At 65.0% G+C, this 223,330-nt stretch carries 215 protein-coding genes, 1 tRNA gene, 2 pseudogenes and 1 riboswitch (2 of these 219 cut by a window edge); of the genes and pseudogenes, 106 read left to right on the top strand and 112 right to left on the bottom strand.

Translation table 11 applies throughout. From position 1 onward, the window contains the following. On the bottom strand, positions 1-252 hold the 5' end (the start) of the coding sequence (urtA, locus tag ACVI1L_RS17540; RefSeq protein ID WP_371852088.1) for an urea ABC transporter substrate-binding protein. 1,044 nt of this gene lie to the left of the window's left edge; the window shows 252 of its 1,296 coding nt (coding positions 1-252); its start codon is at positions 250-252; its stop codon lies off the left edge, out of view. A gap of 523 nt (positions 253-775) precedes the next feature. Between urtA and ACVI1L_RS17535 the strand changes: the two genes are divergently transcribed. From ACVI1L_RS17535 to ACVI1L_RS17525, 3 genes are all read left to right on the top strand, one after another. Next, positions 776-2,248 (top strand): DEAD/DEAH box helicase, encoded by a 1,473-nt coding sequence (locus ACVI1L_RS17535; protein ID WP_456783365.1) that lies wholly within the window; start codon positions 776-778, stop codon positions 2,246-2,248. A 24-nt stretch (positions 2,249-2,272) separates the two neighbouring features. Continuing rightward, complete coding sequence (infA, locus tag ACVI1L_RS17530) at positions 2,273-2,566, top strand: translation initiation factor IF-1 (RefSeq protein ID WP_016842649.1); 294 nt, start codon at positions 2,273-2,275, stop codon at positions 2,564-2,566. 279 nt (positions 2,567-2,845) lie between these two features. Beyond that, positions 2,846-3,058, top strand: a complete 213-nt coding sequence (locus ACVI1L_RS17525) for a cold-shock protein (RefSeq protein ID WP_016842648.1) — start codon at positions 2,846-2,848, stop codon at positions 3,056-3,058. A gap of 119 nt (positions 3,059-3,177) precedes the next feature. On the opposite strand, the gene ACVI1L_RS17520 is transcribed toward ACVI1L_RS17525, so the two are convergent. The 5 genes from ACVI1L_RS17520 to ACVI1L_RS17500 form a co-directional block, all read right to left on the bottom strand. Further along, positions 3,178-3,807, bottom strand: coding sequence for a TadE/TadG family type IV pilus assembly protein (locus ACVI1L_RS17520; protein ID WP_168858009.1), 630 nt, complete (start codon positions 3,805-3,807; stop codon positions 3,178-3,180). Positions 3,808-3,815: 8 nt separating this feature from the next. Continuing rightward, the gene (locus tag ACVI1L_RS17515; RefSeq protein WP_076824889.1) at positions 3,816-4,385 is read right to left on the bottom strand and encodes a TadE/TadG family type IV pilus assembly protein; all 570 of its coding nucleotides are present in this window, start codon (positions 4,383-4,385) and stop codon (positions 3,816-3,818) included. A gap of 171 nt (positions 4,386-4,556) precedes the next feature. After that, the gene (locus tag ACVI1L_RS17510; protein ID WP_057016118.1) at positions 4,557-5,063 is read right to left on the bottom strand and encodes a pilus assembly protein N-terminal domain-containing protein; all 507 of its coding nucleotides are present in this window, start codon (positions 5,061-5,063) and stop codon (positions 4,557-4,559) included. Between the two features lie 196 nt (positions 5,064-5,259). Then, a complete protein-coding gene (locus ACVI1L_RS17505) occupies positions 5,260-6,705 on the bottom strand; it encodes a hypothetical protein (RefSeq protein ID WP_456783364.1) in 1,446 nt (481 codons plus the stop codon). 15 nt (positions 6,706-6,720) lie between these two features. Continuing rightward, positions 6,721-7,551, bottom strand: coding sequence for a sterol desaturase family protein (locus ACVI1L_RS17500; RefSeq protein ID WP_026192176.1), 831 nt, complete (start codon positions 7,549-7,551; stop codon positions 6,721-6,723). A 280-nt stretch (positions 7,552-7,831) separates the two neighbouring features. Between ACVI1L_RS17500 and ACVI1L_RS17495 the strand changes: the two genes are divergently transcribed. From ACVI1L_RS17495 to ACVI1L_RS17455, 9 genes are all read left to right on the top strand, one after another. Continuing rightward, a complete protein-coding gene (locus ACVI1L_RS17495; RefSeq protein WP_016842642.1) occupies positions 7,832-7,996 on the top strand; it encodes a Flp family type IVb pilin in 165 nt (54 codons plus the stop codon). A 173-nt stretch (positions 7,997-8,169) separates the two neighbouring features. Beyond that, positions 8,170-8,694, top strand: a complete 525-nt coding sequence (locus ACVI1L_RS17490) for an A24 family peptidase (protein ID WP_028334676.1) — start codon at positions 8,170-8,172, stop codon at positions 8,692-8,694. 127 nt (positions 8,695-8,821) lie between these two features. Beyond that, positions 8,822-9,616 carry a Flp pilus assembly protein CpaB gene (cpaB, locus tag ACVI1L_RS17485; RefSeq protein ID WP_456783363.1) on the top strand — a complete coding sequence of 265 codons (795 nt, stop codon included), beginning with the start codon at positions 8,822-8,824 and terminating at the stop codon, positions 9,614-9,616. A gap of 2 nt (positions 9,617-9,618) precedes the next feature. Continuing rightward, complete coding sequence (locus tag ACVI1L_RS17480) at positions 9,619-11,097, top strand: type II and III secretion system protein family protein (protein ID WP_141341582.1); 1,479 nt, start codon at positions 9,619-9,621, stop codon at positions 11,095-11,097. A gap of 8 nt (positions 11,098-11,105) precedes the next feature. Further along, positions 11,106-11,858, top strand: coding sequence for a CpaD family pilus assembly protein (locus ACVI1L_RS17475; protein ID WP_168858012.1), 753 nt, complete (start codon positions 11,106-11,108; stop codon positions 11,856-11,858). Further along, a complete protein-coding gene (locus ACVI1L_RS17470; protein ID WP_168858013.1) occupies positions 11,855-13,123 on the top strand; it encodes an AAA family ATPase in 1,269 nt (422 codons plus the stop codon). The genes ACVI1L_RS17475 and ACVI1L_RS17470 overlap by 4 nt, the downstream gene beginning before the upstream one ends. A gap of 24 nt (positions 13,124-13,147) precedes the next feature. After that, entirely contained in the window at positions 13,148-14,611 is a 1,464-nt protein-coding gene (locus ACVI1L_RS17465) for a CpaF family protein (protein WP_057016114.1), read from the top strand. Positions 14,612-14,622: 11 nt separating this feature from the next. Continuing rightward, positions 14,623-15,600 (top strand): type II secretion system F family protein, encoded by a 978-nt coding sequence (locus ACVI1L_RS17460; RefSeq protein WP_057016113.1) that lies wholly within the window; start codon positions 14,623-14,625, stop codon positions 15,598-15,600. A gap of 9 nt (positions 15,601-15,609) precedes the next feature. Continuing rightward, positions 15,610-16,584: a type II secretion system F family protein gene (locus ACVI1L_RS17455; protein WP_038387579.1), complete on the top strand. Its 975-nt coding sequence runs from the start codon at positions 15,610-15,612 to the stop codon at positions 16,582-16,584. A 171-nt stretch (positions 16,585-16,755) separates the two neighbouring features. Here the strand turns inward: ACVI1L_RS17455 and ACVI1L_RS17450 are convergent, their stop codons facing one another. Then, complete coding sequence (locus ACVI1L_RS17450; protein ID WP_456783362.1) at positions 16,756-17,553, bottom strand: tetratricopeptide repeat protein; 798 nt, start codon at positions 17,551-17,553, stop codon at positions 16,756-16,758. 203 nt (positions 17,554-17,756) lie between these two features. On the opposite strand from ACVI1L_RS17450, the gene ACVI1L_RS17445 reads away from it, so the two are divergent. After that, a complete protein-coding gene (locus ACVI1L_RS17445) occupies positions 17,757-19,133 on the top strand; it encodes a leucyl aminopeptidase family protein (RefSeq protein WP_168858014.1) in 1,377 nt (458 codons plus the stop codon). Continuing rightward, positions 19,126-19,968, top strand: coding sequence for a C40 family peptidase (locus tag ACVI1L_RS17440; protein WP_456783361.1), 843 nt, complete (start codon positions 19,126-19,128; stop codon positions 19,966-19,968). The genes ACVI1L_RS17445 and ACVI1L_RS17440 overlap by 8 nt, the downstream gene beginning before the upstream one ends. Before the next feature lie 103 nt (positions 19,969-20,071). Here ACVI1L_RS17440 and ACVI1L_RS17435 read toward each other — a convergent pair whose 3' ends face one another. The 6 genes from ACVI1L_RS17435 to ACVI1L_RS17410 all read right to left on the bottom strand — a co-directional run bounded on the left by ACVI1L_RS17435 (position 20,072) and on the right by ACVI1L_RS17410 (position 28,552). Beyond that, the gene (locus tag ACVI1L_RS17435; protein ID WP_456783360.1) at positions 20,072-21,697 is read right to left on the bottom strand and encodes an ABC transporter ATP-binding protein; all 1,626 of its coding nucleotides are present in this window, start codon (positions 21,695-21,697) and stop codon (positions 20,072-20,074) included. Positions 21,698-21,700: 3 nt separating this feature from the next. Continuing rightward, a complete protein-coding gene (locus ACVI1L_RS17430; RefSeq protein WP_057016108.1) occupies positions 21,701-22,885 on the bottom strand; it encodes an ABC transporter permease in 1,185 nt (394 codons plus the stop codon). Then, complete coding sequence (locus tag ACVI1L_RS17425; RefSeq protein WP_057016107.1) at positions 22,885-23,994, bottom strand: microcin C ABC transporter permease YejB; 1,110 nt, start codon at positions 23,992-23,994, stop codon at positions 22,885-22,887. Before ACVI1L_RS17425 ends, ACVI1L_RS17430 begins: the two co-directional genes overlap by 1 nt. Positions 23,995-23,997: 3 nt before the next feature. After that, positions 23,998-25,866, bottom strand: coding sequence for an extracellular solute-binding protein (locus ACVI1L_RS17420; protein WP_456785562.1), 1,869 nt, complete (start codon positions 25,864-25,866; stop codon positions 23,998-24,000). 17 nt (positions 25,867-25,883) lie between these two features. Continuing rightward, complete coding sequence (locus ACVI1L_RS17415; protein WP_456783359.1) at positions 25,884-27,740, bottom strand: extracellular solute-binding protein; 1,857 nt, start codon at positions 27,738-27,740, stop codon at positions 25,884-25,886. A gap of 263 nt (positions 27,741-28,003) precedes the next feature. Then, positions 28,004-28,552, bottom strand: coding sequence for a c-type cytochrome (locus tag ACVI1L_RS17410; RefSeq protein ID WP_456783358.1), 549 nt, complete (start codon positions 28,550-28,552; stop codon positions 28,004-28,006). Positions 28,553-28,752: 200 nt separating this feature from the next. Between ACVI1L_RS17410 and ACVI1L_RS17405 the strand changes: the two genes are divergently transcribed. Then, positions 28,753-29,493: a 3-deoxy-manno-octulosonate cytidylyltransferase gene (locus ACVI1L_RS17405; RefSeq protein WP_456783357.1), complete on the top strand. Its 741-nt coding sequence runs from the start codon at positions 28,753-28,755 to the stop codon at positions 29,491-29,493. Positions 29,494-29,514: 21 nt separating this feature from the next. Continuing rightward, positions 29,515-30,375, top strand: a complete 861-nt coding sequence (locus ACVI1L_RS17400; RefSeq protein WP_456783356.1) for a prephenate dehydratase — start codon at positions 29,515-29,517, stop codon at positions 30,373-30,375. Between the two features lie 86 nt (positions 30,376-30,461). On the opposite strand, the gene ACVI1L_RS17395 is transcribed toward ACVI1L_RS17400, so the two are convergent. After that, positions 30,462-31,481 carry an LLM class flavin-dependent oxidoreductase gene (locus tag ACVI1L_RS17395; RefSeq protein WP_229190897.1) on the bottom strand — a complete coding sequence of 340 codons (1,020 nt, stop codon included), beginning with the start codon at positions 31,479-31,481 and terminating at the stop codon, positions 30,462-30,464. A gap of 391 nt (positions 31,482-31,872) precedes the next feature. On the opposite strand from ACVI1L_RS17395, the gene metF reads away from it, so the two are divergent. Next, positions 31,873-32,787, top strand: a complete 915-nt coding sequence (metF, locus tag ACVI1L_RS17390; RefSeq protein WP_057016102.1) for a methylenetetrahydrofolate reductase [NAD(P)H] — start codon at positions 31,873-31,875, stop codon at positions 32,785-32,787. Between the two features lie 3 nt (positions 32,788-32,790). Then, positions 32,791-36,648, top strand: coding sequence for a methionine synthase (gene metH / locus ACVI1L_RS17385; RefSeq protein WP_456783355.1), 3,858 nt, complete (start codon positions 32,791-32,793; stop codon positions 36,646-36,648). A gap of 454 nt (positions 36,649-37,102) precedes the next feature. On the opposite strand, the gene ACVI1L_RS17380 is transcribed toward metH, so the two are convergent. Then, complete coding sequence (locus ACVI1L_RS17380; RefSeq protein WP_057016162.1) at positions 37,103-38,131, bottom strand: IS110 family RNA-guided transposase; 1,029 nt, start codon at positions 38,129-38,131, stop codon at positions 37,103-37,105. A gap of 332 nt (positions 38,132-38,463) precedes the next feature. Here ACVI1L_RS17380 and maiA point away from each other — a divergent pair, with 332 nt between their 5' ends. Then, positions 38,464-39,123 (top strand): maleylacetoacetate isomerase, encoded by a 660-nt coding sequence (gene maiA, locus ACVI1L_RS17375; RefSeq protein ID WP_316398134.1) that lies wholly within the window; start codon positions 38,464-38,466, stop codon positions 39,121-39,123. Between the two features lie 355 nt (positions 39,124-39,478). Here maiA and ACVI1L_RS17370 read toward each other — a convergent pair whose 3' ends face one another. The 4 genes from ACVI1L_RS17370 to ACVI1L_RS17355 all read right to left on the bottom strand — a co-directional run bounded on the left by ACVI1L_RS17370 (position 39,479) and on the right by ACVI1L_RS17355 (position 42,491). Continuing rightward, complete coding sequence (locus ACVI1L_RS17370; RefSeq protein ID WP_253625062.1) at positions 39,479-40,567, bottom strand: Cj0069 family protein; 1,089 nt, start codon at positions 40,565-40,567, stop codon at positions 39,479-39,481. A 166-nt stretch (positions 40,568-40,733) separates the two neighbouring features. Continuing rightward, positions 40,734-41,798: a nickel/cobalt efflux transporter gene (locus ACVI1L_RS17365; protein WP_229191810.1), complete on the bottom strand. Its 1,065-nt coding sequence runs from the start codon at positions 41,796-41,798 to the stop codon at positions 40,734-40,736. 5 nt (positions 41,799-41,803) lie between these two features. Further along, positions 41,804-42,082, bottom strand: a complete 279-nt coding sequence (locus ACVI1L_RS17360) for a metal/formaldehyde-sensitive transcriptional repressor (protein WP_016847064.1) — start codon at positions 42,080-42,082, stop codon at positions 41,804-41,806. A gap of 97 nt (positions 42,083-42,179) precedes the next feature. Beyond that, positions 42,180-42,491, bottom strand: a complete 312-nt coding sequence (locus ACVI1L_RS17355) for a hypothetical protein (protein ID WP_028334652.1) — start codon at positions 42,489-42,491, stop codon at positions 42,180-42,182. A 385-nt stretch (positions 42,492-42,876) separates the two neighbouring features. On the opposite strand from ACVI1L_RS17355, the gene ACVI1L_RS17350 reads away from it, so the two are divergent. The 7 genes from ACVI1L_RS17350 to ACVI1L_RS17320 all read left to right on the top strand — a co-directional run bounded on the left by ACVI1L_RS17350 (position 42,877) and on the right by ACVI1L_RS17320 (position 49,050). Beyond that, positions 42,877-43,695 carry a chromate resistance protein ChrB domain-containing protein gene (locus ACVI1L_RS17350; RefSeq protein WP_057016097.1) on the top strand — a complete coding sequence of 273 codons (819 nt, stop codon included), beginning with the start codon at positions 42,877-42,879 and terminating at the stop codon, positions 43,693-43,695. After that, positions 43,692-45,083, top strand: a complete 1,392-nt coding sequence (gene chrA, locus ACVI1L_RS17345; RefSeq protein ID WP_057016096.1) for a chromate efflux transporter — start codon at positions 43,692-43,694, stop codon at positions 45,081-45,083. Before ACVI1L_RS17350 ends, chrA begins: the two co-directional genes overlap by 4 nt. Positions 45,084-45,141: 58 nt before the next feature. Then, positions 45,142-45,375, top strand: a complete 234-nt coding sequence (locus tag ACVI1L_RS17340; protein WP_057016095.1) for a hypothetical protein — start codon at positions 45,142-45,144, stop codon at positions 45,373-45,375. Positions 45,376-45,449: 74 nt separating this feature from the next. Beyond that, entirely contained in the window at positions 45,450-45,755 is a 306-nt protein-coding gene (locus tag ACVI1L_RS17335; RefSeq protein ID WP_057016094.1) for a hypothetical protein, read from the top strand. Between the two features lie 44 nt (positions 45,756-45,799). Continuing rightward, on the top strand, positions 45,800-46,744 hold the full coding sequence (locus tag ACVI1L_RS17330; RefSeq protein WP_076832321.1) for a DUF1259 domain-containing protein: 945 nt from the start codon (positions 45,800-45,802) through the stop codon (positions 46,742-46,744). A 79-nt stretch (positions 46,745-46,823) separates the two neighbouring features. Then, positions 46,824-48,212: an arsenate reductase/protein-tyrosine-phosphatase family protein gene (locus ACVI1L_RS17325; protein ID WP_076832324.1), complete on the top strand. Its 1,389-nt coding sequence runs from the start codon at positions 46,824-46,826 to the stop codon at positions 48,210-48,212. Between the two features lie 25 nt (positions 48,213-48,237). After that, positions 48,238-49,050, top strand: a complete 813-nt coding sequence (locus ACVI1L_RS17320; RefSeq protein WP_244558946.1) for a hypothetical protein — start codon at positions 48,238-48,240, stop codon at positions 49,048-49,050. On the opposite strand, the gene ACVI1L_RS17315 is transcribed toward ACVI1L_RS17320, so the two are convergent. Both ACVI1L_RS17315 and ACVI1L_RS17310 read right to left on the bottom strand, forming a co-directional pair. After that, the gene (locus ACVI1L_RS17315; protein WP_076832327.1) at positions 49,051-49,341 is read right to left on the bottom strand and encodes a hypothetical protein; all 291 of its coding nucleotides are present in this window, start codon (positions 49,339-49,341) and stop codon (positions 49,051-49,053) included. A gap of 121 nt (positions 49,342-49,462) precedes the next feature. Then, positions 49,463-50,152: a glutathione S-transferase family protein gene (locus tag ACVI1L_RS17310; protein WP_076832330.1), complete on the bottom strand. Its 690-nt coding sequence runs from the start codon at positions 50,150-50,152 to the stop codon at positions 49,463-49,465. Positions 50,153-50,546: 394 nt separating this feature from the next. Between ACVI1L_RS17310 and ACVI1L_RS17305 the strand changes: the two genes are divergently transcribed. The 3 genes from ACVI1L_RS17305 to ACVI1L_RS17295 all read left to right on the top strand — a co-directional run bounded on the left by ACVI1L_RS17305 (position 50,547) and on the right by ACVI1L_RS17295 (position 53,383). Beyond that, the gene (locus ACVI1L_RS17305) at positions 50,547-51,479 is read left to right on the top strand and encodes a transcriptional regulator GcvA (protein ID WP_076832333.1); all 933 of its coding nucleotides are present in this window, start codon (positions 50,547-50,549) and stop codon (positions 51,477-51,479) included. 90 nt (positions 51,480-51,569) lie between these two features. Next, positions 51,570-52,544, top strand: a complete 975-nt coding sequence (locus ACVI1L_RS17300; RefSeq protein ID WP_076832335.1) for a magnesium transporter CorA family protein — start codon at positions 51,570-51,572, stop codon at positions 52,542-52,544. 122 nt (positions 52,545-52,666) lie between these two features. Further along, positions 52,667-53,383, top strand: coding sequence for a dihydrofolate reductase family protein (locus tag ACVI1L_RS17295; protein ID WP_310882032.1), 717 nt, complete (start codon positions 52,667-52,669; stop codon positions 53,381-53,383). 6 nt (positions 53,384-53,389) lie between these two features. Here ACVI1L_RS17295 and ACVI1L_RS17290 read toward each other — a convergent pair whose 3' ends face one another. After that, positions 53,390-54,106: a TetR/AcrR family transcriptional regulator gene (locus ACVI1L_RS17290; RefSeq protein WP_076832338.1), complete on the bottom strand. Its 717-nt coding sequence runs from the start codon at positions 54,104-54,106 to the stop codon at positions 53,390-53,392. 204 nt (positions 54,107-54,310) lie between these two features. Here ACVI1L_RS17290 and ACVI1L_RS17285 point away from each other — a divergent pair, with 204 nt between their 5' ends. After that, positions 54,311-55,582 carry an HlyD family secretion protein gene (locus ACVI1L_RS17285; protein WP_456783354.1) on the top strand — a complete coding sequence of 424 codons (1,272 nt, stop codon included), beginning with the start codon at positions 54,311-54,313 and terminating at the stop codon, positions 55,580-55,582. Further along, positions 55,582-57,180, top strand: a complete 1,599-nt coding sequence (locus tag ACVI1L_RS17280; protein WP_229191816.1) for a DHA2 family efflux MFS transporter permease subunit — start codon at positions 55,582-55,584, stop codon at positions 57,178-57,180. Before ACVI1L_RS17285 ends, ACVI1L_RS17280 begins: the two co-directional genes overlap by 1 nt. Before the next feature lie 54 nt (positions 57,181-57,234). On the opposite strand, the gene ACVI1L_RS17275 is transcribed toward ACVI1L_RS17280, so the two are convergent. The 9 genes from ACVI1L_RS17275 to coxB all read right to left on the bottom strand — a co-directional run bounded on the left by ACVI1L_RS17275 (position 57,235) and on the right by coxB (position 64,533). Then, positions 57,235-57,786 (bottom strand): GrpB family protein, encoded by a 552-nt coding sequence (locus ACVI1L_RS17275; RefSeq protein WP_456783353.1) that lies wholly within the window; start codon positions 57,784-57,786, stop codon positions 57,235-57,237. 60 nt (positions 57,787-57,846) lie between these two features. After that, positions 57,847-58,617: an SURF1 family protein gene (locus ACVI1L_RS17270; RefSeq protein ID WP_253625067.1), complete on the bottom strand. Its 771-nt coding sequence runs from the start codon at positions 58,615-58,617 to the stop codon at positions 57,847-57,849. Continuing rightward, a complete protein-coding gene (locus ACVI1L_RS17265) occupies positions 58,614-59,000 on the bottom strand; it encodes a DUF983 domain-containing protein (protein WP_026191934.1) in 387 nt (128 codons plus the stop codon). Before ACVI1L_RS17265 ends, ACVI1L_RS17270 begins: the two co-directional genes overlap by 4 nt. Before the next feature lie 203 nt (positions 59,001-59,203). Then, on the bottom strand, positions 59,204-60,100 hold the full coding sequence (locus tag ACVI1L_RS17260) for a cytochrome c oxidase subunit 3 (protein ID WP_057016083.1): 897 nt from the start codon (positions 60,098-60,100) through the stop codon (positions 59,204-59,206). A gap of 55 nt (positions 60,101-60,155) precedes the next feature. Beyond that, positions 60,156-60,785 carry a cytochrome c oxidase assembly protein gene (locus tag ACVI1L_RS17255; RefSeq protein ID WP_456783352.1) on the bottom strand — a complete coding sequence of 210 codons (630 nt, stop codon included), beginning with the start codon at positions 60,783-60,785 and terminating at the stop codon, positions 60,156-60,158. Positions 60,786-60,790: 5 nt separating this feature from the next. Further along, a complete protein-coding gene (locus tag ACVI1L_RS17250) occupies positions 60,791-60,955 on the bottom strand; it encodes a hypothetical protein (RefSeq protein ID WP_028334632.1) in 165 nt (54 codons plus the stop codon). Positions 60,956-60,992: 37 nt separating this feature from the next. Next, entirely contained in the window at positions 60,993-61,931 is a 939-nt protein-coding gene (locus ACVI1L_RS17245) for a heme o synthase (RefSeq protein WP_028334631.1), read from the bottom strand. A 64-nt stretch (positions 61,932-61,995) separates the two neighbouring features. Next, entirely contained in the window at positions 61,996-63,612 is a 1,617-nt protein-coding gene (gene ctaD, locus ACVI1L_RS17240; RefSeq protein WP_057016079.1) for a cytochrome c oxidase subunit I, read from the bottom strand. 81 nt (positions 63,613-63,693) lie between these two features. Further along, positions 63,694-64,533, bottom strand: coding sequence for a cytochrome c oxidase subunit II (gene coxB, locus ACVI1L_RS17235; protein ID WP_026191935.1), 840 nt, complete (start codon positions 64,531-64,533; stop codon positions 63,694-63,696). A 282-nt stretch (positions 64,534-64,815) separates the two neighbouring features. Here coxB and ACVI1L_RS17230 point away from each other — a divergent pair, with 282 nt between their 5' ends. Both ACVI1L_RS17230 and ACVI1L_RS17225 read left to right on the top strand, forming a co-directional pair. Further along, positions 64,816-65,139, top strand: a complete 324-nt coding sequence (locus ACVI1L_RS17230; RefSeq protein WP_141341606.1) for a hypothetical protein — start codon at positions 64,816-64,818, stop codon at positions 65,137-65,139. Beyond that, on the top strand, positions 65,115-65,651 hold the full coding sequence (locus ACVI1L_RS17225; protein WP_253625069.1) for an invasion associated locus B family protein: 537 nt from the start codon (positions 65,115-65,117) through the stop codon (positions 65,649-65,651). Before ACVI1L_RS17230 ends, ACVI1L_RS17225 begins: the two co-directional genes overlap by 25 nt. Positions 65,652-65,769: 118 nt before the next feature. Here the strand turns inward: ACVI1L_RS17225 and ACVI1L_RS17220 are convergent, their stop codons facing one another. The 3 genes from ACVI1L_RS17220 to ACVI1L_RS17210 are packed head-to-tail and all read right to left on the bottom strand — an operon-like array spanning position 65,770 to position 67,311. Continuing rightward, entirely contained in the window at positions 65,770-66,369 is a 600-nt protein-coding gene (locus tag ACVI1L_RS17220) for a TlpA family protein disulfide reductase (RefSeq protein WP_253625070.1), read from the bottom strand. A gap of 35 nt (positions 66,370-66,404) precedes the next feature. Next, on the bottom strand, positions 66,405-66,908 hold the full coding sequence (locus ACVI1L_RS17215) for a DsrE family protein (RefSeq protein ID WP_229191376.1): 504 nt from the start codon (positions 66,906-66,908) through the stop codon (positions 66,405-66,407). Between the two features lie 10 nt (positions 66,909-66,918). Further along, the gene (locus ACVI1L_RS17210) at positions 66,919-67,311 is read right to left on the bottom strand and encodes a DoxX family protein (RefSeq protein WP_057016074.1); all 393 of its coding nucleotides are present in this window, start codon (positions 67,309-67,311) and stop codon (positions 66,919-66,921) included. 132 nt (positions 67,312-67,443) lie between these two features. Between ACVI1L_RS17210 and ACVI1L_RS17205 the strand changes: the two genes are divergently transcribed. The 5 genes from ACVI1L_RS17205 (at position 67,444) to ACVI1L_RS17185 (ending at position 71,386) form a co-directional block, all read left to right on the top strand. Beyond that, positions 67,444-67,899, top strand: a complete 456-nt coding sequence (locus ACVI1L_RS17205) for a winged helix-turn-helix transcriptional regulator (protein ID WP_082653702.1) — start codon at positions 67,444-67,446, stop codon at positions 67,897-67,899. A 273-nt stretch (positions 67,900-68,172) separates the two neighbouring features. After that, on the top strand, positions 68,173-69,597 hold the full coding sequence (gene tldD / locus ACVI1L_RS17200; RefSeq protein ID WP_028334625.1) for a metalloprotease TldD: 1,425 nt from the start codon (positions 68,173-68,175) through the stop codon (positions 69,595-69,597). Further along, positions 69,597-70,367 carry a signal peptidase I gene (gene lepB / locus ACVI1L_RS17195; RefSeq protein WP_016847099.1) on the top strand — a complete coding sequence of 257 codons (771 nt, stop codon included), beginning with the start codon at positions 69,597-69,599 and terminating at the stop codon, positions 70,365-70,367. The genes tldD and lepB overlap by 1 nt, the downstream gene beginning before the upstream one ends. A gap of 108 nt (positions 70,368-70,475) precedes the next feature. Beyond that, positions 70,476-70,823 carry an MmcQ/YjbR family DNA-binding protein gene (locus ACVI1L_RS17190; protein ID WP_253625072.1) on the top strand — a complete coding sequence of 116 codons (348 nt, stop codon included), beginning with the start codon at positions 70,476-70,478 and terminating at the stop codon, positions 70,821-70,823. After that, complete coding sequence (locus tag ACVI1L_RS17185; RefSeq protein ID WP_229191374.1) at positions 70,820-71,386, top strand: nucleotidyltransferase family protein; 567 nt, start codon at positions 70,820-70,822, stop codon at positions 71,384-71,386. Before ACVI1L_RS17190 ends, ACVI1L_RS17185 begins: the two co-directional genes overlap by 4 nt. A gap of 106 nt (positions 71,387-71,492) precedes the next feature. Here the strand turns inward: ACVI1L_RS17185 and ACVI1L_RS17180 are convergent. The 3 genes and pseudogenes from ACVI1L_RS17180 to ACVI1L_RS17170 form a co-directional block, all read right to left on the bottom strand. Beyond that, positions 71,493-72,048, bottom strand: a pseudogene (locus ACVI1L_RS17180) (PAN domain-containing protein). Positions 72,049-72,191: 143 nt separating this feature from the next. Then, positions 72,192-73,562: a glutamate--cysteine ligase gene (locus ACVI1L_RS17175; protein WP_456783351.1), complete on the bottom strand. Its 1,371-nt coding sequence runs from the start codon at positions 73,560-73,562 to the stop codon at positions 72,192-72,194. A 93-nt stretch (positions 73,563-73,655) separates the two neighbouring features. Continuing rightward, positions 73,656-74,180 carry a MarR family winged helix-turn-helix transcriptional regulator gene (locus ACVI1L_RS17170; protein WP_456783350.1) on the bottom strand — a complete coding sequence of 175 codons (525 nt, stop codon included), beginning with the start codon at positions 74,178-74,180 and terminating at the stop codon, positions 73,656-73,658. A gap of 130 nt (positions 74,181-74,310) precedes the next feature. On the opposite strand from ACVI1L_RS17170, the gene gstA reads away from it, so the two are divergent. Both gstA and ACVI1L_RS17160 read left to right on the top strand, forming a co-directional pair. Next, positions 74,311-74,928 carry a glutathione transferase GstA gene (gstA, locus tag ACVI1L_RS17165; protein WP_456783349.1) on the top strand — a complete coding sequence of 206 codons (618 nt, stop codon included), beginning with the start codon at positions 74,311-74,313 and terminating at the stop codon, positions 74,926-74,928. 158 nt (positions 74,929-75,086) lie between these two features. Continuing rightward, entirely contained in the window at positions 75,087-75,473 is a 387-nt protein-coding gene (locus ACVI1L_RS17160) for a hypothetical protein (RefSeq protein WP_229191373.1), read from the top strand. Between the two features lie 305 nt (positions 75,474-75,778). Here ACVI1L_RS17160 and ACVI1L_RS17155 read toward each other — a convergent pair whose 3' ends face one another. The 4 genes from ACVI1L_RS17155 to ACVI1L_RS17140 form a co-directional block, all read right to left on the bottom strand. Beyond that, positions 75,779-77,992: a 3-hydroxyacyl-CoA dehydrogenase NAD-binding domain-containing protein gene (locus ACVI1L_RS17155; protein WP_456783348.1), complete on the bottom strand. Its 2,214-nt coding sequence runs from the start codon at positions 77,990-77,992 to the stop codon at positions 75,779-75,781. A gap of 19 nt (positions 77,993-78,011) precedes the next feature. Beyond that, on the bottom strand, positions 78,012-79,220 hold the full coding sequence (locus tag ACVI1L_RS17150; RefSeq protein ID WP_283065077.1) for an acetyl-CoA C-acetyltransferase: 1,209 nt from the start codon (positions 79,218-79,220) through the stop codon (positions 78,012-78,014). Positions 79,221-79,358: 138 nt separating this feature from the next. Further along, positions 79,359-81,146: an acyl-CoA dehydrogenase C-terminal domain-containing protein gene (locus tag ACVI1L_RS17145; RefSeq protein WP_057016064.1), complete on the bottom strand. Its 1,788-nt coding sequence runs from the start codon at positions 81,144-81,146 to the stop codon at positions 79,359-79,361. 104 nt (positions 81,147-81,250) lie between these two features. Beyond that, positions 81,251-81,667, bottom strand: a complete 417-nt coding sequence (locus tag ACVI1L_RS17140) for a nuclear transport factor 2 family protein (RefSeq protein ID WP_229191371.1) — start codon at positions 81,665-81,667, stop codon at positions 81,251-81,253. A 158-nt stretch (positions 81,668-81,825) separates the two neighbouring features. Here ACVI1L_RS17140 and ACVI1L_RS17135 point away from each other — a divergent pair, with 158 nt between their 5' ends. From ACVI1L_RS17135 to ACVI1L_RS17115, 5 genes are all read left to right on the top strand, one after another. Continuing rightward, positions 81,826-82,413: a PadR family transcriptional regulator gene (locus ACVI1L_RS17135; protein WP_057016062.1), complete on the top strand. Its 588-nt coding sequence runs from the start codon at positions 81,826-81,828 to the stop codon at positions 82,411-82,413. A gap of 369 nt (positions 82,414-82,782) precedes the next feature. Beyond that, positions 82,783-86,337 (top strand): hypothetical protein, encoded by a 3,555-nt coding sequence (locus ACVI1L_RS17130; RefSeq protein WP_456783347.1) that lies wholly within the window; start codon positions 82,783-82,785, stop codon positions 86,335-86,337. Positions 86,338-86,444: 107 nt separating this feature from the next. Beyond that, positions 86,445-87,287 (top strand): hypothetical protein, encoded by an 843-nt coding sequence (locus ACVI1L_RS17125; RefSeq protein ID WP_456783346.1) that lies wholly within the window; start codon positions 86,445-86,447, stop codon positions 87,285-87,287. 268 nt (positions 87,288-87,555) lie between these two features. Further along, positions 87,556-88,485, top strand: coding sequence for a sulfite exporter TauE/SafE family protein (locus ACVI1L_RS17120; protein ID WP_076832838.1), 930 nt, complete (start codon positions 87,556-87,558; stop codon positions 88,483-88,485). After that, complete coding sequence (locus tag ACVI1L_RS17115) at positions 88,482-89,264, top strand: TIGR02186 family protein (protein WP_057016060.1); 783 nt, start codon at positions 88,482-88,484, stop codon at positions 89,262-89,264. Before ACVI1L_RS17120 ends, ACVI1L_RS17115 begins: the two co-directional genes overlap by 4 nt. Before the next feature lies 1 nt (position 89,265). Here the strand turns inward: ACVI1L_RS17115 and ACVI1L_RS17110 are convergent, their stop codons facing one another. Next, complete coding sequence (locus ACVI1L_RS17110; protein ID WP_168858470.1) at positions 89,266-90,576, bottom strand: aspartate aminotransferase family protein; 1,311 nt, start codon at positions 90,574-90,576, stop codon at positions 89,266-89,268. A 147-nt stretch (positions 90,577-90,723) separates the two neighbouring features. On the opposite strand from ACVI1L_RS17110, the gene ACVI1L_RS17105 reads away from it, so the two are divergent. Then, positions 90,724-91,215, top strand: coding sequence for an Lrp/AsnC family transcriptional regulator (locus ACVI1L_RS17105; protein ID WP_168858469.1), 492 nt, complete (start codon positions 90,724-90,726; stop codon positions 91,213-91,215). Positions 91,216-91,229: 14 nt separating this feature from the next. Here the strand turns inward: ACVI1L_RS17105 and ACVI1L_RS17100 are convergent, their stop codons facing one another. The 3 genes from ACVI1L_RS17100 to ACVI1L_RS17090 are packed head-to-tail and all read right to left on the bottom strand — an operon-like array spanning position 91,230 to position 94,306. Next, complete coding sequence (locus tag ACVI1L_RS17100) at positions 91,230-92,561, bottom strand: NRAMP family divalent metal transporter (protein WP_253625078.1); 1,332 nt, start codon at positions 92,559-92,561, stop codon at positions 91,230-91,232. 57 nt (positions 92,562-92,618) lie between these two features. After that, complete coding sequence (locus tag ACVI1L_RS17095; RefSeq protein ID WP_456783345.1) at positions 92,619-93,383, bottom strand: MBL fold metallo-hydrolase; 765 nt, start codon at positions 93,381-93,383, stop codon at positions 92,619-92,621. After that, positions 93,380-94,306: a DMT family transporter gene (locus ACVI1L_RS17090; RefSeq protein WP_057016056.1), complete on the bottom strand. Its 927-nt coding sequence runs from the start codon at positions 94,304-94,306 to the stop codon at positions 93,380-93,382. Before ACVI1L_RS17090 ends, ACVI1L_RS17095 begins: the two co-directional genes overlap by 4 nt. A 98-nt stretch (positions 94,307-94,404) precedes the next feature. Between ACVI1L_RS17090 and ACVI1L_RS17085 the strand changes: the two genes are divergently transcribed. Further along, positions 94,405-95,268, top strand: coding sequence for a LysR family transcriptional regulator (locus ACVI1L_RS17085; RefSeq protein WP_076832845.1), 864 nt, complete (start codon positions 94,405-94,407; stop codon positions 95,266-95,268). A gap of 199 nt (positions 95,269-95,467) precedes the next feature. Here ACVI1L_RS17085 and pdeM read toward each other — a convergent pair whose 3' ends face one another. The 4 genes from pdeM to ACVI1L_RS17065 all read right to left on the bottom strand — a co-directional run bounded on the left by pdeM (position 95,468) and on the right by ACVI1L_RS17065 (position 101,717). Beyond that, complete coding sequence (pdeM, locus tag ACVI1L_RS17080) at positions 95,468-96,139, bottom strand: ligase-associated DNA damage response endonuclease PdeM (protein ID WP_076832388.1); 672 nt, start codon at positions 96,137-96,139, stop codon at positions 95,468-95,470. 63 nt (positions 96,140-96,202) lie between these two features. Next, positions 96,203-98,959, bottom strand: coding sequence for a ligase-associated DNA damage response DEXH box helicase (locus ACVI1L_RS17075; RefSeq protein ID WP_456785561.1), 2,757 nt, complete (start codon positions 98,957-98,959; stop codon positions 96,203-96,205). A 322-nt stretch (positions 98,960-99,281) separates the two neighbouring features. Then, entirely contained in the window at positions 99,282-100,508 is a 1,227-nt protein-coding gene (locus ACVI1L_RS17070) for an ABC transporter substrate-binding protein (RefSeq protein WP_076832391.1), read from the bottom strand. A 282-nt stretch (positions 100,509-100,790) separates the two neighbouring features. After that, positions 100,791-101,717 carry a class I SAM-dependent DNA methyltransferase gene (locus ACVI1L_RS17065; protein WP_076832394.1) on the bottom strand — a complete coding sequence of 309 codons (927 nt, stop codon included), beginning with the start codon at positions 101,715-101,717 and terminating at the stop codon, positions 100,791-100,793. A gap of 130 nt (positions 101,718-101,847) precedes the next feature. Here ACVI1L_RS17065 and ACVI1L_RS17060 point away from each other — a divergent pair, with 130 nt between their 5' ends. From ACVI1L_RS17060 to ACVI1L_RS17040, 5 genes are all read left to right on the top strand, one after another. Next, on the top strand, positions 101,848-102,906 hold the full coding sequence (locus ACVI1L_RS17060) for a ligase-associated DNA damage response exonuclease (protein WP_456783344.1): 1,059 nt from the start codon (positions 101,848-101,850) through the stop codon (positions 102,904-102,906). Continuing rightward, positions 102,903-104,555 carry a cisplatin damage response ATP-dependent DNA ligase gene (locus tag ACVI1L_RS17055; RefSeq protein WP_456783343.1) on the top strand — a complete coding sequence of 551 codons (1,653 nt, stop codon included), beginning with the start codon at positions 102,903-102,905 and terminating at the stop codon, positions 104,553-104,555. Before ACVI1L_RS17060 ends, ACVI1L_RS17055 begins: the two co-directional genes overlap by 4 nt. A gap of 194 nt (positions 104,556-104,749) precedes the next feature. Further along, entirely contained in the window at positions 104,750-105,055 is a 306-nt protein-coding gene (locus ACVI1L_RS17050; protein ID WP_028334595.1) for a DUF6460 domain-containing protein, read from the top strand. Positions 105,056-105,075: 20 nt separating this feature from the next. Continuing rightward, positions 105,076-105,810, top strand: coding sequence for an MBL fold metallo-hydrolase (locus ACVI1L_RS17045; protein ID WP_456783342.1), 735 nt, complete (start codon positions 105,076-105,078; stop codon positions 105,808-105,810). A 114-nt stretch (positions 105,811-105,924) separates the two neighbouring features. Then, positions 105,925-107,250 carry an MATE family efflux transporter gene (locus ACVI1L_RS17040; protein ID WP_456783341.1) on the top strand — a complete coding sequence of 442 codons (1,326 nt, stop codon included), beginning with the start codon at positions 105,925-105,927 and terminating at the stop codon, positions 107,248-107,250. Between the two features lie 218 nt (positions 107,251-107,468). Here ACVI1L_RS17040 and ACVI1L_RS17035 read toward each other — a convergent pair whose 3' ends face one another. Together ACVI1L_RS17035 and ACVI1L_RS17030 are read right to left on the bottom strand one after the other, a co-directional pair. After that, on the bottom strand, positions 107,469-108,566 hold the full coding sequence (locus ACVI1L_RS17035; RefSeq protein ID WP_168858458.1) for a quinone-dependent dihydroorotate dehydrogenase: 1,098 nt from the start codon (positions 108,564-108,566) through the stop codon (positions 107,469-107,471). Then, positions 108,563-108,907: a DUF952 domain-containing protein gene (locus tag ACVI1L_RS17030; RefSeq protein WP_199805200.1), complete on the bottom strand. Its 345-nt coding sequence runs from the start codon at positions 108,905-108,907 to the stop codon at positions 108,563-108,565. The genes ACVI1L_RS17035 and ACVI1L_RS17030 overlap by 4 nt, the downstream gene beginning before the upstream one ends. A gap of 200 nt (positions 108,908-109,107) precedes the next feature. Here ACVI1L_RS17030 and ACVI1L_RS17025 point away from each other — a divergent pair, with 200 nt between their 5' ends. Next, positions 109,108-109,761, top strand: coding sequence for a S24 family peptidase (locus tag ACVI1L_RS17025; protein WP_016844853.1), 654 nt, complete (start codon positions 109,108-109,110; stop codon positions 109,759-109,761). 201 nt (positions 109,762-109,962) lie between these two features. Here ACVI1L_RS17025 and ACVI1L_RS17020 read toward each other — a convergent pair whose 3' ends face one another. Beyond that, a complete protein-coding gene (locus ACVI1L_RS17020) occupies positions 109,963-110,748 on the bottom strand; it encodes a class II aldolase/adducin family protein (protein ID WP_225642150.1) in 786 nt (261 codons plus the stop codon). A 260-nt stretch (positions 110,749-111,008) separates the two neighbouring features. Here ACVI1L_RS17020 and ACVI1L_RS17015 point away from each other — a divergent pair, with 260 nt between their 5' ends. Next, the gene (locus ACVI1L_RS17015) at positions 111,009-111,941 is read left to right on the top strand and encodes a 2-dehydropantoate 2-reductase (RefSeq protein WP_456783340.1); all 933 of its coding nucleotides are present in this window, start codon (positions 111,009-111,011) and stop codon (positions 111,939-111,941) included. A 12-nt stretch (positions 111,942-111,953) separates the two neighbouring features. Here ACVI1L_RS17015 and ACVI1L_RS17010 read toward each other — a convergent pair whose 3' ends face one another. The 5 genes from ACVI1L_RS17010 to ACVI1L_RS16990 form a co-directional block, all read right to left on the bottom strand. Next, positions 111,954-113,594: a lysine--tRNA ligase gene (locus ACVI1L_RS17010; RefSeq protein ID WP_456783339.1), complete on the bottom strand. Its 1,641-nt coding sequence runs from the start codon at positions 113,592-113,594 to the stop codon at positions 111,954-111,956. Positions 113,595-113,775: 181 nt separating this feature from the next. Beyond that, positions 113,776-114,765, bottom strand: coding sequence for a transporter substrate-binding domain-containing protein (locus tag ACVI1L_RS17005; RefSeq protein WP_456783338.1), 990 nt, complete (start codon positions 114,763-114,765; stop codon positions 113,776-113,778). A gap of 154 nt (positions 114,766-114,919) precedes the next feature. Further along, the gene (locus tag ACVI1L_RS17000) at positions 114,920-115,510 is read right to left on the bottom strand and encodes an SCO family protein (protein ID WP_057016042.1); all 591 of its coding nucleotides are present in this window, start codon (positions 115,508-115,510) and stop codon (positions 114,920-114,922) included. Positions 115,511-115,528: 18 nt separating this feature from the next. Further along, a complete protein-coding gene (locus ACVI1L_RS16995; protein ID WP_276486903.1) occupies positions 115,529-115,663 on the bottom strand; it encodes a hypothetical protein in 135 nt (44 codons plus the stop codon). A 209-nt stretch (positions 115,664-115,872) separates the two neighbouring features. Continuing rightward, complete coding sequence (locus tag ACVI1L_RS16990; protein WP_057016040.1) at positions 115,873-116,340, bottom strand: hypothetical protein; 468 nt, start codon at positions 116,338-116,340, stop codon at positions 115,873-115,875. 277 nt (positions 116,341-116,617) lie between these two features. On the opposite strand from ACVI1L_RS16990, the gene ACVI1L_RS16985 reads away from it, so the two are divergent. After that, positions 116,618-118,276 (top strand): FAD-binding dehydrogenase, encoded by a 1,659-nt coding sequence (locus ACVI1L_RS16985; RefSeq protein ID WP_456783337.1) that lies wholly within the window; start codon positions 116,618-116,620, stop codon positions 118,274-118,276. 79 nt (positions 118,277-118,355) lie between these two features. Here ACVI1L_RS16985 and ACVI1L_RS16980 read toward each other — a convergent pair whose 3' ends face one another. After that, entirely contained in the window at positions 118,356-118,715 is a 360-nt protein-coding gene (locus ACVI1L_RS16980) for a hypothetical protein (RefSeq protein ID WP_456783336.1), read from the bottom strand. Positions 118,716-118,964: 249 nt separating this feature from the next. Further along, a complete protein-coding gene (locus tag ACVI1L_RS16975) occupies positions 118,965-119,312 on the bottom strand; it encodes a winged helix-turn-helix transcriptional regulator (protein WP_057016039.1) in 348 nt (115 codons plus the stop codon). Positions 119,313-119,417: 105 nt separating this feature from the next. Here ACVI1L_RS16975 and ACVI1L_RS16970 point away from each other — a divergent pair, with 105 nt between their 5' ends. Together ACVI1L_RS16970 and ACVI1L_RS16965 are read left to right on the top strand one after the other, a co-directional pair. Continuing rightward, positions 119,418-120,875 (top strand): CDGSH iron-sulfur domain-containing protein, encoded by a 1,458-nt coding sequence (locus ACVI1L_RS16970; protein ID WP_456783335.1) that lies wholly within the window; start codon positions 119,418-119,420, stop codon positions 120,873-120,875. A 120-nt stretch (positions 120,876-120,995) separates the two neighbouring features. Then, entirely contained in the window at positions 120,996-121,346 is a 351-nt protein-coding gene (locus tag ACVI1L_RS16965; RefSeq protein WP_076832423.1) for a RidA family protein, read from the top strand. 76 nt (positions 121,347-121,422) lie between these two features. Here ACVI1L_RS16965 and ACVI1L_RS16960 read toward each other — a convergent pair whose 3' ends face one another. From ACVI1L_RS16960 to ACVI1L_RS16950, 3 genes and pseudogenes are all read right to left on the bottom strand, one after another. Then, a complete protein-coding gene (locus ACVI1L_RS16960) occupies positions 121,423-122,580 on the bottom strand; it encodes an alpha/beta fold hydrolase (RefSeq protein WP_456783334.1) in 1,158 nt (385 codons plus the stop codon). Between the two features lie 279 nt (positions 122,581-122,859). Continuing rightward, the gene (locus ACVI1L_RS16955; RefSeq protein ID WP_456783333.1) at positions 122,860-123,132 is read right to left on the bottom strand and encodes a hypothetical protein; all 273 of its coding nucleotides are present in this window, start codon (positions 123,130-123,132) and stop codon (positions 122,860-122,862) included. Positions 123,133-123,244: 112 nt separating this feature from the next. Then, a pseudogene (locus ACVI1L_RS16950) lies at positions 123,245-123,850 on the bottom strand (Rieske 2Fe-2S domain-containing protein); the annotation flags it as partial. 143 nt (positions 123,851-123,993) lie between these two features. On the opposite strand from ACVI1L_RS16950, the gene ACVI1L_RS16945 reads away from it, so the two are divergent. From ACVI1L_RS16945 to ACVI1L_RS16915, 7 genes are all read left to right on the top strand, one after another. Further along, complete coding sequence (locus ACVI1L_RS16945; protein ID WP_456783332.1) at positions 123,994-124,941, top strand: LysR family transcriptional regulator; 948 nt, start codon at positions 123,994-123,996, stop codon at positions 124,939-124,941. Between the two features lie 94 nt (positions 124,942-125,035). After that, positions 125,036-125,725 (top strand): RNA polymerase sigma factor, encoded by a 690-nt coding sequence (locus ACVI1L_RS16940; RefSeq protein ID WP_456783331.1) that lies wholly within the window; start codon positions 125,036-125,038, stop codon positions 125,723-125,725. 95 nt (positions 125,726-125,820) lie between these two features. Next, positions 125,821-126,342: a DUF4142 domain-containing protein gene (locus ACVI1L_RS16935; protein WP_057016034.1), complete on the top strand. Its 522-nt coding sequence runs from the start codon at positions 125,821-125,823 to the stop codon at positions 126,340-126,342. Between the two features lie 11 nt (positions 126,343-126,353). Next, positions 126,354-126,674 carry a cupredoxin domain-containing protein gene (locus ACVI1L_RS16930; protein WP_456783330.1) on the top strand — a complete coding sequence of 107 codons (321 nt, stop codon included), beginning with the start codon at positions 126,354-126,356 and terminating at the stop codon, positions 126,672-126,674. A 94-nt stretch (positions 126,675-126,768) separates the two neighbouring features. Then, positions 126,769-127,131, top strand: a complete 363-nt coding sequence (locus tag ACVI1L_RS16925; protein ID WP_456783329.1) for a nuclear transport factor 2 family protein — start codon at positions 126,769-126,771, stop codon at positions 127,129-127,131. Positions 127,132-127,481: 350 nt separating this feature from the next. Beyond that, positions 127,482-128,279: a helix-turn-helix transcriptional regulator gene (locus ACVI1L_RS16920; RefSeq protein ID WP_076832436.1), complete on the top strand. Its 798-nt coding sequence runs from the start codon at positions 127,482-127,484 to the stop codon at positions 128,277-128,279. A 109-nt stretch (positions 128,280-128,388) separates the two neighbouring features. Continuing rightward, on the top strand, positions 128,389-129,558 hold the full coding sequence (locus tag ACVI1L_RS16915; RefSeq protein ID WP_456783328.1) for a cytochrome P450: 1,170 nt from the start codon (positions 128,389-128,391) through the stop codon (positions 129,556-129,558). A gap of 6 nt (positions 129,559-129,564) precedes the next feature. On the opposite strand, the gene ACVI1L_RS16910 is transcribed toward ACVI1L_RS16915, so the two are convergent. Both ACVI1L_RS16910 and ACVI1L_RS16905 read right to left on the bottom strand, forming a co-directional pair. After that, positions 129,565-130,494: a dihydrodipicolinate synthase family protein gene (locus ACVI1L_RS16910; protein ID WP_456783327.1), complete on the bottom strand. Its 930-nt coding sequence runs from the start codon at positions 130,492-130,494 to the stop codon at positions 129,565-129,567. Between the two features lie 36 nt (positions 130,495-130,530). Beyond that, on the bottom strand, positions 130,531-131,697 hold the full coding sequence (locus ACVI1L_RS16905; protein ID WP_456783326.1) for an NADH:flavin oxidoreductase/NADH oxidase: 1,167 nt from the start codon (positions 131,695-131,697) through the stop codon (positions 130,531-130,533). Between the two features lie 246 nt (positions 131,698-131,943). Here ACVI1L_RS16905 and ACVI1L_RS16900 point away from each other — a divergent pair, with 246 nt between their 5' ends. Then, positions 131,944-132,963 (top strand): LLM class flavin-dependent oxidoreductase, encoded by a 1,020-nt coding sequence (locus ACVI1L_RS16900; RefSeq protein WP_057016030.1) that lies wholly within the window; start codon positions 131,944-131,946, stop codon positions 132,961-132,963. A gap of 569 nt (positions 132,964-133,532) precedes the next feature. Here the strand turns inward: ACVI1L_RS16900 and ACVI1L_RS16895 are convergent. The 3 genes from ACVI1L_RS16895 to ACVI1L_RS16885 all read right to left on the bottom strand — a co-directional run bounded on the left by ACVI1L_RS16895 (position 133,533) and on the right by ACVI1L_RS16885 (position 135,666). Next, positions 133,533-133,784, bottom strand: coding sequence for a DUF3551 domain-containing protein (locus ACVI1L_RS16895; protein ID WP_076832446.1), 252 nt, complete (start codon positions 133,782-133,784; stop codon positions 133,533-133,535). Between the two features lie 70 nt (positions 133,785-133,854). Then, positions 133,855-133,928: transfer RNA gene (locus ACVI1L_RS16890), tRNA-Gly, on the bottom strand. 109 nt (positions 133,929-134,037) lie between these two features. Continuing rightward, a complete protein-coding gene (locus tag ACVI1L_RS16885; RefSeq protein WP_456783325.1) occupies positions 134,038-135,666 on the bottom strand; it encodes a 4-amino-4-deoxy-L-arabinose transferase in 1,629 nt (542 codons plus the stop codon). Positions 135,667-135,744: 78 nt separating this feature from the next. Between ACVI1L_RS16885 and ACVI1L_RS16880 the strand changes: the two genes are divergently transcribed. The 5 genes from ACVI1L_RS16880 to ACVI1L_RS16860 all read left to right on the top strand — a co-directional run bounded on the left by ACVI1L_RS16880 (position 135,745) and on the right by ACVI1L_RS16860 (position 139,212). Beyond that, positions 135,745-136,323: a methylated-DNA--[protein]-cysteine S-methyltransferase gene (locus tag ACVI1L_RS16880; protein WP_253604845.1), complete on the top strand. Its 579-nt coding sequence runs from the start codon at positions 135,745-135,747 to the stop codon at positions 136,321-136,323. A gap of 9 nt (positions 136,324-136,332) precedes the next feature. Then, positions 136,333-137,172 carry a helix-turn-helix domain-containing protein gene (locus ACVI1L_RS16875; protein WP_076832452.1) on the top strand — a complete coding sequence of 280 codons (840 nt, stop codon included), beginning with the start codon at positions 136,333-136,335 and terminating at the stop codon, positions 137,170-137,172. Between the two features lie 55 nt (positions 137,173-137,227). Then, a complete protein-coding gene (locus ACVI1L_RS16870; RefSeq protein WP_016843721.1) occupies positions 137,228-137,587 on the top strand; it encodes a VOC family protein in 360 nt (119 codons plus the stop codon). Between the two features lie 129 nt (positions 137,588-137,716). Next, positions 137,717-138,133 (top strand): SRPBCC family protein, encoded by a 417-nt coding sequence (locus tag ACVI1L_RS16865; protein WP_076832454.1) that lies wholly within the window; start codon positions 137,717-137,719, stop codon positions 138,131-138,133. A gap of 242 nt (positions 138,134-138,375) precedes the next feature. After that, on the top strand, positions 138,376-139,212 hold the full coding sequence (locus ACVI1L_RS16860) for an IS5 family transposase (RefSeq protein ID WP_076824982.1): 837 nt from the start codon (positions 138,376-138,378) through the stop codon (positions 139,210-139,212). Positions 139,213-139,249: 37 nt separating this feature from the next. Here the strand turns inward: ACVI1L_RS16860 and ACVI1L_RS16855 are convergent, their stop codons facing one another. The 3 genes from ACVI1L_RS16855 to ACVI1L_RS16845 all read right to left on the bottom strand — a co-directional run bounded on the left by ACVI1L_RS16855 (position 139,250) and on the right by ACVI1L_RS16845 (position 143,141). Beyond that, positions 139,250-140,692: an MATE family efflux transporter gene (locus tag ACVI1L_RS16855; protein ID WP_057016023.1), complete on the bottom strand. Its 1,443-nt coding sequence runs from the start codon at positions 140,690-140,692 to the stop codon at positions 139,250-139,252. A gap of 129 nt (positions 140,693-140,821) precedes the next feature. Further along, complete coding sequence (locus ACVI1L_RS16850; RefSeq protein ID WP_456783324.1) at positions 140,822-141,871, bottom strand: hypothetical protein; 1,050 nt, start codon at positions 141,869-141,871, stop codon at positions 140,822-140,824. Between the two features lie 163 nt (positions 141,872-142,034). Then, complete coding sequence (locus tag ACVI1L_RS16845; protein WP_057016021.1) at positions 142,035-143,141, bottom strand: 2'-deoxycytidine 5'-triphosphate deaminase; 1,107 nt, start codon at positions 143,139-143,141, stop codon at positions 142,035-142,037. Between the two features lie 134 nt (positions 143,142-143,275). Further along, positions 143,276-143,355: riboswitch (SAM riboswitch) on the top strand. A gap of 76 nt (positions 143,356-143,431) precedes the next feature. On the opposite strand from ACVI1L_RS16845, the gene ACVI1L_RS16840 reads away from it, so the two are divergent. After that, positions 143,432-144,625, top strand: coding sequence for an O-succinylhomoserine sulfhydrylase (locus tag ACVI1L_RS16840; RefSeq protein WP_092085392.1), 1,194 nt, complete (start codon positions 143,432-143,434; stop codon positions 144,623-144,625). 174 nt (positions 144,626-144,799) lie between these two features. On the opposite strand, the gene ACVI1L_RS16835 is transcribed toward ACVI1L_RS16840, so the two are convergent. From ACVI1L_RS16835 to ACVI1L_RS16810, 6 genes are all read right to left on the bottom strand, one after another. Beyond that, positions 144,800-145,573, bottom strand: a complete 774-nt coding sequence (locus tag ACVI1L_RS16835; protein ID WP_456783323.1) for an SDR family NAD(P)-dependent oxidoreductase — start codon at positions 145,571-145,573, stop codon at positions 144,800-144,802. 123 nt (positions 145,574-145,696) lie between these two features. After that, positions 145,697-146,842: a pimeloyl-CoA dehydrogenase small subunit gene (gene pimD, locus ACVI1L_RS16830; RefSeq protein ID WP_253625100.1), complete on the bottom strand. Its 1,146-nt coding sequence runs from the start codon at positions 146,840-146,842 to the stop codon at positions 145,697-145,699. Positions 146,843-147,028: 186 nt separating this feature from the next. Beyond that, a complete protein-coding gene (gene pimC / locus ACVI1L_RS16825) occupies positions 147,029-148,219 on the bottom strand; it encodes a pimeloyl-CoA dehydrogenase large subunit (RefSeq protein ID WP_018269091.1) in 1,191 nt (396 codons plus the stop codon). 159 nt (positions 148,220-148,378) lie between these two features. Continuing rightward, positions 148,379-149,566, bottom strand: coding sequence for an acetyl-CoA C-acyltransferase (locus tag ACVI1L_RS16820; protein WP_456783322.1), 1,188 nt, complete (start codon positions 149,564-149,566; stop codon positions 148,379-148,381). Next, positions 149,563-151,266 (bottom strand): dicarboxylate--CoA ligase PimA, encoded by a 1,704-nt coding sequence (gene pimA, locus ACVI1L_RS16815; RefSeq protein ID WP_316398691.1) that lies wholly within the window; start codon positions 151,264-151,266, stop codon positions 149,563-149,565. The genes ACVI1L_RS16820 and pimA overlap by 4 nt, the downstream gene beginning before the upstream one ends. A gap of 143 nt (positions 151,267-151,409) precedes the next feature. Continuing rightward, positions 151,410-153,506, bottom strand: coding sequence for a 3-hydroxyacyl-CoA dehydrogenase NAD-binding domain-containing protein (locus ACVI1L_RS16810; protein WP_057016014.1), 2,097 nt, complete (start codon positions 153,504-153,506; stop codon positions 151,410-151,412). Between the two features lie 180 nt (positions 153,507-153,686). Here ACVI1L_RS16810 and ACVI1L_RS16805 point away from each other — a divergent pair, with 180 nt between their 5' ends. From ACVI1L_RS16805 to ACVI1L_RS16755, 11 genes are all read left to right on the top strand, one after another. Then, complete coding sequence (locus tag ACVI1L_RS16805; RefSeq protein ID WP_018269093.1) at positions 153,687-154,553, top strand: IclR family transcriptional regulator; 867 nt, start codon at positions 153,687-153,689, stop codon at positions 154,551-154,553. A gap of 69 nt (positions 154,554-154,622) precedes the next feature. Beyond that, positions 154,623-155,420, top strand: coding sequence for an ABC transporter ATP-binding protein (locus ACVI1L_RS16800; RefSeq protein ID WP_016847575.1), 798 nt, complete (start codon positions 154,623-154,625; stop codon positions 155,418-155,420). Then, positions 155,417-156,130: an ABC transporter ATP-binding protein gene (locus tag ACVI1L_RS16795; RefSeq protein ID WP_038384532.1), complete on the top strand. Its 714-nt coding sequence runs from the start codon at positions 155,417-155,419 to the stop codon at positions 156,128-156,130. The genes ACVI1L_RS16800 and ACVI1L_RS16795 overlap by 4 nt, the downstream gene beginning before the upstream one ends. A 13-nt stretch (positions 156,131-156,143) precedes the next feature. Further along, positions 156,144-157,022, top strand: a complete 879-nt coding sequence (locus ACVI1L_RS16790) for a branched-chain amino acid ABC transporter permease (RefSeq protein WP_028339071.1) — start codon at positions 156,144-156,146, stop codon at positions 157,020-157,022. Positions 157,023-157,024: 2 nt separating this feature from the next. Next, positions 157,025-158,047 carry a branched-chain amino acid ABC transporter permease gene (locus ACVI1L_RS16785; RefSeq protein ID WP_092085378.1) on the top strand — a complete coding sequence of 341 codons (1,023 nt, stop codon included), beginning with the start codon at positions 157,025-157,027 and terminating at the stop codon, positions 158,045-158,047. Between the two features lie 29 nt (positions 158,048-158,076). Further along, the gene (locus tag ACVI1L_RS16780; RefSeq protein WP_028338101.1) at positions 158,077-159,306 is read left to right on the top strand and encodes an ABC transporter substrate-binding protein; all 1,230 of its coding nucleotides are present in this window, start codon (positions 158,077-158,079) and stop codon (positions 159,304-159,306) included. Positions 159,307-159,424: 118 nt separating this feature from the next. Beyond that, on the top strand, positions 159,425-160,651 hold the full coding sequence (locus ACVI1L_RS16775) for an ABC transporter substrate-binding protein (protein WP_229189407.1): 1,227 nt from the start codon (positions 159,425-159,427) through the stop codon (positions 160,649-160,651). Between the two features lie 278 nt (positions 160,652-160,929). After that, on the top strand, positions 160,930-162,156 hold the full coding sequence (locus ACVI1L_RS16770) for an ABC transporter substrate-binding protein (protein ID WP_456783321.1): 1,227 nt from the start codon (positions 160,930-160,932) through the stop codon (positions 162,154-162,156). A 154-nt stretch (positions 162,157-162,310) separates the two neighbouring features. After that, entirely contained in the window at positions 162,311-163,537 is a 1,227-nt protein-coding gene (locus tag ACVI1L_RS16765) for an ABC transporter substrate-binding protein (RefSeq protein WP_057016010.1), read from the top strand. A 266-nt stretch (positions 163,538-163,803) separates the two neighbouring features. After that, on the top strand, positions 163,804-165,036 hold the full coding sequence (locus ACVI1L_RS16760; protein ID WP_253625106.1) for an ABC transporter substrate-binding protein: 1,233 nt from the start codon (positions 163,804-163,806) through the stop codon (positions 165,034-165,036). 206 nt (positions 165,037-165,242) lie between these two features. Next, a complete protein-coding gene (locus ACVI1L_RS16755; protein ID WP_076832483.1) occupies positions 165,243-166,526 on the top strand; it encodes a glycerate kinase type-2 family protein in 1,284 nt (427 codons plus the stop codon). Here the strand turns inward: ACVI1L_RS16755 and ACVI1L_RS16750 are convergent. Continuing rightward, positions 166,523-167,752, bottom strand: a complete 1,230-nt coding sequence (locus ACVI1L_RS16750; RefSeq protein WP_456785560.1) for a GNAT family N-acetyltransferase — start codon at positions 167,750-167,752, stop codon at positions 166,523-166,525. The genes ACVI1L_RS16755 and ACVI1L_RS16750 overlap by 4 nt on opposite strands. 212 nt (positions 167,753-167,964) lie before the next feature. Here ACVI1L_RS16750 and ACVI1L_RS16745 point away from each other — a divergent pair, with 212 nt between their 5' ends. Further along, positions 167,965-168,690, top strand: a complete 726-nt coding sequence (locus ACVI1L_RS16745; protein WP_456783320.1) for a phosphorylase family protein — start codon at positions 167,965-167,967, stop codon at positions 168,688-168,690. A gap of 51 nt (positions 168,691-168,741) precedes the next feature. Here ACVI1L_RS16745 and ACVI1L_RS16740 read toward each other — a convergent pair whose 3' ends face one another. Continuing rightward, positions 168,742-169,911 carry a saccharopine dehydrogenase family protein gene (locus ACVI1L_RS16740; RefSeq protein WP_253625109.1) on the bottom strand — a complete coding sequence of 390 codons (1,170 nt, stop codon included), beginning with the start codon at positions 169,909-169,911 and terminating at the stop codon, positions 168,742-168,744. 315 nt (positions 169,912-170,226) lie between these two features. Here ACVI1L_RS16740 and ACVI1L_RS16735 point away from each other — a divergent pair, with 315 nt between their 5' ends. Beyond that, positions 170,227-170,712: an adenosine-specific kinase gene (locus ACVI1L_RS16735; RefSeq protein WP_253625110.1), complete on the top strand. Its 486-nt coding sequence runs from the start codon at positions 170,227-170,229 to the stop codon at positions 170,710-170,712. A 90-nt stretch (positions 170,713-170,802) separates the two neighbouring features. Here ACVI1L_RS16735 and ACVI1L_RS16730 read toward each other — a convergent pair whose 3' ends face one another. After that, positions 170,803-171,321, bottom strand: a complete 519-nt coding sequence (locus tag ACVI1L_RS16730) for a MarR family winged helix-turn-helix transcriptional regulator (protein WP_028336531.1) — start codon at positions 171,319-171,321, stop codon at positions 170,803-170,805. A gap of 179 nt (positions 171,322-171,500) precedes the next feature. Here ACVI1L_RS16730 and ACVI1L_RS16725 point away from each other — a divergent pair, with 179 nt between their 5' ends. The 4 genes from ACVI1L_RS16725 (at position 171,501) to ACVI1L_RS16710 (ending at position 175,680) form a co-directional block, all read left to right on the top strand. Further along, on the top strand, positions 171,501-172,541 hold the full coding sequence (locus tag ACVI1L_RS16725; protein WP_028336532.1) for a branched-chain amino acid ABC transporter permease: 1,041 nt from the start codon (positions 171,501-171,503) through the stop codon (positions 172,539-172,541). Positions 172,542-172,546: 5 nt separating this feature from the next. Continuing rightward, positions 172,547-174,316, top strand: coding sequence for a branched-chain amino acid ABC transporter ATP-binding protein/permease (locus ACVI1L_RS16720; protein ID WP_253625111.1), 1,770 nt, complete (start codon positions 172,547-172,549; stop codon positions 174,314-174,316). After that, positions 174,313-175,044, top strand: a complete 732-nt coding sequence (locus ACVI1L_RS16715; protein ID WP_456783319.1) for an ABC transporter ATP-binding protein — start codon at positions 174,313-174,315, stop codon at positions 175,042-175,044. The genes ACVI1L_RS16720 and ACVI1L_RS16715 overlap by 4 nt, the downstream gene beginning before the upstream one ends. A gap of 240 nt (positions 175,045-175,284) precedes the next feature. Next, entirely contained in the window at positions 175,285-175,680 is a 396-nt protein-coding gene (locus ACVI1L_RS16710) for an endonuclease domain-containing protein (RefSeq protein ID WP_456783318.1), read from the top strand. Positions 175,681-175,805: 125 nt separating this feature from the next. On the opposite strand, the gene ACVI1L_RS16705 is transcribed toward ACVI1L_RS16710, so the two are convergent. From ACVI1L_RS16705 to ACVI1L_RS16665, 9 genes are all read right to left on the bottom strand, one after another. Then, positions 175,806-176,954, bottom strand: coding sequence for an ABC transporter substrate-binding protein (locus tag ACVI1L_RS16705; protein WP_076832497.1), 1,149 nt, complete (start codon positions 176,952-176,954; stop codon positions 175,806-175,808). A 145-nt stretch (positions 176,955-177,099) separates the two neighbouring features. After that, positions 177,100-177,519, bottom strand: coding sequence for an acyl-CoA thioesterase (locus tag ACVI1L_RS16700; RefSeq protein WP_092085351.1), 420 nt, complete (start codon positions 177,517-177,519; stop codon positions 177,100-177,102). A 62-nt stretch (positions 177,520-177,581) separates the two neighbouring features. Next, entirely contained in the window at positions 177,582-178,343 is a 762-nt protein-coding gene (locus tag ACVI1L_RS16695; protein ID WP_092085349.1) for an SDR family NAD(P)-dependent oxidoreductase, read from the bottom strand. A 20-nt stretch (positions 178,344-178,363) separates the two neighbouring features. Next, entirely contained in the window at positions 178,364-180,235 is a 1,872-nt protein-coding gene (locus ACVI1L_RS16690) for a feruloyl-CoA synthase (protein ID WP_253625114.1), read from the bottom strand. Next, entirely contained in the window at positions 180,232-181,026 is a 795-nt protein-coding gene (locus ACVI1L_RS16685) for a crotonase/enoyl-CoA hydratase family protein (protein ID WP_456783317.1), read from the bottom strand. The genes ACVI1L_RS16690 and ACVI1L_RS16685 overlap by 4 nt, the downstream gene beginning before the upstream one ends. Positions 181,027-181,358: 332 nt before the next feature. Beyond that, positions 181,359-181,820: a DUF3237 domain-containing protein gene (locus ACVI1L_RS16680; protein WP_076832505.1), complete on the bottom strand. Its 462-nt coding sequence runs from the start codon at positions 181,818-181,820 to the stop codon at positions 181,359-181,361. 4 nt (positions 181,821-181,824) lie between these two features. Beyond that, a complete protein-coding gene (locus ACVI1L_RS16675) occupies positions 181,825-183,141 on the bottom strand; it encodes a TRAP transporter large permease (protein WP_057015997.1) in 1,317 nt (438 codons plus the stop codon). 6 nt (positions 183,142-183,147) lie between these two features. After that, positions 183,148-183,714 carry a TRAP transporter small permease gene (locus ACVI1L_RS16670; RefSeq protein WP_057015996.1) on the bottom strand — a complete coding sequence of 189 codons (567 nt, stop codon included), beginning with the start codon at positions 183,712-183,714 and terminating at the stop codon, positions 183,148-183,150. Between the two features lie 172 nt (positions 183,715-183,886). Further along, entirely contained in the window at positions 183,887-184,909 is a 1,023-nt protein-coding gene (locus ACVI1L_RS16665) for a TRAP transporter substrate-binding protein (protein WP_456783316.1), read from the bottom strand. Positions 184,910-185,177: 268 nt separating this feature from the next. Here ACVI1L_RS16665 and pobA point away from each other — a divergent pair, with 268 nt between their 5' ends. Further along, positions 185,178-186,347, top strand: coding sequence for a 4-hydroxybenzoate 3-monooxygenase (gene pobA, locus ACVI1L_RS16660; RefSeq protein WP_057015994.1), 1,170 nt, complete (start codon positions 185,178-185,180; stop codon positions 186,345-186,347). 265 nt (positions 186,348-186,612) lie between these two features. Continuing rightward, complete coding sequence (locus ACVI1L_RS16655; RefSeq protein WP_076832511.1) at positions 186,613-187,068, top strand: PaaI family thioesterase; 456 nt, start codon at positions 186,613-186,615, stop codon at positions 187,066-187,068. Here the strand turns inward: ACVI1L_RS16655 and ACVI1L_RS16650 are convergent. After that, positions 187,065-187,958: a LysR family transcriptional regulator gene (locus tag ACVI1L_RS16650; protein WP_456783315.1), complete on the bottom strand. Its 894-nt coding sequence runs from the start codon at positions 187,956-187,958 to the stop codon at positions 187,065-187,067. The genes ACVI1L_RS16655 and ACVI1L_RS16650 overlap by 4 nt on opposite strands. A 119-nt stretch (positions 187,959-188,077) precedes the next feature. Between ACVI1L_RS16650 and ACVI1L_RS16645 the strand changes: the two genes are divergently transcribed. Continuing rightward, on the top strand, positions 188,078-188,713 hold the full coding sequence (locus tag ACVI1L_RS16645; protein ID WP_057015991.1) for a pyridoxamine 5'-phosphate oxidase family protein: 636 nt from the start codon (positions 188,078-188,080) through the stop codon (positions 188,711-188,713). 75 nt (positions 188,714-188,788) lie between these two features. Here the strand turns inward: ACVI1L_RS16645 and ACVI1L_RS16640 are convergent, their stop codons facing one another. Both ACVI1L_RS16640 and ACVI1L_RS16635 read right to left on the bottom strand, forming a co-directional pair. Further along, positions 188,789-189,520, bottom strand: coding sequence for a glutathione S-transferase family protein (locus ACVI1L_RS16640; protein ID WP_057015990.1), 732 nt, complete (start codon positions 189,518-189,520; stop codon positions 188,789-188,791). 64 nt (positions 189,521-189,584) lie between these two features. Continuing rightward, the gene (locus ACVI1L_RS16635) at positions 189,585-189,818 is read right to left on the bottom strand and encodes a hypothetical protein (protein WP_057015989.1); all 234 of its coding nucleotides are present in this window, start codon (positions 189,816-189,818) and stop codon (positions 189,585-189,587) included. Between the two features lie 207 nt (positions 189,819-190,025). Here ACVI1L_RS16635 and ACVI1L_RS16630 point away from each other — a divergent pair, with 207 nt between their 5' ends. Both ACVI1L_RS16630 and ACVI1L_RS16625 read left to right on the top strand, forming a co-directional pair. Then, positions 190,026-190,724, top strand: coding sequence for a helix-turn-helix transcriptional regulator (locus tag ACVI1L_RS16630; protein WP_028336549.1), 699 nt, complete (start codon positions 190,026-190,028; stop codon positions 190,722-190,724). Further along, complete coding sequence (locus tag ACVI1L_RS16625) at positions 190,724-191,050, top strand: YkgJ family cysteine cluster protein (RefSeq protein WP_076832520.1); 327 nt, start codon at positions 190,724-190,726, stop codon at positions 191,048-191,050. Before ACVI1L_RS16630 ends, ACVI1L_RS16625 begins: the two co-directional genes overlap by 1 nt. Before the next feature lie 7 nt (positions 191,051-191,057). Here the strand turns inward: ACVI1L_RS16625 and ACVI1L_RS16620 are convergent, their stop codons facing one another. Beyond that, positions 191,058-191,459, bottom strand: a complete 402-nt coding sequence (locus ACVI1L_RS16620; protein WP_016847470.1) for a hypothetical protein — start codon at positions 191,457-191,459, stop codon at positions 191,058-191,060. A 171-nt stretch (positions 191,460-191,630) separates the two neighbouring features. After that, positions 191,631-191,984: a DUF3307 domain-containing protein gene (locus ACVI1L_RS16615; protein ID WP_082653700.1), complete on the bottom strand. Its 354-nt coding sequence runs from the start codon at positions 191,982-191,984 to the stop codon at positions 191,631-191,633. 425 nt (positions 191,985-192,409) lie between these two features. Here ACVI1L_RS16615 and ACVI1L_RS16610 point away from each other — a divergent pair, with 425 nt between their 5' ends. Then, positions 192,410-193,819 carry a TAXI family TRAP transporter solute-binding subunit gene (locus ACVI1L_RS16610; protein ID WP_076832523.1) on the top strand — a complete coding sequence of 470 codons (1,410 nt, stop codon included), beginning with the start codon at positions 192,410-192,412 and terminating at the stop codon, positions 193,817-193,819. Between the two features lie 256 nt (positions 193,820-194,075). Here the strand turns inward: ACVI1L_RS16610 and ACVI1L_RS16605 are convergent, their stop codons facing one another. From ACVI1L_RS16605 to ACVI1L_RS16595, 3 genes are all read right to left on the bottom strand, one after another. Continuing rightward, on the bottom strand, positions 194,076-194,837 hold the full coding sequence (locus ACVI1L_RS16605; protein WP_456783314.1) for a Crp/Fnr family transcriptional regulator: 762 nt from the start codon (positions 194,835-194,837) through the stop codon (positions 194,076-194,078). A 210-nt stretch (positions 194,838-195,047) separates the two neighbouring features. Continuing rightward, positions 195,048-195,410 (bottom strand): PRC-barrel domain-containing protein, encoded by a 363-nt coding sequence (locus tag ACVI1L_RS16600; protein ID WP_456783313.1) that lies wholly within the window; start codon positions 195,408-195,410, stop codon positions 195,048-195,050. Between the two features lie 92 nt (positions 195,411-195,502). Next, positions 195,503-195,709 carry a hypothetical protein gene (locus ACVI1L_RS16595; protein ID WP_057016269.1) on the bottom strand — a complete coding sequence of 69 codons (207 nt, stop codon included), beginning with the start codon at positions 195,707-195,709 and terminating at the stop codon, positions 195,503-195,505. 307 nt (positions 195,710-196,016) lie between these two features. On the opposite strand from ACVI1L_RS16595, the gene ACVI1L_RS16590 reads away from it, so the two are divergent. Genes ACVI1L_RS16590 through ACVI1L_RS16580 form a run of 3 tightly spaced genes read left to right on the top strand, consistent with a single transcriptional unit; the run spans position 196,017 to position 196,716 of the window. Continuing rightward, entirely contained in the window at positions 196,017-196,208 is a 192-nt protein-coding gene (locus ACVI1L_RS16590; RefSeq protein WP_016847464.1) for a hypothetical protein, read from the top strand. 25 nt (positions 196,209-196,233) lie between these two features. Further along, a complete protein-coding gene (locus tag ACVI1L_RS16585; protein ID WP_016847463.1) occupies positions 196,234-196,446 on the top strand; it encodes a hypothetical protein in 213 nt (70 codons plus the stop codon). Between the two features lie 51 nt (positions 196,447-196,497). Then, a complete protein-coding gene (locus ACVI1L_RS16580) occupies positions 196,498-196,716 on the top strand; it encodes a hypothetical protein (RefSeq protein WP_057016270.1) in 219 nt (72 codons plus the stop codon). 114 nt (positions 196,717-196,830) lie between these two features. On the opposite strand, the gene ACVI1L_RS16575 is transcribed toward ACVI1L_RS16580, so the two are convergent. Together ACVI1L_RS16575 and ACVI1L_RS16570 are read right to left on the bottom strand one after the other, a co-directional pair. Continuing rightward, on the bottom strand, positions 196,831-197,700 hold the full coding sequence (locus ACVI1L_RS16575) for a DUF6537 domain-containing protein (protein WP_456783312.1): 870 nt from the start codon (positions 197,698-197,700) through the stop codon (positions 196,831-196,833). Positions 197,701-197,729: 29 nt separating this feature from the next. Beyond that, entirely contained in the window at positions 197,730-198,398 is a 669-nt protein-coding gene (locus ACVI1L_RS16570; RefSeq protein WP_016847460.1) for a Crp/Fnr family transcriptional regulator, read from the bottom strand. Positions 198,399-198,716: 318 nt separating this feature from the next. On the opposite strand from ACVI1L_RS16570, the gene ACVI1L_RS16565 reads away from it, so the two are divergent. Together ACVI1L_RS16565 and ACVI1L_RS16560 are read left to right on the top strand one after the other, a co-directional pair. Continuing rightward, positions 198,717-199,829 carry a cyclic nucleotide-gated ion channel gene (locus tag ACVI1L_RS16565; protein ID WP_057016272.1) on the top strand — a complete coding sequence of 371 codons (1,113 nt, stop codon included), beginning with the start codon at positions 198,717-198,719 and terminating at the stop codon, positions 199,827-199,829. 14 nt (positions 199,830-199,843) lie between these two features. Next, on the top strand, positions 199,844-200,629 hold the full coding sequence (locus ACVI1L_RS16560) for an enoyl-CoA hydratase/isomerase family protein (protein ID WP_076832869.1): 786 nt from the start codon (positions 199,844-199,846) through the stop codon (positions 200,627-200,629). 196 nt (positions 200,630-200,825) lie between these two features. On the opposite strand, the gene ACVI1L_RS16555 is transcribed toward ACVI1L_RS16560, so the two are convergent. Together ACVI1L_RS16555 and ACVI1L_RS16550 are read right to left on the bottom strand one after the other, a co-directional pair. Next, positions 200,826-201,260 (bottom strand): DUF6157 family protein, encoded by a 435-nt coding sequence (locus ACVI1L_RS16555; RefSeq protein WP_057016273.1) that lies wholly within the window; start codon positions 201,258-201,260, stop codon positions 200,826-200,828. A 14-nt stretch (positions 201,261-201,274) separates the two neighbouring features. After that, positions 201,275-201,922: a glutathione S-transferase family protein gene (locus ACVI1L_RS16550; protein ID WP_057016274.1), complete on the bottom strand. Its 648-nt coding sequence runs from the start codon at positions 201,920-201,922 to the stop codon at positions 201,275-201,277. An 82-nt stretch (positions 201,923-202,004) separates the two neighbouring features. Here ACVI1L_RS16550 and ACVI1L_RS16545 point away from each other — a divergent pair, with 82 nt between their 5' ends. Then, the gene (locus ACVI1L_RS16545) at positions 202,005-203,003 is read left to right on the top strand and encodes a helix-turn-helix transcriptional regulator (RefSeq protein WP_456783311.1); all 999 of its coding nucleotides are present in this window, start codon (positions 202,005-202,007) and stop codon (positions 203,001-203,003) included. A 204-nt stretch (positions 203,004-203,207) separates the two neighbouring features. Here ACVI1L_RS16545 and ACVI1L_RS16540 read toward each other — a convergent pair whose 3' ends face one another. The 9 genes from ACVI1L_RS16540 to ACVI1L_RS16500 form a co-directional block, all read right to left on the bottom strand. Beyond that, positions 203,208-203,618 (bottom strand): hypothetical protein, encoded by a 411-nt coding sequence (locus ACVI1L_RS16540; protein ID WP_057016276.1) that lies wholly within the window; start codon positions 203,616-203,618, stop codon positions 203,208-203,210. 75 nt (positions 203,619-203,693) lie between these two features. Continuing rightward, complete coding sequence (locus ACVI1L_RS16535) at positions 203,694-204,407, bottom strand: nitroreductase (protein WP_168858638.1); 714 nt, start codon at positions 204,405-204,407, stop codon at positions 203,694-203,696. A gap of 98 nt (positions 204,408-204,505) precedes the next feature. Beyond that, the gene (locus ACVI1L_RS16530) at positions 204,506-205,756 is read right to left on the bottom strand and encodes an acyl-CoA dehydrogenase (protein WP_057016278.1); all 1,251 of its coding nucleotides are present in this window, start codon (positions 205,754-205,756) and stop codon (positions 204,506-204,508) included. Between the two features lie 133 nt (positions 205,757-205,889). Further along, positions 205,890-207,137, bottom strand: coding sequence for an acyl-CoA dehydrogenase (locus tag ACVI1L_RS16525; protein ID WP_456783310.1), 1,248 nt, complete (start codon positions 207,135-207,137; stop codon positions 205,890-205,892). A gap of 117 nt (positions 207,138-207,254) precedes the next feature. Further along, on the bottom strand, positions 207,255-208,382 hold the full coding sequence (locus ACVI1L_RS16520; RefSeq protein WP_456783309.1) for an acyl-CoA dehydrogenase family protein: 1,128 nt from the start codon (positions 208,380-208,382) through the stop codon (positions 207,255-207,257). Positions 208,383-208,513: 131 nt separating this feature from the next. Then, positions 208,514-210,382 carry an AMP-binding protein gene (locus tag ACVI1L_RS16515; protein ID WP_456783308.1) on the bottom strand — a complete coding sequence of 623 codons (1,869 nt, stop codon included), beginning with the start codon at positions 210,380-210,382 and terminating at the stop codon, positions 208,514-208,516. Between the two features lie 41 nt (positions 210,383-210,423). Continuing rightward, entirely contained in the window at positions 210,424-211,230 is an 807-nt protein-coding gene (locus tag ACVI1L_RS16510) for an enoyl-CoA hydratase/isomerase family protein (protein ID WP_168858655.1), read from the bottom strand. Positions 211,231-211,410: 180 nt separating this feature from the next. Then, positions 211,411-212,169 (bottom strand): SDR family NAD(P)-dependent oxidoreductase, encoded by a 759-nt coding sequence (locus ACVI1L_RS16505; RefSeq protein WP_016847447.1) that lies wholly within the window; start codon positions 212,167-212,169, stop codon positions 211,411-211,413. 46 nt (positions 212,170-212,215) lie between these two features. Next, entirely contained in the window at positions 212,216-212,881 is a 666-nt protein-coding gene (locus ACVI1L_RS16500; RefSeq protein ID WP_057016282.1) for a TetR family transcriptional regulator, read from the bottom strand. Between the two features lie 175 nt (positions 212,882-213,056). On the opposite strand from ACVI1L_RS16500, the gene ACVI1L_RS16495 reads away from it, so the two are divergent. Both ACVI1L_RS16495 and ACVI1L_RS16490 read left to right on the top strand, forming a co-directional pair. Beyond that, positions 213,057-214,229 carry an acetyl-CoA C-acetyltransferase gene (locus ACVI1L_RS16495; protein ID WP_456783307.1) on the top strand — a complete coding sequence of 391 codons (1,173 nt, stop codon included), beginning with the start codon at positions 213,057-213,059 and terminating at the stop codon, positions 214,227-214,229. A gap of 180 nt (positions 214,230-214,409) precedes the next feature. Beyond that, positions 214,410-215,954, top strand: a complete 1,545-nt coding sequence (locus ACVI1L_RS16490; RefSeq protein WP_168858641.1) for an acyl-CoA synthetase — start codon at positions 214,410-214,412, stop codon at positions 215,952-215,954. Between the two features lie 218 nt (positions 215,955-216,172). Here ACVI1L_RS16490 and ACVI1L_RS16485 read toward each other — a convergent pair whose 3' ends face one another. Continuing rightward, positions 216,173-216,679 (bottom strand): hypothetical protein, encoded by a 507-nt coding sequence (locus ACVI1L_RS16485; RefSeq protein WP_229193324.1) that lies wholly within the window; start codon positions 216,677-216,679, stop codon positions 216,173-216,175. Positions 216,680-216,781: 102 nt separating this feature from the next. On the opposite strand from ACVI1L_RS16485, the gene ACVI1L_RS16480 reads away from it, so the two are divergent. From ACVI1L_RS16480 to ACVI1L_RS16465, 4 genes are all read left to right on the top strand, one after another. Next, on the top strand, positions 216,782-217,936 hold the full coding sequence (locus tag ACVI1L_RS16480; RefSeq protein ID WP_057016286.1) for an alpha/beta hydrolase: 1,155 nt from the start codon (positions 216,782-216,784) through the stop codon (positions 217,934-217,936). Between the two features lie 178 nt (positions 217,937-218,114). Continuing rightward, positions 218,115-219,086, top strand: coding sequence for an iron exporter MbfA (gene mbfA, locus ACVI1L_RS16475; protein WP_057016287.1), 972 nt, complete (start codon positions 218,115-218,117; stop codon positions 219,084-219,086). A gap of 254 nt (positions 219,087-219,340) precedes the next feature. After that, positions 219,341-220,813, top strand: a complete 1,473-nt coding sequence (locus ACVI1L_RS16470) for an amidase (RefSeq protein WP_456783306.1) — start codon at positions 219,341-219,343, stop codon at positions 220,811-220,813. Between the two features lie 123 nt (positions 220,814-220,936). Then, positions 220,937-221,290, top strand: coding sequence for a nuclear transport factor 2 family protein (locus tag ACVI1L_RS16465; protein WP_057020071.1), 354 nt, complete (start codon positions 220,937-220,939; stop codon positions 221,288-221,290). A 139-nt stretch (positions 221,291-221,429) separates the two neighbouring features. Here the strand turns inward: ACVI1L_RS16465 and ACVI1L_RS16460 are convergent, their stop codons facing one another. Both ACVI1L_RS16460 and ACVI1L_RS16455 read right to left on the bottom strand, forming a co-directional pair. After that, positions 221,430-222,518: a Zn-dependent alcohol dehydrogenase gene (locus ACVI1L_RS16460; protein ID WP_018269116.1), complete on the bottom strand. Its 1,089-nt coding sequence runs from the start codon at positions 222,516-222,518 to the stop codon at positions 221,430-221,432. Between the two features lie 53 nt (positions 222,519-222,571). Next, positions 222,572-223,330, bottom strand: the final stretch of a protein-coding gene (locus ACVI1L_RS16455) for an acyl-CoA dehydrogenase family protein (RefSeq protein WP_229193342.1). 1,023 nt of this gene lie beyond the right edge of the window; 759 of the gene's 1,782 nt are visible here — the last part of the coding sequence; its start codon lies off the right edge, out of view; the stop codon is at positions 222,572-222,574.

Genomic DNA, 223,330 nt, shown 5'->3' with positions numbered 1-223,330 from the left:
GTTCGAAGCGGGGTCGACCACGACGGGCTCGAGCTTCTTGCCGAGCACGCCGCCCTTCTTGTTCTGCTCGTCGATCAGGAAAAGGATCGTGTCCTTCAGCGTGGTTTCGCTGATGGCCATGGTGCCCGACAGCGAGTGAAGGATGCCAACCTTGATGGTGTCGTCGGCCGCTTGCGCGGGCGCGAGGGACGAGGACGCAGCCAGACCCAAAACCAGGCCGGCCGTCGCCGCGAGCGCGCGGCGGCGGGTCATCGTCGTTATTTTGTGAGAAAGCTGAGTAAGCATGAAATGTCGTCTCCCTGACGCAGGCGTGGAACGCTGCGAACGGCCGCTTGGCCGCCTGCGGTTAATGGAATCGCAAGAACTGTGCCACGGTGCGCGGGCACCGTAAGCCGATGAACCGGCTGGATAATTTCATCGGTTCCGGGCAAATACGGAAGCCGACTGCTCAATCATTGAGCCGCCAACTTGACTGCCGAAAGAGCAATCAGATTATTCTGTAGGCAAAATCGCCGCCTTGGCTAAATTTCCGGCATCGATTTGTGACAGTTTGCGCGATGGTTCAGCGAACTCCGGGCACCAAAGACGGCAATCTCATCTTGAAACCGCCCAGTTCCTGGTCCATATCCTCGCCATGCCCGCGAGAGTCGCGGTGCCTTCGCGAGCTGCGTGTTCAAGCTGCCCCAAGCGGCTTCTGGCTCGCCTTTCAGCTAACCCAGCTTGACGCCCCAGACACGCGGGTGTCCCCGAATGCCTTCACACGCTTCCGGCCGATATGGGCCGGGACGACGACGGCTTTTATGGAAAGAACCACCTTTTGACCTCCTTTCAGGATTTCGGCCTCGCCGATCCCATCGCCCGCGCGCTCCGAGAAGAAAATTATCTCACGCCGACCCCCATCCAGGCCCAGACCATCCCGCTAGCCCTTGCCGGCCGCGACGTCGTCGGCATCGCCCAGACCGGCACCGGCAAGACCGCCTCCTTCGCGCTGCCGATCCTGCACCGGCTGCTCGAGAACCGCGTGCGCCCGCAGCCCAAGAGCTGCCGCGTGCTGGTGCTCTCGCCGACCCGCGAGCTGTCCGGGCAGATCCTCGACAGTTTCAACACCTATGGCCGCCACATCCGGCTGTCCTCGACGCTCGCCATCGGCGGCGTGCCGATGGGCCGCCAGGTCCGTTCCCTGATGCATGGCGTCGAGGTGCTGGTCGCCACCCCCGGCCGCCTGCTCGATCTCGTGCAGAGCAACGGCCTGAAGCTCAACCAGGTCGAGTTCCTGGTGCTCGATGAAGCCGACCGCATGCTCGACATGGGGTTCATCAACGACATCCGGAAAATCGTCGCCAAGCTGCCGATCCGGCGCCAGACGCTGTTCTTCTCGGCCACCATGCCCAAGGACATCGCCGAGCTCGCCGAGGCGATGCTGCGCGACCCGGCCCGCGTGGCGGTGACGCCGGTGGCCTCGACGGTGGATCGCATCGCCCAGCGCGCGATCCAGGTCGATTTCGCGGCCAAGCCGACGGTTCTCGCCCAGTTGCTGAAGCAGGAGCCGGTCAACCGCGCCCTGGTCTTCACCCGCACCAAGCACGGCGCCGACAAGGTGGTGAAAAGCCTTGCCAAGGCCGGCATCGAGGCCAATGCGATCCACGGCAACAAGTCGCAGAACCACCGCGAGCGCACGCTGGCGGCGTTCCGTTCCGGCGAGATCCGCACGCTGGTGGCGACGGATATCGCCGCCCGCGGCATCGACGTCGACGGCGTCAGCCACGTGGTGAATTTCGACCTGCCCAATATCCCGGAGACCTACGTCCACCGCATCGGCCGCACGGCGCGCGCCGGCGCCGACGGCGTCGCGATCTCGCTGATCGCCGGTGCCGAGGAGATGGGCTATCTGCGCGATATCGAGCGGCTGATCCGGATTACCGTGCCGCGGGAAGACCGCCGCACGCAAGGCAGCTCCTCTGGCGGCCGCGAGGCCGCCGGGCCGGCGCAGGCCACCCACCCGCACCGGGGCGGCCGCTCTGCGCCCCGTGCGCACAATGTCCGTGGGAATGAGGCCGCTCCGGGCGCAAAAGGCCCTCGCCGCCGCCGCCGTCGAGGTGGTAATAATGGCGCGCCGCAGACGAGCCGGGGCGAGTCGCCGCGTCCGTCGCAGGCCGGCAACAGCGAAGGCATTCAGGGCGTCGCCTTCTTGCATCGCGAGAGCCGGCCGAATCCGCAATCCAACCGCAACAACCGACCGAAGCACTAGCCGTCGCTCGATCTGGAGAAACATATGGCTAAGGAAGAGCTGATCCAGTTCGAAGGACTGGTGACCGAAATCCTCCCCGACGCTCGTTACCGGGTGCAACTCGATGCCGGGCACGAGATCGTCGCCTACACCGCCGGCAAGATGAAGAAAAACCGCATCAAGACGCTGGCCGGCGACCGCGTTACGATCGAAATGTCGCCCTACGATCTCGAAAAGGGGCGCCTGATCTTCCGGCACAAGGACGAACGTCCGAGCGGCGCGCCCGGCGGCCCGCCGCGGGGCGGAGCCCAGCGCGGCGGCCAGTTCCGCCGCCGATAAGCGGGGTATTGCAACCGCTGCGGGCATGACGTCCTGATGTCCTGCGCACAATTGGCCGGCGGCTGCGCCGGCCAAAAAATCGCGCACGTCAGGATTGTTTTCAGGATTGTTTTGAAGCCTTCTATCGAATAATATCCTACCCATCGATTTTCGGCCGGACGACATTAGCCAATACCGGTACAGCCGGTTCAGACGCTGACGACCCTTCCAAAAATTCGATCTCACCACCCCGCCGATCAGCGGGTCTTGAACTTGTATATCTGAGAAGGGACTACCCACGTGAGCATGGGAACCGTGAAGTGGTTTAACGCGACCAAGGGCTACGGCTTCATCCAGCCGGATGAAGGCGGGAACGACGTGTTCGTGCACATCAGTGCAGTCGAGCGCGCCGGCCTTGGCACTCTGCGTGAAGGCCAGAAGATCTCCTACGAGATCGTGGCTGACCGCCGTTCCGGCAAATCCTCGGCCGACAATCTGCGCGCCGCCGGATAAGCCGATCTCCCGGGAGCGCGAAGCTCCAGGAAATTGTCGCTAAAGCATCAAGGGCCGCACCTTCGGGTGCGGCCCTTTTTGTCTGGATTGCCAACCGGCGTCCGCGTCGTTCGAAAGCTCTAATAGGTCGAGCAGGTCGTCGGCATGGTGGCGGACGTCGGGGCGTAGAACACGCAAACCGACTGCCGCGGCCTTGTGAAGGCGACATCGGTGAGATTGATGCCGCTCTTGGCCATCACATAACCGACCGTCGGAACGTATTTGTAGCTGACTTCGCTGAAGATCAGATAGGTGCCCGCAACCAGCAGCGCCGCCGGAACGACGCTGGTCACGACATCACCCTGGCTGCGGCTCGAGGCCGTCAATGTGGCCTGCGTGGCGCCCGTGGCCATCACTCCCGCCTTGCTCCACTGGATCCGCGCGACCTTCGAGGCATCGACGTAGATCTCCGACAAGGTGACCTTGGTCGGCGTCGGGTCGTACGGCGTCATGATGCCGACGCTTGCACTGAAGAAGTTCTGCAGGTCGGCATCCACCACCTGCGTCGACTGCGAGGTCAGGTCCGACGCGGCCCGCGCCATCAAGGTGACCTTGCGGTCGACCGCGACACCGGATGAAAACTCGACGGTGCCGAAGAACAGCACCAGCATCAGCGGCAGGACGAAAGCGAACTCGACCGCAGCAAGGCCCCGGCGGTCATTGCAGAGGGCCGCGACGGAGCGCAGCAAGGCCGCTGCCTGGGTTTTCATGACGTTGCTCATGAGCATGTCGCCCCGGCGGTCCCGGATGGCTCGTTCTTGAATGTCGCGGTCGCGGTCAGCAGCCGCTTGCCGTTGGCGAGGTTGGCGACATTGAAGCCAAGCTTGGTGACGAACAACGGCCACTGATAGAACAGCCGGACCACCACGACGTCGCCGTCCTTGCCGGGACACCATTTCATGGCCGGAATGAATGCGTTGTTGGAATCGATTGGAGGCGCGATGTTGACGCTGCTGAAGCCCGTCGCAGCGGGATAGCTGCGCACGTCGACCGATATGCCGTTGGCGCAATCGAACAGCGGGTTGACCTGGCCGCAGACGTAGTCCTTGAACTGCTGCTGGGTATAGCTTGCGCCCTGCGCCTGACCGGTCATGATCATGCGCGCGGAATCCTGCGTCACCGTCTCCAGCACCTGGCTCGCAAAGAAGATCATCGCCACTTCGATGATCGCAAACAGCAGTCCGAAAAACAGCGGCGCGACCATCGCGAATTCGACCGCGGTCGCGCCACGGCGGTTTCTGCGAAAGCGATGGAGGAGGCGCGTGAAAGAATGAGCGGGTAGCGGCATCAACGACCCCGGATCAACATAGCGGCAACAACTACCCAAGACTCATTGTCGAAGTATTTCGCCGGATCGAGACAGGGCCACCCGATCCGTCAGGCCTTTCTTAACCATGTCGGATGAACCGCCTGCGGCAGGCGGCTGCCCCGGCGTGCGAAGCGCCGGCGCGGACACGCGCTAGTTTTGCGGCTTCGCGGCCGCGCCCGAGCCGGAGGCCTGGCTGTTGAGCGAGCCTGCCTGGTCCATGGTCGACTTGAAGTAGGTCTCGCCGTCGCCGAGGGTGATGCGACGCTGGCAGACCGGCATGCAGCTGTAGGTCTCGCGATCGACGCCGCGATAGACGGTGACAAGCTGGTCGGTCGGACCTTCGACCTGGATCTGGCGATCCACCAGCACCTGGCCGGTGCGGTCGAGTGCGATGAAGTTGGTCGCGCCGTAGCCCTTGCCGGTCACGACGACAACGCCGCCATTCTGCAGGGTGACGTCGGCGATCAGCGGGTTGCCGACCACGATGGTGGAAATGCCGCCGGGCAGCTTGACGAGCTTGGCCTGATCGACATTGACCGCAATCCGGTCCGGATCCGGCGCGGCCGTTGCGAATGCGGGCCACAGCAGAACGGCTGCGGCCAGCGAGATGAATCCAATGCGCGCGACGGCGCCAATACGCTGGAATTGAAACGACATACCTTACCCCGGGACGTTAACAAGCCGGCAAAAGCGATACGCAGCGGACCGGCGCCCGACGCAGGCAAATCTGACGGCAATTCATTTAAGAAGAGCAAAAATCGACCGCTGAATTGCGCGGATGTCGCGACTTCTGGAACGGATCGACCAACGGCCCGGTGATCCCGCGGAAAAATGCCCCCGTGGGGACCGCCGCCTAGCCAGCACCACGCACATGCACCACCACGCGATCGTCGGCGTAGAGGCGCAGCCATCCATCGATGTGATCGAGAAACTTGGAGGCGGGCGTTGCCGGATCGAGCATCACCGCATCGATCCTGTAGGTCTTGAGCAGGTCGAGGAAGCCGTTGACGTCCTTGAGCTGGAGCGCACGATAATAGGCCATCTCGAATTTCTCGCCGTAAAGCTCGGCACGGCCGTCGACGAACACCGGCACCTGGCGCCAGATCAGATAGCCGCCGAACTGCAGATCATTGAGCACGCGCTGCACGTTGTGCGCCTTCAGCGCGTCGACGGCGGCAGCGGGCGAATGGATCGTCGGCGGCGACATGTCCCGACGCGCCGCGATGAACCAGGTCGCGGCGCAGAGCACGGCGATCAGCATCACGGCCGGCGTGGCCTTCAGCCGGACCACGCTTGCGGCACGCAGGCCGAACTGGGTTGCCACCGGCGTCAGCACAGCCAGCGGCAACAGCAGGGCGAAGAGCTCGAGATTCCTGACATGGGATAGCGCCATGTGCAGCAGGCCCAGCGCCAGGGCGATCCGCGGCAGCGGCAGCTTCACCCCGCAATAGAGCGCCCCGCCGATCAGGCCGAGAATGGCCAGCTCGAACGCATCGACGTGGCTGAAACTCGCCGGCATCCACTCCGTGATGAGATGCAGCAGTTCACCGAGGCTGAGAATCTTCAGCGAGGCGAGGATCGTCCCCCAGCCATAGGGCGTCACGCTGCACGCGGCCAGCGCGCCGAGGCCGAATGCGGCCCAGCGCAGCGCCAGCGGCAATCTTTGCGCCGGCGCGGCGTTCCACAGCGCATCGAGCGCGAAGGCGCCGGCCAGCACCAGGCCAAACAGAAAGCCGCCATGCAGATTGGCCCAGAGCGCGATCAGCGGCAGCAGCCAGAACGAGGGGGCCTCGCGGCGTTCGCTGGCGACCATCAGGCCGTTCGCCCAGACCATCATGATCGGCAGCGCAAGCACATGCGGACGGGCCAGCAGATGCCCGCAGGTCAACACCAGCGCCGCCAGCGCGATCAGGCTCGCATGGATTGCCGGCAGCGCACGGCCGAGGATGGCGGTGAGCAGCGCGAAGGTGGCGGCACCGCAGGCCGCGGCCAGCACCGCAGGCCCGGTCCACCCGGCAAGTTCGTAGGCCTTCGCGAACAGGACCTGCGCCAGCCACGACGACGACACCCAAGGCTCACCCGCTTTGGTGAAGGAATAGATATCGACCGACGGCAATGCGCGGTGGTCGAGGATCCACCGGCCGACGGCAATCTGCCAGTAGGTGTCGGAATCGGCGAGCAGCCTGTCGCCGACGACCAGCAGCAACGCATAGACGCCGCACGCCATCCAGAACCAGGCCGGGACTTCGGCGAACACCGAGGCCCGCGCCTGTGGGATGGTTGCGGTCTCAGTACTCATGCGCGCGCAGTCCGGTCAATGACGGAACGGATAGGCCAGCTGTCCGCCGATTTCGGCCGGCACGCCCTGCTCGGCGTCGACGCCGTAATCATCCGGAAGCTTGCCTTCGGGCATGCGGAATGTCCCGAACAGAATGTCCCAGAGCGGAAAGGTGCCGGCGAAATTGGTGTCGCCACCCTCCTCGAGCGCGGTGTGATGCCAGCGATGGAACACCGGCGTGGCGATCACATATTTGAACGGGCCGAGCGTCCAGTTCAGGTTGGCGTGCACGAAGGCGGAATGGAATGTGGTGAAGGGACCGACCCACAGCATGATGTTCGGCGAGATGCCGGCCATCAACAGGATCACGTCGACCGAGATCGTGCCGATCAGCAGATTGACGGGATGGAAGCGCGCCGCCGAGATCCATTCGAGATCCTCGGAGGAATGATGAATGGCGTGGTACTTCCAGAAGCCGCCGCCGTGAAACATCCGGTGCAGCCAGTACAGCATGAAGTCGGAGGCGACCAGGAAGATGATCGATTGCAGCCAGAGCGGCAGCTGCGCCAGCGGGCCGTGTCCGTTCTCGTAGAACGAGATCAGCTCGTCGGCACCGTGCACATCGAACACCGCGGCCGCGCCCACCACCAGCAGCCCGATCCGCAGCACGCGGGCGAATACCGGCACGAAGAACCAGTAGCAGATGTCCGTGACCAGCTCGCGCTTCTGCCACCACGGCTTGCCGGGATTGCAGGCCCAGAAGTGGGTCAGCACCGTGAAGAACAGCGCGAGGCCGATCGTGATCGGCACCACCCTCATCATCGTCTGGCCGAGCATCTCGATGACTTCGATCGGAAGGGTGGACATGGCAGCCTCATAATACGGAAGCCCCATGGGTATAGATGTGCGCTTAAGGAGCCGTGAATAGGCGCCGGATGTCTGGTCGCAGCAACAATCCGCAATTTTAGCGGACCGTTTAATGCCAAATTTACTGTGCGCAACATCAGCGGGTTCCCGCAGAGTTTATGCGATCAAATTAACTGCGCCGAAATCGTCCAACACTAGGGTGCCGCAATGGTCACGGTGCTGAGAACGCCGGCGAGACCAAATCTAGTTCGACCAGCCACGTGTACACAGGAGTGATTTTATGAAGAACCTCGTTTCGCGCTTCGTGAAGGACGAATCGGGCGCGACCGCCATCGAGTACGGCCTGATCGCCACCGGTATCGCCATCGCGATCATCGCTGCAGTCAACGGCGTCGGCACGAAGCTCTCGGGTACCTTCAACTCGATCTCGGGCTCGCTGAAGTAAGCCGGCTTCGACGAATTCGCATCAAAGGTCCCGGCAATCCCGGGACCTTTGCTATTTTTCGGGGGGCCGATCGGCAGCCTCTGTTGAAGGTGCCGGCAATCCTTTTCCGATTGTTCACCATTGGCCGCTAGCGTCGGGTCTCGACCGCAGCTCCAGCTTGACGGCATGAATTCATGATCCTCGACATCGCACGCTTGATGCTATTTCCGGCCCTGATGGCCTTTGCGGCGGCGAGCGATCTCCTGACCATGACGATCCCGAACCGGATTTCGCTGGCGCTGGTGGCGGGCTTCTTTGTCCTGGCGCCGCTGACCGGGATGGGCGTCCACGAGATCCTCACCCATGCCGGCGCAGGCGCGCTGGTTCTGGTGGTGGCGTTCGGCATGTTCGCGATGGGCTGGGTCGGCGGCGGAGACGCCAAGGTCGCGGCCGCCGCCAGCCTGTGGTTCGGGTTCGAGCACCTGCTGCCCTATCTGGTCTTTGCCTCGCTGTTCGGCGGTGCGCTGACCGTGCTCTTGCTGCAGCTGCGGCAATGGCCATTGCCCTACCCGCTCGCGTCCCAGGCCTGGCTCAGCCGCCTGCACGACAAGCAGACCGGAATTCCCTACGGCATCGCACTCGCCCTCGGCGCCCTCCTGATCTATCCCGAGACGGACTGGATCAAGACGATCGATCTCGCGCACTTCGCCATGCGCTGAGAAAGCAGCGGTAACCGCCCGTTAAGGCGATTTAGATACGCCTCATTAACCATGCTTTGACGAATAGCTGGTCAACTCCCATCACGGCGGCGGCAGCGTCGCGGCGTCATGTGGAAAGTGAAGCGTAATGGATAAGGCCCGCATTCTGGTCCTGGCAATTGCAGGCTGCGCCGGCCTTGCGGCGCTTTATTTGGCGAGCGGAAGCGACGACAAGCCGGCGGCTCCTCCGCCAGTTGCGCAGCTGCCGACCGTCGACATCCTGGTCGCGCGCTCCGACATCGGCCTCGGCCAGGCAGTGAAGGCCGAAGACCTGCAGTGGCAGACCTGGCCGGCGGCGACCGCCAGCGCCAGCTTCATGCGCAAGGACAGCCACGCCGACGCCATCAAGGACGTCACCGGCTCGATCGCGCGCGCCCCGTTCATCCAGGGCGAGCCGATCCGCGAGCAGAAGCTCGTCAAGGCCGACGGAAGCGGCTTCATGGCCGCGATCCTGCCGACGGGCATGCGGGCGGTATCGACCGAAATCTCTCCCGAGACCGGTGCCGGCGGCTTCATCCTGCCGAATGACCGGGTCGACGTCCTGCTGTCGAAGCGGGACAAGAATCCCGACCGCAACGGCGCCGACATCGTCAATTCCGAGGTCATCCTGACCAATATCCGCGTCCTTGCGATCGACCAGGCGCCGAAGGAGAAGGACGGCACCAACGCACTGATCGGCAAGACAGTGACGCTGGAGCTGAAGCCTGACCAGACCGAGACGCTGGCGCGGGCGCGCCAGAGCGGCGTCCTGTCGCTGGCGCTGCGCAGCATCGCCGATAACAACGGGACCGACGTCAGGATCGAGGACAACCACCAGAGACGCGGTGAGACGATCAACGTCATCCGCTTTGGCGTTGCCAACCAGACAACGATGCAGAAGTGACCATGAGGACACAGGTGATGAAGGGCGGGGCAACTCAACGGACGATGCGGGCCTTCATGGTCCGCGCATTGTCGTTCTCGGCCGTCGCGGCGCTCACGCTCAACCCGGCACTGACGCCGGTGGTGGCGGGCGACTACCGCGCCGCTCCCGCCGCGGCCGACGGCCAGATGAATGCCCGCTTCCTCTCACTCGGCGTCGGCAAATCGGTGGTGATCGATCTGCCGAGGGACATCAAGGACGTGCTGGTCGCCGATCCCAAGATCGCCAATGCCGTGGTCCGCTCGGCGCAACGCGCCTACATCATCGGCGCGACGGTCGGCCAGACCAACATCGTGTTCTTCGACGCCGCCGGCCAGCAGATCGCGGCCTATGACATCGCGGTCAAGCGCGACCTCAACGGCGTGCGCGCGGCCCTGCGTGCAGCCCTGCCGAACGCCGATATCCAGATCGAGGGTGTCGGCGAGGGCGTCATGCTGACCGGAAGCGCGGCGAGCCCGATCGAAGCGCAGCAGGCCGGCGAGATCGCCACGCGGCTGGTCGGCAGCGCTGACAAGGTCGTGAACTCCATCACGGTTCGCGGCCGCGACCAGGTGATGCTGAAGGTGACGGTCGCCGAAGTCTCGCGCAGCCTGATCAAGCAGCTCGGCATCGACCTCACCGCGAACCTCAACTACGGCACCACCGTGGTGAAGTTCACCAACAACAACCCGTTCACGGCGAACAACGCACCGCTGGTGCCCGGCAACGCCCTCACCACTTCGTTCGGCGCGGCCCCATCGGTGTCGGCGACGCTCCGCGCCATGGAAAGCGCAGGCGTGGTGCGGACACTCGCCGAGCCGAACCTGACCGCGATCTCCGGCGAATCGGCGACCTTCATCTCGGGCGGCGAGTTTCCAATTCCGACCGGCGTGACCTGTCAGACGACGACGGGAGGCGCGATCGGGAATTGCGTTCAGACCGTCAGCTTCAAGAAGTTCGGCATTTCGCTCAACTTCACGCCCGTGGTGCTGACCGAGGGACGGATCAGCCTGCGCGTGATGACGGAAGTGTCGGAAGTCTCGACCGAGAATTCGCTGACCGGCGGCGCCGGCGGAACGACGATCCCCTCGATCAAGACCCGGCGCGCCGAGACCACGCTGGAAATTCCTTCGGGCGGCTCGATGGCGATGGCCGGCCTGATCCAGGACCAGACCAAGCAGGCGATCAACGGCCTTCCCGGGCTGGCGTCGCTGCCGGTGCTCGGAACGCTGTTCCGCAGCCGGGACTTCGTCAACAACCAGACCGAAATGATGGTGCTGGTGACGCCCTATGTCGTTCGCGCGGTGGCGCAGAAGGACCTGTCGCGTCCGGATGACGGCTTCGCCAACGCGTCCGACCCGCAGGCCGACCTGCTCGGCAGCATCAATCGCGTCTACGGCGTGCCCGGCCGCACCGAGCCGGCGCGGAATTACCGCGGCACTTACGGCTTCATTACGGACTGAGGCGGACGATGACACAGACCACATCCAGGACATCCGCCGGTTACCAGCGCGGCATCGCTCTCGCCGGAGCGCTCGTCAGCCTCGCGATGACGCTCGGCGCCTGCCAGCACGCCGCCGACAACAGTTTCGCGATGGTGAACGCACCGGCCGACTATCGCCAGCGCCATCCGATCGCGGTCACCGAGGCTGATCGCTCGATCGTGGTCTTCGTCGGCCGCAGCCGCGGCGGCCTGACTGCGGAGCAGCGCGCCGAGGTGATGGGGATGGCGCAGGACTGGATGCGCGAGGGGACCGGCGCCGTCACCATCGACGTTCCCGCCGACACGCCGAACGCACGGACCGCCCAGGAATCGCTGCGCGAGATCCAGGCCACGTTCACCGCCGCCGGCGTGCCGCCGCGCGGGATCCTCGTTCGAAAATACCATCCCGAGGATCCGCGCCAGATGCCCGCGATCCGCGTGAACTATCCAAAGATGAAAGCGGTCGCCGGGCCGTGCGGCCTCTGGCCGGAAGATCTCGGCCCGTCGATCCACAACGGGTCCTACATCGAGAACAAGCAGTACTACAATTTCGGCTGCGCCAATCAGCGCAACCTCGCAGCCATGGTCGAAGACCCGACCGACCTCGTGCAGCCGCGCGCGGAGACCCCTGCCTATACGTCGCGTCGTAACATCGCCTTCGACAAGTATCGCAAGGGCACCACCACCGCCACGAGTTATCCCGAGTCCGACAGGGCCAAGCTAAGCGACACAGGAAAATGATCACCTACGCGCAGCAAAACTCCGAAGAGCAGACGGACGCCCCGCCGCAGGCCGTGGACGACCATATTGCTCCGGCGCCACGGGTTTCGGTCCAGGCGTTCTGCGAAACGGTCGAGACCGCTGCCGCCGTGCAGTCGGCGGGCGAGGATCGCCGGCTGGCCAAGGCTCACCTCAAGATCCAGATGGGCGGCATGGCGGCCGCCATCGAGGCCTATCGCTCGGCGCCGACGCCCAACGTCATCATCCTCGAGACCGAGGGCCGCGGCGACATCCTGGCTGGCCTCGATCAGCTCGCAACAGTGTGCGACGCCGGCACCCGTGTGGTCGTGATCGGCCGCGTCAACGACGTCACCCTGTATCGCGAGCTGGTGCGCCGCGGCGTCAGCGATTACGTGATCGCGCCGGCCCATGCGATCGACGTCGTGCGCGCGGTCTGTAACCTGTTCTCGGCACCGGAAGCCAAGGCGGTCGGCCGCATCGTCGCCGTTGTCGGTGCCAAGGGCGGTGTCGGCGCCTCGACCATCGCCCACAATGTCGCCTGGGCGATTGCCCGCGACCTGGCGCTCGACTCCGTGGTCGCCGACCTCGACCTCGCCTTCGGCACCGCCGGCCTCAACTACAACCAGGATCCCGCGCAGGGCATCGCCGACGCCGTGTTCTCGCCGGACCGCGTCGATACCGCCTTCGTCGACCGCCTGCTGTCGAAATGCACCGACCATCTGAGCCTGCTGGCGGCGCCGGCGACGCTCGACAAGGTCTACGATTTCGGCGCCGAGGCGTTCGATGCGGTCTTCGATACGCTGCGGACCACGATGCCCTGCATCGTGCTCGACGTGCCGCATCAATGGTCCGGCTGGACCAAGCGCGCGTTGATCGCGGCCGACGACATCCTGATCGTGGCGGCGCCCGACCTCGCCAATCTGCGCAATGCCAAGAACATGTTCGACCTGCTGAAGGCCTCGCGGCCCAACGACCGCGCGCCGCTGTACTGCCTGAACCAGGTCGGCGTGCCGAAGCGTCCCGAGATCGCGGCCGGCGAGTTCGCCAAGGCGATCGAAAGCCAGCCGATCGCCGCCATCCCGTTCGATCCGCAGATCTTCGGTTCGGCCGCCAACAACGGCCAGATGATCGCCGAGATTTCCGCCAACCACCGCGCGGTCGAGATGTTTCTGCAGATGGCGCAGCGGCTGACAGGCCGCGGCGAGACCAAGAAGCCGAGGGGGTCCTTCCTGTCGCCCCTGCTCGAAAAGCTGCGGTCCAAATAGTGGTCCGCGTGGAGTCAAGACGTCGTGTTTGGTAAGCGTAGCGGAAACGATGGGGACGTGCGGGCACCCAAGCCCGCGTTTCAGGCGCCGGAGCCAGCCGGCGCGCCGGCGATGTCGCGCGAGTCCGTCGCACCGGCGATCTCGTCGCCGCCGCTGGCACCCAGCAAGCCACCGCCTGCCCCCGCCGTCGAAGCCCGCCGCTCCGACAACTACTACCAGGTCAAGGCGACGATCTTCGGCGCCCTGATCGAGGCGATCGACCTTGCCCAGCTCGCCAAGCTGGACAGCGAATCGGCGCGCGAGGAAATCCGCGACATCGTCAACGAGATCATCGCGATCAAGAACATCGTGATGTCGATCGCTGAGCAGGAGGAGTTGCTCGACGACATCTGCAACGACGTGCTCGGCTACGGCCCGCTGGAGCCGCTGCTGTCGCGCGACGACATCGCCGACATCATGGTCAACGGCGCAGGCACCGTGTTCATCGAAGTCGCCGGCAAGATCCAGCGCACCGGCATCCGCTTTCGCGACAACCAGCAGCTGCTCAACATCTGCCAGCGCATCGTCAGCCAGGTCGGCCGGCGCGTCGACGAATCCTCGCCGATCTGCGACGCCCGCCTCGCCGACGGTTCGCGCGTCAACGCCATCGTGCCGCCGCTGGCGATCGACGGGCCCGCGCTCACCATCCGCAAATTCAAGAAGGACAAGCTGACGCTGGAGCAGCTCGTCAAGTTCGGCGCGATCACCCCCGAAGGGGCGACCATCCTGCAGATCATCGGCCGCGTCCGCTGCAACGTGATCATTTCCGGCGGCACCGGCTCGGGCAAGACCACGCTGCTGAACTGCCTGACCAACTATATCGAGCACGACGAACGCATCATCACCTGCGAAGACGCCGCCGAGCTTCAGCTGCAGCAGCCGCATGTGGTGCGGCTGGAAACCCGGCCGCCGAACATCGAGGGCGAGGGCCAGGTGACGATGCGCGAACTGGTCCGCAACTGCCTGCGTATGCGCCCGGAGCGCATCATCGTCGGCGAAGTCCGCGGACCCGAAGCGTTCGATCTGTTGCAGGCCATGAACACCGGCCACGACGGCTCGATGGGCACGCTGCACGCCAACAATCCGCGCGAAGCACTGTCGCGCTGCGAATCCATGATCACCATGGGCGGCTTCTCGCTTCCGTCACGCACCATTCGCGAGATGATCTGCGCCTCGGTCGACATCATCGTGCAAGCGGCGCGCCTGCGCGACGGTTCGCGCCGCATCACGCACATCACCGAGGTGATGGGCATGGAAGGCGACACCATCATCACCCAGGATATCTTCCTCTACGACGTGGTCGGGGAAGACGCCAACGGCAAGATCATCGGCAAGCACCGCTCGACCGGCATCGGCCGGCCGCGCTTCTGGGAGCGTGCGCGCTACTACAATGAAGAGAAGCGGCTTGCGGCGGCGCTGGACGCTTCCGACGCCCCGGCGCCGGTCTAGGGGAACGCAGGATGCAGGCGCAAACTCTGGCTCTCGCCTTCCTCGCCGCCACGACGGTCGGCGGCATCGCTTGGGTCTTCCTGTACCCCTACCTTTCGGGGGAGAAGAAGGCCGAGTCGCGGCGCGCGTCGGTGGCGCGCAGCGAACCCACGACGACACGAAACGCCGACCGCACGCAACGCTCCCGCCGCGAGCAGGTAGAGGGATCGCTGAAGGAGCTCGAGGCGCGTCGGCAGAAGGACAAGAAAGTCCCGCTCGGCGTGCGCATCTCGCAGGCCGGACTGGAGTGGTCGGAGCAGAAATTCTGGATGATCTCCGGCGCCCTTGGCCTGTTCGGGTTCGGCGTGGCCTTCATGGTTGGCGGAGGCCTGCTCGGCGCGGCCGGCATTGGCTTTGCTATGGGTCTCGGCCTGCCGCGCTGGGTGCTCGGCTTCCTGAAGAAGCGGCGGGAAAAGGCGTTCCTGAAGTCGCTGCCTGACGCCGTCGACGTCATCGTGCGCGGCATCAAGGCCGGCCTGCCGCTGTTCGAATCGCTCAAGGCGGTCGTCAACGACGCGCCGGAGCCGCTGCGCAGCGAATTTCTCGCCATCATCGAGACCCAGGCGATCGGCATGCCGCTCGGCGAAGCCTGTGCCCGGCTCTACGAGCGGATGCCGCTGCCGGAGGCCAACTTCTTCGGCATCGTGATCGCGATCCAGCAGAAGTCCGGCGGCAATTTGTCGGAAGCGCTCGGCAACCTGTCGCGGGTGCTGCGCGACCGCAAGAAGATGGCCGAGAAGATCCAGGCGATGTCGATGGAAGCGAAGGCCTCCGCCGCCATCATCGGCTCGCTGCCGCCGATCGTGATGATCCTCGTGTTCCTGACGACGCCGGACTACATCGCCCTGCTGTGGACCAATTCGATGGGCCAGCTCATGCTGGTGGCCTGCGCGATCTGGATGTCGATGGGCGTGCTGGTGATGAAGAAGATGATCAACTTCGATTTCTGACGGTGCAGCATGATTGATATTCTGGTCGCCAAGCTCCACGACGTCAGGTTCATGACCATGCTGCTTGCCTTCTTCGCGGCAAGCGCGACGGTCTACACGCTGGTGATGCCGCTGCTCGCCGGCGGCGATCTCAACAAGCGCATGAAGGCGGTCGCCAGCGAGCGCGAGCGCCTGCGGCAGCGCGAGCGCGACCGTCTCTCCAAGTCGGAAAAGGTGACGCTGCGCCAGACGCCGAAGCAGGCCGTCTCCAAGATGGTGGATGACCTGAACCTCACCAAATGGCTGGCCCAGGAAGCGGCGATCGAGAAGCTGGTGATGGCGGGCTATCGCGGCCACGCTCCGTATGTCTATTTCCTGGCAGCGCGGGCGGTCACGCCGATCCTGATGCTGATCGGCGCGATCATCTATACGTTCTTCATTGCCGGCGCGAACTGGTCGCTCACGCTCAAGATCGGCATTTGCGTCGGCGCGGCCTATGCCGGCCTGCAGGCGCCGATGCTGTTCCTGAAGAACGCGATCTCCAAGCGCCAGCTCCAGATCAAGCGCGCGTTCCCGGATTCGCTCGACCTGCTGCTGATCTGCATCGAGTCGGGCATGTCGGTCGAGGTCGCGTTCCGGAAAGTGGCCAACGAGATCGCCGGGCAATCGGTCGCGCTGTCGGAGGAGTTTGCGCTGACGACCGCGGAACTGTCCTATTTGCAGGATCGCAAGACCGCCTACGAGAACCTGGCGCGCCGCACCGGCCTCGAAGGCGTGAAGTCGGTGTGCATGGCCTTGCAGCAGTCCGAACGCTACGGCACGCCGCTCGGCCAGAGCCTCCGCGTGATGGCGCAGGAAAACCGCGACATGCGGATGAACGAGGCCGAGAAGAAGGCCGCGGCACTGCCGCCCAAGCTGACGGTACCGATGATCCTGTTCTTCCTGCCCTGCCTGTTCATCGTGATCCTCGGCCCGTCCTACATCAAGATCGCCACGATGCATTGAGTTGCCTCGCCTGCGCCGGCTGCCTCTCTCCTTCCCTCTGAAAGGGGGAAGGCCGGGATGGGAGTCAGCCGCAGACACCGCTCCTCGTGGAGAGATGATCCCCACCCGCTTTGCTCTCACGAGCAAAGCGACCTCCCCTTTTCAAGGGGCGGTGGAGCTGCCGCGTTTGGTTTAGTCGTCCTTGGCGACGACCGGCGCCGCACGCGACGCGGTCCGCGGGCCGTCCTTGCGGTTCAGCATGTCGCGGAGATAAGCGACGTTGGCCGCGGCCTCATCCGACGGCAGGTCGGCCTTGACGATCGTTTCCGCCTCCGCGAAGCGGCCCTGCAGGCCGACGACCAGCGCAAGGTTCTGCCGGATCCGGGTGTCGGCGCGAGCGCTGGCGTAGGCCTGGCGCAGCGTCTCTTCCGCTTTCGGCAAATCCTTGGTCAGCATGTAGGACAAGCCTAGATTGGACAGCACCGACGGCTCGTCCGGAGCCAGCCTGAGCGCACTGGCGTAATAGCGCCGCGCCTCCTCGTGCCGGTTCATCTTGTCGAGCGTGGTGCCCTGCACGGACAGGATCCGCCAGTCCGGATTGTCCGGGCTGTGCGCGCGGCTCAGCACGTCGAATGCAGCCTGCGAATTGCCGTTGTCGGCCAGCGCGCGGCCATAGGCGGCGAGCAGCGCCTTGTTGCCGGGGTTGGCGATCGTGGCCTGCTCGAGCACGGCGCAGGCCTGCGAGCGCTGGCCGGTCATGCGCAGGGCCTGGCCGTAGGCGACCGCGGCAGCGACATCCTTGGGATTCTTGCGATAGCGCTCGCCATAGGCCTCGACGGCCCGGCGCGGATCATCGGGCGTGGGATCGGACCGCGACGTGATCGATCCCGCCACGTTGGACATGGTCTGGCAACCGCCAAGCCCTGCGGCCAGGACCGCCAGAAGGGCTGCGGAAGCAAGATGCCGGGTCAGATTGGACTGTCGACACATGGCACTGTGACTCACGAAATCGGGCGAACGGTTCCAGCCGAGCGTGCCAGCAATAGACTGTTAACCCTAACGTCTGGTTAACTGGCGGCGCCGGCAGCCGACGCTCCGGTTCCGGCCTGCACGGCGCGTGAACCGTTGGCGCGCTACCATCCGTGGCGAAAGGCGTGTAGTAGCCCACCAACGACGCCAGAACCGAGAGCCGCATGCCATCCGTGTTCGAGACCGCCACGACCGCCGCCACGCCGATCACCTTCGTCACCAAGGCGACATGGGATGCGATTCAGGGCGAGCTGCCGGCGCCGGCGCGCCAGTTCGCGGCGGCCAATGGCTTCGTGGCCAAGGCGGGAAAATTGCTCGTCCTGCCGGCGGCAGACGGCGGCATCGCGCAGGTGCTGTTCGGTCTCGAGGACGCCGACCACAAGGCGCGCGATCCGTTCCGGCCCGGCGCCCTGCCCGGCCTGCTGCCGCCCGGCGTCTACCGCTTCGCCAATGCGCCGCACGACACCAGACTTGCCGCGCTCGCCTTCGCGCTCGGCTGCTACCGCTTCGGCCGGTATCGCACCAACAAGGCTCCCGAAGTCCGGCTGGTGCCGCCCGACGGCGTCGACACGGCGGAGATCACCCGGATGGCGGATGCCGCGGCGCTGGCGCGCGATCTCATCAACACGCCGTCCAACGACATGGGACCGGCCGAGCTCGCCGAGGTGGCGCGCGACCTCGCGACGCGGTTCGGCGCTGCCTTCAATTGCATCGACGGCGACGAGCTCGCCCAGAACTTCCCGCTGATCCACGCCGTCGGCATGGCGTCGACGCGGTCGCCGCGATTGATCGAGCTGAGCTGGGGCGACCCCGCCCATCCGAAGGTGACGCTGGTCGGCAAGGGTGTCTGCTTCGACACCGGCGGGCTCGATCTCAAGCCTTCGAGCGGCATGCTCATCATGAAGAAGGACATGGGCGGCGCCGCCAACGTGCTGGCGCTGGCCCAGATGGTGATGGACGCGAAGCTCAAGCTGCGGCTGCGCGTGCTGATCCCGGCGGTCGAGAACGCAGTTGCCGGCAACGCGTTCCGCCCGCTCGACATCTTCAAGTCGCGCAAGGGCATCACCGTCGAGATCGGCAACACCGACGCCGAAGGGCGGCTGGTGCTCGCCGACGCGCTGGCGCTCGCCGACGAGGAGACGCCCGATCTTTTGGTCGATCTGGGCACGCTGACCGGCGCCGCGCGGGTGGCGCTGGGCCCGGATCTGCCGCCGTTCTACACCAATGACGAGGCGCTCGCCGGCGACGTCGCATCTTGTGCGAAGAGCGAGAACGACCCGCTCTGGCGGATGCCGCTGTGGCCGGCCTACGACGCCTGGCTCGACTCCAAGACCGCCGACATCACCAACGCACCGTCAGGCGGTTTTGCGGGCTCGATCACCTGCGCGCTGTTCCTGCAGCGCTTCGTCGAGCACGCGAGGAGCTGGCTGCACGTCGACATCTACGGCTGGACGCCGTCGGCAAAGCCCGGCCGTCCCGAAGGCGGCGAGTGCCAGGCGGCGCGCGCGATCTACAAATTGCTGAGCCAGCGCTATGCATGACCCCCGTCTGACACCGGCCCGCGACGACCTCGCGGCGAAGTATCTGGAGGGCAAGGTCCAGGCGTTGCGCTTCGTCGAAGGCGAAGTGCTCGAGGTCGGCGACGCCATCGCGCCGCTACGCCAGGCGCCGGCGAGCGATGCCGAACAGATGACGCAGGCGCTCCGGGGCGAGCGCGTCACGGTGTACGATCGCAACGGCGAAGGCTGGGCCTGGGGCCAGCTCGCCGATGACGGCTATGTCGGCTGGATTCCCGAGGCCGCGCTGGCCAAGCCCGGCGCCGCCCCGACGCACAAGGTGACGGCGCTGCGCACGCTGGCGTTTCCGGGCCCGTCGATCAAGCTGCCGCCGGTCGAGGCACTGGCGATGGGGACGAAGCTCGCCATCGTCCGCGAGGACGGTGCGTTCGCGGTGACCCGCGAGGGCTGGCATCTGCCACGCCAGCATCTCGCGCCGCTCGACACGATGGCAGGTGCTTTCGTTGCGATCGCCGAGCAATTCGTCGGCTCACCCTATCTGTGGGGCGGCAAATCGAGCCTCGGGATCGATTGCTCTGGCCTGGTGCAGATCGCGCTGACCGCCGCCGGCACCGGCTGCCCGCGCGACAGCGACATGCAGCAGGAAGCCCTCGGCCGCGAATTGACGGTCGCGGAATCCAAGCAGCTGCAGCGCGGCGACCTGATGTTCTGGAAGGGCCATGTCGCCATCGTGCGCGACGCGACCACGATCGTGCACGCCAACGCGCATCACATGGCAACGGTGGTGGAGAACACGCAGGCCGCGATCGCGAGGATCAGAGCGGCCGGCAGCGAAGTCCTGGCGATCAAGCGGCTTTAGCCCATCTTGTAGGATGGGTAGAGCGAAGCGAAACCCATCAAGCTGCTACCGCGCGGAAAAAAATGATGGGTTTCGCTGCGCTCTACCCATCCTACGAAGCTCGTTACGTCGCCACCGCCCCATCGCCGGCCGCTTCGATGCGGAACGCGGCGGCGAACAGCGCGCGGGTGTAGTCGCTCTTCGGATTCTTGAACAGCTCAGAGGCCGGTCCCTCCTCCTCCACCTTGCCCGATTTCATCACGATCAGATGGCTCGCCAGCGAGGCGACCACGCGCAGATCGTGCGAGATGAACATGTAGGTGAGATCGCGCTTGCGCTGCAGGTCGCGCAATAGGTCGACCATCTGAGCCTGCAGCAGCATGTCGAGCGCGCTGGTCGGCTCGTCCAGCACGACGAAGTTCGGCTCCAGCACGACCGCGCGCGCGATCGAGATGCGCTGGCGCTGGCCGCCGGAGAATTCGTGCGGATAGCGGAAGCGCCAGTCCGGATCGAGCCCGACATCCTTCATTGCCTTGATCACCCGCGCCTCGCGCTCCTCGCGCGACAGCTGCTTCTGGTGCACCTCAAGGCCCTCGGCAATGATGTCGGCCACCGACATGCGCGGGCTGAGCGAGCCGAACGGGTCCTGGAACACGATCTGCATGTCGCGGCGGAACGGCCGCATCTGCTTGAAGCGCAGGCCCTGGATGTCGTTGCCGAGGAAAACGATCGGACCATCGGACGAAATCAGCCGGAGCAGCGCGAGCCCGAGTGTGGTCTTGCCGGAGCCGGATTCGCCGACCACGCCGAGCGTCTCGCCCTTGCGCACCGCGAGGCTGACGCCATCGACCGCCTTGATGTGGCCGACGGTCGAGCGCAACAGCCCGCGCTTGATCGGAAACCAGACCTTGAGATTGTCCGCCGACATCACGACCGCTGCGCCTGGCTGCGGCGGCGCCGGATCGGGCTTCGGCTCGGCCGCGAGCAGCGCCTGGGTATAGGCGTGCTTCGGCGCGGTGAAGACCTGCTCGACCGGCCCCTGCTCGACGATCTTGCCGTTGTTCATCACGCAGACCGTGTCGGCGATGCGGCGGACGATGCCGAGGTCGTGGGTGATGAACAACAGGCTCATGCCGAGCCGCGCGCGGATCTCGGCCAGCAGCGCCAGGATCTGCGCCTGCACGGTGACGTCAAGCGCCGTGGTCGGCTCGTCCGCGATCAACAGATCGGGCTCGTTGGCGAGCGCCATCGCGATCATCACGCGTTGGCGCTGGCCGCCGGACAATTGGTGCGGATAGCTCTTGAGCCGGGTCTCCGGCTCGGGGATGCCGACCTGGCCCAGCAATTCCAGCGTTCGCGCCTGCGCCGCCTGGCCCCCGATGCCCCTGTGCAGCGACAGGATCTCGCCGATCTGGGTCTCGATGGTATGGAGCGGATTGAGCGAGGTCATCGGCTCCTGGAAGATGATCGAGATGTCGTTGCCGCGAACCTTGCGCATCTCCTGGTCGGACGCGGTCAGGAGGTCGCGGCCGCGGAAACGGATCGCGCCTGACGGATGCGATGCCGTCGGATAGGGCAGCAGCTTCAGCACCGACAGCGCGCTGACGGATTTTCCCGAACCGGATTCGCCGACCAGTGCGACGCATTCGCCGCGCTTGATCGAGAACGAGATGCCGTCGACCGCAAGCGCGCGGCCGAAGGCGACCGAGAGATCGCGGACATCGAGCAAAGGCTGGTTGATCGCGTCCATGCCTCAGCCCTTCGAGAACGTCTTGCGTGGATCGAAGGCGTCGCGCGCGGCTTCGCCGATGAAGATCAGCAGCGACAGCATGATCGCGACCGAGAAGAATCCGGTGAGGCCGAGCCACGGCGCTTGCACGTTGGCCTTGCCCTGCGACAGCAACTCGCCGAGCGAGGGCGAGCCGGGCGGCAGGCCGAAGCCGAGGAAATCCAGCGCCGTCAACGTCATCACCGAGGACGAGACGATGAAGGGCAGGAATGTCATGGTGGCGACCATCGCGTTCGGCAGCAGATGGCGGAACATGATCACGCCGTTGGAGACGCCGAGCGCACGCGCCGCCTGGATGTATTCGAAATTGCGGCCGCGCAGGAACTCGGCGCGCACCAGGCCGACCAGCGACACCCACGAGAATAGCAGGAGGATGCCGAGCAGGATGAAGAAGCCCGGCGGCAGCACCGCCGAGATGATCAACAGCAGATAGAGCGAGGGGATCGCGGTCCAGATCTCGATCAGCCGCTGGAAGATGAGATCGGTCCAGCCGCCGAAATAGCCCTGCACGCCGCCGGCGGCGATGCCGATGATCGAGGACAGGATGGTCAGCGTCAGTCCGAACAGCACCGAGATGCGGAAGCCGTAGATCAGCCGCGCGACCACGTCGCGGCCCTGATCGTCGGTGCCGAGCCAATTGTATTCGAGGTCGCGGCAGCCGGTCAGGCCCTTCCGCTTGACCACGTCCTTGCACTGCTCTTCGGTCAACAGCCAGGTCGGCTTCGACGGCACCGCCGTCGGCGGGTCGAGGTTGCGGCTGTCGTAGGAGTAACGGATCGGCGGCCAGATCATGCTGCCGCCCTTGGCGGCGATCTGCTTCTGCAAATAGGGGTCGCGATAATCGGCCGCGGTCTCGAAGTCGCCGCCGAAGGTGGTCTCGGCATAGGTGAACACCACCGGCCAGTAGAGCCGGCCGTCATATTTGACGACCAGCGGCTTGTCGTTGGCGATGAAATTGGCAAACAGCGACGCCACGAACAGCACGAGGAAGATCCAGAACGACCAGTAGCCGCGGCGATTGGCCTTGAAGTTCTGCCAGCGTCGCTTGTTCAGCGGCGACGGCGAAAAGGCGTGGTGCGTGGCGGGCACCGTTTCGCCGAGCGGCGATTGCGTCGTGGTCTCGACCGGCTGGGGCGCGAGCATCGTCATCAGACCTCCCGCGCTTCGAAGTCGATCCTGGGATCGATCCACATATAGGCGAGATCGGAGAGCAGATTGACCACCAGTCCGACCAGCGAGAAGATGAACAACGTCCCGAACACCACCGGATAGTCGCGGTTCAACACGCTCTCGAAGCCAAGCAGGCCGAGCCCGTCGAGCGAGAAGATGGTTTCGATCAAGAGCGAGCCGGAGAAGAACGCGTGAATGAACGCGCCCGGGAAGCCTGCGATCACGATCAGCATGGCGTTGCGGAAGATGTGGCCGTACAGCACCTGGCGCTCGCTGCAACCCTTGGCGCGCGCGGTCATCACATATTGCTTGCGTATCTCGTCGAGAAACGAATTCTTGGTCAGCAGGGTCATGGTGGCGAAGGCGCCGAGCGCCATCGACACCAGCGGCAGCGTCAGGTGCCAGAAATAGTCGATAATCTTCCAGTACCAGGGGAATTGCGACCAGCCGTCCGAGGTCAGGCCGCGCAGCGGGAAGATGTTGAGGAACGAGCCGCCGGCAAACAGCACGATCAGGAGGATCGCGAACAGGAAGCCCGGGATCGCAAAGCCGATGATGATCACCGCCGAGGTCCAGGTATCGAACCGCGAGCCGTCCTGCACCGCCTTGCGGATGCCGAGCGGGATCGAGATAAGATAGGTCAGCAGCGTCATCCAGATGCCGAGCGACATCGAGACCGGCAGCTTCTCCTTGATCAACTGCAGCACGCTGACACTGCGGAAATAGCTGTTGCCGAAATCGAACCGCGCGAAATTCCAGACCATCAACGCGAACCGCTCGGGCGCCGGCTTGTCGAAGCCGAACTGCACCTCGAGCTTCTTGATGAAATCCGGGTCGAGCCCCTGCGCGCCGCGGTATTTCGAATTGATGGCCGCGCCTGCGCCCGCGCCCTGGCCGCGCTGCGCGCCGAAATCGCCGCCGCCTCCCGACACGCGCGATGTGCCGCCGGTGTCGGCGCCGTTGATCTGCGCGATGACGCGCTCGACCGGACCGCCGGGAGCAAACTGCACGACCACGAAGGAGACGAACAGGATGCCAAGCAGCGTCGGCAGCATCAGGAAGATACGTCGGGCGATATAGGCGCTCATCGGCTACTTCGCCTGCTCGAGCTTCGCGGCCTTGGCCGCATCATACCACCAGTTCTCCGGGGCGCCGACGCCCGCATATTTCGCCGGCTTCTCCAGATGCCCGAACTGGTCCCAATAGGCGACACGGTGCTTGTTAGAATACCATTGTGGCACCCAATAGCGGCCGGCACGGAAGACGCGATCGAGCGCGCGGCAGGCAAAGGTTAAGTCCGCCCGCGTCTCGGCAGCGATAGCTTTTTCGATCAATGCGTCGATCGCCGGGTTGGCAACGCCCGCCAGATTGTAGGAGCCCTTGGTGGTCGCAGCCTGGGACGAGAAGTAAGGCCTCAGGCTGTCACCCGGCGTCGCCGACATGGATATACGCTGGGTCGTCACCTCAAAATCGAAAGCCTCAACACGCGCACGATACTGCACTGCGTCGATCTGCCTGATGTTGGCATCGATGCCAAGCGGCTTGAGATTCTTGATGAAGCTGGCGTGATGCGGCTGGAAAGTCGGCTCATCTAGCAGGAACTCGATCGTAAGCGGGTCGCCGTTAGGCAATCGCCGCTTGCCATCCTTGACGACGCATCCTGCATCGTTGAGCAACTGCGTCGCCTTTCGCAGCAGTGCGCGGTCCTGTCCCGATCCATCCGACACCGGCGGCACAAAGGGCTCGCCGAACACCTCATCCGGCACTTGGCCGCGGAATGGTTCGAGCAGTTTCAATTCCTCGGGCGAAGGTAGTCCACTAGCCACCATGTCCGAATTCTGGAAAGGCGAGACGCTGCGCGCGTAAGCGTCGTACATGATGGTCTTGTTGGTCCATTCGAAATCGAAGGCATTGATTAGCGCTTCGCGAACGCGCGGGTCTTTGAACTTGTCGAGACGGGTGTTAATGAACCAACCCTGCCCACCGGACGGTGTTTCGTCCGGCAATGTCTCGCGCTTGACCCGCCCGTCCTTGATAGCCGGGAAATCGTACCGCGTCGCCCAGACACGGGACGTGAATTCCTCGCGAAACAGATAATTTTTGCCTGTGAAGCCTTCGAACGCGACATCGCGATCACGGTAGAACTCGTAGCGCACGGTGTCGAAATTGTAACTGCCGCGATTGACCGGCAAGTCGGCTGCCCACCAATCCTTGAGGCGGTTATACTCGACGTAACGATTGACCTCGAACTTGCCGACCATGTACGGCCCGGAGCCCAGCGGAACTTCGAGCGTGGACTCATCAAACTGCCGCTTCGCGTAATAGGCCTTCGAGAAGATCGGCAGACCCGCAACATAAAGCGGCACGTCGCGCGCGCGATTAGGCGCGAAGGTCACGATCACGGTGCCGTCGTCGGGCGCCTCGGCCTTCACGAAATCGCGCAGTTGCACCACGATCAACGGATGCCCCTTCTCCTTCAGCGTATTGAGCGAGAACGCGACATCCTGCGCAGTCAGCTTCGAGCCGTCGTGAAAGCGAGCCTCGGGCCGCATCGTGAAGCGGTAGGTGAGCTTGTCGGGAGAAATCGAGACCGATCTTGCGGCCAGGCCGTACATCGCGTCAGGTTCATCGCCCGCGCGTGCCATCAACGAATCGAAGGTCATCTCCATGCCCTTCGCGCCTTCACCCTTGAGGATGAACGCGTTGAACGAACTGAACGTAAAGAAGGACTGGTTGTAGGCACGGGTCGAAGGGATCATTGAGAACGCCCCGCCCTTCGGCGCCTTCGGATTGACGTAGTCGAAGATCTTGAAATCCGCCGGATATTTCAGGTCGCCGAACACCGACATGCCGTGCATCTCGGTTCCGTTGTCGGCCACCGCCGGCGCAGCACGCAAGCCTGCAGCACTCAACGCACCGATGCCGAGGCCGAGTGCGTGCCGACGGGAGAATAGCGCCATGCGCGAATCCTTGAGTTTTATGAACGCTTGAGCTTGGCCGCCTTGTCGGCGTCGTACCACCAAAGATTTGGGAATCCCGAAACAGCGTATTTCGGCAGCGGGTCGGGATGGCTGAAGCGATCCCAATAGACATAGCGCTGCTTGTCGTAATTGAAGTGTGGAACAAGATAGAAGTTCCAGAGCAAAACCCGATCCAGCGCCTTCGCGGCGGCGACCTGATCGGCGCGGCTGGTGGCGAAGATGATGCGTTCGATGATGGCATCGACCGCCGGATTCTTGATGCCGGGAAGATTGTTCGAGCCGGGCCGGTCGGCCGCCTGCGAACCGAAATTGTCGCGCTGCTCGTTGCCGGGCGAGATCGATTGTCCCCAGACCTGGGTCACCATCTCGAAATCGAAATCGCGCACCCGGTTCTGATACTGCACCGTGTCGACCGCGCGCAGATTAACGGTGATGCCGAGGCGCTCCAGGCTCGGCTTGTAGAACAGTGCGATCCGCTCCATGCCGGAATCGCCACTGTTGCCGAGGATCTCGACCGTGAACGGCTGGCCTGAGGAATCCACCAGTTTGCGGTCGCGGATCTCGAAGCCGGCTTCCTTCAACAGCCGCGTCGCCTCGCGCAGATTGGCGCGCACGTTTTCCGGCGTGCCTCCGACCGGATCCTTGTAGGGCGTCGTGAAGACTTCCGGCGGCACCTTGTCGCGTAGCGTCTCCAGGATCTCGAGCTCCTTGCCCTCCGGCAGGCCGGTCGCCATCAAATCGGGGATGCCGTCGAAATAGCTTGAATCGCGATGATAGTCGCCGGTCGAAAGCACGCGGTTCATCTCTTCGAAATCGAACGCATAGTTGAAGGCGCGGCGCAGTCTGGGGTCGGCGAATTTCGGGCGCCTCAGGTTGAACACCCAGCCCTGCATCCGGCCTTGATTGCGGACGGTGAAGAGCTCCTTGAGCAGCCGTTTCTCACGCACCGGCGGAACGTCGTAGGCCGACGCCCACTCCTTCGCGCTGCGCTCGCCGTACCAATCGAACTGGTCGGCCTTCAGCGCCTCGCGCGCGACGGTGTCGTCGCGGAAATATTCGTAGCGCAGCTCGTCGAAATTGTTCTGTCCGATCGCGATCGGAATATCCTTGCCCCAGTAGTCCTTGACGCGCTCGAGCACCACCGATCGTCCGGCAACGAACTCCTTGATCCGGTAGGGACCCGAGCCAAGCGGCGGCTCCAGCGTGCTCGCGGTGATGTCACGCTTCTTGCCCTGCGCGTCGGTGCCTTCCCACCAATGCTTGGGCAGGATGACGAGCTGACCGGTGATCATCGGCAGCTCGCGGTTGCCCGGGCTGTCGAAGGTGAACTTGATGTCGCGATCGCCGACCTTCTCGGCCTTTTCGATGTGCCGGTAGTAGGCGCTGAACATCGGGCTGTTCGCCTTCCACGCCTCGAACGAGAAGATCACGTCCTCCGGCGTGACCGGCTCGCCGTCGTGCCAGCGTGAGCCGGGCCGCAGGCGGTAGATCACGTAGGAGAAATCGTCGGGGAAGGCTGCCGCCTCGGCGAGTTCGCCGTAATACGTATCGGGCTCGTCGAGCGAGGCCTCCATCAGCGAATCGTAGATGCGGGTGACGGAAGAGGCGACCGTGCCCTTCAACCCCGCAACGACCAGGTTGAAGCTGTCATAGGTGCCGGGCTGGAACAGCCGCACCACGCCGCCCTTCGGCGCGTCCGGCTTGACGTAGTCGTAGCGCTTGAAGTCGGCGGGATATTTGATTTCGCCGTAGGTCGAGAGGCCGTGCCGCCATTTCAGCCCGTTGGGGGCTTCGTCGGCGAAGGCCGGCGTGATCGCCGACAGGCCGGGGGTGAGTCCGAGCGCCGGAGCCATTGCCGCCAGTGCGCTGCCTTGAAGGAGGTGTCGTCGGGTGATCGCCAAATTCGGTCTTCCTGCTTGCGGCCCCGCTTACATGGGACCCAATATAAGGCAACGGTTCGACAAATTACGTTGCTTTTTCCTCATGATATTGGCCCGGGAACAATATCGGTGCGGCGAAACGTCCCGATAACAACCCCGCGACAGCGGATTCCCCATGCGAAAACGGCCAGGCATTGCCTGGCCGTTTCATCCGCAGGCTTGCGCGAAGCAAATCGTTACTTCGAGGCGGTCGGGAGCGGGGCCGGGTGCTCCGAGTTCGAATTCAGATAGGCGATGATGTCGGCGCGCTCGCTGTCCTTCGGCACGCCGGCAAAGCCCATCGCGGTGCCGGGGATGAAGCCCTTCGGGTTGGTCAGGAACTTGTTGAGGTCGTCGAAGGACCATTCGCCGCCCTTGCCCTTCATCGCGGCCGAGAAATTGAAGCCACGGCCCTCGCCCTTCTTCTCGCCGACGACGCCGAACAGGTTCGGACCGACGCGGTTGGGACCGCCCTTCTCGAAGGTGTGGCAGGCCTGGCACTTCTTAGCGGCCGCGGCGCCCTTCTCGACGGAAGCGGTCTGCAGCAGCTTCTCGATCGGCTCGGATGCGGCCGAAGCGGCCTCGCCGCCACCGCCATGGGACTCTTCCTTCACAGCGATCTCAAAACCCGGCTTCTCCGGCAGCTTCGGCGCGAATTTCGCGCTGGCGGCAAAGCTCATCACCAGGACGACGATGCAGGTGCCGAGAACCGCACCGAGGATTTTGTTGAGTTCGAAGGAGTCCATTTTGGGTCAGGCTCCGGGCCTTGAATGTCGACTTCAGGCCGGGAATACGGCCGCGGGGAAAGACCTGGGAATCGGCCTTATCGCACCGCCCCAAGCAGGGTTGAGATATCGGTTTGCCCGCGCTCTGGCAACCCGTATAAACGCGCCGAACTCAACCTCCTCCCCGGCAATTTCCGCAGGCCGGACGGGCTCCGACACGAATGACCCAACCCCGTACCTTGGTGCTGATTCCGGCCCGCATGGCCGCCACTCGCCTTCCGGGAAAGCCGCTGCTCGAGATCGCCGGCCTGCCGATGATCGTCCATGTGCTGCGGCGGGCCGAGGCGGCGGGCATCGGCCGGGTTGCGGTTGCGACCGACACGGCCGAGATCGCTGCAGCGGTGAAGGCTGCGGGCGGCGAGGTCGTAATGACCCGTCCCGACCATCCGTCCGGCTCGGACCGGATTTATGAAGCGATGACGACCCTCGACCCCGACGGCCATGCCGAGATCGTGGTCAATCTGCAGGGCGATTTCCCGACCATCAGCCCCGACACCATCCGCAGCGTGATGCCGGCGCTCGACGATCCCGCAGTCGACATCTCGACCCTGGCCTCGCGCATCCATACCGAGGAGGAGGATCAGGCCCCCAGCGTCGTCAAGGCAGTCGGCTCGCCGATCGGGCCGAACCGGTTGCGCGCGCTGTATTTCACCCGCGCCACCGCGCCTTATGGCGACGGGCCGCGCTACCATCATATCGGCCTCTACGCCTACCGCCGCGCCGCGCTGGAGCGGTTCGTGGCGCTGCCGCCCTCGCCGCTGGAGCAGCAGGAAAAGCTCGAGCAACTCCGCGCGCTGGAGGCCGGGATGCGGATCGACGTCACCATCGTCGATACCGTCCCGCGCGGCGTCGACACCCCGGCCGATCTCGAAACCGCCCGCAGAATACTTTCCAAAGCCTGACCGGCTGGTAAAAGGCCACCCATGACCAAGAAGCTGAAAATCGCGTTCCAGGGCGAGCCTGGCGCCAATTCCCATATCGCGATCGTCGAGGCCTATCCCGACGCCGAGCCGATGCCCTGCCCGACCTTCGAGGACGCGCTGGCCGCGATTTCCTCGGGCGAGGCCGATCTCGGCATGATCCCGATCGAGAATTCGGTCGCCGGCCGCGTCGCCGACATCCACCATCTCTTGCCCGCTTCGGGCCTGTTCATCGTCGGCGAATGGTTCTTGCCGATCCGCCACCAGCTGATGGCGATCAAGGGCACCAAGCTCGCCGACATCAAGAGCGTGGAGAGCCATGTCCACGCGCTCGGCCAGTGCCGCCGCGTCATCCGCAAGCTCGGCATCAAGCCGATCGTCGCCGCCGACACCGCCGGCAGCGCCCGCGACATCTCCGAGCGCGGCGACAAGAGCGTGGCGGCGATCGCCTCCCGCCTCGCCGCCGACATCTACGGTCTCGACATTCTCGCCGAGGACATCGAGGACGAGGCCCACAACACCACCCGCTTCGTGGTGCTGGCGCGCGAGGCCAAATGGGCCGCGCAGGGTTCGGGGCCGCTGGTCACGACTTTCGTGTTCCGGGTGCGCAATTTGCCCGCCGCGCTGTACAAGGCGCTGGGCGGCTTTGCCACCAACGGCGTCAACATGACCAAGCTCGAAAGCTACATGGTCGACGGCAATTTCTTCGCCACGCAATTCTATGCCGATGTCGACGGTCACCCCGATGAGCGCGGCCTCGCGTTCGCGATCGAGGAATTGAAATTCTTCTCGCGCGAATTCCGCATCGTCGGCGTCTATCCCGGCCATCCGTTCCGCGCGACCTTCAGCGAGACGCAGGATTGACGCAGTCATTCCGGGGCACGCGAAGCGTGAACCCGGAATCTCGAGATTCCGGGTTCGATGCTGCGCATCGCCCCGGAATGACGGGGTCAAGCCGCCGCCGTCTTGGCAAGCCCGAACGCCTCGGCGAGCAGGCTGTACGACTTCTTCCGCGCGGCATGGTCGTAGACCGCTGATATCACCATCAGCTCGTCGGCCTGGGTCGCCGCGATCAGCGGCTCCAGCTTCGTCATCACGGTTGCGGGGCTGCCGACGAAGAGGCGGGCGCGGTTGCGCGCGATCGAGGCGCGCTCGGCGTCGGTGTAGGGATAGGCCTCTGCCTCCTCGACGCTCGGCAGCGGCAGATACTGGCCGCGGTCGCGGCGCAGCCGGTTGAGATCCATCGACAGCGCAAGCCGCTCGGCTCCAGCGTCGGTCTCCGCCGCAACAACCGCAACCGCCAGAATCGCCTGCGGCGTCGCACGCCAGTTCGACGGCTTGAAATGCGCGCGGTAGTTCGTCATCGCCGCAATTGCGTCGTGAGTGGCAAAATGATGCGCGAATGCAAAGCCCATCCCGACCTGGGCTGCGAGCTCGGCGGAATAGTCGCTCGAGCCGAGCAGCCAGATCGGCGGCAGCGGCGAATCATCCGGCATCGCCACCACATTGTTGTAGGGATGGCCGGGTGGGAAATCGCGCGTCTCCCACAAGGTCAGCTCGTGCAGCCGCTCGAGGAAATCATCGCCTTCGCGGCGATCGAGCCGGCTGCGCAGCGCGTAGGCGGTGGCGCCGTCGGTGCCGGGCGCGCGGCCGAGGCCGAGATCGATGCGGCCGGGAAACAGCGCCTCCAGCATCTTGAAGCGCTCGGCGACGACGAGCGGCGCGTGGTTGGGCAGCATCACGCCGCCGGAGCCGACACGGATATGCTCCGTCACCGCCGCGATCTGCCCGATCATCAGATCAGGCGCCGGGCTCGCGACTGAAGCGAGGTTGTGGTGCTCGGCGAGCCAGTAGCGGACGTAGCCAAGGCCATCGACATGGCGCGCCAGATCGATGCTGTTGCGGAGCGCAGCGGCCGGCCTGGTGCCGGTGGTGACGACGGACAGGTCGAGGACGGAGAGCGGAATCATGGCCGTCAACCTAGTGTGGCGCCACGAGGCGACAAAGGCCCCGGCCGCGCAGACCAGTCCCGCGGCGGAACGCCGGCGCCGGCAGCCGTCGGCTTTGGGACGATATGCAATGATTCATCATCGTACCACGCTACCCACAATCGATTTCGCTCTCCAATCAATTGCAAATCATTTCCTTTATTTATATTTTTCAATAGGTTAATGTCATTTTCGGCGAAGTCGGCGGACTGCCCACCGAACGTTCCAGATAGTCAATTTTTGCCGAATCTGCGCCACGAATGGGCAATTTCCCATATCCGATGGGCTGTTTGATCCGACGCGTTTGGCTTATCTTGGGGCCTTCATATCCAGGCCGGATGTCTGCCCTCCAGTTGCGGAGCCTTTGCGTATCATGACCGAGACCATTTCCTCCGTGCCGAACGCACCACGTGCGCCCAAAGCGCCGAAAATCTCCTTCGAGTTCTTCCCGCCGAAGACCGAGGAGATGGAGCGCAATCTCTGGGAGACCATCAATCGCCTGGCGCCGCTGACGCCGAACTTCGTCTCGGTCACCTACGGCGCCGGCGGCTCGACCCGCGAGCGCACCCATTCGACCATCACCCGCATCCTGCGCGAGACCGATCTGCTGCCGGCCGCGCATCTGACCTGCGTCAGCGCCTCGCGCGGCGAGATCGACGACATCGTCGACCGCTATCATGAGGTCGGCGTCCGTCACATCGTCGCGCTGCGCGGCGATCCGCCCGGCGGCATCGGCACGCCCTACTTCACCCATCCGGACGGCTACCAGAGTTCGGCCGAACTCGTCACCGGGATCAAGAGGCGCCACGCCGACATCGAGATCTCGGTGTCCGCCTATCCCGAGAAGCATCCGGAAGCGAAGGATTTCGATGCCGACATCGACACGCTGAAGGCCAAGGTCGACGCCGGCGCGACGCGCGCGATCACCCAGGTGTTCTTCGACAACGACCTCTACCACCGCTATGTCGACCGGGTGCGCGCGCGCGGCATCGAGATTCCGATCGTGCCGGGCATCATGCCGATGCACAATTTCAAGCAGGCGCGCAATTTCGTGACGCGCGCCGGCACCAGCGTGCCGGACTGGCTCGCCGAGAAGTTCGAGGGCCTCGACAACGACGCCGAGACCCGCAAGCTGGTTGCCGCCACCGTCGCCGCCGGCCAGGTGCAGAAGCTGTTCAAGCACGGCGTCGACACCTTCCACTTCTACACCATGAACCGCGCGGACCTCGTGTTCGCGATCAGCCACCTGCTCGGCATCCGGCCGAACGGTGCCCAGAAAGCTGCCTGACACATGTCCGTTCCCGTTTCCCCCAAGCGTAACGCTTTGCTCGCGGCTGCCCGCGAGCGCATCCTGGTGCTCGACGGCGCCATGGGCACGATGATCCAGGGCCTGCAGTTCGACGAAGCCGCGTTCCGCGGCGCGCGCTTTGCGGACTTCCACCGCGACATCAAGGGCAACAACGATCTACTGATCCTGACCCAGCCCGATGCGATCACGGACATCCACGCCGCATATCTGCGCGCCGGTGCCGACATCGTCGCGACCAACACCTTCTCCTCGACCTCGATCGCGCAGGCCGACTACGACATGTCGGACCTCGCCTATGAGCTGAACCTGCAGGGCGCCCGGCTGGCGCGCACCGCCGCCGAGCGGGTGAGCGCCGAGGACGGCAAGCCGCGCTTTGTCGCCGGCGCACTCGGCCCGACCAACCGCACCGCCTCGATCTCGCCCGACGTTTCCAATCCCGGCTATCGCGCGGTGACCTTCGACGATCTGCGCAAGGCCTATGGCGAACAGGCAAAGGGCCTGCTCGACGGCGGCGCCGATCTGCTGCTGGTCGAGACCATCTTCGACACGCTGAACGCCAAGGCGGCGCTGTACGCGATTTCCGAGATCATCGAGGAGCGCGGCATCGACGTGCCCGTGATGATTTCCGGCACCATCACCGACAAGTCCGGCCGCCTGCTCTCCGGCCAGTTGCCGGAGGCGTTCTGGCATTCGGTGCGGCACGCAAGGCCGATCACGATCGGCTTCAACTGCGCGCTCGGCGCCGAGGATCTGCGCGCGCATATCGCCGATATCGGCCGCGTCGCCGACACGCTCGTGTGTGCATACCCGAACGCCGGCCTGCCCAACGAATTCGGCCAGTATGACGAGACGCCGGACTACATGGCGCGGCTGATCGGCGAATTCGCGGCCGCCGGCCTCGTCAACATCGTCGGCGGCTGCTGCGGCACCACGCCCGACCATATCGCGGCGATCGCCAAGGCGGTCGCCCCGCACAAGCCGCGCGTGGTGCCCGAGATCGCGCCGCGGCTCAGGCTCTCCGGCCTCGAGCCGTTCACGCTGACCGACGCGATCCCGTTCGTGAATGTCGGCGAGCGCACTAACGTCACCGGCTCGGCGCGCTTCCGCAAGCTGATCACCGCCGGCGACTACACCGCCGCGCTGCAGGTCGCGCGCGACCAGGTCGAGAACGGCGCCCAGGTCATCGACGTCAACATGGACGAGGGCCTGCTCGATTCCGAAGCGGCGATGGTGACGTTCCTCAACCTCGTCGCCGCCGAGCCCGACATCGCGCGCGTGCCCGTGATGGTCGATTCCTCGAAATTCCACGTCATCGAGGCCGGCCTGAAATGCATCCAGGGCAAGCCGATCGTGAACTCGATCTCGCTCAAGGAAGGCGAGGAGAAGTTCATCCATGAGGCGACCGTCGCCAAGCGCCACGGCGCCGCCGTGGTGGTGATGGCGTTCGACGAGACCGGCCAGGCCGACACGTTCAAGCGCAAGACCGAGATCAGCAAGCGCGCCTACGACATCCTGGTCGGCCGGCTCGACTTCCCGCCCGAGGACATCATCTTCGATCCAAATATTTTTGCGATCGCGACCGGCCTCGAGGAGCACAACAATTACGGCGTCGACTTCATCGAAGCGACGCGCTGGATCCGGGCGAACCTGCCGGGCGCCCACATCTCCGGCGGCGTCTCCAACCTGTCGTTCTCGTTCCGCGGCAACGAACCGGTGCGCGAGGCGATGCACTCGGTGTTCCTGTATCACGCGATCCATGCCGGCATGGACATGGGCATCGTCAATGCCGGGCAGATGATCGTCTACGACGACATCGATCCCGAGCTGCGCCAGACCTGCGAGGACGTCATCCTCAACCGCGATCCCGGCGCCTCCGAGCGGCTCTTGGCGCTGGCCGAGAAATTCCGCGGCAAGGAGAAGCAGACCAAGGAGCAAGATCTCGCCTGGCGCGAATGGCCGGTCGAGAAGCGGCTGTCCCACGCGTTGGTGCACGGCATCACCGAGTTCATCGAGCAGGACACCGAGGCCGCCCGCCAGAACGCGTCCCGTCCGCTCGACGTCATCGAGGGGCCGCTGATGGCCGGCATGAACGTGGTCGGCGACCTGTTCGGCGACGGCAAGATGTTCCTGCCGCAGGTCGTGAAGTCGGCCCGCGTGATGAAGCAGGCGGTCGCCTATCTGATGCCGTTCATGGAGGAGGAGAAGGCCCGCAATCTCGCCAACGGCATCACCGGCGGCCGCAACGCCGCGGGCAAGATCGTGCTCGCGACGGTGAAGGGCGACGTCCACGACATCGGCAAGAACATCGTCGGCATCGTGCTCCAGTGCAACAATTTCGAGGTCATCGACCTCGGCGTCATGGTGCCTGCCAACAAGATCATCGAGACCGCGAAGGCCGAAGGCGCCGACATCATCGGCCTGTCCGGCCTGATCACGCCCTCGCTCGACGAGATGAGCTTCCTCGCCGGCGAGCTGCAACGGCAGGGCATGAACCTGCCGCTTTTGATCGGCGGCGCCACCACGAGCCGCGTGCACACCGCCGTGAAGATCGACCCGAACTATCCGGGCGGCCCGGTCGTGCACGTCAATGACGCGAGCCGTGCCGTCGGCGTTGCCTCCTCGCTGCTGTCGGCCGAGAGGAGGCAGGCCTACGCCGCCGAGGTACGCGCCGAATACGCAAAAATCTCGACGGCGCATTTCCGCGCCGCCCAGGCCGACAAGAAGCGGCTGAAGCTTGGCGAGGCCCGTGCCAACAAGGTCGCGATCGACTTTGCGGCGGCGCCGCCGAAAAAGCCGGCCTTCTTCGGGCTGAAGAGCTTCGACGCCTACGATCTTGCCGAGCTCGCCGACTACATCGACTGGACGCCGTTCTTCCAGACCTGGGAGCTGACCGGCCGCTTCCCGGCGATCCTCGACGACCCCAAGGTCGGCGAGGTCGCGCGCTCGCTCTATGCCGACGCGCGCAAGATGCTGAACACCATCATCAAGGAGAAGTGGTTCACCGCCCGCGCCACCGTCGGCTTCTGGCCGGCGAACGCCGTCGGCGACGACATCGAGGCCTATGCCGACGAGACGCGGAAGCAGAAGATCGCGACCTTCCATACGCTGCGCCAGCAGCTCGAGAAGCGCGAGGGCCGCTTCAACGCCGCGCTGTCCGACTTCATCGCGCCGAAAGAAACCGGCATCGCCGACTATATCGGCGGCTTCGTCGTCACCGCGGGGATCGGCGAGGATGCGGTCGCCGACCGCTTCAAGAACGCCAATGACGACTACTCCTCGATCCTGTGCAAGGCGCTGGCCGATCGCCTTGCCGAAGCCTTCGCCGAACGCATGCACCAGCGCGTGCGCAAGGAGTTCTGGGCCTATGCGCCCGATGAGACCTGGTCGGCGGACGAACTGATCCTCGAGAAATATGACGGCATCCGCCCGGCGCCGGGCTATCCGGCGCAGCCCGACCACACCGAGAAGCTGACGCTGTTCGCGCTGCTCGATGCCGAGAACACCGCCGGCGTGAAGCTGACCGAGAGCTTTGCGATGTGGCCGGGCTCGTCGGTCTCGGGCCTGTACTTCTCGCATCCCGAAAGCTTCTACTTCGGCGTCGGCAAGATCGAGCGCGACCAGGTCGAGGACTACGCCACGCGCAAGGCCATGACGGTCGCCGAGATCGAGCGCTGGCTGGCGCCGGTCTTGAACTACATCCCCTCGCAGGACGGCGCCAAGGGATCGGCAATCGCGCCCGCCGCAACGCCCGCCAACGACGCGGAGCTGGCCTCGCATCCGCAGGGCTGCACCTGCGCCGTGCATCTCGCCTGGCGCAAGAAGAAGGTGGGGGCTGGGTAGGCCTCCTCGACACGTGTCATCGCCGGGGTTGACCCGGCGATCCATCTTCAAAAACACTTCTGAAGATTGATGGATGCCCGGGTCAAGCCCGGGCATGACGTATTGGAGTGCCGTAGCCCGGATGCAGCGAAGCGTAATCCGGGATAGACTGCGACGGAACGACGGACCGGCCCCGGATTTCGCTTGCGCTTCATCCGGGCTTCTGTAACGGGCCTTGGTTAGTCAATCCCTTTTCGCGTCATCCACTCGCCGGGCACTTGCTTCTGTACGGGATCGGCGCGAAGGCCGTCGCCTGATGGGGTGCATTGAGGAGCCGGCCGGCCAATCTACGGATTGCGTGGTCGTGAGCCACTTCCCGGATGGCGGCCTGACCGGATCCATCGTCCCAGCGGAGGGACTTCGCTCGGGGAGAGCCTGGTGTCGTGGCCCGCCCGGAACCGATTGCTGCTCCTGGCTAGATGGCCTTGGTCATCGGGTTGAACGGTTTGGTGTCGGCGAGCATGCGATGCAGGATCACGGCGAGCTTGCGAGCCAGCGCTACCTTGGCCTTGCGCATGCCTGCGCGCCGGGCGATCCGCATCGCCCAGCTCTTCAATGCCGAGCAATTCTTGACCGGCTTGGTCAGCATGACGTGAGCTGCCTGGTAGAGCGCCTCGCGCACGGAGGCATCCCCGATCTTGCTGATGCGGCCGGTGTAGTCGGTCTCACCGGACTGGTACTTCTTCGGGGTGAGCCCAAAGTGGGCTCCCGTGGCCTTCGAGGAGCGGAAGCGCTTCGGGTCGTCGATCGCCGCGGCATAGGTGAGCGCCACGATCGGACCAACGGACGGCGTTGTCATCAGGAGCTTGGCGGATGGATGCGTCCTGGCGAGCTTCTGGGTGTGCTTGTCCAGGCTCTTGAACTCCCGCAGCAGCACCGCATGGGCTTGGAGCAGCGCCGCCGCGACCAACTCCAGTCCGGGATGGCCGGTCACGAGCTCGCGGATGCGCCCGGCGAACGTGCGCTCGGTGGTCGCACCGACCTTCAGGCCAAAACCGCGAAGTATGCCGCGCAGGCTGTTCTCGACATCGCGAAGCTTGGATTGCAGCAGCTTGCGCGCCGTCAGGATGGCGCGGGTCTCCTGCGCCGCGACCGACTTGCAGTGCACCGGCCGGAACCAGCCGAGCCGCATCAACTGCGCGATCCGGCGGGCATCGTTGCGGTCCGTCTTCACCGGCATCGACTTGAAGGCTTCGCGAACGTGCCGCGTTTCCAGCAGCTCGACCGCAAGCCCTGCGTCTCGCAGACCCGCATACAGCCATTGCGACAAGGGGCCTGCCTCCAGCCCGATCCGTTCCAGTACCAGACCCAGCGACCGGAACCAGGCGATCAGCGCCGCCGGCTCGCTCGCAACCTTCGTCTCGCGCAAAATCTTGCCTGTCCCATCGACAAGGCAAACGCTCGAGCATTCCAAAGACACGTCAATTCCTGCATAGTGGTACATGGTCGTCCCTTAATGATGCTTGGAGCGGGCTTGCCCGACTCCGTTGAACACCATCAGTTTGAGGGACGACCGCCTTCCAACCAACAGGCCGCTCGCGAGCGCGCTTCCAAATTGCGCCGTAGCGAGCGGGCGGCCGGCCCGTTACCCCATCTACGGGTCTGGATAGACCTTCCTTCCCTTCTCCCCATGTGGGAGAAGGTGTCGCGGACAAAGTCCGCGACGGATGAGGGGTCTCTATCCGCGGAGACAGACCCCTCACCCGTCCGCGATGCCTTGCATCGCGTCCACCCTCTCCCACAAGGGGAGAGGGGAAGAAATGCGGGGTGCACTCCATGCAGTTCTTCTCGTTCTGGCGCTCGCTGGCGAGCTTTCGGGTGCGGATTGCGCTCAGCCTCAAGGGCGTGGCCGCCGACGTCGTCTTCGTCGATCTCGATGCGGACGCGCATCGCACCGATGCCTATCGCAAGATCAATCCGCAGATGGCGCTGCCGGCGCTGGTGACCGACGACGGCACGGTGCTGTTCCAGTCGCTCGCGATCATCAACTGGCTCGACGAGACCTACCCGAGCCCGCCGCTGCTGCCGGCAGATGCGCTCGGCCGCGCCCGGGTGCGCGGGCTGGCGCTGATCGTCGCCTGCGAGGGCCATCCGCTGCTGACGCCGCGGGTGCGGCGCTATCTCGACCGCGAGCTCGATCTGCGCGACAGCCAGCAGAATGCGTGGCGGCGGCACTGGACGGTCGAGACGCTGGCGGCGCTCGAGGGGCACCTCGCCGGCCACAAGGCGACCGGCCGGTTCTGTCACGGCGATGCGCCCACCCTTGCCGACATCTGCCTGGTCGGCCATGTCACGGCGGCGATCAACCAGCAGATCAGCCTGTCGCCCTGGCCGACCGTGAAGCGCATCCACGAGACCGCCATGGCGCTGCCGGCGTTCGCCAAGGCGCATCCGTCCGCGCAACCGGATACACCGGAAGCGATGCGGGCGAAGTAGTTTGCGGACGCGCTGCAAAGGACAGGCAGAGGCGCAAACGTGTGCGCGGTTCTCTCGATCGTCGTCCCGGCGAAGGCCGGGACCCATACTCCGCGGCGGATGTTGTGGATGGGACTCGTCGTTGCAGCACTGCTCAACAATGACCATCGGTGGTTCTGGGTCCCTGCTTTCGCAGTGACGACACCGAATGTGTGGCGTCGTCTGTGACACACTTCCGCGTTCTCGCGACATGATTTGTCCGAGCTTTGTCTTTTGCTCCGCCCTCTCTTGAACGGAGGGCGCAGGGAAAGCCGGGTGCCGATCGCACCCATGGGCCCCGAGCAATGGGTAGAAAGAGGAAGCCTGCAGGGCGTGCTCACCTCACGCTCGCCATGTTCCGACCGATGCGATCCCTGACCGTCTGCGCGATCGCCGCCGGCGCTTCGTCGGGGATCGCGAAGCACGAGCTCGCGTTGATCTCGCAGAGCACGTAGGTGTCGGCGCCATCAGCATCGCGTGGACCGTAGAGGAAATCGGCATCCCAGATCACCGGCAGCGACGTCTCATCGATCGTCAGCGCGGCCATCATTTGCGGGATCCATTCGTCCTCCATCAACCTTCGCAGTGCCTGGAATTGCGGCGCATCGGGGCCGTGCATGATGCGCGGTCCGGGTTGGGCTTCCGGAGAATCCGGGCCTTGCGGGGGCGGCGGGATCAGGGCCTTGATCAATTGGTGCCCGAAGCCTGCGACCTTCGCTGCGCTGACATAGCAACGGATCATGCCCTCGGGCAGGCGCGGCTGGAAAGCCTGATCGATGATGCAGCCGCCCCAGCCGAAATATTGCTCGCAGCGCGCCATGAAGTCTGCCAGCGGCATCTCCTCCGGCTGGCTGCCGCGCAGCGCATGCAGCACGCGAATCGTCGCGTCGGTCTTTGGCACGGTTTCCACCTTCCAGACGCCCTGCCCGCCATTACCGCGGTTCTGTTTGAGCACGCGCGGACCACCCGCGCGCAAGCGCGAGGGAAATTCGGCGCGGAACGCATCGACCGTCGCGTATCGATGGGTGTCGGCGCCCCAGCCGAGGTGACGCGTCCGGTACAGCACGTCCTTGACGCCCATCTTGAGGATGACGTCGGGATGCGCGCTGACCCATGGTCCCGCCGCCGCGACCTCGCGCAGCAGCGGATCGAGGGCGGCGCGCGTCTTGCCCTGATGGATCGGATCGACCCAGACCAGAACGCCGTCCATCGTCAGCAATTGGTCGCGAACGGCATCGGCGAATGTCTCGTCATAGACGACGGGAACGGCCGCGATGCCCGAAGCGGCGAGCGCTTCGAAGACGCGGACGAAACGGCTGTTTTGTGGGGCCGCCTCCCGGCGGGACGCGGCGTCGCCACGCGACAGGATAGCGATTTTGCAACGACGATTTTCGGAACGAAGACGTGTGTGTGGTTGGGTGTCCATGTGAAAGCTCCACGACGGTGAGTGTCGCGCAGAGCTTGGACCGAGGTCTCACGGGGAGTCTGCCTTGTCCCCTTGGGGCAAATCTAGACCACCGCGCGCAGGTTTCAAGATGGAAGTGGGGCGGAGCGGATCAGGCCACGATCCCGGATCACGCCGTGATCCCGGATCAGGCCGTGATCCCGTGCAACCCGAGCCAGCCCGTGTAGAGGCCGACGAGCACGATCAGCGCGGCCGACACGTAGGGGGCGCGATGGGCAAAGCGGCTGAAACCGGCCCAATGACGTTCGACATGACGCAGGCTGAGCGCGGCCGCAACACCGGCAGAGACCATGGTGAGCGCAAGCCCGATGCCGAAGCAAAGCACCAGCACGAAGCCGAGGCTGAACTGCTTGAGCTGGAGACAGAGCAGCAGCACGGTGATCGCCGCCGGACACGGAATCAGCCCGCCGGTCAGGCCGAACAGGATAATCTGCCATGTCGTGACGGTGCGTCCGGCAAAGCGCTTGCGGATGTCGGCGGCGTGCGCGCGCGCATGCGCGTCGTCCTCGTCGCCGAGATTCATGTGCGCATGGTCATGCTCCTCGAACAGGACTTCCACCATGTCCGCGCGCACCGAGACGCGCGCCTTGAAGGCATGCGGCTCCGGAATTTCGTCGATGCTTTCCAGATAGCCGTCCCTGTCGGCGAAGCGAAAGCGTTGCTCGCTGCCGTCGGGGCGGATCGTCACGACGTCAACGTCGCCGGCCGCCGGCAGCGCTCCGGCCTCGCTTCGCAACCGCCAGCGCGGCGGCACGCCGTCCTCGAAGACCTCGAGCGACAGCGATTGTCCGGCCAGGACCAGCTGGCGCGTTTCGTCGTGATGATGGTGATGATCGTGTTCGGCAGCCTGCTCGCGCCAGGTGCGCCAGGCCATCCAGGCCGCGATCGCGATGATGATCACCGCCGAGGCCAGTTGCAGCCAGGCTTCGCTGCGTTCTCCGGACCATTGCTGGCCGAAGTGAAGCCCGGCGAGCGCGACCAGCCAGACGATGGCGGTGTGCGAGATCGTCGCCGCCACGCCGAGCAGCGCCGCCTGCACCACCGTGCCGCGGATCGCGATGATGAAGGCCGCCATCATCGTCTTGGAGTGGCCGGGCTCGAGCCCGTGCAACGCGCCGAGCAGGATCGCACTGGGCACGAACAGCCATGCATGGGCACTGCTCTGCTGGAGCAGCTGAGACAGGTCGGTCATGGCGCTCACTTCAAATAGGTACGAACGACGTCGATCAGGTCCGCGGCGCCCTGCGCCTTCTCCGGATCCTTTTCCCGGGCAGGATCCACGACGTGGTGGCGGATGTGATCCTCGAGCAATTCCGCGGTTAGCCCGTTGATGGCGCCGCGGACCGAGGCCACCAGCATCAGCACGTCGGCACAACCAATCTCGGACTCCAGTGCGCGCTCGACGGCCTCCAGCTGGCCCTTGATGCGGCGAACCCGGCCGACGAGCTTGGACTTGTGCTTGATGGTATGCGACATGACAGTAATATAGGGGGGTATCCTATATTGGTCAACCATGCTGTCGGCCAACCGGGGCGCGCATCGAGACATGGCGGCGGGATGTCAGCGGCGGGCGTCAGCCCATGCTGCCAGGCATGAAGCAGCGCGCCTTCGGATGACCGTCTATGTAATAGGGCCACACGATGGGTCGGCCGGACAGGTTCGGCCCTGGCACGACGGCTTCGTTGGGTACGTCAACCCACTCGCCATCGATGCGCACCCGATAATGGCCGTTCCTGGTTTCCCAGTCGACGTCGTCGATGTGCTGCGCATCCGTGCCATCGCAGCAGGGACCCTTGCTGCTATGCAAGCCCTCATACCAACCGTTCAATTCGGGGTGCTGGTGATCGTGGGCGAGAGCGCCGCCGGTTGTTGTGATGAGCAGCATAACGAGGGCAACAGGCGTCGCATGCCAACAATGACTGTCCATCAATCGGCATTGCTCCAATGAATGCAGGCGGGAGCGCGACACGTTCGCGGTGTCGGCATCTACCTGAGTTGGTCCCTGCCACCGCGCAACTCGGCAGCGAATTGTATGTTCCTATTCGCAACTCGCCGGAGATGGAGAGGTGAGCCATCGGCGCGAGCCCACGGATGTTCGTTCCATGCTGCGCGATGAAGTTTTCGTGACTGTCGATCGGCGATTGCTGCGGGATTTGGCAAAGTCAGGTTGACAGCCCGGAGATCAGGGTTTTTGATGCCGCTACGGGGATGTGCGATCTCCCCGCGAGGCGACATGCCCAAGAATCGCGTCCTGTCACCAAGGGCGCACCATGTCGTCATACACATCGATCTCATCAGAAAAATTGTCCCGTCTCATCGGTACGGCGAAGGCGCCGACGCTTGTCGACGTTCGTCTCGATGAAGACTTCGCCGCCGATCCGCGCTTGATTCCGGGCGCGGTCCGCTACTCCCATCTCGACGTCCAGGACTGGGCTTCCCGTTTCACCGGGCAGTCCGTGGTCGTGATCTGCCAGAAGGGACAAAAGCTTTCGGAAGGCACCGCCGCCTGGCTCCGCTGCAGCAACATCGCGGCCGAGATTCTCGAGGGCGGCCACCTCGGCTGGCGGGAAGCGGAGCTACCGACCGTTCCCGCCGACAAGATTCCGAAACGCGACGGGCGGGGCCGCACCGCCTGGGTGACGCGATCGCGGCCGAAGATCGACCGCATCGCCTGTCCATGGCTGATCCGCCGCTTCGTCGATCCCGCGGCCGTGTTCCTGTTCGTCACATCGGCGGAGGTCGAGGCGGTCGCCGAACGGTTCGACGCCACGCCGTTCGACATCGAGAACGTGTTCTGGAGCCATCGCGACGAGCTCTGCACCTTCGACGTGATGGTCAAGGAATTCGGCCTCGCGACGCCGGCGCTGGAGCGGCTCGCGACGATGGTGCGGGCGGCCGATACCGCGCGGCTCGAGCTTTCGCCGGAGGCGCCCGGGCTGCTCGCCGCCTCGCTCGGCCTGTCGCGCATGTTCGACGACGACCTCGAACAGTTGAGCGCCGGGCTGCTGCTCTACGACGCCTTCTACCGATGGTGCCGCGATGCGACCAGGGAGACGCACAACTGGCCGACCAGCAAGGTCAAGCCATGACCGACGTCGCAACGACAGCGAAGGCGCGCGGGCATGAGCCCGCGCACGGCATCTCCTTCAACGAGGCGCTGCTGGTCTGGATACGCGTCGCCATCCTGAGCTTTGGCGGACCGGCCGGCCAGATCGCGGTGATGCATCGCATCCTGGTCGAAGAGAAGAACTGGATATCCGAGGGGCGTTTCCTGCACGCCCTCAATTACTGCATGCTGCTGCCGGGGCCGGAGGCGCAGCAGCTGGCGACCTATATCGGCTGGCTGCTGCATCGGACGCTCGGCGGCATCGTGGCGGGCGGGCTGTTCATCCTGCCCGGCATCTTCGCCATCATGGGCCTCAGCTATATCTACGCGGCGTATGGCAATGTCGGGTTTGTCGAAGCGCTGTTCTTCGGCCTGAAGGCCGCGGTGCTCGCCATCGTCATCCAGGCCGTGGTGCGGGTCGGCAAGCGCGCGCTGCGCAACCGGGTGATGATCGCGCTCGCGGCGATCGCCTTTGTCGCGATCTTCTTCTTCGCCGTGCCGTTTCCGCTGATCATCGGCGCCGCCGCGGTCACAGGGTTGGTGGGCGCACGTCTCGGCCGGAGCGAATTTGCGGCGATCGAGCATGGCGGCAAGAATTCCGCCGTGATCGACAGCATGCTCGGTGAAGCGGTGCCGGACCATGTCCGTCCCAACGCATCGCGCACTTTGCGGGTCGGCGCCATCTGGCTCGCGCTCTGGCTGATGCCGGTGTTCGCCCTGCTGATTGCGCTCGGGCCCGGCGACGTGTTCACCCAGATCGCGATCTTCTTCAGCAAGATGGCGATGGTGACGTTCGGCGGCGCCTACGCCGTGCTCGCCTATGTCGCGCAACAGGCCGCCGACTATTATCACTGGGTCAGCCCGCGCGAGATGCTGGACGGACTCGGCATGGCCGAGACCACGCCCGGACCGCTGATCATGGTGGTGCAGTTCGTGGGCTTCATGGCCGCGTTCCGCGAAGCAAGCGGGCTGTCGCCGATGTTGGCCGCCACGCTCGGCGGCTTGCTCGCGACCTGGGTGACGTTCACGCCGTGCTTCCTGTGGATCTTCGTCGGGGCGCCCTACATCGAGGCGCTGCGCGGCAACAAGGCGCTGGCGGGCGCGCTTTCGGCGATCACCGCCGCCGTGGTCGGCGTGATCCTCAATCTGTCGATCTGGTTCGCGCTGCACACGCTGTTTCGGCAAACATTCCCGGTGCACGGGCTAGGCCTGTCGTTCGACGCGCCGGTGCCTGCCAGCCTCGACTGGCCGGCGCTGGCGCTGTCGATCGCCGCCGCGATCGCGATCTTCCGCTTCAATGCGGGGATGCTCAGCGTCCTCGCCGCCTCCTGCATCACGGGCGTACTGCTGCGCCTTGTCGGCATCATCTGAGCGGAACGGCGCGCAGCTTGAGAACCTGGGGCAGCACAACACAACCAGGAGAACAACCATGCAGACACGACGACTCTCCCGTTTGATTCTCGTCCTGACAATCGCGGGCGCGGTCATGCCGGCCCATGCCCTGACGCAGGACGAACTCGTCGCAAAACTTCGCGCCGCCGGCTACGCCGAGATCAGCGAGGTCAAGTCGACGGCCGAAGGCACGACGGCGAAGGCGATGAAGAACGGCAAGCCGGTGCGGCTCGTGATCGACAGCAGCGGCCAGGTCAAGGAGCGGGACTGAGTGCCCGCGCGCGCGAAAGCCGTCAACTAATCGATGGAGTGATAATCATGATGAGAGCAATTGTGACCCTGTGCATGGCGGTGCTGGGGCCGGGCGCAACCCTGGCAGCGCCGGCCGCCCTCGATGAGCGGCAGGACGCGGCCGTTACAATGCAAGCGGCGATGGTCCACCCGCAAGCGAGCGAGACGCTGCGCGGCGTCGTCGATCGCGTCGATGAACGCAACGACACGCTGCTCATCCGGTTATCTCCGGACCGGACCGAACCGTTCAAGGTCCAGGACGGCCTGATCTTCAATGCCGTCCGCTTCGGCGATCCCGTCGAAATCGCGGTGCAGAACATCGCCGGGTTCCGCACCATTGTCGGGCTCTCGAAGCAATAGAGCCACGATCCGAAGCATCGAAAGAGGTTCAAGGGAGCAATCCAATGCGACATACGATTTCGGCGCTGATCGGCGTCGGTGCCTGCCTCTTCGCCACCGGCGGGAGCGCGCAAAAGATCGACTGGCAGGTGTTCACCGAGCCGTTCGTCTCGTCGGCACATGCGCAGGCGATCGATTGGCAGAAGGTCGACGACATGCTGGGCAGAAAGCCCGCGGTCACCGGTGACGTGCATCGCTACGGCTTTCCGCGGAGCGATCTGACGGTGACGCTCGACGGCATCACCATCAAGCCGGCGCTGGCGCTCGGCGGTTGGGTCGCCTTCAAACCCATGCACGACGACGTCATGGCGATGGGCGACCTGGTGCTGCTCGAATCCGAAATCAACCCCGTCATGCTGAAGATGATCGGCAACGGCCTGCAGATCACGGCCGTGCACAACCATTTGCTCGGCGCTAGCCCGGCCACCTTCTACATGCACGTCGCCGGTCACGGCGACCCGGTCAAGATCGCCGCCGCGATCCGGGATGGCCTCGCCGAAAGCAAGACGCCGCTCAAGGCCGCGGCGCCGGCCGCGCCGCCGCCGGCCATCGATCTCGATACTGCACAGCTCGATCAGATCATCGGCGTCAAGGGCCAGGCCAATGGCGGCGTCTATCAGTTCAACGTGCCCCGTCGCGATCCGATCACCGAACAGGGCATGGCGTTAAGCCCGGTTGGCCCGATGGGCGTCGCCATCGGCATCAACTTCCAACCGACCGGCGGCGGCAAGGCGGCGATCACCGGCGATTTCGTGCTGACAAATGACGAGGTCAACCCCGTCATCATGGCGTTGCGGACGCACGGCATCGACATCACCGCGCTGCACAGCCACATGCTGGACGAACAGCCGCGCCTGTTCTTCATGCATTTCTGGGCCAATGACGACGCCGTCAAGCTCGCCAAGGGCCTGCGTGCCGCGCTCGATAAGACGGCCACGACAAAAAGTTGACCCTGGTCTCGGAGGGATCAACGATGCGAAGCCTCACGGTCATGTCCATGTGGCGCACGCTGCTCAGAGTGCCCACGTGATGCTGCGCATTGCCGCCACGGTGCTTGCGATCGCGCTGACATCGGCTCGGCCGGCGCCGGCGGACGATGGCAAGATCGTTGTCTTTGTCTGCCTGCACGGCGTGGTGAACAGCCAGATGGCGGCGGCCTATTTCAACAAGGCTGCCCAGGAGCGCGGATCGCGGATAAGGGCGGTCTCACGCGGCATCGACCTTTATCGGTCGGTGCCGGTCAAGGTGCAGGACGGCCTTGCACTCGATGGTCTGGAGGCGGCCAACACGCCGCAACAGCTGACCATCGACGACATGGCCGCGGCAGACCAGGTGGTGGCGTTCGATCAGATCCCCGCCGAGCGGCACGGACGGGCCGACGTGACCTACTGGTCCGGCATTCCCTTGGGTATCGATGATTATGAGTCGGCCCGGGATCAGATCGTCCGGCGCATCGACGCCCTTATTCCGACGCTGGCAGCGGCAACTGAACCGGCAGGAGACAAGACGCCCCTTCAGCTCGAAACGAAGATCCTGCTCGGCGATGTCCGCGGTCGGATTGATCACCTGGCGGTCGACCTGAAGCGGCAGCGACTGTTCGTGGCCGAGTTCGGCAATGACAGCGTCGGCGTCGTCGATCTGGCTGCGCGCAGTTTGCTTCGAACCATTACCGGATTGAGCGAACCCCAAGGCGTCGGCTATGAGCCGTCGACCGACACCCTCTACGTCGCCAACGCCCGCGACGGATCGGTGCAGCTGTACGAAGCCAACGAGTACAAGGCGGCCGGGCGAATCGAACTCGGCAGCGATGCCGACAATATCCGGGTCGACGCGGCGGCCAAGCGCGTCATCGTCGGCTATGGCGATGGTGGCCTGGCAGTCGTCGACCCATCCACCCGGACCAAGGTTCGGAGCCTACCTCTTTGGGCACATCCGGAAAGCTTCCAGCTTCAGCCCGATAGTGGGCGCATCTTTGTCAATCTGCCTGACGCGCGAGCCGTCGCGGTGGTGGACGTTGCTTCCGGGAAACAACTCACCAGCTGGCCGTTGGATAAGGGCGGTAATTTCGCGATGGCCATCGATCACGAACGAAGTCGCGTTCTCCTGGCGTATCGCAACCCAGCCGAGCTTGCAGCCTTTTCGACCGACGGCAAGGCGATTGCGGCCACCGGCACTTGCGGCGATGCCGACGACCTCTTTGTAGATGCAAAGCGCGGACGCATCTATGTGAGCTGCGGCGGTGGATATGTCGACGTTTTTGAGATTGATGGAGCGGCCTATCGACTGATCGCACGCTTGCCGACAGCGACGGGCGCGCGAACGTCGCTCTTTGTGCCGGAGATGGATCGTTTGTTTGTTGCGGTCCGCGCGGGACCCGCGGGACCGGCGGCAATCTGGGTGTTCAAGCCAATGCCTTGAGATCGACTTTGTGGGGAGACGGCGCATGTGCAAACGTAGCCGGGGCTTTCGCAGCTGCTCGATGGGCCTTGCGCCGAGCTTCATGGTCGCCTTGGGACTGACTGCGTGGTCTGCCCCCGCCTCGGCCTATCGCCCCTTCGATGGCACCGATGCCGCCGTTGCCAAGAAGGGGGAGATGGAGGTCGAGCTGCAGCCGGCGGGACGTTTGCGCGACGAGAGCGGAACAAGCCTGATCGCGCCGGCCTGGGTTCTCAACTACGGTCTGAGCGAGGATTGGGAAGCCGTCTTCGAAGGCCAGGGACAAACGTCGCTTTCTCCGTCCGGCCCAACCAGCCTGACCGCAGCCGGGGCGTTCCTCAAACACGTGGTCGTACCCGGTAGCCTGCAGGACAAGACCGGTCCGAGCATTGCGACCGAATTTGGCGTTCTTCTTCCTGACAGTACCGGCAATTCGGGCGTTGGCGTAAGCTTGGCCGGCATTGTCTCGCAGCGCTGGGATTGGGGCACCATTCACTTGAATGCCGAGACCGCCATCACCCGCGACCATCATGGCGACGTGTTCGTGGGTGCCATCGTCGAGGGGCCGATGACGTGGACGGTGCGCCCCGTCGCCGAGATATTCTACGAGAACGAGTTCGGCAAAGAGGAGACGTTCTCGGGGCTGGTCGGGCTGATCTATCGTGTGCGCGACGACCTCAGCTTCGACATCGCGGTTCGGCATGCGCTCACAGGTGGCCATCCGGTGAACGAGATACGTGCGGGTTTGACCTTCGGCTTTCCGCTTTCCTTCTTCGAAGGTCACGCCATGCGCCAGGCGCAGCCAATTCCGCCTCGATAGCTACTGGCGATCCCGGCTCTCTGGATGGGCGCGCCAGTCGCGGCCGACCGTTTGATGTTCGTCGGGGGTGGATGCCTGGCCGGTGTGGTCCTTCTCGCCGCCTTGAGCCTTCCAGTCGCGCCCGATCTTGACGTCCTCGGCGCGACTGCGATCCTGCTCGCGGGTTTGCTCCGACTGCTGAGGCGGCTGGGCCTGTTGGACAGGCGTGGACTGCGCTCTTGCATCGCTTCCGGCGAATGCGAAGGTCATTGCCACTACGGAGATGAACGCAACCGATGTAGAATTTTTCATGGTGTTGTCCCTTCCTCTTGCTCTGCACTAACGCTCCGTCATCGCCTTTGTTCGGAAACAACCGGGCTTTTGGCTGCACGTGGCGGTCGGAACCGGATGCTCTGCACGCGAACCGTGACGGTCAATATTTCGGCCGGTGCGAAGTGGCCCATTTGCGCGCGTGTTCGATCGGAACGCGCTCAACGGCCGCGCGAACTTTCTGCGTTGCGGGCAGATTGTCCATGCGTTCCCGCCAGCGGCAGAATGCCGGGAATTTCGGATACATCGACTGCCCTTCGGCGGTGAGGCTGAAGGCGAACGTGCTCGGCAGCAGATAGAAATCCGCAATCGAGAGCTCGCCCCCAAGCAAAAAATCCTTGCCGTGCGCAAGCTGGCGCTCGGCCACCGCAAGCCCGGTCTCGACCTTGGGTAGCGCGTGTGCCACGACCTTCTCGTCGGGGGCAATGCCGAGCTCCGGGAAAACCAGACGCTCATGCGTCACGTGATAGATCATGTAGGGGTAGTAATAGTTGTTAACAGCGCTGATCCACTGGTTCATGTGCGCCCGCGCCTTGATGTCTTTCGGCGTCAGCGACACGCCGCCAAAGGCTTCGTCGACATAAGCGACAATCGCACTCGTCTCGTAGACGGTGAGATCGCCGTGTTTCAGAATTGGGACACGGTTGAACGGGTGCAGCGCCAGGTGATCGGGCTTGCCCATGACCGGTTCAAGGTCGTGGAATTGGTAAGCTACGTCCTTGTGCGTCAGGATCAAGCGGACGATGTTGACAAAACTGCTGCGTGGGAAACCGTAGACGATCGGATCGGACATCCGTTTTCTCCTTTCTGATTTGGTCTCAGCGCCAGAACGGCTTGGAGGCCTCGCGCAGCGCCTGCTCGCGCGTCAAGCCGAGATCGCAAAGCAGATGCGGGTCATCGGCAATCGCGCGAAGCGCGATGCGCTGAAACGGCCGGTCAAGCAAGCTCCACCATACGGGGCGCGGAGCGCCAGGCGACCTTCCTGAGCTGAATTGATGAAGTGGTGTGGCCGGGTCGGCGCCGGGCACCGGCGGGATCGACCGAGATGTATCGGTTAAAAGGACGGACACGACAGGCTCCAAATCGCTTGAAATGCTTCACTGGAGCTGTTCAATAATAGTGCGGGGCGGTTTCCCGCAAAGCATCGTTTCTCGTGCCTGCCCTAATTTTTCTCATGAAGTTGTGCGATGCGCCCACGCCTGCCGCCGCTCAATGCCCTGAAGGCCTTCGAGGCGGCCGCGCGCCATGAGAGTTTTACGCGCGCGGCCGAAGAGCTTTGCGTCACGCAGGGCGCGGTCAGCCATCAAGTGAAAGCGCTGGAAGCGGAGCTCGCGATAAAGCTGTTTAACCGCGAGCGCCAGCGCCTGATCATCACCGAGGCCGGGCGCGACTATCTCGCTGTCGTGCGCGACGCGCTCGACCGCATCGCCATCGGCACCGAGCGGCTGTTGCAGCGGCAGAATACCGGTGTGCTGACCGTATCAACGTCACCGGACTTTGCCGCGAAATGGCTCGTGCACCGGCTCGGCCACTTTGTTGAGGCGCATAGCGGCATCGACCTGCGCGTCTCCGCCACGCTGCACCACGTCGACTTCGCGCGCGAGGAAGTGGATCTCGCGGTGCGCCATGGAGACGGCAACTGGCCGGGGCTTGACGCGGTGCGGCTGAGCCCGGAGCGGCTATTTGCGGTGTGCAGCCCAAAGCTGTTGTCCGGCAAGCGACGCCTCAACAACCCCGCTGACATCCTGAAATTTCCGTTGATCCATATGGACAGTCGCGCCGACTGGAAGAACTGGCTTCAGGATGCGGGACTTGACGATGCTGCCGCCACGCATGGCCCGGTCCTCAATCGCGCCAGCATGGTGATTGATGCCGCCATCAATGGGCAAGGCATTGCGCTCGCGCGCACCACGCTGGCGGCGTGGGACCTCATCAACGGCCATCTGGCGCGGCCGTTTCCGCAGTCGCTGCCATTGTCGAAGACCTACTGGATCCTCTGCCCGAAGGCGACCGCAAGCCTGCCGAAGATCGTGACGTTTCGCGATTGGTTGCTCTCGGAGGCCGCAAGCGACCTGCGCCGGCTTAGAAAGCTCGGCGGAACCTCTCATCGATTGAAGTGAGGGCCGGCAGGCTTCCAAATACAGGGAACGGTCCTGCGGCCCTCGCGATTGTCGTGGGACGCACCACCCACCATGCATGGAGCCCGATCATTGCTGCAGCTGTACAGGTCGGCGACCTCCGATTGGCGGAGCATCGGCGCCGAAGTGCCACCCGAGGTCATCTGGATCGATCTGCTCGATCCCACGGAGGACGAAAAGCAGTTCGTCGAGCACGCGCTCGACATCCGCGTCCCGTCCGAGCGATCGTTGGGCGAGATCGAGGCGTCGAGCCGACTGATCACCGATCATGACCGGCTCTATCTGAGCTCGCCGGCGGTGCGGCTCGACGACAACAATGAAGCCGAGATCACCAATATCGGCTTCGTGATCGGCCCAAAGGTGCTGGTCACGGTGCGGTTCGCGCAGCTGACCACCTTCGACGACGTCATGAAGCGGATCGGCACCGACAAGAGCCTGCAAAACGGCATGTGCGTGTTCACCGCGCTGCTCGAGGCCATGATCGATCGCGGCGCCGACGTGCTGGAGCATCTCGGCGCCAAGACCGACAGGCTGTCGCGGGGCGTCTTCAAGGGCGGCCTGGTGCGGAGCAAGCGTCCGGTGCGCTCCAGCCGCAGGTTGCGCGAGGCGCTGGAGAACATCGGCGAGCTCGCCGATCGCCTGGCGAAGGCGCGCGACGTGCTGCTCGGCGTCGGCCGGGTCGCGGGCTTCGCCGATGACGTCGGCAATGAATGGATCACGTCGGCATCGAAGCGCCGGCTCGAGGCCGTCACCAAGGACGTCGCCTCGCTCGGCGACTACGAGACCCGGCTGTCGGATAAGATCCAGCTGCTGCTGGACGCCGTGCTCGGCTTCATCAACATCCAGCAGAACGACCTGTTCAAGATCCTGACCATCGTGTCGGTGGTCGGCGTTCCCCCGACCATCCTGGTCGGGGTCTGGGGTATGAATTTCAAGGAGATGCCGGAGCTGAGCTGGACCTTCGGCTATCCCTTGGCCTGGGCCGCGATCATCGCCAGCGGCATCCTGCCGGTGCTCTGGTTCAAGCGGCACGGCTGGTTCGATTAAAACAAGCGAAGTTGAAACGCCGCCGCGTTATCCGCGTTGAGAACCTGCCTGCGCGTCTATAAATCTGAAGCTGCCCCACCCGCCCCTGTGGCGCGGTCATCCCCCACCGAAGAGTTCAGCCTATGCGCCCCCACATCATCTGCCACATGGGCACGTCGATCGACGGCCGGCTTCATCCCAGCCGCTTCACCAAGGCCGCCGCCGGCATCCCGGCCGACGTGCTGCGCGGCCACTACGAACGGATCCATGACGGCTTCGATGCCGATGGATGGATCATCGGCCGCGTCACCATGAACGAGATGGCCAAGGGAGCCGAGCGGCATATCGCCAACCCACTGAGGCTGCCGCGCGAGGCGCATCTCGGCAACCGTAGCGGCCGCAAGCTTGCTGTCGGCATCGATCCGTCGGGCCGCGTGCATTTCGGCAAGGACAATGTCGGCGGCGATCACGCCGTCGCGGTGCTCGGCGAACAGGTATCCGATGCGCATCTCGCCGAACTGCGCGAGGACGGTGCGTCCTACATCTTTGCAGGCACCAAGGGCGACGATCTGCCGGGCGCGATGGCGCAGCTGGCGTCGCTGTTCGGCGCCAGGACGCTGCTGCTCGAAGGCGGCGGCGGGATCAACGGCGCCTTCCTCAAGCATGGGCTGATCGACGAATTCAGCACATTGATCTTTCCGGCGGTCGACGGCGTCGCCGGCTCGCAAAGCATCGTCGACTATCACGGCCCCGACGGCGACCGCCCCGGCGCCGGACAATCGCTCCGGCTCACTCATTGCGAGACACTGGAAGGCGGCATGGTCTGGCTGCGTCACGCGGTGGAGCGCGCGCCGGATTAAGCGCGCCTATGGCTTGGGATTCTCCACCCAGCCGGTCCGGCATGCAGCAACGAAAAACGCGACGCCGCGCGCGACATGGGCGTCGATCTCGGGATCGAGCGCCTTCAGGTCGACCTCAAACAGCGCCCGGAGCAGCATCGGCACCGCGATGATGTCGAGGAACATCCGCGCCGTGGTCGGCAGGTGTTCGGGCGCGAAGGCCGGCAGCTTGCCGAGCTGGTCGGATTGCGTCAGGTCGCGCAGCAGGTGAATGCCGAGCTCGGTGCTGAGCGCGCGCGCCCTGCGGTTGACGTTGGCGGCGAGATCCGGGAAGCGGTGCGCTTCCGCGATGGCGAGCCGCATCAGGCCGATCCGGTCGGCATCGAAGCCCCAATGCAACAGGGTCGAGGCAACGCTGGTGAGGCGCTCCTCGATGGTCGCGCCGACCGGCGGATCGGCCTTGAACTCGGCGATGCGTGCCAGGATGTCCCGCGTCACCACTTCCGTGAACAGCGCCCGCTTGTCGCGGAAGCGCGCATAAATCGTCCGCTTGCCGGAGCGCGCGACTTCCGCGATCTCGTCGATGCTCGCGCCCTCGAACCCGCGCTGCAGGAAGACCTGGCGCGCGGCATCGAGAATCCGCGCATCAACCTCGCCGGCGAGTTCCTTCGGCGGCCGGCCGGCGCGCACCTCGACCGGCCTGGTTTTCGGTACGCGCGGCTTCTTCAGGGTGCTGGTGGTCATCGCATCGACCCGGGTTCGATGGGCCGGTCAGGCCGGCAATATCAGGCAATATAGCCTTATCACATCTGGTTGTAAATAGAACGATACAGTTCCGTTTCTATTGACGACGCACTGCGGCGGGACTATTTGCCGCATAGAACGGAACGGTTTCGTTCCTTTTGGCGAAGGCCTTGCAGACCTCGCCTGACAGCAGGAGCCGCCATCATGTTTGAAGACACTGTTTTGGAGCGCGACCAACCGGGGCATGAGGGTATCGAGGGGGCGTCCTCGGCTCCGGCCTCCCATGAGCCTGACCGGCCCTCGGTCACCGCACGAGCTCCGGCGCAGGAGCATCCCGCGGGCAAGCAGCCCGCCCCGCCGGCAACAATCCCGCTGGAGGTCATCGGCAAGGCAGCACGGCCCAGCTTTCTCCGCCGCCGTCCGGTCGTCTCCGCGATCGGCGCCGTGCTGCTCGCCGCAGCCATTGGCGGCGGCTATCTCTACATGGACTACAGCGCGCATTTCGAATCCACCGACGACGCCTTCATCGCCGCGCGTCAGTCGGCGCTGGCGCCGAGGGTCTCCGGCTACATCACAGCCGTCCCGGTCACCGACAACCAGCATGTCGCGGCCGGCGACGTGATCGCCCGGCTCGACGACCGCGACTATCGCGTCGCGCTGGCGCAGGCCGAGGCGCAGGTCGCTGCCGCGCGCGCCAGCATCGAGAATGTCGATGCGCAGCTCGACGTGCAGCAGGCGCAGATTGCTGCCAACCAGGCGCAGGTCGACCAGGCGCAGGCGGCGCTGGTGTTCGCCCAGCAGCAGGCGACGCGCTACCAGCATCTGGAGCAATCCGGCTACGGCACCGTGCAGAATTCCGAGCAGTTCACCTCGCAGCTGCATCAGCAGCAGGCTGCGCTGTTGAGCGCGCAGGCGACGCTCAACCTCGCGCAGCGCCAGGTCGAGTCGCTGAAGGCGCAGCGCAAGAGCGCGGTCGCCAACCTCGCCCAGGCCGAGGCGCAACGCGACCAGGCCAAGCTCAATCTGTCCTATACGACGGTCACCGCCGCCCAGCCGGGCCGCGTCGTCAGCCTGTCGGCCGCGGTCGGCCAGTTCGCGCAGGCCGGCACCAACCTCACGATGTTCGTGCCCGACCAGACCTGGGTCACCGCGAACTTCAAGGAGATCCAGCTCGACAAGATGCGGCCGGGCGAGAAGGTGACGATGAAGATCGACGCCTATCCCGGACGCACCATCCAGGGCCATGTCGAGAGCGTGCAGCCGGGCTCCGGCACCGCGTTCTCGCTGCTGCCGGCGCAGAACGCCACCGGCAACTACGTCAAGATCGTGCAGCGCGTGCCGGTGAAGATCGTGATGGACAACCCACCGGCCGACGTCGCGCTCGGCCCGGGCATGTCCGTGGTGCCGACGGTGCGGATCAATCCCGCGCCGTCCCTGTTCGAGCGCCTTGAGAAGTCGAGCCTCGGGAGGCTGTGATGAGTGTCGCCGCCATCGATGCCAAAGGCATTCCGGCTCCGAGCGTCACCGTCAATCCCTGGCTGATCGCCATCGTGGTCGCGCTCGCGAGCTTCATGGAGGTGCTCGACACCACCATCGCCAACGTCGCGCTGCCCTATATCGCCGGCGGCATGGGCGTGAGCGAGGACGAGGCCTCCTGGGTGGTCACCACCTATCTGGTGTCCAACGCCATCATCCTGACCGCCTCCGGCTTTCTCGCCCGCACGCTCGGGCGCAAGACCTTCTTCCTGATCTGCCTCGGCATCTTCACGGTCAGCTCGATCCTGTGCGGTTTTGCACCCAATCTGAACGCGCTGCTGCTGTTCCGTATCCTGCAGGGTCTCGGCGGCGGCGGCATGGTGCCGGTTGCGCAATCGATTCTCGCCGACGCCTTCCCGCCGGCCAAGCGCGGGCAGGCGTTCGCGGTGTTCGGCATTGCCGTCGTGGTGGCGCCGGTGGTCGGGCCGACGCTCGGCGGCTGGCTGTCCGACAACCTCTCCTGGCACTGGTGCTTCCTGATCAACGCGCCGGTCGGTGTGTTCGCGATCGCGCTGATCGCGGCCGTGCTGCAGGAGCCCGCGACCGCGAAAGCCAAGGGAGCGCGGCCCCAGGACAACAGGTTCGACTTCATCGGCTTCGCGCTGGTCGCGACCTTCCTCGGCGCGCTCGAGGTGGTGCTCGATCGTGGCCTCGAGGACGACTGGTTCGCCTCGCCCTTCATCATCACCTTTGCAGTGTTCTGCGCCGCGGCGTTCGTGCTGATGATCCCGTGGGAGATGACCCGGCGCAATCCGGTGATCGACCTGCGCATGGTCGCAACCCGGCAGTTCGGCGCCTGCTTCCTGGTGATGCTGGCGACCGGCGCCATCCTGCTCGCCACCACGCAATTCTTGCCGCAGCTGGTGCAGCAGGATTTCGGCTACACCGCGACCTGGGCCGGCCTCGTGCTCTCGCCCGGCGGCGTCGTCACCATGATGATGATGTTCGCGGTCGGCCGGCTCGCCACCAGGGTGCAGCCGAAATACCTGATCGTTGCCGGCGCGCTGGTGATCGCCGCCTCGATGTACAGCATGACCAACGTCTACGGCGATCTCGGCTTCTGGTTCATGGCGCGCTCACGCATGCTGATCGGCGTCGGCCTGCCGCTGATCTTCGTGCCGATCATGGCGGCGTCCTATGACGGCATTCCCGCTGGGAAGACCGACCAGGCCTCCGCGCTGATCAACGCGGCGCGCAACACCGGCGGCTCGATCGGCGTCTCGATCGTGTCCAACGTGCTGACGCATCGCCAGCAATTCCACCAGAGCCGGCTGGTCGAGCAGGTGACGCCGTCGAGCCCGCAATACCAGGACACGCTGCACCAGGTCACCGACTTCTTCGTCGCCCAGGGCAGTTCGCTGGCGCAGGCGCACAGTCAGGCGATCCAGTGGATCGGACAGCAGGTGCAGACCCAGGCCTCGTTCCTGTCCTACATGGATGCGTTCTGGGTCCTGATGCTTATCTCGCTGTCGGCGATCCCGCTGGCGCTGACCTTGCGCAAGGTCAAGCTCGGCGGCCCCGCCCCCATGGGTCATTGATCCCGGCGCGGGCATGGATGCGTTACGGCAGAATGCAAGCGTGGCGCGGCCGCGCTATCGACCGGACAGGTTCGCGCGCCACGCGCGGGCCTTCGCGGTCGTCTCCTCGACGAAACGCGTTTTGCCGTTGCGATAGGCCGCGATGTCCTCTCTCGAGGAGGCAGCAAGGGCCTGCTTGATCTCGGCGTAGGCACGGGACACCTCGGGGTGCGCGCGAAGATAGTCGCGAAACACCAGCAGCGTTTCCCAGCGCGGATTGGATGGCTCCATCACATGCAGATGATGGGTCCACGGCCCCGGAGGACCCTTGCGGAAGAACAACTCGCCAGGCAGCCACGCCGCGTATTCCGATATGTAGGTGCAACCGAGCGCCTCGATCGGCTCGATGCAGCGCTCCCGTGCCTCCGCGAGGCTGGGGACACCGACCATCAGGTCGATGATCGGCTTCGACGGCAAGCCCGGAACCGCGGTGCTGCCGACATGCTCGATGGCCAGGGCCTGCGAGCCGAGCGCGTGCGCGATCCTCGCGCGCTCCGTCTCGGACATGGCTGGCCAGTTGGGGTCATAGTCCAGGACAACGATTGGCCCGGCGCCGTATTTCTCCATGGCACACCCTGATTGCTTGCCGCGAAGTCCCCTTCGCGAGTCAATCAAACCATGATGGGGCTAGGTTCGACCAGAGGCACGCTGCCGGTGGCCGCGCCACCACAGGCCGAAGGCGATCGTGACCGCAGCGGCCAGCGAGAACCAGGTGATGGCGTACTGCATGTGGTCGTCCTTGAGCCGCACCTTGAGCGGTCCGGGCTTCGGCGTGCCGCTGTCGGGCACCGGCGCCTCGAGGTCGATATAGAACGGTGCGACCTGGCCCCAGCCGAGCGCCTGCGCCATCGCGCGATGGTCGCGCACGAACCACAGCCGCTTCGAGATATCTTCCTTCGGCGTCAGCCGGCCCGGTGGCTCGGGAAAGCGGATATAGCCCGTGAGCTCAACCGGCGCGCCGGTGACGAGGCGGCCGACCACGCGGTCCTCGAAGGCACGATCCTGCATCGTGTTCTGGACAAAGCCGGTGTTGATCACGACGGTCTCGCCGCTGGCGAGCTTCGCCGGCAGCAACGCCCAGGTGCCGGGACCCGAAATGTCGTCGCGCACGGCGGAGCCGGAGCTGAACACCATCGCGTCAGGCTGCTTCGCATAGGTCGCGGTCAGGGTCACGCGGCGGAATTCATCCTTGGCGGAGGTCAGCGTCGGCCATGCCGACGGCGGCGGCAGCGCCTCGGTCGGCGCGGCCAGCCGCGCCTCGAGCGCTGCGATCAGCGCGTGCTTCTCGACCCGGCGCTGCAATTGCCAGAAACCGAGGGCGATAAACACCGCGATCAGGATCAACGTGAAAATGCCGAAGCCGGCCGCGCTCGGCCGGCGCGTCGTCACATCATTCATTTCGGGTCGCGCTCGATCAATTGGCCTTCGGCGGCCTTGTGGTGGAATTGCAGCGCGATCAGAAGTGCCTTCATCGATCGTAGCGGCAGGATCGTGGTAACCAGGATCAATGGCAGCCACAGCGCGGCATGCACCCAGAACGGCGGCTGGTACTTCACCTCGACGATCAGCGCCGCCGCGACCACGATCGCGCCGGCCAGCATGATCACGAAGATCGCCGGCCCGTCGCCGGAATCGATGAAGGCGAAGTCGAGGCCGCAGGCCTGGCAGCGCGGCGCCAGCGTCAGGAAGCCGGAATAGAGCTTGCCCTTGCCGCAGCGCGGGCAGCGGCAGGCGATGCCGCGCAATGCGCTCTCAGTGACGGTCGGCGGGGTATCGGTCATTTGGCTCCTTCCCCTCTCCCCTTGTGGGAGAGGGTGGCGAAATCGAGCGGAGCGAGATGTAGCCGGGTGAGGGGTCTGTCTCCGCGGATGGAGACCCCTGATCCGGCGCGGATTACATCCGCGCCACCTTCTCCCACAAGGGCAGAAGGGAAACAAAAAGGGGCGGCCATTCGGCCGCCCCTTTTTAGCACGTCGGCCGGCAATTAGTGTGCGCCGTGGGCCATCGTCTCGGCGCCATGGCCCCAGACGTAGATGCAGATGAACAGGAACAGCCAGACCACGTCGACGAAGTGCCAGTACCAGGCGGCAAACTCGAAGCCGAGATGCTGCTTCGGCGTGAAGTGGCCGGCGTAGGCGCGGATCAGGCAGACCAGCAGGAAGATGGTGCCGACCAGCACGTGGAAGCCGTGGAACCCGGTCGCCATGAAGAAGGTCGCGCCATAGACGTTGCCGCCGAACGAGAACGTCGCATGGGCGTACTCATAGGCCTGCACGCAGGTGAAGAGAGCGCCGAGGATAACGGTAAGGATCAGACCCTGCTTGAGGCCCTGGCGGTCGTTCTCGAGCAGCGCATGGTGCGCCCAGGTGACGGTGGTGCCGGAGGTCAGGAGCAGCAGCGTGTTGAGCAGCGGCAGATGCCAGGGATCGAAGGTCTCGATGCCGTGCGGCGGCCAGGTACCGGGAACGGAGCAGGCGCCCATCGCCGTGCCGGCGCCGCAGCCGAACACCGCATCGCGGGTGGCATGCACCGCGTCAGCCGGGAACAGCGCCGCATTGAAGAAGGCCCAGAACCAGGCGACGAAGAACATCACCTCGGAGGCGATGAACAGGATCATGCCGTAGCGGTGGCTGATCTGCACCACGCGGGTGTGGTCGCCCTTGTACTGGGCTTCCTTGATCACGTCGCCCCACCAGCTCGCCATCGTGTAGAGCACGCCGATGGTGCCGACGCCGAACACGATCGGCGCGGCGGAGAACATGTGGTGCATCCAGCCGATCGCGCCGAACGCCATGATGAAGGCCGAGATCGAGCCGACCACCGGCCATGGGCTCGGGTCGACGAGATGATAGTCGTGATGCTTGACTTGCGCCTCAGCCATTGCCGTCTCTCCATTCGCGTGCCGCAAGGCACGTCTTAAATCTTAAATTCCAAAACTAGCCGCCCTTGCGCTGTTCCGCCTCGCCCGCCGCCACGGGCTTCGGCGCGGTGTCGCGCACGGGGAAGAAGGTGTAGGACAGGGTGATCGTCTTCAGCGTGTCGTTCTCGCTGTCCTTGGCCAGCGCCGGATCGACATAGAACACCACGGCCATCTCGCGCTTTTCGCCCGGCGCCATGGTCTGTTCGGTGAAGCAGAAGCAGTTGATCTTCTGGAAATAGGCGCCGACCGTCAACGGCGCGACATTGTAGGACGCCTGGCCGGTGGTGGTGCGCGCCGACTGGTTGGTGACAGTGTAGTAGACCGTGACCACCTGGCCGATCTTGACGTCGATCGTGTTCTGCTCCGGCTCGAACTTCCAGGGCAGGCCCGGCGCGACGTTGGAATCGAAGCTGACCGAAATAGTGCGCTCGAGCGGCGCATCCGAAGGCACCGAGGTCGCGACCTGGGTGGTGCCGTTGAAGCCGGTGGTGCGGCAGAACCAGTTGTAGAACGGCACGGCTGCGTAGGACGCGCCGACCATCAGCACCACGACGAAGCCGCAGATCGAGGCAACCACGGCGTCGCGCGTCAGCGTGCGGCGCGTGACCTTGGCGCCCTCGCCCTGCTGCGGTCCCTGGTTGGCCATCTCACTCACAGCGGCCGCACCAGCACGGCCGGCCCCTTGACGAGGGTGACGGCGAAGAACAGCACGACCAGGATGCCGAGCGCGAGCGCGATGGCGATCGAGCGCTGGCGGCGGCTCTTGAGCTGCGCCTCGGTGAGGACGATGCCTTCTGGTTCGCGTTTCTCGTCCATTGATATCCCATGCGCCCCCATCTCGCCCCCCGGCTCCCTATCCGATGAAGACAGGCGCAATCGCGCGGACCACGACCTCGGCGAGAAGGACGGCAAACAGCGCGAACAGATAGAGGATCGAGAAGGCGAACAGCCGGCGCGTGGCGCGGTTGGCAGCCGTCCCCTCGCGGCGGCGATAGACCTCGATGGCCAGCCACAGCATGCCGGCGCCAAGCACCAGCGAGGTGACGCCGTAGATCGCGTCGAAATAGCCGAGCGGCCACGGCGCCAGCGCGATCGCGACCAGCACGATGGTGTAGAGCAGAATCTGCAGCCGGGTCGCGTCGGGACCGGCGACGACCGGCAGCATCGGGATGCCGGCGCGGGCATAGTCGTCGCTGCGGAACAGCGCCAGCGCCCAGAAGTGCGGCGGAGTCCAGAAGAAGATGATCAGGAACAGGAGGATCGGCTCGACCGAGAGCGATCCGGTCGCGGCGGCCCAAGCCACCACCGGTGGCAAGGCACCGGCGGCGCCGCCGATCACGATGTTCTGCGCGGTCCAGCGCTTCAGCCACATCGTGTAGACCACGGCATAGAAGAAGATGGTGAAGGCAAGCAGCGCACCCGCCACCCAGTTGACCAGAATGCCGAGTGTCATCACCGAGAAGAAGGCGAGCGTGATGCCGAACGCGGCCGCCTCGGTCTGCGTGATGCGGCCGCGCGGAATCGGCCGGTTGGCGGTGCGCGTCATCAGCGCGTCGACGTCGCCCTCATAGGCCATGTTGAGCGCGCCGGAGGCGCCGGCGCCAACCGCGATGCACAGGATCGAGGTGAATGCCAGCACCGGATGCACGTGCACCGGCGCGATCATCAGCCCGACCAGCGCGGTGAAGATCACCAGCGACATCACGCGCGGCTTCAACAGCGCGATGTAGTCGCCCACTTCGGCCTCGGAGATCCGGGGCAGCTCGATGGCGTTGTGATCGACAACCGACAAGATCAGGTCTCGCTTCTCTCAAAAGGCGCGGCGCACCCTTAAAGTGCGCCGCGTTGTCGTGGACTTACTGCACGCGGGGCAGCACTTCGAACTGGTGGAATGGCGGCGGCGAGGTCAGTGTCCACTCCAGCGTGGTCGCACCGGCGCCCCACGGATTGTTCGCGGCCTGCTCCTTGCGGACGAAGGCATCGATCACGCCGTAGATGAAGATCAGGACGCCGATGCCGGAGATGTACGAGCCCCAGGAGGAGATCAGGTTCCAGCCGGCGAACGCATCCGGATAGTCGACATAACGGCGCGGCATGCCCGACAGGCCGAGGAAGTGCTGCGGGAAGAACACCAGGTTGACGCCGACGAAGGTAAACCAGAAGTGCGCCTTGGCGATCCGTTCCGAGTACATGTAGCCGAACATCTTCGGGAACCAGTAGTACCAGCCGGCGAAGATGCCGAACACGGCGCCGAGCGACAGCACGTAGTGGAAGTGCGCCACCACGTAGTAGGTGTCCTGCAGCACGCGGTCGACGCCGGCATTGGCCAGCACGACGCCGGTGACGCCGCCGACGGTGAACAGGAAGATGAAGCCGATCGCCCAGATCATCGGCGCCTTGAACTCGATCGAGCCGCCCCACATCGTGGCGATCCACGAGAAGATCTTCACGCCGGTCGGCACCGCGATCACCATCGTGGCGGCGACGAAATAGGCCTGCGTCGCCGAGGACATGCCGACGGTGTACATGTGGTGCGCCCACACCACGAAGCCGATGCCGCCGATCGCCACCATGGCGTAGGCCATGCCGAGATAGCCGAACACGGGCTTGCGCGAGAAGGTGGAGACGATCTGGCTGATCATGCCGAAGGCGGGCAGGATCAGGATGTACACTTCGGGGTGACCGAAGAACCAGAACAGATGCTGGAACAGCACCGGGTCGCCGCCGCCGTCAGCCGCAAAGAAGGTGGTGCCGAAATTGCGGTCGGTCAGCAGCATGGTGATCGCACCGGCGAGCACCGGCAGCGACAGCAGCAGCAGGAACACGGTGACCAGGATCGACCACACGAACAGCGGCATCTTGTGCAGGGTCATGCCCGGCGCGCGCATGTTGAAGATCGTGGTGATGAAGTTGATGGCGCCGAGGATCGACGAGGCACCCGCGAGATGGAGCGAGAGAATCGCGAAATCGACCGCCGGTCCCGGATGGCCCGAGGTCGACAGTGGCGCATACATGGTCCAGCCCGCGCCGACGCCGTTGGCGCCCGGCTCACCCTCGACGAAGGTGGACATCACCAGCAGCGCGAACGAGGCCGGCAGCAGCCAGAACGAGATGTTGTTCATGCGCGGGAACGCCATGTCCGGCGCGCCGATCATCAGTGGCACCATCCAGTTGCCGAAGCCGCCGATCATCGCCGGCATGACCATGAAGAAGATCATGATCAGGCCGTGCGAGGTCACGAACACGTTATAGGTGTGCGTCTCGTGGAATATCTGGACGCCCGGATACATCAACTCGGCACGGATCGCGATCGACATCGCCGCGCCGATGATGCCCGCGATCACCGCAAAGATCAGGTACATCGTACCGATGTCCTTGTGGTTCGTGGAGTAGAGATAACGCCGCCATCCGGTCGGATGGTGGGCGTGATCGTCATGGGCGTGATCGTCGTGTGTCGCTGCGCCTGTCGCCATGTTCAAAATCCTGCCTTGCAGTCCCTCTTGGACCTTGCGGTCCCGTCGCCCTTATTCCATCCGCGCCGTAAGCCGTGAGGCTTACTGCGCCGCCTGACCAGCCGAGGCGTAGGAATTCGCCGGGTTGGTCGCAAACTTCTTCTTCGCGCCTTCGACCCAGGTCGCGAATTCCTGGTCGCTCACGACCCTGACCGCGATCGGCATGAAGGCATGGTCCTTGCCGCACAGTTCCGAGCACTGGCCGTAGAACACGCCGGTCTTGGTGGCCTTGAACCAGCTCTCGTTGAGGCGGCCGGGGATCGAGTCGATCTTCACGCCGAAGGCCGGCACCGCGAAGGAGTGGATCACGTCGGCGCCGGTGGTCTGGATCCGCACCACCTTGTTGACCGGGACCACCATCTCGTTGTCGACGCCGAGCAGGCGCGGCTGCTTGTCCTTGTCGAGCAGCGAGTCGAACTCGAACTTGCCGTTATCCGGATAGGCGTAGGACCAGTACCACTGCTTGCCGGTGACCTTCACCGTGAGATCCGGCTTCGGCACGTCGAGCTCCAGGAACAGCAGGCGGAACGACGGCACCGCGATGCCGACCAGGATCAGCACCGGGATCAGCGTCCAGGCCACCTCGATCAGCGTGTTGTGGGTGGTCCTGGAGGGGACCGGGTTGGCCCTGGCGTTGAACTTCACCACCACGATGATGAGCAACGCGAGCACGAACAGCGTGATCAGGGTGATCAGTACCAGCAGGAAATTGTGAAACCAGATGATGTTTTCCATCACCGGGGTCACGCCTTCCTGCAGCGTGTGCTCCCACGGCGCCGGCTGCCCCATTTCGGCGAAGGCCGATCCCGCGGCGACAGACGCCACACCCGCCACCGCCAACCCCAGCAATTGCCTGCCCAACCGGCCAATCGACATCTTCATGCCGCTCGCGCTCCCTTGCATTATTCCCCAAAGCACCCCCGGCATGTAGCCGAAAATGCAGCACGATCCGCCCTGACAAATGGCCTTCCGGACATACCCGTCTCTGAGTCAAGGTGGGTACGGGAGCCAGATCGCTAGAACGCGTCGAAATCCAGCCTCTCAAACCATAATTCTCCGGCGCTCGCAATGCAGTAGTGGGGCCGAAAGCCATGCGCCTGCGATGAAGCTGCCGCTTGCGATTTTTCCCGCAAAATCAAGCGAAAGCACTTGGACCAATTGTCCATGCCGCTTGACAGGGGGATTACCGGATGTACCCACAGACAGGGCAGCGCACAGGAACCTGATTCGCTGCGGGCTGCCCCAATCCGGCGCGAGAATGGCTTCACGATCGCCTTCAAGGCGCCGTCATTGCGGTATCAGTCGACGCCTGAGCATGATCCGGAAGAGTGGAAACCGGTTTTCCGAAAGATCATGCTCAAACAAGAAGATGAGATCATGATTCGCTTCCGGGAAGCGCATCGTGGCGCGCGTGCTACCGGCGGACGGCCGGACCGACCGAACATCTATAAGGATCGACCCGGATGGGCGCTTCGAACATTCGTTTGACGATGGCCAGCCGGCTCGGCGGCCTCGCGATTCTGGCCCTCTGCCTCGGCCTTTCTCTTGGCCTGACCCAGCCGGCGAACGCGCAAGGCGCGGTGCGCTCGGTCCACGGCGACTGGCAGATCCGCTGCGACACTCCGCCCGGCGCCCAGGCCGAGCAATGCGCGCTGATCCAGAGCGTGGTAGCGGAAGACCGCTCCAATGCCGGCCTGACCGTGATCGTGCTGAAGACCGCCGACCAGAAGAGCCGCCTGATGCGCGTGGTCGCGCCGCTCGGCGTGCTGCTGCCCTCCGGCCTCGGCCTCAAGCTCGACAATCAGGACGTCGGCCGCGCCGGTTTCGTCAGATGCCTGCCCAATGGCTGCGTCGCCGAGGTCGTGATGGACGACAAGCTGCTCGGCCAGCTCAAGAACGCCAAGACCGCGACCTTCATCATCTTCGAGACGCCCGAGGAAGGGATTGGCTTTCCGCTCAGCCTGAATGGCCTGGCGGAGGGGTATGACAAATTGCCCTAGCGGCGCCGAGCGGCACAGGAAAGCGTAGCCCGGATGGAGCGCAGCGCAATCCGGGGCCGCCATCATCGCGGATTGACCAGTCCCGGATTGCGCTGCGCTTCATCCGGGCTACGCCATCTCAACGGACGCCGGCGTAATAGTCGAACAACGCGATCGCCTCCGTGGACAGCCAGTCCGCCTCACCCGTCATGTAGCCTTCGACCTGCCCGGTGATGCCGATCAAAAATGAGATCGGCATGCCGTAGAGCGCGAACGGCGTATCGACCTCGGCGGCGTCGACGCGCGAGACGAGACCACCGGGATCGAAGCCGATCGCGAGGTGGCGCAGCTTGAGCTGCTTGACGTAGGGCGCGACCGGCGCGCGGTTGCGATCGGTGCTGATAGCGACGACCACGAGATCGCGACGGCCGCTGGCGGCAAGGCGGTCCAGCATCGGCAGCTCGGTCCGGCACGCCGCGCACCAGGTGGCCCAGAAGTTCACCAGCACCATCTTGCCTTTGAACGCCGTGAGATCGAGCGCGCCGCCGGCGAGCGCCGGGATCGCGACCGGCGGCACCGGGCGGGCGCCTTCGACCTGCGTGAACTGATGCCGGATGGTGCCGAATTGCGGCGGTCCCGACGCTGCGCGCGCAGCTCCGGTGGGCATTGCGAGCGAGGCGCCGGCGCCAATCATGCCGGCAACGACCGCGCGGCGCGTCGGTGCGAGAGCTGACGTCATGACAAGTTCTCCGCTTGGCTTGATGGCCACATCGCTCAGGACCGGATGTAGGACCAGCCGGCTTCCTGCAATTCGATGATGCGCCCGGGCCCGTTCGGCACCAGGTCGACATGATCGAGCAGCACCAGCGGATGTCCCTCGGCGCGCTCCATGCCGAGCTTGGTGGCTTCGCAGACAACCAAGCGGATGTCGGGCGTGAGCCCCCGCACCACCCGCAGCAGATCCTTCACCGGCGAGGTATCGGCGCGCAGCATGTGGACGCCAGCATTGTAGGCGACGACCTCGATCTCGAACGGCTCGTTGCGCTCCCGATAATATTTCGGGAGGTTGAGCGCGGTCGAGATCAGCGCCCGCATCGTGGTCGGGTCGTCGCTGTTGATCGGCAGCACAACGTGGTGCACGCGCGGCTCGGGCTTCTTCGGCTCGGGCTTCGAGACCGCCGCGACCGAACCGGTGAGCAGCATTGTCGCGGCGAACGGCACCGCGAAGGCCAGCACCAGCCCGGTCACGACCGTCAGCGTGCGGCGAGAGATGCGCATCGCGCTCGCCTCACGGCGCGCTCGCGAGCAGGGCGAACTGGCTACGCTTGGCGTAGGCGACGATCACACTCAATGTCAGCAGCACGAGGGCGGGCACCGGCGAGCCGCCGATCACGAACAGATGCGTGATGGTGGCGCCGACCATGATGCAGCTCAGCAGCACGCCGCCGAACGCCGCGACCGGGGGCAGCAGGATCAGGACCGCGCCGAGCAGCTCCAGCGATCCGGTGAAATAGCGGAACCACTGACCGAGCCCAATATGCTCGAATTCCTCGACCAGCATAGGCACACCGTAGAGCTTGGCGGCGCCAGCGGCGGCAAAGGCCAAAGCGAGCAGTCCCCTGACGACCCAGAGGCTGACGGATTTCCAGCGCGACGGCGCCGCGGCAACTGCAACTGACATTGATGACTCCCGAGTTGTTCGTAAGGCCGGACCGCGGCCACCCGACCGATCGGCGGCTGGCCCGCGGCTTTCGGTGGTCTAAATTCGGGAGTAAGATGAAAAGAACAAGTAGGATGCTTTTTGTGAGGTAGTATGAAAAAACTGACTATTGAGCCCGCCGAGCCTCCGATGGCGTCCGAGCCGTGCAACGGCGACCTGTCCGCGCAATTTCATCGCGCGCTGTCGGTGCTGGCCGGGAAATGGAAGGGCGACATCCTCTGGCAATTGGTCGAGCGCAAGCGGCGATTCGGCGAGCTGCGCCAGTCGATCCCCGGCGTAACCCAGCACATGCTGACCACGCAGCTGCGCGATCTCGAGGCCAACGGTCTCGTCAAGCGCACGGTCTATCCCGAGGTGCCGCCTCGGGTTGAGTACGAGATGACGCCGTCCGCCAAGGCGCTCAAGCCGGTGTTCGACGAGCTGTACCGGTGGGCGCAGGAGCATGGCTTTCCGACCTCGGCACAAGGCACCGCGCAGCCGAAGCCGCAATCGGCCGATGCAGCCGAGCGCGAAAGCCAGCCGCGGAAGGCGGATCGGCGCTCAAGGTGATGACGACAAGGTGACGAGCCCGACGGGGCACTGTGATCGACCGCATAGCCGCAGGCACTCCCGGTTTGCCACCCCAACCACTATCTTTGATGATCGCCGTCCGGGCCTGAACCGGGACCGGTACAGGTTTCCGGGTTGTAAGATGAGTTTTCCGCTCGTCTCTGCTTCAATCCCCCGAAATCCTTGGCTTCCGGGTTCCCCACTGGCAATCAGTTGCGCTTCAGGCAAGGATGACGAGGAATCGCCAAGCAATCGCATTGCGTCGGAGTGACCATGACCAATCCCGCCACGACCTCCCTGCTCGACCGCGCCAATCTGGACCGCGATGCTGTCCGCCGCGAGGTGTCCCGCGGCCTTGAAGGCGCCGACGACGGCGAGCTGTTCCTGGAGTTCGGGCAGACCGAGGCGCTGGTGTTCGACAACGGAAGGCTGAAGCAGGCGACCTATGACACCTCGCAGGGCTTCGGCCTGCGCGCGGTCAAGGACGACGCGGTCGGCTATGCGCATTCCTCCGACGTCTCGATCCCGGCGCTGATCCGCGCCGCGGATGCGGTCGCGGCCGTGCGCGGCGGCTATGCCGGCACTTTCGCCGCGGCGCCCGCCCACACCAACATCAAGCTCTATGGCGACGAGAACCCGCTGGACGGGCCGGCATTCGAGGCCAAGGTCAAGCTGCTCGGCGAGATCGACGCCTATGTCAGGGACAAGGACCCGCGGGTGCGTCAGGTCTCGGCCAGCCTCACCGCGACTTGGCAGGTGGTCGAGATCCTGCGGCCCGACGGCGAGAGCTATCGCGACATCCGCCCGCTGGTGCGCGTTAACATCTCCGTCGTCGCCGGCCAGGGCGACCGCCAGGAGAGCGGCAGCAAGGGCTATGGCGGCCGCGAGGGCTATGCCCGCTTCATCGAGACCAAGGCCTGGCGCGACGCCGCCGACGGCGCGCTGCGCGAGGCGCTGGTCAATCTCGAATCGGTGCCGGCGCCCGCCGGCGAGATGGACGTGGTGCTCGGCGCCGGCTGGCCCGGCGTGATGCTGCATGAGGCCGTCGGCCACGGGCTCGAGGGCGACTTCAACCGCAAGCAGACCTCCGCCTTTGCCGGCCTGATGGGCCAGCAGGTCGCCGCCAAGGGCGTCACCGTGGTCGACGATGGCACCATGGCCTCGCGCCGCGGCTCGCTCTCGATCGACGACGAGGGCACGCCGACCAACCGCACCGTGCTGATCGAGGATGGCATTCTGGTCGGCTACATGCAGGACCGCCAGAACGCCCGGCTGATGGGCATGAAGCCGACCGGCAACGGTCGTCGGCAGAGCTATGCCCATGTGCCGATGCCGCGCATGACCAACACCTACATGCTGTCGGGCGACCGCGACCCGGCCGAGATCATCGCCTCGGTGAAGAACGGCATGTACGCCGCCAATTTCGGCGGCGGCCAGGTCGACATCACCTCGGGCAAATACGTGTTCCAGTGCACCGAAGCCTACAAGATCGAGAACGGCAAGCTCGGCGCGCCGCTGAAGGGCGCCATGCTGATCGGCAACGGACCGACCGATCTCCACAGGATCACCATGATCGGCAACGATCTTGCGCTGGATACGGGAATCGGCACCTGCGGCAAGAACGGCCAGGGCGTGCCGGTCGGCGTCGGCCAACCGACGCTCAGGATGGAACGGATTACGGTCGGAGGAACGGGCTAGTGAGCAGCGGAAACGAAGTCGTGACGGCCAAGCCGACCAGCTGGCGCGGGCAGGCCGTGCAACTGGCCGCGATCGTGGCCGTCGTGTTCCTCGCCAAGGGCGCGATCGCCGAGCCGTTCTACGTGCCGTCGGGATCGATGGAGCCGACGCTGCTGATCGGCGACGCGCTGGTCGCCTCGAAATATCCCTATGGCTACGGCGCGGCCTCGCTGCCGATCCAGATCACGCTGCCTGAAACCGGCCGCGTGTTCGGCGAGACGCCGAAGCGCGGCGACGTCGTCGTGTTCCGCTGGCCGGGCGACCGCTCGCAGGCCTGGGTCAAGCGCGTGGTCGGGCTGCCCGGCGACCGCATCCAGATGCGGCAGGGTCAGCTCTTCATCAACGATCATGCGGCGACGCTGAAGCCCGACGGCACCGGCTTCGCCGAAGACGATCGCGGCGGCGGCGAGGAGGCGTATCGCTATATCGAGACGCTGCCGAACGGCGTCAACCACGCGATCTTCAAGATTCGCGACAACGGCCGGCTCGACAACACCCAAGAGGTGACGGTGCCGCCGGGCAAACTGTTCGTGCTCGGCGACAATCGGGACAATTCCGCCGATAGCCGCGTGCCGGTGCGCGACGGCGGCGTCGGCCTCTTGCCGATCGACAATCTGATCGGCCGCGCCGACGCCGTGGTCGGCTCCTGGGACCTCGGCATCCGCAGCCAGCCGGTCTGGACCTGGCTCTCAGGCTTCCGCCTCGCGCGCTTCTTCACCTCGGTGCAGTAGACGCGTAGCCTGGATGGAGCGCAGCGCAATCCGGGATCTCCCACTCTGCAAGATGTCCCGGATTTCGCTTCGCTCCATCCGGGCTACATTCCTTGCGGGATGATAGTCGTGACCTTCGACGACATCAGGCACATCGCGCTGGCATGGCCGGAGGTCGAGGACGGCTCTTCCTACGGCACGCCGGCGCTGAAGGTGCGCAACAGGATGCTGGTGCGGCTCAAGGAGGACGGCGACAGCCTGGTGATGCCGGGCGTTCCGGCGGAGGAGCGCGACATGCTGGTCGAGCATCAGCCCAAGGTGTTCTACTTCACTGATCACTACCGCGACTACCCGATGGTCCTGATCCGCCTGTCGAAGGTCAAACGCGCCACCGTCGAGCCCTTGCTGCGCCGGCACTGGCGCACGCTGGCATCGAAGAAGGCGGTCCGCGACTACGACGCGACCGCCTCGTCGTGACGCAGGACGAATTCCTCGCAGCCGCGCTGCGCAACCCGGCCAATCAAGCCATCACCGACGAGCTGCACCGCCTCGGCCTGCCCGATGCGTGGCTGGTCGCCGGCTGCCTGGTGCAGACCGTCTGGAACGTGTTGACCAGCCGGCCGCTCGATCATGGCATCAGCGACCACGACATCTTCTATTTCGATCCGGATACCTCATGGGAGGCCGAGGACGCGGTGATCCGCGAGCTGAAGGCACGGCTTGCGCATCTCGGTGTCGCGATCGAGGTGCGCAACCAGGCCCGCGTCCATCTCTGGTATCCCGACAAGCACGGCCTGCCCTACCCGGCGCTGTCGCGTTCGATCGACGGCATCGATCGCTTCCTCACCGAAAACACGCAGATCGGCATCCGCCGCACCACGCGCGGCTACGACGTCTATGCGCCGAACGGTTTCGATGATGTCGCCGGCATGATCGTGCGGCCGAACCGAACCGCGAACTTTTCGCCGGCGAACTATGCGACGAAGGCGGCGCGCTGGAAGGCGCTCTGGCCCGAGATCACGGTGCTGGCGGCGGAGTAGCCTGTCGTCGCTTCGTAGCCCGGATGAAGCGCAGCGAAATCCGGGGCAGACCCGTCCGCGGTGAGCGCGGTCCCGGATTGCGCTTCGCTCCATCCGGGCTACAGAATCAACGCACCACGCCCGACGTGAACCCCGCCTTGCGGCGCGGCGGCTTGATCTCTTTCTTCAGGAAGCAATGCGCGTCGCGGCCGGCATAGCCGGGCCGGGCGTAGGTCCAGGCGCGGCACTTGTTGTCGGCGGTGCAGGCGGCCTGGCAGGCCTCGTCGCCGTCGCTGCTCTTCAGCTCGAAATTCTTGTAGTCGCGCGCCGAGCCGGTCGATCGAGGTTTCGATGGCGCCGTTGCGCGGCTCGACCACACCCGCGCCGCGCACCCCGGAGACGCAGCAGACGTTCTGCACCCGTGGCGGCACGGTGCTCTTCAGCCAGCACACCGCCCCATTATTGGCGTCGGTCGGATAGTTGAAGCTCCAGGCGCGGCAACGGCGGTCACGCTCGCAGGTCAGCGCGCAATCGGCCGGATCGCCCGTCGTCACCGGCGCGTTGAGATAGTCGCCGCCGGGGCGGTCGAAATTGGTCTGCGCCAATGCCGGGCGCGCGACGACCGCGGCCGCAAGGACCGCAAACATCACCACACACGCCCTAAAGTGGCGGCCTATCCCCATGAGATTGCTTTCAAATTCGCGCAGCCCCGCGCGTTTAGCGGGGCGTCATTTGAACGCCATGAACCTGTACGGCGGATGAACGGCGGGTGCGACACCACCGCCGTTCGCGCGCGCCTCACGCCCGGATCGGATCCAAGCGGGGACTAAAAGGCGTATTCCTGATAGGCCGGTTCCACCGAGCCCTTCCAGGGACCGTTGAACTTCTCCAGCATCTCCTCGGCCGGCGAGCGGCCGGCCTCGATGATGCGCTCGAGCGGTTCGAGGAAGCGGCTCTCGTCGCGTCCGAGATGATCGATCCGGCCGCGCCGCCGCAATCCGGCATGCGACAGGATCAGGCACTCCTTGGTGATCTCGAACAGATAGCGATCCTTGATCCGCGACTTGAAGCCGAAACGCGGCACGTCGTCACGCAGCGCCTGCCGCTCCGGCGCGGTCCAGTGGCGGACGATGTCCCAGGCGGCGTCGAGGCTGTCATTGTCGTAGAGCAGCCCGACCCAGAACGCCGGCAGCGCCGGCAGCCGGCCCCACGGCACGCCGTCGGCGCCGCGCATTTCGAGGTAACGCTTCAACCGCACCTCGGGGAAGATCGTCGAGAGGTGATTGGCCCAGTCCGACAAGGTCGGGCGCTCGCCCGGGAAGGCGGCATTCTTGCCGGCGAAGAAATCCCGGAACGAGGAGCCGGAGACGTCGATATATTCCTCGCCGCGCTTGACGAAATACATCGGAACGTCGAGCGCGTAATCGACATAGCGCTCGAAGCCCATGCCGTCCTCGAATGCGAACGGCACCATGCCGCTGCGCGCATTGTCGGTGTCACGCCAGATCTCGGAACGGAACGACAGGAAGCCGTTGGGCTTGCCTTCGGTGAACGGCGAATTGGCGAACAAGGCGGTCGCGATCGGCTGCAGCGCCAGCGACACCCGCAGCTTCTTCACCATGTCGGCTTCGGAGGAGAAGTCGAGATTGGTCTGCACCGTGCAGGTCCGGAACATCATGTCGAGGCCGTATTTGCCGACCTTCGGCATGTAGTTTCGCATGATCTTGTAACGCCCCTTGGGCATCATGGGGATCTGCGCGCGCGACCAGGACGGCGTCATGCCGAGGCCGAGGAAGCCGATGCCGAGCGGGGTTGCGATCTCCCGCACCTGCGCCAGATGCGCCATCAATTCCGACTGCGTCTGATGCACGGTTTCGACCGGCGCGCCCGACAGTTCGAACTGCCCGCCGGGCTCGAGCGAAATCGCGCCGCCGCCGGTGACGTCATAGAGGCCGATGATGTTGCCGCGCTCCATGATCGGCTCCCAGCCGAGCAAGAGCTTCATGCCCTCGAGCAGCGCGCCGATGCCCTTGGCGCCTTCATAGGGCACGGGCTGATGGCCCTCCAGCGTGAACGGAGTCTTCTCGTGCTCGGTGCCGATCCGGAATTCGGACTCAGGCTTCACGCCGGCTTCAAGCCACGCCACGAGTTCGTCGCGCGACTGCAGCGGCGTCATGTCGATCTGGTCACGCGCCATAGATAATCCAACTCAAGGGCGCTTCGATCGAAGGCGCGCGGTGGCAGGGACATCCGCGAGCCACAACGGCTGCGGATGATGGAATCAGCAATATCATCGGGCAGGCACGCCGTCTCGCGCAGGCGCAGCCTTGCTGTCAGCCTTGGTCTCATTCTTGACGTCGCCTTTGACGTCGCCGCAGGCGCAGCCGAGCCGGTCGAGCAGGCCGCACAGCCTGGTTGCGTCGGCGTCGGATAATTTCGAGCCGACATGCTTGTCGATCGCGGCGGAATAGGCGTTCCACATCCGCTTCTGCAGCTCGCGTCCAGCCTCGGTGATCTCGACGAACTGGCCGCGCTTGTCGATCTTGCATTCGCGGCGGGCGGCGAGCCCCTCGTCGACCAGCTTGTCTATGAGCCGCGAGGTCGAATATTGCGGGATCAGCATCTGGCGCTCGAGCTCGACCGGGCGCAGCTCGCCCGACGGTGCGCGGGACAGCTCGAGCAAAGCGTCATACCAGGCGAGCGGCGGAAAACCGGCCTTCTTCAAATCCTGCTCGACGCAGTCCAGCACCCGGCTCGGCACCCGCATCAGGCGGATCCAGGCGGCCGTCGCCTCGCTCGATAGCTTGCGTTTCATGGTCTAGCTCATAGGGTCCCGGCACCGACTGTACCGCACTGAATGCATCTGCATCAATCTTGACTATTTCATGCAGGCGCATGTAGGCAATCCCTCTCCGGACGCCAAGAACAAGGGAAGGAATACCCCTATGAAGCTTTATTACACCCCCGGTGCCTGCTCCCTCTCCCCCCATATCGCCCTGCTCGAGGCCGGGCTGCCCTACGACCTGGTCAAGGTCGATCTCCGCGCCAAGAAGCTCGAAAACGGCGACGATTTCCTCCAGGTGAACCCCAAGGGCCAGGTGCCGGCGCTGGCGCTGGATACCGGCGAGATGGTCACCGAGGGGCCGATCATCATCCAGATGATCGCCGACAAGGCCGCCGACAAGAAGCTGGCGCCGGCGCGGGACTCCAACGAGCGCTACAAGCTGCTCGAATGGCTGAACTACACCACGACCGAGCTGCACAAGAATCTCGGCCCGCTGTTCTCGCCCGTGCTCGCCGACGACGCCAAGGCCTTCTTCAAGGACCGCGCCATGGGCAAGTTCAAATATGTCGAGAGCCAGCTCGCCGGACGCGACTATTTGATGGGCAACCAGTTCACGGTCGCCGACGGCTACCTCTTCACCATGATCATGTGGGCGCAGGATCGGCTCGGCTTCGACTTCTCCGGCCTGCCGAACGTGACCGCCTACAAGGCCCGCGTCGCGGCGCGCCCGAAGGTGCAGGAGGCGCTGAAGAAGGAAGGCCTGCTCAAGGCGGCCTGAGCTCGCTCACAGCGACCGCGATAGAGCCGGGTCGGCCGATCCGGCTCTTTTTTGTTGTGGGTTCGCCGATCCTCTCTCTCGACACCGGAGGCGGAACGTCTCAATTTAACCTGCATTAAAGCGATTAATACTAAGTCGGTGTAGTTCCGGCTGAGGGCGTGGCCGTCCTTGTTCGCGCGATCCAACTGACCGACTATGACCTGCGGCGCGCCCTCCGCTCCAACTGGTCTAAAAATGTGACGATCGCCTTTACCCTTTTATTGACCAGCACCCTGGTTGGGCTGGCAACCAGTTTGTACTTTCGGGTTTGGACATTGATGCTGGAGTCGCCGCTGGTCGCGGTGCTCGCGGCGATCGTGCTCCAATCCGACGGCTTCTCCTTTGCCACCGGCGCTCCGATCGTCGTCGCCTGTCTCGCGTTCAACCAGTTCGCCTATCTCGCTGGCGCCTTGCTCTCTCCGGAGACTGACGGCTCAATGGCGGAAGAAATTGACGGCCTGCCAGACCGTCGCGGCGAGCACAATATCCGCGGCCAGAACGAGTAGCGCGAGGCCGGCCCATGACGGGCCTTTGCCCCGCAGACGCAGCGGCTTCCGCCACCGCGATGACCGCAAGGAAAACAAGGAATCCTTCGCCGCGATCTCCGCGGCACCTTCCTTGAACGCAGAACTCATCGCACGACACCCTCACGCTGATCGTCGCCCCGGCGATCGACGAGCAAGAGTGATGCCAGCAGCGTGGTGCCAGTGGGGAACGAGCGTGGCGGGACTTTGACGCGCATGACCGTCGCGCAACAGGATCAAGTCGGATCGATGACCGGCTTGATCCTGCGCGAGTTCGCCCCAGAAGTTTACGCCGCCTGCTTCTTCGGCGGGAAGCGGCCGTAGAAGGTTTCGCCCTTGGCGGCCATCTCCTCGAGCAGCTTCGGCGGCGTGAAGCGCGAGCCGTACTTCTTCTCGAAGCTGTGGCAGAGTGCGACGAAGTTCCTGGTGCCCATGAAGTCGATGTAGGACAGCGCGCCGCCGGTGAACGGCGCGAAGCCGAAGCCGAGGATCGAGCCGACATCGGCCTCGCGCACGTCGGTGATGACGTGATCCTCGACGGTGCGCGCGGCCTCCACCGCCTGCACCACCAGGAAGCGCTGCTTCAACTCCTCGACGCTGAGCGTGTCGGGATCGAGCTGCTTGGGCTGCAGATTGGCGAGCCCCGGCCACAGGCTCTTCTGGCCCTTGCCCTTCTCGGGATAGTCGTAGAAGCCCTTGCCGTTCTTGCGGCCGAAGCGGCCCTGCTTCTCGACCATCTCGACCATCAGCTTCTTCTGCGCCTGGTCGATCGCGTTGGGGCCGAGATCGGCCTCGGTCGCCTTGGTGATCTTCAGGCCGAGATCGAGCGCGACCTCGTCCTGCAGCGACAGCGGCCCGACCGGCATGCCGGCCATCTTGGCGGTGTTCTCGATCATCGCCGGCGGCACGCCCTCGAGCAGCATCTCGTTGCCCTCGGAGATGTAACGCATCACGCAGCGGTTGGCGAAGAAGCCACGGGAGTCGTTCACCACGATGGGGGTCTTGCCGATCGCGCGGACATAGTCGAGTGCGGTCGCCAGCGCGACGTCGCCGGTGTTCTTGCCGAGGATGATCTCGACCAGCATCATCTTCTCGACCGGCGAGAAGAAGTGGATGCCGATGAACTTGCCCTGGTCCTTGAACTCCTCGGCCAGCGAATTGATCGGCAGGGTCGAGGTGTTGGAGGCGAAGATCGCGCCCGGCTTCAGCAGCGGCTGGGCCTTGGCATAGGTATCCGCCTTGACCTTGCGATCCTCGAACACCGCCTCGATGACGAGGTCGCAGTCCGAGATCACGTTGTAGTCTGATGTGGCCGAGATCCGCGCCAGGATGGCATCGGCCGCGTCCTGCTTCATCCGTCCCTTGGCGATCAGGCCGTCGACCACGGTCTTGGCGTGGCCCTTGCCCTTGTCGGCGCTTTCCTGGTCGCGATCGACCAGCACGACGTCGATGCCGGCCTGCGCCGAGACATAGCCGACACTGGCGCCCATGAAGCCGGCGCCGATCACGGCGAGCTTCTTGACCTTGGTCGGCGGCACGCCCGCCGGGCGGCGGGCGCCCTTGTTCAGTTCCTGCATCGACAGGAACAGCGACCGGATCATCGCCGCCGCTTCCTTCGAGCGCAGCACCTTGGTGAAGTAGCGCGACTCGACCCGCAGCGCGGCGTCGATCGGAAGCTGCAGGCCCTCATAGACGCAGCTCATGATGGCGCGCGCGGCCGGATAATTGTCGTAGGTCTCGCGGCGATAGATCGCGTTGCCGGCCGGGAACATCTGCATGCCCATCTTGGAGAAGACGGGGCCGCCGGGCAGCTTGAAGCCCTTCTCGTCCCACGGCGCGACCGCCTTGCCGCCGCCCTTGATCCAGTCCTTCGCGGCCTTGATTAGGTCGGCTGCCGGCACCACCGCGTGAATCAGGTTGAGTGCCTTGGCGCGGGTGAGATTGACCGCCTCACCCTTGAGCAGCAATTGCATCGCGTCCGCCGGCTGCACAAGACGCGGCACGCGCTGGGTGCCGCCGGCGCCGGGGAACAGGCCGACCTTGATCTCGGGCAGGCCGAGCCGGGTCTTCGGGTTCTCGGCCGCGACGCGGTAGTGGCAGGCCAGCGTGATCTCGAAGCCGCCGCCGAGCGCAAGGCCGTTGATCGCGGCGACCCACGGCTTGCCCGAGGTCTCGATCGCGCGGAACGACTGCGACATCTGGCGGCTCTGCTCGAACAGCATCTGGTTCGCGGCTTCCTCGCCCTTCTCGTTGAAGAGCTGCGCGTAAGAGTGGTTCATGCCCTCGAGCATCGAGAGGTCGGCGCCGGCGCAGAACGCCTCCTTCGCCGAGGTGATCACGACACCCTTGATCGCAGGATCGCTGGTCGTCTGCTTGATGATCTCGCCGATCTCCTGGGTCGAGATCTCGTCGAACACGTTCATCGAACGATCAGGGATGTCCCAGGTGACGAGCGCAATGCCGTCGGCGTCGACGTCGAACTTGAAATTCTTGTAAGCCATGTTGCTCGCTCCCCTCGCCTCAGACGCGCTCGATAATGGTGGCGGTGCCCATGCCGCCGCCGATGCACAGCGTCACCAGCGCGGTTTCCTTGTTGGTGCGCTCGAGCTCGTCGAGCACGGTGCCGAGGATCATCGCGCCGGTCGCCCCTAACGGATGGCCGAGCGCGATCGCGCCGCCATTGACGTTGATCTTGGCGTTGTCGATGTCGAACGCCTGGATGTAGCGCAGCACCACCGAGGCGAAGGCCTCGTTGAGTTCGAACAGGTCGATGTCCGACTTCTTCATGCCGGAGCGCTCGAACAGCTTTTCGGTGACGTCGACCGGGCCGGTCAGCATCATCGCGGGCTCCGAGCCGATATTGGCGAATGCGCGGATCTTCGCCCGCGGCTTCAACCCGTGCTTGGCGCCCGCCTCCTTGCTGCCGAGCAGCACGGCGCCGGCGCCGTCGACGATGCCGGAGGAATTACCGGCGTGATGCACGTAATTGACCTTCTCGACCTCGGGATGCGACTGGATCGCCACCGCGTCGAAGCCGGCCATCGCCGCCATCGCCGCGAAGGACGGCTGCAGCTGCGCCAGCGACTGCATCGTCGTGGTCGGGCGCATGTGCTCGTCCTTGGCGAGGATGGTCAGGCCGTTGACGTCCTTGACCGGCACCACCGACTTGCCGAAGCGGCCCTCGTCCCAGGCCTTGGCCGCGCGCTGCTGGCTCTGCACCGCGTAAGCGTCGACGTCGTCACGCGAGAAACCGTATTTGGTCGCGATCAAATCGGCCGAGATGCCCTGCGGCATGAAATAGGCCGGCACCGCCATCGAGGGATCCATCGGCCAGGCGCCGCCGGAGGCGCCGATGCCGACGCGGCTCATCGATTCCGCGCCGCCACCGATCACGAGCTCATGCTGGCCGCTCATGATCTGGGCTGCGGCGAAGTTCACGGCATCGAGGCCGGAGGCGCAGAAGCGGCTGATCTGCACGCCCGGCACCTTCTCGCCGAGGCCGGCGTTCAGCGCCGCGAAACGGGCGATGTCGGAGCCGGCCTCGCCGACCGGATCGACCACGCCGAGCACGACGTCGTCGACGGAATCCTCGGGAAGATTGTTGCGCTCCTTGAGCGACTTCAGCGGCACCGTGGCCAGCGCCAGCGCGGTGACCTCGTGCAGCGCGCCGTCGGCCTTGCCGCGGCCGCGCGGGGTACGAACGTGATCGTAGATGTATGCCTCAGGCATGACGCCCTCCTTGATATGAGGAGCATAATATATATGGAAGGACACGCCGCCGCAGCAGTGCGGCGGCAATTTTTCAAGGCTTTCTTGTTTGACGCGTTTTCTTCACGCGAACCGGTCTCCACTTCGCTGGAAAACGCTTCAGAACGCTTCCGCGGCCAATTCCATCGTGGTGGCGCTGCCGCTCTGGATCCGGGCCAGATGTACGGCGGTCTCCGGCAGCAACTTCTCCATGAAGAAGCGGCCGGTCACGAGCTTGGTGTTGAGGTACGGCGTGGTGCCGGCGGCGGCCTTGTCCTGCGCCACCTTGGCCATCTTCGCCCACATGTAGCCGAGCGCGACGAGGCCGAACAATTTCATGTAGTCGGTCGCCGCGGCGCCGGCATTGTCGGGCTTGGCCAGCGCGTTCTGCATCAGCCAGCCGGTGGCCTGCTGCAGATGGCCGAGCGCGGTGGAGAGCGGGGTGATGAACGGCTTCATAGCCTCGTCGGCACCATGCTCCTTGGCGAAAGCGCCGACCTCGCCGAAGAACGCCATCGCGGCACGGCCGCCGTCGCGCGGCAGCTTGCGGCCGACCAGGTCGAGCGCCTGGATGCCGTTGGCGCCTTCATAGATCATCGCGATGCGCGCATCGCGCACGAACTGCTCCATGCCATGCTCGGCGATGTAGCCGTGGCCGCCGAACATCTGCTGCGCCGAGACCGTGTTGGCGAACCCGGTGTCGGTCAGGACGCCCTTCAGCACCGGCGTCATCAGGCCCATGTGATCGTCGGCAGCCTGGCGATCCCCAGCGTCGTTGGAGCGGTGTGCGACGTCGCTCTTCAGCGCGGTCCACACCACCATGGCGCGCGCTGCCTCGTTGAAGGCGCGGATGGTGAGCAGCGTGCGGCGCACGTCGGGATGCACGATGATCGGATCGGCCGGCTTCTCGGGTTCCTTCACGCCGGTCAGCGAGCGGCCCTGCAGGCGCTCGCGGGCATAGGCGACCGCGTTCTGATAGGCGACCTCGGACTGCGCGAGGCCCTGCACGGCGACGCCGAGGCGAGCCTCGTTCATCATCACGAACATGCCCTGCATGCCCTTGTTCTCTTCGCCGATCAGCCAGCCGGTGGCGTTGTCGTAGTTCATCACACAGGTGGAATTGCCGTGGATGCCCATCTTGTGCTCGATCGAACCGCAGCTGACGCCGTTGCGAGCCCCGAGCGAGCCGTCGGCATTGACCAGCACCTTCGGCACCACGAACAGCGAGACGCCCTTGATGCCGGCCGGCGCGCCTTCGATGCGCGCCAGCACCAGATGGATGATGTTCTCAGTGAGGTCGTGCTCGCCGGCGGAGATGAATATCTTGGTGCCCGTGATCTTGAAGCTGCCGTCGGCCTGGCGCACCGCCTTGGTGCGGAGCAGGCCGAGATCGGTGCCGCACTGCGGCTCGGTCAGGTTCATGGTGCCGGTCCACTGGCCGGCGACCATCTTCGGCACATAGGTCTGCTTCTGCTCGGGGGTGCCGTGCACCAGCAGCGCCGCGGTCGCGCCCATGGTCAGCCCGCCATACATCGAGAACGCCATGTTGGCGGAGATCTGGAATTCGTTGACCGCCTGCGAGAGCGTCACCGGCAGGCCCTGGCCGCCGAATTCCGTCGGCGCCGAGAGGCCGAGCCAGCCGCCTTCGGCGACCTGCTTGAAGGCGTCCTTGAAGCCCTTCGGCGTGGCGACGCTGCCGTCGTCATTGCGCTTGCAGCCTTCGAGATCGCCTGTGCGATTGAGCGGCTGCAGCACCTCTTCGCTGAGCTTGGCGGCCTCGCCGAGGATCGCCTCGCGTACATCGGCCGAGGCATCGGTGAAGCCGGGAAGATTGCCGTAGCGGTCGATCTGGAAAACGTCGTTGAGCAGGAAGCTGACGTCTTCGACGGGGGCTTTGTAGGTTGGCATGCTGGTCTCCCGGCTGGCACGTGGCCGCATATGCGACGGACGCTGCGCAGCGTGTCCTTGGGTTGGAGCGGACCTTATCCGGTTCCGGAGGTCCACGGCAGATGCTATCGCGACTGTGATTGCGACGTTGCGCCGCTTTGCTTCATCAACTCCTCGCCCATCATCCGATGCAGCAGGTTGATCGCCTTGAGCGGACGCACCATCACCTTGAAATGCGTGATCCGGCCGTCACCATCGAACGTGATGATGTCGACGCCGTTGAGCTTGATGCCGTCGATCTCGTTCTCGAATTCGAGCACCGCGCCGGTGTCATTGCGCCACTCGCCGAGATACTTGAAGGTCGGGCCGCCGAGCACCTTGGCGGCGCTGGTGAGATATTTGAAGGTGATGTCGCGGCCACGCTGCGGCGTGTGCACGACCGGACTTTCGAACACCGCGTCGGGATGCAGCAGGTCCCACAGAGCGGCGGTGTCGTGGGACTTCATGTAGGCGTACCACTTGTCGAGGCCCGGCTTGCTCATTCGGACGTCTCCTGCGGCGGGGTTAAGAAGCCTGGACATCGGCGCACGCGACAGCGGCACGCCGATCACCATATGCATATTGACGCATATGCACACTAACGCATAAAGTCAAGCGAACTTCAGAATGACCTTTTGGGGAACTGAGATGGAGGTGGGCGTTGGCACTCGGTGACGCAATCCTTGCCTGCCTCACGGAACGTCCGATGACGGGCTATGAGCTCGCCAAGACGTTCGATGCGTCGATCGGCTTCTTCTGGAAGGCCGACCATCAGCAGATCTACCGGGAGCTCTCGCGGCTGCGCGACAAGGGGCACGTCCAGGGCCGCGAGGTGGTGCAGTCCGGCAAGCCCAACAAGCTGGTCTATACCCTGACCGCCGAAGGCCGCGCGGCACTGAAGCACTGGGCAGCGCGCCCGAGCGTGCCGCCCTCGATCAAGGACGACCTTCTGGTCCGGCTCTATGCGCTCGACTGCGTCGACATCGAGCCGCTGCGCAACGACCTGATGGCGCGGCTGGAGCATCATCGCGATCGCTATGAGCGCTACGAGCGCCTGCTCAACAAGCGCTTTCCCGACGGCACCGCGCCGCCGGCCGATGTCGGCAAGATGCTCAGCCTGCGCCTCGGCATGCGCCATGAGCGCATGGTGGTGGAATGGTGCGAGGAGGCGCTCGACGCGCTCTCGGCGATGTCCGGCCGCAGCAACGTGCTGCCGCTCGACGACGGCAAGCGCGAAAGCAACGGCTAGAAACAAATCTCCAACCTCCCCTTGAAAAGGGGAGGTCGCTTTGCTCGCAGAGCAAAGCGAGTGGGGATCCGCTCTCTCCACATACAGCGTCGCCTGCGGCAAACCCCCATCCCGACCTTCCCCCTTTTAGGGGGAAGGAGAAGCTTGGCGGCGACGCAAGTCGCTGTCCTGATCCGGCGCAACAGGTTCCCGGATTCCCTAACTTTAGCGCCCGTCGGCCGCATTCCTTAACCCGTTATTTACCGTGACGGGAAAAAGTCAGCAGCTGAGGCAGACGCCCGGCGCAGAATTCGATTGTCTCTTAACGAGAATGCGCGGGGAGGCTGCGGGCGCAGGGTGTAGCGCCGGAAGTCGGGACCGGACGGAATCATGAATTCGCGCGTATCGTGGAGTGTTGACGGCATCGATCCCTCCGTCCGCGACAGGGCCGAGGCGGCTGCGCGCCGCGCCGGCATGTCGTTGAACGACTGGCTCAACTCCACCGTCGGTGAACCGAGCCCGCCGGATTGGCGCATGGAGCAACGGCAGCCGATGCCGAGCCGGGAAAGCCGCGAGGTCGCCGATATCCACCAGCGGCTCGACGCCATCACCCGGCAGATCGAACAGATTGCAAAGCCTCTGACGCGCGCCGAAGCGGTGCGCGCCGAAGTGCCGCGCGGCCAGCCCGCCGTCGCGCGACAGCTGAACGACGCGATTTCGCGCCTCGATGCCCGGCTGTCGCAAATTTCGCGGCCGCAGCCGGCGCGCGAGCCGCAGCCACAGCCGATGCGTGAGTCGCAGATGCAGCGCGAGCCGCAGATGCATGACCGGCAAGTGGAGGAGAGGCTGCGCCAAGCGGAGGCGGTCGAGCGCGCCGCAGCCCAGGTCTATCGCCCCTCGCCGCCACTGAGCCCGGCCTCGTTCGATTTCGCGATCGCGGAGATCACCGCGCGCCAGAACGAGCTCGACGTATCAGCGCAACGCCAGATGCCGCCGCGCGGCGCGCCGCCGATGCCGCAATCGGCGCCGCCGATGGCCGCCTATGCGCCACCGCCGCCTGCCGGGCCCGACTTCTCCTCGCTCGAGCGTCAGCTGCTCAAGATCACGAGCCAGATCGAGGCGCTGCAGCGGCCCGACCATATTGAACAGTCGATCGCGGCCTTCCGCGGCGAGCTTGCGGAAATCCGCCAGGCGATCACCGAGGCGATGCCGCGCCGGGCGATCGAGTCGATCGAGAACGAGATCCGCTCGCTGCATCACCGGATCGACGAGCTCCGCCAGGAGGGCCGCAACGGCCAGGGCCAGGCGATCGCCGGCATCGAACGCGCGCTGTCGGAGATCCGCGAGTCGCTGCGCACGCTCACGCCCGCCGAGCAGCTCACCGGCTACGACGAGGCAATCCGCAATCTCGGCGCCAAGCTCGACATGATCCTGCGCGCCAACGACGATCCGTCGACGGTGCATCAGCTCGAGAGCGCGATCGCCGCGCTGCGCGCCATCGTCTCCAACGTCGCCTCCAACGACGCGCTGCTGCAGCTCTCCGGGGACGTGCATGCGCTGGCCGCGAAGGTCGACCAGCTGTCGCAGATGTCGCGCGCCGAGACCCATGGCGATGCCTTCGCCGGGATCGAGCAGCGCATTGCCGCATTGGCCTCGACGCTGGAGACCCGCGAGCGGCCGGCTGGCTACGACAACACCGATGCCATCGAAGGCGCCCTGCGCTCGCTGTCGGAGCGGATCGACCGTCTGCAGGTCGGCAACGACAGTTCGTCGGCATTCACCCATCTCGAGCAGCGCGTCTCGTATCTGCTCGAGCGCCTGGAGTCCGCCGACCAGCGCTCCGGCAATCTCGGCCGGGTCGAGGAAGCGCTGCATGACATCATGCGCCACCTCGAGGCGCAGCACGCCCACATCGCCTCGCTCGCCGACGCCGCCCGCAACGTCAACACCTCCTCGACGCAGCCGATGATGGACAGCGGCATCGTCGACATGGTGAAGCGCGAGCTGTCCGACATCCGCTTCAGCCAGTCGGAGACCGACCGCCGCACCCAGGATTCGCTGGAGACCGTTCACAACACGCTCGGCCATGTCGTCGATCGTCTCGCGATGATCGAGAACGATCTGCGTACGGTGCGCACCGCTCCGCCTGCTCCCGCGCCGGCTGAACCGCGGATGGAAGCTCCGCGGATGGAGATGCCGCGCGCGGCGATGTCGCAGCCGGTCGCGCAGCCCAAAGCTGAAGCGTACAAGCCTGAATCGTACAGGCCCGAATTGCCCAATCCTGCGCTGGCGCAGGAGCACTTCATGTCCGCGCCGCGCGAATTCCATGCCGCGCAGCCGGTCGAGAGCGCGCCGTCGCCGCTGCCGCCGCGCGCGATCAGCGAGATCCTCGAGCCGCATGCGGCGTCCGCACGCGCCGCGATCGCGCCGGACCTGCCACCGGATCATCCGCTCGAACCGGGCACACGCCCCTCCGGCCGCGTCGCTTCGCCGTCGGAGCGGATCGCGGATTCCGAGCGCGCGATCTCTGATCTTCCCGCCGGCAAGAAGGAGCCGGTCTCGACATCGAGCTTCATCGCCGCCGCACGCCGCGCCGCGCAGGCCGCTGCCGCGCAACCCGTCAACGAGAAGGCGGCGCGCGCCGCGAGCAAGGCTGCAGCCAAGGCCAAGGAGAAGGCCGACAAGGCCGCGAAGGCGGCTGCCGCCAAGGCCGGCACGGCCGCGGCCGGCGCGACGGCGACTGGCGCGCCGGAGGCGCAGCCTTCGACCATCACCTCCAAGATCCGTTCGCTGCTGGTCGGCGCGAGCGTGGTCGTGATCCTGCTCTCGACCGCCAAGATGGCGATGAACCTGCTCGACACCAGCTCCGCGCCGCAGGTGCCGACGATCGAGCACAGCGAGCCGGCCACGCCGCCCATGCAGCCGCCTGCCGAGAATTCCTTCGCGCCCGCCCCGGCTGCGCCGTCCGGCGGACCCGGACCGTCAGTGCCCGGGCCGTCGATGACCTCGCCGACCCCGCTCGGCCGCCAGTCCAACAATACTCCGGCGCCGAACACGCTCGACAGCGCGCAGGTGACGATCCCACCGGCAATCGCGCCCGCACCCGCCGCCGCGCCTGAGCCGACCGCGGCGCCAACAGCCGCCGCCAACGACGTCACCGGCACGATTCCGACCGCGCCGCCGCTCGGCGGCAAGCTCGCCATGGTCCAGATCCCGGCGGGCGAGAAGCTGCCCGATGCGATCGGTGGTCCGGCGCTGCGCAGCGCCGCGATCAAGGGCGATGCGGCCGCGGCCTATGAAGTCGGCGTCCGCTTTGCCGAGGGCAAGGGCGTGACCACCAATGTCGACGAAGCCGCCAAATGGTATGCCCGCGCAGCGCAGGCCGGCGTGGTGCCCGCGATGTTCCGGCTCGGCACCTTCTACGAGAAGGGCCTCAGCGTGAAGCGCGACTTCGATGTGGCACGACGCTACTACGTGCAGGCCGCCGAGCGCGGCAACGCCAAGGCGATGCACAATCTCGCCGTGCTCGACGCCGATGGCGGCGGCAAGGGCGCCGACTACAAGAGCGCCGCGCAATGGTTCCGCAAGGCGGCCGATCGCGGCGTTGCCGACAGCCAGGTCAATCTCGGCATCCTCTATGCCCGCGGCATCGGTGTCGAACAGAACCTCGCCGAGTCCTTCAAGTGGTTCAGCCTCGCGGCCGCGCAGGGCGACGCCGACGCCGGCCACAAGCGCGACGATATTGCCAAGCGGCTCGACCCGCAGTCGCTGGCCGCAGCGAAGCTGGCGATCCAGACCTTCACCGCCGAGCCGCAGCCGAGCGATGCGGTCAACGTGCCGGCGCCCGCCGGCGGCTGGGACGGCGCGGCCGCGCAGCCCGCCGCGGCGAAGCCGGTCAAGCAGCCCTCGAAGCGGACCGCGGCGCTCGCCGCTCCAGCTCACTAGGTTCGAGACGGCTGCGGCGGCGCCGCTGTCCTATACCTCAGGCCTTCGGCCGTGTAGACAGGCGCGCAGTTCCGCGCCGTCGGGGCGCGCGTTCCGGAGGGTCAGGCTTGTCTGTCCACGATCGCCAGGATGATGGAACGGGCCACCGTTCGTCGCCGACCGGTCCCCGCGTTGCGCCGCCGCGGCAGGCGCCGTCTCCATTCGCTCCGCGCCCTTCGGCCTCGCCTCCGCCGACGCCGCAAGGGAACGTGGCATCGCCGCCCCGCGCGTTCCGGTTCTCGCTCTGGTCCATCATCATCTTCGTGCTGCTGCTGTCGAGCGTCGCCATCCAGGCTTACCGGGACCTGTCGACGCCGGGCGCCTGGGACTTCTGGCGCGAGACCTACATCGCAGCCAGCATGACGTCCGCGGTGATTCCCGACGTCGACATCGACGGATCGGGCCGCGGCCGGCGGGCGCTTGCGATCAGCGGCAAGATCGGCTCGGCCAGCGCGAGCTGGTTCCGCGACCGGCTCAGCGAGGCGCGTCTCGCACCGGGCGACGTCGTGCTGCTGTCGTCGCCGGGCGGCGCGCTGAACCAGGCCGCGATCATGGGCGAGGTCATCCGCACGCGCGGGCTCGTCACCGCGGTCGCCACATCAGATGCCTCGGGCAAGCTACGCCCCGCGTCCTGCGCCAGCGCTTGCGTCCTGGTCTATGCCGGCGGCCAGACCCGCTATGGCATCGCGGGCTCGCGGCTCGGCGTGCATCGCTTCACGACGAGCACGCCCGTCAGCGATCCCCTCGCCGAGGCCCAACGCATCCAGGGCATGGTGCTGGGCTACGTGACCAAGATGGGCGTCTCTTCCGGGATCGTCGAGGCGATGTCGCAAACCTCCGATATCCGCTGGCTGAACCCGAAAGAAGCGCTCGCGCTGAACCTGATCACCAAGCCGGTCGATCGGCCGTGAGGCGACACAGGCGTCATTAATCTGAATTATCAACCACGTCCGCAGACGGCGGCCAGGTGCGGCGAAAAATGCCCCCGGGAGCGGATTCTTTAGTCCCTCCCCCCGCCGATTTCAGTTATGCAAGAACGCGGCAATCGACCCGCGTTCGCCTGCGTCTTGCGCGCCGACCGGATTCGTTCAGCCGGAGAATGCCCGACCAGAACGACATCACGCCGTGATGCGGCCTTGTGCTGCCGAACTCGCGGCGAACCGACAAGAAGCGACGCGCGTGCAGCTCTACCTCCCGATCGCCGACATTCCGGTCAATGTCTTCCTCATCCTGGCGATGGGCGCGGCGGTTGGATTCGTCTCCGGCATGTTCGGCATCGGCGGCGGCTTCCTGATGACGCCGCTGCTGATCTTCGTCGGCATCGCGCCCGCGGTCGCGGTTGCCTCCGTCGCCAGCCATATCGCGGCCTCCTCGTTCTCCGGCGCCATTTCCTATTGGCGCAGACGCGCGATCGATCCGCTGCTGGCGGCGGTGCTGCTGGTCGGAGGCACGCTCGGCACCACGTTCGGGGTGTGGACCTTCACCTTCCTGCGCTCGCTCGGCCAGCTCGACCTGATGATTGCGCTGTCCTACGTCATCCTGCTGACGACGGTCGGCGGGCTGATGTTCTGGGAAGGTTTGCGCGCGATGCTGCGCGTCCGCCGCGGCGGTCCGATCGCGCTGCGCAAGCCCGGCAGCCATGGCTGGATCCACGGCCTGCCCCTGAAGCTGCGCTTCAAGCGCTCCAAGATCTATCTCTCCGTCATCCCGGTCGTCGTGGTCGGACTCGCGATCGGCTTCATCGGCGCGGTGATGGGAATCGGCGGCGGCTTCATCCTGGTGCCACTGATGATCTATGTGCTGCGGGTGCCGACCTCGACCGTGATCGGCACCTCGATGGTGCTCACCCTCGTCACCATGGTGTTCGCAACCATGCTGCACGCGGTGACCAACCATCTGGTCGACGCCGTGCTGGCGCTGATCCTGATGGTCGGCGGCGTCACCGGCGCGCAGTTCGGCGCCCGCGCCGGGCAGAAGATCCGCGGCGAGCATCTGCGCCTGCTGCTCGGCCTGCTCGTGCTCGCGGTCGGCATCCGCTTTGCGGTGGAGCTGGTGATCCGGCCGCAGGACCTCTACAGCATCCGCGAAACCGGCGGAGCCCCGCCATGAGGCTGCGTGCGGCGCTCGCGGTCATCGGTCTCGCCGCCGCCAGCCTGGCGGCCGCGCCCGCTCATGCCGAGCGGCTGATCGTGTCGGTCTCCAACCACCGCGTCACGGTGACGCCGAACTATTCCGGCGGCGAACTCGTGCTGTTCGGCTCGGTCGAGAAGGACGACAAAACGCCGGCCAATCGCAACAATTACGATCTCGTCGTCACGGTGTCCGGCCCGCGCGCCGACATGGTGACGCGGCGCAAGGAGCGCAAGTTCGGCATCTGGATCAACACCGACTCGCGCCAGTTCCTGCAGGTGCCGGGCTATCTCGCGCTGTTCTCGAATCGCCCGTTCGACCAGATCGCCTCGCCCGAGGTGCAGCGTCGGCAGCAGCTCGGGCTCAACAACGTGCTGCTGATGCAGCGGGTCGGGCCCGACTATGCCGACGTGGTGCCGAACGACCCGTTCCGCAGCGCCTTCGTGCGGCTGCGCTCCGAGCACGGGCTGTACCGTGAGGCGACCTCGGCGGTGACCTTCCTGACCCCGACCCTGTTCCGCACCGGCATTCCGCTGCCGGCGGAGGTGCCGATCGGCACCTATAATGTCGAGATCAAGCTGTTTTCCGACGGCGCGCTGGTGACCAAGGCCGAGACCGCGTTCGAGATCGTCAAGGTCGGCTTCGAGCAATTCGTCGCCACCACCGCGCGGCATAACGGCCTTGTCTACGGCCTGATCACCGCGTTCATGGCGCTGATGACCGGCTGGATGGCCTCGATCGTGTTCCGCAAGGATTGATTTAGCCAGCCCTGCTTTGCAATGCGCTTTCGAACGCGTCGCTGAGGATCGAGAGGCCAAGATCGATCTCGTCGTCGCTGATCGTCAGCGGCGGTGCAATGCGGAATACGCTGCCCATGCCGGGCAACTGAACGATGTTGGTGCTCAGTCCAAGCTGCATGCAGCGCTGAGAGACACGCGTTCCGAGCGCTTCGTCAGGCTCCTTGCTGTAACGGTCGCGCACGATCTCGATGCCCTGCATCAGCCCCCTGCCGCGCACGTCACCGATGCATTCGAACCGGTTCTGAAGTGCGAGGAGCCCGTCCCTGAGCCGCGCGCCCGCTATCCTGGCGCGCTCGACCAATCTGTCGCGAAGGATGATCTCGATGACCTTCAGCCCGACCGCGGCCGGCATCGGGTCCGACACATGCGTCGTGTAGAACAGGAAACCGCGTTCGTGACACCGCTCTTCGATCTCGGCGGTGGTGATGACCGCAGCCAGAGGCAGCCCGGCACCGAGCGTCTTCGACAAGGTCAGGATATCAGGCACGACGCCGTCGCGCTCGAAAGCGAACATGGCGCCGGTTCTGCCGAGGCCGGTCTGCGCCTCGTCGATGATCAGCAGCATGCCGCGTGCCCGGCACAGCTCCTTCAACTCAGCAAGGTAGCCTTCAGGCAGATCGATCAGCCCGCCGGAGCTGAGGATCGGCTCGGCGATCATGCAGGCAAGCGAGCCGGTCGATTGGCGATCGATCAGATCGAAGGCGTAGGCCAGCTCGGCCCGCCAGTCGGCCGCGTTGCCGAAGCGCGGGCGATAGGGGTTCGGCGTCGGGATCGCGAGCGAGCCGACCGGCGCCGGGCCATAGCCCTTGCGGCCGGCCGAATAGGTCGTTCCGGCCGCGCCAGACGTCATTCCGTGCCAGGACTGTGCGAACGCGACGGTCTCGAAGCCGCCGGTGGCGAGCTTGGCCATCTTGATCGCAGCTTCATTCGACTCGCCGCCGGTGCTCAGCAGCATGACGCGATCAAGCCCCGGCGGCAGCAGGCCCGCGAGCTGCTCGGCCAGCGCGACGACCGGGCGCGTCAGCATGCCGCTGAAGAGATGGTCGAGCCGTTCGGCATGCTCGCTGATGGTCTGGACGATCTCCGGGTGACCGTGACCGAGCACGGCGCTCATCTGCCCGGACGTGAAATCCAGGATGGCCCGGCCGTCGGCGTCATAGACGAAGGACCCGGAGGCACGCTCGATGATCACGGGAGCGAACGTCCCGCCATAGCGAATGAGGTGCCGCCGCGCGCGATCCCAAAAGGATTTGTCGTCATTTCCGGCCATGCCCGCTCCTTGCTGCTCGGTTGCAGCGATCAAAGAACCCTCGCACCACATCTTATGCGCGCGCGAGGGCAATGACATTGCGATTTGAGATGCATTTCAGCCCTTCTTCTGCAAACAATTGCGCAAAAGATGGAGAATGCGAAAGAAATGGGAACCGCGATCGTGATTGACGAGATCGACCGAAAAATCCTCGACGTGCTGCAGGTCGAGGGGCGGATCACGAATCTCGAGCTGGCCGAGCGGATCGGCCTCTCGTCCGCCCCCTGCATGCGACGCGTTCGCACGCTCGAAGAGGCCGGCGTCATCAATTCCTATGTGGCGCTGGTGGACCCGACGCGGGTTGGACTCGGATTCGACGTGATCGTCGAGGTCCGTCTCAAGCAACAGAACAGGGAATCCTTCACGCGCTTCGAGCGGAAGGTGATCGACCTTCCGGAGGTCGTCGAATGTTGCATGATTGCCGGCGATTGGGATTACTCGCTACGAATCGTGTCCTCGGACCTTGCGCGCTACCAATCGTTCATCCTCGACCGCCTTATGCATCCGGATAGCGACGTCGCGAGCTACCGCACGACGATCATCCTGCGAAAGGTCAAATCGACGACCAAGATCGATAGCTCGCTGTTCGGCGAGGGTTGAGGAGTTCGAACAAGCTACAGCAGGAAGCCGATCCCCATCGCGATCACGCTGAGCGCCATCGCGCCGGTCGAGAGCCAGCCGAGCCGGTACAGCCATCCGCGGACCACAAAGCGGTCCATGACGTCCCGGCGGCGGGCCATGAACATCAGCAGCACCATCACGGGCACCGCGAGCACGCCGTTGACGACCGCACTCCAGTACAACGCCGCGATCGGATCGATCGGCGTGAAGTTGAGCGCGATGCCGATGCCGCCCGACAGCGCCAGCACCGAATAGAACGCGATCGCCTCCTTCGGCCTGCGCGTCAGCCCGACCCGCCATCGCCGGCCCTCGCCGACCGCATAAGCCGTCGCACCCGCGAGCACCGGAATCGCCAGAAGGCCGGTGCCGACGATGCCGAGCGCGAAGATCACCTCGGCAAACGGCCCGGCGATCGGGCGCAGCGCCTCGGCGGCCTGCGCCGAGGTCTGGATGTCGGTCTTGCCGGTGGCGTGCAGCGATGCGGCGGCGGTGACGATGATCGACAATGCGATCAGGTTCGAAAACGCCATGCCGGTGATGGTATCGGCGCGGATGCGCGAGAATTCGTGCTGGGCGCCGTAATGCCGTTCGATCAGCGGATGCTTGGTGGCGTCGACCCGCTGCTCCTCCGCCTCCTGCGAGGCCTGCCAGAAAAACAGATAGGGCGAGATCGTGGTGCCGAGGATCGCAACGATGGTCGTGAAATAGTCGGCGCTCCAGCTGATGCGCGGCAGCAGCACGCCGGCCAGGGCCTCCATCCACGACACCTTGGCAAAGGCGAGCGCCGCGACATAGGCGAACAGGCTGAGCGTCAGCCATTTCAGGATCGTGACGTAGCGCCGGTAGTTCATGAAGATCTGCGCGGCCACCGAGGTCACGCCGAACAGCACCACATAGAGAATGGCCGGACCGCCGATCAGAAGCTTTGTGGCATCGGCCATGGCCGAGAGGTCGGCCGCGATGTTGATGGTGTTGGCAATCGACAGCAGCGCCACCACGACGGCGAGCAGCCAGCCCGGATAATGCCGGCATACATTGCCCGCGATGCCATGCCCGGTGACACGGCCGACCCGCGCCGAGATCTCCTGGATCGCGCTCATCAGCGGAAACGTCAGCAGCATGGTCCAGCCAATGCCGTAGCCGAGTTGCGCGCCGGCCTGGCTGTAGGTGCCGATCCCCGAAGGGTCGTCGTCGGAAGCGCCGGTGATCAGCCCGGGTCCGAGCGTCTTCAGGACACGGCTGAAACTGAACGGCTGGCGCCGGGGCTTCGCCGCCGGCGCATCGTCATGTTTGTCGTGTGGTGGGATCGTCCCTTGCCGCGTCATGTCCGGTTCCAGCCGTCTGACAACGAGCCGGATACCGGCAAGGTTCCTGAGGCGAACCTACGGCTCGATGACCGTGGCGACGCCGGGCTCGAGGATGCGCAGACGGCGGCCGAAGCCGAGCGTATCGAAGCTCGCGCGCAGGTCGCTCGCGCTCTGCCGGAAATGCGCCCAGCCGTCGGTATGAACCGGCACGATCACCGCGTCCGCAAAGGCGTGCGCGGTTTCGATCGCGTCATTGGTGTCCATGGTGAGATGGAAGGGGCCGCGGGTTTGCGCCGCGCCTGCGAACGGCAGCACCACGCCGCAGTCGAGGCGCCGCGCGACCTCGGCGACGCCGTCGAACCAGGTGGTGTCGCCGCTGACATAGACCGGACGGCCGGACTTCGCCGGCTCGACCACGAAACCGATGACGTCGCCGGATAATGGCTCGATCCCCGCCGGCCCGTGCCGCGCCGGCGTCGCAGTGATGGTGAGCGTCCTGCCGCCTTTCGTCAGTGTGGTCCTGGCCCAGGGCGCAAAGCCCTCGGCGTTGCCGCCGAGCCGCTTGGCGCCGGCCTCCGTCGTCAGCACGCGCTTCGCCTCTTTAAGGAAATCCCGGCCGGTATGGTCGAGATTGTCGGAATGCTGGTCGTGGCTCAGCAGCACCGCATCGATCGCGCCGACATCGCGCACGCCGAGCGCGGGACCCGTCAGCTTCTCCAGTTTCACATGCGGCAATTGATACTCGCCGGGCGGATCGAAGGTCGGATCGGTGAGCAGGCGGAACCCGTCGATCTCGATCAGGGCGGTGGGGCCTCCGATCAGCGTGATGGTGATGCTCACGTCATACTCCTGTTGGCCGCGGCGGCTGCGGGGCGGGTCACCAGGTAAATGCCGAGCGCCACCGGAACGATCCCGAGCAGGTCGCGAAATTCGACATGCTCGCCGAGCACGAAATAGGCGAACAGCATGCCGAGCGGCGGCATCAGGAAGTGATAGGCGCTTGCGGCGGTCGCACCACACACTTTCAGGAGATGAAACCAGAGCAGATAGGCGAGGATCGAGCCGCCGAGTACGAGGAAGGCGAAGGCGCCGGCAAGCCGCATGCTGGGCACGATGTCGCTGACGCTGGAGAGCGTGAAGGCAAACGGCATCACCGCAAGGCCGCCGGCCATGTTCTGGATGCCGTTGCCGATCCACAGGCTGCCCTTCGGTGCCAGCAGCTTGAACAGCACGGTGCCGGCGACGATCGAGGCGAGCGAGGCCAGCGTGAACAGGATGCCATGCGGGCTGTCCGATCCGACCGACATGCGATGCCAGACGATGAAGGCGACGCCGACGATGCCGAGCACGAGACCAATCACCTTGCGCAAGGTCATGCTCTCGCCGAGGAACAGCGCCGCCAGCATGGCGGTGAACACCGGATTGGCCGAGACGATCAGCGCGCCAAGCCCGGCCGAGACCGTCTTCAGGCCGGTATAGCCGAGGCCGAGATAGAGCGCGTTGTTGGCGACGCCGAGCACGGCAAATACCGCCGCATCGCGCCAGGTGAGATCCCATTGGTCGCGGCGCAGCCAGGAGATGGCGAGGATCAGAACCCCGGCGAGCGAAAACCGCGCGGCCAGCAGGATCAGCGGCGGGCAATCGGTGACGCCGATCTTGCCGGCGACGAAGGCGTAGCTCCAGAGCAGGCAGAACAGGGCAATCAGCAGCGGCAGGGTGTTGAAGCGGGCGCGGGGGGCGGCCATCGAGGTTGCGGCGGACATGGGCGAATTCTCCTTCGGCCATGATCTAGGCCCGCGCCTTCATATTTGGAAATTAAATGATAAACTGGCATGCAGTGGATTTATAAATGGAGACTGCGATGCTCGACCTGGAGCTGTTGCGCAGTTTCGTCTCGGTGGTCGATGCCGGCGGCTTCACCCGCGCCGGAGAGCGCGTCCACCGCACGCAGTCGACGGTGAGCCAGCAGATCAAGCGCCTGGAGGAGGATGTCGGCCAGCCGCTGTTGATCCGCAGCGGCAAGGACGTCACCCCGACGGAAGCCGGCGAGCGGCTGTTGACCTATGCGCGGCGGCTATTGTCGCTCGCCGAAGAGGCCCGTGACGTGCTCTCGCGCCCCGGCAGCGAAGGCGCGATCCGGATCGGCATCACCGAGGATTTTGCCGCCTACCGGCTGACAAAGCTGCTCGCCACCTTCGCGCGCAGCCATCCGAATCTGCGGCTCGATGTGCGCTCCGGGCAGAGCCTGTTCCTGTACCGCGATCTCGAACGCGGCGATCTCGATCTGGCGCTGATCAAGCGCGCCGCCAATGAGAAGGGCGGCATCGCGGTCTGGCCTGAACGGGTGCACTGGGTCACCAGCAAGGGCCACCCGCGCGATACGACGGCCGGCTCGGTTCCGCTGATCGGTTTCGCCTCGGGCTGTCTCTACCGCGCCCGCGCCATCCATGCGCTGGAGAGCGCCGGCCGCAACTGGCACATGGCCTACACCTCCTCCAGCCTCGCCGGCATCCAGGCCGCGGTCGCCGCGGGCCTCGGGCTCAGCATTTTGTCTGAGATGTCGATCCAGCCCGAGCATCGCGTGCTGACCGCAAAGGACGGCTTTGCGCCGATCGACCGCACCGAGGTCGCCCTCGTCGCCGCCCCCGAGGCCAGCCCGGCGACATTGCGGCTGGCGGATCGGCTCGCGGAGTATTGCGAGAGCGTGCAGGCGAAGGCGGCTTAGGCGAGGTCGCGCAACAATCTCTGCTGTCGTCCCTGCGAAATCAGGGACCCATAACCACAGGGCTGTGTTGCTGAAGCAAGCTGTGGCCCAATCGTCGCACAACAACGACGATCGGTGGTTATGGGTCCCGGGTCGCGCTTCGCTTGCCCGGGACGACACCGAGAATGATGGCAGCTTGGAATAAGCTGGTCGGCGATCGCTAATAACACCGCGACGCCACGAACGCGTGGACGCGGTTGTCGCCGAGCACATGGGCCATGAAGCCGGGCGATCCGAAAATCCGTGTGAACGCGGCGTCGCGGATGCTCAAGCCGCCGGTGTAGGCGCCGAACGCCGGCATCACCGCGCGCTCGCCGTCACAGGCGAAGCAGCGGCGCTCGATCGAGCGGCCGCGGGTCGGCACCCGCGCCTTGGGGTGCAGGTGTCCGGCGATCTCGCCGGCGGCGCCGGTCGGCTCATGGCGGAACACGATCGGACCGATCGCGACTTCGGTCGCGACCACGCCGCCGAGATCGGACGGCAGCGCCGGATCGTGATTGCCCGAGATCCAGATCCAGTTGCGCCGCAGCTGCAACGCCGCGAGCGCCTCGCGGTCCGGATTCGACAGGCGTTCATGCGCATCGCGATCGTGAAAGCTGTCGCCGAGCGCGATCACCTGCCGCGGATCGTGCCGCGCGATGACAGCAGCGAGCCGGCTCAGTGTCGCGACCGTGTCGTAGGGCGGCAGCAGCACGCCGCGGCTGGCGAAGCTCGAGCCTTTTTCCAGATGCAGGTCGGAGACCACGAGCAGGCGCTGCGCTTCCCAGAACAGCGCGCCGGAGAAATCCGCCACGAAGCCGACATCCGCCACCGTGACCCTCGAAACGCGCATGTCGTCACCGTCTCGCAAAGCTAGCGCGCTTGCCGTCACGTCCTGTTCCCCAGAGTAGCAGCGTTACGTCGTCGCCTCCCGCACGAGTTCCTCGGCTGCCTCGGCCAGGAGCTCGTCGGATGCTTCGCCATAAACTGACTCGCGGCCGATTTCCAGCAGCGCGGGGACGGCAAGCGGAGAAACGTGGTCGAGGTCCTTGTGGGTGATTCGGCCGTGGATGCGCGAAAGCATGTCGCTGAGACGGCGAAGATCGAGCAATCCCGTGGCGGCATCGCCGCGCGCGGCGCGCAGCAGCACATGATCGGCCTGGTGCTTGCGCAGCACGTCGTAGATCAGGTCGGTCGAGAACAGCACCTGGCGGCGCGACTTCTCCTCGTCGGTGAAGCGTCGCGCGATCAGGCCGGAGATGATGGCGCAGTTGCGGAAGGTGCGCTTCATCAGCGCCGATTCCGCAAGCCACGCCTCGAGGTCATCGCCGAGCATGTCGGGATCGAACAGCGCGTTGAGATCGAGCTTGCCGTGCCGGATCATGAAGGAGAGATCGCCGACACCCCAGACCGCAAGCGCATACTCGTTGGCGACGAAGCCGAGCGGACGGGCGCGGGCGCGCTCCAGCCGGCGGGTCAGCAGCATGCCGAGCGTCTGATGCGCGAGCCGGCCCTCGAAGGGATAGCAGACCAGATAATGGCTGCCGCCGCGCGGAAAGGTCTCGACCAAGAGCTCGCGCACCGCCGGCACACGCGAGAATTTTCGCTGCAGCGACAGCCAGTCGTGCACCTGATCCGGCAATCCGTTCCAGGCGCGGCTGTTGTCCAGCAGCTTGCGGACGCGTTCGGCAAGATAGGTCGAGAGCGGGAACTTGCCGCCCATATAGGACGGCACTTTTGCATCTTTATCATTGGTGCGGGAGACATAGACCTGGTCTTCAACCAAGGCCTCGTAGCGCACCACCTCACCGCCAAAGACAAAAGTGTCGCCGGGCACGAGGCCCTCGATGAAGACCTCCTCGATCTCGCCGAGCATCCGGCCGCCGCGCGCGATCGCGCCGGTCGATCCGCTACCGCCGGCGCGCGAGCGCACCAGCCGCACCTTCAGCATGGTCTCCTCGACAATGGTGCCGACGTTGAGACGATAGCTCTGCCGCACCTTGGGATTGGTGACGCGCCAGCGGCCCTGCTTGTCCTGCTTGATGCGCGCGAAACGCTCATAGGTCTTCAGTGCGTAGCCGCCGGTGGCGACGAAATCGACGACATCGTCGAAATCGGTGCGTGCGAGCGATGCATAGGGCGCTGCGGTCCGGACCTCATCATAGAGTTCATCGGACAGAAACGGCTTGCCGCAGGCGCAGCCGAGCACGTGCTGGGCCAGCACGTCGAGCGCGCCCGAGCGCAGCGGCGGCGTGTCCTGCGCATTCTCGGCGATGGCGTCGATCGCGACACGGCATTCCAGCACCTCGAAGCGGTTGGCCGGCACCAGCACTGCGCGGGAGGCCTCGTCGAAGCGGTGGTTGGCGCGGCCGATCCGCTGCATCAGCCGCGAGGAGCCTTTCGGCGCGCCGATATTGATGACGAGGTCGACATCGCCCCAATCGACGCCGAGATCGAGCGAGGAGGTGCAGACCACGCCGCGCAGCTTTCCGGCGGCCATCGCGTCCTCGACCTTGCGGCGCTGCGCGACGTCGAGCGAGCCGTGATGCAGCGCGATCGCCAGCCCATCGTCATTCATGCGCCAGAGATCCTGGAACAGCATCTCGGCCTGGCTGCGGGTGTTGACGAACACCAGCGTGGTTTTGTTGCGCTTGATCAGCTCGTAGACCTCGGGCAGCGCGTGGCGCGCGCTGTGGCCGGACCACGGCAACCGTTCTCTGGTGTCGAGCATCTCGACCACCGGCGGTGCGGCGCCGCTGGCGGTGACGACGTCGGCGGATGCATTCTGGCCACCGGGCTGCGGCACCAGGAAGCGCGCGAGCTGCTCCGGCTCGGCGACCGTCGCCGAGAGGCCAATAGCGCGTGTCTGCGGCGCGATGGTCCAGAGCCGCGCAAGTCCGAGCGACAGCAGATCGCCGCGCTTGGAGGTGACGAGCGCATGCAGTTCGTCGAGCACGATGCGCTTCAGCGAAGAGAACAGGAACGGCGCGTCGTCGGACGCCAGCAGCAGCGCCAGCTGCTCCGGCGTGGTGAGCAGGATGTCCGGCGGATAGCGCCGCTGCCGCTGCCGCCGCGACACCGGCGTGTCGCCGGTGCGGGTCTCGATCCTGATCGGCAGCCCCATCTCGGCGACCGGCGTCTCCAGATTGCGCGCGATATCGACCGCAAGCGCTTTCAGCGGCGAGATGTAGAGCGTGTGCAGCCCGCCGCTGCGGCGAACACCGCGGCCGGTGGAGATAAGGGCTGGGCGAACCGTCTTCGATTCAATTTCGTCGCTTGCGAGATCGTCGGGCTCCCTCCCCCTGAAAGGGGGAGGGTTGGGGTGGGGGTCAGCCGCTCGCTCCGTGCCCGCGGCTGACCCCCACCCGTCGCGCTCGGTTGCGCTAGTGCGCCCCCGAGCGTGCCGACCTCCCCCTTTCAGGGGGAGGTAAGAGTTCTTGCCCTGCCCCTCTCCACTCAACTCCACCAGTGTCGGCAAGAACCCCGCCAGCGTCTTGCCCGCTCCCGTGGGCGCGATCAGCAGCGCGGAGCGCTGCTCGCGCGCTTTCGCCAGCAGCGCGAGCTGATGCTCGCGCGGCGACCAGCCGCGTGAGGCAAACCAGTCGCGAAACCGGCGCGGCAGGAGATCGGCCGTTTCCGACGGCGGAACGGAAAAGAGATCGAGCGTCGACACGCCCAAGAGGTAGGTTGTTCAGGCGGCTTCGTCGAGGGCGGAGCGGAAATGGCGGCAGGTGGCAGGACTACCAGCGCGCTCCGTGCGCTGCGAAGCGCCTGGATGTCACCTCGCCCCGCCTGCGGGGAGAGGCATAGGCCGCCCTTGGCGGCCGTTCAAAGAAACGCCGAAGCGAAGCTTCGGCTATGTCGCATCGCCAGATGCGATCCGGGTGAGGGGGTACAGGTCTTACAACTCGCACCGCCTCGCGGAGGAAGCCCCTCACCCCGCCCTCTCCCCGCAAGAGCGGGGCGAGGGGGACGAGAGAGCGAGGCTTACCCAACTACTCCGTCATCGGCTGGCCGGAGAGGTCCCAATCCTTGCCGTTGAAGATCGAGACATAGAGCGTCTTCATCGGCGTGTAGTCGTCGGGCGTGTAGCTGTAATTGATGCCGTCGAGGAAATAGGGCGAGTGGAAACCGGCGAGCGTGGTGGCGTGCTTCAGCACGTTGGCGCGGGTCAGATCGTCGCCGCAGCGGCGCAGGATTTCGCCCATCGTCGCCGCCTGGCCGTAGCCGGCGAAGGCGATGGTGTTGTCGGGGTCGATGTTCGGCAGGTACTTCTTGCGCAGCTCCTCGAACGCGATCACGTCCGGATCCTTCTCGTAGCGCGGCACGCCGACTTCCTTGTTATAGCGGATCGCGACGATGTCCTTGGCGTTCTCGAGGCCCGCGGCGCTCAGGATCGAGCGACCGGTCGAGCCCGCCGACAGCAATTGCAGCGGCTTCCAGCCGAGCTCGGTCACCTTGCGGATCGACTGCGACGTCGCCTTGCCGGTGGTGATGTTGTAGAAGACGTCGGCGCCCGACTTCGAGAGATTGATGAGCTGCGAATCGACCGTCGGATCGGTGAGATCATAGGTCTGCTCCATGATCACCTGTGCCTTGCCGCCGGCATCGGCCAGCACCTTCTTGAACGGCCCGAGGAAGTCGCGGCCGAAATCATCGTTCTGGTAGAGGATGCCGACCTTGGCGTTCGGCTTCACGCTGACGACGTGCTTGGCGAGAACGCGTGCCTCGGTCGGATAGAGCGGCAGGCCCGCCATGGTCCATTTGAAATTCTTCGGATCGTTCCACTTCGAGGCGCCGGTGTTCAACAGCAGTTGGGGAACGCCCTTGGAATTGAGGTATTTATGCACGGAGGTCTGCGGCGCGGTGCCGAGCGAGCCATAGAGCGCCAGCACCTCCTCCTGTTCGACCAGACGGCGCGTCGCCTCGACGCATTTCGGCGCGCTGTAGGCGTCGTCCATGGTGAGGAATTTCACCTTGCGGCCGTTGATGCCGCCCTTGTCGTTCAGCATCTGGAAATAGGCTTCGCCGACGCGGCCCAGCACACCATAGAGCGAGCCGGGGCCGGAATGCGGCACGGTCTGGCCGAGCTTGATCTCGGTGTCGCTCGCACCCGGATCGTACTTCTTGTCGGCGGCCCGCACAAAAGGCGCGGGCAGCACGGACGCGGCGATCACAGACAATGCGGTGGCGCCGAACTCGCGCCGTGTATGTTTTTTCATTATTTCTCTCCCTGAGACGAAAAGCTCTCGCATTCCGCCCTGCGCCGGGCAAGCGCGAAGTCACAGCTTTGCGGCGCAATGCCGCGTCACGGCAAATGCGTAGCGTGTAGACTCAAGTTTGAGTGCGAGGCGGTGCTCTCTTCCCTTCTCCCCTTGTGGGAGAAGGTGGCTCGCATCGAAGATGCGAGCCGGATGAGGGATCTCTATCCGCGGAGAGAGACCCCTCACCCCGCTTCGCTGCGCGAAGCGACCCTCTCCCACAGGGGGAGAGGGTGAAAAGCGTCACGGCTTCACAGCCACGGCGACGAGTCCGGGTGCCGGGATATTGTCTTCATTGCGCGCCGAGAGATCGTCGAGCTGGGCCAGCGTCAGCCCCGCGGCAGCGACGGAGTCGCGCACGTAAGCTGCACTGTGGGCGTAGCGCAGTCCCTCGCCGATGATGACGCCTTCGCCGTCATGGGTCTCGGCCGTGAAGGCGAGCACGCCGCCTGCCACCAGCACACGGCTGGCCTCGGCGAGCACCGGCGCGAGATCGGCGACATAGACCATTGCATCCGCGGCCAGGATCAATTCGGCGCTGGCCTCGCGCCTGGCCGAAATGGCCTTCAACATGTCGTCGACCTCGAGCTCGGCATAGAGGCCGGTGGCGCGCGCCTTGTCGATCATGCGCGGCGACAGGTCGATGCCGATGAAGCGATCGACATGCCGGGCGAATGCGCCGGCCGCCAGCCCGGTGCCGCAGCCGAGATCGATCGCACGCTTGAAGAAGGCCGGCTTCTTTGCGCCCGCACGCACCGACAGCACCGCCTTGAACAGCAGTGCCGGGCCGCGATAGCCGAGATCGCCGACCAGCGCGGCCTCGAAGCGCGGCGCATATTGATCGAACAGCGTCTGCACATAGCCCGGCGGCATCGCGCTGACGGCCTCGACGCCGAGCTGCATCAGGCGAAGGCCGGCGCCATGCCGGTCTTCGGGATCGGCGTCGCGCGCGCCGCGGAACGCTGCGATCGCGGCCTCGCGCTGACCGAGCTCCAGGCGGATCTTGCCCAGCGTGTACCAGGCCGACGGGAATTTCGGCACAAGCTCGATTGCCTGTTCGAGCAGCTCGGCGGCAGCCGGCAGATCGCCCTTCAATTGCAGGTCGCGCGCGAACTCGTAGCGGCGGTCGGCGACGAGATCGCCGGAGGACAGAAACAGGCGGGGGGCCATTCGCTTTAAGGAACCAATCTCGGCCGGGTCCGGCCATCCATCAAAGCACGGACTTTTTCCGGAGATGGATGCACGGGTCAAGCCCGCGGATCCGGCTAAACATCGCGGATCGAGCGCCTATATAGGGGCGATGCGCCCGCAAGACATCCTGATGCCCGTCCCGGCCGGGCTTTGCTGCAAGCCCGGCGGCTTCCACATCGATCCTGTCAGGCCGGTCGAGCGGGCACTGATCACCCATGGCCATTCCGACCATGCGCGGGCGGGCCACGGCGCTGTGCTCGCGACCCAGGAAACGCTCGACATGATGCGGCTGCGCTATGGCGAGAATTTCGCCGGCTCGACGCAGGCGATCGCCTATGGCGAGGAGATCAGGCTCGGCGACGTCGCGGTGACGTTTCATCCCGCTGGCCACGTGCTGGGCTCCGCCCAGATATCGGTGACCTGCAAGGACACCCGCATCGTCGCCTCCGGCGACTACAAGGATGCGCGCGACCCGACCTGCGCGCCGTTCGAGCTGGTGCCCTGCGACGTCTTCATATCGGAGGCGACGTTTGGATTGCCGGTGTTCCGCCATGGCGATGCCGCCGGCGAAGTAAACAAGCTGCTGGCCTCGGTCAAACTGTTCCCGGAGCGCGCGCATCTGGTCGGCGCCTATTCGCTCGGCAAAGCGCAGCGCGTGATCGCGCTGCTGCGCGAGGCCGGCTACGACGCGCCGATCTATCTGCATGGCGCGATGGAGAAGATCACCTACTACTATCAGGAGCGCGGCATTGGGCTCGGCGAGCTCCGGCCCGCGCGCGGCATGAAGAAGGCCGAGCTTGCCGGCACCATCACGCTGGCACCGCCAAGCGCGACATCCGATGTCTGGACGCGCCGCTTTCCCGATCCAGTCACCGCATTCGCCTCGGGCTGGATGCGCGTGCGCGCCCGGGCCAGGCAAGGCGGCGTCGAGCTGCCGCTGGTGATCTCGGATCATGCCGATTGGGACGGGCTGACGGCGACGATCGCCGCCACTGGTGCAGGCGAGATCTGGGTCACCCACGGCCAGGAAGATGCGCTGGTGCATTGGTGCAAGACCCAAGGCCTTGCCGCGCGGCCGCTCGATCTGGTCGGCTATGGCGACGAGGATGAAGGCGAGACGGCCGCACTGACCGGCGAGGCCCAGCCCGCCGGCGAGGCGGAAACATGAACCGTTTTGCCGAGCTGCTCGACCGCCTCGCCTACGAGCCCGGCCGCAACAACAAGATCAAGCTGCTGGTCGCCTATTTCCGCGAGACCGAGGACCCCGACCGCGGCTACGCGCTGGCGGCGCTGACCGGCGCGCTGTCGTTCAAGCACGCCAAGCCCGGCCTGATCCGCGACCTGATCACCGAACGCGCCGACCCGGTGCTGTTCGGCTACTCCTATGATTACGTCGGCGACCTCTCGGAGACGGTCGCGCTGATGTGGCCGAAGGCGGAGCTGCCGGGCCACAACAACCCGCCTCCCCCGACGCTGACTGATGTCGTCATCACGCTGCGCACGCTCGGCAAGGCCGAGCTGCCGGCGCAGCTGGCGCGCTGGCTGGACGAGCTCGACGAGACCGGGCGCTGGGCGCTCTTGAAGCTCGTCACCGGCGCGATGCGGATCGGGATCTCGGCGCGGCTGGCGAAGACCGCGGCGGCGGCGCTCGGCGACAAGGACCCGCACGAGATCGAGCTGCTGTGGCCGGGCCTGTCGCCGCCGTATCTCGACCTGTTCGCCTGGCTCGAGGGCCGCGGAGACAAACCGGTCAACCGCGACCCTGCGCCGTTCCGCCCGGTGATGCTGGCGCACGCGATCGAGGATGGCGATTTCGCCAATCTCGACGCCGCCGATTTCAGCGCGGAATGGAAATGGGACGGCATCCGAGTGCAGGCGGTGTCCGGCCGCGATGCGCGCGGGCACGTCCAGGCGCGGCTCTATTCGCGAACCGGCGAGGATATCACCGGCAGCTTTCCGGATCTGGTGCCGTCGCTGCATCTGCCCGGCGCGATCGACGGCGAATTGCTGGTGCTGCGCGACGGCCGCGTGCAGACCTTCAACGTGTTGCAGCAGCGACTGAACCGCAAAGTCGTTTCGCCGAAGCTGATCAAGGAATTTCCGATCCATCTGCGCGCCTACGACCTGCTCGGCGACGACGAGAGCGATTTGCGCGAGCTGCCCTTCACCGAACGTCGCGCGCATCTCGAAGCCTTCGTCGCCAAGCTGAATGATCCGCGCATCGATCTGTCGCCGACCGTCCCGTTCGCGAGCTGGGACGAGCTGGCCGCGGCGCGCGCCGATCCCAAGAGCGCCGGCGCCGGCGACGATGCCGACGCGGTCGAAGGCGTGATGCTGAAGCGGCGCGACGCGCCCTATCTGCCCGGACGGCCGAAGGGCCCGTGGTGGAAGTGGAAGCGCGATCCGCACATCATCGACGCCGTGCTGATGTATGCCCAGCGCGGCCACGGCAAGCGCTCCTCCTATTACTCCGACTATACGTTCGGGGTCTGGACCCATGGCGATGATGGCGACGAGCTGGTGCCGGTCGGCAAGGCCTATTTCGGCTTCACCGACGAGGAGTTGTTGCAGATCGACCGTTTCGTCCGCCGCAACACCACCGAGAAGTTCGGCCCGGTGCGGCATGTCGTGCACGAGCCGGATCAGGGGCTGGTGTTGGAGGTCGCCTTCGAGGGCTTGCAGCGCTCGCCGCGTCACAAGTCCGGCGTCGCAATGCGCTTCCCCCGGATCAGCCGCCTGCGCTGGGACAAGCCGCCGCGCGAAGCCGACCGGCTGGAGACGCTTGAACGGATGTTAATCTCCATGACAGGAAGTTAAATCCCAAGCGCGCATGACAGCCATTGATCGCGGTGCGCGGGTTTCCCATGTGCACCGCCGTGACCTATAATGCGGGCGATTCCGTTAGACCTCGGTTCTGATGCGATCAGAATCGAGGTTTAGGTTTTGTTTTGACGCGCTTTCTTCACGCGAACCGGTGCCCACTTCGCGCGAAAACGCTATTGGAGACAGCAATGCCAAACGACATCCGGGACTTGCCGGCCGGCCGGAGTGACGGCCTGTACCGCTTTCTCGGCGGATCGCCGCTCTCTGTGGCGTTCCGGTTGATTTTGCTGTCGATTCTGGTCGGTGTCGTGCTCGCCGCGATCGGCCTCGATCCATGGAACATCCTCAACAGCATCCGCAGGCTGTTCCAGAGCATCTGGGATTTCGGCTTCGATGCGATCAACTGGGCCTGGCGCTACTTCCTGCTCGGCGCCGTCATCGTGATTCCGATCTGGCTGTTGTCGCGGCTGTTCGGCGCGCCGCGCGGCCGCTGATCTCAGGGAGTTCGCAGCCGATGCAATTGCGATTTGTCGGCTGCGGCGATGCATTCGGCTCCGGCGGCCGCTTCAACACCTGTTTCCACGTCAGGGGTGCGCGCAGCAATTTCCTGATCGATTGCGGTGCCTCATCGCTGCCGGCGATGAAGCGGCTCGAGATCGACCGCGACGCGATCGACCTGATCCTGATCACGCATTTCCATGGCGACCATTTTGCCGGCCTGCCGTTCTTCCTGCTCGACGCGCAGTTCTCCCGCCGCACCCGGCCGCTGGTGATCGCAGGGCCCGAAGGCATCGAAACGAAACTGCCTGCGGTGATGGAGGTGATGTTCGAGCATTCCTCCAAAACCAAACAACGCTTCGATCTATCCGTCGTTACGCTGGCGCCGCGCGAAACGCGCAGCTTCGGCGAGGTAACCGTGACGCCCTACCCTGTCGTGCATGGCGAGTCCGGCGGGCCGTTCCTCGCGTACCGCGTCGAGGCGGAAGGCCGCATCATCAGCTACAGCGCCGACACCGAATGGACCGACGCGCTGATCCCGGCGGCGCAGGACGCCGACCTCTTCATCGCCGAAGCCTATACCTACGACAAGATGGTCAAGAACCATCTCAGCCTGAAGACGCTGGAAGCGCATTTGCCCGCCATCAACGCCAGGCGCGTGGTGCTGACCCATATGAGCGACGACATGCTCGGCCGCATCGACGATTTGCCCTACACGGCGGCGAGCGACGGCATGGTCGTGGCGCTCTGAGCATGCAATGCCTTGCCCGCTGCCCCTCCGCCATCGCATTGCTCTGAGAACAATTCCAGCATGGCCGCACGACGGTCGACGCGATAGAAGCGTATATTCCTTGCAACTGTAGCCATGCACGCACCCGTCCACCCCAAGATCACGACGCGCCAGGTGTTCGCCATCGCCGGCCCCGCGATGGTCGCCAACCTGACCACGCCGCTGATCGGCATCGTCTCGACCACCGCGATCGGCCGCCTCGACGACGCCGCGCTGCTCGGCGGCGTGGCGATGGCCTCGGTGATCTTCGACTGCCTGTTCTGGCTGTTCGCCTTCCTGCGCATGAGCACGCTGGCCTTCACCGCACAGGCGCAGGGCGCCGGCGAGATCAAGGAATATGCCGCGATCCTGGTGCGCGGCTTCATCGTCGCCGGCCTGATCGGCGCGGCGCTGATCGCGCTGCAGGTGCCGCTCGCCGCGGTCACGTTCCAGCTGATGGGCGGCAGCGAAGGCGTCACGCGCGCGGCCAAAGCCTATTTCATGATCCGGATCTGGTCGGCGCCGCTGGCGCTCGCCAATTACGTCATCCTCGGCTGGCTGGTCGGCCAGGCCCGCGCCAATCTGGCGGTGGCGCTGCAGATCGTGATCAATTTGATCAACATGGCCGCGACCGTGCTGCTGGTGCAGGTCTACGGCACCGGCATCGCCGGTGCCGCGATCGCCGCCGTGCTCGCCGAGACCGCCGGTTTCGCTGCCGGCATCGTCGTGGCCTGGCGGATCTCGCAAGGCGGCTTCGCGGTGCCCGCGGCCACGCTGTTCGACCGCGCCAAGCTGATGCGCATGCTGGCGGTCAATCGCGACATCATGGTCCGCACCGCGGCGCTGATCGTCGTGTTCCTGTTTTTCACCGCCAAGGGCGCGCGCGAAGGCGACGTGACGCTGGCGGCGAATTCGGTGCTGAACAATTTCCTGCTGGTCAGCGCCTTCTTCCTCGACGGCCTCGCCAATGCCGCACAACAGCTCTGCGGCCGCGCCTTCGGCGCACGCGATGCACGCGGCTTTTCCGATTCGACCCGGCTGGTGCTGCTGTGGGGGATCGGCTTTGCGCTGGTGGTGTCGGTGCTGTTCGCACTGTTCGGACCGGCGCTGATCAATCTGATGACGACCAGCGACGACGTGCGCCGCTATGCGCGCGCGTTCCTGCCGTTCGTGATCCTGGCACCCCTGCCTGGCGTGTTCGCGTTCGGCTTCGACGGCATCTATGTCGGCGCGACCTGGGCGCGCGAGATGCGCAATCTGATGTTGGCCTCGCTCGCGATCTTCCTCGCCACCTGGTGGGCGCTCAGCTCGTTCGGCAACACCGGCCTGTGGATCGCGCTGCTCGGCTTCTACGTCGCACGCGGCGGCTTGCAAGGCCTACGCTATCCGGCGCTGCTCAGGAAGACGTTCAAGACGGCGTAAGTCCGTAACCCGGATGCAGCGAAGCGCAATCCGGGCTACGAAGTTCTCTTCCCTTCCCCCTGAAAGGGGGAAGGTCGGGATGGGGGTCAGCCGCAGGCGACGCAGCTCATGGAGAGAGCTGATCCCCACCCGCTTTGCTCTGGCGAGCAAAGCGACCTCCCCTTTTCAAGGGGAGGTTAGGGCGCAGCCGGATTTCGCTTCATCCGGGCTACGGGTACCTACCTCACCGGCCAGTCCTCGGCCGTAATCGTCGCAGCATCGGCGCCGACGATTTCCGACAGCGAGTCGCGGCCGGTGCGCAGCAGGGTCGAGGACAGATCGCGCTTGATGTCGTCGACGAGGCCGAGGCCCTTGTAGACCAGCGAGGAATAGAGCTGGATCAGGCTGGCCCCGGCGCGGATCTTGGTCAGTGCCGCGCCGCCGCTATCGATGCCGCCGACGCCGATCAGCGGAAACGCGCCTTCGACACGGACATAGGTCTCGGCCACCATCCGCGTCGACAGCCGGAACAGCGGACGGCCCGACAGGCCACCCTGCTCCTTGGCGCGATTCTCCTCGCGCAAGGTCGAGGGACGCGCCAGCGTGGTGTTGGCGACGATCATGCCGTCGACGCGCCGCGAGCGGGCGATGTGCACGACGTCGTCGAGCTCGGCCAGACTCAGATCCGGCGCGATCTTGAGCAGGACCGGCGAGTCGCCGGCGTTCTTGCGCACGCGCTCGCGGGTGTCGATGACCCGCGCCAGCAGATCGTCGAGCGCCGCCGATTGCTGCAGATTGCGCAGGCCCGGCGTGTTCGGCGAGGAGACATTGACGGTGAAATAGCTGGCGACCGGCGCAAACGTCTCGATCAGCTTCACATAATCGGCGGCGCGGTCGGGCGAATCCTTGTTGGCCCCGACATTGACCCCGACGATGCCGCCGACGCTGGCGCGCGCGGCGAGCCGCCGCAGCACGACCTCCGCGCCGTCATTGTTGAAGCCCATGCGGTTGATGACGGCCTCGTCGCGCTCCAGGCGAAACAGCCGCGGCCGCGGGTTGCCGCCTTGCGGCTTCGGCGTCACCGAGCCGATCTCGACAAAGCCGAAGCCGAGCCGCAGCAGCGCGTCGGGCACCTCCGCGCTCTTGTCGAAGCCCGCCGCCATGCCGATCGGATTTGGAAAGTTGAGTCCGAAGGCGCGCACCGCGAGCTTGGGATCATCCGGCCGCTGCCGGATCGGCGGCAGCAGCTTCAGGCCCTGGATCGCCATGCGATGGGCATCCTCGGGATCGAACCAACGCAGCAGCGGCAGCGAGAAGGCGTCGAAGGCACGGATCACGGCTTGAGCTCCGGAACGTCGTGGCCACCGTCGGAGCGCGCGCGCAGGTCGAGGATCTCGATGACCGCGCCGAGGTCGAGCTCGCCATAGAGATGCGGGAACAGCTCGTCGTTGCGCGACCGCTCCCAGCGCAGGGCATCACCCAGCGCATCGGCATCGACCGCGACCAGGAACAGGCCAGTTTGCCCCTGGTAGTGCTTGCGCGCGGTCTCGGCCACCTGGGAGGCGGTGGAAAAATGGATGAAGCCGTCGCGTTTGTCGTCGGCACTGCCCCGGTACACGCCCTGCCGCTCAGCCTCGCGCCAGGCCGAAGCGGGGGTGATTTTGTAGATCATCGGCACGGGCCGGCCTTCCCTTTTGTCCTTGAGTCTCTTGGGGTTTTATCCGGATTTGAGGGGAAATGCCCCAGACGCCATCTGGCGAGCGAGGGACCGTATCGGCGGCGGCGGCGCAACTCAAGCGGTGCCGGGACACATCGGCCGACAGATTTGCGAAAACGCCAAGTTTCAGGCAATAATTCCTACCATCCGGGATATCCTCGATGGCCAAACAGCCCAAAGCCACCCGACCGCTGACCCACGCGCAGGTCTGGGCCGCGCTCGACCGGCTCGCGGAACGCGCCGGCCTGTCGCCGTCGGGCCTTGCCAAGCAGTCCGGACTCGACCCCACCACCTTCAACAAATCCAAGCGCGTGACCGGCGACGGGCGCGAGCGCTGGCCCTCGACCGAATCGCTCTCCAAGGCGCTGGCCGCGAGCAATGCCAGCATGGAGACCTTCGTGCAGTTGCTCGGCGATGGCGCGCGCGGCGGACAGTCGGTGCCGCTGATCGGCTTCGCGCAGGCCGGAGCCGGCGGCTATTTCGACGACAGCGGCTTTCCCGCCGGCAAGGGCTGGGATGAAGTGGCGCTACCGGCGACGTCAGACGAACACGCCTATGCGCTGGAGATCGAGGGCGACTCGATGAAGCCGGCCTATCGCGAAGGTGACATCATCGTGGTGTCACCCGCGACCGCGATCCGCCGCGGCGACCGCGTGGTGGTGCGCACGACCGGCGGCGAGGTGATGGTGAAAGAATTGAGACGCCGCACCGCCAAGATGCTCGAACTCGCATCGCTCAATCCGGAGCACCCCGACCGCATGCTCGATGCCGAGGAAGTCGCGTGGATCGCACGCGTGGTGTGGGCGAGCCAGTAGCCGCGGCGATTCAGTCGCCACCATCGTCGTCCCGGCGTAGGCCGGGACCCATAACCACCGCTGATTGCGCTTACGCACGCTGGGGCCACAGCCTGCCCTAACAACCCAACCCTGTGGTAATGGGTCCCGGCCTTCGCCGGGACGACAGCGAATATGTTGCACGATCTGTTTCGCAGGGGCGACGGTGGAGTTTGACACGAATTACGTCGCGTAGTCCGGTTCCTTGCGATCCAGCATCCGCTTCAGCGCATCGAAATGCCGCTGCGCCGGGGACGGGCCGTTGTAGAGATGGTCGTCGCGGAAATCGCGCTTGGTCTTCTCCACCACATGCTGCGGCAATTGCTTGAGCGGCTGCTGGGTCCACATCGCGTAGATCTGCACCTGTGCGGCGCGCTCGATGTAATAGAGCCGGTCATAGGCATCGGCGACCGTCTCGCCGACGGTCGAGATGCCGTGATTGGCCATGAACAGAATGGTCTTGTTGCCGATCACCCTGGCGAGCCGCGCGCCTTCCTCTGGATCAAGCGCGGGGCCGGTGTAGAGATCGTCATAGGCAATCGCCTCCGACAGCCCGACCTCGGTCTGGCCGATCTCCTTGATCCGCGGATCCTCGAGCCGCGTCAGCGCGCTCGCATAGGGCATGTGGGTGTGGAACACCGCCTTGGCCTGCGGCAGCGCCTTGTGGATCGGCGCATGGATGCAATAGCAGGAGCGCTCGACCTCACCCTCGCCGCGCTTCACCTCGGCATCGTCGATGCCGACCTCCATGAAGGAGGATGCTGTCACCTCCGACCAGTGCATGCCGAACGGGATCTGGTAGTAGCGGTCGGTGCGGCCGGGCACCACCAAGGTGAGGTGGTTGAAGATACCTTCCGAAAAGCCGTGGATGTAGGCGAGCCGATGCGCCGCCGCGAGATCGACCCGCGCCTGCCATTCCTCGGCGCTCGAACTGTCCTGCAGCGATGTCGGCGAAACCCTGAACTGCATGCGCATGCTCCCATCTGTGCCGGCCTCTCGGCGGAGGCCGTGCTGATTTTATGGATACAAGTGTAGCGCAATCCGGCGCCAGGCTCCGGTGAAATTGCCGATGGCCTGCTATCCGAATTTTGCGGGCTCGGCGTCATTATGTGATGATGCGCTGCGAAGACCGCGGATCGGCGGCTTCGTTGGCTGCGGCGGAAAGCCACATGAGCGGCCTGCACTTTCCAACCCAACGTAACACACTCCGCAAAGCCCAGAGTTACGCAATGACAGGACCATCCGACCGCAAGACCATCGCCATCGTCGGCCTCGGCAGCATCGGCGGCATCATCGCCGGCCTGCTGCGCGCGGTCGACAAGCATGACGTGATCGCCTGTGTCCGGCGGCCGCTCGATCGGCTCACGGTCGAGCGGGCGGAGGGCACGGTGGAAGTGCCGCTGCGCGCCCTCACCGATCCGGCAGCGGCTACGCCGGTCGACTGGGTGTTGTTGTCGACCAAGGCGCAGGACACGGAATCGAGCGCGCCCTGGCTGCAAAGGCTGTGCGGGCCGCGGACGCGCGTCGCGGTGCTGCAGAACGGCATCGGCCACGCGGAGCGGCTGGCGCCATTGGTCGGCGCCGCCACGGTCGTGCCGACCATCGTCTATTACAACGGCGAGCGGCTGGCGCCGGATCGCGTCCGTTTCCGCCGCGCCGGCGAGCATGAATTCGCGGTTGCCGATGACACAGACGGACGCGCGTTCGAAGCGCTGCTGGATGGCACGGCGATGCGCGTGCGGCGCTCCGCCGATTTCACCACGCTGGCGTGGCGCAAGCTTCTGCTCAATGCGGTCGCCAATCCGATCACCGCGCTCACCTTGCAGCGGCAGGCGGTGTTCCGCCGCGCGGACGTCAAGGCGTTGTGCCGCGCCATCCTCGAGGAGGCCGCGAATGTCGGCCGCGCCGACGGCGCCCAGCTCGCGCCCGACGAGGCCGAGCTGATGCTGGCGACGTTGTTGACCTATCCGCCAGACGCCGGCACCTCGATGTATTTCGATCGTGTCGCGGGACGCCCGTTCGAAGCCGACGCTCTCACCGGCGCGATCGTCGCGGCCGGCGAACGGCACGGCGTGCCGACGCCGCTCAACGGCCTGCTGCTGACGCTGTTGCGCGCCACCAGCGACGGCCTGCGCGACGCGGCGCAGGCCGAGCGGCGATGAGCGGCGCGATCCCTACGACGACCGCGCCAGCGCGCCGTCGATCATGTTGACCGCGTTCTGCACGCCGTAGACCGCGACGAAGGAGCCGAAGCGCGGGCCCTTCTCCTGGCCGAGCAGCACCTGGTAGAGCATGTTGAACCAGTCGAGCGAGACGCCCGGACGGCCGTCCTTGCCCTTCTTGACCATGTCGAGGAACGGCTCGCGGCGGCCGATCTCATAGACCACGTTCTGGATGTCTTCCGCGCTCGCGTTCGCCGGCATGTTGGCGAGCGCATCGCGCAGATCCTGCAGCGCGGCGCGCTCTCCCTCGGTCGGCTCGCGGAACTGCTTGGTCGGCGCCACGAAGTCGCGATAGTAGTTGATGGCGTAGCCGACCATCGCATCGAGCTTCGGATGGGTCTGCGGCGTCACGCCCGGCCGGTAGCGGCCGATGAAGCCCCACAGTGTCTCGGCATTCTCCGCGTTCGACGACGACACCAGCGTCAGCAGCAGCTGGAAGGTGACGGGCATGTCGGCCTGCGGCGGCTTGCCGGAATGGATGTGCCAGACCGGATTCTGCAGCTGCTGCCGCGCTTCCTGCCGCGTGAAGCCGTCGAGGAATTGCTGGTAGTCGTCGACATTGCGCGGAATGACGTCGAAATAGAGCCGCTTCGCCGCCTTGGGTTCGCGATACATGAACAGCGACAGCGATTCCGGCGAGGCATAGCGCAGCCACTCGTCGATCGTCAGGCCGTTGCCCTTCGACTTCGAGATCTTCTGGCCCTTCTCGTCGAGGAACAGTTCGTAGTTGAAACCTTCCGGCGGCGTGCCGCCGAGCGCCGAGCAGATCTTGCCCGACAGCTTCACCGAGTCGATCAGGTCCTTGCCGGCCATTTCATAGTCGACACCGAGCGCGTACCAGCGCATCGCCCAGTCCGGCTTCCATTGCAGCTTGCAGCGGCCGCCGGTGACAGGAACCGTGACGGTCTCCTTGCTATCGGGGTCTTCATACGAGATCGTGCCGGCCTTGGCGTCATGCGCCGTCACCGGCACGTAGAGCACAAGGCCGGTGCGCGGACAGATCGGCAGGAACGGCGAGTAGCTCGCCGCGCGCTCCTCACGCAGCGACGGCAGCATGATCGCCATCACCTTCTCGATCCGCTCCAGCATGCGCAGCAGCGCGGCATCGAAGCGGCCGGAGGTGTAGTACTCGGTCGAACTCGCGAACTCGTAGTCGAAGCCGAACTGGTCGAGAAAGGCGCGCAGCCGCGCATTGTTGTGCTGGCCAAAGCTCGGATGGGTGCCGAACGGATCGGGCACCTTGGTCAGCGGCTTGCCGAGATGCTGCTCCAGCAGCTCCTTGTTCGGCACGTTGTCCGGCACCTTGCGCAGGCCGTCCATGTCGTCGGAGAAGGCGAGCAGGCGCGTCTTGATCTTGTCCTCGGTGAGCACGCGGAAGGCGTGGCGCACCATCGTGGTGCGCGCGACTTCGCCGAACGTGCCGATATGCGGCAGGCCCGACGGGCCGTAGCCGGTCTCGAACAGCACCTCGTCCTTGGGATTTTTCTTCAGCCGCGCCACAATCGCTTTCGCCTGCTCGAACGGCCAGGCGTTGGATTGTTCGGCGAGCGCCCGCAGGTCGCTCGGGCTGGCAGAAGGATCAATCACGGACATTCCTCAGGTTCTCTCCAAAAAGGCCGCGAAAACTAACGCTTTCGCGGCAAAATGCAAAACGACGGGACGTTTGTCGTCATTCCGGGGCGATGCGCAGCATCGGACCCGGAATCTCGAGATTCCCCGGGGTGCAATTGCACCCCTGAGGTCTGGTCCTACGGACCATCCCGGAATGACGAACTCAGAACGGGCTGACCGAGAAATAGCGCAGCCACAGATCGGTGAAGCGGCCTTTTTCCCAGATCCGGAACAGCGCCCAGTTCAGCGACTGCCGGAGCAGGTCGTTGCCCTTGCGGACGGCGATGCCGACGCCCTCGCCGAAATAGCGGCTCTCGACAAAGGGGCCGCCGGCAAAGGCGCAGCATTCGGCGGAATCGGTGCCGTTGATCCAGAACGCGAGCGAGATCGCATCGCCGAAGATGAAGTCGACCTCGCCGCGGCGCAGCGCCGCGCGCAGCGCGTCGTTATCCGGATAGGAATGGATCTCGGCGTCGGTGAACATCGCCTTGAGGTAGGCCTCGTGCGAGGTCCCGGCGATGACGCCGACCTTCTTGCCCTCGAGATATTCCGGGCGGATTTCCGGCATCGCGTTGTCACGGCGCGACACGAAGCGGGCCGGCGCGCGGTAATAGGGATCGGTGAAATCGACCTTGGCGCGCAGCTGCGGCGTCACGGCCATCGACGCGATGATGGCGTCGCCCCGGTTGGTCGCCAGGGCATCGATCAGGGTCTCGAAGCGGCGCATCTGGATGGTGCAGGTGACCTTGATCTCGTCGCAGAGCGCGCGCGCCAGGTCGACGTTGAAACCGGCCGGATTGCCGTCGGGACCGGTGAAATTGAACGGCGGATAGTCGGTCTCGGTCAGAAAGCGGATCACGGTGAGGCGCGACAGGTCCGGGCGGTCCGGCCGGCGCCGCGGGTCCCAGAAACCCGGCACCGCCTGCGGCGCGGCCTCGGCGGCGGCCTTGGGCGGCAGGGTCGGGGCCGCCTGGGTTGCCGCGGGGGCCGCAGGCGCTGCCTGCGGTGCAGCCGGCGCCGAAGGTGTCGCTTGTGCGGGGGCCGCCTTGGTGGGCGGAGCCGGAGCAGGAGCCGTCTTGGCTGCTGGCGCCTGTGCGGGGGGTGTCTGTGCAATTGCAGGGTATGCCAAGGCCAGCAAGGCAGCCGCGATCATGCCCGCGGCCAGGCGAAGCTGGCGCGAACGGACGGCAAAGGGCTGGACAGGCGGACTTGGCATAACCGGCAATTTCAGGAAATTGAACGGCTTATAGCCGAATCGGCGCCTGAAGCGAGCGCCGATTGGGTTAATTCTGAACCGGAAATGGCGATCAGAGGTACCGTTTGAGATCGGCCGCCGCTTCTTCCGGCGTCCGTTTCAGATTGAACGGCGCGACGAAATGACCGTCGCGGTCCATCAGATAGATCAGCGCGGTGTGGTCCATCGTGTAGTCGCCATCCTTCAGCGGCACTTTCTTGGCGTAGACACGATAGCTCGACAGGACCTTGGCGATCGCGGCGGGATCGCCGGTCAGGCCCTTGAGGTGCGGATCGAAGCTCGACAGGTAATCCTTCATTGCGGTGGCGGTGTCGCGTTCCGGATCGACCGAGACGAAATAGGCATTCACGCGATCGGCGTCCTTGCCCATCGCCTTCAGGACCTCCGAGATCTCGAACAGCGAGGTCGGGCAGATATCCGGGCAATGGGTGAATCCGAAGAAAATCAGGGTCGGCTTGCCCTGGAGGTTCTTGTCGGTAACGGTCTGGCCGGACTGGTCGGTGAGCTGGAACGCCCCGCCGATCGCGGCCGGCGCGGCAACGGTGCGCAAGCCGCCGATCGCCCACAGCATGAGGAACAGGCCGACCGCCAGACTGCCCGCGAAGGCAGCGAAGATCACCAATGGGCGCGTGGTCCGGGGCATGATGCGAGGGCGTCCTTGTCAGAAGCAGGCGGAGATGCCGGCCGTGATCATTTCGAAAAACACCGCGGTCCCGTAGTGGAACCAGAGCGCGGCAGCGGCAAGCAGGGCCAATCCGCCGATACCGGCCGCACCCCACAGGATCGCAGACGCCACCCGGGTCTGTGGAGCCGTTACGAGCTCGGATCGGGTGGAGATCGGCTGAACCATGAGGCTGAGATAAGCCGGGTTCCGGCAGGCAGCAAGCGCAATGGCGCCCGCAGGCCGTCAAATGATGGCGAGCTAATCCGGTGCCGGCGCGTTCATGCCCCGGCGTCTGCCGAGGCCAATGGCCGACGAGGGTCAAACAGAGAAGCAGCCGGAGCTTAGTGCGCGGGCTTCGGCGCCGAGGCCTGGGCGTTGAGATAGCACGGCTTGTACAGCGCCTGCAGTTGCTTGCCGCGCAGGAAGATCATGCGCCGGGTCAGGCCACCACGCCCCGAAATCCATCTGCGTACCGCCGGCGGATACATCAGGTACAGCATATGGGTGGCTTCGGGATTGGGGACCGGGCGGCCGTTATCGCCGTAATCCCAGGCTGCGTGGAAGCCGAGGCTGGCGTGCGAGGTCACACAGATCCGGTCGTGAGGAACCTTGCCGAGCACGATGGTGCAGGCCGAGGCACACAGCCCGTCGATGATGACCGTCTCGCCCGAAGTCCGCAGGTCCTGATACCTGTCGACATAGACGCCGATCTTGCCGCCGCGATCGTCGGCGATCCTGACTACAGCTTGAGACACCCCCATTCCCGCCAGCAGGAGAACCGCAGCGAGCAACCCCGTCATCAACTTCATTTTGGCCAGCCCCAGTCGAAACCGAATCTGTTTGGTCTGTGATGCAAGACAATCGTGAGCGTGTTGCGCGCGCGGATTTTTGTCCAGACGAGCGAAGCCGGTCAAAACAAATTCAAATTGGGTGTTGCGCGCACGCTGCAGTGGGACTGGGGAAAGGTCCCAAACTGGAACAACGCGGCGCACGTGCTTGGTGCTCCGCCGCCACAGGCAAGGTCCATTTGGCGTTGACCGCACTCAATGAGGCGGTCTTGAATCTCGGCAGGACGGGGACCTGAACATGGCTGACGATGCAGATGTGATCGTGATTGGCGCGGGGCTTGCCGGTCTCGTGGCCGCAACCGAGATCGCCGACGCAGGCAAGCGCGTCATCGTGCTCGACCAGGAAGGGGAACAAAGCATCGGCGGCCAGGCCTTCTGGTCGTTTGGCGGCCTGTTCCTGGTCGATTCGCCGGAGCAGCGCCGGCTCGGCATCAAGGATTCGGTCGAGCTCGCATTACAGGACTGGATGGGCACCGCCGGTTTCGATCGCGAAGAGGATTACTGGCCGCGCAAATGGGCCGAGGCCTATGTCGCATTCGCTGCGGGCGAGAAGCGCGACTGGCTGCGTGCCATGGGCCATCGCATCTTCCCGGTGGTCGGCTGGGCCGAGCGCGGCGGTTACGACGCGATGGGCCATGGCAATTCGGTGCCGCGCTTCCACGTCACCTGGGGCACCGGACCCGGCATCGTCGAGCCGTTCGAACGCCGCGCGCGCGAAGCCGCGAAAAGCGGACGGCTGGTATTCAAGTTCCGCCACCGCGTCGATGCGCTCAGTGTCACCAACGGTGTGGTCGACGGCGTCAGCGGCGCGATCCTGGAACCGAGCTCGGTCGAGCGCGGCAAGAGTTCCTCGCGCAACGTCGTCGGCGATTTTTCCTTCCGCGCGCCAGCCGTGATCGTCGCGTCCGGCGGCATCGGCGGCAATCATGATCTGGTGCGGCAGAACTGGCCGAAGCGGCTCGGCGAGCCGCCCAAATTCATGATCTCCGGCGTGCCCGAACATGTCGACGGCCGCATGATCGGCATCACCGAGGCGGCGGGCGGCCGGCTAATCAACCGCGACCGCATGTGGCACTATGTCGAGGGCATCCGGAACTGGAACCCGATCTGGCCGCGTCACGGCATCCGGATCCTACCGGGACCGTCGTCGCTGTGGTTCGACGCGACGGGCAAGCGGCTGCCAGCGCCGCTGTTCCCGGGCTCCGACACGCTCGGGCAACTGCACTACATCATGGGCACCGGCTACGATTATTCGTGGTTCATCCTGACCCAGAGCATCATCAAGAAGGAGTTCGCGCTGTCCGGCTCCGAGCAGAACCCCGACCTCACCGGCAAGAGCTGGCGCATGACGATCAAGCGCGCCACCAACAAGGGCGCGCCGGCGCCGGTGGAGGCGTTCAAGCAGCACGGCGCCGACTTCATCGTGCGCGACAATCTCGCCGACCTCGTCGGTGCCATGAACAAGCTCGCAGGCAACGACCTGTTGCAGCTCGACGCCATCAAAACCCAGATCGAGGCGCGCGACCGCGAGATCACCAACCCCTACGTCAAGGATGCGCAGGTCATGAACCTGCACAATGCGCGGCGCTATATCGGCGACAAATTGATCCGCACCGCGAAGCCGCACCGGATCCTCGATCCCGAGCACGGCCCGCTGATCGCGGTGAAGCTCAACATCCTCACCCGCAAGACGCTCGGCGGGTTCGAGACGGATCTCGATTCGCGCGTATTCGGCAGGGATCACCAGATCATCCGCGGCCTCTACGCGGCCGGCGAAGCCGCCGGCTTCGGCGGCGGCGGCGTGCACGGCTATCGCTCGCTGGAAGGCACGTTCCTCGGCGGCTGCCTGTTCTCGGGCCGCAACGCGGGACGCGCGGCGGCGAAGGCGGTGAACTAAAGAGCGCCTTTCCCTGATGTGGTCGTTGAGGCCCGCCGGCGAGAACCGGCGGGCCTCGATTTGCTGAGTCCGAATTTGTTCAGGCGGTCTTGGTGAAAAGCGTCAGGACGCCGTTGGTGAGATTGACCGCGACAACTTGTGCCGAGCTGAGGCCCTTCGCCTTCAGCGCGGATACTGCTTCTTCAGACGCGTCGATGGAACCGCGAAGGTTCCGCAGGTCGTCTTCGCTTGCCTTTGCGACGACTGCCTCGACCTTCGACCGGGCGTCGGGCTTGAGTTCCTTGATGTCCACGACCTGGATGCTCCGGATGGCGGTGGGCTGATCAGATTGAGCCTGCGGCATCGCCTTCGGTTGCGTTCCCTGCACCTGCGCCCAGGCAGGTGTTCCAAGCGAGAGCGCCGCAACGATGACGGATGCCGTAGAGATGCGGATGTGCATGAGCATTCCTTGTGTTGATTACCCCCAACATCCCGCGAGAACGCGCTCTCCTTGCTTAAGGTTCCGGCCGGAGATCCGCTCTCTCGACCGGTGCAGCATGAACTTACGGGACCGTCGCCGGGAGGCGCCGGCAAAATATCGAAAACAACCCCATGCAAAGTAGCCGCCGGTGGCCCCGTTCGACCAAGCGACTTGACACGTCGGGCAACTCAGGAGCATTATTCGAATATTCCGAAATCACGCCTCGCCCTAGTCCGCCTCCGCGCTGAGGAAGCGGACGCCGAACGTATCGGCGTTGGCTTCGCCCCAATCGTAGAGTGCCTGCAGCATCGGCTTCAGCATCTCGCCGCGCTTGGTCAGGCAATAGCGCGAGGAGCCGCCGCCGCGCTCCTGCCTGACGAAGCCTGAATTGCAGAGATCGCGCAGGCGCTCGGTCAACACCTTGTCGCTGAGCTGCGGGATGTCGTGGCGCAATTCGCCGTAGCGCATCGGCCGGACCTTCAGCCGGCTCAGGATCACGGTCTTCCATTTGCCGCTGAGCTGATCGATCGAGAACTCGACCGGGCAACCATATTTGCGCTTGGTCTTGCGGATCATTGCAACTCTCCCGCGGCACTTTCCATCTGGTTCGTTGAGAGCCGCCATCGATCCATCTAAGCACGCATTGCACGGGTTGGGCGAGTTCAGGGATCATTGCAAGGCATGACAGACGACAATTCCGCCCAGGGTCCACGCGACAAGCAACAGCCGCGCAAGCGCATCGTCGTCAGACGCAACGGGCCTTACGAACCGGAGCCCGGCATTCCGATCGTCGATCATCTCGGCGTGCCTATCGCAACGGAGGTCCCGGTGCGGCTGTGCCGCTGCGGACAGTCGCAGACCAGGCCGTTCTGCGACGACAGCCACGTCGCGCGCGGCTTCACCCACACCAGGGATCCGCGGCGCGCACCGGACAAGCTCGAGGTTTATGCCGGGCAGCAGGCGTTCGTGTTCGACAATCGTGGCACCTGCGCGCATTCCGGCTTCTGCACCGACCGGCTCACCTCCGTGTTTCATCTCGGCGAGCAGCCTTTCATCGCGCCCAGCGGGGCGCGCCTCGACGACCTCCTCAACGCGGTGCGCAGATGCCCGTCGGGCGCGCTTGGCATCGGTATCGGCCCCAAGCGTGACGCCAGCCTGTCTGACGTCAGCCGGCCGCCGCAGATCGAAGTGTCGAAAGACGGGCCCTATCGCGTCACCGGCCATGTCGAACTGGTCGATGAGGATGGCACGGCAATCGTGCAGAACGCGGGCGCGTCGCAAGAGCATGCCAGCCTGTGCCGCTGCGGCGCGTCGCTGAACAAGCCGTTTTGCAGCGGCATGCACTGGAGCGTTGCGTTTCGCGATCCCGTTCCCGATCCCGATCCGATGCGCGAGCCGACGCTGTTCGAATGGGCCGGCGGCTATCCGGCGCTGCTCGACATGACGCGCATCTTCTACAGCCGTTACGTGCCGGAAGATCCGCTGCTCGGTCCGCTGTTCGCCGAGATGTCGCCGGACCATCCGGAGCGGGTGGCGGCGTGGCTCAGCGAGGTGTTCGGCGGCCCGCGCTTCTACACCGAGCGCTATGGCGGCTATCGGCGGATGGTGTCGCAGCACATCGGCAAGGAGATCCGGCCGGAGCAGCGCGCATTGTGGGCGACCTACATGGTGCAGAGTGCCGACGATGCGGGCTTACCGAGCGATCCGGAATTCCGCGCCGCCTTCGTCGCCTATATCGAATGGGGCTCGCGCATCGCGGTGGAGAATTCCGGCGCCGGCGCGACACCGCCGCCGAACATGCCGGTGCCGCGATGGTGGTGGGTCTGCAACGCAACGCCCGCTGCGCGGCCGTCCGCAACGGCGAGCGATGCGCAGGCCGCGAACGACATCAGCGTGGCACTCCCCGGTCCCGACGAGGCCGTGCAGTTCGAGCAGCACATCCGGCCGTTGTTCCGGCCGATGGACCGCAGTTCGATGCTGTTCGCCTTCGATCTCTGGAACGAGGCGGATGTCGCCAGGCACTGCCAACAAATCCTGGCACGGCTCAAGGCCGGGACCATGCCCTGCGATGGCGCCTGGCCGGCCGAGCGAGTGGCACTGTTCGCGCGCTGGGCGAATGGGCAGAATCCGCCGACCTGATTGCGCCGAGCCGATCTCGGAGCAATTTCGAGCGATTTCTGTGAACGGCGCTGCAAATTGTGCAGTGGCGGCGCTCGCTCCGGCAGGTTAGACAGTGCCCGCCATTCAGTGGAGACCCAAATGAGCATTCAGCGTTTCGAAACCGGCCCGCGCATGAGCCAGGCCGTCGTGCACGGCAACACCGTCTATCTCGCCGGCGTCGTCGCCGGCAAGGCCGCGGGCGGCAGCGTCACCGACCAGACCAAGGACATCCTGGCGATCATCGACGGCCACCTCGCCAAGGCCGGCACCGACAAGTCGAAGCTGCTCAGCGCGACGATCTACATCACCGACATGAAGACGTTCCCGGAAATGAACGCGGTGTGGGACGGCTGGGTCTCGCAGGGCAACACCCCGGCCCGCGCCACCGTCGAGGCCAAGCTGGCGGCGCCGCAGTACAATGTCGAGATCATGGTTGTCGCGGCGAAATAGACGCGACGCACGTCATCCAAAGGATACCGGATGCCCCGGATTGCAAAGCGCAATTCGGGGCATTTTCATCTAGCACTCACGCGCTGATCCGCGCTCGCTCGCCCGCAGCCTCACCGAGATCGGACTGAAGCCAGCGGGCAATCCGGCGCCATGAACCGGCGAGAGCCTTGCAGCCCATGAACAGTCCGAGGTGACCACACGGCTCGGTATGGCATTGCAGCCACGCGGGCGGCGTGGCCAAGAGCCGCGCTGTCGCAAATGCCTGGTCGGACGGAACAACGATGTCGTTCTCTGCGGCGAGCAGGAAGACGGGCTGCTTCACGGCAGCGAGATCGACCTTGCAGCCAAGCGCAACGAAGTCTCCGGCCGCGATCCGGTTCTGGCGAAAGATCCAGTCGGTCACTTCGAGGTAGTAGGTGCCCGGCAGATCGAGCGTCTCGTCATTCCAGCGCGTGAAGCGATCGAGCAACGCCCGCGCATCCTCCGAATTGCGGTCGAGCCGCCTCTGCAGCGCCGCTTCCGCGTCACGCATGGTGAACGGGATGCTCCAGGCCTGCAGCATGTGCTTGCCGCTGATGATCCCATCCCCCTGACGGACCAGCGCCTCGAAGCCTTGCGATGGAAGCGAGGCGACCATCCGGGAAAGCTCCGACGGTACCGAGACGTCGACCGGGCTGCCGGCAAGCACAAGCCGCCGTACCTTGCCGGGAAAGCGCGCCGCATAGAGCAACGACAGCCAGCCGCCCTGACAGAGACCTGCAAGGTCGACCGGCGGCCCGATCGTGTCGACGGCCACGTTGAGATCGGACAGAAAGGTGTCGATCGAGAAATATCGCATCTCCGGTGCCGCCGAGCGCCAATCCGTGAGATAGAGACGCGCAACGCCGGCCTTCTGCAACGCCTCCATCAGGCTGTGGCCGGGGGCAAGATCCGCAATCTGCGCGCGATGCAGCGCATAGGGCGCGCAGACCAGCAGCGGCCGGCCTTCGGCCGCTCTCGAGAAATCCAGCAGGCACATCGACGGCAGCTGAAGCGCGACCGAATGGGCTGTCGTCCAGGGCAGCGCCGCCGCTTCGCCCGGCGAATCCGTGGGCTCGGGCGGACGGTTAGGGTACCACTGCGAGTATATGTCCAGCGCCAATCGCGCGGCTTCAAACGGCCATAGCCAGGCGTCCTGCGCCCAGCTGGTGCTCGCACTTCGATCCGATCGATCCGTCTTTTCGGGCAAGCTCATTCACCGATTGATCGCTACCGGGATGGTCTGGCCAACGCGGGTCACCTTCACGCCGACAAATTCAGGTCGGATCAGTTTACGCCAAACCGGCTGGAGCGGCAGCCACGCCGGGATGTCACGATCTCGCGACCCCGGCGCCGCTTGCTGCCAAGCAGCAAACGTCCGTAGTTGCAACGGACTAAAGCGCGATGAGATTGGGTTGAATCATCATCGCGCTTTAGCTCCTTGTTTGAGCATGATCTTTTCGGAAAACCGCTTCACACTTTTCCGGATCACGCCCTAGGCGGCGCGCGCCGTGCCCTTCTCCGCCTCGAGCTTGCGCGCGAACAGCCAGCGGAAATAGGTCAGCGGGGCATCAGCGCCGATCGCGAGCAGCTGATAGTCCGGATCGGCGTCGAACACGCGCTGCTGCGCCTCGATGATATCCTTGTCCTCGTTGAACCCTTCCTCGAGGCTGTGCCGCAGCGACAGCGCAATGTTCGGATTGTCGATGTCGAAATCGTGCAGATAATTCCAGAAGAAGTGCGTGGTCGAGCGCGTCTCCGGCGTCATGAACTGCGCGTTGCGATACGACCGCGTGCCCGGAACCTGGACGCCCTTCTCGACGCCCCCGCCCCGCCGGCGCAAACGTGGTGTCGAGCGTGAAGATGCCGGGCACGATCATGCGGCCGATATTGCGGCGGTCGATCTTGTCGGTTTTGTTCGAGATCACCTTCTTGTGGTAGGGCGGCGGCTCGGCGCCCATGTGCCAGCGCTCGACACGGAAACCGTCGTCCAGCTTCTCGATCGCGACCGGCTTGGTCTTGTAGGCGTATTCCTCGGAGCCGCCGAGCGTGTTGGTGTGCACGAAGGCGAGATGCGCGAAGTCGCTGAGGTTGTCGACAATCAGGAGCCAATTGGCCTTGTAGTGCATGTAACCCGGCAGGCCGCGCCATCTGGGATCCTCGAGCGGCGGATAGTCGAGGATCAGTTTCGGATCGGCCTTCTCGGGATCGCCGGTCCAGATGAAGATCAAATTGTAGCGCTCGACCACGGGATAGCTGCGCACGCCGAGCTTCGCGGGGATCGTGTCCTGGCCGGGAATCTGGATGCATTTGCCGTCGGCAGCGAACTTCATGCCGTGGTACATGCACCTGATGTCGTCGCCCTCGATGCGTCCCATCGAAAGCGGCGCGGCGCGATGACAGCAGCGGTCGTCCAGCGCGACGACTTTGCCGCTCGACCCGCGATAGAGCACGATCGGCCGTTCCAGGATGGTGCGCGCGACCATCTTGCCGTCGATCAGTTCGTGATTCCACGCCGCCACGTACCAGGTGTTGCGCAGGAAAATTCCGTCGTCAGCCATCTCACCCTCCCGATGCAAGATTTGGTTGCGACGAGGTTAGGTGATTGCGGTCACCGGGATAATCGGATTTGGCTGGACACACTGTACCGGTGGATGGACAATCGGCCATGGAGTGGCGCGACTGGGAGCTGTTTTGCGAGGTTGTCGAGCATGGCGGCTTCACCGCGGCTGCGCGCGTGCTCGGCCATCCCAAATCGAGCCTCAGTGCTGCGGTGCAGCGTCTCGAAGCCAATCTCGGGCTGCGGCTGATCGAGCGCACCACCCGGCACCTGCGGCTGACCGATTCCGGCGAGACCATCTATCGCAAGGTGCGCCCGCTGTTCGCGGCGCTGCACGACACCCACAGCGAGGCGCTGGCGATGTCCAGCGCGGTTGCGGGCACGCTGCGCATCAAGGCGCCTTATGAATTCGGCGCGCATCATGCGGGACCGGTCGCCTGCGCGGTGATGGGCCGCTATCCCGAACTCGCGATCCGGATCGATGTCGAGCATGACATCGTCAACCCGATCGCCGAGAACTACGACATCGTGTTTGCGATGCTGGAGACGCCGCTGCCGTCGGCCGGGATCGTGATCCGCCGCGTCTTCACGCTCGAGCGCGGCCTGTTCGCGGCTCCGGCACTGCTGGAGAAATTCGGCGAGCCGCGCACGCTGGATGATCTGAGAAAGCTGCCGCTGCTGACCGGCCCCAGCGATCCGCCATGGGCGATCACCGCTCCCGGCGGCGCGGTCGAGCATCTCGCGGTCGATCGCGCACGCCTGACCAGTTCGAATGCCCATGTCCGGCTCCAGGCCGCGCTCGCCGGCCATGGCGTGCTGCGGGTCACCGCCAGCTATACCCGCGCCGCCGTCGCGGCCGGCGAGTTGCGGCGGCTGCTGACCGACCATGCCTGCGAGCCGCTCAACGTGCACGCGCTGTTACCGGCGCGGCAATTTGTCCCGGCGAAGGTGCGCTGCTTCCTCGATGCGATGGAGGCGCATGCGCGCGGGGATCCGGAGGCCTATATCAGGCCGTAGCGGTCTTTTTTGGCCGATTACCATTTTCCCGGGAACCTGCACGGCCGGTCGGCATCCAATGATATTATTCCGCCAACAGTGAGGGCGACCCGCCATGCGCCAGGTCCATGTAACGTCCCTGCCGCCGAACCGCTCGGACGATGCCGAGTTGGTGCAACGCGCGCTTGCCCGCGACGAGGCCGCGATCCGCGCCATCATGCAGGCGAATAATCGCCGGCTGTTCCGGCTGGCGCGCGGCATCCTGCGCAACGACCACGAGGCCGAGGACGTGGTTCAGGACGCCTATGTGCGCGCCTTTACCCATCTCGACCAGTTCCGCGGCGACTCCAGCCTGTCGACCTGGCTGTCGCGGATCGCAATGAACGAGGCGCTCGGCCGCCTGCGCCGCAGGCACAGCAGCGTCGAATGGTCCGATCTGCCGAAAGGCGCTCCTGAAGCCCGGATCATCCAGTTCCCCCTGTCGTCAACGGACGATCCGGAAAAATCCATGGCCCAGCGTGAGATCCAGCGCGTCGTCGAGCACGCGATCGACGAGCTGCCCGAGGCGTTCCGCCTCGTCTTCATCACCCGCGTGATCGAGGGCATGAATGTCGAGGAGACCGCTGAGATCCTCGGCCTCAAGCCGGAAACCGTGAAGACCCGCCTGCACCGCGCCCGCACCATGCTGCGCGACAATGTCGAGCGGAAGATCGGCCCCGTCGTCATGGAGGCCTTTCCCTTCGCGGGCAAGCGCTGCGAGCGATTGACCGAGGCGGTTCTGAAACGGCTGCGCGCCACGGCCTGAATTTTTCGGGAACCTCTGCTCGCCCGCACCATCCAACTCCTGTGCAAGCAACGACGCGCCGCGCGCTACGCCCGGCTCAACAGGAGTTTCAAACCATGTTCGTTCGATTGGGTATCGCGGTCGCCGCGCTCAGCCTCCTCAACTGCGCTGCGCTGGCGCAGGGCGCAAAGCCGACCGATCCGCAGATCGCGCACATCGCCTATACGGCCGGTGTGATCGACATCAATGCCGCCAAGCAGGCGGAAGAGAAGGCCTCCAACAAGGAGGTCAAGGCGTTCGCCAAGGACATGGCGCGCGACCACGAGGCGGTGAACAAGCAGGCGCTCGACCTCGTCAAGAAATTGAAGGTGACGCCGGAGGACAACGACACCAGCAAGGCGCTGTCGAAGCAGGCGGCCGACAAACTCGCCGAACTCGGCAAGCTGAAGGGCGCCGCCTATGACAAGGCCTATATCGACAACGAGGTCGCCTACCACAAGGCCGTCAACACCGCGCTGGAGACGCAGCTGATCCCCTCGGCCAGCAATCCCGAGCTGAAGGGCCTGCTGCAGACCGGCCTGAAGATCTTCCAGGGCCACCAGCAGCATGCCGAACACGTCGCGGCCGGCCTGAAGTAAGGAGGCGCGCGATGTTGCCAGGACGCTGTCTCGCAACGCTGGCTTTGCTCGCGCTCGGCGCGATGGCTGTCCCGGCGCATGCGGCGACCATCCAGATCGTGATGGAGAATCTGGTGATCTCCCCGGCCGAGGTGTCGGCCAAGGTCGGCGACACCATCGAATGGGTCAACAAGGACGTGCTGGCGCACACCGCCACCGCGAAGAACGGCGACTTCGACGTGACGATCGCGCCGAAGAAGACGGTCGAGTCGGTCCTGACCAAGGCCGGCACGGTCGACTATTACTGCCGCTACCATCCCAACATGAAGGCGGTGCTGACCATCGCACCATAGCCCGCGCGATGACCTCAGAGGTAATCGATCGGCGCACGCGAACCTTCGATAGTCCGGACCGCCGTACAGTCCGGCACTATCGAAGGAGAGCACCATGACCGACCATGCCACCATCGCCCGCCGCTATATCGATCTCTGGAACGAGCGGACGCCGAGCCGGCGCCGCGAGATGCTGAGCGAGAACTGGACCGCCGATGCGCGCTATATCGATCCGCTGATGAGCAGCGACGGCCATGAGGGCGTCGACGCACTGATCGCGGGCGTGCAGCAGAAGTTTCCGGACTTCCGCTTCAAGCTGATCGGGGAGCCCAACGGCTTCGGCGACCATGTCCGGTTCTCCTGGGGCCTTGGCCCTGACGGCGTCGACAGCCCGATCAAGGGCACCGACTTCGCCATGCTGAAGGACGGCCGGATCAGGAGCATCACCGGCTTCCTCGACCAGGTGCCGGGCGCCTGAGGCCTTCCTCGGGCAACCGCGACCTATATCCTCTCGTCATTCCGGGGCGACGCGCAGCGTCGAACCCGGAATCCATTCAACCGCAGCGCTTGCTGTCCGATGGATTCCGGGTTCTCGCTTCGCGAGCCCTCAGTGCGCAATTGCGCACCGGGGAATGACGAGGGGACAGAACGCCAACGCCGTTACGTCAACGGCTTCCACGCCGGCGACGTCGCTGCCAGAGCGTTTTCGAGCGAAGTGGATCCCGGTTCGCGTCAAGAAAACGCGTCAAAACAAAGAATAGAGAGCCCCGTTCCGATTCCATCGGAACGGAAAAGGCTCTAGTCTTCCCGAAACACAGGGAGGACACCATGAAGGCAGATTACGCCTTCGAGACTTCTGTCGTCAGCGACATCACGCCGGCGCTGCTGGCGATCGGCCGCGACATCTTTCCGCAGGCCCTGATCGGCGCGCTGCGCCGCGTCGCCGGGGTCGGCCATTGCATGGTGTTCTCGTTCACCGGTCCGCGGACCGCCGCGTGCCTGCTCGATGTCGGCAACATCCCGACCGGGCGCGACCTCGGGATCGCCTATTCCGAGCATTTCCATCAGGCCGACCCGAACCGCGATGCGGTGTTCGAGGGACGGGCGCAGCCCGCACCGATCGTGCTGCCGACCTTCGCCCGCCGCATGTACAGCGACGGCTACCGCAAGATCTTCTTCGACGACTCCGACATCGTCGACAAGTTCGCGTCCGCGATCTGGACCGGCGACACCTGCTTCTATGTCAACTTCTACCAGATCACCGCGCAAGGCCGCTTCAGCCGCGAGCAGATCGCGCGCCTGGCCGCGGTCGCGCCGGCGTTGACGGCGGCCGTGGCGCGGCATTTCCAGCGCGACCCGGCAGCGGATGTTGATCCGATCGAGCGGTTGAAGACCCTGTTTGCGACCGCCGAACCGCTCGCCAGGCTGACCGGGCGTGAGCAGGAGGTCTGCCTGCGCATCCTCTCCGGCCTCAGCTCGGAAGCGATCGCCGCCGAGCTCGGCATCGGGCTGCACTCCGCCCTCACCTATCGCAAGCGCGCTTATGACAAGCTCGGCATCTCCTCGCAGAACGAGCTGTTCGCGATCGCGCTGCGCCTGATGGCGTCGGCGCGCCAGTTGAACTGAGCGCGCTCCAGGCGATGGTCTCCCGCTGTCCCCAGCGGTGGGGACAGACGGGCCGCGCCGCCCGGCCTATGCTCGGTCCGAAAACCCGAGGCCAAACCGAGATCACGTCGTGAGCACCGCGCCCCATTTCAATATCGACGTCCCCGCCTTCTGGCAGGATCCCTACCCGGCGCTGGCGCGCATGCGCAAGGAGGCGCCGATCGCCTTCGTGCCGCAACTCGGCAGCACGCTGCTGTGCAGCCGCGACGACATCTTCATCTCCGAGAAGCAGATCGACGTGTTCTCGTCGCACCAGCCCGAGGGGCTGATGAACAAGCTGATGGGCCACAACATGATGCGCAAGGACGGCGATGCGCACATGAACGAGCGCAAGGCGATCTTTCCGGCGATCTCGCCCAAAACCGTCCGATCGCACTGGACCGCGCAGTTCGCAGCACACGCGACGCGCATCCTCGACAAACTGAAGCCGGACGGCGTGGTCGATTTCGTGCAGGCGTTCGCGCTGCCGTTCTCGGCCGAATGCCTGAAGTCGATCACCGGCCTCACCAACATGCGCTTCCAGGACATGAACGCGTGGTCGCAGGGCATGATCGACGGCATCGCCAATTATGTCGGCGATCCCGCGATCGAGGCGCGCTGCCATGCGGCGACCTCCGGGATCGATACCGCGATCGACGACATGGTCCCCAGGCTGCGCAAGACGCCCGACCTCAGCCTGCTCGGCGTGATGCTGCAGACCGACATGCCGATGGAGAGCGTGCGCGCCAATATCAAGCTTGCGATCTCGGGCGGCCAGAACGAGCCGCGCGATGCGATCGCCGGCACGGTATGGGCGCTGCTGACTCATCCCGACCAGCTTGCGCTGGCGACGAGCGGCACGATCCCGTGGCTGCAGGTGTTCGAGGAATATGCGCGCTGGATCTCGCCGATCGGGATGTCGCCGCGGCGGATCGCAAAGCCCTGGACGATCAGGGACGTCGCATTCGAGACCAATGAGCGCGTGTTCCTGATGTTCGGCTCGGCGAACCGCGACGAGAAACACTTCGACAAGCCCGACGCGTTCGACGTGCGCCGCGACGCCAGCAAGAGCATCGCGTTCGGTGCCGGTCCACATTTCTGCGCCGGCGCCTGGGCCTCGCGCGCCATGGTCGCCGACGTCGCGCTGCCCGCGATCTTCAAGCGGCTGAAGAATCTGCGCCTGATCGAGCACCAGCCGGCGCGGATCGGCGGCTGGGCGTTCCGCGGCCTGCTGGATTTGCCGGTGACGTGGGACGCATAGCCCCCGTTACCGTCCCCAGCGCAGCACGACCGGATCGAGTGTCCGCGCGATCTCGATCAGCCCCGCGCGCGTCGCCGGATGCAGCGGTTGCAGCGGGTGGCGCACTGCATCGGACTTGATGACGCCGCCCTCGCGCATCAGCACCTTGCAGGCCTGCAGCCCGCATTGCCGGTTCTCGTAATTGATCAGCGGCAGCCAGCGCGCATAGGCCCCGACCGCCTCGTCGCGCCGGCCGGCGAAGAACGGATCCATGATCTGGCGGATGCCGTCGGGATAGCCGCCGCCGGTCATCGCGCCGGTGGCGCCGGCATCGAGATCGGCCATCAGCGTGATCGCCTCCTCGCCGTCCCACGGCCCCTCGATCTCGGCGCCGCCCTTCTCGATCAGGCCGCGCAGCTTGTTCGCCGCCATCGGCACCTCGATCTTGAAGTACCTGATATTGGCGAGCTCTTTTGCCATCCGTGCCAGGAAATCGACCGAGAGCGGCGTGCCCGCGACCGGCGCGTCCTGGATCATGATCGGGATGTTGATGGCATCCGACACGATCCAATAAAACTCGTAGATGCCCGGCTCGCCGACGCGGAAGGTCGCGCCGTGATAGGGCGGCATGATCATCACCATCGCAGCCCCGGCGGCTTCCGCCTCGCGGCTGCGCGCCGCACAGACCGCCGAAGAGAAATGCGTCGTGGTGACGATGACGGGAATGCGGCCGGCGACATGCTCGAGCACCGTATGCATCACGGTCTCGCGCTCGGCGTCAGTCAGCACGAACTGCTCGGAGAAATTGGCGAGGATGCAGATGCCGTGGGAGCCGGCGTCGATCATGAAGTCGACGCAGCGCCGCTGGCCATCGAGGTCGAGATTGCCGTTGGCGTCGAAGATGGTCGGCGCCACGGGGAAGACGCCGCGATAGGGGCGCTTTGCGACTGATGTCATGATAACGACCTCCCAGATTGTTGTCGGATTTTCTTGTCAGCTCTGGCGGAACGGCAGCGGCGGGCCATCGAGCCGGCGCAGGCCCGGCTCGCGGCGCTCCAGCCACCAACCATACTGCTTCGGCCAGGACGCGAACACCTCGCCGCCTGCACCGCCGAGCGCGAGCTCGGCGTGCAGCGGCCAGTTCGGATCGAACAGCGCCTCGCGGCCGATCGCGACCAGATCGGCTTGGCCTTTGGCCAGGACGTCTTCGGCCTGCTGCGGATGCAGGATGAGGCCGACCGCGATGGTCGCAATGTCGGCGGCGCGGCGGATCTCATCGGCATAGGGCACCTGAAAGCCGTAGCCGCGCGGAATCCGCGCCGCGGTCGCCGAGCCGAGCAGGCCGCCCGACGAGCAATCGATCAAATCGACACCGCGCGCCCTGGCTTCGCGGGCGAACGCGACCTGGTCCTCGAGCGTCAGGCCGCCGTCGATACCGTCGACCGAGGAAATCCGCACCGACAGCGGCCGCTCCGCCGGCCAGGCCGCGCGCACGGTCTCGATGATCTCGAGCGGATAGCGCATCCGCCCGGCGCGATCGCCGCCATAGGCATCGGTGCGGCGGTTCGACAATGGCGAGAGGAATTCATGCAGCAGATAGCCATGCGCGCAATGCACCTCGACGAATTCGAAGCCGGCCTCCACCGCGCGCAAGGTGGCGCGCCGCCATTGCTCACGCAGCGCGGCGAGTTCGGCAGCGTCGAGCGCGTGCGGCATCAGCCAGCCGTCTTCCATCGGGATCGCGCTCGGCGCCACCGTCCGCCACGGCAGATCGCCGCGGCCGCGGTCGGCCTCATCGAGGGCGGCATTGCCGTACCAGGGACGCTGCATGCTGGCCTTGCGGCCGGCATGCGCGAGCTGGATCGAGGGCACTGCGCCATTGTCCTTGAGGAAGGCGGCGATCCGTTCGAGCGGCGCGATCTGCTCGTCGTTCCAGATGCCGACGTCGCCATGGGTGATGCGGCCCTCCGCGGTCACCGCCGCAGCCTCGACCATCACGAGCCCGGCGCCGCCCTGGGCAAATTTACCAAGATGGACAAGGTGCCAGTCATTGGCCAAGCCGTCGGTTGCCGAATACTGGCACATCGGCGAGATCAGGATGCGGTTTCGGGAGGTCACGCCGCGAAGCGTGATCGGCTGAAACAGAAGAGGCTGCGACATCGGGACCTGCGGGACGGTGTTGGCGGGAGAAATCGTGGCGGAAAGCTAGGCGGCGCGCCCCGGGATCGCAAGTCATGCCGCGGCGCAGGCGGCAAGACCTGCACGCATGCAGCACTTGCGGAGCGGCGCGATCTGCAAAACCGGCAACATCTGCCGCAGAAAATTTCCCGGCTGGTAGACACTTTCGGTCATCCCCGGGTCACGTCACGGATCGCAATTCGTCGCGGACATCCCTACATTGCCGGCATGAAGAAAATCGGATTCCTTTCGTTCGGGCACTGGACGCCCTCGCCGCAGTCGCAGGCTCGCTCGGCCGCGGATGTGCTGCTGCAATCCATCGACCTTGCGGTCGCGGCCGAAGAGCTCGGCGCGGACGGCGCGTATTTTCGCGTCCATCACTTCGCGCGCCAACTGGCCTCGCCGTTCCCGCTGCTGGCGGCCGTTGGCGCCAGGACCAGCCGGATCGAAATCGGCACCGCCGTGATCGACATGCGCTACGAAAATCCGCTCTACATGATCGAGGACGCCGGCGCGGCCGACCTGATCGCGAGGGGACGCCTGCAACTCGGCATCAGCCGCGGCTCACCCGAGCAGGTGATCGATGGCTGGCGCTATTTCGGCTATCAGCCGGGCGAGGGCGAAACCGATGCCGACATGGGCCGGCGTCATGCCGAGATCTTCCTCGACATGCTGCGCGGCCAGGGATTTGCGCAGCCCAATCCACGGCCGATGTTTCCCAATCCTCCCGGCCTGCTGCGGCTCGAACCACTCTCGGAAGGCCTGCGCGAGCGCATCTGGTGGGGCGCCGGCTCGAACGCCACCGCGGTGTGGGCGGCGAAGCTCGGGATGAACCTGCAAAGCTCGACGCTGAAGAACGACGAGACCGGAGAGGCTTTCCACGTCCAGCAGGCCGCCCAGATCCGGGCCTATCGTGCCGCCTGGAAGGAAGCCGGGCACACGCGCGAGCCGCGGGTCTCGGTGAGCCGCAGCATCTTCGCGCTGGTCGACGATCGCGACCGCGCCTATTTCGGCAACGGCCAGGAGGAAGACCAGATCGGCTTCATCGACGAGAGGACGCGCGCAATCTTCGGCCGCGGCTACGCCGCCGAGCCGGACAGGCTGATCGAGCAGCTCAAGACGGATGAGGCGATCGCAGAGGCCGATACCTTGCTTCTGACCGTCCCCAATCAGCTCGGCGTCGATTACAACGCGCATGTGATCGAGACGATCTTGACCCAGATCGCGCCCGCTTTGGGCTGGCGCTGAATCCATCGCGAACGTCAGCGATACTCGCCCGGCGCGCAGCCTCGTCACATCGAGCAGGACCGGGATAAGGACCCGCGCCGGCCGTCTTCTAGGGGGCTGTTGAGAGGGAACGGCCAGGCGCGGGCTTGAACCGACCGTTCTCGCCGGAGGTCGGTCGGCTCTATTCGACCAATGCCGGAACCCGCGACATCGTTCCGGCGGAACTTCGTTCTCAAACGCGGAGAACTACGGAAACATAACTGCGCGTTGTGAGAAGAACAGGTCGAGTACGGTGCGTTAGGCGCGCACGTTGCGTGAACAGATCGCCGTAATATCCCGGGATAATAACGAAAGGCCGTCTGCGGATTCCCTGGGTCAGGAATCCCTGTCGCGATTGCGCCGGGTGAGGTCGAGCCGATCGACGCGCTCATCGATCCGCCGGTTCAGCTCCTCGTCTTCTCGCGTATTGCTGCCGCGACGGGCGCGAACCACCAATGCACAACATCCGAGCAAAACGATCGCGAAGAGCGCGTAGTACCACCATGCCATGCACTGATCTCAAATGAACGCTCGCGATACCGCCGGAAAAGTCATCGTTCAGGCCGATGAGGACGCGCCGACCTTGGCGCATAATAAGGGTTCACCAGACAGGTCGCCGGCATGCCCACAGCGCTGGCCTGGCACTGATCTATCGACGTGAAGATGCAGTCCATGCGCTCGCCGACCAACTCACCGTAAACATGCATGCAGACGGGATAGCGCGGATCATACATTTGCGCGGATGCCGGCCTCGTCATCCAAAGCGCGCCCAGCGCAAGCAGCAGCGCTCCAAGCAACCTCACGTCACGTCTCCTGCTGTCGCCAAATACATTGCCGTGCCGACAAACTGTCCCGCGACATTTGCCTGAAGGCTGGAGCGGGCGAAGGGAATCGAACCCTCGTATGCAGCTTGGGAAGCTGCCGTTCTACCATTGAACTACGCCCGCGATCTCAATGCTTGAGGTCGCACCTCACGGGTGCGACCCGGCCGGACCATAGCCCGGGCGGAGGCAGCGGATCAAGCGCGCATTGGAGCCGATCGCCGCACCGCCCCCGCTAGTGGCCCATCCTCACGAGCACGTCATTGATGACAAAAGCCGCGGCGGCGGATGCGTCGCAGGTGCCGCTTCGTGCATAGATGCAGGCATCGGCGATGCCGACGCGGGCACAGCTTTGCCTTGAATAATCCGCCGGCAGATCACCGGCGGCCGCGGGCCGCGCGAGGATGCGGTTGAAGGTCGGCTTGGTCGCCTGCAACAGCGGCGGCAGGATCAGCTCGGCGAGCGGATCGCCGGGCTCCAGCGCATAGAGCGGTACTGGGCCGACCAATCGTTCCCGCCCTGGCAACAGCTGGAAACGAACATTGTAAAGTGCGAGGCCGCACAGCTGCGGATCGCTGCGCAGTTCGGCGGCGAGCCGCGCTGCGCCGACACCGCGCGTCCAGTAGTCCCGCATCCCCTCGCTAGCGCCGGCGAGCGTCACCGAGAGCAAGGCCCAGCCGCCGGTGACGATCGGCAATGCCCAGCGGCGCCACCCGGGCTTTGCGCGCAGCCATTGCACCCAATCGGCCGATCCCAGCGCCGCGACGATGATGAACAGTGCCACCGACAGGAAGACGAAGCGGTATTCCTTGTGGGCGATCAAGCTGTGGAAGACGAGGTTGACCAGCGCCACGGCCAGCAGCAGCGGCGCATGCCGCGCGCCGCGCCAGATCGCGGCGAGCGGCAACACGATCGCCGCCGACCACACGATCAGGAAGTTGGCGAGATAGGCCGAAGGGGGCGTCACGCCGAACTCGGTCGCGCGATCGTGCAGCAGGTTTTCCTTGATGTTGCCGATCAGCCAGGCGAACGGCACGGCGCCATGCGCAAGGTCGATCGCGGCGGTGAGCACCAGCGCGGCGAGACCGCCCGCGATCAGGGGAATCAGGTTTCGCCAACGCATCCAGCAGGCGCCGAGCGCAAGCGCGGCGATGGCCGGCGCGTACTGAAAGCGGCAGACAAAGGCAAAAGCGAGCAACGCGCCGCCGATCGCCAGATGCCGCTGCGACGGACGGCCGGTCACCAGCAGCGCCGCCGGCACGACCAGCGCCGTCGCCAACGGCTCGCCCAATGTGTGCGGCGAGAGCAGGATCAACTCGAACCAGACTGCCGCCGCGAACGCCGCGACGATGGCATGGGTTCGCGAAATCCGTGCACCAAAGAACCAGGCGCTGACCACGATCGACAGTGACGCAGATGCGGCGACCAGGCGCGGCACCAGGAAAGCGCCCTCGCCCCCCGGCGCAATCAAGCCGCCCACCGCGACCGGCCCGGCCAGCAATGTCGGCAGGAACCAGCCGCGAATGCCTTCGCGCCACTCCCACGTCAAAATGCCGTCATGGCCGAGCATCCGCCACGCCGGCTCGAGATACTGAAAGATCTCGTCCGGATACATCACGTTGGGCCAGAGCGCGGCCGCAAGGCGCAGGACCAATGCCGGCAACAGCAATGCGAACAGCGGATGAAGACGCCCGGTCGATGTCCCGGCCACGGCTGTGCTGCCGCGCGCCCCATCCGCGCCGGTGCTGGTCATCGTTCCGCCGATCGTACCGTGGAGCAGCATGCTGACGACCAGATAGCGGGCAAAGCCTTTAAGATGCGTGACTGATAAATTGGCGAGGTCACACAGAAGGGGCCGCGACATGGTTAGCTAAACGTCAAGATTCCGGATGCGCGCGCCGGCGACAATGTTAGGATCGCGCGCGTGGGGGCTGGTGGCGTCATGGCGGGGCGTGGGTATACCATTTTCGACACGGCGATCGGCCGATGCGGCATCGCGTGGGGCGAGCTCGGCGTGGCTGGCGTGCAGCTTCCCGAGCTGCGCGAGATCGAGACCCGCAAGCGGCTATTCAAGCTTTATCCTGACGCGCGCGAGATGCGGCCTCCCGAGGAGGTCGCTGTCGCGATCGAGGGCATCGCCGCGACCTTGCGCGGCGGCATTGGGGACCTTGCCGGCGTTGCGCTCGACATGAGCGGCATCCCGGCCTTCAACGCGCGCGTCTACCAGTTTGTCCGGACCATTCCCCGCGGCGAAACCCGGACCTATGACGAGGTGGCGAGCGCCTTGCGCGCGTCCGGCGCGGTCTATTCGGTGGCACAGGCGCTCGGCCGCAATCCCTTCATGGTCATGGTGCCCTGCCACCGCGTGCTCGAGGCAGGCAATTATGCCGACCGGATCTCGCCGAACGGCGGCAGCATCTCGAAACGGCGGCTGCTCTCGATCGAGGGCGCCCAGCCGACCACCAGCAAGACCCTTTTTGATGTGCTGCTGCCCGTTGCACGACTCCGGCCGCAAGCTTAAATCCGGGGTATGGTCCGAACCACGCTGCTGCAGCGCGATCGCATCACGGTGAACGAGTTCCGCTGCACGGCGGAACCCGGCGACAAGCCGTTCGCCGAGCAGTTCGCCTCCCACTCGGTGTCCTATGTGCGCAGCGGCAGCTTCGGCTGCCATTGCCGCGGCCGCTTCCATGAGCTGGTGGCAGGCTCGATCCTGGTCGGCCATCCCGGCGACGAATACACCTGCACGCACGACCACGTGGTCGGCGACGAATGCCTGTCGTTCTTCCTCGACCCGGTGCTGGTCGAGACCATCGGCGACCGCGCGGCGGTCTGGCAGGTCGGGTCGGTGCCGCCGCTGCCGGAACTGATGGTGATCGGCGAGCTCGCGCAAACGGCGGCAGCTGGCAACAGCGACGTCGGTCTCGACGAGATCGGCCACCTCCTCACCAGCCGCCTTGTCGAGCTGGTGTCCGACCGCAAGACAAAGCCGCTCACCGCAGGCTTGCGCGATCGCCGCCGCGCCGTCGAGGCCGCGCTGTGGATCGACGCCAATTCACACCATCAGATCGACCTCGACGAGGCCGCCGAACAGGCCGGCTTGAGCACCTTCCATTTCCTGCGGCTGTTTTCCGCCGTGCTCGGCGTCACCCCGCATCAATATCTCGTGCGCTCGCGGCTGCGCCATGCGGCGCGGCGGCTCGCGGATGACGACAGCCCGGTCACCGACATCGCCTATGACGTCGGTTTCGGCGATCTGTCCAATTTCGTGCGCAGCTTCCACCGCGCCGCCGGTGCCTCGCCGCTCAAGTTCCGCCAGGCCTCGCGCGGCGACCGCAAGATTTTCCAAGAACGTCTCGCGCTGCAATAGCTAGGCTGCTCCCGTCCGCGCGTCTTTCGATGCGCTTAGCGACTGGAGATTCCTCATGTACGACCATATCGGATTGCGCGTTGCCGACCTCGACGCCAGCGTGCGCTTCTACACCGCAGTGCTGGCGCCACTCGGCTTCGTGCTCTGCTCGCGCGACGACAGCGGCGCCGGTTTCGGCCCGAAGGGCGAGCCCGCGCTCTGGCTGCATTTGCACAAGGGCAAGGCCCAAGGCGGCGCGCACGTTGCGTTCCGTGCCCCGAGCCATGACGCGATCAAGACATTCCATACCGAAGGCCTGAAGGCCGGCGGCAAGGACAACGGCGCGGCGGGCCATCGCAAGGATTACAGCCCGACCTATTACGCGGCGTTCCTGCTCGACCCCGACGGCAACAATGTCGAGGCGGTGTCGACCTAGCACACCACAGCTCCGCCGTCATTGCGAGTGGAGCGAAGCAATCCATCTTTCCGCCTGCTGCGGTGTGGATTGCTTCGTCGCTTCGCTCCTCGCAATGACGACACATCTGAAACCAACGAGGATTGAACAATGGCTTCCATTCACAAGGATATCCCGATCGACGCGCCGGCAGATCATGTCTGGGACGCGTTGCGCGATTTCGGCGCACTGCATACGCGGCTAGTGCCGGGCTTCGTGACTGACACGCAACTGGACGGCGACGTCCGCACCGTCAGCTTCTCCAACGGCACCGTGGCGCGCGAGACGCTGGTCGATTGCGACGACCAGCGAAAGCGGCTGGTCTATGCGATCAGCAGCGAGCGGTTGAAGCAGCATTCCGCCTCGGTGCAGGTGTTCGCCGAGGGCGACACGCGCTGCCGCGTGGTGTGGATCGCCGACGTGCTGCCGCACGAGGTCGCGCCATACATGGACGCGCAGATGGATCTCGGCGCGGCGGCGATGCAAGCCGCGATGGCCAAATCGGCCAGGGAGAAGAGCGCGGCGTGATCCGCTAGGTCATGCGACTGGCCGCGCATTTCGAACTATGACCGTCACCCTGAGGAGGTCGCGAAGCGACCGTCTCGAAGGGCGACAGTCCCGCTGTTTCTACGAGCGCACGCCGAAACACCTGGGCCGTCGATCCTTCGAGACGCCGCTTCGCGGCTCCTCAGAGCCTGACTGAAAAATGGGTGAGTGATCTCAGTGGGGTGTGATTCCATCGGATTTGCAAAGATTCGAGGGAGAGCACGATGCCCTGGACCAAGATCACTCGGGAGCAATATCGGCGGGACGATCTGCGTTATGCAAGCGATATGACCGATGCGGAGTGGGCGGTGATCAGACGCCTGTTGCCGCGAGCGAACCGGCGCGGCCGGCCGCGTAAGACGGAGCTGCGTCGTGTGATCGAAGCGATCCTCTATATCGTTTCGACCGGCTGCCAGTGGCGGGCGTTGCCGCAGGAGTTCCCGCCCTATTCGACGGTGCAGGGCTATTTTTATAGATGGCGGGATACAGGCCGGTGGCAGAGGATTGTCAGCGTGCTTGTCCGACGGGCGCGAAAAAAGCTTGGACGGACACCGAAGCCGACGGCAGCCGTGATCGACAGTCAAAGTGCGCCAACCACGCAAGCTGGCGGACCGCGCGGCTACGATGCAGGCAAGCGCATCTACGGCCGCAAGCGGCATATCGTGACGGATACCAATGGCCTCCTCCTTGGGGTTCATGTTCATCCGGCCAACGTTCAGGACTGCCATGGCGCCGTACCGCTGCTGAAGAACGTGCGGATGAACTTCCCCCGGCTGCGCCACGTCTTTGCCGACCGGATCTACCGCGGAAATCAACTCCTCGACGCGCTCTCAGACTGCGGTCCATGGACTGTCGAGATCGTCGAGCGGCCTCAAGGCGTCAAAGGCTTCCAGCTTCTGCCGAGGCGGTGGGTGGTTGAACGCACATTCGCTTGGTTCGGCAGATGCCGCCGCCTCGCCAAGGACTTCGAGGCGACGGTGGCAACCGAAGCTGCCTGGCTGCTGATTGCACACATCAGGCTCCTGACCCGCAGACTCGCGGCTGCAGCTAAGGTTGGGTGATTTATGAGTCAGACTCTCAGGATGACGGATTTAATATCTACGACAGCGCCGGCTGCACTTCTGCGACCGGTGCCGACTTGCCCCAGCGCGTCAGGATCACGCTGAGGCAGGACAGCACGCCGAGCACGCCCATCGAGGCGGCGGCGAGTGCGAAGAAGTTCTGCGCGCTCGCCTCATGCGTCGACAGCCACCAGCCGCCGGTGCCGATGAAGATCAGCCGCGCTGTCTGCGCCAGCACCGGACCCAGCACCTTCGCGGCACCCTGCGAGGAGAAATACATCGACATCGCAAGGCCGATGAACGCGTACATCGGCGCGGCGGTCGAGAGATATTGATGGCTGGTCGCCCGCACGTGCGGATCATTGGTGAACAGATTGACCCAGAGGTCGGGGAAGACGGCGATGAAGCTGCCGACCACGCCGACCGCAAGGAACGACACCGTGCCCGCGGTCCAGGCGATGCGCCGGGCGCGCGCGACGCGCTCGGCGCCGACCGCCATGCCGATCATCGGCACCGAGGCGATGCCGACCGCGAAGGCGACGGAGGTCAGCATGAATTCGAGCCGCGCGCCGATGCCGTAGCCGGCGAGCACCGCGGTGCCGAACTGCGCCAGCATGTGGGTGAAGATCGAGATCGTCAGAACCGACTGCAACGGCGAGAAGCAGGACACCGCGCCGACCTTGAGGATGTCGATGAACATCGCCCATTGCACGCGCAGCCCCTTGAGTTTCGGCTTCACGCGGGCACGGCCCGAGAACAGATACCAGCCCATCACGCTGATGCTGATCGAATAGGCGATCAGCGACCCCGCGGCGACGCCGCGCATGCCGAATTGCGGCACCGGACCGAGACCGAGCCCGAGCGTGCCGCCGAGAATGATCTGCCACACCGCCGAGGACAGGATCATGGTCGACGGCAGCTTCATGTTGCCGGTGCCGCGCAGGATGCCGGCCATGGTGTTCATCAGCCAGGGCAGGATCGCGCCGCCGAAGAACACCTGCGAATAGGCAATCGCCTGCGCCAGCACATTGCCGCGGCCGCCGAGCAATTCGAGCAGGCGCGGGCCGAAGATCAGCATGCCCAGCATGAACGTCAAACCAAAGGTCAGGCCGATCAGCAGCGCATGCATCGCGAGCGTCGAGGCGCGCTCGATCTCGCCGGCACCGAGCGCACGCGCGATCGCGGATGCGACGCCGCCGCCCATCGCGCCGCCGGACATCGTCATGGTCAGGATCACGCAGGGAAACACCAGCGCCATCGCCGCGAGCGACTCGACGCCGAGCCGGCCGATATACGAAGTCTCCGCGATGACGACGCAGGTGCCGGCGGAGAGGGCGATCACGTTCGGCCACGCCAGCCATAGCAGCGTGCGCAGGATCGGCCCGTCGAGCAGCGCATTGCGCGCCGGCTTGGTCACCGGCGGCGGCAGCGGCCGCTCTTGTTCGTCGACAGGAATTTCGGCGAGGCCGAGATCGGACATTTCTACTCCCACGCGCGATCTGGGGAGCCGCGCCATGGTGTTTCCCTACCATGGCGGCGGCGGAATCCACGTGCGCGGGGCGCAAGGGGGGCCTGCGCGATTGCAGGTGAACCCGGATGAACCTTGGGGCTAGCCGATCGACCAGACAAACGGCGCGCCGGCGGCGCTGTTCGGCTTCAGATGCACCGGAATACGCCGCCCGCAGCCGGCGGCCAGCCCTTCGAACAGGCCGGTCAATACGCTGGCGCAGGCCGGATGATAGTCGGCCACGTCGGCCATCAGCTTCCAGCCCTGCTGGCGGATTTCGAACTGGCCCTCGGATTCGGTGATGTCAGCAATATCGTCCTGCGACTCGAAGATAGTGCGCAGGAATGCGGCAAATTCCGTGGCACGGCCACGGCGGCCGCCGAGCGCCTGCGCGACCTCGTCGTAATACTGCATGCCGATCAGTCTGCCGGTGAGATGCAGCAGATAGCTCGCGTCCTCCGGGCCGAACACCTGCACGATGACCGGCGCGGCCGTCTTCACATATTCCATCGCGTAGTTGCGATAGGCCTTTTCCAGCCGCGGCTTCGGCCAGCTGTCGACCGGCAGCGCCGGCGCGGAGTTCGGATCGAACAGCGGCGCCTCGATATGGCGCGCGAACACCAGGCGCTGGTCGAGCTCGAGCGGATGATCGTACTCGCAGTAATAGCCTTCGAGGCCGTCCTGGCCGTCGACACACTGCTTGGTGCAGACGAAGCCGAGCCGCAATTCCCCGAGCGCGACACCGTTGTTGGCGTGCCAGCCGCGCAGCATCGCGCGCGAGACCTCACCGGGCACGCCGCAGATCGCCGTGCCCTTCCAGATCCAGCGCGGCGGCGGATAGCGGATCCAGGCCTTGCGGTCGGTCTCGTACATGTATTCGACATGCACGCCGCCGATCCAGTTGGAAAGATAATGATACTGCGCGGCCGCGACCGCCGGCGGCAGGCTGTCGAGGCCGAGCTTCTTCAAGCCGGGCAGGAAGCGCTCCTGCTGCTGGCGACGAAACACGCGGAAGACGAACTCGGCGGCATCAGCCGTGCCGCGCCGCGTGACGACGGTGAGGATCAGCCCGGTGAAGAAGGCGTGATAGAGATCGGCGACGCTGCGCCACTTCCGCCACTGCGTTTCGCGCGCGTCCTGCTCTCCGGTCATGTCTGCTCCCGCTGTTCTTGTTGGCGAGATAAAGCCTCGCGCGCGCAATCGTAGCCCGGATGCAGCGAAGCGCAATCCGGGGCGGCTCAATGCGCGTATGCAGCGCCCCGGATTTCGCTAGCGCTTCATCCGGGCTACGGAATTACACGCGCGCGAAACGGAATTACACGCGAAAATGCTTGGAGAGCTTCAGGCCCTGCGCCTGATAGTTCGAGCCGATGCGCTGGCCGTACAGCGCGTCGGGGCGCTCGAGCATCCGCTCATAGACGAGGCGGCCGACGATCTGACCATGCTCGAGGATGAACGGCACCTCGCGCGAGCGCACCTCCAGCACGGCGCGCGCCCCCTTTCCGCCGGCGCCGGCATAGCCGAAGCCGGGATCGAAGAAGCCGGCATAATGGACGCGGAATTCGCCGACCAGCGGATCGAACGGCACCATCTCCGCGGCGTAGTCCGGCGGCACCTGCACCGCCTCTTTCGACGCCAGGATGTAGAACTCGCCGGGATCGAGGATGAGACTGCCGTCGGGCCGGGCCTTGATCGGCTCCCAGAAGTCGTCGACAGCATAGCCGCCGCGGCGATCGACATCGACCACGCCGGTATGGCGCTTGGCGCGATAGCCGACGAAGCCGCCCGAGCTCTCGCCGGAGAGATCGACCGAGAGCGCGACGCCATGGGTGAGATCGGCATTGGCGGCGTCGACCAGCCGCTCGGCGGCATGCAGCGCATCGAGCTCGTCGGCGGTCAGCGTCGCCTCGCCGATCCGGAAGCGGACCTGGCTGAGCCGCGAACCCTCGCGCAGCAGCACGGGAAACGTCTTCGGGCTGATCTCGGCGTAGAGCGGGCCGTGATAGCCGGCGCCGATCATGTCGAAGCGGCGGGTGCCGTCGGCGATCACGCGGGTGAAGACGTCGAGCCGTCCGGTCGAGCTCTTCGGGTTGGCCGCGGCCACGATCTCCGGCGGCAGCGCCAGGCTCTCCAGCAGCGGCACGATGTAGACGCAGTTGGTCTCCAGCACCGCGCCGTCGGACAGATCGATCTCGTGCAGCTTCAGCTCGTCGATCCGCTCGGCGACGGTGGCATCGGGTCCCGGCAGGAAGCTGGCACGGACCCGGTAGGCAATGTCACCGAGGCGCAGATCGAGGCTGGCCGGCTGGATCTGGCTCTCGACGAAGTCATAGGCGGGCAGAATGAGGCCGGCCTCCGCCATCTCCGCGATCATGCGGTCGGGCAGGATTCCGTTGGATTCATCTTCCAGCGTGAACGACACGATGCGGTCCCTCGGCGATCCCTTGAGATGACCGAAAAATCATACTCCAGGCGGCCATCAAGCCCCAAAATATGGGCTTTTACGGGTTATCCGATGACCGTCTTGACGGAAAGGGCGCGAGGGAATATCAGCTGCACTTATCCCGTGGTGATTTGAGCCGGCCGGCTTGCAGCCACGTTAAATAAGTCGCTAAACAGGCCGGGGACAGTGTGATCCCGGCTTGTGGAGGTTGCTCCAGGCCGGTTTTTTTGTGGCCAGTTCCCAGGGGAAATGGCCACCTCGGAGGTCACATGTCTGAATCTGAAACCACGGCCCGCTTTCGTCCCGAAACCCGTCTCGTCCATGGCGGTACGCTGCGCTCGCAATTCGGGGAGACGTCGGAAGGGCTGTTTCTCACCCAGGGCTACGTCTACGACACCGCCGAGCAATGCGAGGCGCGCTTCAAGGGCCAGGACCCCGGCTTCATCTATTCGCGCTATTCCAACCCGACCATTGCGATGTTCGAGCGCCGCATGATCGAGCTCGAGGGCGCGGAAGCCGCGCGCTCGACCGCGACCGGCATGGCCGCGGTGACCACCGCGATCCTCGCCCCGCTGAAGGCCGGCGATCATGTGGTGGCCTCGAAGGCCCTGTTCGGCTCCTGCCTCTACGTGGTGCAGGACCTGTTGCCGCGCTACGGCATCGAGACGACGCTGGTCGACGGCCTCGACCTCGACCAGTGGCAGCGCGCGTTGCGGCCGAACACCAAGACCTTCTTCCTGGAGAGCCCGACCAATCCGACGCTCGACGTGCTCGACATCGGCGCGATCGCAGAGATCGCGCATAGCGGCGGCGCCCGGCTGATCGTCGACAACGTGTTTGCGACGCCGATCTGGCAGAGCCCGCTGTCGCTCGGCGCCGACGTCGTGGTCTATTCCGCAACCAAGCATATCGACGGCCAGGGCCGCTGCCTCGGCGGCGTCATCCTGTCGTCGGAGGCCTTCATCGCCGAGCACATCCACAATTTCATGCGCCAGACCGGGCCGTCGCTGTCGCCGTTCAACGCCTGGGTGCTGCTGAAGGGGCTGGAGACGCTCGGCGTGCGCGTCCGCGCCCAGACCGAGAACGCGGCGAAGATCGCCGAGGCGCTGGCCAAGCATCCGAAGATCACGCGGCTGGTCTATCCCGGCCGCCCCGACCATCCGCAGGCCGAGACGGTGAAGAAGCAGATGGGCGCCGGCTCGACACTGGTCGGCTTCGAGGTGAAGGACGGCAAGGCTGGCGCCTTCCGCTGCCTCAACGCGCTGAAGATCTCGCGCATCTCCAACAATCTCGGCGACGCCAAGAGCCTCGTCACGCATCCCGCGACCACGACGCATCAGCGCCTGGCGCCGGAGGCCCGCGCCGAACTTGGTATCAGCGAAGGTTTCATTCGCTTCTCGGCCGGGCTCGAGCATCCCGACGACCTGATCGAGGATTTTGAGCGCGCGCTGGAGCAGGTCTGAGCAAACGCCTCTCGCGGGCGGCGTGCGCTGTTCTTTCGGCGTCGTCGTGGCCGGGCTTGTCCCGGCCATCCACGTCTTGCTCGCAGCAACCGCCAAAGACGTGGATGCCCGGCACGAGGCCGGGCATGACGAGATCGTGGGACGATTGCGCGCTATCTCTTAGAGCGTTTGACCTTACGTCGCAGCCGTCGTGACGCCGCCGTCGACCACGATGGTCTGGCCGGTCATGAAGGTCGAGGCATCGGAGGCGAGATAGGCCACGGCGCCGGCGATCTCGTCGGGCTCGCCGATGCGGCGGAGCGGCGTCGACGCCGTGCGGCGCTTCAGATTGTCCGGGTCCTCCCACAGCGCGCGGGCGAAATCGGTCTTCACCAGGCCCGGCGCCACGCAATTGACGCGCACGCCCTTCGGGCCCCACTCGCCGGCAAGGCTGCGGCACAGCGCGAAGTCGGCGGCCTTGGAGATGCCGTAGGCGCCGATCACCGTAGAACCCCGAAGTCCGCCGATCGAGGAGATGATCACGACCGAACCCTTGCCGCGTTCGGCCATCTGCGGGATCGCCAGCGCGGACAGCCAGATGTTGCTCTTGACGTTCGAGCCCATGATCTTGTCGAACGCCTCGTCGGTGATGTCGAGCAGCGGGCCGTAATACGGGTTCACCGCGGCGTTGCACACCAGGATGTCGATCTTGCCGTAATGCTTGATCGTCCCCGAGACCAGCGCCTCGACCTCGCTGCGGCGCGCGATGTTGCAGGGGATGACGAGCGCATCGCCGCCCGCGTTCTTGATGCCGTCGGCGACTTCCTGGCAGGCATCCGCCTTGCGCGAGGAGATCACGACCTTGGCGCCGAGTTTTGCCAAAAGCTCCGCCGATGCGCGGCCGATGCCGCGGCTCGAGCCGGTGATGACCGCGACCTGGCCGGTGAGATCGAACGGGGTGTTTTTCATTGTTGTTTCCCTGTTATTTGCACGTCATTCCGGGGCGCGACGCAGTCGCGAACCCGGAATCCAGAGGTTACGGCGCCAGATTCCGGGTTCTCGCTTCGCGAGCCCCGGAATGACGGAGATGGCTCAGGCCAACAACCCGCCGCCCTCGCTGACGCGACGGAGGTGATAGTCGGTGTCGCCGAGCGTGTTCTCGATCATGGTCAGCCGCTTGAAGTAGTGACCGATCTTGGCTTCCATGGTCATGCCGATGCCGCCGTGAAGCTGGATCGACTGCTGGCCGACGAACTTCAGGGACTTGCCGACCTGCACCTTGGCGGCGGCAACCGCCGACGCACGCTCCTTGGCATCGTCGAAGTCCGACGCCATGGTGGCGAACATCGACATGCTGCGGGCCTGCTCCAGCGCCACGAACATGTCGGCGGCACGGTGCTGCAGGCTCTGGAACGAGCCGATCGCAACGCCGAACTGCTTGCGGGTCTTGATGTACTCGACCGTCTCCTTCAGCGACTCGTCCATCGCGCCGACCGCTTCCGCGCACAGCGCAATGCGGGCTTCGTCGGCGACGCGCTCGATCAGGGGCAGGCCGTTCTCGGGATCGCCGATCGCAGCGTCAGCACCGACCTCGACATTGGTGAAGGTGATGTCGGCCGCGTGCAGGCCGTCCTGGGTCGGATAGCCCTTCCTGGTGACGCCCTTGGCATCCGCCGGAACCAGGAACACGCCGATGCCGGTCTTGTCGCGCTGACCGCCCTTGGTGCGCGCGGTCACGATCAAGGTGTCGGCGTTCTCGCCGTTGAGCACGACGAACTTCTCGCCGTCGATCACCCAGCCGTCGCCCTTCTTCTTCGCGCTGGTGACGACGTCGAAGAGGTCATAGCGCGAGTTCTTCTCGAGCTGGGCGAAGCCAAAGGTCCTGCTGCCGTCGATGATGCCGGGAATGTACTTGGCCTTCTGCTCGGCCGAGCCACCATGGCGCAGGAAACTGCCGGCGACCACGACGGTGGCGAGATAAGGCTCGACCACCAGCGCCTTGCCGAGCGCTTCCATCACGATCATGGTCTCGACCGCGCCGGCGCCAAAGCCGCCGTCGGTCTCCGCGAAGGGCAGACCAAGCAGGCCTTGCTCGGCGAGCTTGCTCCAGAGCGCTTTGCTCCAGCCGCCCTTCTCCTTCATGTACTTCTTGCGCGCATCGAAGTCGTAGGCATCCGCCAGCAACCCGTCGACGCTTTCCTTGAGAAGCCGCTGCTCCTCGGACAGATCAAAATCCATGTTCGTTCCCTTAACTAACTGATCGTTGTTCAAGCCGGGGCCTCTTCACCTCGCCCCGCTTGCGGGGAGAGGTCGGATCGCGAAGCGATCCGGGTGAGGGGGTACAGGTCTCTCGGCAGTCGTTGCTCGGAGAGATGCCCCTCACCCCAACCCTCTCCCCGCAAGCGCGGGGAGAGGGAGAGGAAACTACAGTCCCAGCACCGCCTTGCTGATGATGTTGCGCTGGATCTCGTTGGAGCCGCCGTAGATCGAAACCTTGCGGTTGTTGAAGTAGCTCGGCGCGATCTGCGCGGTCCAATCCATGCTCTCGTTCGAGCCGGCATCGCCGTGCTCGTCATAGGGTGCGGCGAACGGACCGATGATCTCCATCAACAGCTCGGTGGTGGTCTGCTGGATCTCCGAGCCCTTGATCTTGAGCACCGAGGACGCCGGATTGGGCTTGCCCTTGCCGTGCTTGCCCTCGTCGGCGACGACGCGGAGCTGGGTGAGTTCGAGCGCCTTCAGCTCGATCTCGCAGGCCGTGAGCTTCTCGCGGAACGCCGGATCCTCGATCACCGGACGGCCGCCGGACTCGACCTTGGAGGCCAGCGCGCGGATGCGGCGCAGCCGCTCCTTCGACACGCCGACCCGGGCGATGCCGGTGCGCTCATTGCCGAGCAGGAATTTGGCGTAATCCCAGCCCTTGTTTTCCTCGCCGATCAGGTTCTCGTAGGGCACCTCGACGTCGTCGAAGAACACCTCGTTGACCTCGTGGCCGCCGTCGATGGTCTGGATCGGGCGCACGGTGACGCCCTTCGACTTCATCGAGAACACGATGAAGGAGATGCCCATCTGCTTCTTCGCGGCCGGATCGGTGCGGCAGAGGCAGAAGATCATGTCGGCGTGCTGGGCGAGCGTGGTCCAGGTCTTCTGGCCGTTGATGATCCACTTGTCGCCACGGCGCTCGGCCTTGGTCTTCAGCGACGCGAGGTCCGAACCCGAGCCCGGCTCCGAGAAGCCCTGGCACCACCAGTCGTCGACATTGGCGATGCGCGGCAGATATTCCTTCTTCTGCTTCTCGTTGCCGAAGGTGTAGATCACCGGGCCGACCATGCTGACGCCGAAGGCGAGCGGCTGCGGCGCCGGATAGGACTGCAGCTCCTCGTTGAAGATGTAGTGCTGCACGGTGCTCCAGCCGGTGCCGCCATATTCCTTCGGCCAGTGGGTGACGCCCCAGCCCTTCTTGTTGAGGATGCGCCACCAGGTGACCATCTCGTCCTTCGACAGATGGCGGCCTTCCTGCAGCTTGCGCCGGGTCTCCGGCGGCACGTTGTTCTTGAAGAACTCCCGCACCTCCTCGCGAAACGCTATCTCTTCCTTGGTGAAAGCGAGATCCATCGGATCCTCCTTTTGAAATTCAACTGCTTCTTTCCTGGTCGTCCCGGCGAAGGCCGGGACCCATAACCACCGGCTTTCGTGTTTGACAACGCCGGCTGCCGCATGTGCCCAAAGAGAAGCCGCGGCGTATGGGTCCCGGCCTTCGCCGGGACGACAATCCTACTGCAACACCTCGAACAGGCCGGCCGCGCCCATGCCGCCACCGACGCACATGGTGACGACTGCGTACTTGGCCTTGCGGCGGCGGCCCTCGATCAGCGCGTGGCCGGTGAGCCGCGCACCCGACATGCCGTAAGGGTGGCCGACCGAAATCGCGCCGCCATTGACGTTGATCTTCTCCGGATCGATGCCGAGCTTGTCGCGGCAATAGAGCACCTGCACCGCGAAGGCCTCGTTGAGCTCCCAGAGATCGATGTCGTCGACCTTGAGGCCATGGCGCTTCAGCAGCCGCGGCACCGCGAACACCGGACCGATGCCCATCTCGTCCGGCTCGCAGCCGGCGGAGACGAAGCCGCGGAAGATCCCGAGCGGCTTCAGCCCGCGCTTGGCGGCTTCCTTGTCGCTCATGATCACGGAGGCGCTGGCGCCGTCCGAGAGCTGGCTGGCATTGCCGGCGGTGATGGTGAAACCGTCGCCGCGCACCGGCTTGAGGCTGGCAAGCCCTTCGGCCGTGGTCTCCGGCCGCGGACCTTCGTCCTGCGACAGCGTCACCTCTTTCATCGTGACGGCACCGGTCGCCTTGTCGGTGACCGCCATCATGGTGGTGATCGGCGCGAGCTCTTCCTTGAACTTGCCGCCCTGCTGCGCGGCCGAGGTGCGGCGCTGGCTTTCCAGCCCATACTCGTCCTGCTTCTCGCGCGAGATGTTGTAGCGCTTGGCGACGATCTCGGCGGTGTCGATCATGGGCATGTAGACCTCGCCCTTGATCTTGAGCAGCGCCGGATCCTGGGCGTGGAAGGAATTCATCTTGTCGTTCTGCACCAGCGAGATCGACTCGCCGCCGCCGCCGACCGCGATCTCGACGCCGTCGAAGATCACCGAGCGCGCGGCGAGCGCAATCGCCTGCAGGCCGGAGGCGCACTGGCGGTCGATCGTGGTGCCGGCAACGGTCACCGGCAACCCGGCGCGGAGCAGTGCCTTGCGCGCGATGTTGCCGCCGGTCGCGCCCTGCTGCATCGCCGCGCCCATCACCACGTCCTCGATCTCCTTCGGATCGACCTTGGCGCGCGCCACCGCTTCGCCGATCGCGTGCCCGAGCAAGGTCGCGCCCTCGGTGACGTTGAGCGCGCCGCGATAGGCCTTGCCGATCGGCGTGCGGGCGGTGGAGACGATAACGGCGCCGGTCATGAGCGAGATCCTGATGCAGTCTGTTGTTGCGTGGATTGAGATGTCTCGGTTTGAGCAGTCTTGGGCTGCTGCTGGCGCAATTCGTGACGCGACAGCTTGCCGACCGGGGTGCGCGGCAATTCGTCGACGAACTCGACGGCCGCCGGCAGTTCGTGCTTACCGACCTTGCCGGTGAGGAATGCACGCAGCTCGTCGATCGAGAAGGTCTTCTCGCCGTCGCGCAGCTTGATGAAGGCCTTTGCCGCCTCACCGCGGTAATCGTCGGGAATGCCGATCACGATCACCTCCTGCACGGCAGGATGGGTGTAGATCGCCTGCTCGATCATCTGCGGATAGACGTTGAAGCCGCCGGAGATGATCATGTCCTTCTTGCGGTCGACCAGATAGAAATAGCCGTCGGCGTCCATGTAGCCGATGTCGCCGGTGAGGAAGCGGTCGCCGACGAAAGCCTCCGCGGTCTCCGCCGGCCTGTTCCAGTAGCCCTTGGTGACGTTCGGGCCGCGGATGCGGATCTCGCCGACCTCGCCGACCGGCATCACCCTGGTGGAATCCTCCAGCGACACGACGTCCATCTCGATGCCGGGCAGCATCAGCCCGATCGAGCCTGGTTTCTCCGGTCCCTCCTTGGGATGGCCGGTGCCGGGCGAGCAGGTCTCGGTCATGCCCCAGCCGCTCTTCAGCTTCATGCCGACGCGGCGCTCGAAGATCTTCGCGACCTCCACCGGCAGCGGCGCGCCGCCGGAGCCGGCGACCACCAGCGAAGAGAGATCGCGCTTGTCGAGATCGGGCAGCGAGGCGATCGCGATCCACATCGTCGGCACGCCGGGAAACACCGTTGCGCGCTTGACCTCGATGTCGCGCATCACGGCCTCGACGTCGAAGCGCTGGTGCAGCGAGATCAAATGGCCGCGCCGGATCGCCGACAGCAGCACGACGGTCAGTGCGTAGATGTGAAACAGCGGCAGCACGCAGATCACGCGCTCGATCGCATTGCGTTCGAGCCGCCCGGGCTTGCCCCAGACGTCGTAGATCGACACCGCCGCGGTGAGATTGCCGTGGCTGAGCATGGCGCCCTTGGGCAGGCCCGTGGTGCCGCCGGTGTATTGCAGCAGCGCGACGTCCTCGACGTCGACCGCCGGCCATTGCGACGGCCTGGTCGCGCCGTCGATGAACTGGCGGTGGGTGATGATCGCGGGATTGTCGGGCAGCGCCGTTTGCGGCGTGCCGACCTTGCCCCAATTGTCGTCCTCGCAGACGATCAGACGATCGAGCAGACCCTTGGCGAGGAATTTCAGCGCGGTCGGCAACAGCGCCGACAAATTGCTGGTGACCAGCACCCGCGCGCCTGAATCGGACAGCTTGTGCGACAGCGCGATCTCGCCGTCGAGCGGCGACAGATGCACGACGCGGGCGCCGGCCTTCAGCGCACCGAAGAAATTGATCGGATGGTCAGGCGAATTGCCGAGGAACAGCGCGACCGACGTTCCCTTGCCGTAGCCGGCCCGCATGAAGGAAGCGGCGGCGGTCTCGACCAGGGCCTCCAGCTCGGCGTAGCTGATCGGCCGGTCGCGGAATTCGAGCACCGGGCGCGCGCCGAACTCGGCGGCGGCGCTCGACAGCAGGTCCGGCAGCGTGCCGCGCGTGATCTCGTCGCTCCACTGCACGCCCTTGGGATAATATTGTTCGCCGGGATAGGTCATGAAAACCAGACTCTGGAAACTGTCATTCCGTGGCACGCGCAGCGTGAACCTAAGATGCGCAATTTGCGCATCGGGGAATCTCGAGATTCCGGGTCTGCGCCTTACGGCGCATCCCGGAATGACACGTGGTTACAGTCGGCCAATCACGCCGCCTTCGACGGCGCGGCGAGCGAGGCGAAGGTCTTGCCCTCGTCGGCGAGCTTCTTGAGCAGCGGCGCCGGCTCGAGCGAGGGATCGTTGGTCTCCTTGGCGTAGAAGGCCAGGCGATCGGCGATGTGCTTGAGGCCGACGGTGTCGGCCCAGAACATCGGACCGCCGCGATAGATCGGCCAGCCATAGCCATAGAGCCAGACCACGTCGATATCCGACGGACGCGCCGCGATGCCCTCGGCGAGGATCTTCGCGCCTTCGTTGATCATCGGGTACATCATGCGCTCGAGGATCTCGTCGTCACTGACGACGCGCTTCTTGCGGCCGAGGCGCGCCAGCGTCTCGTCGATCAGCTTCTCGACCTCCGGATCGGGCAGCGCCGCGCGCGAGCCCGGCTCGTACTTGTAGTAGCCCTTGCCGGTCTTCTGGCCGAAGCGGCCGGCTTCGCACAGCGCGTCGGCGATCTCCGACTTGATGCCGCGGTCCTTGCGCGAGCGCCAGCCGATGTCGAGACCGGCGAGATCGCCCATCGCGAACGGGCCCATCGGCATGCCGAACTTGGTCACCACGGCGTCGACCTGTTGCGGCAGGGCGCCTTCGAACAGCAGCTTCTCGGACTGCTTGCCGCGCTGCGCCAGCATGCGGTTGCCGACGAAGCCGTCGCAGACGCCGACCACTGCCGGCACCTTGGCGATCTTGCGGGCGATCGAGACGGCCGTGACCAGCGCGTCCGGCGCGGTCTTGTCGGCGCGCACGATCTCGCACAGCTTCATGACGTTGGCCGGCGAGAAGAAGTGCATGCCGAGTACGTCCTGCGGACGCTTGGTCGACTTCGCGATCTCGTCGATGTTGAGATAGGAGGTGTTGGAGGCCAGCACCGCGCCCGGCTTGGCATACTGGTCGAGCTTGCCGAACACTTCCTTCTTCACCGCCATGGTCTCGAACACCGCCTCGATCACGAGATCGGCGTCGCCGACGTTCTCGATGCCGACGACACCGTTGATCAGCGCCATCCGCTTGGCGGGCGCGTCCGCCGGGATGCCGCCGCGCGCGGCGGTCGCCTCGTAGTTCTTCTGCATGATGCCCATGCCGCGCTTGAGCTGCTCCTCGCCGGTCTCGATCAGGGTGACCGGGATGCCGGCGTTGGCGAACGACATCGCGATGCCGCCGCCCATGGTGCCGGCGCCGAGGATGGCGACGCGCGCCACGTTGCGGCCCTTGGTGCCGTCGGGGACACCGGAGATCTTGGCGGCTTCGCGCTCGGCGAAGAAGGCGTAGCGCTGTGCCTTGGACTGGTCGCCGTTCATCAGTTTGAGGAAGCCCTCGCGCTCCTTCTTCAGGCCCTCGTCGAACGGCAGGTCGATCGCGGCGCCGACGGCGTCGGCAGCGGCGAACGGCGCCTCGAGGCCGCGCGACTTCTTGGTCAGCGCAGCGACCGCATTGGTGAAGATCGAACGATCGGCCTTGGCCGCGGCGAGCTTGCTGTCGTCGTCGCGCAGCTTGCGCAGCGGACGCTTCTCGGCGACCACCTTGCGCGCGAATGCCTCACCGCCCGAAGCCGGTCCCTCGACGATCTCCTCGATCAGGCCGGCCTTCAGCGCCGCGTCCGCGCCGATCGGATCGCCGCCGACGATCATCTTGACCGCGAGCTCGGGACCGACCGCGCGCGGCAGGCGCTGGGTGCCGCCGGCGCCGGGCAGCAGGCCGAGCTTCACCTCGGGCAGACCGAGCTTGGCGTCCTTGGTGGCGACACGGTAGTGGCAGGCCAGCGCGACCTCGAGGCCGCCGCCGAGCGCGGTGCCGTGGATGGCGGCAACGATCGGCTTCGGCGAGCTCTCCATCAGGCTCAGCACTTCGGCGAGCCCGGGCGGCTTCGGCGGCTTGCCGAATTCGGTGATGTCGGCGCCGGCGATGAAGGTACGGCCGGCGCAGGTCAGCACGATGCCCTGGACCTGCGCATCATCGATCGCGCTCTTGATGCACTCGAAGATGCCGCCGCGCACCGCGGCGCTCAGCGCATTCACAGGCGGACTGTTAACCGTGACGACGGCAATATTGTCATGACGTTCGAGCTTGACGACTTCACTCACCGGGACTCTCCCTGGATGCTTGTTCTTGGACTTGTGTTGAGTAGCTGCACGACTTGCGTTGAGCCGCTACGATTAGACCAATTTCGCACTGCGAAATTTAATTCCACATCTTGACATGGAGGGTTATTTTGAAGCACGTGCCTTGTCAACGAGCATGACAAGGGCAGGGCAAGGATAGGGATGAAGCGCGCTAGCAAGAAAGCCGCGACCGATCGCAATTTCGTCGTCGCCCTTTCCCGCGGACTGGACGTCCTGCGCGCATTCCAACCCAATGACGGGCTGCTCGGCAATCAGGAGATTGCGGCCCGCACCAAGTTACCGAAGCCAACCATTTCCCGGCTGACCTACACGCTGACCAAGCTGGGATACCTTACACCTGTACCGAAGTTCGAGAAGTACCAACTCGCGCCGTCGGCGATGGCACTCGGCTACGCCGCGCTCGCCAATCTCGGCGTTCGGCATTTGTCCGAGCCCTATCGAGAAGAAGTGATGCGCGCGACCGGCGGAGCGGTCGCCGTCGGCGGCCGCGACCGCCACAGCATGATTTATTTCGGCCAGAGCCGGAACGGCCTGGCGCTCGGCGTACAACTCGACGTCGGCTCGCGGGTGCCGATCGCAACCACCGCGATGGGGCGTGCTTATATTTGGGCATTGCCGCCCGACGAGCGCGCGGCTTTACTGCGTGAGCTGCGGGATCACTACGGCAGCCGCTGGGCCAAGATGCGCGACGGCATCGAGCGCTCCGGCGAGACGGTCGCGAAGCACGGCTTCACGATGTCCGCAGGCGACTGGCAGAACGACGTCGCCGCAGTCGGCGTTGCATTGAGATTGAACGACGGAACCGGTCCTTACGCCTTCAATTGCGGCGCGCCGGCATTCCGCTTCACGGAAGACAGATTGCTCAACGACATTGGACCTCGTCTTGTCGCGATGGTAAGGAACATCGAGCAGGCGCTCGGTGGAATGGCGCCGCAATCCAAAAAAGAAGAACGCAAAAAGACCAGAGTAGGAGGGAAAGTTGCACGTTTGGCCGAGGGGATCAGATAGCCTCCATCACGTCCAGCGAAACGCATCGCAGGGCCGCTCGCACCGCTCGAAGACGGCGGGCGAGACGAGATGACGCAGGCACAGCTCGCGCAGGGGAATGATCCCCTGCTCGCGGTTCGCGACGTCAGCGTCGTGTTCGGCGGCATCATCGCACTGAACGGCGTGTCGTTCGACATGCGCCATGGACAGATCCTCGGGCTGATCGGGCCGAACGGCGCCGGCAAGACGACGCTGTTCAATTGCCTGTCGCGGCTCTATCAGCCGTCGTCCGGCGACATCCTGATGGAAGGCAAGAGCATCCTGTCGCGCCCGCCGCACCGGATCGCCGAGATCGGCATCGGCCGCACCTTCCAGAACGTCGCGCTGTTCCCCAACCTGTCCGTGATCGACAATGTGCGCGTCGGCGCGCATGCGCGCACCTCGAGCGACATCGTCAGCGACTCGCTGCGCCTCGCCTGGGTCCGCCGCGGCGAGACCGACATGAACAAGAAGGTGCACGACATCCTCGGCTATCTCGATCTCGAGGACGTCGCCCACACCGTGGTCTCGGGACTTCCGTTCGGCACCCAGAAGCGCGTCGAACTGGCGCGCGCCCTGGCCGCGGATCCGAAGATCCTGCTGCTCGACGAGCCGGCCGGCGGCCTCAATCACGAAGAAGTCTATGTGCTCGGCGACCTGATCCGCAAAATCCGCGACGACCGCAAGATCACCGTGCTGCTGGTCGAGCATCACATGGGTCTCGTGATGTCGATCGCCGACCACGTCGTCGCGCTCAATTTCGGCCGCAAGCTTGCCGAAGGCACGCCGGCCCAGGTCCAGGCCGACCCTGATGTCATCAAGGCCTATCTGGGGAGCAAGGACCAATGACCACGATGCTCAACGTCAAGGACCTGCGCGCCTATTACGGCCAGGTCCAGGCCCTGCACGGCCTCTCCTTTTCGCTCAACGAGGGCTCGCTGACCACGCTGCTCGGCGCCAACGGCGCCGGCAAGACCACCACACTGCGGGCGATCTGCAACATGGTGCGCTCCACCGGCGCGATCGAGTTCGAGGGCAAGCCGATCGGCACGCGCTCGACCGAAAACGTGGTCCGCCTCGGCATCGCCCATGTGCCGCAGGGCCGCGGCACCTTCACCAACATGACGGTGGAGGAAAACCTGCAGCTCGGCGCCATCAGCCGCCCGGACAAGAAGGCGATCGGCGCCGACATCGAACGGATGTACGAGCATTTCCCGGTGCTGAAGCAGCGCTACACCCAGCAGGCCGGCACGCTGTCCGGCGGCGAGCAGCAGATGCTCGCGGTGGCGCGCGCGCTGATGCTGCGGCCGCGCCTGATGCTGCTCGACGAGCCGTCGTTCGGCCTCGCGCCGCTGATCGTGCGCGACCTGTTCCGCATCCTCGGAAAGATCAATCGCGAGGAAAAGGTGACCATCCTGGTGGTCGAGCAGAATGCGCAGCTCGCGCTCGAGCTCGCCGACCAGGCCTACGTGATCGAAACCGGACGGATCGTGATGTCGGGCAATGCCAAGGACATCGCGAACAACGAAGACGTCCGCAAATCCTATCTCGGCTACTGAGGGAGCTGGCACAATGGAGCTTTTTGCCAACCAGGTCCTGGCCGGCATCGCCACCGGCGCGATCTATGCCTGCATGGCGCTCGCGGTGGTCATGATCTACCAGGCCATCGACCATCTGAATTTCGCCCAGGGCGAAATGGCGATGTTCTCGACCTTCGTGTCCTGGCAGCTGATGCAATGGGGCGTGCCATATTGGGGCGCCTTCGTGCTCACCGTCGCCTTTTCGTTCGCCGCCGGCATCGTCATCGAGCGGTTGCTGTTCAAGCCGCTGGCGAAGGCGCCGATCCTGACCAACGTCGCCGGCTTCATCGCGCTCTACGCGATCATCAACTCGGTCGCCGGCCTGATCTGGGACTTCACCATCAAGCAGTATCCGACGCCGTTCGGTTCCTCACCGTTCCTCGGCAGCCAGCTGATCTCGACCCACCAGGCCGGCATGATCGGCATCACGCTGTTGATGCTGCTCCTGCTGTTCTTCTTCTTCCGCTTCACCCGGGTCGGTCTTGCGATGCGCGCCGCCGCATCGCTGCCGGAATCGGCCCGGCTGGTCGGCATCAACACCTCGTGGATGATCGCGCTGGGCTGGGGCATGGCCGCCTCGATCGGCTCGATCGCCGGCATGATGATCGCACCTGTGGTGTTCCTCGAGCCGAACATGATGCTCGGCGTGCTGATCTATGGATTTGCCGCAGCCGTGCTCGGCGGCCTGTCGAGCCCGTTCGGCGCCGTCATGGGCGGCTTCCTGGTCGGCGTCTTCGAGAACCTCGTCGGCACCTACATCCCCGGCGTCGGCAATGAACTGAAACTTCCGATCGCGCTTGCGCTGATCATCGTCGTCCTGGTCGTGAAACCGGCAGGCCTGTTCGGCCGCGCCATCGTGAAGCGAGTTTGATCATGAGCGCCGCTGAAGAAGTCGAAGTCGTCACCGAAGGCCAGGCCGTCGAGGCCGTTCCCAAGCGCGCCATGACGCTGGGCTACGGCACCTCGCTCGTCGTGCTCGCCGCGCTGATCCTGATCCCGCTGTTCGTCAAGAACTTCATCATCTTCCAGATGACGATGCTTCTGATCTACGGCCTCGCGGTGCTGGCGCTCAACATCCTGACCGGTGGCTCCGGCCAGTTCTCGCTCGGCCAGAGCGCGTTCTACGCCGTCGGCGCCTACACCTCGGCGATCCTGATGGAGCATGCGGGCATGAACTATGCCCTCACGCTGCCGATCGCCGGCATCGTCTGCTTCGGCTTCGGCTTCCTGTTCGGCCAGCCGGCGCTGCGGCTTTCCGGCGTCTATCTGGCGCTCGCGACCTTTGCGCTAGCCACCGCGATGCCGCAGCTTCTGAAGCTGGGCTATTTCGAGCACTGGACCGGCGGCGTGCAGGGCCTCGTGGTCACCAAGCCGGATGCGCCGTTCGGCCTGCCGATGGGGCAGGACATGTGGCTGTATTACTTCACGCTGGTGGTCACGATCGCGATCTATATCGCTTCGGTGAACCTGCTGCGCTCGCGCTCCGGCCGCGCCTTCATGGCGATCCGCGACAACGAGATCGCGGCTTCCGCGATGGGCGTCGACGTCGCGCTGTACAAGACGCTGGCGTTCGGCGTCTCGGCCGGCATCACCGGCGTTGCCGGCGGTCTCGGCGCCATCGCAGTGCAGTTCGTGGCGCCCGACGGCTACACCATCCAGCTCGCGATCTCGCTGTTCCTCGGCATGGTGGTCGGCGGCGTCGGCTGGCTGCCCGGCTCGATCGTAGGCTCCGCCTTCATCATCTTCGTGCCCAACATCGCCGAGGGTATTTCGAAGGGCCTTTCGGGCGCGGTGTTCGGCGTGCTGCTGTTCCTCGTCATCTTCCTCGTGCCGCACGGCGCCAGGCAGGTTGCGATCGTTGCCCAGCAACTGGCCGCAAAGTTCAAGAAAAACTGACAGCCTATAGAAGCAAACCAGGAGATATTATGCTTTCTACCGTTCGGATCGCCGCGATTTCCGCGGCGATCGTCGCTGTTGCCGCGACGTCCACTGCCGCATTCGCCCAAAAGAAATACGACACCGGCGCAAGCGATACCGAGATCAAGGTCGGCAACATCATCCCCTATTCGGGACCAGCCTCCGCCTACGGCGTGATCGGCAAGACCGAAGAAGCCTACTTCAAGATGATCAACGATCGCGGCGGCATCAACGGCCGCAAGGTCAATTTCGTCAGCTATGACGACGCCTACTCGCCGCCGAAGGCGGTCGAGCAGGTGCGCAAGCTGGTCGAGAGCGACGAGGTATTGCTCGTCTTCAACCCGCTCGGCACCCCGTCCAACACCGCGATCCAGAAATACCTGAATTCCAAGAAGATCCCGCAGCTGTTCGTCGCGACAGGCGCCACCAAGTGGAACGACCCGAAGAACTTCCCGTGGACCATGGGCTGGCAGCCGAGCTACCAGAGCGAAGCGCAGATCTACGCCAAGTGGCTGATGAAGGAGAAGCCCGACGCCAAGATCGCGATCCTCTATCAGAACGACGATTTCGGCAAAGACTACCTCAAGGGCACCAAGGACGGCTTTGGCGCCAAGGCGGCCTCCAGCATCATCATGGAGGAGAGCTATGAGATTTCGGAGCCGTCGATCGACGGCCACATCGTCAAGATCAAGGCCGCCAATCCCGACGTGCTGCTGATCTACACCACGCCGAAGTTCGGCGCGCAGACCATCAAGAAGACCGCCGAGCTCGGCTGGAAGCCGCTGCAGATCATCACCAACGTGTCGGCCTCGGTCGGCAGCGTGATGCAGCCGGCGGGCTTCGACAACGCGCAGGGCGTGCTGTCGGCGGCCTACGCCAAGGACGGCGCCGACACACAGTGGAACAACGACCCCGGCATGAAGAAGTGGGCCGAGTTTCTCGACAAGTACATGCCGGGCGCCGACAAGACCGACGGCGGCTATGTGTACGGCTATGGCGCCGCACAGACGCTCGCCAAGGTGCTCGAAATGTGCGGCGACGATCTCACCCGCGCCAACGTCATGAAGCAGGCGGCGAGCCTGAAGGACTTTACGCCCGACACCCTGCTGCCCGGCGTCAAGATCAACACCTCGGCCACCGACTTCGCCCCGATCGCCCAGCTGCAGATGCAGCGTTTCAAGGGGCAGAAGTGGGAGCTGTTCGGTGACATCATTTCCGGCGACGTCCCCTCCGAGTGACGTTGCACTGCGGGAATAAAACAACAGCCTCCGCGATATCCGTCGCGGGGGCTTTTTGTTGACGCCCCGCGCCGATGGTATTGAATACTCCAAACAAAGAACCCGAGGTGGGGAAACCATGACTGCCGCACGTCCGTCCCTGACGGCGCTGTTGTCCGCATTCGCTCTGATCCTGACGAGCTGCAATGTCGCGCTGGCGCAGAAGAAATACGACACCGGGGCCAGCGACACCGAGATCAAGATCGGCAACACCATGCCCTACAGCGGCCCCGCCTCGGCCTATGGCACGATCGGCAAGACCGAGGCCGCCTACTTCAGGATGATCAACGATGCCGGCGGCGTCCACGGCCGCAAGATCAAGTTCATCTCCTACGATGACGGCTACTCGCCGCCCAAGACGGTGGAGCAGGCGCGCAAGCTGGTCGAGAACGACGAAGTGCTGCTGCTGTTCGGCTCGGTCGGGACCGCGACCAATGCGGCGATCCGGAAATACATGAACGAGAAGCAGGTGCCGCAGCTGTTCATCGCCTCCGGCGCCTCGAAGTGGAACGACCCGAAAGATTATCCGTGGACCATGGGCTGGCAGCCGTCCTACCAGGACGAGGCGCGGGTCTACGCAAAATACATCATGAAGCACAAGCCCGACGCCAAGGTCGCCGTGCTCTACCAGAACGACGATTTCGGCAAGGACTACCTCAAGGGCTTGAAGGACGCCTTCGGCGACAAGGCATCGATGATCGTCGCCGAGGAGGCCTACGAGACATCCGAGCCCACGATCGACAGCCACATCGTCAAGCTGAAGGCCACCGGTGCCGACACCTTCGTCAGCATCACGACGCCGAAATTCGCGGCACAGGCGATCAAGAAGGCCGCCGAGATCGCGTGGACGCCGTTGCAGATCGTCGCCAATGTCTCGGCGTCGGTCGGCGGCGTGATGCAGCCGGCGGGCTTCGAGAATTCGCAGGGTATCCTATCGGCATCCTATCTCAAGGACGGCGCCGATCCGCAGTGGGACAAGGATCCCGGCATGGAGAAATTCCTCGCCTTCCTCAAGAAGAATTATCCCGACGCCAACAAGCTCGACGGCGCCACTTCGTTCGGCTACGCCGCCGCACAGACCATGGTGAAGGTGCTGGAGATGTGCGGTGACGACCTCACCCGCGCCAATGTCATGAAGCAGGCCGCAAGCCTGAAGGATTTCGTCCCCGGCACGCTGCTGCCGGGCATCAGCATCAACACCTCGGCCACCGATTTCGCACCGATCAAGCAACTGCGCCTGATGCGGTTCAAGGGCGAAAGGTGGGAGCTGTTCGGGGACATCATTTCGAGCAATCTGAGCAACTGATCGTCACGTCGGTCTGTTCGATCCGCTCGCTCAACTCAACAGCGTCGCTTTACTCGACCGCAATCTCCGCGGTTGGCTCCACGCACACGCGAACGCGTTGGCGGATTTTTGAGCAGGCCCGCCTTGAGGGTGGTCGACCAAAGACGCAGCCCCTGCGGCAATGCCGCAGGGGCTTTTCATTGAGACACCCCAGGTAAGATGATAGTTTTTACGACCAATAATGAGCCCTCGAAACAGGGGGCCGCGACACATCATCGGCAATCAGGGAGAGAAACGGCATGTCTGCAATACGACAATTGACGGCATTTGCTGCTGCGCTTGCGCTCGTCGCCGCATCCGGCAGCGCGGCGCTTGCCCAGAAGAAATACGACACCGGCGCCTCCGACACCGAGATCAAGATCGGCAACATCATGCCCTATAGCGGAGCGGCCTCAGCCTATGGCGTGATCGGCAAGACCGAGGAGGCATATTTCCGCAAGATCAACGCCGAGGGCGGCATCAACGGCCGCAAGATCACCTTCATCAGCTACGACGACGCTTACACTCCGCCGAAGACGGTCGAGCAGGCGCGCAAGCTGGTCGAGAGCGACGAGGTACTGCTGATCTTCAATTCGCTCGGCACGCCACCGAACTCGGCGATCCAAAAATACATGAACCAGAAGAAGGTGCCGCAACTGTTCGTCGCCACCGGCGCCACCAAGTGGAACGACCCGCAGAATTTCCCCTGGACGATGGGCTGGCAGCCCAACTACCAGAGCGAGTCCATCATCTATGCGAAGTACATCCTGAAGAACAAGCCGGATGCCAAAATCGCGGTGCTCTACCAGAACGACGACTACGGCAAGGACTATCTGAAGGGATTCAAGGACGGGCTCGGCGCCAAGGCAGCGACAATGATCGTCGCCGAGGACAGCTATGAGGTGACGGAGCCGACCATCGACTCCCACATCGTCAGGCTCAAGGCCTCCGGCGCCGACGTATTCTTCAACATCACGACGCCGAAGTTCGCCGCACAGGCGATCAAGAAGAATGCCGAGCTCGGCTGGAAGCCGCTGCACTTCCTCAACAACGTCTCCGGATCGATCGGCAGCGTGATCAAGCCCGCGGGCTTCGAGAACGCCCAGGACATCGTCTCGTCGCAATATTTCAAGGATCCGACCGACGCGCAGTGGAAGACCGACAAGGCGATGATCGCCTGGAACGAATTCCTCGATAAGTACTATCCGGAAGCGAACCGGGCCGATGCCTCCGTGATGTACGCCTATATCGTCTCGCAGGGCCTGGTCCACGTGCTCAAGGCCTGCGGCGACAATCTGACCCGCGAGAACATCATGAAGCAGGCGGCCAGCATTCGCGATTACGAGCCCGGCGGCCTGCTGCCCGGCGTCAAGGTCAACACCTCGGCGACCGATTTCGCGCCGCTTTCGCAACTGCAATTGATCCGCTTCAAGGGCGAGACCTGGGAGCGCTTCGGCGAAGTCTTGAGCGCCGACGTCGGCGGTTAGGCCGGGAAGGTCGACCAAAGATACCGCCCCTGCGGCGTTTGCCGCAGGGCTTCTCATTGAGACGAACCGCCTAAAATGATAATCACTGCAGCCAAATAAAGAGCTCTCCAAGCAAGAGGGCCGAGACACATGACAAACAGGGAGAGAGACATAGATGTCCGCTACCAAAAAACTTGCGGTCCTCGGGGCCGCGCTCGCGCTCGTCGCGACATCCGGCAGCGCTGCGCTTGCCCAGAAGAAATACGACACCGGCGCCAGCGATACCGAGATCAAGATCGGCAACATCATGCCCTACAGCGGCCCGGCGTCCGCCTATGGCGTCATCGGCCGCACCGAGGCCGCCTATTTCAAGAAGGTCAACGACGCCGGCGGCATCAATGGCCGCAAGATCAACTTCATCTCCTACGATGACGCCTACTCGCCGCCGAAGGCCGTGGAACAGGCCCGCAAGCTGGTCGAGAGCGACGAGGTGCTGCTGATCTTCAACTCGCTCGGCACGCCGTCGAACTCGGCGATCCAGAAATACATGAACTCCAAGAAGGTGCCGCAGCTGTTCGTCGCCACCGGCGCCACCAAGTGGAACGACCCGAAGGACTTTCCCTGGACGATGGGTTGGCAGCCCAACTACCAGAGCGAGACCCAGATCTACGCAAAATACATCCTGAAGAACATGCCGAACGCCAAGATCGCGGTGCTCTACCAGAATGACGATTACGGCAAGGATTATCTGAAGGGCCTGAAGGACGGGCTCGGCCAGAAGGCCGCCAGCATGATCGTCGCGGAAGAAAGCTTCGAGACCTCACAGCCGACCATCGACAGCAACATCGTCAAGCTGAAGGCGAGCAACGCCGACGTCTTCATCGACATCGCGACGCCGAAATTCGCGGCCCAGGCGATCAAGAAGGTCGCCGAGATCGGCTGGAAGCCGACCCACTTCCTCAACAACGTGTCGGCATCGGTCGGCAGCGTGATCAAACCGGCCGGCTTCGAGAACGCACAGGATATCATCTCCGCCGCCTACCTGAAGGACGCTTCCGACAAGCAATGGGACAATGACCCGGGCATGAAGGAGTTCTACGCCTTCATGGCCAAGGACTTCCCCGAAGGCGACAAGCTCGACGGCGGCACCGTGGTCGGCTTCGGCGTGGCGCAGACGCTGGTCCAGGTGCTGAAGCAGTGCGGCGACAACCTCACCCGCGAGAACATCATGAAGCAGGCCGCAAGCCTGAAGGACTTCCGCACCGAGGTGCTGCTGCCTGGCGTCAAGATCAACACCGCGGCGAACGATTTCGCGCCGATCAGCCAGCTGCAGCTGATGAAGTTCAAGGGCGAGAAATGGGAACTGTTCGGCGAGGTCATCAGCGCCGACGTCGGCGGCTGATTTCCCGCCGCCTCCCGACCGGGAATGGCCCCCTGCGATACCGTCGCAGGGGGCTTTTTGTTGGCGCGTTTTCGAACGAAGCGGGTACCGGTTCGCGCGAAGAGAACGCGTCGGAAACCGGAATTTAAGGCCATGGCCCTGCTCGCAGGCCGGCCCGGGCAATGCCTGCTTACACTTTACCCGGCAATACGCTAGGTAAACCGGCAAGACCCCCGACAAGAAACCGGCGCCCTTGCGCGGCGGCAACAACAAGGAGATCTCGGGAAATGCCGATGCCGATCCGACACCGTGTCGCAACCGCCCTGCTCGGCCTCGCCGTCGCCGCCGCGACCGGCAATGCCGCATGGGCGCAGAAGAAATACGACACCGGTGCGAGCGACACCGAGATCAAGATCGGCAACATCGTGCCCTATAGCGGCCCGGCGTCGGCCTATGGCGTGGTCGGCAAGGCGATGGCCGCGGTGTTCAAGAAGGTCAACGACGACGGCGGCATCAACGGGCGCAAGATCACTTTCGTCTCCTATGACGACGCCTACTCGCCGCCGAAGGCCGTCGAGCAGGCCCGCAAGCTGGTCGAGAGCGACGAGGTGCTGTTCCTGTTCGGCACGCTCGGCACCGCCTCCAACACCGCGATCCAGAAATATCTCAACGCCAAGAAGGTGCCGCAGCTGTTCGTCGCCACCGGCGCGACCAAGTGGAACGATCCGAAGGCCTTCCCTTGGACCATGGGCTGGCTGCCCAGCTACCAGAGCGAGTCGCGGATCTACGCGAAATATCTGCTCAAGGAAAAGCCCGCCACCAAGGTCGCGGTGCTCTACCAGAACGACGACATGGGCAAGGACTACCTCAAGGGCCTGGAAGACGGCTTCGCCAGCGATCCCGCGCGCGTCGTCGCCAAGGAGAGCTATGAAGTCGCCGAGCCGACGATCGATTCCCATGTGGTGCGGCTGAAATCCTCCAATCCCGACGTCATCGTCTTCTTCACCACGCCGAAATTCGGCGCCCAGGCGATCAAGAAGCTCGGCGAGATGAACTGGAAGCCGGTGACCATCGTCTCCAACGTCTCGGCCTCCACCGCGACCGTGATGCGTCCGGCCGGCCTCGACAATGCGCAGGGCGTGATCTCGGCCGCCTACGCCAAGGACGCCAGCGATCCGCAGTGGAAGGATGACGCCGGCATGAAGGCGTTCGACGAACTGCTCGCCAAATACATGCCTGACACCAACCGCGTCGATGCCTCGGCGATGACCGGCTACAACATGGCGACCACGATGGTCGAGGTGCTGCGCCGCTGCGGTGACGACCTCACCCGCGCCAATGTGATGAAGCAGGCGGCGAGCCTGAAGCAATTCGCGCAGGGCGGCCTGCTGCCCGGCGTGACGCTGTCGACCGGGCCTGCCGACTTCCAGCCGATCGAACAGCTCCAGCTGATGCAGTTCAAGGGCGAGCGTTGGCAATTGTTCGGCGACGTCATCAGCGGCGAAGTCGGCGGCAATTAGAGCCGGAATGGATATTGCTTCGATCGAAACGGCCGCAATCTTCCCTTACCTCTCCCGCTTGCGGGGAAGGTCGGATCGCATCAAAGATGCGATCCGGGTGGGAGCTTTCGCCGCAATACGACTCGTGGCAGCACCCCCACCCTGACCTCCCCCGCAAGCGGGAGAGGGAACAGTACCTACGTCCCGACCCGCGCAAAGGCACAGCCATGACCGACCGTCGTCCTTTCCTGCGTTCGATCTTCGATGCCGCTGTGGCGGCTGCGCATCCCGACGTCGTGCTGGCGTCGCGGCTGCGGCCGGTGCCGAAGGGACGGGTGATCTGTCTCTGCGCAGGCAAGGGCGCCGCGGCGATGGCCGCGGCGGCCGAGCGGCATTATCTCGACGCGCTCGAGCTCGATCCGTCGCGGCTGGTCGGCATCGCCACCACCCGCCACGGCCATGGCGTGCCGACCCGCCGCATCAAGGTGGTCGAGGCCGGCCACCCGGTGCCCGACGAGGCCGGGCTCAAGGCGGCGGACGACACGCTGCGGCTCGCCGCGACCGCGACCCCGGACGATCTCCTGCTGGTGCTGCTGACCGGCGGCGGTTCGGCGAACTGGATCGCGCCGGTCGACGGCGTGAGCTTTACCCAGAAGCAGCAGGTCAACCGCGCACTGCTGCGCTCCGGCGCGCCGATCGGCGAGATGAACACCGTGCGCAAGCATCTCTCGCGCATCAAGGGCGGACGGCTGGCGCGCGCCGGCCAGCACGCGGCCGAGATCGTCACGCTGGCGATATCGGACGTGCCGCATGACGATCCCTCCGCGATCGCCTCCGGGCCGACGGTGCCGGATCCGACCACGCTGGCGGACGCCCGCGCACTGGTCGCCAAATACAATCTCTCCATCGACGACGCGGTCCGCCGCGCGCTCGACGATCCCGCGAACGAAAGCTGCAAGCCCGGCGATGCCGCCTTCGCGCGGGCGACATTCGAACTGCTGGCAAAGCCGAAGGCCTCGATCGACGCCGCGGTGAAGGTCGCGCGGGACGCCGGCTACGAGACCATCGCGCTCGGCGCCGATCTCGAAGGCGAGGCCCGCGAGATCGCGGCCGAGCATGCGCGGCTGGCGCTGAAGGCGCGCAGCGAAGGCAAGCGCGTTGCGATCATCTCCGGCGGCGAGCTGACGGTGACGGTGCGCGGCGATGGCCGCGGCGGCCCCAACCAGGAATACGCGCTGGCGCTGGCCGGCCTACTGAAGGATACACCCGACGTCTCAGCGCTGGCCGCCGATACCGACGGCGCCGACGGCGGCGCCGGCAGCGCGACCGACCCGGCCGGCGCCGTGATCGACCAGGCGACATTCGCGAAGATGAAATCGATCGGCCTCGATCCGAAGGCCTATCTCGAGAACAACGATGCGACGGGGTTCTTCGCCCAGACCGGGGATTTGTTGCTGACCGGACCGACGCTGACCAACGTCAATGACGTGCGGGTGATTTTGGTGGATTAGGCCGTATCCTTGACGGACCCAAGGCCAGTCTCGGGCTGCGCCCAAAGCTCCTGATAGTTACGAAACTTCGCAAGCGTCTCGTCATATCGCGTCGGCTCGAGCACCGGCAAAATGCGCTTCAACACTGAGTTGATCGGCGCGGAGGTGTGCCGAACGTATAAGTCGATCGGATCAAGCAAGTGCCTCAGGTGCAGCTTTGGATCATAGTTCAGCCCGCTGCTGCGAAACCATTTGTACCCGTTGGCGATTGCCCAGCTCACCATGTCGCGAAACACATAATGATAGAGGTGCAGGTCTAAGGCGACATCGTAGTCGAGACCTATGTACTCCGCATAGATCGCGTCACCATGTACCATGCATGCGGCAAACGCGACGATCCGCTCGTTCTGACGCCAGAGGAAGAAGCGGACCTTGTCCCCCATCCGCCGCCCCAAGTCGCAGAAGTATCGTTCCGTCAGCTTCTCGAGGTGCAGTTTCGAACGCTGATAGACTTGGAAATACAATGGATAGATCTGCGCGATCACCGGCGTCGCGTCGTTGACGACGTTCATCTCGACGGATGGAGAGGCCCGCGCTGTCGCCTCAAATTTCTTGCGGAGTTTCTTGCGGGTTGCGCTGTTGAGCGCATGATTCATATAGTCATCGAAATTGGCGTAATCGATGCAAAGCCTGGTCATGGGCAGGCTGGGGATGCGGGTGAAGCCGTGAGCGATCAAGCAGTCGAGGATTGGTCGGTATCGCGCCGGAAACTCCTTGAGCACGATCAGCCGCGCCCCGAGCCTGCGAGCATGTATTGCAATCGTAGAGGCCAGAAGTTCCGCGCAGCCTCGATGGCAGGCCTCGTCCCCGTCAAGATGACCTTCCCCTGCGACGCACCCCACCATGAGCGCACGGGCGCGCATCAAACCTGGCCACATCCGGCGAATGGCGTCGATGAGTACGCCAAACCGCGGCCTCGCACCGGCCAGCAAATCCAGGTCCATTAGGAAGAATGGCCGTACAGCACAAACCTGATCAACCGCATCTTTGATGAGGAAATACCGGTAATCGAACTCGGGATGAAGGGTATCCTCGACCAACTCATAGTATCGATGATCCTTGCGCTCGCTCGCGAAGGCGAACTGCCAGCGCGGACAACGCTCCAAATCGTTCCGCACGATGACTTGGAGACGCGGCGGACATTGCATCGGCACGCGTCTCGTGAGGTCGCCGATTTGGCTCGTCAAGTGCGCTGTTGCAGCTTCCGGCACGATCTCACGCTCGTCACGGATCCCGGCCCTAGGCAGCATTTATCACGGCGCGAAAACAAAGCAGCTAACATATCCGTCAGAAACTAACTCGTTAGTCATTTGCGATTTGGCGTTGGAGCAGAACACTCCTGATACGACCCGCATGCGCGGACACTCGCCGTCCAGCGCGGCATCCGGGGAGCGGACTCATGGCAGCGGTGATTGGAGTCACGGGACTTGCATTTGAGGCGCGGATCGCTGCAGACCTGCATACGCAGGCGATCTGCAGTGGCGATGGCAGCACGCTCGCGGAGTCTCTCGCGTCGGCAATTGCTGAGGATTGCTACGGTCTTATCAGCTTTGGCGTCGCGGGCGGCCTTTCGCCCGACCTCCCGGCAGGCGCATGCGTCGTAGCATCGACGATCGTTTCGGAAACGATTCAGCTCTTCACTGATCGAGACTGGTCGCAAGCCTTGCTTCGACTCATCGCCGGTTCGATTTATGGCCCTATTGCTGGTGTGACCACGGTCGCCATGCATCCAGAAGCGAAGCGCTCGCTGCATATGAGTACAGGCGCGCTGGCGGTCGATAACGAATCCCATGTGGCGGCGAGTGTCGCTGCAGCGCGCGGCCTCCCTATGACTGCCGTCCGCGTGATCATGGATCCGGCCGGTCGGCAGCTTCCTGCCGCCGCCCTGTCCGCAGTGCGTGCAAACGGGACGATCGATCTCGCCGCGCTGGTCCGTGCGACAATGAAACAGCCGAGCGAGTTACCGATGCTGCTTCGGACCAGTCTCGACGCACTGTCCGGATTTGCGGCGCTGCTTCGCTGCCGTCAATTGCTTGGCCCTGGATTAGGGTTGCCTTCCTTGCAAGCAGAAGAGTCGGAGCCAAGTTCAAGTATCGTAGCGGACGATCGTATGATCGCCCTCTAGTCGCTTTTTTAGCCGAACGGGCTGCTATACCTGCCGACTGCGTGCGTGACCTCAACGCGCATTGAAAGTGAGGCCGGCGCGCTCCTTTAGACGCTTGCGCAAGGCCGGCCCCATCAGCGCGCCCGGCGTCCAGATGCCGCCCTCACCCTGCACGTCACGCACGACGCAGAGAGCGCTTTCGGTGATCATCTTGCTTGTCGAGCCATAGCCTGGATCGCGGTCGCCGGTGACAACGGCTTCGACCCGTCCGCCATCCGGCACCTCGCCCAGAAAGAAGATGTCGTAGAAGCCCCTCTCGCGCGCTTCCCGGGTCGGGCCTGCGCCGCGTTTGAGACCGCCGGTCCCGAACAAGGACACCACCGTGGCGAACGTCTCCGTCGTCACGCTCGCGATGTCCCCAAGTCCCGGCGCCACCATCATCTCGTCATAAACGAAGTCCCTGCCGTAGGGATGGCCCAACAGGAAGTTCGTGCGGTGCACGTTCTTGGTGTTGATCGGCGCCATCGGGAACGGCACGAGCCACGCGTGCATGCTCGTGTCATATTCGGGGACGAGGCCCGACGGCTGAGACGGCCCAGTGAAGCCCGGCGTCAACGCGAAGGGATCGGTCAGCAGCCGGATCAGGGCCGGGTCGCGCGCCGCGGCGGCCAGCGTCGCCTGAGCGCTCGCCGCGGTGCCGCCAGACATGCCACCCCTCACCTTGCGCAGACGGGCCTTCACCCGCCGCGCCGGGCGTCCGAATTTCTCGCGCGCCTTCTCCTGCAACGTGAGCACACCGAGATCGAACGGGATGGAATCGAAGCCACAGGAGAAGACGATGCGCGCGCCGGTCCGTTTTGCCTCTTCGTGATGGGCGTCGATCATACCCCGCATCCAGCCCGGTTCGCCGCAAAGATCAACATAGGCCGTGCCGGTGGCCGCGCATGCCGCCACTAGCTCGGGACCGTGAAGCTGATAGGGCCCGACCGTGGTGACGACCACGGTCGCGCGCTCGCACATCGAACGCAGGCTGGCCGGCTCGGCGGCATCCGCCTTCACTAACGGCAAATCGTCCGGTGCGCCGATGTCGGCACGCACTTTCTGGAGTTTGTCGGTCGAGCGTCCCGCAATTGCCCAGGACGGAGCATCGTCGCCGCGATAGGATGTCGCCAGATATTCGGCGATGAGACCCCCGGTGTAACCCGTCGCGCCATAGACGATGAGGTCGAAGTCCCGCTTCACGGCGTTGATCCTCCTCGAGCCCCCGGAAGCGCTCCCTTCAGATCCGTTAGCAACGCTCGGTACGCTTCGCGGCCATTTGCGAGGGGCCGGGCAACATACGGGCCATCGCGCTTGACGGACGATACCACAATTGCCGCCCTTCGGCGCGCAACCTCCCGGCGATTTCCGGTCCCCCCTTGAGAGCCGTCGTGAGTACGGACGCTGGTCGGCGTGAGCCGAAGCAGACAGCCGGCACATTTGAGCGCCTGTGGCCGCTTGCAAACGCCCTCCGACGGCCTACCATGGATTGGGGAATTCGCGTGCAGGAGCGAAGCCATGGAACTCACCGTGGTGCCCATCGTCAAGCCGGATGAGACCAACTTCATCTTCGGCCAGTCGCATTTCATCAAGACCGTGGAAGACCTTCACGAAGCGCTGGTGGGCACGGTTCCGCGCATCCGCTTCGGGTTGGCTTTCTGCGAGGCCTCCGGCAAGCGGTTGGTGCGCTGCTCCGGTAACGACGACGCCTCGCTCGCCCTGGCACGCGACAACGCATTGGCGATCGGCGCCGGTCACACCTTCCTGATTTTCCTCGGCGACGGGTTCTTTCCCGTCAACGTGCTGCCGGCGGTGCGCGCAGTGCCGGAGGTCTGCCGCATCTATTGCTCGACGGCCAATCCAACACAGGTGATCGTCGCGCAGACGCAGCTCGGGCGCGGCGTGCTCGGCGTGGTGGATGGCGCCTCGCCGCTGGGTGTCGAAACCGACGCCGACATTGCGTGGCGGAAGGATCTGCTGCGGAACATCGGCTACAAGCTTTAGACCGCGATGGTTCGCCGCCTGGCGGAGCCCGCATGCCGGATATGTATCAACCCAACGCGTCATTGCGAGCGGACGGGCCGTCGCGCTCTCTCAAAACTCCTGCGCGAGCTTCGCCAGCATCTCCAGCAGCGCGGCGTGGTTGGCCGGACCGAGCACCTCGATCAGCCGCGCCTCGTGCTTGTTGGCGACCAGCTTCTTGGCGCGCGCCAGCACGGCGCGGCCCTTGTCGGTCAGGACGAGGATGTGGGAACGGCGGTCGTTGGTGGAGCGCATCCGCGCGCAAAGGTCGCGGCTCTCCAGCGCGTCGAGCATCGCGACGAAATTCGGCCTGAGGATCCCGAGCGTGTTGGCGATCTCGGTCTGGTTGCGGCCCGGATTCTTGTCGAGCAGAAGCAGCACCGAGAACTGCGCCGGCGTCAGCTGCAGCGGCGCGACGCAGCGCAGGAAGTCCTCGAATACCCTGAGCTGCGCGCGCTTCAACGAATAGCCGAGCAATCCGGACAGTTCGCCCAATTGCAGCATGCTGTCGTCCCCGGCAGAATCGGCCGGTTCCCTGCGCAGGGCCCGCGACGAACGGAGGGCATCGGTGGCGGTCTTGGAAACAGTCATCGCTCCAGGCTCGCAATCCCGCTACAAGAATCCCGCACGACACTCGGGGACCTTGAGATTATATCTAATAATTGTTATGGACTATATCAAATGTCGGCAGCTTTCAACAGCCGATATCGGCCGACCTGACCGGCACGACCGGTTGAGGCGGTCCGACGCTTGAGGGGGAGCGCTCGGCCTTGAACACAACGATCATGCTGTTCCTGCTGCAGGACGGCATCACCAATGGCGCGATCTACGCACTGCTGGGGCTGGCCCTGGTGCTGGTGTTCGCGGTCACGCGGGTGATCCTGATCCCGCAGGGCGAATTCGTCACCTACGGCGCGCTGAGCTACGCCATGCTGGCGACCGGCCAGGTGCCCGGCACAGCGCGGCTTGCGGTCGCGATGGGCCTCGTCGCCTTCGCCCTCGACCTGTTCTTCGCCCGTAACGCGCTGCATGCGCGGCTGGTGATCCGCTCGGTCGCGCTCAACATCGCCTTTCCCGTCGCGCTGCTCGGTCTGATTTACGCGCTGGTCGGTCCCGGCACGCCGATCGCCGTCAACATCGCGCTCGCGCTCCTGATCGTGGCGGCGATCGGTTTGTTCCTCTACCGCATCGCGTTCCAGCCGATCGCGCACACTTCCGTGCTGGTGCTGCTGATCGCCTCGGTCGGCTGCCATCTGGCGCTGCAGGGCCTCGGCCTGGTGTTCTTCGGCGCCGAAGGCCTGCGCGCGCCTGCGCTGTCGAATGCCGCAGTAACCGCCGGCCCGCTGCGCTTCACCGGGCAGAGCCTTGCGGTCTACGGCCTGACGATCGGCTTCATCGTCGCCCTGTGGCTGTTCTTCGGCTACACCAAGACCGGCAAGGCGCTGCGCGCCACCGCGGTCAACCGCCTCGGCGCCCGCCTGGTCGGCATTCGCACCACGCTGTCCGGCCAGATCGCGTTCCTGCTCGCCTCCGTCATCGGCGCGATCTCCGGCATCCTGATCGTGCCGATCACCACGCTCTATTACGACACCGGTTTCCTGATCGGCCTGAAGGGCTTCATCGCCGCCATCATCGGCGGCCTGGTCAGCTATCCCCTGACCGCGGTCGCCGCCATCGTGGTCGGCATCGTCGAGGCCTTCTCATCGTTCTACGCCAGCAATTTCAAGGAAGTCATCGTGTTCACGCTGATCCTCCCCGTGCTCGTGTTGCGCTCCCTCGCGGCGCCCGAGGTCGAAGAAGAGAAGGATTGAGCGCGATGACGCAGCGCCTTCCCCTCATCATCTTCGCGCTCGTGATGGCGGTGATTCCGCTTGTCCCGGGCATCCCGCCGTTCTGGATCGTGCTGCTCGACAATATCGGCCTCGCCGCGCTGGTCGCGATGGGCCTCGTGCTGCTCACCGGCGTCGGCGGCCTGACCTCGTTCGGCCAGGCCGCGTTCTGCGGGTTCGGCGCCTACACCACGGCGGTGCTGACCACCGCCTACGGCGTCTCGCCCTGGCTGACGCTGCCGGCTTCGCTGTTGGTCAGCGGCATCGCCGCCGTGCTGCTCGGCATCGTCACGGTACGGCTATCCGGCCATTATCTGCCGCTCGGCACCATCGCCTGGGGCATCGGGCTGTTCTATCTGTTCAGCAAGCTCGAATTCCTCGGCCGCAACGACGGCATCTCCGGCATTCCCCCGCTGTCGATCGGCTCGTTCAAGATGCTGAGCCCGGATGCGATCTACTACGCGATCTGGGTCGCGGTGCTGCTGTCCGCGCTGCTGACCATGAACCTCTTGGACTCCCGCACCGGGCGCGCGATCCGCGCCTTGCGGCGCGGCCATGTTGCGGCGGAAGCGTTCGGCGTGCAGACGCCCCGCGCCAAGCTGTTGGTGTTCATCTATGCCGCGGTGCTGGCCGGCCTGTCCGGCTGGCTGTATGCGCATTTCCAGCGCGCCGCCAACCCAACGCCGTTCGGCGCGCAGGCCGGCATCGAGTATCTGTTCATCGCCGTGGTCGGCGGCGCGGGCTACGTCTGGGGCGGCGTGCTCGGCGCCGGCATCGTCGTGATCCTCAAGGAGGTGCTGCAGAGCTACCTGCCCTACATCTTCGGCGGCCAGAGCCAGCTCGAGACCATCGTGTTCGGCATCATGCTGGTGCTGCTGCTGCAGCTCGCGCCCCAGGGCGTCTGGCCCTGGCTGATGTCGCGGCTGCCGTTCAAGCCCGCCCGCAAGACCCCGGACACGTCCGTGAAGCTGGAGCACCGCGAACGGGCGCCAGGAACGTCTCCGATCCTTCTGCACATCGACAAGGCGCGCAAGCAGTTCGGCGGCGTGCTCGCGGTCAACGACGTCTCGTTCGACGTCAACGCCCGCGAGATCGTCGCGCTGATCGGCCCGAACGGCGCCGGCAAGAGCACGACCTTCAATTTGATCACCGGCGTCCTGACCGCGACCAGCGGCAAGATTTCAGTGCTCGGCAACGAGGTCGCGAACGCTCGGCCGCAGGAGGTGGTCAAGCTTGGCGTCTCCAGGACTTTTCAGCACGTCAAGCTGGTGCCCGACATGACCGTGCTGGAGAATGTCGCGATCGGCGCGCATCTGCGCGGCAATTCCGGCGCGATCTCCAGCATGCTGCGGCTCGACCGCGCTGATGAGGCGAGGCTGCTGGCGGAAGCCGCGCGGCAGATCGCGCGCGTCGGCCTGTCGGACCAGATCGACCAGCTCGCGGGCTCGCTGTCGCTCGGACAGCAGCGCATCGTCGAGATCGCCCGCGCGCTGTGCGTCGATCCGATGCTGCTGCTGCTCGATGAGCCGGCCGCCGGCCTGCGCCACATGGAGAAGCAGCGGCTGGCCGCGCTGCTCCGGCAATTGCGCGACGGCGGCATGTCGGTGCTGCTGGTCGAGCACGACATGGGGTTCGTGATGGATCTCGCCGACCGCATCGTGGTGCTGGATTTCGGTACCAAGATCGCCGAGGGCACGCCGGCCGCGATCAAGCGCAACCCCGACGTGATCAAGGCCTATCTCGGAGCCGCCGCATGAGTGCGCTGCTATCGGTGACCGACGTCCACATCTCCTACGGCAAGGTCGAGGCGGTGCGCGGCGTTTCGCTCGACGTCGCCCAGAACGAGATCATCACCATCATCGGTGCCAACGGCGCCGGCAAGACCACCTTGCTCAACGCCATCATGGGCGTGCTGCCGCTGAAGGGGCGCACCAACTTCGCCGGCGTCGACATGGCGCCGCTCGATATCGAGGACCGCGTCGCCACCGGCCTCAGCCTGGTGCCCGAGCATCGCGAATTGTTCGGCACAATGAATGTCGAGGACAATCTCGAGCTCGGCGCGTTCCGGATCGCGAAGGCCGTCGCGGCCGCCTCGCTGGAGCGGGTCTACACGCTGTTTCCGCGGCTCAAGGAGCGGCGCAAGCAGCTTGCCGGAACGCTGTCCGGCGGCGAGCAGCAGATGCTGGCGATGGGCCGCGCGCTGATGGGCGCGCCGAAGCTCTTGATGCTGGACGAGCCGAGCCTCGGCCTCGCTCCGATCATCGTCGCCGACATCTTCCGCATCGTCGGCGAGCTCCGCGCCGCCGGCGTCTCGGTGCTCCTCGTCGAGCAGAACGCCCAGGCCGCATTGCAGATCGCCGACCGCGCCTATGTCATGGAGCTCGGCGAGTTCGTGCTGTCAGGCCCCGCGACGGAGATCGCCGCCAACAAGGGCGTCGCCGCGAGCTATCTCGGCTTCCAGCACGAAGGCGAGAGCGCGATTTAGGACGCGCAACTCCACCGCGGAGAGACCGTCACCCCACCTCGCCGCGCATTACATGCGCGGCGATCCTCCCCCTCCAGGGAAGGATGAAGGCAGGTGCGCCTTCCGGGAAATGATTTCTGACCGCGCTTGCATTCGCGCAAGGATTGCGCTCCACTTCACCCTCCCCTGGAGGGGGAGGGTCGATTGCGCGCGCGATGCACAGCATCGCGGGTGCGATCGGGGTGGGGTGAAGCCACACAAATGGTCTCAACATCAATCCGCAGAGCCGCCGCGAAGAAGCTGCGCGCCAACACGACGCCGCATGAACGAATCCTGTGGCGCGCGCTGAGAGAGCTGCCAACGGACGGAACGCATTTTCGAAGGCAGGCACCGATTGGCCCTTACGTCGTCGATTTTTTCTGCCTGGCCAAGCGACTCATCGTCGAGCTGGACGGTGGACACCACAACGACGATGAAGTGGCGAAGCGCGATCGTGCGCGACAAGAGTGGCTGGAGCGGGAAGGATATCGCGTCGTCAGGTTCTGGAATTCGGAGGTCAGTGAGGATTTGAATGCCGTGCCCGAACGGATCTATGTCGAGCTCTATGGCGCTCGCGAAGCGGAAGCTGTGCCGCTGAAGCACTACCGGCGGCGATAGACCACCACCCCACCCCGCTTCACATCGCTACTTGCGATGCGAAGCGACCCTCCCCCTCCAGGGGAGGGTAAGAAAAAGCCGGCCCCATCGGGACCGGCTTCTTCGTTTCAGAGATTGCGTCCAGCTCACATCGCCGGGACGTATTTGCCGTCCTTGACCGTCAGCAGGATGCGTGAACGGTCGTCGAGGCCGTAGCGATCCTTTTCGGTCCAGTTGTAGACGCCCTGGGTCGCGACGATCTCCTTCTCGGAGATGAAGGCCTTGCGGATCGCCTCGCGGAATTCCGGCGTGCCGGGCTTGGCGGTCTTCAGCGCCACCGGGATGATGCGCTTCATCACCTCGAAGGCATCGTACGAGTGGCCGGCGAACTGGCTGCGGCTGTTGGCGCCGTACTTGGCTTCATAGGCCGTATTCAGCGCGAGGCCGGGCTTCTTGGTCAGCGCGCTGTCGGGCTGGGTTTCCGGCGACATGATCGGGCCGGCCGACATGATGACGCCTTCCGCGGCCGCACCGGCGATGCGGATGAAGTCCATGCTGGCGGCGCCGTGGGTCTGGTAGATCAGACCCTTGTAGCCGCGCTCGCGCAGCGCGGTCTGCGGCAGCGCCGCGGCGGTGCCGGAAGCACCGACCAGGATGGCGTCGGGATTGGCGGCGACGAGCTTCAGCACCTGGCCGGCGACCGAGGTATCCGGACGCGCAAAGCGCTCCTCGTCGGTCATGGTCAGGCCCATCGGCACGGCCTGCGCCTTGAAGTCGTTGACCCAGAGATCGCCGTAGGAATCCGAATAGCCGATATAGCCGACGGTCTTGATGTTGTGCGCCTTCATGTGCTCGTAGAGCACCTTGCCCATGATCGGAATCGACTGCGGCAGGTCGACCGACCACTTCATGCGCGCCTCGTTGATCGGGAACGGCGCGAGGCCGAAATGCGGGATGCCGGCCTCGTTGGCGACCGTCGACACCGCGATCGACGGCGGCGTGGTGCAGGAGCCCATGATGATGTCGGCCTTGGACTCGGTGACGAAGCGCCGCGCGTTGGTCGTCGCGGCCGTCGGATCGCCACCGTCGTCGAGCACGATCAGCTTCAGCGGTACGCCGCCGATCTCCTTCGGCACGAAATCGAGCGCGTTGCGCTCGGGAATGCCGAGCGCCGCGGCGGGCCCCGTGGTCGAGATCGAGATGCCGATGGTGATTTCATTGGTCTGCGCCAGTGCGGGCGCGCCCGGCAGCGCGATGGCTGCTGCGAGCGCCGCGGCGAGAGTGGCCTTCCTCATTCATTCCTCCCTGCAGTTAAGTTTTTTGGGTTTAAACCGGTTTTGCGGGCCAATTCAGCCCCTTCTTTAGAGCATGATCCGGAAAAGTGGAAACCGGTTTTCCGAGAGGATCATGCTCCGAAAGTCGAGCCATGAAGGGTGCGAGTCAGCCCTTCATGAAGCGGTCAATGATCTCCTGCGGAAACGGCGCCGATTTCAGCTTGGCGGGATCGTCCGGGTGGCGGCCGACCAGCACCCTGGTCTCGAACGCCTCGATCGCCAACGCCTCGCCCTTGAACACGCGGTGCACCACCTCGAAGCTCGAGCGCTTGATGCTCTCGACCCGGCTCTCGATGGTAATCCAGTCGCCATGGGTCGACGGGATGTGAAATTTCGCCCGCGTGTCGACCATGGGAATGCCGACCAGGCCGTATTTGTGGACGAGGTCCTGCTTCGAATAGCCGGCGGCTTCGAACATGATCGAGGTCGAGTCGTCGAACATCGCAAAATAGCGCGGGTAATAGACGATGTTGGCGGGGTCGCAATCGCCCCACTGGATCTGCACGTCGCGCCGATTGACGAACATGGTTTATCCTCGATCGAGCATGAGCGATCCGGAAGGGCGTTCATGCTCTTCCGGATCATGCTTCAGCGCGGCGCCATCCGGAGCGCGGCATCGAGCCGCACCACTTCGCCGTTCAGATAGGGGTTGTCGATCATGTGCAGCGCCAGCGAGGCGAACTCGTCGGCCTGGCCGAGCCGGCGCGGGAACGGGATCGCGGCGGCGAGCGAATCCTGCGCTTCCTGCGGCAGGCCGGCCAGCAGGGGCGTCATGAACAGGCCGGGCGCGATGGTCAGAACGCGGATGCCGAATTGCGCGAGCTCGCGCGCGATCGGCAGCGTCATCGCGACGATGCCGCCCTTCGATGCCGAATAGGCCGCCTGCCCGATCTGGCCGTCATAGGCCGCGACCGAGGCCGTTGAGATCACGACGCCGCGCTCGCCGGTTGCGAGCGGCTCGAGCTTGGCCATGTCAGCGGTCGCAAGCCGCAGCATGTTGAACGAGCCGATCAGGTTGACCTTGATCACCTTGTCGAAGTCGCCCAGCGCCATCGGCCCCTCGCGACCGATCACGCGTTTTGCCACCCCAATGCCGGCACAGTTCACCAGCACGCGCGCGGGGCCGTGCGCCTTGGCGGCGGCGGCCACCGCGGCCTCGGCCGCCGCAGCATCGGCGACGTCGCAGACGACGGGAATGCCGCCGATCTCCGCCGCGACGCTCTCGGCGAGCTTGGCGTTGAGATCGCAGACCGCGACCTTGGCGCCCTGCGCGGCGAGACGGCGCGCGGTCGCAGCGCCCAATCCCGATGCACCGCCGGTGACGATGGCGGCCTGGTCCTTCAACTGCATGGCTTTCTCCTGTTCGAGAACTAGACTGACGTGATCACCGATGCCGGCGGCACCGGCGCATAAAGCGCTTCGATGATGTCCGTGCGATGCTCCAGCACCGCGCGCTGGTTGATCGAGCCCTTGTCGGTGACCTCGCCGCGATCGATCGACAGCGGCGTGTCGAGCAGGATCGCGCGCGCGATCCGGTTCGACGAGCCGGTGGCGCCGGCCAGGACGCGCGCGAAGCGCTCGCGGAAGGCCGTCCGCACCAGCGGATCATTGGCCGCGACGGCGATGTCGCCAGAGGCGAGCTGCGGATTGATCAGGCGGCAGCCGTCGAGATCGAGGATCACGATCGCGGCGAGCTCGTCGCGGTTGAGCCCCGCGATCACGACGTCGCGCACCAGCGGCGCGCAGGTGCCGACGAAGCGCGCCCGCAACGGTCCGACGCTGACCCAGGTGCCGCTCGCCAGCTTGAAATCCTCGGCGATGCGGCCGTCGAAATCGAAACCGGCATCAAGATCACCAGCGTCGGCAGGCTTCAGCGCGTCGCCGAACTTGTAAAAGCCCTCCTCGTCGAACGCCTTGGCGGTCAGCTCGGGCTGCCGCCAATAGCCCGGGGTCACGTTCGGGCCCTTGGCGCGGACCTCGAGCTTGCCGTTGTTCGGAACGAGCTTCGCGTCATTGCCCGACACCGGAAGCCCGACATGGCCGGAGCGGCTGGTATCCGGGCGCACCGACATGAAGAACGGCGAAGTCTCGGTGGCGCCGAGGCCGGTCAGCATGGGCACGCGATAGCCCTTCTCCTGCACGGCGAGCGCATCGAGGCTGTTCCAGACGAACGGCGACAGCGCGGCGCCCGAGAAGAACATCGCATGCAGCCGGTCGAAGAATTTTGCCCGCAGACCGGCGTCGTCGCGCAGATAGGGCAGCAGCGATTCATAGCCCTTGGGCACGTTGAAATAGACCGTCGGCGAGATCTCGCGCAGGTTACGCACCGTCTCCTCGATGCCGCCGGGCATCGGCTTGCCCTCATCGAGATACATCGAGCCGCCGTTATAGAGCGTCAGCCCGACGTTATGGTTGCCACCAAAGGTGTGATTCCACGGCAGCCAGTCGACGATCACCGGCGGCTCGTCCTTGAGGAACGCCAACGTCTCGCGCAGCATCACCTGGTTGGCGCAGATCATGCGCTGGGTGTTAATAACGGCCTTGGGATTGCCGGTCGACCCCGACGTCAGCAGGAATTTCGCGATCGTGTCCGGACCGATTGCCGCATGGGCCGCATCGAGGCGCGGGTCTTCCGGCGTCGCCAAGAGGCCGGCAAGGCGCGTCACCTCACGGCCGGGCACGGTGCCGCGGCTCGCGGCGATCTCGACATCGGATCCGATATTGGCACGCAGCGCGTCGGCGAATTTATCGGCATCGTCGACAAAGATGAGGCCCGGCGTCAGAAGCTTGATGACGAAGCTGAGCTTGCCATAGTCGCGCGACACCAGCGAATAGGCCGGCGACACCGGGCAGAACGGAACGCCGGCATAGAGCGCGCCGAGCGCCATCAGGGCATGATCGATCGAATTGCCCGACAGGATCACGATCGGCCGCTCGGCCGACAATCCGCGCGCGATCAATGCGGAGGCGATGCGCCTGATAGACTCGAGCAATTGCGCGTAGGTGATTTGCCGCCAGCCGCCACCGGGGGCACGCTCGGCCATGAACACGCGGTTCGGCTCGGCCTTTACCCAGTGGTGCAGGCGATCGGTGAGGCGAACCGGAAAATCGGCGAGGCTGAGCTTCGGTCGGAGATAGATGGTGCCGTCGTCGCGGCGCTCGACGGTAACGTCGGGATTGCCGAACGAGATCGGGCGCAGCGGATGCGCGCTCGCAGTGTTCGCAGACGGCGCGGCGCTCATGTCGGCTTTACCTTGGCGGTCTTGCGATCAAGAAACGCGCGGATGCGCTTCTTGGCTTCCTTGTCGCTCTGCGCCACCGTCGCCATCAGCGATTCCATCAACAGGCCGGTCTGCGGATTGGCCTCGGCGATCATCGGCAGCGCCTGCAACACGGCGAAGTTGGTCAGCGGCGCATTGGCGGCGACGCGCTCGGCAAGCTCCAGCGCTTTCGGCAGCGCGCCGTCGGCCTCGGTGAGGTATTGCGAGAAGCCGTAGGCGGCGCCCTCGGTCGCCGAATAGACCCGCCCGGTCAGCATCATGTCCGCCATCCTGGGCACGCCGATCAGGCGCGGCAGCCGCACCGATCCGCCGCCGCCGACGAAGATGCCGCGCTGGCCCTCGGGCAGCGCGAAATAGGCCGACGGCTCGGCGACGCGGATATGCGCGGCGCAAGCCAACTCCAGTCCGCCGCCGATCACCGCGCCCTTCAGTGCGGCGATGACAGGCACGCGGCAATACTGGATGCGGTCGAACACGCGATGCCACATCTGGGAATGCACCAGGCCCTCGGTGGCGTCGCGCTCGGTCAGTTCGGAGAGGTCGAGGCCGGACGAGAAGTGGTCGCCGATGCCATGGATGACGACGGCGCCGACCGCATCCGGTATCGCGGAGAAGCAATCCCGCAGCGCCAGGATGATGCCGTCGTTCAGCGCATTGCGCTTGGCGGGACGGTTCAGCCCGACCGTCAGCACCGCCCCTCGCGTCTCGATCCTGAGCAGCGAGGCGCCTCCCTCGCCGGCAGCGTTTCCCATGGCGTTATTGTTTCCCGTTCAGAATAGTTATGTTTTATAACGATTAGCGGGAGAGTCAATATGGGCGCGCACGGCTGGTGGCCATCGACCCTTCGAGACGGCCGCTGCGCGGCCTCCTCAGGGTGACGGTGATGGAGTTGATACGCGCGGCTCCCTCCACCCGTCGTCCCTGCGAAAAGCGGGGACCCATAACCACAAACGGTTATTGCTGCGCGACGGCGGAACGACGAGTCCCGTTCACGGCACAGACCGCGGAGTATGGGTCCCTGCTTCGCAGGGACGACACCGAATGTGTGGCGGATCCCGGCGGGTGAGACGGCAAGTGTGCGAAGCTACAGCACCTGATGCACGTCGATCACGACGCGGTCGGCGTGGCGGGCGGCGGAGCCGACGAAGATGTGCTGCATCAGCCAGCGGTAGTTTTCGGCGCCGGTTTCGAATTTCGGCACGGTGCGGAAATAGATCAGCTTCGGGTCGACCGGCTCGCCGCGCTTCAGCTTCTGCAACAGCTCGACCGGCCCGAAGCGGATGCCCTTGTTCTCGACATAGACGACGGCGCCGTCGTCGGTCTCGAACGCATATTTCGCCTCCAGCTCGATCAGCTCATTGGGCCGGATGATCTGGAAGTCCGCACCGAACGCCAGCACCTTGCCGTTGACCTTCTCGCCCTTCACCTCGCCGCCGATGATCGGAATGATGCGGCGGACGCCGGTGCCGATGTCGCCGGCGGACGTCACCTCCGCGATCCGGGCGGTGATGGTGAAGACGTATCTGGTCTCAAGCTCGGGATTCATAGGCCTAACCAATCATGCGCTGCGGCAGCCAGGTCGCGAGCAGCGGGAACAGGATCAGGATCACCAGCCGGATCAGGTCGGTGATGACGAACGGCAGCACCCCGACAAAGATCGTCGACATGTTGACGTCCTTGATGACGCTCTTGATCACGAACACGTTCATACCGACCGGCGGATGGATCAGGCCGAGCTCGACCGTCATGACGATGATGATGCCGAACCAGATCGGATCGAAGCCGAGCGCGGTCACCACCGGAAACACGATCGGCACGGTGAGGATCACCATCGCCATCGCGTCCATCAGGCAGCCGAGCACCAGATACATCAGGAGGATCAGCGCCAGCACGCCATAGGGGCCGATGCCAAGCCCGGTGAGGAATTCAGTGACGTGCTGCGGCGTCTGGGTGATGGTGAGGAAATAGCCGAAGCAGAGCGCGCCGATCAGCACCGTGAACACGGCGGCCGCGGTGCGCGTCGCCTGCAGCAGCGATTGCAGGATGCCGTCCCTGGTCAGCTTGCCGCGGAGGATACCGATGATGAAGGCGCCCACCGCGCCGACCGCGCCGGCTTCGGTCGGGACAAAGAAGCCGCCATAGAGCCCGCCGATCACGAACAGGAACAGCAGCAGCGGCGACCAGACGTCGCGCAGCGCAACGAAGCGCTCGTGCCACGACGCCTTCTTTCCCGCCGGCAGGAAAGCGGGCCGCGTCACGCCGATGATGCCGATCGTGATCATATGCATCAGGATCGCGAGCAGACCCGGCACCACGCCCGCGATGAACAGCTTGCCGATGTCCTGCTGGGTGATGATGCCGTAGACCGCAAGCACGGTGGACGGCGGCAGCATCGCTCCGAGCGTGCCGCCAACTGCGATCACGCCGGCGGCGAATGATTGCGGATAGCCGAAGCGGCGCATCTCGGGATAGGCGACGGCCGAGAAGGTCGCGGCGGTCGCGACCGACGAGCCGGAGATCGCGGCGAAGCCGCCGCAGGCGGCGATCGTCGCAATGCCGAGCCCACCCTTCCAATGGCCGACGAAGGTGTTGGCGGCGCGGAACAGCTCGCGGCTGATTCCCGAGACCGACACGAAGGCGCCCATCAGCAGGAACATCGGGATCACGCCGAAGGAATAATCCGTCACCGTGCGCATCGTGGTCTGGCCGACCAGCTTGAGCGCCGGCGCGAAGCCGGTGAGATAGCCAAAGCCGGTGATGCCGACGAGGCCCATCGCCATGCCGACGGGGACACGGAGCAGCATCAGCACGAACAGGCTGACAAAGCCGATGACGGCGACGGTCTCGGGACTGAGGTCGAGACTCATGGCCGTCTACTCCGCGGTCTTGATCTTGGCATCATGGATATCTTCCGGATGGAAGATCAGGCGGTAGGTGCGGATCGCGATCAGCAGCACCGCGGAGACGTCGCCGATCCACGACACCAGGAAGAACGGCCAGACCGGCACGCCGAGATCCATGGTGACGATATGGCTGTTCCTGGTGTCGATCACCTTGTCGACCAGCGTGTAGGTCTGCACGCTCACCACGAACAGCAGCACCAGCGTCGCGAAGATGTCGATCCAGCGCTGGTAGCGCGGCGAGGCATTGGCCCAGACCAGATCCACCGTAATGTGGGTACCGCGATAGCTCGTCGCCGCAATTCCCCAGAAGATCAGGATGCCGAGCAGGAACTGGCCGAAATTGTAGTAGTCGGGGATCGTCACCGCAAAGAATTTGCGCATGAACACCGCGGTGAAGGTGTTGAGCGCGACGACGCCAACGAAGAAGGCCGCGACCCATTCGATCGAATCGATGAAGCGATCCATGAAATTCTTGCGCGCCGGCTCGGGTGGGCCGGTGATCGCGCCGTCTTGGGAAACTTCGGCAGATTGCGTCATGCGTTGCTTCGATGAGCTCCCTCTCCCCCGCTCTTGCGGGGAGAGGGTTGGGGTGAGGGGCTGCTTCCACGAGTCGTGAATGCGGTGAGACCTGTACCCCCTCACCCGGATCGCATCTGACGATGCGATCCGACCTCTCCCCGCAAGCGGGGAGAGGTGAAGGGGAGCGGGATCAGATCCCCGCCTCGAACTTCTTCAGCGTGGCCTGCAGATCGGCGTCGATCTTTGCCGCATCGCCGCCGGCCTTTTTCACCGCCTCGGCCCAGCTGTCGCGCAGCGGCTTGACCGCCTTCTTCCACTCGGCGAGCTGATCCGAAGTCAGCGGATAGACCTCGTGGCCTTCCAGCGCCTTCATCTTGGTGCGGCCATTGGCTTCGAAATCGGTCCAGGGGTCGGTGACCTTGGAGGCCCATTCCGGCGTGCAGTGATCGTCGATCACCTTCTTCTGGGCAGCCGACATCGAATTATATTTGGCGAGGTTCATGTTGTAGGTGAACACCGTCGAATAGAGCGGCACGTCCATGTGGTACTTCACCACCTTGTCGATGCCGAACAGGAAGATCGAGCCCCAGGGGAAAGTGATCTCGTCGGCCACGCCGCGCTCGATCGCGTCGCGCGATTCCGGCGCGGAGGCCTGCACATTGGTGCCGCCGAACATCTTCACCATCTCGCCGATGGTGCTCTGCGCGGGACGCACCTTGACGCCGGAGAGGTCGCTCGGCAGCACGATCTTCTTCTTGCCGTGCAGCGCGCCCGGATCGTGGATGAAGGCGAAGCACAGCTTGGTGTCCTTCATCTCGGTCGGCGCATATTTGTGATACCACTCGTTCAGCGCCAGCGTGCCCTTCTTGCCGTCGGAGAAGGTGAACGGAAGCTGGCCGGCGGCCGCGATCGGGAAACGGCCGGGCTGATAGCCAGGATTGACATAGGTGACGTCGGCGATGCCGTCGCGCGCCATGTCGTAATGGTCGAACGCCTTGCCGAGTTGCTCGGACGGAAACACGGTGACCTTGATGGTGCCGCCCGATGCCTTCTCGATGTCGGCGGCCCAGGCCTGGGTCGCGGGCACCAGCGGATGCGCCGGCGGCACCCATAGCGACACCTTGAGATTGACGGTCTTGTCCTGCGCGACGGCAGGTCCCGCGGCCGGCAGGATGGCGGCGGCCATCAACACCGCCAACATTGTCTTCCTCATCACGTCTCCTCCTCTCCAGGACGGGCTTCGTGCCCGGCTCATTACTTAACATGTTATCTAATTCGCGCGGATATTCAAGATGAAATCCGGCGGGCGGACGCCTCGTCGCACCCTCCGCCCGGTCCCGCGTCACCGCATCTTGCGCTGCGGCGAACGCGCGGGTCCCGCGCAAATCCGCCTTGCCAAAATCGTTATATGATATAGTTGCCTTGGCAAGTTGCCGGCGCGGGCACCGGCTAAAAGCCTATCCGATCGGGAGGACAAGGTATTGCGGACAAAAGTAGCAATCATTGGTGCAGGTCCGGCCGGACTGTTGCTTGGGCAACTACTTCATACTTTCGGTGTAGACAACATCATTCTTGAGCGGCAGACCCCCGACTATGTGCTGGGGCGGATTCGCGCCGGGCTGCTCGAGGAAGGCACCGTGTCGCTGCTCGAGAGCGTCGGCGCCGCTGCCCGGCTGCACCAGGAGGGCCTCGTCCATCACGGTCTCGAACTGGCGTTCGGCGGCGCACGGCACCGCATCGACCTGCATGGTTCGACCGGCAAGACCGTAACCATCTACGGCCAGACCGAGGTCACGCTCGACCTGATGAATGCCCGCAAGGCGGCCGGCCTGACCTCGATCTACTCGGCGGCCGACGTCAAGCCGCTTGATTTCGATACCGATCATCCGCGCGTCAGCTACGTCAAGGACGGCGTCACCCACGAGATCGCCTGCGACTTCATCGCCGGCTGCGACGGCTTCCACGGCATCAGCCGCGCCAGCATGCCGGCGTCGGCGATCACCAGCTACGAACGGGTGTATCCGTTCGGCTGGCTCGGCATCCTCTCGGAGACGCCGCCGGTCTCGCCGGAGCTGATCTACAACAACCACGAGCGCGGCTTTGCGCTGTGCACGATGCGCTCGTCCCACCGCAGCCGCTATTACGTGCAGTGCCCGCTCGACGATCATGTCGACCAATGGTCGGACGAGCGGTTCTGGGACGAATTGAAGCGGCGCCTCGACCAGAAGGCCGCCGACGAGATCGTCACCGGCCCCTCGATCGAAAAGAGCATCGCGCCGCTGCGCAGCTTCGTCGCCGAGCCGATGCGGTTCGGCCGCATGTTTCTGGCGGGCGACGCCTCGCACATCGTGCCGCCGACCGGTGCCAAGGGCCTCAACCTTGCCGCCAGCGACGTGCATTATCTGTCGCAGGCGCTGCGCGAATACTACGACGAGAAATCCTCCGCCGGCATCGATGCCTATTCGGGACGCGCGCTGGCGCGGGTCTGGAAGGCGGTGCGCTTCTCCTGGTGGATGACCTCGATGCTGCACAAATTCCCCGACGAGGGCGAATTCGCCGCGCGCATCCAGATCGCCGAGCTCGACTACCTCGTCAGCTCGAAGGCGGCCTCGACCTCGCTGGCGGAGAATTATGTGGGGCTGCCGTTCTAGATAAGTCGCGGATGCTTTTGTCGAGCAGCATCCTCTTCGCAATCTCCGTCGTCATACCCCGCGCATGCGGGGTATCCAGTACGCCGCGGCTTCTCGATTCATGCGGTGCGGTCTCTGGAATACTGGATCACCCGCTTTCGCGGGTGATGACGAGCCGGGCCGCTTCAAACAGCCGTGCAAATCCCGTTTAAAACTTTGTAGGCGGTGAAACCGTCATCGACATCGCGTTCAATGGCGTCAACCCAACGTCATATGCGAGCTTCAGATGACCACCGATACGCAAGTCGTGCCCGACAATCCCCAAGACGTCCCTCAAGGCTTCGAGCCGCTGTTCCGCAAGAGCCCGCTCACCGAGCCCTGGGAGCCGCTTTACCAGAAGAAGACCGAGCGTGCCGTCATCATCGGCCTGCGGCTGGCGAGGCCGCATACCAACGGCCGCGGCCTGATCCATGGCGGCCTGATCGCAGCCCTTGCCGACAACGCGATGGGCTATAGCTGCGGCCAGGCGACCGGCTGGACCACCTCGTTCGTGACGATCTCGCTCGCGGTCGATTTCGTAGGCTCCGCCAATGTCGGGCAATGGCTCGCGATCGAGAGCGACGTGATCAAGACCGGCAGCACGATCTGCTTCGCGCAGAGCCTGATCAAGGCCGACGGGGTGACCATCGCGCGCGCCAACGGCACCTTCCGCGTGGTGCCGAAGAAGCCGCCGGTGAGCTAGTCGAAATACCAGTCGGTGACCTCGGTCACGAGATCGATGAAGGTCCGCACCTTGGCCGACAACAGCCGCGTCGTCGGATAGACGACGTGGATCGGCACAGCCGGCTGCTCGAACTCGGCGAGCACGATCTGGAGCCGCCGCGCCTTCAGCGATTCGGCCGCCTGGTAGGCCATCACCCGGGTCAGTCCGCCGTCCTGCTCGGCGTACTGGATGGCGGCGTCCGAGCTGTTGCTGGTGAAGCGCGGCGTAGGGGTGATGCGGACTTCGCGGCCATTCTCCATGAAGCGCCAATCCGGCGTCGCGGTCATGGCGCCGAACTGGATCGTGTCGTGGGCGGTGAGGTCCGCCGGCCGCTTCGGCCTGCCGCGAAGCTTGAGATAGCCGGCCGACGCCACCACGATGCGGCGCATCCGGCCGACATGCCGCGCCACCAGCGTCGAATCCGGCAGGTGCCCGAGCCTGACCGCGAGGTCGACGCCGTCCTCGACCAGATTGATCCTGCGGTCCGACAGCCGCAGGTCAACGCCGACGCCGGGATAGCGCTTCAGATAGGTGCTCACCACCGGGCTGACATGGAGCCGCCCGAAGCCGAACGGTGCCGAGATCACCAGCCGCCCCCCGGGGCGGGTGCGCTCGTTCTCCACCGCGTCCTCGGCCTCCTCGACATCGGCGAGGATCCGGCGCGCCCGCTCCAGATAGCGCGAGCCGGCGTCCGTCAGCGTCACCTGCCGCGTGGTCCGCTGCAGCAGCCGCGCGCCGAGCCGCTCCTCCAGCGCCGCGATCAGCCGCGTGATGGCGGACGGCGACAGGCCGAGCTTGCGGGCGGCGGGGGCGAACCCCTCGAGGTCCGCCACCGCGACGAAGGCCTGCATGGCGTCGATCCGGTCCATGGCACTATTGCATAATCGGCAACAGTGAAGTGTCAATGCACAAGATTGCTTACGATCTTGGAATGTCCATCTTTAAGCGGCGAGGACAACCACTCAGGCGCCCGTCACGGGAGGCTCCGATGTCAGATGGTCACAGCTATGCGAGCGACGTCGCATTCAGTCCGGCGGTGAAGGCGATCCAGACCCGCAAGGGCTCACGCGCCACCTACGCCGAAGTCGAGGCACATGGCGGCTGGCGCAGCGAGATCGACGAGAACCTCGCCGGCTTCCTCGGCGAGGTGAACAGCTTCTATCTCGCGACCGCCTCGGCCGACGGCCAGCCCTACATCCAGCATCGCGGCGGACCGAAGGGTTTTATCAAGGTGCTCGACAAGCACACCATCGCGTTCGCCGACTACAGCGGCAATCGCCAGTTCATCACCCAGGGCAATCTCTCGGAGAATGCCAAGGCCTATATCTTCGTCATGGATTACGCGCACCGCCGCCGCGTCAAGCTGTGGGGCGAGGCGAAGGTGGTGGAGGACGATCCGGCGCTGACCCGCACGCTGATGCCGCAGGGCTACCGGGCGCGGCCCGAGCAGGTGATCCTGTTCAAGGTCACGGCGTGGGACACCAACTGCCCGCAGCACATTCCGCAAAAGTTCGACGCGGCCGATGTGGCGGCAGCGCTGGCCTCGCGCGACCAGCGCATCGCCGAGCTCGAGGCGGAGCTGGCCGCATTGAAGGGCCAGCCCGCTCCTGCCGCGCCGGCTTAGGCATGATCCGGAAAAGTGCGAAGCGGTTTTCCGAAAGGATCATGCCCCGAACTAAACCTAAAGCGCGATCGCGCTTTAGGCCGCCTGCTGCTGCAGCGGCGCCCAGGCGAATTCCGGATAGTATTGCCGCATCATCCGGCCGACATAGGCGGTGAGATTGTCGAACTTCTCGGTGCGCTCGCGCAGCGGCGAATCGAAGAACGGGGTGAGGATTCCCGCCAGCGCGCCGAACGCGGTGGCATCGGTGCCGCACGGCGCATCGCCCATCAGATACGGCTTGTCGCCGAGTTGCACAGACAGCGCGAACAGCGAGCGGATCGCGAGATCGACGTCTTCGTCCGGTCCGTGACGGCCAAGCCCGCTCAGCAGATAGTTCTCGGCAACGCGGAACTGGGCGTCCTCGCGCATCTTGTCGCGCATATGGTCGGGCGCGCCGTCGAAGAAATGCGCGGGCCCCTTGGCGAAATTGGTGTCGTCGACCCAGCGCGCGCCGACCAGCGCCCAGTAGACGTGATGCTCGATCATGCGCTCGAAGGCCCAGGCCTGGGCGCGCGCCTGCAGGCTGAGCGGCGCGTCGAAATCGAAGCCGTATTTGCCCTCGATATGGGCGCGGATGAAGGTCGAATCGGCGATCGTCTCGCCGTCGTCGACGATGAACGGCAGCTGGCCCTTGGGAGAGGCCGGCGGCATCGCCTTCTCCTTGCGATAGTCGAGCCCGGCCATCTTGAGCTGGACCTCGGTTTTGGTCACGAAGGGGCTGATTTCCGGCAAGCCGAAGCCCGTGCCAAAGCCAAAAAGCGTAATCATGTGAAGCTCCCGATCGCCTGTGGTCGTGAATTGAAGCTAGCCGTCCCCTGCTGCCAGCATGGTGTCAGCAGTAGTGGCATTCACTGTCGAACGGGCCGGCGGGTGCGAGGCGGCGAACCGCCCCGCGAACGCGCTTGACCAGCCGTGCCCGCCCGTAGGACCAGACCGTGCTGATCGACTGTGCGATCAGCGCGACCAGGGCCCAGCGCAGGTCGCCGGAGGTGGAGTAGACCGTGACCAGCTGTTCCAGCGCAAAGCCTTGCGCCTGCCGGAAACCGAGTTCGTCAAGATTCGTCATGGACAAATTCCCTTCACTTGAGGTGTTGTCCTGATATAGCCCCCACCTGCTGCCAACATGCTGTCAGCAGCAGCCGGACGGGACCCAGAAAAGCCTGCGCACCGAGAGACGACGAGACCCGTCAAGACACTCGTCAAGACGGCTGCCAAAACCGCTACCGAGACACTCGACAAGACACGTGCCAAGAGAGCGATCGAGAGAGTTGCCATGAGACGCGCCGACCGGCTGTTTCAGATCATCCAGGTGCTCCGACGCACCCGTAAGCCTTTGACTGCCGATGCAATCGCCGCCGAGCTCGAGACATCGAAGCGGACGATCTATCGCGACATCGCCAGCCTGATCGAGCAGCGGGTGCCGATCCGCGGCGAGGCCGGCATGGGCTACATCCTGGAGAAGGGATTCGACCTGCCGCCCTTGATGCTGACACCCGACGAGATCGAGGCCTGCGTGCTCGGCGCGCAATGGGTGGTCGGCCACGCCGATCCCGCGCTGGCGCGCGCGGCCGAGGACCTGATGGCCAAGATCGCCGAGACCGTGCCCGACCGGCTGCGGCCGTTCGTGCTGGAGCCGGCGAGCCGGGCCCGCTCGGCCTGGAACCGGGAGCCCGACCGCATCGACATGGTCAGGACCCGCAGCCAGATCCATGAGGGCAAGAAGATCACGCTGAACTATCGCGACGAGCATGGCCGCGATAGCGAGCGCACGATCTGGCCGATCGCGGTCGGCTATCACGAGGCGGTGCGGCTGCTCGCCGCCTGGTGCGAGCTGCGCAAGGATTTCCGCAGCTTCCGCACCGACCGCGTGGTCACGGCGGTCTATCACGACGAGAAGTACCCGGAGCGGCGCGACCTGCTCAGGGCGCGCTGGCGGCGCAGCCTGGTCTGGGAAGCGCCGAGGGACACGTGATGGCCGACAACGCGACCGACACAAGCCCCTGCCAGTCCTGCGGCGCCTGCTGCAGCTATTCGGAGAACTGGCCGCGCTTCACCATCGAGGACGACGCGCAGCTCGATCTGATCCCACCGCAATTCGTCAATGCGCGACAATCAGGCATGCGCTGCGAGGGCGATCGCTGCTCGGCGCTAGCGGGCCGGGTCGGAGAAGCAACGCGCTGCGAGGTCTATCCGGTGCGGCCGGAAGTATGCCGGACCTGCCAGCCGGGCGACGCGGAATGCGCGATGGCGCGGCGCCGGCACGGGCTGCCGCTCATCGCGAGCGCGCAGCCGATCTAACCAGACGTTACGCCGTGACCCTGTCGCTGACGTCCTCGTCGTCGAGTTCGTCATCGACGATCGGCGCGAAGGTCGTCAGCGGCTTGGTCGACAGCGTGATCGGCTTGCGGCCACCATGCGAAACGGTGGCGGCGCGGGCCGGCTCGCGCGACAGCGCGTAGAGCGTCGAGCCGACACGGCCGCCTGAATTCGCCAGCTCCCACTCGCTGCAGCTCGACGCGATCGCGACCGCGAGCGCGTGCAGATGGCTGCGGCGATAGCAGAACAGCGCGAGCCTCGCCCTGACATCGGGCGCGACATTGGCAACCAGCAACGAGAGCCCGTTCGGATTGGCGCGATACATCTGGCCGAGCAGATCGTCGGCCACCGGGCAGGCATCGTTCTCGAAGGCGTCGCGGCTTGAAAACATTTGCAAATCCCCCTCGATCGGGAAGATGCCGCGTAATCCTCTAACGAAAGGTTAACCACGGCCTCCGGTCGCTTCCGGAGGGTCTTGCCCGTTGCGCGCGAATCACATCCGCCCGCCGCAACCCGGCTGGATTCGTGGTTCAGGACGGGAGGAAAGGTGCGCGCGAGCCGCTCAGTTCGCGGCCATGTAGATCGACAGCGCGAAGCCGGTGAGGTGGTGCAGCGCCTGGTCGACCCCGATCAGGGTCCAGAACCAGGGGTGGCCGGATTCCAGCGTCACGCCGAAATGCGAGGCGCAGATGCCCTTGGCCCGATCGACGATGATGTGGATCACGAAGTCGATGAAGGCGACATACCAGAACCGCGGCGCCACCACCAGGATCAGCGCCAGCGCGACCGCGAGATGGACCAGGCAGTGCGCCAGCAGCGGCAGCGCCCAGCCGGTCTTCTGGTCCTTGCCGATCGCCATCCAGGCGTTCTGCAGCATGAAGTCGGCGATGATGTGCTTTGCGGTGAGAAGCGACATCCATCCCACCAGGGCACCAACCGACACCGACGATGACATGGAGGGAAACAACAAGCTGACGCCCTTTTACTTCGATGAATGTGATTGCAAGAAATCCGGGTCAGGCCGTCAGCACAATTCCGCAAACCGAAGCGTGTCTCATTTATGACATCTCCGGCGCCGGAATGCACCTGCGCCTCCTCGAAAATCACATCTCGCTCCGACCGTCGATAGTGGCAATGGTCATGTGGCATCGCGGCGCAGGCCGGCCGGGATTAAGGTTACGGCCGGCGGCCGGTTTGCATTCCCCCCGCGGAGGTATATCGTCGGCAACATAGGAAATTTTCTTTCTTTTATAGCCATTTACGGATTCACCGGGCAGCGCCGCGCCGATCGGGTCGCGGCAACGGGCCGTCCCGGACGGGTGATGAGCCAGGTAATCAGCCATGAGTGCCGAAGCCCCCTCGCCTGCGCCGCTGCCGCCGCCGAGCCCTCCGGTCGCCAAACCGGTCGTCAAGACCAACCGCGCGCAGATCATCGTCTTCACCCTGCTGACGCTGCTCCTGAGCGCGGTCACCGTGATCGGCGGCCGGCTCTGGCTGCGCAATTCCGAATTGCTGGTGTTCGCGGTCGGCGATGCCAAGGGCCCGGAGGCGAAATTCGCCGCCAAGCTCGCCACCGTGCTGAAGAACAATTCGTCGCGGCTGCGGCTGAAGATCGCGCCGAACCCCGACAACGCCAGGGCGCTGGCGCAATTCGATCGCCGCGACGCCTCGCTTGCCATCCTGCGTACCGACGCAAGGGTGCCGCCGCGTGCACGCGCCATCGCGATCCTCGAGCATGACGTGGTGCTGGTGCTCAGCCCCGGCGGCAAGAAGATCAAATCGCTGAGCGAGCTCAAGAAGAAGCGGATCGCGGTCGTCGGCGACGGCGAGAACAGCGTCAATTTCGTCCGCAGCGCGCTCGAGATTGCGGACAGCCCCGACGCGGCGCAGCGGGTACAGCAGGCGCCGCCGAACACACCTTTCGACAAGCTGTTCGCCTCCGGCTTTGCCGCCGTGATCGCGATCGAGCATGCTTCGAAGATCGTGAAGGACAAGACCTACGAGCAATATGCCAAGCGCCCCGGCGGCTTCACGCTGAATGCGATCGACGCGGCCAAGGCGCTGGCGCGCAAATACCCGGCGATTTCGGAGGAGACGGTCTCGACCGGCATGCTGTCGTCCTCGCCGGCGATCCCCGATGACGAGGTCGACACCATCGGGCTGGAATGGCTGCTGGTCGCGCAATCCTCGATGTCCACGACGACAGCCGCCGAGCTCGCGCGCATCATCTATGAGAACAAGTCGGAGCTCGCGCTCGACGACGGCTTTGCCTCCAAGATCGAGCCGGCGGCGACCGACAAGGACGCCTTCATCGTCGCCCATCAGGGCGCCGCCGAATACATCAACGACGATACCAAGTCGTTCATGGATCGCTACAGCGACGTGATGTATCTCGGCGCCGCCGCACTCAGCATCATCGGCTCGATCTTCGCCGCGATCTACACCAAGATCACCCGCGTCGCACCGGAGAAGGCCAGCGAGCTGGCGGGCAGGATCCTCGACATCGGCGAGCGCGTCGAGCACGCCACTTGCGCCGAACATCTCGACGAATTGCAGGATGAGCTCGAGGCAATCCTGCGCGGCGCGGTGACCGGCCTGCGCGACGGCACCGTTTCCGGCGACGGAATGGACACGTTCAAGCTCGGCTACGAATTGGTCCGCGACGAGATCGCACTGCGCCGCGATCACCTCAAGCGCCACCCGGCGACGCCGGACGAGAACCTCGTGGTGGTGAAGGCGGCCAATGGGTGAACCAAGCCGTTGGTCACGCCACAGATACAACTGTCGTCCCTGCGGTCGCGCCGCATGCACCACTGTCGTCCAGGCGAAAGCCAGGACCCATTACCACCGCTTTCGCTGATGAACGGGATCGCGGCCCCAGCATCGCGCAACTGTTGAGACTTGGGGTAATGGGTCCTGGCTTTCCCCAGGACGACACCGCGTATGTTGAACGGCCGGTGAACCATACATCGGCACGCTCTCGACATGCACCGGAGCGCAGCGCTTACTACCCGACCGCCGCGTCCGTCGGCGTCGCAGCGGCGTCGAGCTGCCGTCCCTCGTGATCCATATGCAGGTAGTTCGGGTTGAACAGGCCGGCGTGCATCAGCCGCTCGAGATTGGGGACGACCAGGGTCTTTCCCTTGAGTACGATCAGGCCGCCGGCGCGCAATTCCTGCAGCGTTCGGTTGACGTGAACCTTGGAGAGCCCGGTGGCATCGGCGAGATCGCCCTGGGTCAGCGGGAAATCGCAGCTGTCGCCCTGGGTCAGGCCTGCGGCCCGCAGCCGGAGCCAGATCTCGCACAGCAGATGGGCCATCCGCTCCAGCGCCGTTCGCTGGCCGAGGCTCATGGTCCATTCGCGCTGGATCGCCGCGTTGACCAGGGTTTCCCACCAGAACGCGGTCACGATGCGCGGATGTCCGGCTGCGACCTTGTCGAAGAAGTCGCGGGAGAGGTCGGCGATCGACACTGCGGTGACGGTACCGATCGAATGATCCATCTCGCGCAGGATGAAGACGTTCACATCGCAAATGTCGCCGGGCAGGAAGAAGGCCACGATCTGACGCCGGCCGTCCTCGAGCTGCTTGTAGCGATAGGCCCAGCCGGACAGGATCAGATGGACGTCCTTCGGCTTCTCTCCCTCGCGGACGATGTCGACCCGCGGACCAAAATGGCGGACGCGCTCGGTAGACGCGCGATTGAGAAGAACCTGGTCTACCGGCGAAAGCCGTGCAAACTGCTCCAATTTCCGGACTAGCGACGCCAACGATTGGTCTCCCGCATGTTTAATCGGGCAACTGCAGGACCGACTTCAATTACGTATGTTACCTTGCACAGTTATTGAGGTATGTTCACTAGTGTACAGACGTCCCAAGGATGCGACGGTTACATCCCCGAGCATCACGCACACCTCGGCGCCCGGTGGTACCACCGGTGAAATACGGGTCCCCGGCTCAGGGGGACGTCTAAGGGACGTTCAGACGAACGGCACGCCGTAGTAGTCGTTCACCGCGCGCGTGGTGCCGATATCGGACCAATTCCACTCGCGCTCGCTGCCGTATTTCGGCGCGCCGCGCAGCTGGCTCTCGGTGACGCCGGTGATATAGCCGCCCAGCCTCGTATCGTATTTGAGCGACTGCCAGGGCAGCGGATAATGGTCGTTGCCGAGACCGAGAATGCTGCCGAAACCGAGCACGGCGTAAGACACCCGCCCGCTCTTCTTGTCGATCATCACCCGTTCGATCGAGCCGATCTTGCGCTCGTCGGAGCCATAGACCGCGGTGCCCTCGACCTTGTCGCTGCCGATCAGGTTTCCGACCTCCTTCTCGTCCATCGCCATGTCGATTCTCCATTGATCCCTCGACGCCAACGGTCAACCCGGGTCATCGTTCCTGCCGCATTGCCGCGATTGCTGCAAAAGCGGAACGCCGTTCAGCCCGTTGGAGGATCGCCGCGGTCGTCTGATGTCATGCCGGATCCCGGTGTCTTGTCGGCATCGTTCAATTTCGGATCACGCGTCGCTTCGCGCGCATTCGACTTTCGCGGGTCGGTCTTGTGCGCGGCCTGCGCGCGCTGCTTGTCGGCCGGCTGCTCCTGCCCCTTGTCGTCTTTGACGATACCCTGATTGGAATGTGCCACTACTTATGTCCTTCTTGTTGCCTTGGCTGCCTTGCTTGAAGACATGCGGGCCCCGGCGATCAAATTCGCCGAGGCCCGTCACCGGAGTGGTCCACCGCCTTTCGGGGAGCAAAGCAGCGAACGCACGGGTGTTACGCAGAGCGCCGAAGATCGTTCCTGCGATCTTCGCGATCCCGGGTCGCGATCTCAGGTCCCGATTTTGGGTCGCAATTTCCGGCGCGCGTTTTTTCAATTCGACCGATGTCATGGGTTAACGACGGCATCCGGGGAACAAGCCTAGTATTGCTGGTTCCAGCTCGGAGACGGCATGATCAAGAAGAAGCGCAACAGGTCGCGGCCTCCCGGATCGTTCGAAAACCGCTTGCAAAAATTCGCCGAAGATTCGCGCATTGCGGCACGCAAGCTGCCGCCAGGACGGGAACGCGAAATGCTGATGAAGAAGGCCAGACAGACCGAGACTGTGATGGAAGTCAGCGAATGGCTGACGTTCCGCAAGTAGCCGCGAGTCTCAAAGGAGAGCTGCGATGATCGAGGAACGGTTTGACTCACGCACGCTCTTCGCCATGAACGTTGCGCTCGATCGCGTTTGCGCAGACGCACCTCACGGCGAGGAACATGACACCCGCCGCCGCGTTGCCCGATACATCATCAAATGCGCCAAGAGCGGCAGGACGACGCTTTCCGAGCTGACCGAAGCCGGACGGCAGGCGTTGGCCAAGGCCACCGCCGCGGCGTGAAAACCGGCGTAAGTGCCTGTTGCCCTCGGCCCTCAGCAGAGGCAGCTACGCATGCGCATTGCAATCAGTATCGGCCTGCTGGCCTTTTTGGCCGCCGTCGGCGCCTACGCCTATGAAGGCCTGACCGTGGATGCTCCAGTGCCGACCTACGGCATCGTGGTGTTTACGATCGGCATTGCGCTTCTGGCCGCGGTCTGCATCGGCCTGATGGGCCTGTTGTTTTATTCCAGCCGTCGCGGCTACGACGAGCCGCCGCACATCAAGCAGTAGATAGCTTCGGCAGATTCCCGCTGCATTGCGAGCGAAGCGAAGCAATCCACAGCGCCGCAAGCGGGGAACTGGATTGCTTCGTCGCTTCGCTCCTCGCAATGACGGCGAAGGTTCTTACGACACCGCCGGCGCCCGAGCGCGGATCTCCGCGATCTTGCGCTTCAGCGCTGCCTGCCGCGGATCGGGCATGGTGGCAGCGCGCGCTTCCGCAATGGCGCCGGCAAGGTCGGGGAGCACGAACACGCCGTCGAAGGTCGGCTTGGCGAGCCCGTCGATGATCACGTGCCAGTCCGCGATGCCCTGGCGGTAGGGATCGCCGTAACCCTGGATCATGGTCGCGGTCTGCACGACCGCCGGGGCGGCGCTCGGCTGCTTGGTCAGGCTGCGGTCGATCATGTGCAGCCAGCGCTCGACCCAGACGTGCTCCCTGGCATAGCGTCCCGAGAACAGCCGCCAGCGCTTCAGGCCCGCTTCGATCCTGAGCCGGCGAACGCTGAAGCGGTTGTTCGCGCTGAAGCGGATCGAGACCCGGCGACGCCGCCAGCCGAACTGATCCAGCACGCCGAGCACCGGATCGGCGACCACCGCCGGCAGGGCGTCGATCAACTCGTCAAGGCGAAACTTCTTGACGTCGTCGGCCGAGCGCGCCGCAAGGCCGCCCACCGCACTGACTTCGCCAAGCTTGAGCTGCGCGATGCGGATCGCGTCCTCATAGGCCATGCGCTCCGCCATCAGGCGGGCGATCTCGGCAAGCAGGGCGTCGTCAACGCCGCGGCGGCCGACGAAGCGCTTGAGCCGGTCGATATAGAGCTGGGCGTAGCTCGTGCTCTGATAGGCGATCAACAGATCGATGGCCTTGGTGACGGCCGGCCCGAGATGGTCCGGGCAGGCGTCGGGCAGCACCGGCGGCCCCTCGTCCTCATCGCCGATGATATCGGCAAAGAGGTAACGGAGCGAAGCCAGGAGACCGTCGTCATCCGCCACTGCGGCGCCTCCAGAACTCGTCACGGGGCTCATGCAGGTTTGGGCTCCGCGACCTGTGGGGTGGCGTGCTGCGCGAGCTGCTGCTCGAGCGTCGAGATATTCTGGAACAGGCGGGCGCTGGCGAGGCGCAGGAAGTAGAAGCCGAACGCCGGGTTCTGGACGTAGAGCTGCTCGACCTGGTCATAGGTCACCGACAGCACCATGCCGGTCTCGACGCACTCCAGCGTCTGGGTTCGCGTGTTCGACGGCGACAGCATGCCGAACTCGCCGACGAGGGCGCCGACCGGCAGCTCGATGCCGGATTCGACCAGGCGGAAGCGGCCACTGACAATGTAGAACATGCTGTCGGCCTTCTCGTCCTTGTAGAACAGGACTTCGCCCGCGGTGCATTTGCGTTCCGTCGTGAACGGCTTCAGCCATTCCATCGACAGATCGCTGTTGACCGATTTCTTCACGTTGCGGACCAGTTGCAGCATCTGGTGCAGCCGATAGGTGTTCACCGGCAGCAGCACGGCATGCAGGATCAGCGTCGCGTAATTGTGGGTCGGGACGGCGGTCGCGATCAGGATGATGTTGGTCAGGATGGCGAAGACGCGCAACGGGATCATGGTCCGCATCGACAGCGTGGCAACCACGAAGATCGATGCGAAGAAACTGCCGGCGGCGCCTGCGTGCTCCGCGAGATGTGAGGTATCCATCGGAAACCAACCAATTTCTCAAGAAGTGAATAAGATCGCCTTATTAGTCGCTTCATTCCGGCCAAGGTCGCATCGGCGAACCAGCATCCCTGATATACGGGGAAAAAGCGACGTTTTGTCCGATTTCTCACATTCGCGGGCGCAAAATCGGGCCAACATGGTTAGGCCTTTCGTCCAACTGATCGGTCTTCCGCCGCGAGCATCCCGCCATGGCCTGCGCGTTGACGGCCTCAACCGGGAGGGGCACGTTGTGACATCGGCTCTGCCGTTCGCAGGGCCTCAATTCCAGCAATTCATCGACAGGCAAGCTTCGTTCCGATGTCCAAGCGGCTCGTCCTTCCGGCCCTGACGCGCTTCGTTTCCGCCACCGCCGGCCGCAACATGACCACGGCGGCCTATGTCGCCGTCGCGGCCGGTGTCGCCATGATGACGCTGCTGACGGTCGCGCCGGCCCATGACGCGGCGCCGCGCTGGGTGGATGCGCTGCTGTGGGCCTGCCTTGCCTATTTCGTATTCGAATGGCTGGTGCGGCTGCGCCACATGGGCCGGCAGGGCAAATTCTGGTTCTACGCGCTGTCCAGCGCCGGCGTGGTCGACGCGATCGGCGCGCTGGCCGTGCCGGTGGCCTTGCTGTCCGGAGTCGAGCCGAAAACCGCCTGGCTGCTCGGCGTGCTCTGGGTGCTCAAGGTGGTGCCGGGCATTCCCGGCCTGCGCCAGCTCCGGCGCGTGCTGGTGGTGGAATCCGGGCCGCTGCTCAGCGTGCTCGTGATCTTCCTGATGGTGGTGTTCCTGGCCTCCGTTGCGGAATATTTCCTGGAGCGGGACGTCCAGCCGCAGACCTTCGGCAGCGTGCCGGCGGCGCTGTGGTGGGCGGTGGTGACGCTGACCACGACCGGCTACGGCGACGTGGTGCCGATCACCCCGCTCGGCCGCGTGGTCGCCGCCATGGTGATGATCTCGGGCCTCGGCGTGTTCGGGCTGTGGACCGGTATCCTGGCGACCGGTTTTGCCGCCGAAACCCGCCGCGACAATTTCTTGAGAACCTGGGAGACCGTCAGCAAGGTGCCGTTCTTCGCGCATCTCGGCCCGGCCGCGATCGCCGACGTCACCCAAATGCTGCGGACCATGGACCTGCCGCCGCGCACCATGATCATCCGCAAGGACACCAATGGCGACTGCATGTATTTCGTCGCCGCCGGCGAGGTCGAGGTCGACCTGCCCGGGCGCAAGGTGAAGCTTGGCGAAGGCGAGTTCTTCGGCGAGATGGCGTTGCTAGGCAACACCAAGCGCGGCGCCAGCGTCTCGACCAGCAAGGTGACCAGGCTGTTGGTGCTTGACCTGGTCGATTTCCGCCTGTTGATGGCAAGGCATCCCGATCTCGCCGAGACCATCGACGCCGAGGCCAAGCGGCGCGAACGTGAGAATCAATAATGATGGAGACCAAGATGGCTGACGCGGCCGACACCGCCAGCGGACCCGTGCTCGAAATCGCGGGCGCACGCGCAACGATCCGCCTCAACCGGCCGAAGCATCTCAACCGCCTGCAGGCCGAGGACCTCGGCGAGCTGCTGACATTGTTCGACCGGATCGAGGCCGATCCCGCGATCCGCGTGCTGGTGCTGACCGGAACCGGCCGCGCATTCTCCGCCGGCTACGACCTCAACTCCGTCGCCGAGCGTGCGGTGAGCGCCAGCGAACAACAGAGCGCGGGTTCGGCGTTCGAGGTCGTGGTCAACCGCCTCGAGGATCTCAGCGTGCCGACGATCTGCCGGCTCAATGGCGGGGTCTATGGCGGCTCGACCGACCTCGCGCTCGCCTGCGACTTCCGCATCGGCGTCGATACCGCCGAGATGTTCATGCCGGCGGCGCGGCTCGGGCTGCACTATTACAAGAGCGGCATCCAGCGCTACGTCACGCGGCTTGGCGTCGACAACGCCAGGATGCTGTTCCTGACCGCGCAGAAGATATCGGCGCCGGAGATGCTGCGGATCGGCTACCTCACCGCGATGGTATCGCTCGACCTGCTCGACGAGGAAGTCGACAAGCTCGCGACGATTTTAGCGGGCAACGCGCCCAAGGCGATGGCCGGCATGAAGCGCGCAATCAACGAATTCGCCCGCGGCGCACTGGATGAAGCCGCCGCCGACGCCCGCCACCGCGACAGCATGCGCGGCGACGAGATCAAGGAAGGCATCAAGGCCTTCGCCGAGAAGCGGGCGCCGCGGTTTTAGCGATTGTTCGCACGGCACACCCTTCACCCTCCCCTGGAGGGGGGGGTCGGGTCACATGGAGCGCAGCGGAATGTGAGACGGGGTGGGGTGATCTCTCAGCACGAACGGTGCCCGAGTGGAGAGATCACCCCACCTCGGTTCGCATTGCATGCGAACCGATCCTCCCCCTCCAGGGGAGGATGAGAGCAGTGCCTCTTCACGCCCGCTTCGACCGCATCGCGCGGACCTGCGCGATGTCAGGATCCGCGGCGAGTGCCTGGTAGCGCTTGCTGTCGACGGCGTAGAGCGCGATGCGGCCCTCGGCGTCGGCATGGACACCCCAGCCGAAACGCTTGCCGAGCGGCGAGGCGCGCATGCAGGCCTGGCCGCGCGAGAAGAACGTCTCGCGGGCGAGGCTGCGCGCCTTCTTCGCTGCTTTCGCATCGAGCACGCGGCCGGCCGCCGACGTCGCGAACACCACATCGTCGGAGGTGTACTTGTAGGGCGCGCCCGCGATCATCCGGTATTGCAGCACGGCAACCGTCGGCTGGCCGCCGCGCAACTGCGGCTCCTCGCCGCGCTGCGCCGGGCAGTCCTCCGCGACGCGGATCAGGGTGTTGAAGCAGTTGGTGCTGTGCAGGACTTTCGCCATCGGCCCGATCCGTATCACACCCCGGCGGCCGCGGCATGCTGCGCCGCCATCTCGTCGTCAGCCTTCGATATCCGCTGGAAGGCCGGGCGCGCGGCGATGCGCTCGGCATGGCGGACGAACACGTCCCTTTTCGGCACGATGCCGAACATCATGGTCCAAGAGAGCGCGATGCCCCAGAGGATGTCGGCCGCCGTGATCTCTTCGCCGAGCAGATAGGGCCCCTTTGCCAGTTGCGATTCCAGCGCGCCCAGCATGGTGTCGTAATCGGCATAGGGCGACTGCGTGATCGGCGCGCGCTCGCGCTTCATGAAATGGTCGATCACGGCCGGCTCGAACGATGCGCCGTAATAGGCGATCCAGCGCAGATACGGGCCGCGGCGCGGATCGTTCAGCGCCGGCGTCAGGCCGGCCTGCGGAAACAGATCGGCGAGATAGATGAAGATCGCGACCTGCTCGGTGACCAGCGCGTCACCATGGCGGATCGCCGGCACCTTGCCGAGCGGATTGATGGCGAGATAGGCGTCCTTGCGCTGCTCGCCGGCCTTCATGTTCAGGACGTGCAGGTTATACGGCGCGCCGAGTTCCTCCAGCAGCACGCGGGTGCCGGTGGCGCGGCTTTGCGGCGAATAATACAGCGTGACGCGGTCGGTAGTGGTGGTCATGGCGGGTCTCCTTGCGCCGTCGGGGGCATGGCCTCCTTATGTCCGCCTATACCTGACATCTTGTGTCAGGTATGATCCAGCCATGCGCGCGAGCCGGCTGTTTTCCATCCTCACCACCCTGCAGGCGCGGGGGCAGGTCACCGCGCCTGAGCTTGCGGAGGCCTGCGAGGTTTCGGTGCGCACGATCTACCGCGACATCGACGCGCTCGCCGCCGCCGGCGTTCCCGTCTATGCCGACCGCGGTGCCGAGGGCGGCTATCGCCTGCTCGACGGCTATCGCGTCCGGCTCAACGGCCTGTCGCAGGGCGAGGCCGAGGCGCTGTTCATGGCCGGTCTCCCGGGGCCCGCCGCCGCGCTTGGCCTCGATGCCGCGATGGTGGCGGCGCAGACCAAGCTGATGGCGGCGCTGCCGGAGAACCTGCGGCCCAACGCGAGAGGGATGCAGCAGCGCTTCCATCTCGACGCGCCCGGCTGGTTCGGCGAGACCGAGGAGCCGGAGCATCTGCGCGCCATCGCCGGCGCCGTGCTGCGCGAGACCATGCTCGAGATCCGCTACCAGAGCTGGAAAGCCGAGAAGCGGCGGCGCGTGGCGCCGCTCGGCCTCGTGCTGAAGGGCGGCAGCTGGTATCTCGCCGGCCTCGTCGACGGCAATGTGCGCACCTACCGCGTCGCGCGCGTACTGGATTGCACCGCGCTGGAGACGCCGTTCGCGTGGCCGGCGGAGTTCGACCTCGCCGCCTATTGGCGCGCCTCGATCGAGCGGCTGGAGGCCGAGCTGCATCCGAACGAGGCCACGGTGCGGCTGTCGCCGCTCGGGCTGAAACTGTTCGATGCGCTGGCCCACCCTTACGTGAAGGCGCGGATGCGGCTCACTGATGGCACCGACGCCGACGGCTGGCGGCTCGCCACCATGCCGGTCGGCAAGACGGTGTGGCATGCGGCGACCGAGCTGCTGCGGCTCGGCGCCGAGGCCGAAGTGGTCGCGCCGTTAGAGTTGCGCGAGAAGATGGCCGAGCTGACGAGCGCGATGGCCGCGCGCTATGCCGACGCGCCAGCCCGCCGCGCGGTGGCGGGACGCTGAAGCGTAATGAGATTGGGTTGAGCAGGAGCAGTGCGCTCCCTCGCCCCGTTCTTACGGGGAGAGGGTTGGGGTGAGAGGCTGTCTCCGCGCATACGGTGATAGCTGCGCTTGCTGAGCCCCCTCACCCGGAACGCATCTAACGATGCGTTCCGACCTCTCCCCGCGCGCGGGCGAGGTGGAGCAGAGTCTGCGGTTCGCTGCTTGCTAGTAGCGGCTGTCGGAGCTGATCACGAAGCGGTCGAAAAAATTGACCGGCAGGATCTCGAACCGCTCCAGCGTCAGCGTAATCCCGGTCACGAAGTCGACGCCCTTGATCGTGCCCTCAAGATCGATCCGCCGGCCGCGACGCAGGCCGCGGGTTTCCGGATGTTGCTCGATGTCGATATAGGCATAGATCGGATTGTCGAGCCGCGAATGGCGATGCCAGCCGCGTTGCAGGAAGCTGAATTGCAGCACCGAGCCCGCGCCCCAGTCGATCGCGTCGAAGAAGCGGGTCTTCCAGGCAACGCCCTGTCCCAGGTAATGCGCGGCGATGAACGCGTCGCGCTCGAGTGCAGGCAGACGGTGCAGCTGCCAGCTGATCTCAGCCGGCGTCAGGGAGGCGTTATTCGCCATTTTTGTTCTTGTCGTTTCTTTGTAGCTTTTCTTGTCCTCGGCGGGGAGTGAACCGACCTTCCCGCCTTGAGGAAATTATACATCGACGAATGTGACAGTGTCTTCCACGGTCGCGCGCGACGTGCGGTAGCTGTTCACCTTTTGCGCGTGATCCGCATAGCCGAACGAGATACCGCAGACAACCCGGCGATCGTCGGCCAGGTTGAAATGACGACGGATCAGCCCGGAATGGCGCGCGATCGCCGCCTGCGGGATGGTGCCGAGCCCGAGCGCCTGCGCCGCCAGCATGAAGTTCGAGACATAGCCGCCGCAGTCGATCGCACCATAGATGCCGAGCGGCTCATTGGTGTGGATCACGGCAATGTGCGGCGCGCCGAAGAAATTGTAGTTCTCCAGCGCCTGTTTTGCATAGGCCGCCTTGTCGCCGCGCGCGATGCCGAGCGTGTTGTAGAGCTGGAAACCGCTTTCGCGGCGGCGCTCCAGATAGACCCCGACATATTCGCGCGGCGGCGTGAAGTCGTAATCCTCGCCGAGGCCGCGCGACGCCTCGGCATAGATCGCCTTGCGAAACCGCTCCTTGGCCTCGCCGGAGACGATCAGCACCTGCCAAGGCTGGCTGTTGCACCAGGATGCGGTGCGCTGCGCGGTCGACACAATGTGCTCGATGACCTCGCGCGGCACCTCGCGCGGCTGGAACGCGCGCACCGAGTAGCGCTCGTTGAGCAATTCCTCGAGCGCGCCGATACGGTCCTCGGTCGCGTAGCGCGGGTTCGGTGTCTTCGCGTCCATGATATATCCTCTTTTTTCGTCATTCCGGGGCACGCGAAGCGTGAATCCGGAATCTCGAGATTCCGGGTTCGATGCTTCGCATCGCCCCGGAATGACGACTAACCACCCCGCCCCTTGGTCGGGATCTTGTTGTAGGGCACATCCTTGTCGACGCGAATGTCGCCGGGCAGGCCCAGCACGCGCTCGGCGATGATGTTGCGCAGGATCTCGTCGGTGCCGCCGGCGATGCGCATCGAGGGCGACGACAGCAGCATCTGCTGGAACTGGCCGTTGGCCTGCTCCTCATCGGTGCCGGTGAGGCTGCCCGCCGCGCCTTCAAGGTCCATCGCATAGGTCGCGATATCCTGCAGCATCAGGCCGGAGACGAGCTTGCCGATGGAGTTTTCCGGGCCCGGTCGCTCGCCCTTCGACAGCGCCGAGATGGCGCGGTAGCTGGTGTATTTCAGCCCGCTCGCCTTCACCGCCCAGCTCGCAAGTCGGGAGCGCACCGCCGGATCGTCGATCGCAAGACCGTCCTCCAGCATCAAATTGGAGCAGAACTCGAACATCTCGGGCACGCCGGTGGCGAGCCGCGCGCCGATCGACATGCGCTCGTTCATCAGCGTGGTCAGCGACACGCTCCAGCCCTCGCCGACCGCCCCTAACCGCTGGCTGTCCGGGATTACGACGTCGGTGAAATAGACCTCGTTGAACTCCTGCATGCCGTTGGCCTGCTTGATCGGCCGCACCTCGACGCCGGGGCTCTTCATGTCGAGGAAGAACATCGTGAGGCCCTTGTGCTTCGGGACATTCGGATCGGTGCGCGCGATCAGGAGGCCGTAGTCGGAGTAATGCGCGCCTGACGTCCAGATCTTCTGGCCGTTGACGACCCAATTGTCGCCTTTCTTCTCGGCGCGGGTGCGCAGCCCCGCGACGTCGGAGCCGGCCGACGGCTCGGAGAACAGCTGGCACCAGATCTCCTCGCCGGAGGCGAGCTTCGGCAGATAGCGGCGCTTGGCATCCTCGCTGCCCCAGGCCATCACGGTCGGGCCGCACATGCCCTCGCCGATCTGGAACGGCTGGGTCAATTTGCCGTAGACGCCCTCTTCCTGCTGCCAGATCACGCGCTCGATCGGGGTGGCGCCGCGGCCGCCATATTCCTTCGGCCAGTGCAAGCAGGCCCAGCCGCCCTCGGCCTTCTTCTTCTGCCAGGCCTTGCCGACCTCGACCATGTCGTGCCTGGCGAGCCTGATACGGCCGAGCGACGACTTCGAGAGCTCCTCTTCGAACTCCTTCGGCGCATTGGCCGCGATCCAGTTGCGGGCGATGGCGCGGAACTCGGCTTCCTGCGGCGTGTCATCGAAATTCATGGCGGCTCCTTTTCTTTGTCATTCCGGGGCGCGCGCAGCGCGAACCACAGATGCGCGGTTGCGCATCGGGGAATCTAGAAGTTATGTCGCTCGAGTTCCGGGTTCGCCGCTTCGCGCCGCCCCGGAACGACGGTTAAGCTCTTCCCTTGGTCGGGATCTTGTTGAAGGGGACGTCCTTGTCGACCCTGATGTCGCCGGGCAGGCCCAGCACGCGTTCGGCGATGATGTTGCGCATGATCTCGTCGGTGCCACCCTCGACGCGGGTGCCCGGCGCGCGCAGCAGCATCGCCTGGAATTTGCCGGCGACCTCGGCATCCTCAATCCCGTTCAGCGCGCCGGCCGCGCCCTGCAGATCGAGCGCATAGGTCGCGACGTCCTGGATCATCGAGCCGGCGACCAGCTTGCCGATCGAATTCTCCGGTCCCGGACGCTCGCCCTTCGACAGCGCCGAGATCGCGCGCATGCTGGTGTATTTCAGCCCGCTCGCCTTCACGGCCCAGTTGGCGAGCTTGGAGCGCACCGCGCGGTTCTCGATCGCGGGGCCGTCCTCCAGCATCAGGCTGTTGCAGAAGTCGAACAGCTCGGGAAAGCCGGTGGCGACACCGGCGCCGATCGACATCCGCTCGTTCATCAGCGTGGTCAGCGACACGTTCCAGCCGTCATTGACATTGCCGAGCCGCTGCGAGTCCGGAATGCGCACGTCGGTGAAATAGACCTCGTTGAAGTCGGAGGCGCCGCTCGCCTGCTTGATCGGCCTGACCTCGACGCCCGGGCTCTTCATGTCCAGGAAGAACATGGTGAGGCCCTTGTGCTTGGGCACGGTCGGGTCGGTGCGGGTGAGCAAGATGCCGTAGTCGGAATAATGCGCGCCCGAGGTCCAGATCTTCTGACCGTTGATCACCCACTCGTCGCCATGCTTCTCGGCGCGGGTGCGCAGGCCGGCGACGTCGGAGCCGCCGGCCGGCTCGGAGAACAGCTGGCACCAGATCTTCTCGCCGGAGGCAAGCGGCGGCAGATATTTGCGCTTCTGCTCCTCGCCGGCGAACGCCATCATGGTCGGGCCGCACATGCCGTGGCCGATGATGAACATCGAGCTAAGGCGGCCGAACGGGCCCTCCTCCTGCTGCCAGATCACGCGCTCGATCGGCGACGAGCCGCGGCCGCCATACTCCTTCGGCCAGTGCAGGCAGACCCAGCCGGCATCGGCCTTCTTCTTCTGCCAGGCCTTCGCGACCTCGAGAATGTTGGCGCCCTTGAGCGCAACACGGCCGAGCGAGGCCTTGCGCAGCTCGTCCTCATGTTGCTTCGGTGCATTGGCCGCGATCCAGGCTTTCGCCTCGGCGCGGAATGCGGCCTCCTGCGGGGTGTCATCGAAATTCATGGTGGCTTTCTTTCCGTCATTCCGGGGCGATGCGCAGCATCGAACCCGGAATCTCGATTCCCAACCTCTGGATTCCGGGTTCGCGCTACGCGCGCCCCGGAATGACGAATCGTATCGTTACGCCGCGTTCTTCTTGCGCATGCGGTCGATCAGCGCGTCTTCCCAATAGGACAGGCTGCCGAGACCGAGCGCCACCGCATTGGCGCGGCGGTAGTACATGTGGCAGTCGAACTCCCAGGTGAAGCCCATGCCGCCATGAACCTGGATGTTGTTTTTGGCGCAGTGCTGGAACGCCTGCGTCGCGCTGATGCGCGCAGCGGCGGCGGCTTCCGGCAATTCGCCGGCATTGGTCGAGAGCGCCCAGGCGCCGTAGTAGCAATTTGAGCGCGCCAGCGTCGCCGACACATACATGTCGGCCAGCATGTGTTTGACCGCCTGGAACGAGCCGATCGGCCGGCCAAAGGCAATACGATCAAGCGCATAGTCGCGGCCCATCTCCAGCGCGCGGTCGGCGCCGCCGACCTGCTCGAATGCCGTCAACACGGCCGCGCGATCCAGCACCTGGGAGATGACGCTCCAGCCCTCGCCGGTAGCGCCGAGCGGCTCGGCCTTCGCATCCTTGAAGGTGAATTCGGCCTGGCCGCGGGTCAGGTCGATGTTGGTGAGCGACTTGACCTCGACGCCGCCGGCCTTGAGATCGACGATGAACAGGGAAATATCGGACTCGCGTCCGCTCGAGCCGGTGCGCGCGGCGACAACGGCGAAATCGGCGATCGCGCCATCCGGCACCGGCTTCTTGACGCCGTTGAGCACGCCGCCATTGGCCGTGAGCTTGATCGCTTTCGGCGACGGGTTGCCCTTGCCCTCGAACAGCGCCAGCGCGCCGATGGCTTCGCCCGCGGCGATCTTCGGCAGCCACTTCTGCTTCTGCGCGTCGCTGCCTGCGATCAGGATCGCTTCGGCGGCGAGATAGACGGTGGAGGAAAACGGCACCGGCGCCAGCGCGCGGCCCATTTCCTCCGCGATCACGCAGAGCTCGAGATGGCCGGCGCCCGCACCGCCGAACTGTTCCGGGATCGCAACGCCAAGGAAGCCCATCTCGGCGAGGCCCTTCCACAGCGCCTTGTCGTAAGGCGCCTTGCCGTCGAGCACCTCGCGCACGGCTTTCGGCGGGCACTGTTCGCTGAGGAATTTCCGCGCCTCGTCGCGCATCTGCTTCTGTTCGTCGGAGAAATCGAAATTCATGGCGCTTACCTTTTCTTGCTGTCATTCCGGGGCGATGCGCAGCATCGAACCCGGAATCTCGACGTAAGGAACCTCTGGATTCCGGGTTCACGCTTCGCGCGCCCCGAAATGACGCGTTTGCTTTCGTAGGATCAGTTCAAGATGATCACGTCGTCGCCGGGCTTGCCGGCATACAGCTTCTCGACCAGTGCGGCGCGGCGTTCGAGGCCGGCGCGCTGGTTGATGTAGCCCTTGTCGGTGAGCTCGTTGCCGTCGATCGACGGCGGCTCGACCATCAGCATCGCACGCGCGATACGCATGCTGCTGCCGGTGGTGGACGCATTGTGCGCCTGCAAACACTTCTTCAGGCAGGCAAGCACTTCGGGATGCCGGATCACGTCCTCGTAGCTGGCATCGGCATTGCCGACGAGCTGGCGGCAGGCGTGCAGGTTCGGCCAGCACAGCAGGCCGATGAACTCACGGTCCTGCCCCGCAACCAGCGCGTCATGCACGACCGGCGTCGCGGCTGATATCGCATCGGTGCGCAACGAGCCGACATGCACGAACGTGCCGGTGGTCAGCTTGAAATCCTCGACCACCCGGCCGGCAAAGATGATGCCCTGCAGCGGGTCTTCGGGGTTCACGAACACGCCGGCATCGCCGATGCAGTAGAAGCCTTCCTCGTCGAACATCTTGGCCGTGAGGTCCGCCTGGCCGAAATAGCCTGGCGTGACGTTGACGCCGCGCAGCCGCAATTCATATTTCGAGCCGCACGGCACCATCTTCAGCTCGACGCCAGGGAACGGCAGGCCGATCAGGCCGACGCGCTCGGTGTCCCAATAGGTGCCGGTCGAGGTCGGCGCGGTCTCGGTCGAGCCCCAACCGGTGTAGAACACGATGCGCTCGCCCGTGGTCTTCACCGCCAGCGCCTGCATGCGGTCATAGAGATCGTCGGGCAGCCGGGCGCCGCCATAGGCCATGATCGAGAGGTTCTTGAAGAAGCTCGCGCACAGCGCCTCGTCCTTCTCCATCGCGGCGGCGAGCGCCGCATAGCCGGCCGGCACGTTGGCGTAATAGGTCGGCGACACCTCGCGCAGGTTCCTGATGGTCTCCTCGAGCTGGCCCGGCATCGGCCGGCCGTCGTCGATATAGAGCGTGCCGCCATCGACCAGCACCGGATTGAACGCGGCGTTGCCGCCCATGGTGTGATTCCACGGCATCCAGTCGAGCACCGTCGCGATCGGTCCCTCCGTTTCACGCGGGCGCACCTGCATCATCATCGCCGCGTTGGCACACATCATCTCCTGGGTGTTGATGACGGCCTTGGGCATGCCGGTCGAGCCCGAGGTGAACAGCAGCTTGCCGACGGTCCTGGGCGTGATCTTCGCGATGGACTCGCCGACCGCAGCCGTCACCGGCGTTGCCGCGAGGTCGGCAAAGGCCGCGCTCCTGATGCCCTCGCAGGGACGCAGGACGTGGACGACCGTGATGCCGGTGAGATCGATCGCTTTGAGCGCCTTCTCGAAAGTCGGGCCGTCCTGCACCATCACGACGGCCGGCTTGATCAGGTTGAACAGGTATTTGAGCTTGAGATGATCCTGGCTCATCAGCGAATAGGCCGGCGACACCGGCGCGGCCGGCAGCCGCGCCTGCATCGCGGCCTGCGTCATCAGCGCGTGCTCGATAGAATTGCCCGAGAGGATCGCGACGGGCCGGCCGTCGCCGACGCCGAGATCGAGCAGGCCTTGCGTCAGCGCATCGACGGTGCGCTTGGCTTCACCATAGGACACCTTGCGCCATTGCCGGTCGGGACCACCGCGTTGCGCGAGCCAGATCCGCTCCGGCGCCTGCGCCGCCCATTTGGCGAGATAGGCCGGAATATGCGTCTCGTAGGCCTGGAGCGGAATCCGCGACTTCAGGACGACGGTGCCGTCACCGCGCCGCTCGACCGCGATGTCACGTGCGAGCCAATCCACCTTGCGAAAGGCAGGTTTCGTCAGCATCGCCGCGTCTCCATCCATTTTGCGTCTCCCGGAATTCTTGTCCTTTTGAGGATCTGTTCTCAGCGCCTGATATAGACAGGCTTTCGTTTCTCGAGAAAGGCCCTGATGCCTTCCTGGAAATCTTCCGAGCGGCTGCACAGCACCTGATTGCGATCCTCCATCGCAATCACGGCCTCGATCGAGCCGGCATCGACGCTCATGTTGATGCATTCCTTCGAGAGGCGGAGACCGACCGGCGAGGCCGTCATCATCGCCTCGACATAAGGATTGGCCGCAGCATCAAGATCGGCGACCTCGACCACCTCGGACACCAGGCCGACCGCAAGCGCGCGGTCGGCATGGATGAAGCGCCCGGTGAGGATCAATTCGGACGCAACCGACACACCGACGAGGCGCGGCAGGAAATAGCTGGTGCCGATATCGCAGCCGCCGAGACCGAGCTTGATGAAGGCGCAATTCATCCGCGCGTTCTTCGCCGCGATGCGGATGTCGGCGGCAAGCGCCAGCGCGAAGCCGCCGCCGGCGGCCGCGCCCTGCACCAGCGCGATGATCGGCTGCGGAGCGCGCCGCATCAGCATCACGATGTCGGCGATGCGCCGCTGCGAGTCCAGCGACTCCGTGACGCCGGGCGGCTCGGTCTGTCCACCACGGCGCGCCATCGCGTGCTTGAGATCGAGCCCGGCGCAGAAATTCGCACCGGCGCCCTTCAGCACCACGACGCGGGTGTCGCGATTGCGCTGCAGGCCCTGGAAATAGACGTTGAGCGCGTCGATCAGCGAAGGGTCGAGTGCGTTGAGGCTCTCGGGACGATTGAGCGTGACCCAATCGACCCCGTCGTGATGTTCGATCAGCAGCGGCTGAGACACGCGCATGGTCCTCCCGACCGTCGTCCCGGCCAAGCGAAACGCGAGCCGGGACCCATAACCACAGGCTTTTGTTGTTTTGCGCGGTGTCTGCCAGCTTGCCTGTTACAGACGCCGCGGAGTATGGGTCCCGGCTCCAGCGCGCAATTGCGCGCAAGGCCGGGACGACAGCGGAATTCGCCGTTAGCGCGGCGCCATGCGGATGGCGCCGTCGAGGCGGATGGTTTCGCCGTTGAGCATCGGGTTCTCGACGATGTGGACCGCGAGATTGCCGTATTCCGAGGCATCGCCGAGGCGGGCCGGATGCGGCACCTGGGCGCCGAGGCTCTTACGCGCTTCCTCGTTCAGACCCATCAACAGCGGCGTCAGGAACAGGCCCGGCGCGATGGTGTTGACGCGGATCTTCAGGCTGGCGAGGTCGCGCGCAGCCGGCAGCGTGAGGCCGACGACGCCGCCTTTCGAGGCGGAATAGGCGATCTGGCCGATCTGGCCTTCATAGGCCGCGACCGATGCGGTGTTGATCGCGACGCCGCGCTCCTCGCCGATCGGGGCTTCGGTCGCCAGCCGCTCGGCGAACAGGCGCAGCACGTTGAAGGTGCCGATCAAATTGACGTTGATGATGCGGACGAACTTTGCCAGCGGATAGACGCCGTCCTTGCCGACGATGCGCTGCGAACCGCCGATGCCGGCGCAGTTCATCAGCACGCGCGCGATGCCGTGCGCGGCCTCGGCCTTGGCGATCGCAGCCTTGATCGCGTCCTCGTCGGTGACGTCGGCATGCAGCGCGACGCCCTTCACCTCGGCGGCGACTTTCTCAGCGTTTTCCTTGTTCTGGTCGATCACGCCGATCTTGGCGCCCTTGGCGGCCATGGCGCGCGCGGTTGCGGCACCAAGGCCGGAGCCACCGCCGGTGATGAGAACGGCAACGTCTTTCAACTGCATGGATACAACCTTTCCTTGGGCGTTTCTTCTCTAGACTCGAACTTTGTTATCCGGCGGCGACTGCTGCCGTTTCCTTATCGGGATTGAGCACGCCGCCGAAGATCAAGGCTTCCATGTGCTTGATGTAATCGCGGCAGACCTCGTCGGTGACCGGACCGACGCCGACCGCGCGCGACATCGCGTGGCGGCCGAAGAACAGATGATCGCAGGCGCCGATCAGGCTGGTGTAGAACAGCACCGGATCGATCTTGCGGAATTCACCGGCCTTGATGCCTTCTGCGAGCAGCCGGCGGTGAAAATCCAACAGCGGCGCGACGAAGAATTTCGACACCTCGTTCGCAGCGGCAGGCGAGCTCTCGTGCAGGAGATAATGGATCAGCCGGTTCATATAGGGGAACTGGTGATAGGCGCGGATGATGCCGCCGATATGCAGCCGCAATTTTGCGGACGGCGTGATCGGTTGGCTGATGAGATATTCGAGTTGCGATATCTCGGTGGCGGCGTCGCGCGCCAGCAGCGCCAGCAACAACCCGTCCTTGTTGCCGAAATGATATTTCACCAGCGCGGCGTTGACGCCCGACTTCTGCGCGATGTCGGACAACGAGACCTCGATCGAGGCGCGCTCGATCATCAGCTCACTGGCCGCAACCAAAAGCTTGTCGGCGGTGGCATTTTTGCCGGCCGGAAGTTTCGTCGGTACGCTGGTATTCAACTGCGCTCTGGTCCCGCTCTGTGTCAGGGGGTCGACGGTAAATCGAGGCCGCACATAAGCCCATGGCGGGGCCGCACTCAAGAGTTAATTGATTGATTGACTAAATGCTGAGCCACCCCTTAAATCCGGCCCAACTTTCAGACCGCCCAATCCGGAAACATCAGGGAGATCAGACATGGCCGAGGCATATATCGTCGCCGCCGCTCGCACCGCGGGCGGCCGCAAGGGAGGACGCCTCGCCGGCTGGCATCCGGCCGATCTGGCCGCGACCGTGCTCGATGCGCTGGTCGAGCGCACCGGCGCCGACCCGGCGCAGGTCGAGGACGTGATCATGGGCTGCGTGATGCAGACCGGCGAGCAGTCCACCAACATCGCGCGCAACGCGGTGATGGCCTCGAAGCTGCCGGAGAGCGTGCCGGCGACCTCGATCGACCGCCAGTGCGGTTCCTCGCAGCAGGCGCTGCACTTCGCGGCGCAGGCGGTGATGTCTGGCACGATGGACTGCGTGATCGCCGCCGGCGTGGAATCGATGACCCGCGTGCCGATGGGCCTCGCCTCCTCGCTGCCCGCCAAGAACGGCTTCGGCCACTACAAGAGCTCGGGCATCGAGGCGAAGTATCCCAACATCGTGTTCAGCCAGTTCACCGGCGCGGAGATGATGGCCGAGAAGTACGGCCTGTCGAAGGACGAGCTCGACGAATACTCCTATAACAGCCATCAGCGCGCGATCGCGGCCACGCAAGCCGGCCACTTCAAGGACGAGATCGTGCCGGTCAAGATCACCCGCGCCGACGGCTCGACCGACACCCATCACATCGACGAAGGCATCCGCTTCGACGCCAGCCTCGACGGCATCAAGGGCGTCAAGCTGATCGCCGAGAACGGCAAGCTCACCGCGGCGAGCGCCAGCCAGATCTGCGACGGCGCCTCCGGCGTCATGGTCGTCAACGAGAAGGGCCTGAAGGCGCTCGGCGTCAAGCCGATGGCGCGCATCCATCACCTCACCATGATGGGCGGCGACCCCGTGATCATGCTGGAAGCGCCGCTGCCGGCAACCCAGCGCGCGCTGCAGAAGGCCGGCATGAAGATTGACGACATTGATCTCTTCGAGGTCAACGAGGCCTTCGCCTCGGTGCCGACCGCTTGGCTGAAGACCACCGGCGCCGATCCGGCCCGGCTCAACGTCAACGGCGGCGCGATCGCGCTCGGCCATCCGCTCGGCGGCAGCGGCACCAAGCTGATGACGACGCTGCTGCATGCCCTCAAGCAGCGCAACAAGCGCTACGGCCTGCAGACCATGTGCGAAGGCGGCGGCATGGCCAATGTGACGATTGTCGAGCGGCTGTAAGAAAAGTCCGCATCAGCGGCCACAACAATGATGTCGTCCCGGCGTAGGCCGGGACCCATAACCACAGCCGTTTGTGGTTAGGCGCGGCTGGGGCCACAACTCAGTCCAACAAGAAAAATTGGTGGTTATGGGTCCCCGCGTTCGCGGGGACGACCACTATTGATGCTCCGAGGAAACACAATGACCCATCCGTCGATCCACGCGCGCACCCATCCGAACAAGATCGCCTATCAGATGGCGGCGTCCGGCAAGGCCATCACCTATCGCGAGCTCGACGAGCTTTCGAACCAGGGCGCGCATCTGTTCCGCTCGCTCGGCCTGAAGGCCGGTGACCACATCGCGCTGCTGATGGAAAACCGGCTCGCATTCATGGAGATCTGCTGGGCAGCGCAGCGCTCGGGTCTCTATTACACGGCGATCAGCCGCTATCTGACGGAAGAAGAGATCGCCTACATCATCAAGGACTGCGGCGCGAAGGTGTTCATCACCACCCCGCAGTGCGCCGACAAGGTGAAGGGCCTGATCAAGGGCGAAGCGGGCGAGCCGCTGTTCTACATGATGGACGAGCCCTCGCCGGGCTTCCGCTCCTACGACAAGGAAGCCGGCGCGCAGCCGACCACGCCGGTTGCCGACGAGGTCGCCGGCTACGACATGCTGTATTCCTCCGGCACCACCGGCCGACCCAAGGGCATCAAGAAGCAGTTCGAGGGCAACCGGATCGACGTGCCGAACCCGTTCCTGCGCATTCTCACCGCCGACATGTGCGGCATGAATGCCGACAGCATCTATCTGTCGCCGGCGCCGCTCTATCACGCGGCCCCGCTGCGCTTCAACATGATGGCCACCGTGCTCGGAGGCACCTCCGTCATCATGGAGCATTTCGACGCCGAGGAATTTTTGAAGCAGGTCGAGAAGCACAAGGTGACGCAGTCGCAGCTGGTGCCGACCATGTTCGTGCGCATGCTGAAGCTGCCCGACGAAGTGCGCGCACGCTACAAGGTCTCGTCGCTGAAAGGCGCGATCCACGCCGCGGCGCCCTGCCCGGTCGACGTCAAGGCCAAGATGATCGAATGGTGGGGACCGATCCTGATCGAGTATTACGCCGGCTCCGAAGGCAATGGCGTCACGGTCTCGACCTCGCAGCAATGGCTGACCCACCGCGGCACGGTCGGCCGCGCGGTGGTCGGCAAGGTCAAGATCCTCGACGAGAACGACGAGGAAGCGCCGACCGGCCAGATCGGTCAGGTCTTTTTCGCCGACGCGCCGGCGTTCTCCTATCACAACGATCCGGAGAAGACGAAGAAGGCCTACAACACCAAGGGCTGGTCGACGCTCGGCGATGTCGGCTACCTCGACGAAGAGGGCTTCCTCTATCTGACCGACCGCAAGAGCTACATGATCATCTCCGGCGGCGTGAACATCTATCCGCAGGAGACCGAGGACGTCCTGATCACGCATCCGGCGGTGTCCGACGTCGCGGTGTTCGGCGTGCCGAACGAGGAGATGGGCGAAGAGGTCAAGGCCGTGGTGCAGCCGCACGACATCACCAGGGCCGGCAAGGAGCTCGAGGCCGAGCTGATCGCGTTCTGCCGGCAGCATCTGTCGCCGATCAAATGCCCCAAGAGCATCGACTTCGAGCAAGAGCTGCCGCGCACGCCGACCGGCAAACTGGTGAAGCGCCATCTGCGCGACCGCTATTGGCCGAAGGTGCCTGCCAGGCCGTGACCGCGGTTCGCCGCTCCCCGGAGGGGCCGTCGTCGCGCCGCGGCCAAAATATCGAAAACAACCCCATGCAAAGGAGCTGGCGGCTGCCCGCGTTCGACAAGGCAGCTTGACACGTCGGGCAACTCAGAGATAGATTTCCAATATTCCGAAATAGTGTAAACGGTCCGGGGGAGGATGAAGAGCGCACGCGGGACGCCGCTTGCGCGCACCCCGCCGACCTACAACTCCGCCGCCGGTTCGCACGCGGCAGACGCCGCGGCGCGCAGATGCAGTTGGCCGTGCTTGCCATTTGCCGTGGTGGTCCACTGCGCATCGATCTGCTGAAAATCCTCCGACAGCTTGCCGCGGTGGCTGCCCTCGGTCTCGAACGATCCACTGTCGTCGGGCGACCGCTCAAACAGCTCGACCTCGAGATCGGACAGCCGGATGAACATCTGCACGCCGATCTTGGTTACGTGACCGCCGACCTCGTATGACCCGCAGCCGCGCGCTTCCGCGTTCTGCTCGTTCAGCGCTTGCACCTTGTCGAAGGTGATGACGAGGTGCTGCACCGTCGTGTCACCGTCCCACAGGAATTCGCCGATATAGGCGTGCGGCAGTCTTTCGGTCAGTTGCTTGATGTCGGCGGCACGCACGGCCGATGCCAGCATCAAGCTTGCGGCCACGACCGTCAGACCGAGGCGCGACATCGAGCCGGTCAGCTCTGCAATCCTGGCGTGGCGCATGCGGTATGCATCCCCTGGGCAAAGTTGCTATCGTGAAACAATGGCCGCCAGCATACAGCGAAATGCGCTGGTTGTGCGGCGATGCCAAACAGGTGATCTCCGATGCCAGCCCTCCCCGACATCCCGCTGCCCTCCACCATCCGCTCGCGTTATGTCGACGGGATCAACGGCCTGCGCATGCATGTGCTGGAAGCGGGCTTCGAAACATCCGGCCGGCCCTGCCTGTTGCTGCTGCACGGCTTTCCGGAGCTGGCGTTCTCCTGGCGCAAGGTGATGCCGAAGCTCGCCGCCGCCGGCTATCATGTGATCGCGCCGGACCAGCGCGGCTATGGCCGCACATCAGGCTGGAGTGCGGAGTATGACGGCGATCTTGCGTCATTCCGCCTGCCCAATCTGGTGCGCGATGCGCTCGGGCTGGTCGCTGCGTTCGGCTACAAGCACGTCGATGCGGTGATCGGGCACGATTTCGGCTCGTCGGTTGCGGCGTGGTGCGCACTGATCCGGCCCGACGTGTTCCGCGCGGTGGTGATGATGAGCGCGCCGTTTTCGGGGCCGCCGTCGCTGCCGTTCAACACCGCGAGCGCGCCGACAAAGCCAGCGACCGACGACCCCGTGCATCGCGAGCTCGCCGCGCTGCCGCGGCCGCGCAAGCACTACCAATGGTACTATTCGACGCGCCCGGCCAGTGACGACATGCATCGCGCGCCGCAGGGCGTGCACGACTTCCTGCGTGCCTATTACCACCACAAAAGCGCGGACTGGAAAGACAACAAGCCGTATCCGCTGCAATCCTGGTCGGCAGGCGAACTGGCAAAACTGCCGACCTATTACGTGATGGATATCGCCAAGGACATGGCCGCGACCGTCGCCGAGGAGATGCCGTCACGCGAGGCGATCGCCGCCAACACGTGGCTGCCGGATAGCGAGCTCGCATATTACAGCGCCGAATATCAGCGGACCGGATTCCAGGGCGGGCTGCAATGGTATCGCTGCGGCACCTCGGGGGCGTTCGTCCCGGAGCTACAGACCTGGAGCGGCCGCACGATCGACCAGCCGTCGGCCTTCATTTCGGGCAAACAGGATTGGGGCACCTATCAGCGGCCTGGCGTGTTCGAGGCGATGCAGACGAAAGCCTGCACCAACATGATCGGCTGTCATCTGGTCGACGGTGCCGGCCACTGGGTGCAGCAGGAGCAGCCCGATGAGGTGAGCCGGCTGCTGCTCACATTCCTGCGAGACGCCGGCGCACAGCGCTAGATTCCCTTTCGGCCGTCGCGTCGCATCCCGTTGATCTCAGGCGTTTTCTTCGCTCAACCCGCGCGGCTTGCCGGTGCTGCAACAGCGAATCCGGGCCGATCCGGATTTGACCCGGCGCCGGTGCAACCCTATAGTTTAGAACTATTCTAATTTTAAACTCTGTGAACAAGGCGTTGCCGTGAAGAACTTTGCCGATCTGACCGAGCGCGAGGTGCTGGCGGTCGCGATCGCCTCCGAGGAGGAGGACAGCCGCATCTACATGACGTTCGCGGAGGATCTCGCCGGGCGCTATCCCGATACCGCCAAGATTTTCGAGGAGATGGCCGAGGAGGAGCGCGGCCATCGCCACCGACTGCTGGAAACCTACGAGCAGCGCTTCGGGGCGCATCTGCCGCCGATCCGGCGCGAGGACGTCAAAGGCTTCCTGCGCCGCCGCCCGATCTGGCTCACCAAGAACCTGCCGCTCGACACCATCCGCAAGGAAGTCGAGACCATGGAGTTGGAAGCCGAGCGCTTCTATGCCAAAGCCGCCGAGAAGGCCGAGGATGTCGGCGTGCGGCGGCTGCTCGGCGATCTCGCCGAGGAGGAGAAGGGCCACGAGAAGCTCGCGGTGAAGCTGACCGGCGAGATCCTCAAGCCGGACGTGCGCGCCGAGGAAGACCGCACGCGGCGGCGGATGTTCGTGCTGCAATATGTGCAGCCGGGTCTCGCCGGATTGATGGACGGCTCGGTCTCGACCCTGGCGCCGCTGTTCGCCGCCGCCTTCGCAACGCATCACAACTGGCAAACCTTCCTGGTCGGGCTTGCCGCCTCGATCGGCGCCGGCATCAGCATGGGCTTTGCCGAGGCGCTGTCCGACGACGGCTCGCTGACCGGCCGCGGCTCGCCCTGGCTGCGCGGCCTGACCTGCGGCTTGATGACGACGCTCGGCGGGCTCGGCCACACCATTCCCTATCTGGTGCCCGATGCCTGGCCGAACGCATTCTGGATCGCGACCGCGATCGCCGGGATCGTGGTGTTCTTCGAATTGTGGGCGATCGCCTTCATCCGCGCGCGCTACATGGACACGCCGTTCCTGCAGGCGGTATTCCAGATCGTGCTCGGCGGCGCGATCGTGCTCGCGGTCGGCATCCTGATCGGCGCGGCGTAGCAACGGTTCAATTCTCCCTCTCCCCGTTCTTACGGGGAGGGTTGGGGTGAGGGGCCATATCCACACGTAACGCAAGTCGACGTACCTGTACCCCCTCACCCGCCGCGCAAGCGCGCGGCGACCTCTCCCCGCAAGCGGGGCGAGGTAGAGCAGAGCAATTCCGATCAAACACGGCGACAACGTCACGGCTACAGCGCTTGCGGGCGGCAGCCAAACTGCCCATCATCGCGCCAACAACAAACCGGGAGCACGCCGTGGCCAAATCGCAATACAGCTTCAAGACCGCCGTCGAATTGTCGAAGGCGCTGCGCAACAAGCAGGTCTCGGCGGTTGAACTCGCACAGGACGCGATCGGCCGCATCGAGCGCCACGACGGCAAGGTCAACGCGGTCTGCGTGCGCGACTTCGAGCGCGGCCTCGCCGCTGCGCGCGCTGCGGATGCCGCGATCGCGCGCGGCGAGCACAGGCCGCTGCTCGGCATCCCCATGACGGTGAAGGAATCCTTCAACGTCGCCGGCTTGCCGACGACCTGGGGCTTCCTGCCGCAAAAGGATTTTGTCCCGACCGAGGACGCGCTGTCGATTCAGCGCGTGAAGGACGCCGGCGGCGTCATCCTCGGCAAGACCAACGTGCCGGTCGGGCTCGCCGACTGGCAGAGCTACAACGAGATCTACGGCACCACCAACAATCCCTACGACCTCGGCCGCACACCGGGCGGCTCCTCCGGCGGATCGTCGGCGGCGCTCGCCGCGGGCTACGGCGCGCTGTCGCTCGGCTCCGACATCGGCGGCTCGCTGCGCGTGCCGGCGTTTCATTGCGGCGTCTATGCGCACAAGCCGACCTTCGCGCTGCTGCCGTCGCGCGGCCACACCGCGCCGCCGGCGCCGCCCATCATCTATGAGCGCGACCTTGCGGTAACCGGCCCGATGGCGCGCGGCGCGACCGACCTGTCGCTGCTGCTCGACGTGATGGCGGTTCCCGATCCGCTCGATGCCGGCAAGGCCTATCGCCTCGACCTGCCTGCGGCGCGCCACGCCAGCCTGAAGGATTTCCGGATCCTCGTCATCGACACCGATCCGGTGTTGCCGACCGACAAGGCGGTGCGCGGCAGCATCGACAAGCTCGCCAGCCACCTCGACAAGGCCGGCGCAAAGATATCGCGTTCGAGCCCGCTGCTGCCGGATTTCGCGGCGTCCTCGCGGCTCTATATGCGGATGCTGCTGTCGTTCCTCGCCGCGACCTTCCCGCCGGAGGTCTATGCCGGCGCCTGCGCGGCGGCGGCCGCGCTGCCCGTCGGCGACACCAGCCTGCAGGCCGAGCGGCTGCGCGGCATCGCGCTCAGCCACCGCGACTGGGTGCAGGCGACGGTCGCCCGCTCGCGGTTGCGCGCGCAATGGCGCGAGCTGTTCAAGTCGTTCGACGCGGTGATCTGCCCGATCATGCCAACGCCGGCCTATCCGCACGATCATGAGCCCGACCAGGAGCAGCGGCGAATCCTGATCGACGGCGAGCCTTACATCTACACCGACCAGCTCGCCTGGCCCGGCATCGCGACCCTGCCCGGCCTGCCTTCGACTGCGATCCCGACCGGCTTTGCGCCCGACGGATTGCCGGTCGGCGTGCAGATCGTCGGCCCATGGCTCGAGGACCGCACGCCGCTCAAGCTCGCCGAGCTGATCGAGCACGAATTCGGCGGCTTCGTGCCGCCGAAGATGTTCGATGATTAGGTGCTGGAAAAAACCGTCATTGCGAGGAGCGAAGCGACGAAGCAATCCATATCTCAACGAGCGGCGAGATGGATTGCTTCGCTGCGCTCGCAATGACGGACAACAAAACCAGGGAGAAGGCCAATGAGCAACGATCTCGAGGAGCTGACAAAGCTCAACAAGGACTACGTTGACTCCGTTCAGAACTGCGACGTCAAGCGCTTCGACGAAATTCTGGCGCAGGACTTCTACTGCACCAATCCCGACAAGAGCCTGGTCGACCGCGCTGCCTTCCTGAAGCAGACCGCGATCCCGGTGAAGATCAAGGGCCTGAAGGCCGAGGACGTCAAAATCCGCATCCTCGGCGATTTCGCCATCATCCACGCCCAGACCAGCTACACCAACGCGGACGGTGAGCCGGCGCACGGCCGCTATACCGATTGCTGGGCGCGGCAGAACGGAAAATGGCGCGCGGTATCCGCGCATGTCGCGCGGTGAGCGATTCAGGTGTCGTCCCGGCGCAGGCCGGGACCCATAACCACCGCAGCTTGTGGTGAGTAAAGAAAGTCGTCCACCCACGTGCCCAAAGCGAGGCCGCGGCGTATGGGTCCCTGGCCTACGCCGGGACGACACACGCTCAGCTATCAAACATGATCACGCTGCGCAGCGTCTTGCCGGCTTTCATGTTGGCAAAGCCCTCGTTGATCTCGGAGAGCTTCAGCTTGGCCGAGATCCAGTCTTCCAGATGCAGCTTGCCGCGCATGTAGAAGTCGACGAGGCGCGGCATGTCGACGCGGAAGTGGTTGGAGCCCATCGACGAGCCCTGGATGCGGCGCTCGCGCAGGAAGTCGAAGCCGTGCAGCTCGATCTTCTGGCCGAACGGGATCATGCCGACGATGGTCGCGGTGCCGCCCGCCGCCAGCATGGCGAAGGCCTGCTCGGCGGTGTCCTTGCGGCCGAGCACCTCGAAGGAGTGCTGCACGCCGCCGCCGGTGAGCTCGCGCACCTGCTGGACCACGTCGCCGCGGGCCGGATCGACGATATCGGTGGCGCCGAGCTTGGTCGCAAGCTGCAACTTGGCCGGATTGGTATCGATCGCGATGATGCGGCCGGCGCCGGCGATCTGCGCACCGTTGATCGCGGCCATGCCGACGCCGCCGCAACCGATCACAGCCACCGTCTCGCCGGCGGTCACCTTCGCGGTGTTCACCACCGCGCCATAACCGGTGATGACGCCGCAGCCGATCAGCGCGGCGAGATCGAGCGGCATCTCCTTCTTGATCTTCACGATGGCGTTCTCGTGCACCAGCATCTGCTCGGCGAACGACGACAGATTGAGGAACTGGTTGAGCTTCTCCTTCCTGCCCCATGACAGGCGGTTGGAGGCGCCGGGCAGCATCTTCACCGTGGTGTCGGTGCACAGCACGGTGCGGCCGGTGGTGCAGTTGTCGCAGGTGCCGCAGAACACCGACAGGCAGGTGACGACGTGATCGCCGGGCTTCACGTAATTGACGTCGGAGCCGACCTTCTCAACCACGCCGGCCGATTCATGGCCGAGCACCGCCGGCAGCGGATGCGGATAGAGGCCTTCCATGAAGTGCAGATCGGAATGGCAGAGGCCCGCGACCGCGGTGCGGATCAAGACCTCGCGCGGCCCCGGATTGGGCACGCTGACATCCTCGATCACCAGCGGTTGATTGACTTCATGCAGGACGGCGGCCTTCATCGGGGTCTCCCTTGACGTTTTTGATTGTTTGAAAAGTTCGCTCGCGCAGCAGCCTACGCTGCGTCAAGCAATTCGCCAACCTCGGCCATGCCGACCGCGCGATCGCCGAGCAGGTGCTCGGTCATCCTGCGCTGAACGGTATTTTCCGTTAGCCGGAACGGATCGCCCGGCAGCACGCGGTGGTCGATCACCATCCGCGACAGCAACAGCCGACGCGCATCGCCGCGCATCTGGTGGATGCGCCCGCCCTCCCACGCCAGCGCGACCGCGCTTGCGACATGATAGAGCAGGCTGGTGGCGCGGCGCGCATCGCCCTCATTGTCGATGCGGCTCGCCACCTCGCGCGCAAACGCGACCGCACGGTCGCTAAGATCGCGCAGCCGGTTGCGCCAGGCTTGCGGAACATTCGCGCTATCATCGAGCCGCGCATGCAGATCGGCGGCGAAAGCATTGTCGGCGCCATGGCGGCCGACCGCACGCTTCAGCGCATCGATCGCGACGATATTGCCGGTGCCCTCCCAGATCGAGCCGAGATGCGCGTCGCGCAGCAGCCGCGGCGTGACGAATTCCTCGATGTAGCCGATGCCGCCGCGCATCTCCATCGCATCGCCGCAGACCTTTCGGGCGTCGCGAGTGGCGCGGAATTTCAGCGTCGGCGTCAGGATGCGAAGCAGCGCCGCGGCGTCCTGACTGCCGGCCTCGGCGCGGTCGAGCGCGTCAGCGGTCAAAAAGCTCATCGACAGCGCCTGTTCGGTCGGCAGCATGATCTTCATCAGCTGCCGCCGCGCCAGCGGCAGGTCGATGATGCGCTG

Source organism: Bradyrhizobium sp. USDA 4516 (assembly GCF_054055915.1).
The sequence above is the reverse complement of the archived record's forward strand: the minus strand, read 5'-3'. Positions and strand labels throughout refer to the sequence as shown.

What these genes read in the sequence shown, in the direction of transcription:
- ACVI1L_RS16870 (WP_016843721.1), top strand. Translation starts at nt 137,228, where the DNA reads ATGTACGACCATATCGGATTGCGCGTTGCCGACCTCGACGCCAGCGTG.
- ACVI1L_RS16580 (WP_057016270.1), top strand. Translation starts at nt 196,498, where the DNA reads ATGCGCATTGCAATCAGTATCGGCCTGCTGGCCTTTTTGGCCGCCGTC.
- ACVI1L_RS17040 (WP_456783341.1), top strand. Translation starts at nt 105,925, where the DNA reads ATGCACGCACCCGTCCACCCCAAGATCACGACGCGCCAGGTGTTCGCC.
- pdeM (WP_076832388.1), bottom strand. Translation starts at nt 96,139, where the DNA reads ATGCGCGTTTCGAGGGTCACGGTGGCGGATGTCGGCTTCGTGGCGGAT.
- ACVI1L_RS16515 (WP_456783308.1), bottom strand. Translation starts at nt 210,382, where the DNA reads ATGGATGGAGACGCGGCGATGCTGACGAAACCTGCCTTTCGCAAGGTG.
- ACVI1L_RS17060 (WP_456783344.1), top strand. Translation starts at nt 101,848, where the DNA reads ATGCGCCCGCAAGACATCCTGATGCCCGTCCCGGCCGGGCTTTGCTGC.
- ACVI1L_RS17325 (WP_076832324.1), top strand. Translation starts at nt 46,824, where the DNA reads ATGCTGCGCATTGCCGCCACGGTGCTTGCGATCGCGCTGACATCGGCT.
- ACVI1L_RS17265 (WP_026191934.1), bottom strand. Translation starts at nt 59,000, where the DNA reads ATGACCGATACCCCGCCGACCGTCACTGAGAGCGCATTGCGCGGCATC.
- ACVI1L_RS16760 (WP_253625106.1), top strand. Translation starts at nt 163,804, where the DNA reads ATGCCGATGCCGATCCGACACCGTGTCGCAACCGCCCTGCTCGGCCTC.
- ACVI1L_RS16925 (WP_456783329.1), top strand. Translation starts at nt 126,769, where the DNA reads ATGACCGACCATGCCACCATCGCCCGCCGCTATATCGATCTCTGGAAC.
- ACVI1L_RS17515 (WP_076824889.1), bottom strand. Translation starts at nt 4,385, where the DNA reads ATGCCGCTACCCGCTCATTCTTTCACGCGCCTCCTCCATCGCTTTCGC.
- ACVI1L_RS16490 (WP_168858641.1), top strand. Translation starts at nt 214,410, where the DNA reads ATGACCCATCCGTCGATCCACGCGCGCACCCATCCGAACAAGATCGCC.
- ACVI1L_RS17250 (WP_028334632.1), bottom strand. Translation starts at nt 60,955, where the DNA reads ATGGACGAGAAACGCGAACCAGAAGGCATCGTCCTCACCGAGGCGCAG.
- metF (WP_057016102.1), top strand. Translation starts at nt 31,873, where the DNA reads ATGACCGAGACCATTTCCTCCGTGCCGAACGCACCACGTGCGCCCAAA.
- ACVI1L_RS17360 (WP_016847064.1), bottom strand. Translation starts at nt 42,082, where the DNA reads ATGTCGCATACCATCAAGCACAAGTCCAAGCTCGTCGGCCGGGTTCGC.
- ACVI1L_RS16840 (WP_092085392.1), top strand. Translation starts at nt 143,432, where the DNA reads ATGTCTGAATCTGAAACCACGGCCCGCTTTCGTCCCGAAACCCGTCTC.
- ACVI1L_RS16560 (WP_076832869.1), top strand. Translation starts at nt 199,844, where the DNA reads ATGGCTGACGCGGCCGACACCGCCAGCGGACCCGTGCTCGAAATCGCG.
- ACVI1L_RS17405 (WP_456783357.1), top strand. Translation starts at nt 28,753, where the DNA reads ATGACCCAACCCCGTACCTTGGTGCTGATTCCGGCCCGCATGGCCGCC.
- ACVI1L_RS16940 (WP_456783331.1), top strand. Translation starts at nt 125,036, where the DNA reads ATGCGCCAGGTCCATGTAACGTCCCTGCCGCCGAACCGCTCGGACGAT.
- ACVI1L_RS16735 (WP_253625110.1), top strand. Translation starts at nt 170,227, where the DNA reads ATGGAACTCACCGTGGTGCCCATCGTCAAGCCGGATGAGACCAACTTC.
- ACVI1L_RS16635 (WP_057015989.1), bottom strand. Translation starts at nt 189,818, where the DNA reads ATGACGAATCTTGACGAACTCGGTTTCCGGCAGGCGCAAGGCTTTGCG.
- ACVI1L_RS17430 (WP_057016108.1), bottom strand. Translation starts at nt 22,885, where the DNA reads ATGACGATGCTCGCGCCCCAGCCGGTCGAGACCACGACGCAATCGCCG.
- ACVI1L_RS17275 (WP_456783353.1), bottom strand. Translation starts at nt 57,786, where the DNA reads ATGGAGAAATACGGCGCCGGGCCAATCGTTGTCCTGGACTATGACCCC.
- ACVI1L_RS17045 (WP_456783342.1), top strand. Translation starts at nt 105,076, where the DNA reads ATGCAATTGCGATTTGTCGGCTGCGGCGATGCATTCGGCTCCGGCGGC.
- ACVI1L_RS16600 (WP_456783313.1), bottom strand. Translation starts at nt 195,410, where the DNA reads ATGGCGATGGACGAGAAGGAGGTCGGAAACCTGATCGGCAGCGACAAG.
- ACVI1L_RS17455 (WP_038387579.1), top strand. Translation starts at nt 15,610, where the DNA reads ATGATTGATATTCTGGTCGCCAAGCTCCACGACGTCAGGTTCATGACC.
- ACVI1L_RS17145 (WP_057016064.1), bottom strand. Translation starts at nt 81,146, where the DNA reads ATGCCAACCTACAAAGCCCCCGTCGAAGACGTCAGCTTCCTGCTCAAC.
- ACVI1L_RS16900 (WP_057016030.1), top strand. Translation starts at nt 131,944, where the DNA reads ATGAAGAAAATCGGATTCCTTTCGTTCGGGCACTGGACGCCCTCGCCG.
- ACVI1L_RS17310 (WP_076832330.1), bottom strand. Translation starts at nt 50,152, where the DNA reads ATGTCCGATCCGATCGTCTACGGTTTCCCACGCAGCAGTTTTGTCAAC.
- ACVI1L_RS17435 (WP_456783360.1), bottom strand. Translation starts at nt 21,697, where the DNA reads ATGGACGCGATCAACCAGCCTTTGCTCGATGTCCGCGATCTCTCGGTC.
- ACVI1L_RS16645 (WP_057015991.1), top strand. Translation starts at nt 188,078, where the DNA reads ATGTCAGATGGTCACAGCTATGCGAGCGACGTCGCATTCAGTCCGGCG.
- ACVI1L_RS16975 (WP_057016039.1), bottom strand. Translation starts at nt 119,312, where the DNA reads ATGATCCGCAAGACCAAGCGCAAATATGGTTGCCCGGTCGAGTTCTCG.
- ACVI1L_RS17400 (WP_456783356.1), top strand. Translation starts at nt 29,515, where the DNA reads ATGACCAAGAAGCTGAAAATCGCGTTCCAGGGCGAGCCTGGCGCCAAT.
- ACVI1L_RS16905 (WP_456783326.1), bottom strand. Translation starts at nt 131,697, where the DNA reads ATGTCGCAGCCTCTTCTGTTTCAGCCGATCACGCTTCGCGGCGTGACC.
- ACVI1L_RS16690 (WP_253625114.1), bottom strand. Translation starts at nt 180,235, where the DNA reads ATGAGCGCCGCGCCGTCTGCGAACACTGCGAGCGCGCATCCGCTGCGC.
- ACVI1L_RS16935 (WP_057016034.1), top strand. Translation starts at nt 125,821, where the DNA reads ATGTTCGTTCGATTGGGTATCGCGGTCGCCGCGCTCAGCCTCCTCAAC.
- ACVI1L_RS17255 (WP_456783352.1), bottom strand. Translation starts at nt 60,785, where the DNA reads ATGGCCAACCAGGGACCGCAGCAGGGCGAGGGCGCCAAGGTCACGCGC.
- ACVI1L_RS16980 (WP_456783336.1), bottom strand. Translation starts at nt 118,715, where the DNA reads ATGCACATCCGCATCTCTACGGCATCCGTCATCGTTGCGGCGCTCTCG.
- ACVI1L_RS17290 (WP_076832338.1), bottom strand. Translation starts at nt 54,106, where the DNA reads ATGACCACCAGCACCCTGAAGAAGCCGCGCGTACCGAAAACCAGGCCG.
- chrA (WP_057016096.1), top strand. Translation starts at nt 43,692, where the DNA reads ATGACCGACGTCGCAACGACAGCGAAGGCGCGCGGGCATGAGCCCGCG.
- ACVI1L_RS16460 (WP_018269116.1), bottom strand. Translation starts at nt 222,518, where the DNA reads ATGAAGGCCGCCGTCCTGCATGAAGTCAATCAACCGCTGGTGATCGAG.
- ACVI1L_RS17015 (WP_456783340.1), top strand. Translation starts at nt 111,009, where the DNA reads ATGACAGGACCATCCGACCGCAAGACCATCGCCATCGTCGGCCTCGGC.
- ACVI1L_RS17205 (WP_082653702.1), top strand. Translation starts at nt 67,444, where the DNA reads ATGAAAAAACTGACTATTGAGCCCGCCGAGCCTCCGATGGCGTCCGAG.
- ACVI1L_RS17070 (WP_076832391.1), bottom strand. Translation starts at nt 100,508, where the DNA reads ATGAAAAAACATACACGGCGCGAGTTCGGCGCCACCGCATTGTCTGTG.
- ACVI1L_RS16700 (WP_092085351.1), bottom strand. Translation starts at nt 177,519, where the DNA reads ATGTTCGTCAATCGGCGCGACGTGCAGATCCAGTGGGGCGATTGCGAC.
- ACVI1L_RS17215 (WP_229191376.1), bottom strand. Translation starts at nt 66,908, where the DNA reads ATGCGCATCTCTCGCCGCACGCTGACGGTCGTGACCGGGCTGGTGCTG.
- ACVI1L_RS17210 (WP_057016074.1), bottom strand. Translation starts at nt 67,311, where the DNA reads ATGTCAGTTGCAGTTGCCGCGGCGCCGTCGCGCTGGAAATCCGTCAGC.
- ACVI1L_RS17175 (WP_456783351.1), bottom strand. Translation starts at nt 73,562, where the DNA reads ATGGCGCGTGACCAGATCGACATGACGCCGCTGCAGTCGCGCGACGAA.
- ACVI1L_RS17480 (WP_141341582.1), top strand. Translation starts at nt 9,619, where the DNA reads ATGAGGACACAGGTGATGAAGGGCGGGGCAACTCAACGGACGATGCGG.
- ACVI1L_RS16965 (WP_076832423.1), top strand. Translation starts at nt 120,996, where the DNA reads ATGAGCATTCAGCGTTTCGAAACCGGCCCGCGCATGAGCCAGGCCGTC.
- ACVI1L_RS16800 (WP_016847575.1), top strand. Translation starts at nt 154,623, where the DNA reads ATGACGCAGGCACAGCTCGCGCAGGGGAATGATCCCCTGCTCGCGGTT.
- ACVI1L_RS16530 (WP_057016278.1), bottom strand. Translation starts at nt 205,756, where the DNA reads ATGAATTTCGATGACACGCCGCAGGAAGCCGAGTTCCGCGCCATCGCC.
- ACVI1L_RS16570 (WP_016847460.1), bottom strand. Translation starts at nt 198,398, where the DNA reads ATGGATACCTCACATCTCGCGGAGCACGCAGGCGCCGCCGGCAGTTTC.
- ACVI1L_RS16495 (WP_456783307.1), top strand. Translation starts at nt 213,057, where the DNA reads ATGGCCGAGGCATATATCGTCGCCGCCGCTCGCACCGCGGGCGGCCGC.
- infA (WP_016842649.1), top strand. Translation starts at nt 2,273, where the DNA reads ATGGCTAAGGAAGAGCTGATCCAGTTCGAAGGACTGGTGACCGAAATC.
- ACVI1L_RS16650 (WP_456783315.1), bottom strand. Translation starts at nt 187,958, where the DNA reads ATGGACCGGATCGACGCCATGCAGGCCTTCGTCGCGGTGGCGGACCTC.
- ACVI1L_RS17330 (WP_076832321.1), top strand. Translation starts at nt 45,800, where the DNA reads ATGCGACATACGATTTCGGCGCTGATCGGCGTCGGTGCCTGCCTCTTC.
- tldD (WP_028334625.1), top strand. Translation starts at nt 68,173, where the DNA reads ATGACCAATCCCGCCACGACCTCCCTGCTCGACCGCGCCAATCTGGAC.
- ACVI1L_RS16885 (WP_456783325.1), bottom strand. Translation starts at nt 135,666, where the DNA reads ATGTCGCGGCCCCTTCTGTGTGACCTCGCCAATTTATCAGTCACGCAT.
- ACVI1L_RS17395 (WP_229190897.1), bottom strand. Translation starts at nt 31,481, where the DNA reads ATGATTCCGCTCTCCGTCCTCGACCTGTCCGTCGTCACCACCGGCACC.
- ACVI1L_RS16675 (WP_057015997.1), bottom strand. Translation starts at nt 183,141, where the DNA reads ATGAGTCTCGACCTCAGTCCCGAGACCGTCGCCGTCATCGGCTTTGTC.
- cpaB (WP_456783363.1), top strand. Translation starts at nt 8,822, where the DNA reads ATGGATAAGGCCCGCATTCTGGTCCTGGCAATTGCAGGCTGCGCCGGC.
- pimD (WP_253625100.1), bottom strand. Translation starts at nt 146,842, where the DNA reads ATGGATTTTGATCTGTCCGAGGAGCAGCGGCTTCTCAAGGAAAGCGTC.
- ACVI1L_RS17170 (WP_456783350.1), bottom strand. Translation starts at nt 74,180, where the DNA reads ATGAAACGCAAGCTATCGAGCGAGGCGACGGCCGCCTGGATCCGCCTG.
- ACVI1L_RS17010 (WP_456783339.1), bottom strand. Translation starts at nt 113,594, where the DNA reads ATGTCCGTGATTGATCCTTCTGCCAGCCCGAGCGACCTGCGGGCGCTC.
- ACVI1L_RS17100 (WP_253625078.1), bottom strand. Translation starts at nt 92,561, where the DNA reads ATGACGCGGCAAGGGACGATCCCACCACACGACAAACATGACGATGCG.
- ACVI1L_RS17365 (WP_229191810.1), bottom strand. Translation starts at nt 41,798, where the DNA reads ATGACCGACCTGTCTCAGCTGCTCCAGCAGAGCAGTGCCCATGCATGG.
- ACVI1L_RS17150 (WP_283065077.1), bottom strand. Translation starts at nt 79,220, where the DNA reads ATGCCTGAGGCATACATCTACGATCACGTTCGTACCCCGCGCGGCCGC.
- ACVI1L_RS16745 (WP_456783320.1), top strand. Translation starts at nt 167,965, where the DNA reads ATGGCAGCGGTGATTGGAGTCACGGGACTTGCATTTGAGGCGCGGATC.
- ACVI1L_RS16720 (WP_253625111.1), top strand. Translation starts at nt 172,547, where the DNA reads ATGACGCAGCGCCTTCCCCTCATCATCTTCGCGCTCGTGATGGCGGTG.
- ACVI1L_RS17495 (WP_016842642.1), top strand. Translation starts at nt 7,832, where the DNA reads ATGAAGAACCTCGTTTCGCGCTTCGTGAAGGACGAATCGGGCGCGACC.
- ACVI1L_RS16920 (WP_076832436.1), top strand. Translation starts at nt 127,482, where the DNA reads ATGAAGGCAGATTACGCCTTCGAGACTTCTGTCGTCAGCGACATCACG.
- ACVI1L_RS17005 (WP_456783338.1), bottom strand. Translation starts at nt 114,765, where the DNA reads ATGATCGCGGCTGCCTTGCTGGCCTTGGCATACCCTGCAATTGCACAG.
- ACVI1L_RS17000 (WP_057016042.1), bottom strand. Translation starts at nt 115,510, where the DNA reads ATGCCCCGGACCACGCGCCCATTGGTGATCTTCGCTGCCTTCGCGGGC.
- ACVI1L_RS16960 (WP_456783334.1), bottom strand. Translation starts at nt 122,580, where the DNA reads ATGAGCTTGCCCGAAAAGACGGATCGATCGGATCGAAGTGCGAGCACC.
- ACVI1L_RS17090 (WP_057016056.1), bottom strand. Translation starts at nt 94,306, where the DNA reads ATGTCCGCCGCAACCTCGATGGCCGCCCCCCGCGCCCGCTTCAACACC.
- ACVI1L_RS16855 (WP_057016023.1), bottom strand. Translation starts at nt 140,692, where the DNA reads ATGTCCGATCTCGGCCTCGCCGAAATTCCTGTCGACGAACAAGAGCGG.
- ACVI1L_RS16835 (WP_456783323.1), bottom strand. Translation starts at nt 145,573, where the DNA reads ATGAAAAACACCCCGTTCGATCTCACCGGCCAGGTCGCGGTCATCACC.
- ACVI1L_RS17425 (WP_057016107.1), bottom strand. Translation starts at nt 23,994, where the DNA reads ATGAGCGCCTATATCGCCCGACGTATCTTCCTGATGCTGCCGACGCTG.
- ACVI1L_RS17130 (WP_456783347.1), top strand. Translation starts at nt 82,783, where the DNA reads ATGAATTCGCGCGTATCGTGGAGTGTTGACGGCATCGATCCCTCCGTC.
- pimA (WP_316398691.1), bottom strand. Translation starts at nt 151,266, where the DNA reads ATGACCTATCCCGGCGAACAATATTATCCCAAGGGCGTGCAGTGGAGC.
- ACVI1L_RS17065 (WP_076832394.1), bottom strand. Translation starts at nt 101,717, where the DNA reads ATGGCCCCCCGCCTGTTTCTGTCCTCCGGCGATCTCGTCGCCGACCGC.
- ACVI1L_RS17475 (WP_168858012.1), top strand. Translation starts at nt 11,106, where the DNA reads ATGACACAGACCACATCCAGGACATCCGCCGGTTACCAGCGCGGCATC.
- ACVI1L_RS16680 (WP_076832505.1), bottom strand. Translation starts at nt 181,820, where the DNA reads ATGAATCCCGAGCTTGAGACCAGATACGTCTTCACCATCACCGCCCGG.
- ACVI1L_RS16755 (WP_076832483.1), top strand. Translation starts at nt 165,243, where the DNA reads ATGACCGACCGTCGTCCTTTCCTGCGTTCGATCTTCGATGCCGCTGTG.
- ACVI1L_RS16955 (WP_456783333.1), bottom strand. Translation starts at nt 123,132, where the DNA reads ATGACGCCGGAGACGCGCTCGACCACGCACTTCTTCTGGAATTATCTG.
- ACVI1L_RS16970 (WP_456783335.1), top strand. Translation starts at nt 119,418, where the DNA reads ATGACAGACGACAATTCCGCCCAGGGTCCACGCGACAAGCAACAGCCG.
- ACVI1L_RS17270 (WP_253625067.1), bottom strand. Translation starts at nt 58,617, where the DNA reads ATGAATGATGTGACGACGCGCCGGCCGAGCGCGGCCGGCTTCGGCATT.
- ACVI1L_RS16730 (WP_028336531.1), bottom strand. Translation starts at nt 171,321, where the DNA reads ATGACTGTTTCCAAGACCGCCACCGATGCCCTCCGTTCGTCGCGGGCC.
- ACVI1L_RS16540 (WP_057016276.1), bottom strand. Translation starts at nt 203,618, where the DNA reads ATGGCGAATAACGCCTCCCTGACGCCGGCTGAGATCAGCTGGCAGCTG.
- ACVI1L_RS17445 (WP_168858014.1), top strand. Translation starts at nt 17,757, where the DNA reads ATGCCATCCGTGTTCGAGACCGCCACGACCGCCGCCACGCCGATCACC.
- ACVI1L_RS16525 (WP_456783310.1), bottom strand. Translation starts at nt 207,137, where the DNA reads ATGAATTTCGATGACACCCCGCAGGAGGCCGCATTCCGCGCCGAGGCG.
- ACVI1L_RS16765 (WP_057016010.1), top strand. Translation starts at nt 162,311, where the DNA reads ATGTCCGCTACCAAAAAACTTGCGGTCCTCGGGGCCGCGCTCGCGCTC.
- ACVI1L_RS16705 (WP_076832497.1), bottom strand. Translation starts at nt 176,954, where the DNA reads ATGAGGAAGGCCACTCTCGCCGCGGCGCTCGCAGCAGCCATCGCGCTG.
- ACVI1L_RS16985 (WP_456783337.1), top strand. Translation starts at nt 116,618, where the DNA reads ATGGCTGACGATGCAGATGTGATCGTGATTGGCGCGGGGCTTGCCGGT.
- ACVI1L_RS16780 (WP_028338101.1), top strand. Translation starts at nt 158,077, where the DNA reads ATGCTTTCTACCGTTCGGATCGCCGCGATTTCCGCGGCGATCGTCGCT.
- ACVI1L_RS17415 (WP_456783359.1), bottom strand. Translation starts at nt 27,740, where the DNA reads ATGGCTCCGGCGCTCGGACTCACCCCCGGCCTGTCGGCGATCACGCCG.
- ACVI1L_RS17285 (WP_456783354.1), top strand. Translation starts at nt 54,311, where the DNA reads ATGTTTGAAGACACTGTTTTGGAGCGCGACCAACCGGGGCATGAGGGT.
- ACVI1L_RS17335 (WP_057016094.1), top strand. Translation starts at nt 45,450, where the DNA reads ATGGCGGTGCTGGGGCCGGGCGCAACCCTGGCAGCGCCGGCCGCCCTC.
- ACVI1L_RS16565 (WP_057016272.1), top strand. Translation starts at nt 198,717, where the DNA reads ATGTCCAAGCGGCTCGTCCTTCCGGCCCTGACGCGCTTCGTTTCCGCC.
- ACVI1L_RS16465 (WP_057020071.1), top strand. Translation starts at nt 220,937, where the DNA reads ATGAGCAACGATCTCGAGGAGCTGACAAAGCTCAACAAGGACTACGTT.
- ACVI1L_RS17490 (WP_028334676.1), top strand. Translation starts at nt 8,170, where the DNA reads ATGATCCTCGACATCGCACGCTTGATGCTATTTCCGGCCCTGATGGCC.
- ACVI1L_RS17140 (WP_229191371.1), bottom strand. Translation starts at nt 81,667, where the DNA reads ATGAGCAAGCCGGGCCTCGACAAGTGGTACGCCTACATGAAGTCCCAC.
- ACVI1L_RS16875 (WP_076832452.1), top strand. Translation starts at nt 136,333, where the DNA reads ATGGTCCGAACCACGCTGCTGCAGCGCGATCGCATCACGGTGAACGAG.
- ACVI1L_RS17410 (WP_456783358.1), bottom strand. Translation starts at nt 28,552, where the DNA reads ATGGACTCCTTCGAACTCAACAAAATCCTCGGTGCGGTTCTCGGCACC.
- ACVI1L_RS16555 (WP_057016273.1), bottom strand. Translation starts at nt 201,260, where the DNA reads ATGGCGAAAGTCCTGCACAGCACCAACTGCTTCAACACCCTGATCCGC.
- ACVI1L_RS16480 (WP_057016286.1), top strand. Translation starts at nt 216,782, where the DNA reads ATGCCAGCCCTCCCCGACATCCCGCTGCCCTCCACCATCCGCTCGCGT.
- ACVI1L_RS16695 (WP_092085349.1), bottom strand. Translation starts at nt 178,343, where the DNA reads ATGCAGTTGAAGGACCAGGCCGCCATCGTCACCGGCGGTGCATCGGGA.
- ACVI1L_RS16590 (WP_016847464.1), top strand. Translation starts at nt 196,017, where the DNA reads ATGATCAAGAAGAAGCGCAACAGGTCGCGGCCTCCCGGATCGTTCGAA.
- maiA (WP_316398134.1), top strand. Translation starts at nt 38,464, where the DNA reads ATGCAGTTCTTCTCGTTCTGGCGCTCGCTGGCGAGCTTTCGGGTGCGG.
- pimC (WP_018269091.1), bottom strand. Translation starts at nt 148,219, where the DNA reads ATGGATCTCGCTTTCACCAAGGAAGAGATAGCGTTTCGCGAGGAGGTG.
- ACVI1L_RS16785 (WP_092085378.1), top strand. Translation starts at nt 157,025, where the DNA reads ATGAGCGCCGCTGAAGAAGTCGAAGTCGTCACCGAAGGCCAGGCCGTC.
- ACVI1L_RS16805 (WP_018269093.1), top strand. Translation starts at nt 153,687, where the DNA reads ATGAAGCGCGCTAGCAAGAAAGCCGCGACCGATCGCAATTTCGTCGTC.
- ACVI1L_RS16930 (WP_456783330.1), top strand. Translation starts at nt 126,354, where the DNA reads ATGTTGCCAGGACGCTGTCTCGCAACGCTGGCTTTGCTCGCGCTCGGC.
- ACVI1L_RS17380 (WP_057016162.1), bottom strand. Translation starts at nt 38,131, where the DNA reads ATGTACCACTATGCAGGAATTGACGTGTCTTTGGAATGCTCGAGCGTT.
- ACVI1L_RS16585 (WP_016847463.1), top strand. Translation starts at nt 196,234, where the DNA reads ATGATCGAGGAACGGTTTGACTCACGCACGCTCTTCGCCATGAACGTT.
- ACVI1L_RS17420 (WP_456785562.1), bottom strand. Translation starts at nt 25,866, where the DNA reads ATGGCGCTATTCTCCCGTCGGCACGCACTCGGCCTCGGCATCGGTGCG.
- ACVI1L_RS17225 (WP_253625069.1), top strand. Translation starts at nt 65,115, where the DNA reads ATGGGCGCTTCGAACATTCGTTTGACGATGGCCAGCCGGCTCGGCGGC.
- ACVI1L_RS16485 (WP_229193324.1), bottom strand. Translation starts at nt 216,679, where the DNA reads ATGCGCCACGCCAGGATTGCAGAGCTGACCGGCTCGATGTCGCGCCTC.
- ACVI1L_RS17355 (WP_028334652.1), bottom strand. Translation starts at nt 42,491, where the DNA reads ATGCTGCTCATCACAACAACCGGCGGCGCTCTCGCCCACGATCACCAG.
- ACVI1L_RS16790 (WP_028339071.1), top strand. Translation starts at nt 156,144, where the DNA reads ATGGAGCTTTTTGCCAACCAGGTCCTGGCCGGCATCGCCACCGGCGCG.
- ACVI1L_RS16670 (WP_057015996.1), bottom strand. Translation starts at nt 183,714, where the DNA reads ATGACGCAATCTGCCGAAGTTTCCCAAGACGGCGCGATCACCGGCCCA.
- ACVI1L_RS17520 (WP_168858009.1), bottom strand. Translation starts at nt 3,807, where the DNA reads ATGAAAACCCAGGCAGCGGCCTTGCTGCGCTCCGTCGCGGCCCTCTGC.
- ctaD (WP_057016079.1), bottom strand. Translation starts at nt 63,612, where the DNA reads ATGGCGACAGGCGCAGCGACACACGACGATCACGCCCATGACGATCAC.
- metH (WP_456783355.1), top strand. Translation starts at nt 32,791, where the DNA reads ATGTCCGTTCCCGTTTCCCCCAAGCGTAACGCTTTGCTCGCGGCTGCC.
- ACVI1L_RS17460 (WP_057016113.1), top strand. Translation starts at nt 14,623, where the DNA reads ATGCAGGCGCAAACTCTGGCTCTCGCCTTCCTCGCCGCCACGACGGTC.
- ACVI1L_RS16710 (WP_456783318.1), top strand. Translation starts at nt 175,285, where the DNA reads ATGGTCTCAACATCAATCCGCAGAGCCGCCGCGAAGAAGCTGCGCGCC.
- ACVI1L_RS16505 (WP_016847447.1), bottom strand. Translation starts at nt 212,169, where the DNA reads ATGCAGTTGAAAGACGTTGCCGTTCTCATCACCGGCGGTGGCTCCGGC.
- ACVI1L_RS17450 (WP_456783362.1), bottom strand. Translation starts at nt 17,553, where the DNA reads ATGTGTCGACAGTCCAATCTGACCCGGCATCTTGCTTCCGCAGCCCTT.
- ACVI1L_RS17500 (WP_026192176.1), bottom strand. Translation starts at nt 7,551, where the DNA reads ATGTCCACCCTTCCGATCGAAGTCATCGAGATGCTCGGCCAGACGATG.
- ACVI1L_RS16990 (WP_057016040.1), bottom strand. Translation starts at nt 116,340, where the DNA reads ATGAAGTTGATGACGGGGTTGCTCGCTGCGGTTCTCCTGCTGGCGGGA.
- ACVI1L_RS17440 (WP_456783361.1), top strand. Translation starts at nt 19,126, where the DNA reads ATGCATGACCCCCGTCTGACACCGGCCCGCGACGACCTCGCGGCGAAG.
- ACVI1L_RS16860 (WP_076824982.1), top strand. Translation starts at nt 138,376, where the DNA reads ATGCCCTGGACCAAGATCACTCGGGAGCAATATCGGCGGGACGATCTG.
- ACVI1L_RS16610 (WP_076832523.1), top strand. Translation starts at nt 192,410, where the DNA reads ATGAGTGCCGAAGCCCCCTCGCCTGCGCCGCTGCCGCCGCCGAGCCCT.
- ACVI1L_RS17020 (WP_225642150.1), bottom strand. Translation starts at nt 110,748, where the DNA reads ATGCAGTTCAGGGTTTCGCCGACATCGCTGCAGGACAGTTCGAGCGCC.
- ACVI1L_RS17350 (WP_057016097.1), top strand. Translation starts at nt 42,877, where the DNA reads ATGTCGTCATACACATCGATCTCATCAGAAAAATTGTCCCGTCTCATC.
- ACVI1L_RS16880 (WP_253604845.1), top strand. Translation starts at nt 135,745, where the DNA reads ATGGCGGGGCGTGGGTATACCATTTTCGACACGGCGATCGGCCGATGC.
- ACVI1L_RS17295 (WP_310882032.1), top strand. Translation starts at nt 52,667, where the DNA reads ATGCGCCCCCACATCATCTGCCACATGGGCACGTCGATCGACGGCCGG.
- ACVI1L_RS17085 (WP_076832845.1), top strand. Translation starts at nt 94,405, where the DNA reads ATGCTCGACCTGGAGCTGTTGCGCAGTTTCGTCTCGGTGGTCGATGCC.
- ACVI1L_RS17510 (WP_057016118.1), bottom strand. Translation starts at nt 5,063, where the DNA reads ATGTCGTTTCAATTCCAGCGTATTGGCGCCGTCGCGCGCATTGGATTC.
- ACVI1L_RS16655 (WP_076832511.1), top strand. Translation starts at nt 186,613, where the DNA reads ATGACCACCGATACGCAAGTCGTGCCCGACAATCCCCAAGACGTCCCT.
- ACVI1L_RS17055 (WP_456783343.1), top strand. Translation starts at nt 102,903, where the DNA reads ATGAACCGTTTTGCCGAGCTGCTCGACCGCCTCGCCTACGAGCCCGGC.
- ACVI1L_RS16625 (WP_076832520.1), top strand. Translation starts at nt 190,724, where the DNA reads ATGGCCGACAACGCGACCGACACAAGCCCCTGCCAGTCCTGCGGCGCC.
- ACVI1L_RS16545 (WP_456783311.1), top strand. Translation starts at nt 202,005, where the DNA reads ATGCGCGCGAGCCGGCTGTTTTCCATCCTCACCACCCTGCAGGCGCGG.
- ACVI1L_RS17370 (WP_253625062.1), bottom strand. Translation starts at nt 40,567, where the DNA reads ATGGACACCCAACCACACACACGTCTTCGTTCCGAAAATCGTCGTTGC.
- ACVI1L_RS16615 (WP_082653700.1), bottom strand. Translation starts at nt 191,984, where the DNA reads ATGTCGCTTCTCACCGCAAAGCACATCATCGCCGACTTCATGCTGCAG.
- ACVI1L_RS17505 (WP_456783364.1), bottom strand. Translation starts at nt 6,705, where the DNA reads ATGAGTACTGAGACCGCAACCATCCCACAGGCGCGGGCCTCGGTGTTC.
- ACVI1L_RS16665 (WP_456783316.1), bottom strand. Translation starts at nt 184,909, where the DNA reads ATGAGGAAGACAATGTTGGCGGTGTTGATGGCCGCCGCCATCCTGCCG.
- ACVI1L_RS17230 (WP_141341606.1), top strand. Translation starts at nt 64,816, where the DNA reads ATGCCGCTTGACAGGGGGATTACCGGATGTACCCACAGACAGGGCAGC.
- ACVI1L_RS17535 (WP_456783365.1), top strand. Translation starts at nt 776, where the DNA reads ATGGGCCGGGACGACGACGGCTTTTATGGAAAGAACCACCTTTTGACC.
- ACVI1L_RS16770 (WP_456783321.1), top strand. Translation starts at nt 160,930, where the DNA reads ATGTCTGCAATACGACAATTGACGGCATTTGCTGCTGCGCTTGCGCTC.
- ACVI1L_RS17305 (WP_076832333.1), top strand. Translation starts at nt 50,547, where the DNA reads ATGCGCCCACGCCTGCCGCCGCTCAATGCCCTGAAGGCCTTCGAGGCG.
- ACVI1L_RS17280 (WP_229191816.1), top strand. Translation starts at nt 55,582, where the DNA reads ATGAGTGTCGCCGCCATCGATGCCAAAGGCATTCCGGCTCCGAGCGTC.
- ACVI1L_RS16630 (WP_028336549.1), top strand. Translation starts at nt 190,026, where the DNA reads ATGAGACGCGCCGACCGGCTGTTTCAGATCATCCAGGTGCTCCGACGC.
- ACVI1L_RS17320 (WP_244558946.1), top strand. Translation starts at nt 48,238, where the DNA reads ATGTGCAAACGTAGCCGGGGCTTTCGCAGCTGCTCGATGGGCCTTGCG.
- ACVI1L_RS16620 (WP_016847470.1), bottom strand. Translation starts at nt 191,459, where the DNA reads ATGTTTTCAAGCCGCGACGCCTTCGAGAACGATGCCTGCCCGGTGGCC.
- ACVI1L_RS16715 (WP_456783319.1), top strand. Translation starts at nt 174,313, where the DNA reads ATGAGTGCGCTGCTATCGGTGACCGACGTCCACATCTCCTACGGCAAG.
- gstA (WP_456783349.1), top strand. Translation starts at nt 74,311, where the DNA reads ATGAAGCTTTATTACACCCCCGGTGCCTGCTCCCTCTCCCCCCATATC.
- ACVI1L_RS16910 (WP_456783327.1), bottom strand. Translation starts at nt 130,494, where the DNA reads ATGACATCAGTCGCAAAGCGCCCCTATCGCGGCGTCTTCCCCGTGGCG.
- ACVI1L_RS16865 (WP_076832454.1), top strand. Translation starts at nt 137,717, where the DNA reads ATGGCTTCCATTCACAAGGATATCCCGATCGACGCGCCGGCAGATCAT.
- ACVI1L_RS17315 (WP_076832327.1), bottom strand. Translation starts at nt 49,341, where the DNA reads ATGAAAAATTCTACATCGGTTGCGTTCATCTCCGTAGTGGCAATGACC.
- ACVI1L_RS17050 (WP_028334595.1), top strand. Translation starts at nt 104,750, where the DNA reads ATGCCAAACGACATCCGGGACTTGCCGGCCGGCCGGAGTGACGGCCTG.
- ACVI1L_RS16520 (WP_456783309.1), bottom strand. Translation starts at nt 208,382, where the DNA reads ATGAATTTCGATTTCTCCGACGAACAGAAGCAGATGCGCGACGAGGCG.
- ACVI1L_RS17110 (WP_168858470.1), bottom strand. Translation starts at nt 90,576, where the DNA reads ATGGCCGGAAATGACGACAAATCCTTTTGGGATCGCGCGCGGCGGCAC.
- ACVI1L_RS16850 (WP_456783324.1), bottom strand. Translation starts at nt 141,871, where the DNA reads ATGACCGGAGAGCAGGACGCGCGCGAAACGCAGTGGCGGAAGTGGCGC.
- ACVI1L_RS17115 (WP_057016060.1), top strand. Translation starts at nt 88,482, where the DNA reads ATGAGGCTGCGTGCGGCGCTCGCGGTCATCGGTCTCGCCGCCGCCAGC.
- ACVI1L_RS17260 (WP_057016083.1), bottom strand. Translation starts at nt 60,100, where the DNA reads ATGGCTGAGGCGCAAGTCAAGCATCACGACTATCATCTCGTCGACCCG.
- ACVI1L_RS17220 (WP_253625070.1), bottom strand. Translation starts at nt 66,369, where the DNA reads ATGACGTCAGCTCTCGCACCGACGCGCCGCGCGGTCGTTGCCGGCATG.
- coxB (WP_026191935.1), bottom strand. Translation starts at nt 64,533, where the DNA reads ATGAAGATGTCGATTGGCCGGTTGGGCAGGCAATTGCTGGGGTTGGCG.
- ACVI1L_RS17470 (WP_168858013.1), top strand. Translation starts at nt 11,855, where the DNA reads ATGATCACCTACGCGCAGCAAAACTCCGAAGAGCAGACGGACGCCCCG.
- ACVI1L_RS16640 (WP_057015990.1), bottom strand. Translation starts at nt 189,520, where the DNA reads ATGATTACGCTTTTTGGCTTTGGCACGGGCTTCGGCTTGCCGGAAATC.
- ACVI1L_RS16685 (WP_456783317.1), bottom strand. Translation starts at nt 181,026, where the DNA reads ATGGGAAACGCTGCCGGCGAGGGAGGCGCCTCGCTGCTCAGGATCGAG.
- ACVI1L_RS17025 (WP_016844853.1), top strand. Translation starts at nt 109,108, where the DNA reads ATGGCCAAACAGCCCAAAGCCACCCGACCGCTGACCCACGCGCAGGTC.
- ACVI1L_RS17105 (WP_168858469.1), top strand. Translation starts at nt 90,724, where the DNA reads ATGGGAACCGCGATCGTGATTGACGAGATCGACCGAAAAATCCTCGAC.
- ACVI1L_RS16820 (WP_456783322.1), bottom strand. Translation starts at nt 149,566, where the DNA reads ATGACCGGCGCCGTTATCGTCTCCACCGCCCGCACGCCGATCGGCAAG.
- ACVI1L_RS16775 (WP_229189407.1), top strand. Translation starts at nt 159,425, where the DNA reads ATGACTGCCGCACGTCCGTCCCTGACGGCGCTGTTGTCCGCATTCGCT.
- ACVI1L_RS17155 (WP_456783348.1), bottom strand. Translation starts at nt 77,992, where the DNA reads ATGGCTTACAAGAATTTCAAGTTCGACGTCGACGCCGACGGCATTGCG.
- ACVI1L_RS16550 (WP_057016274.1), bottom strand. Translation starts at nt 201,922, where the DNA reads ATGACCACCACTACCGACCGCGTCACGCTGTATTATTCGCCGCAAAGC.
- ACVI1L_RS16535 (WP_168858638.1), bottom strand. Translation starts at nt 204,407, where the DNA reads ATGGACGCGAAGACACCGAACCCGCGCTACGCGACCGAGGACCGTATC.
- ACVI1L_RS16795 (WP_038384532.1), top strand. Translation starts at nt 155,417, where the DNA reads ATGACCACGATGCTCAACGTCAAGGACCTGCGCGCCTATTACGGCCAG.
- ACVI1L_RS17340 (WP_057016095.1), top strand. Translation starts at nt 45,142, where the DNA reads ATGCAGACACGACGACTCTCCCGTTTGATTCTCGTCCTGACAATCGCG.